Annotated in this window: 229 protein-coding genes, 1 tRNA gene, 6 pseudogenes and 1 riboswitch (2 of these 237 cut by a window edge); of the genes and pseudogenes, 187 read left to right on the forward strand and 49 right to left on the reverse strand. The window is 35.7% G+C overall.

Annotation, left to right across the window (positions count from 1 at the left end; all coding sequences use genetic code 11):
• The 48 genes and pseudogenes from D1B17_RS05430 to D1B17_RS05640 form a co-directional block, all read left to right on the forward strand.
• On the forward strand, positions 1-67 hold the 3' end of the coding sequence (locus D1B17_RS05430) for a hypothetical protein (protein ID WP_057891946.1). Its footprint begins 167 nt before the window's first position; only the last 67 of its 234 coding nucleotides appear in the window; its start codon lies beyond the left edge, outside the window; it ends in the stop codon at positions 65-67.
• A gap of 13 nt (positions 68-80) precedes the next feature.
• Positions 81-332 carry a hypothetical protein gene (locus D1B17_RS05435; RefSeq protein WP_120142678.1) on the forward strand — a complete coding sequence of 84 codons (252 nt, stop codon included), beginning with the start codon at positions 81-83 and terminating at the stop codon, positions 330-332.
• Between the two features lie 69 nt (positions 333-401).
• Entirely contained in the window at positions 402-776 is a 375-nt protein-coding gene (locus D1B17_RS05440) for a hypothetical protein (RefSeq protein ID WP_120142677.1), read from the forward strand.
• Between the two features lie 26 nt (positions 777-802).
• Positions 803-1,651: a phage recombination protein Bet gene (bet, locus tag D1B17_RS05445; RefSeq protein WP_120142676.1), complete on the forward strand. Its 849-nt coding sequence runs from the start codon at positions 803-805 to the stop codon at positions 1,649-1,651.
• Complete coding sequence (locus D1B17_RS05450) at positions 1,572-2,432, forward strand: PD-(D/E)XK nuclease-like domain-containing protein (RefSeq protein ID WP_235805335.1); 861 nt, start codon at positions 1,572-1,574, stop codon at positions 2,430-2,432. Before bet ends, D1B17_RS05450 begins: the two co-directional genes overlap by 80 nt.
• A gap of 102 nt (positions 2,433-2,534) precedes the next feature.
• On the forward strand, positions 2,535-3,200 hold the full coding sequence (locus D1B17_RS05455; RefSeq protein ID WP_166806622.1) for a DnaD domain protein: 666 nt from the start codon (positions 2,535-2,537) through the stop codon (positions 3,198-3,200).
• Between the two features lie 11 nt (positions 3,201-3,211).
• Positions 3,212-3,991, forward strand: a complete 780-nt coding sequence (locus D1B17_RS05460; RefSeq protein WP_120142674.1) for an ATP-binding protein — start codon at positions 3,212-3,214, stop codon at positions 3,989-3,991.
• A 13-nt stretch (positions 3,992-4,004) separates the two neighbouring features.
• Positions 4,005-4,325 carry a hypothetical protein gene (locus D1B17_RS05465; protein WP_120142673.1) on the forward strand — a complete coding sequence of 107 codons (321 nt, stop codon included), beginning with the start codon at positions 4,005-4,007 and terminating at the stop codon, positions 4,323-4,325.
• Positions 4,322-4,756 (forward strand): RusA family crossover junction endodeoxyribonuclease, encoded by a 435-nt coding sequence (locus D1B17_RS05470; RefSeq protein WP_120142672.1) that lies wholly within the window; start codon positions 4,322-4,324, stop codon positions 4,754-4,756. The genes D1B17_RS05465 and D1B17_RS05470 overlap by 4 nt, the downstream gene beginning before the upstream one ends.
• Before the next feature lie 106 nt (positions 4,757-4,862).
• Positions 4,863-5,591 carry a phage antirepressor KilAC domain-containing protein gene (locus D1B17_RS05475; protein WP_120142671.1) on the forward strand — a complete coding sequence of 243 codons (729 nt, stop codon included), beginning with the start codon at positions 4,863-4,865 and terminating at the stop codon, positions 5,589-5,591.
• 3 nt (positions 5,592-5,594) lie between these two features.
• Complete coding sequence (gene ssb, locus D1B17_RS05480) at positions 5,595-6,059, forward strand: single-stranded DNA-binding protein (protein ID WP_120142670.1); 465 nt, start codon at positions 5,595-5,597, stop codon at positions 6,057-6,059.
• Positions 6,060-6,294: 235 nt separating this feature from the next.
• Positions 6,295-6,525: a hypothetical protein gene (locus D1B17_RS05485; RefSeq protein ID WP_120142669.1), complete on the forward strand. Its 231-nt coding sequence runs from the start codon at positions 6,295-6,297 to the stop codon at positions 6,523-6,525.
• The gene (locus tag D1B17_RS05490) at positions 6,512-7,024 is read left to right on the forward strand and encodes a DUF1642 domain-containing protein (RefSeq protein WP_120142668.1); all 513 of its coding nucleotides are present in this window, start codon (positions 6,512-6,514) and stop codon (positions 7,022-7,024) included. The genes D1B17_RS05485 and D1B17_RS05490 overlap by 14 nt, the downstream gene beginning before the upstream one ends.
• Positions 7,017-7,394, forward strand: a complete 378-nt coding sequence (locus tag D1B17_RS05495; RefSeq protein ID WP_120142667.1) for a hypothetical protein — start codon at positions 7,017-7,019, stop codon at positions 7,392-7,394. Before D1B17_RS05490 ends, D1B17_RS05495 begins: the two co-directional genes overlap by 8 nt.
• On the forward strand, positions 7,387-7,608 hold the full coding sequence (locus D1B17_RS05500; RefSeq protein ID WP_120142666.1) for a hypothetical protein: 222 nt from the start codon (positions 7,387-7,389) through the stop codon (positions 7,606-7,608). Before D1B17_RS05495 ends, D1B17_RS05500 begins: the two co-directional genes overlap by 8 nt.
• Before the next feature lie 11 nt (positions 7,609-7,619).
• Positions 7,620-7,814, forward strand: coding sequence for a hypothetical protein (locus D1B17_RS05505; RefSeq protein WP_120142665.1), 195 nt, complete (start codon positions 7,620-7,622; stop codon positions 7,812-7,814).
• 83 nt (positions 7,815-7,897) lie between these two features.
• A complete protein-coding gene (locus D1B17_RS05510; protein WP_120142664.1) occupies positions 7,898-8,350 on the forward strand; it encodes an ArpU family phage packaging/lysis transcriptional regulator in 453 nt (150 codons plus the stop codon).
• A gap of 698 nt (positions 8,351-9,048) precedes the next feature.
• Positions 9,049-9,125, forward strand: a tRNA-Ala gene (locus D1B17_RS12570).
• A 141-nt stretch (positions 9,126-9,266) separates the two neighbouring features.
• The gene (locus D1B17_RS12860; protein WP_276606956.1) at positions 9,267-9,389 is read left to right on the forward strand and encodes a hypothetical protein; all 123 of its coding nucleotides are present in this window, start codon (positions 9,267-9,269) and stop codon (positions 9,387-9,389) included.
• Positions 9,390-9,398: 9 nt separating this feature from the next.
• Positions 9,399-9,983, forward strand: a complete 585-nt coding sequence (locus D1B17_RS05515; RefSeq protein ID WP_120144261.1) for a helix-turn-helix domain-containing protein — start codon at positions 9,399-9,401, stop codon at positions 9,981-9,983.
• Positions 9,970-11,403, forward strand: a complete 1,434-nt coding sequence (terL, locus tag D1B17_RS05520) for a phage terminase large subunit (protein WP_120142663.1) — start codon at positions 9,970-9,972, stop codon at positions 11,401-11,403. Before D1B17_RS05515 ends, terL begins: the two co-directional genes overlap by 14 nt.
• A 19-nt stretch (positions 11,404-11,422) precedes the next feature.
• On the forward strand, positions 11,423-13,114 hold the full coding sequence (locus D1B17_RS05525; RefSeq protein ID WP_120142662.1) for a phage portal protein: 1,692 nt from the start codon (positions 11,423-11,425) through the stop codon (positions 13,112-13,114).
• Positions 13,086-14,057, forward strand: coding sequence for a minor capsid protein (locus D1B17_RS05530; protein ID WP_120142661.1), 972 nt, complete (start codon positions 13,086-13,088; stop codon positions 14,055-14,057). The genes D1B17_RS05525 and D1B17_RS05530 overlap by 29 nt, the downstream gene beginning before the upstream one ends.
• 127 nt (positions 14,058-14,184) lie before the next feature.
• Positions 14,185-14,811, forward strand: a complete 627-nt coding sequence (locus D1B17_RS05535; protein WP_120142660.1) for a DUF4355 domain-containing protein — start codon at positions 14,185-14,187, stop codon at positions 14,809-14,811.
• Between the two features lie 16 nt (positions 14,812-14,827).
• Positions 14,828-15,883, forward strand: coding sequence for a capsid protein (locus D1B17_RS05540; protein ID WP_120142659.1), 1,056 nt, complete (start codon positions 14,828-14,830; stop codon positions 15,881-15,883).
• A gap of 12 nt (positions 15,884-15,895) precedes the next feature.
• Positions 15,896-16,258: a phage head-tail connector protein gene (locus tag D1B17_RS05545; RefSeq protein ID WP_120142658.1), complete on the forward strand. Its 363-nt coding sequence runs from the start codon at positions 15,896-15,898 to the stop codon at positions 16,256-16,258.
• Positions 16,251-16,577, forward strand: coding sequence for a hypothetical protein (locus D1B17_RS05550; RefSeq protein ID WP_120142657.1), 327 nt, complete (start codon positions 16,251-16,253; stop codon positions 16,575-16,577). The genes D1B17_RS05545 and D1B17_RS05550 overlap by 8 nt, the downstream gene beginning before the upstream one ends.
• Positions 16,574-17,077, forward strand: a complete 504-nt coding sequence (locus D1B17_RS05555) for a hypothetical protein (RefSeq protein ID WP_120142656.1) — start codon at positions 16,574-16,576, stop codon at positions 17,075-17,077. The genes D1B17_RS05550 and D1B17_RS05555 overlap by 4 nt, the downstream gene beginning before the upstream one ends.
• A complete protein-coding gene (locus D1B17_RS05560) occupies positions 17,078-17,482 on the forward strand; it encodes a DUF6838 family protein (protein ID WP_120142655.1) in 405 nt (134 codons plus the stop codon).
• 60 nt (positions 17,483-17,542) lie between these two features.
• Complete coding sequence (locus D1B17_RS05565; protein ID WP_120142654.1) at positions 17,543-18,337, forward strand: hypothetical protein; 795 nt, start codon at positions 17,543-17,545, stop codon at positions 18,335-18,337.
• Between the two features lie 73 nt (positions 18,338-18,410).
• A complete protein-coding gene (locus D1B17_RS05570; RefSeq protein ID WP_120142653.1) occupies positions 18,411-18,869 on the forward strand; it encodes a hypothetical protein in 459 nt (152 codons plus the stop codon).
• Positions 18,870-18,889: 20 nt separating this feature from the next.
• The gene (locus D1B17_RS05575) at positions 18,890-19,216 is read left to right on the forward strand and encodes a hypothetical protein (protein ID WP_166806623.1); all 327 of its coding nucleotides are present in this window, start codon (positions 18,890-18,892) and stop codon (positions 19,214-19,216) included.
• On the forward strand, positions 19,217-23,764 hold the full coding sequence (locus D1B17_RS05580; RefSeq protein ID WP_120142651.1) for a tape measure protein: 4,548 nt from the start codon (positions 19,217-19,219) through the stop codon (positions 23,762-23,764).
• Between the two features lie 20 nt (positions 23,765-23,784).
• The gene (locus D1B17_RS05585; protein ID WP_120142650.1) at positions 23,785-24,714 is read left to right on the forward strand and encodes a phage tail domain-containing protein; all 930 of its coding nucleotides are present in this window, start codon (positions 23,785-23,787) and stop codon (positions 24,712-24,714) included.
• Between the two features lie 29 nt (positions 24,715-24,743).
• Positions 24,744-24,974, forward strand: a pseudogene (locus D1B17_RS12865) (hypothetical protein); the annotation flags it as partial.
• 24 nt (positions 24,975-24,998) lie between these two features.
• Positions 24,999-26,963, forward strand: a complete 1,965-nt coding sequence (locus D1B17_RS05590; RefSeq protein WP_276606962.1) for a phage tail protein — start codon at positions 24,999-25,001, stop codon at positions 26,961-26,963.
• Positions 26,963-27,676 (forward strand): hypothetical protein, encoded by a 714-nt coding sequence (locus tag D1B17_RS05595; RefSeq protein WP_120142648.1) that lies wholly within the window; start codon positions 26,963-26,965, stop codon positions 27,674-27,676. The genes D1B17_RS05590 and D1B17_RS05595 overlap by 1 nt, the downstream gene beginning before the upstream one ends.
• Positions 27,666-28,709: a BppU family phage baseplate upper protein gene (locus D1B17_RS05600; protein ID WP_166806624.1), complete on the forward strand. Its 1,044-nt coding sequence runs from the start codon at positions 27,666-27,668 to the stop codon at positions 28,707-28,709. Before D1B17_RS05595 ends, D1B17_RS05600 begins: the two co-directional genes overlap by 11 nt.
• Positions 28,706-28,828 carry a hypothetical protein gene (locus tag D1B17_RS12870; RefSeq protein WP_276606957.1) on the forward strand — a complete coding sequence of 41 codons (123 nt, stop codon included), beginning with the start codon at positions 28,706-28,708 and terminating at the stop codon, positions 28,826-28,828. Before D1B17_RS05600 ends, D1B17_RS12870 begins: the two co-directional genes overlap by 4 nt.
• Before the next feature lie 12 nt (positions 28,829-28,840).
• Positions 28,841-28,975, forward strand: a complete 135-nt coding sequence (locus D1B17_RS12875; protein WP_276606958.1) for a hypothetical protein — start codon at positions 28,841-28,843, stop codon at positions 28,973-28,975.
• 15 nt (positions 28,976-28,990) lie between these two features.
• Positions 28,991-30,232 (forward strand): hypothetical protein, encoded by a 1,242-nt coding sequence (locus D1B17_RS05605; RefSeq protein ID WP_120142646.1) that lies wholly within the window; start codon positions 28,991-28,993, stop codon positions 30,230-30,232.
• Between the two features lie 11 nt (positions 30,233-30,243).
• Positions 30,244-30,654, forward strand: a complete 411-nt coding sequence (locus D1B17_RS05610; protein WP_120142645.1) for a hypothetical protein — start codon at positions 30,244-30,246, stop codon at positions 30,652-30,654.
• On the forward strand, positions 30,654-30,788 hold the full coding sequence (locus tag D1B17_RS05615) for an XkdX family protein (RefSeq protein ID WP_120142644.1): 135 nt from the start codon (positions 30,654-30,656) through the stop codon (positions 30,786-30,788). The genes D1B17_RS05610 and D1B17_RS05615 overlap by 1 nt, the downstream gene beginning before the upstream one ends.
• 49 nt (positions 30,789-30,837) lie before the next feature.
• The gene (locus tag D1B17_RS05620; protein WP_120142643.1) at positions 30,838-31,140 is read left to right on the forward strand and encodes a hypothetical protein; all 303 of its coding nucleotides are present in this window, start codon (positions 30,838-30,840) and stop codon (positions 31,138-31,140) included.
• Positions 31,137-31,382, forward strand: a complete 246-nt coding sequence (locus D1B17_RS05625; protein WP_120142642.1) for a phage holin — start codon at positions 31,137-31,139, stop codon at positions 31,380-31,382. The genes D1B17_RS05620 and D1B17_RS05625 overlap by 4 nt, the downstream gene beginning before the upstream one ends.
• Positions 31,360-32,943 (forward strand): hypothetical protein, encoded by a 1,584-nt coding sequence (locus D1B17_RS12880; RefSeq protein ID WP_276606959.1) that lies wholly within the window; start codon positions 31,360-31,362, stop codon positions 32,941-32,943. Before D1B17_RS05625 ends, D1B17_RS12880 begins: the two co-directional genes overlap by 23 nt.
• Positions 32,944-32,956: 13 nt before the next feature.
• Positions 32,957-33,322 carry a hypothetical protein gene (locus D1B17_RS05635; protein WP_120142641.1) on the forward strand — a complete coding sequence of 122 codons (366 nt, stop codon included), beginning with the start codon at positions 32,957-32,959 and terminating at the stop codon, positions 33,320-33,322.
• A 1-nt stretch (position 33,323) separates the two neighbouring features.
• Positions 33,324-34,349, forward strand: a complete 1,026-nt coding sequence (locus D1B17_RS05640) for a GH25 family lysozyme (RefSeq protein WP_120142640.1) — start codon at positions 33,324-33,326, stop codon at positions 34,347-34,349.
• Between the two features lie 143 nt (positions 34,350-34,492).
• Here D1B17_RS05640 and D1B17_RS05645 read toward each other — a convergent pair whose 3' ends face one another.
• The 5 genes from D1B17_RS05645 to D1B17_RS12990 form a co-directional block, all read right to left on the reverse strand.
• Positions 34,493-34,744 carry a hypothetical protein gene (locus D1B17_RS05645; protein ID WP_120142639.1) on the reverse strand — a complete coding sequence of 84 codons (252 nt, stop codon included), beginning with the start codon at positions 34,742-34,744 and terminating at the stop codon, positions 34,493-34,495.
• A 60-nt stretch (positions 34,745-34,804) separates the two neighbouring features.
• Complete coding sequence (locus D1B17_RS05650; RefSeq protein WP_120142638.1) at positions 34,805-35,020, reverse strand: hypothetical protein; 216 nt, start codon at positions 35,018-35,020, stop codon at positions 34,805-34,807.
• A gap of 20 nt (positions 35,021-35,040) precedes the next feature.
• On the reverse strand, positions 35,041-35,394 hold the full coding sequence (locus tag D1B17_RS05655) for a hypothetical protein (RefSeq protein ID WP_166806625.1): 354 nt from the start codon (positions 35,392-35,394) through the stop codon (positions 35,041-35,043).
• A 616-nt stretch (positions 35,395-36,010) separates the two neighbouring features.
• A complete protein-coding gene (locus D1B17_RS05660; protein ID WP_137432110.1) occupies positions 36,011-36,217 on the reverse strand; it encodes a site-specific integrase in 207 nt (68 codons plus the stop codon).
• Positions 36,218-36,259: 42 nt separating this feature from the next.
• Entirely contained in the window at positions 36,260-36,469 is a 210-nt protein-coding gene (locus tag D1B17_RS12990; protein WP_120142635.1) for a tyrosine-type recombinase/integrase, read from the reverse strand.
• A 270-nt stretch (positions 36,470-36,739) separates the two neighbouring features.
• Here D1B17_RS12990 and D1B17_RS05670 point away from each other — a divergent pair, with 270 nt between their 5' ends.
• From D1B17_RS05670 to D1B17_RS05705, 9 genes and pseudogenes are all read left to right on the forward strand, one after another.
• The gene (locus D1B17_RS05670; protein ID WP_120142634.1) at positions 36,740-37,150 is read left to right on the forward strand and encodes an ArpU family phage packaging/lysis transcriptional regulator; all 411 of its coding nucleotides are present in this window, start codon (positions 36,740-36,742) and stop codon (positions 37,148-37,150) included.
• A 445-nt stretch (positions 37,151-37,595) separates the two neighbouring features.
• Positions 37,596-38,255 (forward strand): hypothetical protein, encoded by a 660-nt coding sequence (locus D1B17_RS05675; RefSeq protein ID WP_120142633.1) that lies wholly within the window; start codon positions 37,596-37,598, stop codon positions 38,253-38,255.
• A gap of 215 nt (positions 38,256-38,470) precedes the next feature.
• Positions 38,471-38,605 carry a Thoeris anti-defense Tad2 family protein gene (locus tag D1B17_RS12995; protein ID WP_120142632.1) on the forward strand — a complete coding sequence of 45 codons (135 nt, stop codon included), beginning with the start codon at positions 38,471-38,473 and terminating at the stop codon, positions 38,603-38,605.
• Positions 38,606-38,980: 375 nt separating this feature from the next.
• Positions 38,981-39,700, forward strand: coding sequence for a DUF5677 domain-containing protein (locus tag D1B17_RS05685; protein WP_120142631.1), 720 nt, complete (start codon positions 38,981-38,983; stop codon positions 39,698-39,700).
• A gap of 49 nt (positions 39,701-39,749) precedes the next feature.
• Complete coding sequence (locus D1B17_RS05690; RefSeq protein ID WP_120142630.1) at positions 39,750-40,028, forward strand: helix-turn-helix domain-containing protein; 279 nt, start codon at positions 39,750-39,752, stop codon at positions 40,026-40,028.
• Between the two features lie 15 nt (positions 40,029-40,043).
• Positions 40,044-40,454 (forward strand): annotated as a pseudogene (locus D1B17_RS05695) (terminase small subunit); the annotation flags it as partial.
• 127 nt (positions 40,455-40,581) lie between these two features.
• On the forward strand, positions 40,582-41,232 hold the full coding sequence (locus tag D1B17_RS05700; protein ID WP_166806626.1) for a hypothetical protein: 651 nt from the start codon (positions 40,582-40,584) through the stop codon (positions 41,230-41,232).
• A gap of 84 nt (positions 41,233-41,316) precedes the next feature.
• Complete coding sequence (locus D1B17_RS12580) at positions 41,317-41,490, forward strand: hypothetical protein (RefSeq protein ID WP_166806627.1); 174 nt, start codon at positions 41,317-41,319, stop codon at positions 41,488-41,490.
• A 438-nt stretch (positions 41,491-41,928) separates the two neighbouring features.
• Positions 41,929-42,378 carry a minor capsid protein gene (locus D1B17_RS05705; protein WP_120142627.1) on the forward strand — a complete coding sequence of 150 codons (450 nt, stop codon included), beginning with the start codon at positions 41,929-41,931 and terminating at the stop codon, positions 42,376-42,378.
• A gap of 43 nt (positions 42,379-42,421) precedes the next feature.
• Here D1B17_RS05705 and D1B17_RS05710 read toward each other — a convergent pair whose 3' ends face one another.
• Together D1B17_RS05710 and D1B17_RS05715 are read right to left on the reverse strand one after the other, a co-directional pair.
• The gene (locus D1B17_RS05710; protein WP_120142626.1) at positions 42,422-42,940 is read right to left on the reverse strand and encodes a hypothetical protein; all 519 of its coding nucleotides are present in this window, start codon (positions 42,938-42,940) and stop codon (positions 42,422-42,424) included.
• Between the two features lie 44 nt (positions 42,941-42,984).
• Positions 42,985-43,608, reverse strand: a complete 624-nt coding sequence (locus tag D1B17_RS05715; RefSeq protein WP_137432111.1) for a hypothetical protein — start codon at positions 43,606-43,608, stop codon at positions 42,985-42,987.
• A 100-nt stretch (positions 43,609-43,708) separates the two neighbouring features.
• Here D1B17_RS05715 and D1B17_RS05720 point away from each other — a divergent pair, with 100 nt between their 5' ends.
• Together D1B17_RS05720 and D1B17_RS05730 are read left to right on the forward strand one after the other, a co-directional pair.
• A complete protein-coding gene (locus D1B17_RS05720) occupies positions 43,709-44,206 on the forward strand; it encodes a capsid assembly scaffolding protein Gp46 family protein (RefSeq protein ID WP_120142624.1) in 498 nt (165 codons plus the stop codon).
• Positions 44,207-45,085: 879 nt separating this feature from the next.
• Entirely contained in the window at positions 45,086-45,799 is a 714-nt protein-coding gene (locus D1B17_RS05730; protein WP_120142623.1) for a DUF3800 domain-containing protein, read from the forward strand.
• A gap of 242 nt (positions 45,800-46,041) precedes the next feature.
• Here the strand turns inward: D1B17_RS05730 and D1B17_RS05735 are convergent, their stop codons facing one another.
• From D1B17_RS05735 to D1B17_RS05745, 3 genes are all read right to left on the reverse strand, one after another.
• Entirely contained in the window at positions 46,042-46,707 is a 666-nt protein-coding gene (locus D1B17_RS05735) for a transposase (RefSeq protein WP_120142622.1), read from the reverse strand.
• Complete coding sequence (locus D1B17_RS05740; RefSeq protein ID WP_120142621.1) at positions 46,646-47,281, reverse strand: transposase family protein; 636 nt, start codon at positions 47,279-47,281, stop codon at positions 46,646-46,648. Before D1B17_RS05740 ends, D1B17_RS05735 begins: the two co-directional genes overlap by 62 nt.
• 309 nt (positions 47,282-47,590) lie before the next feature.
• Positions 47,591-48,172, reverse strand: coding sequence for a hypothetical protein (locus D1B17_RS05745; RefSeq protein WP_120142620.1), 582 nt, complete (start codon positions 48,170-48,172; stop codon positions 47,591-47,593).
• A 228-nt stretch (positions 48,173-48,400) separates the two neighbouring features.
• Between D1B17_RS05745 and D1B17_RS05750 the strand changes: the two genes are divergently transcribed.
• Entirely contained in the window at positions 48,401-48,949 is a 549-nt protein-coding gene (locus tag D1B17_RS05750) for a histidine phosphatase family protein (RefSeq protein ID WP_240704461.1), read from the forward strand.
• A gap of 120 nt (positions 48,950-49,069) precedes the next feature.
• On the opposite strand, the gene D1B17_RS05755 is transcribed toward D1B17_RS05750, so the two are convergent.
• Positions 49,070-49,546: a hypothetical protein gene (locus tag D1B17_RS05755; RefSeq protein ID WP_120142618.1), complete on the reverse strand. Its 477-nt coding sequence runs from the start codon at positions 49,544-49,546 to the stop codon at positions 49,070-49,072.
• 343 nt (positions 49,547-49,889) lie between these two features.
• The gene (locus tag D1B17_RS05760; protein ID WP_120142617.1) at positions 49,890-50,669 is read right to left on the reverse strand and encodes a potassium channel family protein; all 780 of its coding nucleotides are present in this window, start codon (positions 50,667-50,669) and stop codon (positions 49,890-49,892) included.
• A gap of 145 nt (positions 50,670-50,814) precedes the next feature.
• Between D1B17_RS05760 and D1B17_RS05765 the strand changes: the two genes are divergently transcribed.
• Positions 50,815-51,594, forward strand: a complete 780-nt coding sequence (locus D1B17_RS05765; protein ID WP_120142616.1) for a TraX family protein — start codon at positions 50,815-50,817, stop codon at positions 51,592-51,594.
• A 172-nt stretch (positions 51,595-51,766) separates the two neighbouring features.
• Here D1B17_RS05765 and D1B17_RS13040 read toward each other — a convergent pair.
• A pseudogene (locus D1B17_RS13040) lies at positions 51,767-51,907 on the reverse strand (sunset domain-containing protein); the annotation flags it as partial.
• A gap of 508 nt (positions 51,908-52,415) precedes the next feature.
• Between D1B17_RS13040 and D1B17_RS05775 the strand changes: the two are divergent.
• Positions 52,416-54,371, forward strand: coding sequence for an elongation factor G (locus D1B17_RS05775; RefSeq protein WP_120142614.1), 1,956 nt, complete (start codon positions 52,416-52,418; stop codon positions 54,369-54,371).
• Positions 54,372-54,373: 2 nt separating this feature from the next.
• Positions 54,374-54,562, forward strand: coding sequence for a hypothetical protein (locus tag D1B17_RS05780; RefSeq protein WP_120142613.1), 189 nt, complete (start codon positions 54,374-54,376; stop codon positions 54,560-54,562).
• Between the two features lie 142 nt (positions 54,563-54,704).
• Here the strand turns inward: D1B17_RS05780 and D1B17_RS05785 are convergent, their stop codons facing one another.
• Positions 54,705-54,995, reverse strand: a complete 291-nt coding sequence (locus D1B17_RS05785) for a hypothetical protein (RefSeq protein WP_120142612.1) — start codon at positions 54,993-54,995, stop codon at positions 54,705-54,707.
• Between the two features lie 141 nt (positions 54,996-55,136).
• Between D1B17_RS05785 and D1B17_RS05790 the strand changes: the two genes are divergently transcribed.
• Entirely contained in the window at positions 55,137-55,562 is a 426-nt protein-coding gene (locus D1B17_RS05790; protein ID WP_120142611.1) for a universal stress protein, read from the forward strand.
• A gap of 344 nt (positions 55,563-55,906) precedes the next feature.
• Here D1B17_RS05790 and D1B17_RS05795 read toward each other — a convergent pair whose 3' ends face one another.
• Both D1B17_RS05795 and D1B17_RS05800 read right to left on the reverse strand, forming a co-directional pair.
• The gene (locus D1B17_RS05795) at positions 55,907-56,443 is read right to left on the reverse strand and encodes a phosphatidylglycerophosphatase A family protein (RefSeq protein ID WP_120142610.1); all 537 of its coding nucleotides are present in this window, start codon (positions 56,441-56,443) and stop codon (positions 55,907-55,909) included.
• 19 nt (positions 56,444-56,462) lie between these two features.
• Positions 56,463-57,119, reverse strand: a complete 657-nt coding sequence (locus tag D1B17_RS05800) for an HD domain-containing protein (protein WP_120142609.1) — start codon at positions 57,117-57,119, stop codon at positions 56,463-56,465.
• Positions 57,120-57,873: 754 nt separating this feature from the next.
• Between D1B17_RS05800 and D1B17_RS05805 the strand changes: the two genes are divergently transcribed.
• The 3 genes from D1B17_RS05805 to D1B17_RS05815 all read left to right on the forward strand — a co-directional run bounded on the left by D1B17_RS05805 (position 57,874) and on the right by D1B17_RS05815 (position 60,622).
• Entirely contained in the window at positions 57,874-58,437 is a 564-nt protein-coding gene (locus tag D1B17_RS05805) for a peroxiredoxin (protein ID WP_120142607.1), read from the forward strand.
• Between the two features lie 441 nt (positions 58,438-58,878).
• Positions 58,879-59,628 (forward strand): nicotinamide riboside transporter PnuC, encoded by a 750-nt coding sequence (gene pnuC, locus D1B17_RS05810; RefSeq protein WP_120142606.1) that lies wholly within the window; start codon positions 58,879-58,881, stop codon positions 59,626-59,628.
• Positions 59,629-59,707: 79 nt separating this feature from the next.
• Positions 59,708-60,622: an alpha/beta hydrolase gene (locus D1B17_RS05815; RefSeq protein WP_120142605.1), complete on the forward strand. Its 915-nt coding sequence runs from the start codon at positions 59,708-59,710 to the stop codon at positions 60,620-60,622.
• A gap of 349 nt (positions 60,623-60,971) precedes the next feature.
• Here D1B17_RS05815 and D1B17_RS05820 read toward each other — a convergent pair whose 3' ends face one another.
• Together D1B17_RS05820 and D1B17_RS05825 are read right to left on the reverse strand one after the other, a co-directional pair.
• Entirely contained in the window at positions 60,972-61,343 is a 372-nt protein-coding gene (locus D1B17_RS05820; RefSeq protein ID WP_166806628.1) for a YxeA family protein, read from the reverse strand.
• 135 nt (positions 61,344-61,478) lie between these two features.
• Positions 61,479-61,859 (reverse strand): hypothetical protein, encoded by a 381-nt coding sequence (locus D1B17_RS05825; RefSeq protein WP_120142603.1) that lies wholly within the window; start codon positions 61,857-61,859, stop codon positions 61,479-61,481.
• 255 nt (positions 61,860-62,114) lie between these two features.
• Here D1B17_RS05825 and D1B17_RS05830 point away from each other — a divergent pair, with 255 nt between their 5' ends.
• Positions 62,115-64,064, forward strand: coding sequence for a hypothetical protein (locus tag D1B17_RS05830; protein ID WP_120142602.1), 1,950 nt, complete (start codon positions 62,115-62,117; stop codon positions 64,062-64,064).
• Positions 64,065-64,297: 233 nt separating this feature from the next.
• Positions 64,298-64,471, forward strand: a complete 174-nt coding sequence (locus tag D1B17_RS12585) for a hypothetical protein (RefSeq protein ID WP_166806629.1) — start codon at positions 64,298-64,300, stop codon at positions 64,469-64,471.
• Positions 64,472-65,202: 731 nt separating this feature from the next.
• Here the strand turns inward: D1B17_RS12585 and D1B17_RS05835 are convergent.
• Complete coding sequence (locus D1B17_RS05835; protein WP_120142601.1) at positions 65,203-65,901, reverse strand: EAL domain-containing protein; 699 nt, start codon at positions 65,899-65,901, stop codon at positions 65,203-65,205.
• A gap of 89 nt (positions 65,902-65,990) precedes the next feature.
• On the opposite strand from D1B17_RS05835, the gene D1B17_RS05840 reads away from it, so the two are divergent.
• A complete protein-coding gene (locus D1B17_RS05840; protein WP_120142600.1) occupies positions 65,991-67,349 on the forward strand; it encodes an FAD-dependent oxidoreductase in 1,359 nt (452 codons plus the stop codon).
• Between the two features lie 97 nt (positions 67,350-67,446).
• On the forward strand, positions 67,447-75,954 hold the full coding sequence (locus tag D1B17_RS05845; RefSeq protein ID WP_120142599.1) for a lectin-like domain-containing protein: 8,508 nt from the start codon (positions 67,447-67,449) through the stop codon (positions 75,952-75,954).
• A gap of 130 nt (positions 75,955-76,084) precedes the next feature.
• Here D1B17_RS05845 and D1B17_RS05850 read toward each other — a convergent pair whose 3' ends face one another.
• A complete protein-coding gene (locus D1B17_RS05850; protein WP_166806630.1) occupies positions 76,085-77,374 on the reverse strand; it encodes a glycosyltransferase family 2 protein in 1,290 nt (429 codons plus the stop codon).
• 611 nt (positions 77,375-77,985) lie between these two features.
• Between D1B17_RS05850 and D1B17_RS05855 the strand changes: the two genes are divergently transcribed.
• From D1B17_RS05855 to D1B17_RS05915, 13 genes are all read left to right on the forward strand, one after another.
• Entirely contained in the window at positions 77,986-78,933 is a 948-nt protein-coding gene (locus D1B17_RS05855; protein ID WP_120142597.1) for a LacI family DNA-binding transcriptional regulator, read from the forward strand.
• Between the two features lie 94 nt (positions 78,934-79,027).
• Positions 79,028-80,689: a glycoside hydrolase family 13 protein gene (locus D1B17_RS05860; protein ID WP_120142596.1), complete on the forward strand. Its 1,662-nt coding sequence runs from the start codon at positions 79,028-79,030 to the stop codon at positions 80,687-80,689.
• Positions 80,690-80,701: 12 nt separating this feature from the next.
• Entirely contained in the window at positions 80,702-81,997 is a 1,296-nt protein-coding gene (locus D1B17_RS05865) for an alpha-amylase family glycosyl hydrolase (protein WP_120142595.1), read from the forward strand.
• Positions 81,998-82,973: 976 nt separating this feature from the next.
• Positions 82,974-84,287, forward strand: coding sequence for an ABC transporter substrate-binding protein (locus D1B17_RS05870; protein WP_120142594.1), 1,314 nt, complete (start codon positions 82,974-82,976; stop codon positions 84,285-84,287).
• 24 nt (positions 84,288-84,311) lie between these two features.
• Positions 84,312-85,172 (forward strand): carbohydrate ABC transporter permease, encoded by an 861-nt coding sequence (locus tag D1B17_RS05875; RefSeq protein ID WP_120142593.1) that lies wholly within the window; start codon positions 84,312-84,314, stop codon positions 85,170-85,172.
• A complete protein-coding gene (locus D1B17_RS05880; RefSeq protein WP_120142592.1) occupies positions 85,172-85,984 on the forward strand; it encodes a carbohydrate ABC transporter permease in 813 nt (270 codons plus the stop codon). The genes D1B17_RS05875 and D1B17_RS05880 overlap by 1 nt, the downstream gene beginning before the upstream one ends.
• Positions 85,985-86,327: 343 nt before the next feature.
• Entirely contained in the window at positions 86,328-86,927 is a 600-nt protein-coding gene (locus tag D1B17_RS05885) for a hypothetical protein (protein WP_120142591.1), read from the forward strand.
• A gap of 83 nt (positions 86,928-87,010) precedes the next feature.
• Positions 87,011-88,114 (forward strand): ABC transporter ATP-binding protein, encoded by a 1,104-nt coding sequence (locus tag D1B17_RS05890; protein WP_120142590.1) that lies wholly within the window; start codon positions 87,011-87,013, stop codon positions 88,112-88,114.
• Positions 88,115-88,175: 61 nt separating this feature from the next.
• Positions 88,176-90,419, forward strand: a complete 2,244-nt coding sequence (locus D1B17_RS05895; protein WP_120142589.1) for a glycoside hydrolase family 65 protein — start codon at positions 88,176-88,178, stop codon at positions 90,417-90,419.
• 70 nt (positions 90,420-90,489) lie between these two features.
• A complete protein-coding gene (pgmB, locus tag D1B17_RS05900) occupies positions 90,490-91,173 on the forward strand; it encodes a beta-phosphoglucomutase (protein ID WP_120142588.1) in 684 nt (227 codons plus the stop codon).
• 23 nt (positions 91,174-91,196) lie between these two features.
• The gene (locus tag D1B17_RS05905) at positions 91,197-92,183 is read left to right on the forward strand and encodes an aldose epimerase family protein (RefSeq protein ID WP_120142587.1); all 987 of its coding nucleotides are present in this window, start codon (positions 91,197-91,199) and stop codon (positions 92,181-92,183) included.
• Between the two features lie 13 nt (positions 92,184-92,196).
• Entirely contained in the window at positions 92,197-92,580 is a 384-nt protein-coding gene (locus tag D1B17_RS05910; protein ID WP_120142586.1) for a VOC family protein, read from the forward strand.
• A 568-nt stretch (positions 92,581-93,148) separates the two neighbouring features.
• Positions 93,149-93,958 carry an HAD family hydrolase gene (locus D1B17_RS05915; RefSeq protein ID WP_120142584.1) on the forward strand — a complete coding sequence of 270 codons (810 nt, stop codon included), beginning with the start codon at positions 93,149-93,151 and terminating at the stop codon, positions 93,956-93,958.
• A gap of 152 nt (positions 93,959-94,110) precedes the next feature.
• Here the strand turns inward: D1B17_RS05915 and D1B17_RS05920 are convergent, their stop codons facing one another.
• The 3 genes from D1B17_RS05920 to uhpT form a co-directional block, all read right to left on the reverse strand.
• On the reverse strand, positions 94,111-94,692 hold the full coding sequence (locus D1B17_RS05920; RefSeq protein ID WP_120144259.1) for a GNAT family N-acetyltransferase: 582 nt from the start codon (positions 94,690-94,692) through the stop codon (positions 94,111-94,113).
• 218 nt (positions 94,693-94,910) lie between these two features.
• A complete protein-coding gene (locus tag D1B17_RS05925; RefSeq protein ID WP_120142583.1) occupies positions 94,911-95,774 on the reverse strand; it encodes an alpha/beta hydrolase in 864 nt (287 codons plus the stop codon).
• Positions 95,775-96,339: 565 nt separating this feature from the next.
• Entirely contained in the window at positions 96,340-97,728 is a 1,389-nt protein-coding gene (uhpT, locus tag D1B17_RS05930) for a hexose-6-phosphate:phosphate antiporter (RefSeq protein WP_120142582.1), read from the reverse strand.
• A gap of 601 nt (positions 97,729-98,329) precedes the next feature.
• Between uhpT and D1B17_RS05935 the strand changes: the two genes are divergently transcribed.
• Positions 98,330-99,556, forward strand: a complete 1,227-nt coding sequence (locus D1B17_RS05935; protein ID WP_120142581.1) for a GH25 family lysozyme — start codon at positions 98,330-98,332, stop codon at positions 99,554-99,556.
• Between the two features lie 69 nt (positions 99,557-99,625).
• On the opposite strand, the gene D1B17_RS05940 is transcribed toward D1B17_RS05935, so the two are convergent.
• A complete protein-coding gene (locus D1B17_RS05940) occupies positions 99,626-100,036 on the reverse strand; it encodes an iron-sulfur cluster biosynthesis family protein (RefSeq protein ID WP_120142580.1) in 411 nt (136 codons plus the stop codon).
• Positions 100,037-100,226: 190 nt separating this feature from the next.
• On the opposite strand from D1B17_RS05940, the gene arsC reads away from it, so the two are divergent.
• The 3 genes from arsC to D1B17_RS05950 all read left to right on the forward strand — a co-directional run bounded on the left by arsC (position 100,227) and on the right by D1B17_RS05950 (position 101,833).
• Positions 100,227-100,640, forward strand: coding sequence for an arsenate reductase (thioredoxin) (gene arsC, locus D1B17_RS05945; protein ID WP_120142579.1), 414 nt, complete (start codon positions 100,227-100,229; stop codon positions 100,638-100,640).
• Positions 100,641-100,718: 78 nt separating this feature from the next.
• Positions 100,719-100,871: a hypothetical protein gene (locus tag D1B17_RS12590; RefSeq protein WP_166806632.1), complete on the forward strand. Its 153-nt coding sequence runs from the start codon at positions 100,719-100,721 to the stop codon at positions 100,869-100,871.
• Complete coding sequence (locus tag D1B17_RS05950; RefSeq protein WP_120142578.1) at positions 100,871-101,833, forward strand: alcohol dehydrogenase catalytic domain-containing protein; 963 nt, start codon at positions 100,871-100,873, stop codon at positions 101,831-101,833. The genes D1B17_RS12590 and D1B17_RS05950 overlap by 1 nt, the downstream gene beginning before the upstream one ends.
• 57 nt (positions 101,834-101,890) lie before the next feature.
• Here the strand turns inward: D1B17_RS05950 and D1B17_RS05955 are convergent, their stop codons facing one another.
• Entirely contained in the window at positions 101,891-102,322 is a 432-nt protein-coding gene (locus tag D1B17_RS05955) for an iron-sulfur cluster biosynthesis family protein (protein WP_276606960.1), read from the reverse strand.
• 244 nt (positions 102,323-102,566) lie between these two features.
• Between D1B17_RS05955 and D1B17_RS05960 the strand changes: the two genes are divergently transcribed.
• The 14 genes from D1B17_RS05960 to D1B17_RS06020 all read left to right on the forward strand — a co-directional run bounded on the left by D1B17_RS05960 (position 102,567) and on the right by D1B17_RS06020 (position 113,788).
• Entirely contained in the window at positions 102,567-103,508 is a 942-nt protein-coding gene (locus tag D1B17_RS05960; RefSeq protein WP_120142576.1) for a LytTR family transcriptional regulator DNA-binding domain-containing protein, read from the forward strand.
• Between the two features lie 80 nt (positions 103,509-103,588).
• Positions 103,589-104,311 (forward strand): hypothetical protein, encoded by a 723-nt coding sequence (locus D1B17_RS05965; RefSeq protein WP_120142575.1) that lies wholly within the window; start codon positions 103,589-103,591, stop codon positions 104,309-104,311.
• Between the two features lie 18 nt (positions 104,312-104,329).
• Positions 104,330-104,611, forward strand: coding sequence for a LasU family protein (locus D1B17_RS05970; protein ID WP_120142574.1), 282 nt, complete (start codon positions 104,330-104,332; stop codon positions 104,609-104,611).
• A gap of 15 nt (positions 104,612-104,626) precedes the next feature.
• Positions 104,627-105,193, forward strand: a complete 567-nt coding sequence (locus D1B17_RS05975; protein WP_120142573.1) for an aromatic acid exporter family protein — start codon at positions 104,627-104,629, stop codon at positions 105,191-105,193.
• 973 nt (positions 105,194-106,166) lie between these two features.
• The gene (locus tag D1B17_RS05980) at positions 106,167-106,898 is read left to right on the forward strand and encodes a sulfite exporter TauE/SafE family protein (RefSeq protein WP_205880157.1); all 732 of its coding nucleotides are present in this window, start codon (positions 106,167-106,169) and stop codon (positions 106,896-106,898) included.
• A 118-nt stretch (positions 106,899-107,016) separates the two neighbouring features.
• On the forward strand, positions 107,017-107,349 hold the full coding sequence (locus D1B17_RS05985) for a bacteriocin immunity family protein (protein ID WP_120142571.1): 333 nt from the start codon (positions 107,017-107,019) through the stop codon (positions 107,347-107,349).
• Positions 107,350-107,425: 76 nt separating this feature from the next.
• Entirely contained in the window at positions 107,426-109,054 is a 1,629-nt protein-coding gene (locus D1B17_RS05990; protein WP_120142570.1) for an ABC-F family ATP-binding cassette domain-containing protein, read from the forward strand.
• A gap of 184 nt (positions 109,055-109,238) precedes the next feature.
• Positions 109,239-109,382 (forward strand): hypothetical protein, encoded by a 144-nt coding sequence (locus tag D1B17_RS12595; RefSeq protein WP_166806633.1) that lies wholly within the window; start codon positions 109,239-109,241, stop codon positions 109,380-109,382.
• Positions 109,383-109,538: 156 nt separating this feature from the next.
• A complete protein-coding gene (locus D1B17_RS05995) occupies positions 109,539-110,708 on the forward strand; it encodes an RNA-guided endonuclease TnpB family protein (protein WP_120142569.1) in 1,170 nt (389 codons plus the stop codon).
• Positions 110,709-110,801: 93 nt separating this feature from the next.
• Positions 110,802-111,158 carry a VanZ family protein gene (locus tag D1B17_RS06000; protein WP_120142568.1) on the forward strand — a complete coding sequence of 119 codons (357 nt, stop codon included), beginning with the start codon at positions 110,802-110,804 and terminating at the stop codon, positions 111,156-111,158.
• 268 nt (positions 111,159-111,426) lie between these two features.
• Entirely contained in the window at positions 111,427-111,792 is a 366-nt protein-coding gene (locus D1B17_RS06005; protein ID WP_120142567.1) for a helix-turn-helix domain-containing protein, read from the forward strand.
• A 105-nt stretch (positions 111,793-111,897) separates the two neighbouring features.
• Entirely contained in the window at positions 111,898-112,395 is a 498-nt protein-coding gene (locus tag D1B17_RS06010) for a VanZ family protein (protein ID WP_120142566.1), read from the forward strand.
• A 114-nt stretch (positions 112,396-112,509) separates the two neighbouring features.
• Positions 112,510-113,202 (forward strand): YjjG family noncanonical pyrimidine nucleotidase, encoded by a 693-nt coding sequence (locus D1B17_RS06015; RefSeq protein ID WP_120142565.1) that lies wholly within the window; start codon positions 112,510-112,512, stop codon positions 113,200-113,202.
• Positions 113,203-113,281: 79 nt separating this feature from the next.
• Positions 113,282-113,788: a prolyl-tRNA synthetase associated domain-containing protein gene (locus D1B17_RS06020; RefSeq protein ID WP_120142563.1), complete on the forward strand. Its 507-nt coding sequence runs from the start codon at positions 113,282-113,284 to the stop codon at positions 113,786-113,788.
• Positions 113,789-113,880: 92 nt separating this feature from the next.
• On the opposite strand, the gene D1B17_RS06025 is transcribed toward D1B17_RS06020, so the two are convergent.
• Positions 113,881-114,693, reverse strand: coding sequence for a Cof-type HAD-IIB family hydrolase (locus tag D1B17_RS06025; protein ID WP_120142562.1), 813 nt, complete (start codon positions 114,691-114,693; stop codon positions 113,881-113,883).
• Positions 114,694-114,873: 180 nt separating this feature from the next.
• Between D1B17_RS06025 and D1B17_RS06030 the strand changes: the two genes are divergently transcribed.
• The 3 genes from D1B17_RS06030 to D1B17_RS06040 all read left to right on the forward strand — a co-directional run bounded on the left by D1B17_RS06030 (position 114,874) and on the right by D1B17_RS06040 (position 118,000).
• Positions 114,874-115,536 (forward strand): MmcQ/YjbR family DNA-binding protein, encoded by a 663-nt coding sequence (locus tag D1B17_RS06030; protein ID WP_120142561.1) that lies wholly within the window; start codon positions 114,874-114,876, stop codon positions 115,534-115,536.
• Positions 115,537-115,656: 120 nt separating this feature from the next.
• A complete protein-coding gene (locus tag D1B17_RS06035; RefSeq protein WP_120142560.1) occupies positions 115,657-116,421 on the forward strand; it encodes an ABC transporter ATP-binding protein in 765 nt (254 codons plus the stop codon).
• Positions 116,414-118,000, forward strand: coding sequence for an ABC transporter permease (locus D1B17_RS06040; protein ID WP_120142559.1), 1,587 nt, complete (start codon positions 116,414-116,416; stop codon positions 117,998-118,000). The genes D1B17_RS06035 and D1B17_RS06040 overlap by 8 nt, the downstream gene beginning before the upstream one ends.
• Positions 118,001-118,082: 82 nt before the next feature.
• On the opposite strand, the gene D1B17_RS06045 is transcribed toward D1B17_RS06040, so the two are convergent.
• Positions 118,083-120,854 (reverse strand): cation-translocating P-type ATPase, encoded by a 2,772-nt coding sequence (locus D1B17_RS06045; RefSeq protein WP_420868410.1) that lies wholly within the window; start codon positions 120,852-120,854, stop codon positions 118,083-118,085.
• An 847-nt stretch (positions 120,855-121,701) separates the two neighbouring features.
• Between D1B17_RS06045 and D1B17_RS06050 the strand changes: the two genes are divergently transcribed.
• Positions 121,702-122,523: a Cof-type HAD-IIB family hydrolase gene (locus D1B17_RS06050; protein WP_120142554.1), complete on the forward strand. Its 822-nt coding sequence runs from the start codon at positions 121,702-121,704 to the stop codon at positions 122,521-122,523.
• 53 nt (positions 122,524-122,576) lie between these two features.
• On the opposite strand, the gene D1B17_RS06055 is transcribed toward D1B17_RS06050, so the two are convergent.
• Both D1B17_RS06055 and D1B17_RS06060 read right to left on the reverse strand, forming a co-directional pair.
• Entirely contained in the window at positions 122,577-123,785 is a 1,209-nt protein-coding gene (locus D1B17_RS06055) for an NADH:flavin oxidoreductase/NADH oxidase family protein (RefSeq protein ID WP_120142553.1), read from the reverse strand.
• Positions 123,786-123,851: 66 nt separating this feature from the next.
• On the reverse strand, positions 123,852-124,160 hold the full coding sequence (locus tag D1B17_RS06060; RefSeq protein ID WP_120142552.1) for an ArsR/SmtB family transcription factor: 309 nt from the start codon (positions 124,158-124,160) through the stop codon (positions 123,852-123,854).
• Positions 124,161-124,325: 165 nt separating this feature from the next.
• Between D1B17_RS06060 and D1B17_RS06065 the strand changes: the two genes are divergently transcribed.
• Both D1B17_RS06065 and D1B17_RS06070 read left to right on the forward strand, forming a co-directional pair.
• Entirely contained in the window at positions 124,326-124,640 is a 315-nt protein-coding gene (locus D1B17_RS06065; protein ID WP_120142551.1) for a bacteriocin immunity family protein, read from the forward strand.
• A gap of 63 nt (positions 124,641-124,703) precedes the next feature.
• Positions 124,704-125,018, forward strand: a complete 315-nt coding sequence (locus D1B17_RS06070) for a bacteriocin immunity family protein (RefSeq protein WP_120142550.1) — start codon at positions 124,704-124,706, stop codon at positions 125,016-125,018.
• Between the two features lie 65 nt (positions 125,019-125,083).
• Here the strand turns inward: D1B17_RS06070 and D1B17_RS06075 are convergent, their stop codons facing one another.
• Both D1B17_RS06075 and D1B17_RS06080 read right to left on the reverse strand, forming a co-directional pair.
• Positions 125,084-126,097 (reverse strand): alpha/beta hydrolase, encoded by a 1,014-nt coding sequence (locus D1B17_RS06075; protein ID WP_120142549.1) that lies wholly within the window; start codon positions 126,095-126,097, stop codon positions 125,084-125,086.
• A gap of 125 nt (positions 126,098-126,222) precedes the next feature.
• Positions 126,223-127,094: pseudogene (locus D1B17_RS06080) on the reverse strand (LysR family transcriptional regulator).
• A 118-nt stretch (positions 127,095-127,212) separates the two neighbouring features.
• On the opposite strand from D1B17_RS06080, the gene D1B17_RS06085 reads away from it, so the two are divergent.
• The 6 genes from D1B17_RS06085 to D1B17_RS06110 all read left to right on the forward strand — a co-directional run bounded on the left by D1B17_RS06085 (position 127,213) and on the right by D1B17_RS06110 (position 131,453).
• Complete coding sequence (locus tag D1B17_RS06085) at positions 127,213-127,605, forward strand: DUF2255 family protein (protein WP_120142547.1); 393 nt, start codon at positions 127,213-127,215, stop codon at positions 127,603-127,605.
• An 18-nt stretch (positions 127,606-127,623) separates the two neighbouring features.
• Complete coding sequence (locus D1B17_RS06090; RefSeq protein WP_120142545.1) at positions 127,624-128,265, forward strand: NAD(P)H-binding protein; 642 nt, start codon at positions 127,624-127,626, stop codon at positions 128,263-128,265.
• A 15-nt stretch (positions 128,266-128,280) separates the two neighbouring features.
• Positions 128,281-129,132 (forward strand): aldo/keto reductase, encoded by an 852-nt coding sequence (locus tag D1B17_RS06095; RefSeq protein WP_120142543.1) that lies wholly within the window; start codon positions 128,281-128,283, stop codon positions 129,130-129,132.
• A gap of 11 nt (positions 129,133-129,143) precedes the next feature.
• Positions 129,144-130,187 carry an NAD(P)-dependent alcohol dehydrogenase gene (locus D1B17_RS06100; RefSeq protein WP_120142538.1) on the forward strand — a complete coding sequence of 348 codons (1,044 nt, stop codon included), beginning with the start codon at positions 129,144-129,146 and terminating at the stop codon, positions 130,185-130,187.
• A 148-nt stretch (positions 130,188-130,335) separates the two neighbouring features.
• On the forward strand, positions 130,336-130,542 hold the full coding sequence (locus D1B17_RS06105; RefSeq protein ID WP_120142537.1) for a helix-turn-helix domain-containing protein: 207 nt from the start codon (positions 130,336-130,338) through the stop codon (positions 130,540-130,542).
• An 86-nt stretch (positions 130,543-130,628) separates the two neighbouring features.
• Complete coding sequence (locus tag D1B17_RS06110) at positions 130,629-131,453, forward strand: Cof-type HAD-IIB family hydrolase (protein WP_120142536.1); 825 nt, start codon at positions 130,629-130,631, stop codon at positions 131,451-131,453.
• Positions 131,454-131,507: 54 nt separating this feature from the next.
• Here D1B17_RS06110 and D1B17_RS06115 read toward each other — a convergent pair whose 3' ends face one another.
• A complete protein-coding gene (locus D1B17_RS06115; protein ID WP_120142535.1) occupies positions 131,508-132,503 on the reverse strand; it encodes an aldo/keto reductase in 996 nt (331 codons plus the stop codon).
• 179 nt (positions 132,504-132,682) lie between these two features.
• Here D1B17_RS06115 and D1B17_RS06120 point away from each other — a divergent pair, with 179 nt between their 5' ends.
• Both D1B17_RS06120 and D1B17_RS06125 read left to right on the forward strand, forming a co-directional pair.
• Complete coding sequence (locus tag D1B17_RS06120; RefSeq protein ID WP_120142534.1) at positions 132,683-133,087, forward strand: UPF0158 family protein; 405 nt, start codon at positions 132,683-132,685, stop codon at positions 133,085-133,087.
• A gap of 751 nt (positions 133,088-133,838) precedes the next feature.
• Positions 133,839-134,675: a glycerophosphodiester phosphodiesterase family protein gene (locus D1B17_RS06125; RefSeq protein ID WP_120142532.1), complete on the forward strand. Its 837-nt coding sequence runs from the start codon at positions 133,839-133,841 to the stop codon at positions 134,673-134,675.
• 86 nt (positions 134,676-134,761) lie between these two features.
• Here the strand turns inward: D1B17_RS06125 and D1B17_RS06130 are convergent, their stop codons facing one another.
• Together D1B17_RS06130 and D1B17_RS06135 are read right to left on the reverse strand one after the other, a co-directional pair.
• Positions 134,762-135,613, reverse strand: coding sequence for a hypothetical protein (locus D1B17_RS06130; protein WP_120142531.1), 852 nt, complete (start codon positions 135,611-135,613; stop codon positions 134,762-134,764).
• Positions 135,603-136,583 (reverse strand): SIR2 family NAD-dependent protein deacylase, encoded by a 981-nt coding sequence (locus D1B17_RS06135; protein ID WP_120142530.1) that lies wholly within the window; start codon positions 136,581-136,583, stop codon positions 135,603-135,605. Before D1B17_RS06135 ends, D1B17_RS06130 begins: the two co-directional genes overlap by 11 nt.
• A 159-nt stretch (positions 136,584-136,742) precedes the next feature.
• Here D1B17_RS06135 and D1B17_RS06140 point away from each other — a divergent pair, with 159 nt between their 5' ends.
• The 5 genes from D1B17_RS06140 (at position 136,743) to ribH (ending at position 141,221) form a co-directional block, all read left to right on the forward strand.
• Positions 136,743-137,303, forward strand: a complete 561-nt coding sequence (locus D1B17_RS06140; RefSeq protein WP_120142529.1) for a TetR/AcrR family transcriptional regulator — start codon at positions 136,743-136,745, stop codon at positions 137,301-137,303.
• A gap of 329 nt (positions 137,304-137,632) precedes the next feature.
• A riboswitch (FMN riboswitch) is annotated at positions 137,633-137,765 on the forward strand.
• 122 nt (positions 137,766-137,887) lie between these two features.
• Positions 137,888-138,934 carry a bifunctional diaminohydroxyphosphoribosylaminopyrimidine deaminase/5-amino-6-(5-phosphoribosylamino)uracil reductase RibD gene (gene ribD, locus D1B17_RS06145; protein ID WP_120142528.1) on the forward strand — a complete coding sequence of 349 codons (1,047 nt, stop codon included), beginning with the start codon at positions 137,888-137,890 and terminating at the stop codon, positions 138,932-138,934.
• Entirely contained in the window at positions 138,934-139,539 is a 606-nt protein-coding gene (locus D1B17_RS06150; protein WP_120142527.1) for a riboflavin synthase, read from the forward strand. Before ribD ends, D1B17_RS06150 begins: the two co-directional genes overlap by 1 nt.
• Positions 139,532-140,746 carry a GTP cyclohydrolase II gene (gene ribA / locus D1B17_RS06155; protein WP_120142526.1) on the forward strand — a complete coding sequence of 405 codons (1,215 nt, stop codon included), beginning with the start codon at positions 139,532-139,534 and terminating at the stop codon, positions 140,744-140,746. The genes D1B17_RS06150 and ribA overlap by 8 nt, the downstream gene beginning before the upstream one ends.
• Before the next feature lies 1 nt (position 140,747).
• Entirely contained in the window at positions 140,748-141,221 is a 474-nt protein-coding gene (ribH, locus tag D1B17_RS06160; RefSeq protein WP_120142525.1) for a 6,7-dimethyl-8-ribityllumazine synthase, read from the forward strand.
• Between the two features lie 92 nt (positions 141,222-141,313).
• Here the strand turns inward: ribH and D1B17_RS06165 are convergent, their stop codons facing one another.
• Together D1B17_RS06165 and D1B17_RS06170 are read right to left on the reverse strand one after the other, a co-directional pair.
• Entirely contained in the window at positions 141,314-141,700 is a 387-nt protein-coding gene (locus D1B17_RS06165) for a YxeA family protein (RefSeq protein ID WP_120142524.1), read from the reverse strand.
• A gap of 639 nt (positions 141,701-142,339) precedes the next feature.
• A complete protein-coding gene (locus tag D1B17_RS06170; RefSeq protein WP_120142523.1) occupies positions 142,340-143,560 on the reverse strand; it encodes a M20/M25/M40 family metallo-hydrolase in 1,221 nt (406 codons plus the stop codon).
• 98 nt (positions 143,561-143,658) lie between these two features.
• Here D1B17_RS06170 and D1B17_RS12600 point away from each other — a divergent pair, with 98 nt between their 5' ends.
• Positions 143,659-143,832: a hypothetical protein gene (locus D1B17_RS12600; protein ID WP_157049134.1), complete on the forward strand. Its 174-nt coding sequence runs from the start codon at positions 143,659-143,661 to the stop codon at positions 143,830-143,832.
• Between the two features lie 382 nt (positions 143,833-144,214).
• Here D1B17_RS12600 and D1B17_RS06175 read toward each other — a convergent pair whose 3' ends face one another.
• Positions 144,215-144,394: a DUF2207 domain-containing protein gene (locus tag D1B17_RS06175; protein ID WP_137432112.1), complete on the reverse strand. Its 180-nt coding sequence runs from the start codon at positions 144,392-144,394 to the stop codon at positions 144,215-144,217.
• A gap of 154 nt (positions 144,395-144,548) precedes the next feature.
• On the opposite strand from D1B17_RS06175, the gene D1B17_RS12605 reads away from it, so the two are divergent.
• Positions 144,549-144,686, forward strand: a complete 138-nt coding sequence (locus tag D1B17_RS12605) for a hypothetical protein (RefSeq protein ID WP_166806634.1) — start codon at positions 144,549-144,551, stop codon at positions 144,684-144,686.
• Between the two features lie 48 nt (positions 144,687-144,734).
• On the opposite strand, the gene D1B17_RS06180 is transcribed toward D1B17_RS12605, so the two are convergent.
• Positions 144,735-145,241 carry an aminoacyl-tRNA deacylase gene (locus tag D1B17_RS06180; RefSeq protein WP_120142522.1) on the reverse strand — a complete coding sequence of 169 codons (507 nt, stop codon included), beginning with the start codon at positions 145,239-145,241 and terminating at the stop codon, positions 144,735-144,737.
• 175 nt (positions 145,242-145,416) lie between these two features.
• Here D1B17_RS06180 and D1B17_RS06185 point away from each other — a divergent pair, with 175 nt between their 5' ends.
• From D1B17_RS06185 to D1B17_RS06255, 15 genes and pseudogenes are all read left to right on the forward strand, one after another.
• A complete protein-coding gene (locus D1B17_RS06185; protein WP_120142521.1) occupies positions 145,417-145,602 on the forward strand; it encodes a hypothetical protein in 186 nt (61 codons plus the stop codon).
• Between the two features lie 261 nt (positions 145,603-145,863).
• A complete protein-coding gene (locus D1B17_RS06190) occupies positions 145,864-146,745 on the forward strand; it encodes an ROK family protein (RefSeq protein ID WP_120142520.1) in 882 nt (293 codons plus the stop codon).
• 167 nt (positions 146,746-146,912) lie between these two features.
• Complete coding sequence (locus D1B17_RS06195; protein WP_120142519.1) at positions 146,913-148,406, forward strand: PTS fructose transporter subunit IIC; 1,494 nt, start codon at positions 146,913-146,915, stop codon at positions 148,404-148,406.
• Positions 148,407-148,426: 20 nt separating this feature from the next.
• Positions 148,427-148,872, forward strand: a pseudogene (locus D1B17_RS06200) (PTS sugar transporter subunit IIA).
• 402 nt (positions 148,873-149,274) lie between these two features.
• A complete protein-coding gene (locus D1B17_RS06205) occupies positions 149,275-151,902 on the forward strand; it encodes a glycoside hydrolase family 38 N-terminal domain-containing protein (protein ID WP_120142518.1) in 2,628 nt (875 codons plus the stop codon).
• 11 nt (positions 151,903-151,913) lie between these two features.
• A complete protein-coding gene (locus D1B17_RS06210) occupies positions 151,914-152,717 on the forward strand; it encodes a MurR/RpiR family transcriptional regulator (protein WP_120142517.1) in 804 nt (267 codons plus the stop codon).
• 10 nt (positions 152,718-152,727) lie between these two features.
• Positions 152,728-154,101, forward strand: a pseudogene (locus D1B17_RS06215) (glycoside hydrolase family 1 protein).
• 296 nt (positions 154,102-154,397) lie between these two features.
• Entirely contained in the window at positions 154,398-154,748 is a 351-nt protein-coding gene (locus D1B17_RS06220; protein ID WP_120142516.1) for a hypothetical protein, read from the forward strand.
• A gap of 540 nt (positions 154,749-155,288) precedes the next feature.
• Positions 155,289-156,206 (forward strand): 50S ribosomal protein L11 methyltransferase, encoded by a 918-nt coding sequence (prmA, locus tag D1B17_RS06225; protein WP_120142515.1) that lies wholly within the window; start codon positions 155,289-155,291, stop codon positions 156,204-156,206.
• Entirely contained in the window at positions 156,187-156,936 is a 750-nt protein-coding gene (locus tag D1B17_RS06230; protein ID WP_120142514.1) for an RsmE family RNA methyltransferase, read from the forward strand. The genes prmA and D1B17_RS06230 overlap by 20 nt, the downstream gene beginning before the upstream one ends.
• 21 nt (positions 156,937-156,957) lie before the next feature.
• A complete protein-coding gene (locus D1B17_RS06235; protein ID WP_120142513.1) occupies positions 156,958-157,284 on the forward strand; it encodes a hypothetical protein in 327 nt (108 codons plus the stop codon).
• An 89-nt stretch (positions 157,285-157,373) separates the two neighbouring features.
• Positions 157,374-159,605, forward strand: a complete 2,232-nt coding sequence (locus D1B17_RS06240; RefSeq protein WP_120142512.1) for a RelA/SpoT family protein — start codon at positions 157,374-157,376, stop codon at positions 159,603-159,605.
• The gene (gene dtd, locus D1B17_RS06245) at positions 159,605-160,042 is read left to right on the forward strand and encodes a D-aminoacyl-tRNA deacylase (protein ID WP_120142511.1); all 438 of its coding nucleotides are present in this window, start codon (positions 159,605-159,607) and stop codon (positions 160,040-160,042) included. The genes D1B17_RS06240 and dtd overlap by 1 nt, the downstream gene beginning before the upstream one ends.
• Before the next feature lie 2 nt (positions 160,043-160,044).
• Entirely contained in the window at positions 160,045-160,668 is a 624-nt protein-coding gene (locus D1B17_RS06250) for an HAD-IA family hydrolase (protein WP_120142510.1), read from the forward strand.
• 11 nt (positions 160,669-160,679) lie between these two features.
• A complete protein-coding gene (locus tag D1B17_RS06255; protein WP_120142509.1) occupies positions 160,680-161,075 on the forward strand; it encodes a hypothetical protein in 396 nt (131 codons plus the stop codon).
• Positions 161,076-161,456: 381 nt separating this feature from the next.
• Here D1B17_RS06255 and D1B17_RS12890 read toward each other — a convergent pair whose 3' ends face one another.
• From D1B17_RS12890 to D1B17_RS06265, 3 genes are all read right to left on the reverse strand, one after another.
• Positions 161,457-161,585, reverse strand: a complete 129-nt coding sequence (locus D1B17_RS12890) for a hypothetical protein (protein WP_276606932.1) — start codon at positions 161,583-161,585, stop codon at positions 161,457-161,459.
• A gap of 192 nt (positions 161,586-161,777) precedes the next feature.
• Entirely contained in the window at positions 161,778-162,308 is a 531-nt protein-coding gene (locus D1B17_RS06260; protein ID WP_120142508.1) for a histidine phosphatase family protein, read from the reverse strand.
• A 203-nt stretch (positions 162,309-162,511) separates the two neighbouring features.
• The gene (locus D1B17_RS06265; protein WP_120142507.1) at positions 162,512-163,816 is read right to left on the reverse strand and encodes an N-acetylmuramoyl-L-alanine amidase family protein; all 1,305 of its coding nucleotides are present in this window, start codon (positions 163,814-163,816) and stop codon (positions 162,512-162,514) included.
• A gap of 1,012 nt (positions 163,817-164,828) precedes the next feature.
• On the opposite strand from D1B17_RS06265, the gene hisS reads away from it, so the two are divergent.
• The 10 genes from hisS (at position 164,829) to D1B17_RS06315 (ending at position 174,956) form a co-directional block, all read left to right on the forward strand.
• Entirely contained in the window at positions 164,829-166,100 is a 1,272-nt protein-coding gene (hisS, locus tag D1B17_RS06270) for a histidine--tRNA ligase (protein WP_120142506.1), read from the forward strand.
• A 2-nt stretch (positions 166,101-166,102) separates the two neighbouring features.
• Positions 166,103-167,872: an aspartate--tRNA ligase gene (aspS, locus tag D1B17_RS06275; protein WP_120142505.1), complete on the forward strand. Its 1,770-nt coding sequence runs from the start codon at positions 166,103-166,105 to the stop codon at positions 167,870-167,872.
• Positions 167,873-168,416: 544 nt separating this feature from the next.
• Complete coding sequence (locus D1B17_RS06280; RefSeq protein ID WP_120142504.1) at positions 168,417-168,977, forward strand: helix-turn-helix domain-containing protein; 561 nt, start codon at positions 168,417-168,419, stop codon at positions 168,975-168,977.
• 36 nt (positions 168,978-169,013) lie between these two features.
• Positions 169,014-169,736 carry an ABC transporter ATP-binding protein gene (locus D1B17_RS06285; protein WP_120142503.1) on the forward strand — a complete coding sequence of 241 codons (723 nt, stop codon included), beginning with the start codon at positions 169,014-169,016 and terminating at the stop codon, positions 169,734-169,736.
• Between the two features lie 62 nt (positions 169,737-169,798).
• Positions 169,799-170,428, forward strand: a complete 630-nt coding sequence (locus D1B17_RS06290; protein WP_166806635.1) for an FtsX-like permease family protein — start codon at positions 169,799-169,801, stop codon at positions 170,426-170,428.
• A gap of 230 nt (positions 170,429-170,658) precedes the next feature.
• The gene (locus D1B17_RS06295) at positions 170,659-171,111 is read left to right on the forward strand and encodes a hypothetical protein (RefSeq protein WP_137432114.1); all 453 of its coding nucleotides are present in this window, start codon (positions 170,659-170,661) and stop codon (positions 171,109-171,111) included.
• A 492-nt stretch (positions 171,112-171,603) separates the two neighbouring features.
• Positions 171,604-172,047: a peptide-methionine (R)-S-oxide reductase MsrB gene (gene msrB, locus D1B17_RS06300; RefSeq protein WP_120142500.1), complete on the forward strand. Its 444-nt coding sequence runs from the start codon at positions 171,604-171,606 to the stop codon at positions 172,045-172,047.
• Positions 172,048-172,566, forward strand: a complete 519-nt coding sequence (gene msrA / locus D1B17_RS06305; RefSeq protein ID WP_120142499.1) for a peptide-methionine (S)-S-oxide reductase MsrA — start codon at positions 172,048-172,050, stop codon at positions 172,564-172,566.
• 67 nt (positions 172,567-172,633) lie between these two features.
• Positions 172,634-173,512 (forward strand): YitT family protein, encoded by an 879-nt coding sequence (locus D1B17_RS06310; protein WP_120142498.1) that lies wholly within the window; start codon positions 172,634-172,636, stop codon positions 173,510-173,512.
• A gap of 541 nt (positions 173,513-174,053) precedes the next feature.
• Positions 174,054-174,956 (forward strand): deoxyribonuclease IV, encoded by a 903-nt coding sequence (locus D1B17_RS06315; RefSeq protein ID WP_120142497.1) that lies wholly within the window; start codon positions 174,054-174,056, stop codon positions 174,954-174,956.
• Between the two features lie 190 nt (positions 174,957-175,146).
• On the opposite strand, the gene D1B17_RS06320 is transcribed toward D1B17_RS06315, so the two are convergent.
• The gene (locus D1B17_RS06320) at positions 175,147-175,968 is read right to left on the reverse strand and encodes a pyruvate, water dikinase regulatory protein (protein WP_120142496.1); all 822 of its coding nucleotides are present in this window, start codon (positions 175,966-175,968) and stop codon (positions 175,147-175,149) included.
• A gap of 123 nt (positions 175,969-176,091) precedes the next feature.
• Between D1B17_RS06320 and rpsU the strand changes: the two genes are divergently transcribed.
• The 30 genes from rpsU (at position 176,092) to D1B17_RS06470 (ending at position 208,637) form a co-directional block, all read left to right on the forward strand.
• Positions 176,092-176,274, forward strand: coding sequence for a 30S ribosomal protein S21 (gene rpsU / locus D1B17_RS06325; protein ID WP_010019742.1), 183 nt, complete (start codon positions 176,092-176,094; stop codon positions 176,272-176,274).
• 702 nt (positions 176,275-176,976) lie between these two features.
• Positions 176,977-177,954, forward strand: a complete 978-nt coding sequence (locus D1B17_RS06330) for a PhoH family protein (RefSeq protein WP_120142495.1) — start codon at positions 176,977-176,979, stop codon at positions 177,952-177,954.
• A 15-nt stretch (positions 177,955-177,969) separates the two neighbouring features.
• Positions 177,970-178,440 (forward strand): rRNA maturation RNase YbeY, encoded by a 471-nt coding sequence (ybeY, locus tag D1B17_RS06335; protein WP_120142494.1) that lies wholly within the window; start codon positions 177,970-177,972, stop codon positions 178,438-178,440.
• 252 nt (positions 178,441-178,692) lie between these two features.
• Positions 178,693-179,016 (forward strand): hypothetical protein, encoded by a 324-nt coding sequence (locus tag D1B17_RS06340; protein WP_120142493.1) that lies wholly within the window; start codon positions 178,693-178,695, stop codon positions 179,014-179,016.
• Positions 178,974-179,681 (forward strand): nucleoid-associated protein, encoded by a 708-nt coding sequence (locus D1B17_RS06345; protein ID WP_166806636.1) that lies wholly within the window; start codon positions 178,974-178,976, stop codon positions 179,679-179,681. The genes D1B17_RS06340 and D1B17_RS06345 overlap by 43 nt, the downstream gene beginning before the upstream one ends.
• A 526-nt stretch (positions 179,682-180,207) precedes the next feature.
• Positions 180,208-180,564, forward strand: coding sequence for a cytidine deaminase (locus D1B17_RS06350; protein WP_237389337.1), 357 nt, complete (start codon positions 180,208-180,210; stop codon positions 180,562-180,564).
• Positions 180,565-180,566: 2 nt separating this feature from the next.
• Positions 180,567-181,481: a GTPase Era gene (era, locus tag D1B17_RS06355; RefSeq protein ID WP_120142491.1), complete on the forward strand. Its 915-nt coding sequence runs from the start codon at positions 180,567-180,569 to the stop codon at positions 181,479-181,481.
• Positions 181,481-182,239 carry a DNA repair protein RecO gene (gene recO, locus D1B17_RS06360; RefSeq protein WP_120142490.1) on the forward strand — a complete coding sequence of 253 codons (759 nt, stop codon included), beginning with the start codon at positions 181,481-181,483 and terminating at the stop codon, positions 182,237-182,239. Before era ends, recO begins: the two co-directional genes overlap by 1 nt.
• Before the next feature lie 239 nt (positions 182,240-182,478).
• On the forward strand, positions 182,479-183,387 hold the full coding sequence (glyQ, locus tag D1B17_RS06365; protein ID WP_120142489.1) for a glycine--tRNA ligase subunit alpha: 909 nt from the start codon (positions 182,479-182,481) through the stop codon (positions 183,385-183,387).
• A complete protein-coding gene (gene glyS / locus D1B17_RS06370; RefSeq protein ID WP_120142488.1) occupies positions 183,380-185,440 on the forward strand; it encodes a glycine--tRNA ligase subunit beta in 2,061 nt (686 codons plus the stop codon). Before glyQ ends, glyS begins: the two co-directional genes overlap by 8 nt.
• Before the next feature lie 613 nt (positions 185,441-186,053).
• Entirely contained in the window at positions 186,054-187,880 is a 1,827-nt protein-coding gene (gene dnaG, locus D1B17_RS06375) for a DNA primase (protein WP_120142487.1), read from the forward strand.
• Positions 187,881-187,903: 23 nt separating this feature from the next.
• On the forward strand, positions 187,904-189,022 hold the full coding sequence (rpoD, locus tag D1B17_RS06380) for an RNA polymerase sigma factor RpoD (RefSeq protein ID WP_120142486.1): 1,119 nt from the start codon (positions 187,904-187,906) through the stop codon (positions 189,020-189,022).
• 725 nt (positions 189,023-189,747) lie between these two features.
• The gene (locus tag D1B17_RS06385; protein WP_120142485.1) at positions 189,748-190,944 is read left to right on the forward strand and encodes an SAM-dependent methyltransferase; all 1,197 of its coding nucleotides are present in this window, start codon (positions 189,748-189,750) and stop codon (positions 190,942-190,944) included.
• 8 nt (positions 190,945-190,952) lie between these two features.
• Positions 190,953-191,642, forward strand: coding sequence for a tRNA (adenine(22)-N(1))-methyltransferase (locus D1B17_RS06390; RefSeq protein ID WP_120142484.1), 690 nt, complete (start codon positions 190,953-190,955; stop codon positions 191,640-191,642).
• The gene (locus D1B17_RS06395; RefSeq protein WP_120142483.1) at positions 191,642-192,433 is read left to right on the forward strand and encodes a Nif3-like dinuclear metal center hexameric protein; all 792 of its coding nucleotides are present in this window, start codon (positions 191,642-191,644) and stop codon (positions 192,431-192,433) included. Before D1B17_RS06390 ends, D1B17_RS06395 begins: the two co-directional genes overlap by 1 nt.
• 13 nt (positions 192,434-192,446) lie before the next feature.
• Entirely contained in the window at positions 192,447-193,691 is a 1,245-nt protein-coding gene (pepT, locus tag D1B17_RS06400) for a peptidase T (protein ID WP_120142482.1), read from the forward strand.
• 465 nt (positions 193,692-194,156) lie between these two features.
• Positions 194,157-195,380, forward strand: coding sequence for a C39 family peptidase (locus D1B17_RS06405; protein WP_120142481.1), 1,224 nt, complete (start codon positions 194,157-194,159; stop codon positions 195,378-195,380).
• 154 nt (positions 195,381-195,534) lie between these two features.
• A complete protein-coding gene (locus D1B17_RS06410; RefSeq protein ID WP_166806638.1) occupies positions 195,535-196,182 on the forward strand; it encodes a recombinase family protein in 648 nt (215 codons plus the stop codon).
• Between the two features lie 244 nt (positions 196,183-196,426).
• Positions 196,427-197,638, forward strand: a complete 1,212-nt coding sequence (locus D1B17_RS06415; RefSeq protein WP_120142479.1) for a C39 family peptidase — start codon at positions 196,427-196,429, stop codon at positions 197,636-197,638.
• A gap of 14 nt (positions 197,639-197,652) precedes the next feature.
• On the forward strand, positions 197,653-199,101 hold the full coding sequence (locus tag D1B17_RS06420; protein ID WP_120142478.1) for a peptidoglycan-binding protein: 1,449 nt from the start codon (positions 197,653-197,655) through the stop codon (positions 199,099-199,101).
• A gap of 33 nt (positions 199,102-199,134) precedes the next feature.
• Positions 199,135-199,509 (forward strand): hypothetical protein, encoded by a 375-nt coding sequence (locus D1B17_RS06425; RefSeq protein ID WP_120142477.1) that lies wholly within the window; start codon positions 199,135-199,137, stop codon positions 199,507-199,509.
• Positions 199,510-199,544: 35 nt separating this feature from the next.
• The gene (locus tag D1B17_RS06430) at positions 199,545-200,594 is read left to right on the forward strand and encodes an SLAP domain-containing protein (RefSeq protein ID WP_120142476.1); all 1,050 of its coding nucleotides are present in this window, start codon (positions 199,545-199,547) and stop codon (positions 200,592-200,594) included.
• A gap of 66 nt (positions 200,595-200,660) precedes the next feature.
• A complete protein-coding gene (locus D1B17_RS06435; RefSeq protein WP_120142475.1) occupies positions 200,661-200,870 on the forward strand; it encodes a preprotein translocase, SecE subunit domain protein in 210 nt (69 codons plus the stop codon).
• A gap of 19 nt (positions 200,871-200,889) precedes the next feature.
• Positions 200,890-201,699, forward strand: a complete 810-nt coding sequence (locus D1B17_RS06440) for an SLAP domain-containing protein (protein WP_120142474.1) — start codon at positions 200,890-200,892, stop codon at positions 201,697-201,699.
• Positions 201,700-201,734: 35 nt separating this feature from the next.
• Entirely contained in the window at positions 201,735-204,275 is a 2,541-nt protein-coding gene (locus tag D1B17_RS06445; protein ID WP_120142473.1) for a MucBP domain-containing protein, read from the forward strand.
• A gap of 78 nt (positions 204,276-204,353) precedes the next feature.
• Complete coding sequence (locus tag D1B17_RS06450; RefSeq protein WP_137432115.1) at positions 204,354-205,766, forward strand: hypothetical protein; 1,413 nt, start codon at positions 204,354-204,356, stop codon at positions 205,764-205,766.
• A 12-nt stretch (positions 205,767-205,778) separates the two neighbouring features.
• A complete protein-coding gene (locus tag D1B17_RS06455; RefSeq protein ID WP_120142471.1) occupies positions 205,779-206,354 on the forward strand; it encodes a hypothetical protein in 576 nt (191 codons plus the stop codon).
• Positions 206,351-207,136 carry a hypothetical protein gene (locus tag D1B17_RS06460; RefSeq protein ID WP_120142470.1) on the forward strand — a complete coding sequence of 262 codons (786 nt, stop codon included), beginning with the start codon at positions 206,351-206,353 and terminating at the stop codon, positions 207,134-207,136. The genes D1B17_RS06455 and D1B17_RS06460 overlap by 4 nt, the downstream gene beginning before the upstream one ends.
• A 63-nt stretch (positions 207,137-207,199) precedes the next feature.
• Positions 207,200-207,385, forward strand: a complete 186-nt coding sequence (locus D1B17_RS06465) for a 2-hydroxymuconate tautomerase (protein WP_057890761.1) — start codon at positions 207,200-207,202, stop codon at positions 207,383-207,385.
• 49 nt (positions 207,386-207,434) lie between these two features.
• Positions 207,435-208,637 (forward strand): DUF2075 domain-containing protein, encoded by a 1,203-nt coding sequence (locus tag D1B17_RS06470; protein ID WP_120142469.1) that lies wholly within the window; start codon positions 207,435-207,437, stop codon positions 208,635-208,637.
• A gap of 396 nt (positions 208,638-209,033) precedes the next feature.
• Here the strand turns inward: D1B17_RS06470 and D1B17_RS06475 are convergent, their stop codons facing one another.
• Positions 209,034-209,219, reverse strand: a complete 186-nt coding sequence (locus D1B17_RS06475) for an LBP_cg2779 family protein (protein ID WP_120142468.1) — start codon at positions 209,217-209,219, stop codon at positions 209,034-209,036.
• A gap of 34 nt (positions 209,220-209,253) precedes the next feature.
• Positions 209,254-209,919 (reverse strand): signal peptidase I, encoded by a 666-nt coding sequence (lepB, locus tag D1B17_RS06480; protein WP_120142467.1) that lies wholly within the window; start codon positions 209,917-209,919, stop codon positions 209,254-209,256.
• A 214-nt stretch (positions 209,920-210,133) separates the two neighbouring features.
• Between lepB and D1B17_RS06485 the strand changes: the two genes are divergently transcribed.
• Positions 210,134-210,895: a hypothetical protein gene (locus tag D1B17_RS06485; protein WP_120142466.1), complete on the forward strand. Its 762-nt coding sequence runs from the start codon at positions 210,134-210,136 to the stop codon at positions 210,893-210,895.
• A 5-nt stretch (positions 210,896-210,900) separates the two neighbouring features.
• Here D1B17_RS06485 and D1B17_RS12755 read toward each other — a convergent pair whose 3' ends face one another.
• Positions 210,901-211,395, reverse strand: coding sequence for a helicase (locus tag D1B17_RS12755; protein ID WP_120142465.1), 495 nt, complete (start codon positions 211,393-211,395; stop codon positions 210,901-210,903).
• Between the two features lie 518 nt (positions 211,396-211,913).
• On the opposite strand from D1B17_RS12755, the gene D1B17_RS06495 reads away from it, so the two are divergent.
• Together D1B17_RS06495 and D1B17_RS06500 are read left to right on the forward strand one after the other, a co-directional pair.
• Complete coding sequence (locus D1B17_RS06495) at positions 211,914-212,888, forward strand: hypothetical protein (RefSeq protein WP_120142464.1); 975 nt, start codon at positions 211,914-211,916, stop codon at positions 212,886-212,888.
• Between the two features lie 4 nt (positions 212,889-212,892).
• Positions 212,893-214,245, forward strand: a complete 1,353-nt coding sequence (locus D1B17_RS06500) for an RsmB/NOP family class I SAM-dependent RNA methyltransferase (protein WP_120142463.1) — start codon at positions 212,893-212,895, stop codon at positions 214,243-214,245.
• Here D1B17_RS06500 and fni read toward each other — a convergent pair.
• Genes fni through mvk form a run of 4 tightly spaced genes read right to left on the reverse strand, consistent with a single transcriptional unit; the run spans position 214,242 to position 218,293 of the window.
• Complete coding sequence (gene fni / locus D1B17_RS06505) at positions 214,242-215,288, reverse strand: type 2 isopentenyl-diphosphate Delta-isomerase (RefSeq protein ID WP_120142462.1); 1,047 nt, start codon at positions 215,286-215,288, stop codon at positions 214,242-214,244. The genes D1B17_RS06500 and fni overlap by 4 nt on opposite strands.
• The gene (locus tag D1B17_RS06510) at positions 215,281-216,360 is read right to left on the reverse strand and encodes a phosphomevalonate kinase (RefSeq protein WP_166806639.1); all 1,080 of its coding nucleotides are present in this window, start codon (positions 216,358-216,360) and stop codon (positions 215,281-215,283) included. The genes fni and D1B17_RS06510 overlap by 8 nt, the downstream gene beginning before the upstream one ends.
• Positions 216,361-216,384: 24 nt before the next feature.
• On the reverse strand, positions 216,385-217,350 hold the full coding sequence (gene mvaD / locus D1B17_RS06515; protein WP_120142460.1) for a diphosphomevalonate decarboxylase: 966 nt from the start codon (positions 217,348-217,350) through the stop codon (positions 216,385-216,387).
• On the reverse strand, positions 217,343-218,293 hold the full coding sequence (mvk, locus tag D1B17_RS06520) for a mevalonate kinase (RefSeq protein WP_120142459.1): 951 nt from the start codon (positions 218,291-218,293) through the stop codon (positions 217,343-217,345). Before mvk ends, mvaD begins: the two co-directional genes overlap by 8 nt.
• Positions 218,294-218,395: 102 nt before the next feature.
• Between mvk and D1B17_RS06525 the strand changes: the two genes are divergently transcribed.
• The 6 genes from D1B17_RS06525 to D1B17_RS06550 all read left to right on the forward strand — a co-directional run.
• Entirely contained in the window at positions 218,396-221,893 is a 3,498-nt protein-coding gene (locus D1B17_RS06525; RefSeq protein ID WP_120142458.1) for a PD-(D/E)XK nuclease family protein, read from the forward strand.
• A complete protein-coding gene (gene addA, locus D1B17_RS06530; protein ID WP_120142457.1) occupies positions 221,886-225,578 on the forward strand; it encodes a helicase-exonuclease AddAB subunit AddA in 3,693 nt (1,230 codons plus the stop codon). Before D1B17_RS06525 ends, addA begins: the two co-directional genes overlap by 8 nt.
• Complete coding sequence (locus D1B17_RS06535; RefSeq protein WP_240704376.1) at positions 225,575-228,394, forward strand: helicase C-terminal domain-containing protein; 2,820 nt, start codon at positions 225,575-225,577, stop codon at positions 228,392-228,394. Before addA ends, D1B17_RS06535 begins: the two co-directional genes overlap by 4 nt.
• Before the next feature lie 397 nt (positions 228,395-228,791).
• Complete coding sequence (locus D1B17_RS06540) at positions 228,792-229,271, forward strand: cell wall elongation regulator TseB-like domain-containing protein (protein WP_120142455.1); 480 nt, start codon at positions 228,792-228,794, stop codon at positions 229,269-229,271.
• Between the two features lie 148 nt (positions 229,272-229,419).
• Positions 229,420-230,043: a DnaD domain protein gene (locus D1B17_RS06545; protein WP_120142454.1), complete on the forward strand. Its 624-nt coding sequence runs from the start codon at positions 229,420-229,422 to the stop codon at positions 230,041-230,043.
• On the forward strand, positions 230,043-230,686 hold the 5' portion of the coding sequence (locus D1B17_RS06550; RefSeq protein ID WP_120142453.1) for an endonuclease III domain-containing protein. It continues 7 nt past the right edge of the window; 644 of the gene's 651 nt are visible here — the first part of the coding sequence; its start codon is at positions 230,043-230,045; its stop codon lies off the right edge, out of view. Before D1B17_RS06545 ends, D1B17_RS06550 begins: the two co-directional genes overlap by 1 nt.

The raw sequence follows: 230,686 nt of genomic DNA on the forward strand, positions 1-230,686 counted from the left end.
AGCTGGCTTGAACGCAAAGTTTATTAAATCGGAAAAAGGAAAATATACTTATAGATTTACATTTTAAGGGGATGAACAGCATGGATGCAGTATTTTTAGCCACTTTAATCGGTGCAGCAAGTTTTGGCATTGGAGATGTTCTAGGTCAGCACGGTGGACTTTTAAAGAACATGGACGTATCCGAACGAGATAGAGCCAACGTTAATCACTGGATTGATAGCAAATTAGATAAGTTATTTGGCAATGAACCTGATGATCCAAATAAGATTATGAATTTAACAGACTATGCTCCAGAAATTTTGGCACAAAAAAAGCGCTCTAGCTCCAACTAGAACGCTTAAAAATAAAATATTTAGCAAAATATTTATACGTTAATTATATCACGAATAGGAGAAATGAAAATGGAATCAATTAAAGGTTACGACAGCAGCTATTTAATGGACGAACAAAGATATAGAGCATTGAATGGGTTTAATGATAATGACGTTGATCCAAACGAAGGATATTTCACAGTTGATGGTGAAAAAATTACTGATTACAAAGGCGAATCAATTGATGCATATTCAAGCGTTTATGAATTCGATGATTTCTATTTCACACTTGATGATGTTGATTCATTTATCCAATTCTTATTAGAAAAAAATATCTATGGTGTTAATCAATTATTTGATTGTATGACGCCTCAAGGAAAACGCGACTTTTTACAAAAAGGATTCAATCAAGAAACTAATGACTTCATAGAGCAGTTTGATTTTGAAGAAGTCGAACGTAGCTAATCAATTAATTACTGGAGGATTTAATAATGGCTAACGAAGTTAAAGAGAAAGACAAAGATTTGATGTCAACGGAATTTGAGGTTAATGGTCAAAGTGTAAAACTAACGTCAAATACAGTTAAAACCTTTTTGGCAAATGGTAATGGGAAAATCACCGATCAAGAAGCGCTTATGTTTATTAGCTTATGTAAGTATCAACATTTGAACCCATTCTTAAATGAAGCTTACTTAGTTAAGTTTGGCAATAGTCCAGCTCAACAAATTGTATCTAAAGATGCATTTATGAAACGGGCAGAATCAAATAGCGAGTATGACGGATTAAAAGCCGGTTGTATCGTTCAAAGAAATGATGACATCAAGTATACGAAGGGAGCTTTTACCTTAGATACTGACAAGATTTTAGGTGGCTGGGCAGAGGTTTACCGCAAGGATAGAAAAGAGCCAATTCATATTGAAATCAGTTCTAGAGAGTTTTCTAAGGGACAAGCAACTTGGAAACAAATGCCTGCCAATATGATTCGTAAGACAGCAATCGTTAATGCTTTACGTGAGGCTTTCCCAACTGATTTAGGTGCTATGTATACAGAAGACGATGCTAACACGCAACAGAACACTTCAAGAGCTGATGAGGCACCACACAATGAGCCTAAAAAGAACCTTGATGATTTAGTTGGCAACGTTTCAAACAAGCCAGAACAAGCAGATAAGCCTGTTAAAGATGTAACGCCTGATCCTGTTAAAGAATCTAACTCAATGAGCGATGAAGAAGCTAAACGAGCTTATGACGAGATTAAGAATGGGGGTATTGATGACGATGCTGAAACAGGAAAAGAATCAGAAGCAGAATCAGACGGACAAACCGATCTATTTAAATAGTGAGAACTACTACGATTCAGAAACAGATCAGCAATATCAATCACCAACTTTTTTTAAGAAGTTCCTAGCATGTGAAGCTGAGGCAATGGCAGAAATCAATGGAGAGTACAAGCCAGACTTCAAGAAAGCTTTACTAGTTGGTAATTACCTGCATTCATTTTTTGAAAGTCCTGAAGCTCATCAGAAATTTATCGATGAGAACAAAGAAGACCTACTTTCTAAGAGAAAGCCTCATGGACTTCTCAAAGAGTATAAAGATGCTGATAAGATGATTGATACCTTGAAAGACGATGACGGCTTTAAACAGCTCTATCAAGGTGATAAAGAAGTAATCGTTACCGGTCAAATCGATGATGTTGATTGGAAAGGCAAGGTTGATTGTTTGAATCTTGATCGTGGTTATTTCATTGATTTAAAGACTACTCAAGATATTTTGAAAGAATATTGGAATTCAGAAGAACGTATCAAAGAATCATTTGTTGCTAAGTGGAACTATCAACTTCAAATGTATGTATATCAGGAATTAATTCATCAAACATTTGGTGTTTGGTGTGAACCATATATAGTTGCTGTATCAAAGCAAGATGTGCCTGACAAGGCAATTATATCGATTCCGAACGAGCGTCTGACGGAGGCTGAACTGTTGATTGAACGAGAACAGCCACACATTGAAGATGTCAGACATGGAATTGTTGAACCAGAACGTTGTGAACGATGTGAGTATTGCAGAATGACTAAGAAACTAGGAACTATCGTTTCTATGGATGATCTAATTCAGTAAGGGGGTGAAGATTTGAACTATCTAAAACAGCTTTTATCATTCTATGATGCGCTCGAACTAAATCCATTGAACTCATCAGAAATTGCTTTATGGCATGCCTTAATGTCCATAAACAATAAGTCTGCATGGTCAACTACATTTACGGTAGCGTCATCGGTGTTATGTACAAAAGCAGGTTTAGGAACTTCAAATTTCTTTAAAACTAGAAACACCCTCACTCAAAAGGGATACATCAAATGGTCTTCATCAGGATCTAATAAAGCAGCGAGGTATCAAATCAAGGTACTTTATAGTTCCTTGTCTACACATAGTGTAGACACTAGTGAAGACAGTAGTATAGACACTCGTATAGGCACTAGTGTAGACACTAGTAGAGCATTAAATAAACATAAACAAAAAGAAACTAAACCTAAACAAAATCATCAGGGCGATGATGAGCTGTATCGGAATCTAATTACGACGATTCAACAAAACTTTGGAATTAATTCAACTAAGCCATTAATGCAAGACGATTTGAAATATACACTCCAAGACTTTACTAACCAAGGTACGACATATGCAGAAGCAATTGAGATTGTTACTTATGCAGTCAAAATCGCTGTTACATACAGTGCAAACACGTGGAGCTATGTACAAGGAATTATTAAACGCTGGATTAATAGCAGTTTATTTACGATGGCTGAAATCAAAGAGTATCAAGAAAAGCCTAAACAAAATAAAAATGGTTCAGGACAGGATGAACACTATAATTACGATCCGATCTTTTAGGAGGTGCTAGTTTGGAATCTTTAAATTTAGATGGTCCAATGAGACGGATTGCTGCTAAACACGGGATTGATTTATCCAAGCTAGATTTTAATGACCTTCTAGCAAGTAGGGATGAACGTGAGGAGCAAGAGGCAATTAAATTTACAAGAATTAATAATAATTTTAAACGAACTAGAACATTTCAAAGCTCATTAGTAAGTGATTTTGAAGACCTTAAACAGACGTTTGATGATTTTAATGTAACTGATGAGAAGCAGCAAAAAGAGCTTAATAGGGCTAAGAATATAGCTACTAGAATCATTCAAGGTGAGACAGGTAACTTTACATTTTCTGGTCCAGCAGGTTCAGGGAAAACGATGTTAGCGATTAGTATTTTGAATGCAATTAATAAATCAAAGTGCGATAAAACATGCTATTTCTTGAGTTTTGAAATGTTTATGAGCAAACAAAAAGCATCTTTCAATGATCCATCTTTAAAAAAAGACGTTCAGAAGATTGAAAAATGTATTCAGAACTGTGATGTATTTGTTCTTGATGATTTAGGCAGTGAAACGTTCATGCAGCACGTTGATAAATTCAAGAAAAAGCCTACACAGGCTAGTGAGTTTACACAAGAAACGCTGTTTAGGTTTGCTGATTATCGCAAGAGCAAAACTAATATTGTTACAACGAATAACTCAAGTACGGAGTTACAAGATATTTATAATCCAAAAATTTACAGCCGATTAATTGCCAAAAATATGGGCAATGCAATCAAATTTGATAGCAAAGATATGCGAAATATTTTTTAGGAGGATTTCAAAAATGTTAGAAACAAGACAACTTAGATTACGACCAGAGCAGAAAACATTGCTATTGCCACAAGGCGAGTACAAACGTGACAGCATCGATAATCTTAATAAGACACTAGTGGTTGCTAGTGATGTTACAGAGAACGTCTATACACAGCTTTATGGAGTAATCGAGCATTTAACGGCGTTAGATCAAGAATGCTCACAATATCATGGTGATCAAGATTTGAACAACGAAATTATTATGGCTGGCTCATTATTAAATCATATTCAAAAACGTATCGACCAAAAACTAATGGATGCTAATCCACACATCGAGGATGTTCAAATTTGAGTAAAGAACTAATTATGACCGTTGATGATGAACCAGTAGCCGCAGCACGTCCTAGAGTGACACGTTGGGGAACTTATACGCCGCCAAAATACAAAGCGTTCAAATCAAAAGTAGAACTTCAGTATCGAATGCAACACCATAACAAGCAAATATTTGAAAGAGGTTTGCCACTTGTTGCTCACTACCACTTTTACAGGTCAATTCAAAAAGGCTTGTCGAAGAAAGAGCATGACAGGCGGGCTAGGCATGAGGTTAGACCGACAGTTAAGCCTGATTTGGACAATTACATTAAAGCAATTCAAGACGGCTTACAAGCATGCTGGTTTGATGATGGACAGGTTACTGATTACCACGTTAGTAAAGATTATGACGAACACCCACGTGTTGAAGTCAAAATTTGTGAGGCAAATAAAGATGAAAAACATATTTAAAGCAGCTATTGATATTAATCATGTTAATAAATCAAAGCTTGCCATTTGTTTCAATAGCAATTTTAGTATTTGTAGTTTCACTATTTTTTAACCGGAGGACAAATAAATGAATCAATTAATAAAAGTAGACGTTAAAAACAACCAGCAAGTTTTGAGTGCTAGAGATTTATATAACGGTTTAGAAATTGCTCAACGTTTTAGCCGCTGGGTAGATAAGAATTTTGAAATGTTTGAAGAAAATATTGATTATGTGCCCTGTACATCAAGTACACAGCAAAATCAATATGGTGGAACTAAAGAAATAGATGATTATACGATCACAATAAGCATGGCTAAGGAATTGGCAATGATGGTCAGAAATGACAATGGTAAAAGATACCGCAAGTATTTCTTGAAACTTGAAGAAAAATGGAATGATCCTCAAGAAGTAGTTAAACGAGGTTATGAAATTCTTCAAGATGAAAATATTCAATTAAAACTTGAAAATAAAAAGCTCAAGCCTAAGGCTACATACTTTGATAAAATCATGGCTAGTAAATCATTAATGATCACTACAACAATCGCTAAGGATTATGGAATGAGTGCGCAAGCATTTAATAACTTGCTTAAAAAACTCAAGATTCAATACAAATTGGGTGGCATCTGGTATCTATATTCTAAATATCAAGAAAACGGCTGGGTAAGCTCGTCAACTAGAATTATTGATAACAAGCCACGTATTATAACTAAATGGACGCAAAAGGGGCGTGCAGGACTATATAAGTTGTTAAAGGCACACGATATTGTTCCTATGATTGAAAAATTAGACGTTAAGACAGTAACTATTGGAGGATAAGTAATGATTAATAGAATAGTCCTAGTAGGACGCCTAACACGTGATCCAGAATTGAAGCGTACAGCTAATGATGTGGCAGTTGTGAGCTTTACATTGGCTGTAAACAGACGATTTACTAATTCTCAAGGGGAACGTGAAGCAGATTTTATCAGTTGCATTATCTGGAGAAAAGCCGCCGAGAATTTCGCTAATTTAGTTCATAAAGGTTCTCTTGTTGGAATTGATGGACGTATTCAAACACGTAACTATGAGAATAAGCAAGGTAATAGGGTTTATGTAACAGAAGTTGTCGTTGAGAATTTCTCATTACTTGAAAGCAGAAATGCTAATTCAAGCGATAGCACTAACGATAATTCAAATAAAGCACCTAACTATAATCAATCTAAAAATTCAAACACTAATGTGAGTGATCCGTTCGCTGATAACAGTAAACCGATTGATATTAGTGATTCAGATTTACCTTTTTAAGAAATGAGGTTGGATTTATGAATTATGCAGATGTTTATCAGGATTTTGTAGAGGATATATTTGAGCAACATCATCATGATATTTAAGCGACTATTGCTTATATTGCCAAAAATATACCTGAAATTTACGAATGGAAGCCAGACATTCGCGAAGCGAGAAAACGCCTAACTCCAGAGGAAAGAAATACTATTATCTGGCACATAATCACGCCGTTTTAGAAAATGAGGTGATCCAATTGATAAAAGTTAATGATGACAATTTAGCGGTTTATCAAATGCGTGAGAACAATTATAAATTGACTGAGATAGCAAAAGCTATGCATAAAGAGCTTTTCTACATCAGTGATATACAACGTCGAAATAATCGAATTGGAAAAAGATTATATAAGGCTGATGAGGAATGGCAAGAACTAAATTTTAGAAGGAATAAACATAGGAACGAGGCGTTAAGTAATGGCAAGTCTTAAAGACATCAAAGTGAATATTAACGTTGATACGGCAGATTTTATAAAAAGTTTAAGACAACTACAGGAGAGCATAAAAATGGATAACGTAAGAATTTTAAAAGGCTGGACTAAAGAAGAACGTGAAGAACTTGAGGATGCTAAAGAAACAGGAAATCTTGGCAACTTTCTACATAATATAACTGGATATCCTGAGGATACGAATTGTGGTTATGTCTGGGATAACTATCATAAAGCAAGCAGCAGAGAACAGATTTCTATCATCCAAGACATTGTAGATTTCTATACCGGCAAAGCTAAGTTTTCTGAACAAAAATATTATATTAAAATGCCTAAAGTAAATTATCCCTATCTTATACGAGATATGGGCGGCAAATTTGATCACGCTCAATCACCTGATATATTAGGCAGTGGTGAAAATAGCTTTACTGAACAAGAAATCAAAGCTATCGATTCAAGATATATGGCATTCGCTGTGCCAGTGGAGGCAGACGATGAATAAAGAAAAAGTAATAGGCATTTCAAATAGACTAAACAGCATCGTAGATGAAGCTAACAGACATCCTAATGGTAATCCGGGGCATATTACATGGAGTAAGGCGGTTTATGCAATTGAATGTCTATCTAAAGAAGTTAATTCAAAGCCTGTTATGCCTGAAGTTTTTGATGACTTTGCAAAGAAGTTTGATTTAACGATTCAACAAGGCGAACAAAGTTTAGATGAAGCATTAAACGAAATTTATATGATGTATATGCATGGCGGTAGTAAGTTCAATGATTTAGAAGACTATATGAGAAGTCATGGAGATGAAGAATTTTACACCAAGTGTGTCGATGCACTAGTAAATGGTTATGAGGTGGAGCATGGCTAAATGGGTAACGGTACGTATTAATCACGAGACAGGAACTACATTGGAAACCTTAAAGATAAATCGAATTAAAGGGATGTATACATCTTCAATAATAATGAATATCAATTACTTCATAGCGTATGATGGTATGTTTGGATATCAAGCTTTGGAAACTACTAAGGCTGATTATAAATTGTTAACAAGAATTTTAGAGCTACCAGAATTAAACGTTTGAGAGGAAATTAAATGATAATTGATGAATTTGCAAGAAAGACCGCCGAAATACAAGAACTTTTAATGAATAATGATAAGTGCTTGTTAGAAGAGAATAAGCAATTGAAGGAACGAATTAGTAAGCAAGAACTTAATTGGAAGTTAGTTGAAGGTATTGGTTATGGGATTATTGTAAGTACAATTTTTATTAACAATTTGGATAATTAGACAACAAAAAAGCCACCCACAAATGTGAGCAGCTAATTAATTGGTTCCAGCAAATCAATTATATCACTACGGGGGCTGTATTAATGGGATTATTTCCAGAACTAGACGAAGATCAAACAATTAAAAACGTTAAATACTATTTTGAACACGAGTTTCCAAGGTTAAAGGTTCGCTCACATATGAATATTGCTTCTATACAGTCGCCCAGTTTTGATACAGTTGGAACTTCAGGAACGACTAGAAATACGCAAGAAGACAAAATTATGGGGCAATTGTGGGCAACAGATTTGGTTAAGGCTACTTATAAAATGGTAGAGCGTATGCCAGATGGACCAGATAACCATTATTTTAAAACAATTATAAAATATTGCTTTTTGTATGGAAAAGGTAATACCGTGGCTTTAGAACAGACCGGGTATGAATCATCGAGATATTTCGAATGTAAAAGAATGGCTATGTTGTATTTCGCCGATTCATTCAGCGATTATTATGACATGGAAGTAAATGTTATGAAAAATGAAAATAGTGGAGTTTGAGTGGACAAAGTCCGTAGGACATTCGGAGTGATTCTGAGTAATATTGGTATCGTAGAAAAGATTAGATATGCGGTTACTCTACCGTTTAAAAGGAGCTCATTTGTTAGAAGAGTTATGATAACGCTCTTCATTTCGTGAGAACGCGTGGGCGAGTTAATAAAGACCAATTTTAGATAGACGTTCCTTCCCAGGACTTAATATTATTTTACATGCTACTTCGATTAACTTCAGGTTCAACTCCTGGTTCTCACATTGGCCGGCGGAAAACGGCCATAAAATATAAAGGAAAGCCTCGTTTTTCCTTTTTGTAAATAACATATAGTATATGAATACGGTAGCGACACTAATTCATATACAACAGTAGCTAGTGGCGCAAAGGGTAACGTAGTCCAGCTCTCTTAAAAGCAGAGTTCTAGATAATATCTTTGAAGGGTATTATCACGGATAGGTTTTGATTAGTTTATAAATCCCGGGAAACTATTCAAGGAAATCCTGGTGCAAGGTTCGATTCCTTGCCTAGCTATATATGATTATGAAAACAGCCTTTTGGTAATGATCATAGTCATTAATGGTATTAACATAGGCCTAGCCTGGTGAATACTTAATTATATTAGCCGTGAAACTTACGCCGACTATTCGTACGTTGGCTGACATCGTGATGATGAGGGGGCAGACGTGTTACCGTTAAGGCTAATCGTAGTGTGATAGTTCACTAAACTGAACGGTTCTCTAAGCAGGACGGGTAAGGACGTGGGTTCGAATCCCACTCACACTATATTAAAACTGAACGCGTACTTAGTACGCCACTAGCTGATAGGTTAATTCCTATCGGCTTTTTATTTTGGAGGAAACAATATGACATTAAGAGCTGTAAAGAGATCTGACGAGAAGTTTAGAAAGCTGTGGTTCCATGAAAATGATTAAGACATCCTTTGGATATATGACATCTCAAGAGGCCAAAATGATTGGTGATATTGCCAGAGATGAAAAGAAACAAAAAAAGAAGTACCTTAACAGACCAAAAACAGTTAGAAAGTAGGTGATGATGTTGGCTAAGTCAAATATTGGTGAATGGATAACTCCCGAAGGACTACTTCAATTAGAAGGCTGGGCACGTGATGGCTTAACTGACGAACAAATAGCCCATAATATTGGGATTGTTCCATCAACACTTTATGAGTGGAAAAAAAAGCAATCGGAGATATCGGAGACCCTAAAAAAGGGGAAATCCGTTGTTGATCGTGAAATTGAGAACGCCTTATTCAAGCGTGCCAAGGGATTCACGACTACCGAGACACAATACAAAGTTGTCCCGCTTGACGATGAATTAATTGATGTTAGAAGACGTGACTATGAAAACAAGTGGAAGTTGAAGCACCCTGAAGCATCTAAACAAGAGATTCAAGATGCTGCTATCAAAGGTGTGAAGACTACCAGACGAATTAAATTGGGATTAGTTGAAAAAGAGGTTCCACCTGATACGACTGCTGCTATATTCTGGTTAAAGAATCGTAAGCCTGAAGAATGGCGTGATAAGCATGAGACTGAGTTATCCGGTGGTTTAAATGTTCATAACCCGTATGCCAATCTTACTGATGCCGAATTGAAGAAGATTGCTCATGAACAGAAATGACTGGATCAGACGTGGTGCAGAGATTGAACTTGCACGACGACATTTTTTTGATTTCTGCAAACTGAGAATGCCAGACTTTTACAAGCCTAATCGTAAATACTTGGTAGATTTGTGTAATGATTTGGAAGACTTTCTGACAAGTAATAATCAAGTGTTAGTTGTTAATGAGCCACCACGTCATGGCAAATCATTAACCGCCACTAACTTTGTTGAATGGATATTAGGACGTGACAACACGTTTAGAATTATGACAGGCTCTTACAATGAAACACTATCAACCGTGTTCAGTAAGTCAGTACGTAATACTATTCAAGAAGTTAAAGCTGATGACAATATACTTGTTTATAATGATATTTTTCCTGACACCCATATCAAGTATGGTGATGCGGCAATGAATATGTGGAGCTTAGAAGGTAACCCGGTCAACAATTATCTTGCTACATCTCCAAGCGGTACATCTACTGGTTTTGGTGCTGATCTTATTATTATTGATGATGTTATTAAGTCAGCTCAAGAAGCTAACAACGCTAATAGATTAGATGATATCTATCGTTGGTATGTGGATACTATGATTTCACGTCTTGAAAAAGGTGGCAAAGTGCTGATTATCATGACTCGTTGGGCATCAGGCGATTTAGCTGGACGTGTATTAACAGAAATGCCTAAAGCTGGTTTCAAAGTTAAGCACATCAATATGAAGGCTTTGCAAGATGATGGAACAATGTTATGTGATGATGTTCTTTCATATACTGAATATAAACGCAAGATATCCGTGATGTCGCCTGAAATAGCAGCTGCTAACTATCAGCAAGAGCCAATTGACTTGAAGGGTGCTTTGTATCAGAAGTTCAATACTTACACTAAGCAACCAGAATTTACTGGCATATATGCTTACTGTGATACTGCTGACGAAGGCTCTGATTATCTGGTATCAATCGTATATGGGATGTACAAACAAGAACCGTATATCTTAGATGTGGTCATGACACAGGAACCCATGGAAGTAACGGAAAAACTGGTGACTGAAAGCTATTATCGTAATCACGTTAATATGGCACGTATCGAATCCAATAATGGTGGTAAAGGATTTGCACGCCAAGTTGATAGCAAATTAAAGAATGAATATGGAACTAATCGAACAGTTATTAATTGGTTTCACAATGGACAAAATAAAGATGCACGTATTCTATCTAACTCAAGTTGGGTAGAAGAACATGTACATTATCCGGAGGACTGGAAGTTAAGATTTCCAGTCTTTTTTGATGCTATTAAAAAATATCAAAGAGCAGGTAAGAATCTGCATGATGATGCATCTGATTCATTAACAGGTGTTGCTGAATCAGTCATGGCAATGCAATCAGAAACACAAGCGCCATCAATCAATGAGCAAGCTGACTATTTAGATAGCCTGGGACTCTAAATGAAAGGAGAGTGATTTAATGGCAATTGAAGATAATCCAATGGCGTACTATTCAAGTCTACCTTATCCAGATCAACGAACAATTCATATGTTGAGTGGTAGACGTTTCTCACTTGAATCAAATAAACAATACAAAATGCCACAAGAAATATTTGATGCTTTGAAGAAGAATTCGGTTAAGCTTGGAGAAGTTGCGACCCAATTTATTGAGAAACACCAAGCGCTTCAAGTACCACGCTTATTAACGTTGTATCGTTATTACATTGGTGACAATGATATTCACTACTGGGATAGTGAAAAGTCTGACAGTAGGGCCGATAATCGTATTGCAAGTGGGTTTGCTCATTTCATTACATCAATTAAAACTGGCTATCGTTTCGGCAACAATATTAAATTTCAATACAACGAAGATTCTGATACATCTAAAGATGATGAAGATAAGCTCAATGATTTGATTGCTGATTTTAATTCTAAGAATGATGAATCATATCATGAAAAAATTATGGGCAAGAACCTGTCAATTATGGGACGTGCGTACGAATTAATGTATGTACGTGAGAATACCAACGAAGTGGCATTACGACCTGTGAACCCTGCTAATGCGTTTGTGGTTTACGATTCTAGCATGGAACAACATTCACTATTTGCCGTTTATTATTACAACATCAACTTTAATCAGCAAGATTATTGGTACACAGTTATCTATACTGATGATCATATTTACTATTACAAGCCAACGTCTGATTATGATGGACAACTAACATTATTAAGAAGTGAAGAGCATAGCTTTGGTAGTGTTCCAATCACTGAATATATTAATAATGATGAACGTATGGGTGACTGGGAATATAAGCTTGATACCATTGATGCAATCGATAAAAGTAAGTCTGAAATGGCAAACTCACAAGAAGACTTTAGCAATGCAATGCTTATGATTACTGGTGATATTGATGTTCCTAAAACACCATGGGTCGGCGCTGATGGCCAACCATTGAAAGATGAAGATGGACATATTCTTTATAAGAAGAAGCCTCAAATTGATACTCATCAAAGCAAGATATGGTTAAAGCCAGCACTAGTTAAGAGTGGTATCAATGATAACAGCCAGGTTGTTCAACCTACTGCATCGTATCTAACTAAAGAATTGAATTCTGATGGCTGGAAACTCTACATTGATGCTTTGAATATGGAAATTCATAAGGACACAAATACACCCGATACAAGTGATGCTAACTTTGCATCAAATGCGTCGGGTGTTGCCATGTCATATAAGCTTTGGGGCAGTGATCAAGAGCGTTCTAATCAGGAATCATTGTATACAAGAGGAATCATGCGCCGTATGCGCTTATTGGGTAATTATTGGCAAAAGTTAAATGACATTAAAGATGCAAGTATGGTTGAGAACATTAATCCAATCTATACGCCTAATTTGCCTAAGAATGATGCAGAAATTATGCAGACCGTCACCGCTTTGGTTAATACCGGTAAAGTTTCTGATCAGACTATTCTTGAACAAATAGAACCAATCACAGGTGTGAGTTATGAGTCCGAAAAGGAACGTAATGAAGATGATACTGAAGAAGCTCAAAAGAGTAATCCTTTTAACAAGGTATTTAATAGAAAGTCTGACGATAATCAAGAGCCAGAAAGTGATGATTCTGATTCAAAAGAGGTAGATTCTGATGAAACTAACGAAGAATCAAGCGATTAGAATTGCTCAAAAAGTCTATGGTAAGCAGGACGAACGTGTTAAAGAAATAGAACACATGTATCGAGATACTCAATCTAAGGTTATTAATGATGTTGATGCGTTCATGGGAGCTAACAAATCATGGACAGCGAAGGCTAGTCCTGATGAGATTGCTAACTTCTTAGCCAATTTAAAAGATACTTTTTATAACGCTAGTGCTGATGATCAGAATCTTATTAAGATTGCATATGGTAGTAATGAGCTAAGAACTAATGGTGATATGTTAATGGCTAATATCACTAGGGATGTTGTCAGACAGTCGATGGCTCAAAAGATTCATTTAGGCGTATCAACTAAAAATATTCCTGATGTTGTCAATGCTTCAACATATCATCAAGCTACTAAAGTTCTTAGAAATAATAGACATATTTCAGAGCAAAGTAAGAATGTCGATGCAATTATTTATAAGTCAGTTCAAAATGCCACATTGGACAGTCACGTTGATTCTGACATGTTTTCATCAATCAATAAGCAAACTATGCAGACACTTAGAAAAGTTCGTGACGTTGCCGAAATGGCTGCTAAAAGTCCTAAGGATTCTTTGAATTGGAAAACTACTATTTCCAATATTTTGACTGGTGGTGACAAAGCTACCGATGGTCAAATGGGACGTGCAGCAGGATTAATCAGGACTGCGACAGCTCAAGCCATGAACCGTACTAGGTTGCAAGACTTCCATTCAAGAGGCGTTAAGAAGTATAAATATATATCACTAGAAGCTCAAAATACTTGTGCTGATTGTGATGCACTTGATGGCCAGATATTTAATGTTGAAGATGCTGAAGAAGGTGTTAACTTTCCGTTAATGCATCCTAATTGTCAGTGTACTGTCATTGAAATTAATGACGATGATGATTGGGATAATAGTGATTACGATGTCACAGATGAATTAGATGAATTGTAGGCAACTTTAAATGTTGTCTTTTTTTATGCCTTCAAACGTGTGTCAGGCGTTAAAGAGCCATGGGTATAAAGCCGACGGGCTATAAATGGAAATCAATGCCGACGGGCTTAAAACGGGAGGATAACTTATGGACCCTAATCAAAATAATGACCAATCACAAGAACCAAATGTAAATAATGAGCCTACTCAAACTGAAGTGACTTTTGATGATAAGCAACAAGAAAAAGTTAATCAATTAGTAAGTGCAGGCAAAGCCAAAGAAAAAGCTCGTGCCGATCAAACTATTAAAGAGTTGCAAAGCAAGGTTGGAAACATTCCAAATTTGATTAAAGAAGCAATTGCAAAGCATGACACCGAAGCAAATATGACAGATAAAGAGAAGTCGGATGCTCATACTCAAGAGCTTGAAAATCAAATTGCAAAACTGCAAGAAGAAAACAAACACCGTGCATTAGTTGATAGTGCTAATAAGATTGTAGCCGAAAAAGGATTGCCACAATCATTTGCAAAATTGTTCGTTGGTTCTACTGATGACGAGACTCAACAAAACCTTGAAAGTGTCAAAACTGAATTTGATAAAGCTGTGCAAGAAAGTGTTGAAGAACGCCTAAAGGGTAAGAGTTCACCTCAAACCGCTACTGGCAGTCAAGCTACAACAGTCAATGAGGATTTAAGTGACATGAGCCTTGAAGATTTAACTAAGGCATATCTGCAAAATCCAGATTTGATTAAGAAGAATTATTTAAATAAATAGAAAGAAGGAAATTTAAATGCCACAATTTACCGGCTCTACATTTTTAGGTCAATTAGTTATTCCTGAGATTTGGGCACAATATATTAATAACGACAATACTAAAACTAATCGGTTACTAACGTCTGGAGCTATTACCGCCGATGATGTAATGGGGGCACATTTGCAAGACCCAGGCAGATTAATGAATATTCCAGTATTAAATGATTTATATGGTGATCCACAAGATTGGAATGACACCGATGATATTAAGGTAAATTCATTAACAACTGATCAACATAATGCTATCAAGTTTTATCAAGCAATGGCATATGGTGCTTCCGACTTTGGTCAACAAGTTTCAGGAGCTAATGTTCAAGCACGTATTACATCACGCTTTTCAAATTATTGGCAAGGTCAAGACCAACGTTTGCTATTAGCATTGCTTAATAATATGTATCTTATTGATGATTTGAAACAAGAAAAGTCGTTTGGATTTGATACAGCAAAGGATTTATCAACTGGGGATTATTTAGCAGCATTATCAAGAATGGGTGATGTTGCAACACCAAGTTTGACTAGACTAGTTGTTAATTCAGCCACTGTATTTGCTATGCGTGAGCAAAACTTAATTGCTGATGTTCAACCATCTCAAGGTGCTACAAACCTTACAACTTATAACGGTATTTCAATCGTTGAAGATGATGATATTGAATTAGCAGCTGACGGTACAACAACAATGTACGCTTTGAGCGACGGAGCTATGCGTTATTCAACAGCCCCATCAAGTCAAAACGCCGTTGAAGTAACTCGTGATGCATTAGGAAAAGGAGGCCAATCAGCAATTATTAACCGCCGTATCGTTTCAATGCATCCAAATGGCTTGGGATATGATGTTACACAATCATATGAAGGCTTAACTGTTAATAAGCTTGAAAGTGCAACAGTACCTTATTACAAGATTGTTACCGATCCACGTAACATTGGTGTTGTGGCTTATAAGTTCAAGGTTGATCCTAAGTATGTCGTTACAAATATCAATACTAAGGCTAAGAAGACAGCAGCATCAACATCTGGTACTACAACAGGCAAGTAATGAGGTGATTGCATGAGTGAAGAAACGCCCACAGTTACTGATACAGTTTTAAAAAATATAGAAGTTCTTAACGATCTCAAAACCGATGATCCTCGAATTCCTAGAATCAAAATTTACATTGATAATGCTATTGATGAAATCAAACTGTATTTAGATATTGATACTATCGATTCTAAGCTGACTGTTATTGTTCAAAAAGTTACTCAAGACGCTTTGACTAAAGAAAACTATGAAGGGACTAAATCTATTTCTGAAGAGGGGATGTCATTGACGTTCCAAGACACGGATTTATCACCTTATTTTGATTTGCTTAACCAGTACAAAGATGGTCTGGAAGAGAATGACCATAGAGGGAGCGTGATGACCTTTGATTAGACCTGTTATTTATTTGGTTCACGAAGTAAGTAAGCCTAATAGTTCACCTTTAGACCACACAAAAAAGCTAGTAGCTACCAAATACTATGGTGCTAGAGTAACAGAACTGAATGGCGCTCAAGAACAACTAAACGTATTTGGACGACAGTTTGCTAAGTCGTGGGTAATTAGATTCAATTCACCTGAAAAAGCTGATTTCGTTGGATTTGAAGGTGAATTTAACGAGAAAACTCAATCGCCTAAATATTCAGTTAGTCAAATCAGAAATCATCGTAATCGAACTACTATGTACGTCACTGGGACGGTGGTTAAACCATGAATGAAGATGAAAATGAGAATCAACCGACTGTTAGAATTCAGATCAAAGATGATTATAAAGACCCAATGATTACTATGGCAAGGTCTTTAAAACAATCTGGTAATTCAGATTTGGCCGAGATTATTTTGCAGGACAAAGCAAGAATGGAAAAAAATGTTCCTAAATTAATTGAAAAGCTTGGAAACCAAGAAGTTTCCGATGCTGTGGATTTGATTAGAGAACGTGAATACCATTCAAAAAGCGGATATCGTGGTAATGGTAATCTCGAAAAGAGTATCAAAAAGAAAATTTCTGACGATAAATTAAGCGTTGATGTATTCCCAACAGCACTGTCTAGTGATGGCAAAGGTAAATCTAGTGGTGGATATCCTTACGGTAGTGCGTTTGAACATGGCCTAAAAAGTAAGGATTATCCAGCACAGCATCCAATGAGAGATAGTGGACGTGATCTCGATGTAGATACTTACACTGATGAGATGCTTAAAAATTCAATAAAGTAGGTGGTCAATATTTCACCAACACGAGATTTGATGACAAGTGCTTTAAAAGTATTAAGCCAATTTGGGATTCCTGTATTTGATACTGAAGATAGTGATAGTGCGGAATATCCACAAATCAGTTTTTATGTTGAAAATTCTAGTAACAATAATATTTCTAAAAATGAAGTTAGATCGGCTTATACATTATGTGTTGATTACTACGACATTAAAAATAACAACAATGATCAAATGATGGACAACTGTTATGAAATTAAGCAATTACTCCAACATTTGAATTTATCAAATTATAATTGTCGGTATTCTGGTTATGATGACAGAACGCTGACAGATACATCTACATCACAAATCTTAAGAAGATACAACTTGATGATTGATTATTACATATCAGAAAGAATAGTTATTTAGACATTCATTTAAACGTGGATGTCTATTTTTTTACCCAATTTTAAGAAAAGAGGAAATGAAATGGACGGAGATACTACTACCGACAACAAATTTAAGAAAGCATTTAAGGGTCGGGATGCTGATAAAATCATTTATTTATATAAACGATTTATGCATGAACCATTGGCTAACAAGGCTCATATTTTAGGCCAACAAGGTGCCACATCAGGGACTAACGCTCGCGCTGTTCAATCTACAGCTACTAAGAGAGGTACGGCGAAAGGTGTTGGAGCTATTAACCAGCAAAGAACCGTTGATGTTATTTTTGATGATCCAGCCAAAAACGGAAAAGATTTGTACTGGGATTTGTATGCTGCATGGCAAAAAGGTGAATTAATTGGCTTGTGGAGAGTTGATTTAAACACCTTACATGGAACTAAACCAAATCGAAAAGTTCAAGCACAATATTCGCAATCATATGTACCCAATTTGCCTAACACTGAAGCACTAGGTGGGATTGTTACATCTAATCTTCAATTCGAAGTTAATGGTGTTGAACGTGCGCTTAATTCTGATGAAAATGCTTTTGAATTGAATGAAGCTGACTTCGAAGATGGGGTACTTGATGATTTAGATAAGTATTACAATTACGCCCACCCAAGTGATATTGGTACAGAAAATGGTGAAACTATTGATAAGACCGTCGACGATGACACTATTGAAGTTCAAGATACTTCAACTGGGGAAGATGTAATGGGACCTGCTTATAAAGTTGTTGATAATACGAATGGTTCAAATCCAACATCTAACCCATCAACTAGTGATACATCATCTGGTAAATCAGGTGACACATCAAATACATCTCCAACGGTTTAGGGACTAATAAAAGAGCATACTCACTCAAATATGAGCGGTGGCGGTCGGAATTATTCAATTAGGAGAACTCAAAATGATTAAATTGAACATCAAAGGTACGGAAGTAGAACCATCATTTACTTATGGTTTATATAAAAATATTGCCGGTAAAGAACGTGAAGAACGATCATCTAAATTCAATACATTTTTGAATGGGATTTTTAATGATGACATGAATCAAGTGATTTACTTCTTCTATTGTGTTGCCGGTGGCAAAATTCCGGAAGATGAAATTGTGGCACAAATTTCAGAACAAAAAGGATTTGAGAATATTCACGCAGTTTCTAGTGATATTCTTCAAGGATTTATGTCAGATGGTTTTTTCGCGACAGCAGTACAACAGTTGCTAAACTCCGTAGCAGATTCAATCAAGAGTATGCAAGAAGCTTACAAGATGCCTACGTTGACAGACGAAGACAGAGAAGTAGGGAAACTTCAAATCGAGGAGCGCAAAAAAGCACTCAAGGAAATGGAAAAGAGAATCAAGAAGTAAAGAGTTTCTTGGATTTGGATGTGCTTATTGTTCAAGCACGAAGAATTGTTGGAATAACTGACATAGATGATTTTTACAAACTTACTCCAAATGAATTTAGAGACTTATGTAAAGGTGCTTTGCTAGCACAATATGACAGGTTGCAAGATGAACGATTGAGTTCTGCAATGATAAAGCCCGTTGGATTCGTTCAAAATATTCAAGAGCAAAACGAGACAATTCAGCAAAGTTTAGATGAATTAAAAAGTAACGCCGATAGTTTTGGTAGTAATCAGAGTGAGGAACAAAGAGTCAAGAACGATAGCAGGGCATTTTATAACTTGGTAATGAAGAGGGGGCGTGAGTAGATGTCAGATATTGTCGTTAATAAGATTTTTAGACTTTCTGCTGAAGATAATGTCACCCCAACGCTTAGCAGAGTATCGCAATCGTTTGATAAGTTAACTAAGCCTAAAACCACTAAGTTTGATATTAGTGCCGATGAATCTAAGGTTCAGCAATATGCTTCACAGTTAGATGGATTATCTAAAACACATCAAACAAAGTTGGAAGCAATTGCCGATAAAATGGGATTTGATAACTTTGATAGCTATATGCGAACCCTTCCTAAAGATATTCAAACTGAGTTAAAAGCTAAGTTTGATAAGCAGGCTTTCGAATCGGCAAAACATGATTATGATTCTTTACCTAAAGAAAAGAAAACTAAGCTTGAAGCTATTGCGGAGCAAAGAGGATTTACAACATACAAAGCTATGTATAATGCAGTTCCTAAAGAAGCACGGACTCGTTTAGATTTCATAGCTAATAAAGGTGAATTTAGCGAGATCAATAGGGAAATTGCTGAAATAACTAAGCCGATTACTAAGAAAGTAAATGTCGATAGTTCTTCGGTTGATACTGCCACCAAGAAGTTTGGTCATCTTAAAGAAATCATAGCTGGTACTTTTGCGGGACAGATGATTTCCAATGGTGTTAATCAATTGACCAGTGGTTTAAAGTCAGCAACGCAAGCCGGAATGGAGTACAACAAGGAACAAGATACTATGAAGACCGTTTGGACGGCTCTTACAACAGAAGCACCGAGAGACGGCAAAGAATTAGTTAATTATATTAATAGTTTATCACAACACTCAATTTATGCTGCTGATACTATTAATGAAATGGCTCAATCCTTTTATCATGTTCATTCTAACGTTGACGAAACAAAAAGGTGGACAAATTCATTTGTGGCACTGGGTTCTACCTTACATATGAGTAATTCCGCTTTAGCAGAATCAGGTGAGATGTTCGCTAAAATTGTTGCTGGTGGTAAAGCCGGTTCAGAAGACATGGCGGTTATGATCAATCGTTTCCCTATGTTCGGTGAAGCTTTACAAAAAGCTACCGGTAAATCAATGAAGGAATTATATGCGATGTCAGCGGCTGGTAAATTAAGTGCAACACAATTTACTGAAACACTGGATTATTTGGGTAAGAAATACTCTGGTGGTACTCAAGAAGCCATGACTTCTTATATGGGCATGGGAATGTATATTCACTCACGTTTCAGCAAATTAATGGGTGATATCATGTCTCAAACATTTGACACTACTAAATCTGCTAGTGGTGCGATTAGAGATTTGCTATCTGATGATGCAATGCAGAAGTATTCTAAAGCAATTGGATCAGCGACAGGCAAAGTTTTAAATGGTATCGGGGACATCATCAAATATATTGATAGTCATAAAGAAACCATTATGAAGATTGGTAAAGACGTTGGTGAGATTGCTTCTATTTTCGGTAAAGCCATTTGGAATGATATAAAGTCAATCATGACTACCATAGCTGAGAAATTTGGACTTGTTGATAAGAACGCTAAAAGCTCTGCTGATCCACTTAAAACTTTCGAAAGCATTTTAAGTGCAATTGCTAAGCATAAAACTGCAATCTCTAATATTGCCGGAGCACTTTTAGCAATTAAAGGATTTAAGATGGCCAAAGGTGTATTTGATCCCTTGGCTAAAATTGCAGGTATCGGTGATAAAAATAAGGGCGGTTTGTTTACCAAAATAGTTGGTACTGGAGATAATAGCCAGAAGGTTGCGAGAAAGCCAGTTGAGTTCATTGGACATTGGACATGGAAAGGACTTAAGGGGTTTGGAAGATTAATTAAAACAGGCGGTTCAAAGACTCTGAAATTTGTTGGTAAATGGACTTGGAAGGGTTTAAAAGGCGCTGGAGGTCTAATTGGAAAAGGTGCAAGCAAAGCGACCACTTATACTGTTAAGGCAGTTGTCTCTGGCGCTGGTAAAGTTAAGGATTTAGCTTTGGCAGGAAAAGATTTAGCTGTGGCTTTTGGTGCTAAAACAATTGGAGCATTAAAGACCTTTGGTACTACCATGATGACTTTAGGTAAGACGGCCTTAATGAACCCTTATGTTGATATAGCACTTGCTGTGATTGGATTAGGTGTTGCTTTCTATGAAGCTTATAAGCATATCAAGCCCTTTAGAGATGCTATGAATAAACTTGGTGGCAGTATCGTGAAAGGTGTCAAAACTGGAATTGATGGAGCTAAAAAGTTATTTACTGGCAAGCTAGGATGGGAACAAGCAATTGGCAAAGAAACTGGAAAGATTGGAAAAAATATTCAATCTGGTTTTAAGACAGGCACAGATTGGGTCAAGAAGCACAAGACTGAAATTACTGCCTCGCTAGTCAATCCGTTTGCTGGTGTCACGGCTTGGTTCTTGAAGGATACTAAGACCGGAAAAAACGTTACTAAGTGGGTGTCAGGACTAGAAAAATCAGTCAAAACATCTACTAAAGGTAAAAAGGGTCTTGGAAACAATCTGACTGGCATTTTTAAAGGCGTTGGAGACTGGTTAATAAAGGATAAGTCTACTAAAAAAGGCTTTGACAAATGGATGTCTGGTCTTGAATCATCTGTTAAAAATTCAACTAAAGGTAAGAAAGGATTGTTGTCCAATCTTACCGGAACATTTGATGGAGTTGCTAAATGGTTCAACAAGGATAAGAAAACTAAGAAGGCTATGCAAACGTGGTCTGATGGCTTAGGTAAGATTTTTAGTGGAAAAAAAGGGTTTGCTAAGTTATTTAGCGACTCGCTTGATTCTATGACTAAATCTTTAAGGAAATCTAAGTTTGGCAAAGCTTGGGATGGATTCTGGAAAGATACACAAAAGACTACTACCAGTTGGGATAAGAACATTAGTAAATGGTGGTCTGGATTTACAAAAGATTTCGGTAAGAAATGGGACAAGACTTGGAAAGATAGAAAAGCCGGTATGCATGATACGTGGAAGGGTATGCACTCTGCCTACGATGATTTCACTACTGGTATTGGTACATGGTGGTCTGGATTTTCTAAAGATTTCGGCAAAGACTGGAATCAAGGATGGAAAGACAGAAAGACCGATATACATGATAGATGGAAAGGTATGCATACAGCCTATGATGATTTCACCACTGGTATAAATACTTGGTGGAGCGGCTTTAAATCTAGCTTTAAATCGGGCTGGGACAGCTTTTGGAAGGGTGTTCAGAAATTATTTAAAGATATTTTTGGAACCTTTAAAGATTTAGCTCACGATGCCATGAAAGGCGTTGTTGGAGCCATCAATGGTGGTATCGGCGGAATTAATACCGTTATCAAGTTCTTTGGTGGAAAAGCTCAATCTATTGCACCAATCAAGTACGCTGGCGGTGTTGGATATCACCCTGGCGGACCTGCTCTTATCAATGATCAAAAGGGACCCCTGTTTGAAGAAGCATTCAAGAATCCGGGTGAACCTTGGAGAGTCATTCCTAAGATGAGAAATGTCATGGTTGACTTGAAACCCGGTGCCACAGTTGTACCTGCCACTGAAACGGCTCAACGTTTTGCACCTAGTTCAGTGCCACATTATGCAAATGGTGTTGGTGGTTGGATTAAAGGTGAATTGAGTGACATGGGTAGCTGGGTTAAAGACAAACTAGAAGGTATTACGGACTTCTTAAAAGACCCGCTAGGCAATTTAACATCTGTCTGGGATAAAGCTACTTCAAAGATTAGTCAAGCTACTAAATTTGGTAGTACGTTTGCACCTCCAGCAGGCCATTACGTTGTTAAGCAATCAATTAATTGGGTCAAAGACCAATTAAGCAAGCTGAAAGATAAAGAGCTAGAAGCTCAATCCGTTGCTGGTGATCCTAAAGCCGCACAAGCATGGTTACCAATCGTTAAGAAAGTTCTTAAAGATATGGGAGCCAACCCACCAAATGGGATTGACTGGGAAGCGGCTGCATATGTTCGTGAAATTGCTCGTGAATCTGGTGGTAATGCTGCCATTCGCCAACAAATTTCTGATAAGAATTCACTTGCTGGTAATCCTGCCATGGGATTATTGCAATTTATTCCGCAAACATTCATGGCTTATGCTGTTCCCGGTCACACCAATATCTTATCTGGTGTTGATCAGATTATGGCAACAACAAACGCCTATATGCACAACGGTGGATGGAACCGAATCGGAACAGGCAGACAGATTAACTTTTTGGCCAATGGTGGTTGGATGACTAGTCCAACTTATCTTGGTAATGGAAACGTTGCCGGTGAGGTTGCTGGTGAACCTGAAGTTGTAATTAATCCAGCACGACCATCAGCATTACCATTAATGAATCAATTGATGTACAAAATGGCTGACTTTCACCCAGAATTTAAGTCATCTAATTTAATGGGAAATATCAGTAGTGATATCGGTCAAAAATTAGATGCAGTTATTAATTTGCTAGGCTCCATTAATGGAAAGAACTTTGCTCCAGAAATTAACGTAGTAAGAACATCTAATAACCTTAATCAACAAAACCAACGTGATACAGCTGTTTATGGTTACATGCAAGGCAATAGACAATAGTAGAAAGGAGATAGTAATTAGTGACTGAAAAAGTATTTAAAGATGAATCATTAGAAAATCCCAAGCCACATGCGTACGGATTTTCAAATGGTCATGATAATCCATCAAGATTGCCATATGATCCAGTAGAAGTTGCTATTTCGACTGATGGGATTAATTGGAAATCTTATTATGATGTCGAAGATTTATTTGGAGTGCATTGTTATGACTATGATTCTCCAATGACGAATCCTGTAGACAATTGGCAAAAAATTAATACACGTGATGGTCAAACACGCACATCAGGTTCATTTGATAGTAGGGATATTCAATCAACATGGATGATTGACGCTACTAATGAATCAGAATTCTTAATGCTGATTGAAGAATTACAGAATTTCTTCATGATTCGTGGTGGCTTTTGGATTGTATTCAGTCGTGAACCCACCTATAAGTACCGTGTGGTTACTAAGCCGATTGTTCCAACTTACTTCAATGAGAAAGCTGGAACATTCCAAATTACGTTTAATAACTACACTGGCGTTCGTGAGAGTGTCGGTACATCATTAGAAATATTTGATAAAAATAAAAACTTCTTTTCTTATGGCATGGGAATGCCTAACAAAGATATTTCCTTTGAATCCAAAGAAAAGAAGTTTTCTATTTATAATCCTAGTTCATTCGCTATTGACCCATTGGCACAGCACCATTACTTAAAAATTCACATTAGAGGGTCTGGTTCGCCAACCCTAACTAATAACACTACCGGTGAATCATTCACTTATAATCGTGTTTTAACATCATCTGATGAACTAATTTTAGATGGTGTTAATCCTATGATTAATGGGACTAACGATGGTATTAATTCTGATCACGGGACTATTTCACTTGCTAAAGGTAACAATGAATTTGAGATTTCTGGTCTATCAAATTCTGATGTATCTTTTGAGTTCTACTTTATCTACAACTAACGTCTAATCATAAATTATTAGTAAGGTCAGCTGACGGCCAGAGCGAAGAATGGCTGACTTGCTTAGATGAGAGCACATTTAATATTGATCAACAGATTAGTGAGACATTCTCAATAACTTTCACAGCATTCCTTTCAAAAGATACTTCGTTATCCTTTGAGATGTTGCAAGACGGTGCCTCAATCATCTTTGATGGTCAAAAGTATAATGTCATGCAATTGGTTGAAAAGGTCGTAGATGGCTTAACAACTAAAGATGTCACATGCACACATGAAATTTTTGGAATGCAAGATTTCAAGCAATTTAAAGTTAATAGTGGCAGTCAAACGTATTCATTGGATGAAGCAATGAAGTTTGTATTTGATTCTGAATATAATGTTGACGGTTATACGTACAAATTGATTGGGGATTTTCCTAAAGTTGATATCACTGATTGGGGTAACTGTTCCGGACTCGATGCTGTTCAAAAGGCAGTCGATAGCTATGGTGCAAAATGGTTGCCTAGCGAAAAAACAGTCATCATTTACGATGATGCTTCATATAAACATCAAACTAATAAGACGTTTAGAAACCTGTATAGCACTAATGATATTGAAGTTTCAATTGATCGTACATCGATTAAGAATGGAGCCATGCTCTATGGTGCAACTCAAGACAATGAGCATAATCAAACTGATGGAGCGGTTGCAGTAGTTGATTCCGCAGGAATATCTATGTCAGCTACTCCAGTTGGTCCTGAAGCTAAAGGAGTTATTTCAGCAGTTAATGGTGTGCCGGTTTACAGTTCGCCAACTAAGAAAATCAAAACTGGTCAAATTCTTGCCAATGGATCCATCTATAAGATTGCTCAACAGGTTTCAATTGATAGTACGACTTGGTATGAAGTTGGTGTTAATGCATGGATTAGTTCTGAACACGTCAGATTTGATTTACCAGGAGCTGTTAAGCCCGAAAATCATGTAATAGATTTAGTTTGGGGTGAAGGAACTATCAAAGTTGATGGCGATTCTAGCTCTGACGATGATACCGATAAGGATAATAATGTCAGTTCATCAATCGGTAATGCTCATCTGACAATATCAACAATGAATGCGCAAGGTGCACCCGTTGTTGGACCTGATATGGCCACTGTTAAACGTTATTTAACTAATGGTGATAGCTTTCTTTCAACGTCTAAAAAGGTTGTTGATGATGTTACATATTACTTTGTCGCTACTGATGAATGGGTAGCTGAAAACTATGTCACATTTGATAAAGAAGGCGACATTAAGCCCGAGAATCAAACTATCCAAGTGGTTACCGGTCAGGGTACTGTTAAATCAGATGATGAAGTGGACGTATACGATTCTCCTTTCACACCACAAACTAAAATAGGAAAGGCTGTTTCAAATGGTACTCAATACAAAATCACTGCCGAAGCTTCCGATGGTGCTCAATCTAAATCATGGTACAAAATTGATTCTGGATGGATTGACCAATCGGCGCTAGATTTCAGTGGCGCTACTGACGTTGCTGTCACGGAGGTTAAGAATACTGTTTTTGGAGCTACTGTGTACGATTCTCCATGGTCCCCGCAGACTAAGTTAAATCATGGTGTTATGAATGGTTCCCGTTGGATGATTAACGGTTCTGTGAGTGATGGTGCTAATGGCAAGTCTTACTATCGAATTGCAACTAATCAATGGGTTGATCAAAGTGATTTTGATTTCAGTGGTCAATATGATGTTGAGCCTAGTGATAATCAAGGTCAAACTGATGGAACAACGGCGGATGACACAAATTATGTGTTTGAGCCTTTTTTTTATTACAACGCTCCATCAAGAGACCAATATGGTTTGAAGATTGGCGATGATATTACTAATGATCAAATCAAAACGGTAGAACAGATGAAGCAGTACGCTGATTCGGTACTACAAACAGAGCCAGTCATTGAATTAACAGTTAACTTGAGTTATCAAGATGACACCATGAAAATTGGTGATACAAGTTACTTAGATGCTGGCCCACTTGGTATTAAAACAATTGTCACTTTGAATGGTATTAGTGGTAACCCACTGATGAAAGATACTCCAATGACGATATCGTTAGATAACTCGAAGATGTCAAAGAAGAATATCAATTTTGAAGTTGCTAGCACATTAAAGCTTCATGAAAGAAACAATAAGTTGCTAAATAAATCAGTTAAAAAATTAGCTGCAAAGGTTAACAGCCTTGAAGCTAGTCAAAATAATTCAAAGGAGGGGAGCTAATGCAAGGATATGATGGGACACAGCAATTCTATTCACCTTATCTAAATCAAGATTTACAGCTAATTGAATACGGTCGATTGCCAAATAATCAAATCTCAAAAACGTCTGCAACTGGTACAACTTACATAGATAAAGACAATAACCAAATTGTTGAAATTCTTGGTAATGATAATGCTGGTAAGACAGTGTTTAGACGTTTTAGGCTAGTTGATTTGAAGACTTTACTAAAATTACCAGAACTTCAAAATATTGAAGGCTTTGATGGTAATGACGTCCACTTAGACCACTTAACCCAAGAGTTGATTGGACCAAGCATGTTTCATTCAAATGATTACAATGTTGAAACGATTGAGAAAGTTATTAACTTACTACTTAAAAATCAAGCGTTACAGCAATCAAATGAGAACGAAATTATTGATTTCTTCAAGCAGTTAACTGATGATCAATTATCTGAAATTTCTACATCAATTTCTAAACTGATTGATGAACGATACTATTCAAAAGCTGATGTTGATAAGAAGATTGATTTTCTTCAAAAACAAATCACCAATATCAATCATTATATTGGTGATAAGCCACAACCAAATTCTAACTTTGCTAAAGGCTTTACTGGCAATCCTGATTACAATGATAAAATTATGGATTCTAATGTCGAAGGCAAAGTTGAGAATTTGAATACTGAAGATGAGGAAGGAGATAGCGATGGAAAGTAATGTAAATACGGATATGTCATCTACTGACGTTCAACCGGATATTGGTGTTAAATATCGTGTACCTTCAGTTGGTGCAGAATACCGAACATTAGATACAGATTTGCCAATGGAGCAGCCTTTGATTTTCTATCTTGATGGATCAAAGGCTTTTTACTTGCCTCACGAAGACACATCAGACGAGAGTACACACAATATGCCACAAAGTGTGTTGGATACTCTTACCAATAAACGTATTTTCCAAATGATAACTATTCGTCAAGGCCAATCAGGAATGCTACATGTACCTATTACATTTAAGAATATTGATGGCAACGTTCCAATGGATAATTATTTAATCCGATTCGAGGGACGAGATGCTGACGGCAATATCATTTTGGATGACGAGGGATTTAATCCAACACAAGCAAACTTGGGATTCATTGACTGGACACCATCAGCAGTAATTGCACAGTCAGCCGGCTATTATAAGAATGCTCATTTTGTGATTGAAAACACGGATAGAACTAAGATTCTAACTACCTTAGATTTTTCAATTAAAGTAATTGCCAACGATGTGGCTATGCCGGTTGTCCAAGAATTTTACGCATCTGAATATGTACGTTTACTAGCACATATCAAAGAAATGGAGACATCAGCAGACCATCAAATTAACTATCTACTGAATGCATATGCAGCAATCATAGCTTCAGAGCTCAAACAAGTTGATGAGACTATGCAGCAAGCCTTAACTAAGTTAGATCAAGAATTAAAAGAAGGCATTGGCAATGTTGATACTTTTGTTAGTCAAAGCAAGCAGAAACTTGATTCTTTGAATGGCGATATTGATACTGCACAAACTCGTATGGACGGGCTTGAGAAACAAATTAGCGATGACGGATTAGTTACTAAAGATGGGCTTAACACTGCTGTTCAATTGGGTATTAATACCGGCAAAATCATTGTAAATGTTGATGATGTCATTTTGGACAAGGATATTTCATCAAAGGTTGACCTTTTGACTGGAATTATCGAAGGGAGTAGTGATCAAGCATGACAGATTTAGATAGGGTAGCCAAGCTGGTCACTAGTTTGCCAATTGTTATTAAGACCGATGATGGCACCGGCAGAATCATTAAGTTGCCAATTGATAAAACTGACAATTTTATTAATTAATCAGCATATTTGATGACTGTAACAGGTGCACAATCATTTGTTAAAACTGAAATTGCAAAGATTGATACGACAGATAAGATATCTGATTCAACAGTTTCGGCAAAAATTGATTCATTACAAGCGGCATTGTCAACAACAACAGAATAACAGGAGGATAAATAAATGGTAGAAAATGCAATTACAAAAGTTGCTCGAATTGCAGCTAATGCACTGCAAGGACTTTTTTATAAAGATTCAAGCGGTAAAATTCATAAAATTCCAACCGATGACAAGAATTTCGGTGATATCACTGGTTTAATTGGCAATGGTTCTGGTGGTGATACTGGCGGTGGAGATAATTCTGATCACCCGTCTGCTGGAGCTGATTATTATGCTGGTTCGCTTGCCGATGGTGAAATTACTGAAAGATACTTGCTTTATCAACGTGATGAAAGCGTAGCTGAGGAACCAACAACGTCTAAAACAGTAACTTTGCTTAGGGATGTTGGTACTAAATTTAATATGGCTGGTGACGGTGCTACATTCTTGTTACATCTTCAAAAGACAGTTATGACAGCTGGAGCTAAAGGTGACGTTTCAGATATTGAATTGAATTATGATACAAGCAATGCTGTTAAAGAAGGATATTTTACGACTACGTCTGTTTATCCTGTTTATATTAAATCAGCTGATTTAGCCACCACTAATGAACTAGATATTCCAATTAATGGCATTGGTGAAAATTTGCAAGAAGGCAAGAACTTCTTGGCGCCACATCTTAAAGTAAAATTTAATGGTGATGGCACCATGACCTATTACAGTGTCACTGGCTATGATAATGACGGAAATTCTGCTGGTGTAACAGGGGCTAATTACGATGTAGTTGTTGATGTAATTGCTACATTTTCAACGCAGAAACCAGTAGCACAGTTACCATCTTCCATCAACTTTTTTACAGGTCAGGCAGTTGGTCAAATTGCCTTAGCAGGAACATCAGATTATTATGAAAATTCAATGGATGGATTAGAATTAGCATTCGATGAATATTCATATCATTACAGAGATTTAAGTGCTAATACTCTTACTGGAAAAGTATTGAGTTCTGATTTGGGAATGAAAAGAATTATAAAGATTCCTAAAGAAAAATTAATTATTGGTTATAAATTTAGTATTCCGTTTAATTCATGGCCAAGCACTACTGCCTCGATTAATTGGTGGGACAAAACAAATGATGGATGGAGTAATTCAGGTCATAGTACTCCACAAACAGCTAATGTAGCTGGTCCTAGTCAATCCACGATAATTGTCAATAAAGATTCAATTGTTGTAGACTACACCAGATCTTTGAAGATGATTTTTGGCAGCAAAATAGTTAATTATGAATATTATGATCAGGTTGATAAAATTACATCATATAAAAACTAAGGAGGCATAATATGAAAATAGCAGTTCAATTAGATAACGATAGAAATATCGTTGGTACGGTCACCACAAGTGAGTTTGGTGCAGAACTACAAGTTAAATTATTTAAAGATAAAGGTTGGACATTAGTTGATAATGATCCAGCCTTTTCTAGTTCGGATAGTTACTTATGGACCGTTCGTCAAGCAGATAATAAGTTAGTTCACTTATCTACTGGTATGACACCTGATGAAGAAACAACAAATGCTAATGCATTGCTGGGCAAGAATGTTGGCAAAGCAATAGTAACAGCTATTGCAGCTGATAAAAAAGCCGATAATGCCATTAATAGTTCAGGAAAGCTTGCTAAGGCAATAGCTCCAGTTTTAGCAGAATATGAAGCACGCCAAAATACATCTAACACAACAACAGGGGGTACAAAATAATGTTTGATTTCATTAAATTTATGTTTATTATCGGTGGTTATAAAGACGACGATGTAGCTTACTTTGTAAAGATTGGCAATATTGATGCTGATCAGTACAAGCAAATCACAAATGAAGATTATAAAGAGGGCTAGCCGTTTGGCTAGTCTTTTTTGCTATATAACAATTAGAAAGGAGGCAACTATGCCACCACATTTTATGATAATCAATACGATTGAAGATGCTGCAAGTGCTATATCAATAGTAGTGGCAATCGGCACTGCACTAGTGTGGGTGTTTAATCGGTTGGTTATTAAACCTTTATCTGATTCTATGGATCGATTGTCTAGTGAAATTAAGGATTTTAAAAATGATTCAAAATTTGAACATGATGAGTTTAGGAGACATTTTGAAGAACTAGACGATAAAGTTCATACGCATGATGAAGATATTGTTTCGTTGCAAGAAAAGGTTCATACACTATTTAATCGAGGAAGTTCAAAATGAAAAATAAATTAACATTAGACACACATTCACGAGTTTGGTGGATTTCAATTGTTTCATTAGTTTTGGTATTAGCTCAGCAAATCGGTCACTTATTTGGCTGGGAAATTACTAATGATGAGGTCAATCAAATTATGGCTATTGTTAACACCCTATTAGCCATTGCAGGCTCATTAGGATTGATCTATGACACTTCAGGAAAGGATGGTGTGAGTGATAAAAATGACAAAAATAGCAAGTATTAACCTTGACATTCGTAAAAATAACACAGTTGATAATGAGCCAATCATCTTAAGACAAGGCGATAATGATGTGATTATTGAAGCCTCTATTTCTAATAATGGCTACCCGAATATTGAAATAGACTTTGCAACGTTTGTAGCAAAGAAATCTGATGGAACAATCATTTCTAATGATCCAACAAACGTGAGTGGAAATGTAATTAGCTATCCAATTAGTAAGCATTTAACTGAGTCTGTTGGTAAGATTCAGGACGCTTACTTCATGATTAATAATCAAATCACTACATGTGGGTTTGATATCTCAATCATCCCTAGCGCACAGCTTGATGATACTTCAGTCAACTATATTCCGGGTATTGAGAGCATCAACAAGTTTTTGGAATCTGCCGAAGCAGACTGGCTCGGAAGAATCCAACAAATGAAGAATGAAGTTGATGGTCTAGATGTTCCAACAGAGTTCAAGTTGCTTATGGATAAGGCTTTGAGCGATGCTAAGGCTCAATATCAACCAATCATAGATGCCGCTCAAGAAAATGTCGAAAGCATTGTTGCTGAGTTGGCATCCAAAAAACTGGATTTGGAAAATAATAGTGATGAATTGAATAAAACAATCGCTACTATCAAGGCCCAAGTAGCTTCTATAACATCATTCTTGGATAGCATTCAGAAGCAAATTATTGCAGCCAACTCCAGTTTTACAGCTGGCCAACAAGCTGAAGTTTCTCAATCAATTGCTGATGGCCAAAAAAAATTAGCAGATTCAATTGCTTCTATGCAAAGTAAAGTATCTCAATCAATTTCAGACTTAAAGGCCCAAATAGATGCTTTAACAGTTGCTAAAACTGGTCCTAAAGGTGACAAAGGCGATAAAGGTGAAACCGGTCCAACTGGTCCCCAAGGTCCTAAAGGCGATACAGGTGAAACCGGTCCAACTGGTCCTCAAGGTCCAACTGGTCCTCAAGGTCCTAAAGGTGACAAAGGTGACAAGGGTGATACAGGGACTGTTGATAACGCTGGGTTAATTAGTGCACCTGCATTCCAAAGTTTGCAAACGCAAGTTAATAACAGTGCTGTTGGAACTAATCTGCTAACGGGAACATATAACTCATTCAGTATGACAGGTAATAATACAACTCCCCAATTTCAACAAATGTATTTATTAAGTAGAAGACTAGAAAAAGGAACTACAGTAACTATAAGTTTTGATGCTGTTTCTACAGCTCTTGAGAACTTTATGATTCAAAGTATCGGTAGCCTGACTGGTGGAACTTGGATGCCGTACATTACTGCTATTGCTGATACTACAAAGAAACACTATGTGGCAACAACCACGCTGGATGGATTTACAGATGCGGGTATTCGTATGCTCATTAATAATGTTCCTTCAACAACAACTATTAAAGTTTCAAATATGAAACTCGAGTTAGGTTCACATGCAACTGATTACTCGCTCAACCCGTTAGACATTACAAACGCCTTAGGCAAAGTTGACGTTGGTAAAACTATTACAGCAACAGACGATACAGGTAAGACAGTGAACCTAAAGATTACAGGAATTAGCTAGGAGGTAGAAGACAATGGAGATAATCAAAAGTTTAAATTTAATGGATAATGCGGGACTAACAGTTTTGATTCTTATCTGTTCTATGGGATTTACTGCCTTAACTAAGGTAGCAACGCCTTTAGAAGATAAATATCTACCATTTGCATCGATGATCTTTGGAATAATTGCCGGTATATTAGTTGCACTTATTTTCCATGAAGATATAGGGAGAGCTACAATTGCCGGATTATTGGTAGGTGGATTTACTTCCGGTTTATATGCTGGAGTAAAGGGATCACTTGGGGGATACGATTCCTCAGCAAAAAGTACCATTAGTGATGATTTAACTGAAGTGAAAACACCTAAGTATAATCAAGAAAATAATACAAGGAGGAACTAGTATGACTAAATATTTTGCTGATGTTTCGAGTTTTCAACCAGATAATTTAGGCTTCTTTCAAGGCTTAGTTAATGCTGGCGTATCTGGTATTATGATTAAAACTACCCAAGGTAGTCCTGATGGAGATAACTACATCAATCCTAAATCAACCGCCCAAGCAAAAAATGCTTTAGCAGCTGGAATGAATGTTGGTTTCTATCATTATTTCTTAGCAACAAGCGTTACAGACGCTATTAATGAAGCAAAATTCTTTGAGCAATCCGTTGTTAATTTAGGCTTTGGAAAAGATACACCTCTTTGTGTTGATGTCGAAGATCCATCTTTGGACACAGCTCATGTAGCAAGTTACGTCGATACCTTTATCAGCTACCTAGAGACTCAAGGCTATACAAATGTATTTCAATACTCAATGGCAAGCTGGTTCAATGAAGGTATCTTAAATGCTAATAAGTACCCGACTTGGGTAGCTAATTATGGATCAAGCGATTGTGGAGCAAGAGGTAATATTGTCGCTTGGCAGTACACATCAAGCTGGGGCGGTGGTTCTCAAGATATGAGTTACGACTGGGGAATCTTTGATAAGCAACCAGCTAAAACTGAAGCAGCCACACAACCTACAGTTGAACCTGAAAAACCAAAAGTAGAAAATGTTATCAAGCTGACTGAGCAAACTCATCCAGTAGATAGACTGGGTATTGAACGACCTGAAACATATGAGGTAGGCTCAACTTGGAAGAGTTCAGATATTGTTATGATTAATGATGAACCACATTATCAAATTGCTACCGATATTTTTGTACCACTATCAAAAACAGAGTTTAAAGATTTTATCATCGTTAAATATACGGACGATTCACCGGCACCTGTCTTTGATTCAAAAGGAAATTGGGTACAGAATGCGTCTGTCAGCACTGGTAAATCCTTTAAAACCGCTGGATTCAAAGTTATCAATGATATTATGATGGCCAAGATTGCAACCAATGAATTTATTCCATTCGAGTATACTTCTGGCTCAAAATTTGAATAGTAAAGACTAGACAAATTAAATAATATGCGTTATTTTAAGGGTGTTCATTGACGTGGACAATATTATAAATTACCTTGGTTTTGAATTAACTTCGATAGTTTTAAAAGAGCCCATCATCTATTAATTTAGGTGGTGGGCTTTTTTTATTTTAATCGATTGTCTGATAGTTCAACACTGATTTTATTTGCTAGAGGGTAGTATGATCCAGCAAAATCATCGGGGTTAATTTCTTTAATTAATGATTCGATATTTGAGTTGTCATCGATTTTTGAAATTACAGGATCGTTTAATTTATCAACACGTGCATATAAGTGACTGTCGTCATTGCTTTGATAAACATCTGCTGATTCTAAACTAATTTTTAAAGTCCAATCTGATTTATTAAATTTTGTCATTTTGTTTTCCTCTTTCCTTATTACAAATGCATTATATACTGTTAACAGTATATAATCAAGCTATTTTTGTATTTTTTTAATTCTTTCATTTAATAATTCTTGAAGTGAGAGTAGGTCGTTTAAATATTCGCCTTGCTTAGTGACGTTAGGCTTAGGATCCTTTGTAATAAAGCTTTTGGCACGTGCTTTGTGTCGCAAATATCCAACTCTGTCTTTATTTTTGCTATCCCATTTTTTCTTTGCACGTTTTTGTGCTTCTGTTATTTTTTCTTCCATATATTAGTACTCCTTTAAAATTAGCAAGCTTCGTCCCATAACTTTTCAGAGATGAATACTTTAGCAATTTTTTCTCTGCCATGTAATAATTTAGCATAAACATTGAATCCATAATAAGCTCCAGCTTTATGAGCTATTTCTCTAACACCGTCTTCAGCATTCATGAAGATGTCAGATATTGAATATTTACCGCTACGGATTAGTTTACTTTGAATCAAACGGATTTGATTGTAGTTAGGATCAATGAACGAATCAGCATATTCTTTATAAACTTGTTTTAAAGCAAAACTCATAGCAATCATGTAATCACCAACTGATTCAATAATTTCCTTTGCAATTTTATGTGCTTTTACAAAAATTTCTGATTTAGTCATGATCTTAACTTCCTTTCCCTTGATTACAAGTACATTATATACTGTTAACAGTACATAGTCAAACATATTTTTAAATTAATTTAATATTTAGCAAGGCGAAGATAAAATGTTAAATATGCGTAAGGACAATAATAAAATATGAGTCACCTTTAAGTCGATTTTTATATTAAAATTCGTAGTATAATGAAATTATTGAATCAGCTAACAATTATAATAGAAAAAAATCAAAAAGATATGGATTTTTGGGAAAATAAAGTTATTCAGCTGCTAAATATAAATGAATTTAATCATGTATAAATGTAATAAAATGAAAGACTTTGCGCAAATTTTGCGCAGAAGTCAAGATAAGGCTGATGTATAAGTATTATCAAATCCTGTACTCTCCTTAAATAAAACAAAAGAGAACAGAAGCTCTCGTATAAATCAAGAGGAACGCCGTTAAATCAGTGTTTCTCTTTTTTTGTTTTCTGAAGAATGTAATAGAATTTAAAAGTGCTTTGCGCATTTCTTTGCGCATGCGCAAAGTATTGTCTTTTTACTATGTATACCAATTCGCTTAAAAAGGCATTGCACAGACAATATTTTGATTAAATTCATTTTGAGCAAAACAACTGCTCTAATCACTGTCATCACTAGGTTTGTGTTTATTTGTTATGTTATCAAATATATCTTTCAATTCTATATTTTGTTGTAGAGATATCTCGTCAAAAAAATGGGTATAGTATTTCAAAGTTATTTTTAGATCCTTGTGTCCAACATGTTTTGAGACAAACTTAGGATTCATATCTGTATCCATAAAATATGAAATATAGTTGTTGCTCATATTTATAGTTTCTAAGAACTTCTAAGTATTCATCAGATACAGTTATCTTACACTAGAAGGAGTCTTTGCACTTTGCAATTCGGTTTCATCGCACCTGTAAGCTTTATTAACCAATATCGTAGAGTTATCAAAATTGATTTTATCCCAAGTTAGAGCTGTGACCTCTTCATATCTCATGCCTGTTTGGGTAGCAAGGTAGATCATTGTTGCAGAAAAGTTTGAGAACCCTGATTTTGCTTTTGATATTTTGATTAGATTTACGTAATCAGTTGGTTCTAGAAATTTGTCATCTTGTAAATGTTATTAGCAATTTTATTTTGGGATATCAAAACTCATTATTAAAAAAGCAGAATGAAACATTGAAACAAATAGCCAATAAGGATAGGGAAGATTATAACCTTTTAATTAGGCGAGATAGCTTATTGAAATGACTGTACAAAAAAGCCACCCACAAATGTGAGTAACTAATTAATTTAATTGATTCCGAAACATCAGTTATATCACTTTGTGGGGGCTAGATTTATGGGATTATTTCCAGAGTTAGATGAAAAAGAAACGATCGATAACGTTAAATACTATTTCAATGAAGAATTTTCTAGACGTGATGCACGGGCACAAATGAATATTGATTCGATACAGTCACCTTTGTTCGACACAGTAGGAAGTGCTGGTAATGCAATAAATACACAAGAGAACAAGGTTATTAACCAATTGAGGGCTCAAGAGTTGGTTAAAACAATTTACAGGACTATTGAAAATTGTCCTAAAGAGCCTAATAGATTAAAAACTATTTTGAAGAATCATTATTTACTAAGTGTAAGCAATAATGACACCATGGATCAAGCAAAGTATGAAAAGACTAGATATAACGAGCTCGAGAATACTGCACTTCTGTACTTTGCTGAAGCATTTGCGGATTGCAGGTATTTGTAGAATCAAAAAGCGGTCAATTAGCAAATTTTTAGCGGTAAAAGAGCGGGCTACAACCGACCTAACTACGTTGTATATTGGTATCGTTGAAAACATAAAAGATAGCGATTGCGGTTAATCTGCCGCTTTAAAAGAAGCAATTTAGAAGGAAAACTATCAACCAAAAACAACATTTAAATAATTTTTAGCCTTTTGTAATCAGTGATGATAAAGCCGATTACATTATACGGATAGTAACTGGGTTACATGCTAAATACACCAAAAATTCCCCTAAATACAAGAAAACTTTCGATAATAATACAAATTAACGTAGCCACTTTAAACTCCTTTAATTTATTTTGAAATATCAATTAGTATTTCGATTCGATTCCGAATATCCGAATCGTAAATGTAAGACAAGTTTATTTTTGATATAATTATTCATCAAATCTATTTTGGGAGATAGTTAATGGTTAATATTGAAAGTTTTATTTGCTGGATTTTGGGTTGGGAATGGACGAAAATTGCTGCCATATGTGCTGCTGCCACATATATAGGAAATGTAATTGAGAAAAGAAAACGAGAAAGATTAAAACTTATTATACAATCTCAAAATTTAGTTCAGATTACGAGTGACGGTATTACAAAAGTTGGATCTGGGCAAGAATTAACGATTATAAATTCTAGTAATGATCTAATATTCATAGAATTCTTAGGTATTGCCAAGAAGTATAATATTTTTAGTAAGTTCAAGGATTTGATACTTAAATACTTAATTCATTACTCATATTCATTTCAAAAATTTTATACAAAATATAAAAGGAAAATAGTTCCAATTAAATTTCTGGATGAAGAGCCGAAAGACCCTTTTGATATTCATGCTAATAATAATTTGGTTAAGATTAAATCAGGAAATGATTATATCTATAAAATATCAAGCAAAAATTTTATAGATGCTATTATCAAATTATGCGAGTGCGAACCCTCAATCAAAAAGAAGTTTCAGAAAAATAAATTAGTCATTATTTCAGGTGTAATACGAATATATGATAAGAAACTACTAGAAACTAAAAATATTTTTTTGCCTGATAATAATCCCAAAAGTATATATAGTGAAATAAAAAAATAAATTAGAAATATGAAAAAAGGATCTGCTCAAATGAGTGGTCTTTTTTTGTTGAAGGAATAAGCATGAAATTTGGTAAAGCAATTAAACTAATGAAACGAGGCTACAAGTTAAGGAGAGCTAATTGGAAGTGACAATCAATTTGTTTTCTTTGTTAGAGATACGACACTAGAGCGCCTTATCCCTTTTTTTATTCATTTGATAGAGTAGACGGAAATTTGCATAGCCAAGTCAATTATTCAGATACGGTAGTTTCAGATATATTAGAAATCAAGACTAAATCTGGTCAAATTCAATTTGGATGGTTAGCAAGTCAAACAGATATGCTGTCAGACGATTGGGAAGTAAATTAACATGGCGAGTAATGTGTTTTCACTATTAATTACAGAAGATTTAGTTTAGGAAGCTGTCAATCTAATTAGCTCATCGTATATTGTTGGTAATAGCTATTTCAAGGTTATTTTAGGTATCGCAGACGAATTAAATGACCAACTATTTCATGTATTAGAGCATAGAAAGACTGTGTTAGTCCAATTGCTGAAGGCGAAAATAGAAAAGTATTGGTGAAATTATGAAGATGGTTAAAACATCGTTTGGTTATATGGCTCCCATGGAAGCTAAGATGATTAGTGTCATTGATAAAGAAAAACACGATGAAATTCATGTATCTTACAATGACAAGTAATTTATTTAAGTATATAGTTTTTTATAAATAGGAGTGATTATCTATGTTAGAAAATGAGAAAATAAGTGAATATAAAAATAGTGTTATCGATCTTATTTCAAAAAAAGGCGAAAATAGTACTACTACGATGTTAGACTTATCTGTTTTTACTTTGTATACTGAAATGTGTGATAAGGCAATGGATATAATGCTTTTAGCTAAAGAAAAAAGATATAGCAGTATACCTATTCTCGCACGTTCATTTTTAGAACAGGCTGCCAGCTTAAAGTTTCTATTAAAAGAGGATCAGGAAAGACGCGGTTCTGCTTATATGTACGGTGCAAGGTATAAGGATATTAGAAATATTCAAAATCTGCATGATGATTTTTCTGATCGTAAAAAGGCAGATTTATTTTTAAAAAAGATAAGAGATGATTTTTCAAAAGAAGGGTATGATTCTTATGATGATTGGACTACAGATATGCAGAACAAATACTTTGAATTATTTGTTGAAAAAGCTAGGCCAAGGAAATGGTTCAACATTAATGGTGACTGTAGTAGTATATTAGACTTATTTGATAAAGTGGGTATGCTCGATGAATATAGAACTTATTATAATTTATATTCTGCGGTTACCCATGGTTCTGATATAATGCAAAACCTGTCAATTAAAGTCGGTCAAGTAGAAATTAATTATCGATATGATGATGAGAAGACGACCCAACTTTTGAATAAGTATTTGTTAGAATTACAGCAAATATGTTTTAAGTATTATCAAAAATAAACCACAATGTTGTGGTTTATTTTTTACGAAAGGAGGCAGGGTCTATGTAATGAAAATTTGGGAATTAGCTAAAAAAGATTGTTTAGCAGGTATGAAGTATAAAGATATTGCCACTAAGTATGGAGTATCTGTTAATACAGTCAAATCTTGGAAGAGTAGACATAGTTGGATAAGGGATGCATCGACTAAAAAAAGTATGCACCCTAAATCAAAAAAGGTTGCACCTAAAATTGTTGATGAATTAGATGAAAATATCGAACTGACTAAAAAGCAAAAATGGTTCTGTTTGTACTATTTACAACAGTTTAACTCTACGTGGGCATATTAAAAAGCATACGAATGTAATTACTCTACAGCGATGGTTGAAGGCAATCGCACCCTAAGAAACCCTAATATAAAAAAGCAATTATCTACTTTTAAAAGGCAGTTAATATCTGATCTCTATTTTGATGTAAACAATGTTATCAATGATTACATTCAACAAGCAAACTCTGATATTAAAGATGTGATTGACTTCAAAACAGTCAAAAAATGGCTTGGAATAAGATTTATGGTGGTGCGGGTAAAATATGAAGATTATGGGAGAAATTATCGAAGTACACCAAGGATTGACCCTGACACAGGAGAACAAGCCTATTACTATGAGAACATTTTTAAAATGCATAATATCGATGAGATTGATACTTCAAATGTTAAGTCCGTTCGTATTGACAAGGGTGATGCTGTGGTGGAGATGTACGATAAACGGTACTGATTAACAAATGAAGTCGCTTGATAAACTTTTATCTACTATTACGGAGGACAATGGCGAATCTAACTAAGTCATTTACTCCAAAGCAATTGATGGTTCTTGATGAGGTTATCAATAATGCCGATTGGGCTTGATGGTCAATTATGGTGCTGTCAGAGCCGGTAAAACGTTTGTTGATAACTTTGTCTTCTTGCCTGATGTTCGACATGCTGAAGTTGCTCAAGGTCAAGGAGTATTGCACCCACAGTATATTCTTGCTGGTGTATCTAGTAAGACAATTCAGAATAATGCTTTAAATGAAATTGAGAATACGTTTGGATTGAAATTTCATTTTGATAAGCACAATTCATTTGAGATTAAATTTCCGGTACTTCCAGCAATGAGAATTGTTCAAGCGTTTACTGGTACGATTGCTGGTTTGGTAGCTATTCGTGGTATGACAGCTTATGGTGCTTACATCAATGAAGCATCATTAGTAGCTGAATTTGTCTTTGATGGAATCAGAAAACGTTGTTCGCTTGAGGGTTCTCGCGTTGTCTGTGACACTAACTCAGATATCCCAACGCATTGGCTCAAGAATAAGTATATTGGTAATCCTAATCATTCTAAGGAAATTAGAAGTAATCACTTTAGAATTGATAGCAATACTTTTCTTTCTAAAACTTATATTCAAAATCTGAAAGAAACGGACTTTCTGGAATGTTTTACGATCGTGCTATCAAAGGAGAATGAGCAGCTGCTGAAAGTATCGTTTATCAGGATTTTGATCGAAAGACAATGATTATTTCTTGCTCCAAGTTTCCTGCCAGTTTAACATATTGTATGTGGTGCCGACTAGGGATATGAGCATAAGGGATGTATTGTTGTGGGTGGTGTTGATGATAAGAATAGATTTTATATTCTTGAAGAACATACAGCACAATTCAAAGAAATTGATTATTGGACTGATGTTCCTAAAGATATTCAAAGCAAGTATGGCATACGAGTACTATTCTATGCCGATTCAGTTAGTGTAGAAAGTATATACAGCATTTTATAAAGGGCTGGTATTAAATTGCATTTATGCATATAAGAATTGTTTAACGGGCGTTGAGTTCGTAGCTAAGTCTACGAAAACTAACGCTTTTTTGTTGCCAAAGAAGACATCGATAATACAGGTATTAATCAAGATACAGATAAATATCATTGATTCATTTTTGTCCGATCTTAAAGATACCCTTCAAAATGTTAGTAGTGAAAATCAGAAGTTTATTAAGATTGCTTAAAAAGGCAACACATTAAGGCCTAACGGTGCTGTTTTTAATGCAAGAATTACTCAACAATTTGTTAAGAAGTCGATTGCTTTAAAAGTTCAATTAGTTGACAGCACTATGGATATTCCTGACATAGTTAATGCTAAGAGCTATAAAAGTGCAAATAAAAAATCAATACCTTTAATCGTAAATTTAAATAATCAAGAGATATTGATTTTATTTTATTGAGAACTACGCATAACGCCTTATTAGACCGTCATATTGATTCAAGTATGTTTGGCTCAATTAATAAACAGACGATACAGACACTTAGAAAAGTTCGTGTGATTGCTGAAAGAGCTGCTAAAAGTCCAAAAGATTCGTTGAATTGGCAGAAAGAAGTTGTCAATATTCTGACTGGAGGTAATAAAGCTACTAACGGTAAAATGGGACGATCTTCTAATATGGTTCGAACTGCAACTGCTCAAGTTATGAATCGAACACAGCTAGATAACTATGCTAAGAAGCATGTTAAAAGGTATCAGTTTGTATCACTCGAAGCACTAAATACATGTACTGACTGCAATGATTTAGATGGAAAAATATTTGGTATTGCTGATGCAGAAGAAGGAGTTAATTTCCCTTTAATGCATTACAACTATCAACGCTGGACTATCAGCAAACGAAGGTGGTGACTAGGACACATCAGATCATGATATTAGTTAAGAACTTAAAAAGTTATAAGCGGTCAATTTTATTCATAGAATCATAAAACTTAAATCTCAGTTGTGCATCAAAGTTGAAATCTCTATCATAAAATCCTGGCTTAGGAACTGTCCATCCATTTTGAAAAGTAAAGCTGGTTTTATCATGGTCAACTGGGTTTAAATCGTAGGAATGTCGAATACTTGAAGAAACTGTTAAATAATCTTTGGCAATAGAAATCAACAATCTTTCCCTTTTTGATGGTAGAGTCAGAAGTCTATTATTGAGCCAAGCATCAAATTCTGAATCACTCTCAAAAAAATTATTGTTAGATTTGCCACGCTTTGGTGGTAGGCTCACAGTTACTGCCCTCTCATTCAGAGATTGATTCACTGAGTAATTTAAATAGCCTTTGATAGTATCCTTCACAGCATCTATGTATTCTTGCTGCTCTTTTATGTCTTTTAAGGTACGTAGGTGAGATGTAATAAATGGAATGCATAACTCTACAATTGAAACAAGAACCTGCGTCCAGCTTGAATTTAATTTCATGTAAAAAATTCCCTTCATTAAAAGTATATTTCTTAGTTATAATGTTATTGGTATTCTTCAATTTCTTTAGATAATTTTTTTATCGTTTTCCAATTTTCGTTTAGAAGTTTTTCAACCTCTGTGGGTTTATCAAGCTTATCTGAATCAGTATTTTTATTATATTTTTTGACTTTATCAGAAACATGCGTATAAAGGGTATTAATAAGTAAAATGTTTTTAGGAGATAAATCCTTAAATTGATTATCAACGGGTAAGTCCTCAGCTTCTCTGAGTAAGGATATAATGGTAATTCCCTTATCTAACAAAAGATATGTTTTTTTATCCATGGTATTTACTTGTGAATCAATTAGCCAGTTATTAAATTGTTCAATATTGTGACTAAATCTGGATGATTTACCAAGATGATCAATACCATATATTTGATTAAAATTTAGAAATGAAATCATTGATTCCTTTATAAATTCTCTTTTTTTTCGGGTGTTTTGTCTTTCTTTTAAGTAGTCTATGAAACGATAAATAAATGGAATCATTATTGCCACGATTGATGGAAACAAAGTAATCAAGATATTTGAAGGAGCACTGTTAACAATTTTTGATATGTAATAGTTAGTGTAAATAATATTCAAACCGCCTTTCCTTTTATAAACCAATACTATCATTTTAAGCATTCACATTGAGTGCTTTTTTTATTGCTTTCGGTTGCTGGCTTAAAAGAATAGCTGATTAAAGGTTATACTACTTCAAAAAGTATGTAAGAGGAATCTAAGTATGAAATCACCATTAAAAGCATCAAGTAAATTAAATCTTCAATTCTTTGCGGATGATGGAGCTGGCAGAGAAATATCAAATGATAATGCCGGTAATGATCAATCTGATGATAAAGACAATTCTCAAGTTGATAGTAATCAAAAGCCTGACGGGGATGATAAAAAATCTAGTCTTTCCGAATTGAGAAAGATGTTTTCTAGTCAAATGCATGATTTTAGAAAGAATGAGTTTCTAGGGTTATTAGAAGATGTTTGTAAAGATGGTGAGAATCGTGCCAAAATGACTGAAAAGAAATTTATTGCAACTGACACTAAGAAACGTGAAGACAAACCTAATAAGAGAGAAGCAGTCTTAAATCAGAGTGGTGCACTTTCGGATACCAAGTCAAAATTGACACAGATCGAACTGCCTACAATTTTTTCAGAAATGCTAAACAATCTTGACGAGACTAAACAAACTCAGAATATCAATGAGTTTAAAAAGGCTTATTCTGAATGAATTCATAACGGAGATCTAGAAGCCACAAAAGAATACTCCTAAAACTTATGGCAGTGAACACATAGATGATTAGATGATTCTGGCTCTAAGTTTGCTGAAATGGCAAACAATATCAAGTGTCACCTAAAGACCTTTGGGCATAAAATTCCTATAAGGAAATGTTTATGTATTACGGAGATAATATTCACGTTGATGAAATTATTTTTTTCGACATTGAAAAATTTGTTTCATTACCAATTTTGGTGGATTGAAGTATAGTCGGAGTTGTAAATGGTATTTTGCCAGCTGGTTCAATTGTTCCGGCAAATGATTCGACAGCAAAAGTAGTAACAACAAATGAAGTGGATTGTCACAAGGTCCAGAAATAATCGGTGGTGTTGTTGATGGTTTCTTGAATGGTGCCACACCCACTGCTGATGCTAAAAAAATAAGCTAGTTATCAATTATGTAACTGGCTATGGCGTTAATTCTTATGACCAGAATGTCAATTCAATCAAAGATTATAATTTGAAATTTAAAGCAGGGACAGAGTGGAAAATTACGCAAAAGTTAACCGATATTTCTAAAATTGATTGGTGTTATGAAGTTTCTCTAAATACCGTTATACCAACGAAATACCAACAGAGTTCGGGATTTACTAAATATTAATTTATAAGTGAATTTTAATTTAATCATGAGGTGTAATAGAAATATAAAATAAGTGATGGATTGTTACAGATTACTAATATTTATTAGATTGATAAATTTATCGCAAATTAATTTTAACAATTTATATACGGTCAAGTTTGGACTCGTATTTAGGGATTGTGTCAAACATCATTAATGAGTATGATATATTATAAAGCAAGTTAGGCGATTATTAAGAAAAAGAGAACAGCTATGATATTTGTAGACGAGTCGGGAAGTATAACAAGAAGCATAAAACCTAAATATAGATATTTTGTTATTTCTATGATTGAGACTGAAGAACCATATACAGTAAGGAGAGTATTTAGAAAATCAAAAAAGAACTTTATTGAAAAACATCCATCTTTGAAGATGGATTATTCGAGGGAAATAAAGGGCTCCTGTATGTCGGTACAAATGAAAAAATTCATAATTCGACAATTGTTGGAAAAAACAGATATTAAATTTCATTATATAATTATTGATAACTTTCATTTAAACGATAGATTTCATGATAATGTTGAACTGTGTTTTAATTTTATTATCGGTAATTTTTTGAAAAGATTTTTACCAAAAGAGTATAATGACAAATACAATTTAAAAATGACACTGGATGAAAGAAATTGTACGGTTCCAAGCTTAAATAGTTTAAAGGATTATTTAAAAATAGAGGTTTGTCTAAAAAATAATATAATAGGTGATGTTTCACAATGTTCCTATGCGGATTCTAAAGAAAAAGATGTATTACAAGTAGCAGATATATTTGCTAATCTTGTACATAGATCTTGTCTCGCGGAATCAAAAGGATTAGGAAGTAGTGATGGTAATTGTCGATTATTAAAAGATATTAATAATAATGATAATATGTATTTTCCGTATAGACATAATGGATTGTCCTTTTTTAAAAACGACGTTTATACTTATTGACAACTTGTACCATTTTTTGTATGATATTCGTACAAGGTTATCGTAATTCACGAGTAGATGCGAAATGATTTTAGCAATAAAATCTGATACGTAAGCCGCCTGTTTGGTCGGTCATCCTCATGTCGAAACCGGCCGTTATCTATAATAATTGGATAACGGTCTTTTTATTTTATGGCTCTTTGTCAAATCGTATTGATGAATGATTTTGAGCTTAAAAGCATCTCTTAAGTGAGGTGCTTTTTTTATGCACAGATAAGCGTTGCTCTTTTGAGAAGATGGTCAAGATTTCTGAAGCCATAACAGTTACGTTTTAATTTCTTTATCTTACCAATGGTTCCCTCTAGGGGACCATTGGAATAAGGCATTGTACAACTGTTACCTACATATTTTATGTTCTTTCGTAGAGTGTTTATTGATTTATCCATAGCAGTATTATTTCTCTTGTATCCAAGAAGAGAATCTCTTAGTGATTTACTATTGTAATTTTTAATAGCTGATTCTATTTGTTGGTATGTCTCATATGTTTGTTTAAATACTTGTGATTGATCTGTACCAAGATCTATCACGTTTTGTATAGTAGAGTATTCATTTAATCCAACTATGTACTTAACATGAGTGGCGTCCACATCTGCCTCTGGCAGGTAGAACAAGCGCCAATCCTTTTTTAATGCCTTATATGAACGAGATTTTTTATCATCGATCTCTTTCAGAGTCTGAATACGTACTTGATCTAAGGCTCTACTACATAGTTGAACGATATGAAATCTATCAACGATTATCTGGGCATTAGGAAATATTTTATGAATAATCAATTGATAATTGGCGTTTAGGTCGATTGAAACAGTTTTAACGCTTAAGGCTGTATTTATTGATGAAATGTTCAATAAGTGTCTTAGATAATCTGTCATGAACTAAATCAATGAGGTGGTGAGTTTTTGCGTCAATCGAAATGAATGTAAATACTTTTTTTACAGAACGGAACTCGTCAAAACAAAGATTTTCAGGGAGATATGGTGATCTCTCCGGCAACTTTGTATTGCCGTAAAGAATTCTACTTACTGTGCTAGCTGAGATACCTAGTAATTTGGCCATAGATGAAAGGGTGAACGATTCACGTGACATATCAAATATTCTATTCTTTATTTGTTTTGTCATGGTGTGATTCTTAACAAGTAAATCACTGTGGGCACCGCAAGTGCTCCCACAGTTTTTACAAAGGAATCTCTGTTTTTTAAGTATTAAGTGATACTCCATACCGTTGAAACTAGCTAAACGTTGGTTAGTGATCCTCTTTCCGTTCTTAACTAGTGTATTTTTACCACATTGAGGGCAGCGAGTTAGACTGTATGACAGTTCAGCTTTAACCACTTTAATGTGCTTAATTACACCTTTATTGTTAATTTTAGAATCACAAACTGAAACGTTTTTAATATTATTATCTTTAATGTTTAAAGCACAAAGTATAGAATTGTCTTGGAACATTATTGTTTCTCCTTTGGAATTGGTTTGGTCGCTTAAATCCTAACACGAGAACAGTGATGTTCTTTTGTTTTGCCCAAAAAAGATACAAAAAAACTGGTATTGATTTTATTCATCAATACCAGAAAGTGTAGAGCCTATTAAACCACTAGAGTGGGATAACGCATGTTCAATTTCTAGTATCAAAATAATGGCTCCAGTAATCCGATTTTGGATTGCTGGAGCCATTTAATTTAAACGGAAAAATATGCTTTGTTCCGTGGTTAAGCTGCATTTTTAAAAGCAGTAGTAGTGTTGTTCCAAACTATTTTTTTAATATCCGTATTGGTTTTTCGCACTACCATCCGGGTTTAAATAACCTTTTTCCATACCTGTTTGTGTTTGCATTTCACCAAAAGTTTTCATTGAATCAGGTGTACTTTGCAAAGCCTGTAATGTGCTCATTCCATCATGTTCAACTTTATAAGCAGCAGGTGATTCACCATATTTATTTACAAATCCGGTCAAGGTATTCTCGTCATAGGAAATTCCACTGGATTGTTGTTGGCTGGAGTTATTGGTCTGACCTTGTTGTTCTTGCGATTGTTGATTATTTGTGGTGGATTCGGTGGCCTGTTGAGATTGATTTGAGGAGCCTTGGTTTTGTTGATTCGAAGTGGTTTGTTGATTGGAATCTTGATTCTTATTATTTACATTATCACGTGACTTATTAGTGTTTTTCTGTGGTGTTTTCTTTTTTGAAACTTTCTTTTTCTTTGATGCTGATTTATTTTTAGAAACTAAAGTCGTTTTATTTTCCTTTTCAGATTTAGAACTGCCATTCTTATTATTTGAGCATGCTACTAGTGATAAAGCAGTGGCAATTAATAAGGTTGAAGTAATTATTTTTTTCATTTTATTTCCCCCTAAATATAATGAAACATTTTATAGCCCATTTCAGTATAACAAAAACAGATATATTTGATTATTAAGAGAGTAATGATAAACGTCCATATGTGGCCTAGACCATATTAATAGTGTGATACTATTAATATAGTGATAAATATAGAGATTGGATTAATAATTCTAATGACAAATTTATATTTCATAAGGCACGCACATACAGCTTTAAATGGACAGCAATTGTTTCAAGGTGGACAAACGGATTCAGAGTTAGATGAAGTTGGATATCAGCAATTAGCAAATGCTAGGGCAGGTATTCAAGCTAGCTTACCTGCAAATTATCTATTAGTATGTAGTCCTTTAATCAGAACTAAAGAAACGTTTAAAGGATTGCAGCTTAATAGTCAGCATATGATTTTAGATAATAGAATCCGTGAAATTGATTTTGGTACATGGGAAGGTCGTTCGCTGGAAGATGTAAAAAATGATTTTCCGGAAGCAGTAGCACGTTATTACCAAAACGACCCACAAATGGTCCCACAGAAGGGTGAATCAATTCAGTCGGTTGCAAATAGGATGGTTGAAGCTATAAAATACTACACTAAATCTGATTATCAGGATATTGTTTTCGTCTCGCATGGAAACTCGATTTCGATTGGATTGAGTGCGCTATTATTGGAGAATGCACCCTTTAGAAGAGTCTTGGCTATTCCCGATAATGTTTCTTTATCAAAAGTAGTTGTTAATGATCAAATCAGATTGAAATACTACAGTCGAATATTTAAATGATTGGGTATTAGTAAATAAAAATGTTTAGTGAATCTAAAAAAGCACTGTTCTTTGCAATGGTTATCATTGTTTAGAACGGTGCTTTTTTGCTGTAAAAGGCATTTAATATTTTGAATTTTATTATTTATACCAAACATAATCTTTATTATCCAAGTATTTTGATCGTCCTAAATATTCACCATCACAAAAAATAACAGCAGACAATCCGTCAAGATAAGCAGATTGATCAAAGTCTTTAAATTGGTCAGTAGTGCGAATGACAAATAATTGGGCTCGGTTAAGTAAGTCCTGTTTTTGAGATTCTTTTAGTTTTGAAAAATTATTATTAACATAGATTTCAATCTGGTTATTTTTAAGCAAACGTAAATTTTTAACAAATTTGGACCAATCCCGTGAATTGTGGGAAGACTGTTGTTTTGTATAAAACTTTTGGCTTAAGAGTTGATTGGCTTTCCGTAATTTGTTTTCCGCTTTGGAAATGCGGACTTCGCCTTTGTTAGAGGATTCAGCAGCAATTATAGTTGGATTAATAATTGTTTGATAAGTAGTTAATATCAATCCTAAAAGTACAAAAATTCGAATGGCATTTTTCTTCATTGGCAAACTCCTAAATATTTGAGTTCAGTATAGCGGACAAGTGGGTTAATAATCCATTCTAGTTTGATATGACATGATATTTATATAATCGAATAAACTATCGACAAAATTTATCATATGATTGTCATTTAAATAATAAATATAAATAAAAAAACCACTACTATAAAAGTAGTGGCAATTGTTAGAAGGGTAATTCTATAGAAGAATTGTACTAAATGAGAATTTTAGTTGTATTATTGCATATTTTGGGTTTCTTCTAACAAATTTATTATATTACAAATGAAATAAAAATGTAGTAAAATAATTAAAAATTAACAATGAAAACGTTATTCAATGTAAAAATTTATTTATCATTTGGTTTTTCCCTAGATAATTCTTTTGCTTTCAATTCAATGATATCTTTACGCAACTTACGATTCTCTTTTTCGATTTTGTCTAATTTCAACAAAATTCGGTCAAGCTTATCGTCACTTTTGACTGTTTTTTCAGTTGTGACATAGTTAGTGATCGTGCTAGTTAATGTACCGATAAAGCCAATTCCCACAATCATCAAGGAAATTGCTGATAGTCGACCAACGAGTGTTTTCGGTGCAACGTCGCCATAACCGACTGTGGAGGCAGTGACAATAGCCCACCAGAAGGAATTGCTTAAAGAAACGCCTTCGGCTAAGGAGTACGTGATAGCAGCCGTGACGAGAACAATACCGCAAATTATTAGCAGATAAATGAAACCATTGATTTTTAGGAATTTTTTAGCATTTTTCTGCATCTTCCCAGCAGTACCAATAAAGCGAACCAGGGTAAAAATTTTGGCAAATCGAATGACATTTATAACACGGAAGATTCTAAAAACATTAAAAATGGTATTAAAAGGTAAGATAGCCAATAAATCTACAATGTTGTGGCGAAAAAAAGCACCTTTATTTTTTGCTAAATACAACCGTCCAAAATAGTCGAAGGAAAAAATCAGTAATGTTGCAATATCAATTTCAATATAAGGCGATTTTGAGACATCAAAACCAGGGATGTAATTTAAGACTAGGATTACAAGTGACGCTAATCCGGCCAAAGCTATAACAATGTAATAACTATTTGAGTGGAGAAATTTATAAAATTTTTTCATTTTGTTAAATCCTATTTGAATAATTGTTTGTGTTAATTTAAGTCTTACTAACTTGTAATATAGCACTAACAGTTATGTTAGGTATATTTACTTTGCTAATTAATTTCATAATAATGGAAATAACAAGTAAAGGAGAATTATATATATGCGACAATTCACACCTAACATTTCATCAAAGGCGATGAATCGGGATATTTTTAAAATTGTTTTAATGTTGCTAATGGTTTTAGATCATATAACATTTTTTATCTCACCATATTTAGCTGATTTCTTTCATATTATAACTAGAGTGGTAGCGGTCGGTTTTGCTTATTTAGTCGTTGAGGGATTACATTATACACATAGTCGAAAAGATTATTTAATTCGTCTCTGTGGCTGGGGGTTATTCATGGCGGTTGGTAACTTCCTAATGAATCTATTTGTTTTACGAAAACAATTTGCCATGTCCATTATCGGCGATAACATTTTTCTAACTTTAGCCCTTGGTGCAGCAATGATTTGGTTATGGGATAATCAACAATCAAATGGAAAAAAGAATCGAAACTTAAAAATTCTTTCTATAATAATATTAGTTTTAGGCTCTCTGCCAATTCTAGAAGGTAGCTTTATTATTCTACCAGTGATGCTTATCACTCAATTGACCCATAATGATGTAAAAAAACGAAATTTATGGTACTTGGGATTGGCTATTTTAATGGCTGCGATTGAATTGCCAATGGCATTATCTATTCCAAATCCAACGCCACTCATGATTTTTGACAGCATTGCTATGAACGCCAGTGATATGTTTTTTATTCTGATCATTCCGTTGTTACATTTTTATAATGGTAAAGTTGGTCAGTATAGTTCACAATTGAAATATTTATTTTATGCTTTTTATCCGCTACATTTGTGGGTGATTCATTTAATCGCTAATTTTCAATAAAACAGGGGTTGTGAAATAACTATTTTTCCTCAAAAATGTAGCATAAACGTGGAACAAAACATAGCCTTTTCCGCTTAAAACAAATGACCCCAGCAATCCAAAATTCGGATTACTGGGGTCATTTGCCTTAATGTTCGAAAGCTGAGCATGTTTTGTTCCACGTTTTTTTTATTTATCTTAATGATTTACGATAACCAGCGTTAAGGGCGTCTTGTTCAGTATTGAAGAAAACGGCATTTTTAGAGTTAATATTATAGTTTCGTTGGCCTGGAACGTGATAAATTTTTGAATCAGTGTTACCGATGATTTTGCCATAAGTTGAATTTGTATCAATATTAGGTGTTTTTGCAGGTGGAGTTGTTACTGTTGGCGTCTTTTCATTAATTTTGCCAAGGTAATTTGAGGCTACCCATTCATTAGTAGCAACACGATAGTATTTGAAACCATCAGCCCCAATAACAGTTTGGTTATAATACCAAGCTGTATTAGGTGCTAAGCCACGGTTTGTAACACGAGTAAAGAGGTTGCCGTGGAGTCCAGCTAGAAAAGCCATCTGATTAGTTGTGACAGTACCTGTTTCAGTCATATTTATGGCCGAAGTCGTCGTTGTATCAGCCTGAGTAATTGTTGGGAAAATTGAACCAACTAGTAACAGGCTTGTTGCGATAATACTTGATAGTAATCCTTTTTTCATTATTAATTCCCCCGATACAAATGTTTTATAAGATTAATTATATCAGAGCTAATTGTCTTTTAATATGAAATTGTGAAGGATGTGGTAAACTAATTAGCGTGAATTTATTTCCAGAGGGGAGAAAGTTATGAAACAAATTGTCACGGGAATTGTAGCTCATGTTGATGCAGGAAAGACGACTTTATCTGAAGCTATGTTATATCGTGCTGGAGCCTTACGTAAATTAGGTCGAGTTGATAAAGGCGACGCTTTTTTAGATCCCGATGAATTGGAAAAGAAACGTGGTATTACAATTTTCTCCCATCAAGCTAACCTCAAATATAATGATTTAGAATTGACATTGTTGGATACTCCGGGACACGTTGATTTTGCTTCACAGACAGAACAAGTAATGAGTGTTTTAGATTATGCCATCTTGGTTATCTCGGCGACAGATGGCATTCAAGGATATACGAGAACACTCTGGCATTTACTTGAATATTATCAAGTGCCGACGTTTATTTTTGTTAATAAAATAGATGCAATTGGTGTAGATCAGAAACGAGTTTTAAGGCAATTACAAACACAATTGTCAGAAGGCTGTATTGCTTTTAATGGTCAAGATGATGAAGGTATTCCTGAAGCTTCTTTTGAAGAGATTGCCATGCAAGATGATGGTTTACTCGAGCAATTCCTTGACAGTGGTACGGTTGAACCTGATGAAATTAAGAAATTAATCAAGCAGCGTCAGGTTTTCCCATGTTATTTTGGATCAGCATTAAAAGTTACCGGTGTCGATGACTTTTTGAATGGGTTAGAGCAATGGACGACTGAGACAAATTATCCATCAGATTTTGCGGCCAAAGTTTTCAAAATTTCTCACGACGAAAAGGGAGAACGATTAACTTGGATTCGCGTAACTGGCGGAATTTTACCAAACAAGACTGTTTTAGTAAAAGATCAAAAGGCTAATCAATTACGTATTTACGATGGGGCTAAGTATACTACGGTGCCAGAAGTTGGTGCTGGTGGTGTTTGCGCTGTGACGGGATTAGTTGATACTTATCCAGGTCAAGGTTTAGGTATAGCCAAAGAAGGTTTGAAGCCGACTATTCAGCCTGTTTTGAACTATGCTTTAGATCCTAAAGATAATGATATACACAATTGTTTAACAGCTTTACGTGAATTAGAAGATGAAGACCCGCAATTGCATGTTTCGTGGTCTAATCATTTACAAGAAATTCGTATTCAGATTATGGGTGAAGTGCAACTGGAAATTTTACAACAGTTATTGTTAAAACGCTTTAATTTAGATGTTAGTTTTGGCGAGGGGAGCATTTTATATAAGGAAACAATTACTAAACCAGTTGAAGGTGTCGGTCATTTTGAACCTTTACGTCACTATTCAGAAGTTCATTTAATAATGGAGCCATTGCCAGTTGGCAGTGGTTTAGTCTTTGATTCCGACTGTAGCTTGGATGTTTTACCAAGCAATTGGCAACATCAAGTATTGACTAATTTGCAATCCAAAGAACATCTTGGCGTTTTGACTGGTTCACCAATAACTGATATGAAATTGACTTTGATTAACGGACGAGCCAGCAATGTTCATTCTGTGGGCGGAGATTTTCGTGAAGCTACATGGCGAGCTGTAAGACAAGGTTTGATGATGTCAAAACAAGCTAATGATTGTCAGCTGTTGGAACCATGGTATCGTTTTCGATTGGAAGTTACGCAAGATCAAGTTGGACGAGCTATGAATGACATTCAGAAGATGAATGGTAGTTTTGATGCCCCCAATATTATGCCCAATCAAACTGAATTGGCATTAACGACGATAACAGGAGTTGCGCCAGTCTCTGAAATGCAAGGCTATGCGCAAATGGTAAATTCTTATACCCATGGACAGGGACAATTAGAATGTGTGGTTGATGGCTATCGGCCTTGTCATAACGCCGATGAGGTGATTGCTGCAAGTGATTATGACCCAGTATCAGACTTGGAAAATACACCTGATTCCGTTTTTTGTGCTCACGGAGCAGGCTATCCAGTACCTTGGGACCAAGTGCCACAGATGGCACACGTTGGATATCTCAAGATGTAATTTTGGATGTTAAAGTAAATAAAACAGGTAATCCGATTTTGGATTACCTGTTTTATTTACAGTTACATTCTTTACTTGTGGATTTAATTGATTTAAAAACAAACAATGGATTAGCCGGAAAGAGCAAGAAATTAGGTCGCTGTGCAGGTGGCGTTAGCACTAAAGTGCTAACGCCACGGGACGAATTTTGAAACTCGCGATTTGTGCGAGATTCAAAATCGAGACAAAAGACCTTGGCTTTTGTCGGTCCCCATAGCAACCTAATTTTCTTGCTCTTGAGGTGGCATATTTAACTAGCACCACGTGTATTATTTATATAATTTCAGAAATATATTAATAAAAATTATTAAGGGCATACTCTTGTCCAGCCGAATCGAGCATTTCTTGCCATGATGAAAAAGTAGTCGATCGTTGGACGTGATTTTCCCACGATTCAATTGGCAGTCGTTCCAAAGCATTTTGACTCGTTACACCCACAGATTCAAAGAATTCTTCAATACAAAAAAATTGCGTATTTTTCTCCATGAATTCGTTAGTGAAATAATGGGTAAATTGAATTTTATTTAAGTCATTTCTAATTTGACATTCTTGTTTGATGAGCTCCAGTCTTTGTTTTGTTTGCATAATAACTAATCCCCTAAAAAAATTATTTACTATTCACCATCCAGTATATCAAAAGTTTATTATTTATATGTGCAATTATTAACATATTTTTCCGCAACTTGGTAAAATTTAAGTAAAGGATACAAATAGGAGGAAACTGTTATGTATAAAAAAATATTAGTAGCTATTGATGGTAGTAAAAGTGCTTATAATGCGTTGAATGCTGCAATTGATTTGGCGAAACAATTTGACTCAGAACTCTATTTGGTATCAGTCGTTAATACGGCTAACTTACCAATGAATGTTGGTGTTTCATACGCTCCAGGATTAATTGATGATATGGAAAATGCTTCCAGTAATGATTTGAAAAAAGCCCAAGGTATTGTCCAAGAGGCTGGGTTAACAGCTACTACTAAGTTATTAAATGGTGAACCTCGTGAACAATTGGTCAATTTCCCTAAGGAGCAAGATATTGATTTAATTGTAATGGGTAAGACTGGTACAAGTGCCTTTACAAGAGTTTTCGTTGGTTCGGTTACACGTTATGTCTCAGAACATACTAATATTAATATTTTGATTGTTGTCTAAAGGTGTAATATGGTTGGCTGCCGCCTCTAGGTGCAAGAAATGTTGGCGCTGTGGGGACCGCCGAAAGCCAAGGCCTTTCGTCTCGATTTTGAACTTCGCAAAATACGCGAATTTCAAAAGTCGTCCCGTGGTGTATGCGTTAAAGCGCCAACGCCACTTGCACTGCTGCCAAGATTTCTTGTACCCAGAGGCTAGTTTATTAGATAATTTAATTTTTTTATCGTTTAATATCAAAAAAGGATTAGATATATTTATCTGGGTATAAATACTCGATAAATATCTAGTCCTTTTTGATATTTGCCTATATAACCAAACTTGAAAAGAAATAATTATGTCAAATCCGTTTATTCCAGACTCTTTTGTTGATTATTTAACATCTTGTCAACTTCAATTTCGTTGTGAGCTAACCAACCACAAGCAGCGGCGGCAATTGCACCAACCAAATCATCCAAGAAGACATTGATTTTACCAGTAGACTTGTCATTTAACTTGCCAAGAATGCCATGTTTTAATTTATCGACATAACCATAGTTGGTAACGGAAACTGAGCCATAAAGACTAGCTAAAGTGATAGCCATGTTTTCATCAATACCGTAAGTTGATTCATCAGTTTGCATAATACGTTGCATAGGTGCTGATAGGAGACCCTTTTCAGCCAGCACGTCCAATTCGATTCCGGTCATGATAGCGTTCTGTGCTTCTCGTTTATGCAAAACTTTGTTGATAGCATAAATTGAGACGTCTTCATTTAAACCTTCAACGTAATCTTTTTCCAAGAAAATGACGATTTCAGCGATATCAGATAGCTCAACGCCACGATCCTTTAAATTTCTGATGATATGTTCATAATATTGTTTATCTTGTTCCTCATATGATACCAAAATGATCTCTCCTCAATAATTATTTTTTTGCATCCCATTCGGCTTTGAACTCGTCAAGAAAGTCCAACATATATTGATGACGTTGTTCGGCAATCTTTTTAGCGGTTGGGGTATTCATCATAGCAGTTAATTTTAATAATTTCTCGTAAAAGTGATTGATAATTGTTTCATTATCTAAATTACGATATTCGGCCTTATTCATACTCTTACGTGGTTGAATGTTTGGATCGTAAATCGTCTCAGAATTAGCACCACCATAATAAATCGCCCGAGTAATGCCAATGGCACCAATCGCGTCCAGACGGTCAGCATCCTGGACGATTTGACCAGCCAATGATAATTTTGGAGGATTGGCCGAAAGTGATTTACTAAAAGATAAATTATGTGTAATATAAAGAATTTCATTTATTTGTTCTTCAGTAAAATCAATATTTTGCAAAAAATCCCGTATTTCTTGTTCCAGAGTAGCGGGGTCAGAGACTAATTTATCATCAGCCACGTCGTGCAAATAGGCAGCAGCCAGAGTAATAGTTGCATCAGCCGGTTCGTCCTTTAAAATACGCTGAGCAGTTTTGATAACGCGCTGAATATGGTCAAAATTATGGCCAGTCGCATCATTACTCATCTTCTTAAAGGAAAAGGCCTTGATAGCAGCTAATTGTTCTTTATGAGTCATATAATCAATCCTTTTTTGAATGAATACATATATTGTACGCGTGGTGTTAGTAAATATGCCATCTACAAGAGCAAGAAATTTTGGGTCACTGTGGGGACCGATTGGAGCCACAGTGCGGTCTCCAATCTCGATTTTGAACTTCGCAAAGAACGCGAATTTCAAAACTCGTCCCGTGGTGTAGGCGCTAAAGCGCCAACGCCACCTTCACAGCGACCAAAATTTCTTGCTCTTTCCGGCTAGTTCATTGTTTGTTCTTAAAATAACTTTAAGTATTATTTTCCCATCAATGACTAAAATTATAGGATATAGAGCATATCCTTAATCTTTTGACTTTAAAAATTATTTCAATTACGTAATCCAAAAATCAACTAGCACCACGAGTATATTGTGACACAAATTATTTTATATCTAAAGTTTGGAAGTGAAATAATCTGTCTCCTTCGGTTGTTTTGAAGAAGTTCTTCCATTTTTACGATGGATTAATTTCTCGACAATGACCAGAGTGAAAAGGGCAAATAAGCTGTTATAATAATATATATAGATAAGTTATGGGGTTTAATTTTAGTTAAATTATTACGTTTCCAATTATATTAGGGTTCGAAAGCTAGACTTTAGTAAATGTACAAGTCCAAATTAATTGAATGGTTTTGGAAACAGTCTGATTTAACTCTAATTTCAGAAATAATTTTCTATGTATTAGCATTTCATCAAAATTTGCTTTATAATTAAGACATATTTTAGGGAGGCCTAATAAATGAATTATATTAATAAAGAAATTCCAGATTTTCAAGTTGACGCGTATCAAAAAGGTGAATTGAAGCAATTTACCAAGTCTGATTTGCTAGGCAAGTGGTCGATAATCTTCTTTTACCCAGCTGATTTTTCATTCGTTTGTCCAACTGAATTAAGTGATTTGCAAGATGCATATGCTGATTTCCAAAAAGCTGGTGCGGAAATTTACTCTGTTTCAGTTGATAGCCAATTTGCTCATATGTCTTGGGCAGAAACAACTAAGACGATTGGTAAGATTGAATATCCAATGCTTTCTGACCAGAAGCATCAATTAACTGATTTCTTCAACGTATTAGATGAAGAAAGTGGGCAAGCCTACCGTGGCGTTTTCATTATTGATCCAAAAGGTTTAATTAAGTCATACACGGTCAATGCGATGGGAATTGGTCGTAATGCTCAAGAAATTTTGAGAACATTACAGGCGGCCCAATTTGTTGAAGCACATGGTGATAAAGTTTGTCCAGCTAACTGGCATCCAGGGGATAAGACTTTGAAACCAGGTGCAGATTTAGTTGGTAAGATTTAGTCAATAAATATATCTCGTGTAAAGAAGGCTAGATATTTTCTTGGTATACATCCAGAAAAAATATCTAGCCTTTTTGATTATATTCATTTTCAAATAATACAACATTTTTCTGTCTAGACCATATTTAACATAGCGATATAGGTTGGAAAGTATGTCGTCGTTATAACAATATATAGTGTTACGATTTTGAATAAAACTATATATTGTATCAAATGATAAATTGTTAATGTGCTGGGTACAGTAAGCGCTTTACAACGATATGGTGTCATTACATCTGAAATCATAACTAACAATTCGATGGCAATTGGTGGTATGATTTTAGCTGTCGGTTAAATTGATATTTTTATAAATACAGTTTGAGGGATAAATAAAATTTGATTGATGCAGAATATAAATGCCAAAATCATACATTCTGTTTTCAATCCAGAGGAGAAGAAACATATGAGTATTTTCGATCCAAGATGGTATGTTGAACAAATGAAACATTGGAGTTTCAGAAGTTACATGCTATTAATGTTTGGCCTAGGAGCCATCACTGCGTCAACTGTTTCACACGCTATTACACCAATCGCAATTTGGACATGGTTAGCTGCTGTGTTAGGTTTCACATGTACTATTGCTATCACTAACGCTAAGCCATTGAATGGTGTCTTAGGATTAGTTTCCGCACTTATCTATATCTTTGTTGCTATCAACGCTAAAAACTTCTCAGATGTTGTTTTACAACTTAGTTATATCGTTCTTTTGGATATTCCTGTTTTGATCAGTCCACAATGGGCTAAAGATGCCGAAAAGCATATCCATGGTCTAACTGCTATGAAGTGGTTTAATACAGCCGTCTTCTTCTTTGTTTCATGGGGATTACTATATTTGATGGATACACGTATTTTCATCAGTCCTCGTCCTATTACTGATTCCGTTGCTGCTGCTATTGGTTTCACAGGTGCATTACTATGTACATTGCGTTTTCGTGAACAATATTATTTCTGGACAGCTCAAGGTATCATGTCAATCGTTCTTTGGGGTATCACAGCTACACAAGGCGATGCTAGTCCGGTTATGTTCTTAACATACATTATGTATTTCATGAACGATATGATTGCATTCTTTGATTCACATATTCACTGGTTCCACAAAGATGCTAGTGAAAATCGTGCCCGTGATGAAAAGTTGTCACAAGAACAAGCTTAAATTAATAGTTGGCAATAATTTACCATTTAGCTTAAAATTATTAAGCAATTAAATAATCTAAGTAAGGTAAGTTATAGTTATGCGATTAAAGAAGTATCTTAAAGTAATTCTTATAGTAACAATCGGGGTAGCACTGGTGGCAGATATTGCCGCTGCTGGTTATATGTTCAATTATGCCTTTAGTAAGAGTGGCTATGCTAGTAAAACAAGTGGTCCTTTAAAAAAGAATGATCGATGGTTACTCAAGCAAAAACAGGATATTTGGGAGCAGACTTCAAAAGATAATTTGAAATTGAAAGCTCGTTATTTACCTGCAACTGAAAAGACTGACAAGACAATGGTTGTCGTCCATGGTTATGGCAGTGCAAGTAAGTATATGGGATCATCCGTAAAGATGTTCCATGAAGCTGGATATAATGTTTTAGTACCAGATAATCGTTCCTTTGGTATGAGCCAAGGGAAGTATGCTGGTTATGGATGGAAAGACCGGAAAGATTTAAATAATTGGATAAAAATAATCAATAAAAAGATCGGTGCTAAGTCACAGATTGGTTTATATGGTGTCAGCATGGGCGCTGCCACTGTAATGTATACCTTAGGTGAGAAACCTAAGAACGTTAAGTTTGCAGTCGAGGACTGTGGTTATTCCACTATTTCAGGTGAATTGGATTACCAGTTAAAAGAAATGTTTGGATTACCTAGTTTTCCTATCGTGCCAACAGCAAGCCTTTTCGCAGATGTACTAGCGGGATATAACTTTTATCAGGCTAGCACCCAAAACACTTTGAAGAAAAGCAAGGTGCCACTTTATGTAATTCATGGTTCCAAAGATACCTTTGTTCCGACAAAGAATGCTTATTTGAATTATGATTACGCTAAAGGTCCTAAGAAATTATGGATTGTTAAAGGTGCAGGTCATGGAGAAGCAATGAAGGTCGCTGGCGATAAATACAAAGTTAATGTACTTGATTTTGCCAAAGAATATTTTAAATAATAAAATAACCTAGATTTCCAATTTTTTGGATGTCTAGGTTATTTTTTTACTATTCTTAGTGATTATATTTTAAGCTTTGCACTCTGTTCGTCACTGACACAAGAGCAGTCAAAACGATACTAATACTCTGACTTATTGACAATGTATTCAAAACAACGAATAAACTAGCCGGAAGGAGACAGAAAATTAGATGGCAGTGAAGGTGGCGTTAGCGCTTCAGCGCTTACGCCACGGGACGAATTTTGAAATTCGCGTACTTTGCGAAGTTCAAAATCGAGCTTGGAGACCGCTCTTTGGCTCCAAGCGGTCCCCACAGCAATCTAATTTTCTGTCTCCTGGAGGCGGCCCCCTATTTTAAAATCTGATCAAGTGATTTTCGAGGGACGGAAGACTTTTCAACTTTCTCCCAAGAAATTACTTGTTGTCTTTTATCATTATAAGTAACTTTTAAGTAGTTATCTGACTTAATAGGACGTCCGAGAGCACTGTTGAACTCAAGTAACTTTTTATTGCCATTTTGATCATAACCAGCTTGGTTATAATAATATTCGCGATGGTCATTGCCAGCGTCGTCTTTTTCAATTATTTCTTTATATGATTTCCCAACGTAGGTGTAGTAATCATCCCCACCGTAATTTGGAACATACCAGAATTGATAGCCGGCCAGTGGTATTAACAAAATAATAATGGTTAATAATCCAACCCCAATTTTTTTACTCATTATCATTCCTCCATAACTTAATTGGAATGATAGCACAGGTGAATAGCCTTTTGTCCTAACGGTTTTGTAAGGTCTGTAAGATTGGTTTTATGAATCCATTAATATCGCGGTATTTAACGATTAAAATTGTTAGCCTCAAACAGTGAATTTTGCTTGGTAATCGTTGATATCATCGTGGTAGTCAATAGTTAGAGATAGTTTATCAGTTTCAGTCAAATTGAAAAAGAAACTTTGATTTGGATAAATTATTTGTTGCTCCAAGTTTGATAGATCAAAACTGGATGCAATTTTGTCGATAGTGACTGGAACACCACCTAAATTTTTGATAGTCAGTTGTTGACGATTACGTTGACAGAGAAGATATGGCTTAGTAGCTTGCTGTAACATTTGATTGCGTAGTTTCAAGGCATGAGCAATTCGAAAGAGAGTGATGGCACCTAAAATCACTCCGACAATGAGCGTAATTGCAATGGTAATGCTTGTTATGTTGAAAATCATTTGTGATGTTGTATTCATAGTCCACTTCCTTTGATTAAATTGAAAAGCTCCTTAGTTCATAGTAACAGCCAAATATTACGATTCAAAAATTAACTCTTTAATAACCATTATAAACTATTGATTTAATAGGTTTTCATAAAAAAGAAATTTGTCTCATTCTCTTTCTAGGAAAAGTTTTTTTAGGTAAAATTAAGCAATTGGGGGATATTTAGATATTTTTTTGAAAGGGGTACGTTCATTAAACATCATTGGGGAAATAATAAAAAATTGTATATGTTGCTTTCAATAATTGTCATGATGCTGTTTCTATTATTTGATTTTAATTCAGACGTTAGTCATGCGGGAGGAGTTAAAGCACAGGTAAATACAACCAAAGAAACAGTAATTCAAGCCCCATTTATACCATCAGAGGATGGCGTTTATGAGTCAATGGTTTGGAGTCGTAGTGGATTCAATGTTCAACCTAAGCCGGATTATTTTGTCAAAAGTGGCAATGATATTTTTATTCATACGCATTCAGGACGGACGGTAATGAACTGGGGAAATCATGAGTCAGTAAAATATCGTTGGTATGAAAATATTGATGATCAGGGTTGGCATGAAATTAAAAATGATTCTGAGGATTTGTCAATTAATGTCGATAAGAACATGCCTGATCATGAGAGACTTTATCAGGCGAGTGTAACCTATGATTCTAAGTATACTTATTATTCTAAGATAGCAAACGTTCATATAAAACATGATGACGTGAAAGCGACTGAACTAAAGATTAAAGCAGCTAATAAATATTTATATAGTTTAGGTGATATTAAAGCCTTTGCCCGTTCAACTAATATCAGTGCAACAATCAATCCTGAGAACAGTACGAGTAAAGTTTTGTGGACTCTGGGGAAATTTGCTGGCAAAAAAACGGTACCGGTGTATGAAAATAATTTAGCTATGATCAATTCAAAAGGATTGTTGACTGCTAAAGATAACGTTCAAGGAACTGTTCGAGTTACGGGGTATATTATTAATGATGATGGAACAATTCTTTCTGATTCTGTAGATATTGAAATTGGAAGGGCTGTGGAAGATAAAGCCGGTGTTTTAGGCAAGGCCCAGACCTTTGAATTTAAGGCAGATAATCTCAAGCTTGATAATAATAATGAGATTGAAACTAAATGGCTTTTTAAAAAGAGTGGATCTGACAAGGCAATTGAGCTTTCAGGTAATAAAGACAATCCTTTTGCTTTGACAATCAAACCGTTGACCGCTGAAAATAATGGGGATCAGTATGCTTTCATTATGAAGAAGAAAAATGCCAATGGTTATATAGTTGTTTTTCAAACCAGATATGCGACGTTAAAAGTTAATCCGCCCGCCAACCGAAACGTCACCATGACAACGAATATTAAAAATTTAAATACTAATGAATCTGCTGCATCAGTTTTGAATAATATTACTGATGGAAATGAGCTCAAATTTGATTTTACCGTTCAAAATAATGGGTCAGTTGATATTAGAAATTTACAGCTAATTACCAACTTTAGAAGTGATGCTGAAATTACTTCTATAATGGTAGATGACAAGGAAATAGATAAAAGCCAATTTGAAAAATCAAAAGTTGGTCCAAATCTTCAGTTGGCGATGTATCTTGGATCCATGAGTGCTGGTTCAAAGCAGACCGTAACAGTTATTGTAAAAGAAACTAATTTGAAACCTGAGGAAACGCATGTTTTTAGTTCAGAGTTAATGGGTAAGTATGCTGATACTGGTGAGCAATTTGTGAATTCGGACTTGCCAAAATTGAATTTGAATTATGTCTCAAATAGAGGTCAAATTTTGTCGGAAGTGAAAGCAATTAATTTTGAACCGATATTTGGGGATGAGCGAAATACTTTTAAAAATCGAACTGATGATACTAATGCACCCAATTTTGTCGTTTCTATTCAAGATGCTCGAAGCAACAAGCATCAAATTAAGGTATCAGTTAAACAATTGAATAAATTTACTAATGAAAACGGCGATATATTAGATGCACACTTAGCTTTCTTTAACCCTGACCCGCAAATGATACCATTCGGGCAAGAAGTAGTAATTTCTCAAACAAAAGATGGTGAGGAGTTGCATTCGATTCAATGGGACAAAGGGCACGGCTTGAAACTGCACTTGGGCAATTCATTTGCTAAACCGGGAAAATATCAGGCTCGTTTGGAATGGGATTTTGTAGACGCTGCTTAAAACAACGAATCTTACAATTATGTCACATGAAACTAACAGTTTAGTTATAAAACTGATTAATTATTTACATTTTATTGAGTAAACCTGATAATGATTACATGATAAATATTTAATATGTTTATCAAATAATAAAAAAGTACATGCAAATGTTATGTTGACTCCGTAACATAGGAAAAACCGTCCATTTTGTCTGGACGGTTTTTTTGATGTTTAGATTTTTCTCGGGCATAATAATGGCAATTAGAGGTGATAATATGCATGCATGGATGATTTTTATTAGACAGTTACCAATTGATTTATATTTTCCCAGATATTTGATGGTAGTAGTTACCATAGCTCTAATTCTAAGTTTGTTTATTTTCAGTTTTGTTAAATTGAAGGCAGTTAAAAGCCACCGAGCTAAATAATAAGGTTCTTTCTTAAACTTGGTTATTTGCCGTCTCAGAGTGCAAGAAATGTTGGCGCTGTGGGGACCGACCTGAGCCAAGGTCTCAGGTCTCGATTTTGAACTTCGCAAAGTGCGCGAATTTCAAAACTCGTCCCGTGGTGTAAGGGATAAATCCCTAACGCCACCTTCACTGCTGCCAACATTTCTTGCACCCTGAGACTAATATATTTGTTATTTTTAATATGATGTAACTAACTCACTCAACAAACAGGTGCTATCTTATTTAAGATTGAACATAGTCAAAAGGCTAGATATTTTCTGGATTTATACCAAGAAAAATATCTAGTCTTTTTTTTATTCGATTCTATAACCAAACTTGAGAAAGAATCCTAAATAATAAGCCGGTGACTTTTTTATGCTAACTAAAGGACATGGTAGTAGTCCGCCTGCAGGAACCAAAAAATTATGTCGCTATGGGGACCGCTTGGAGCCATAGAGCGGTCTCCAAGCTCGATTTTGAACTTCGCAAAGTACGCGAAGTTCAAAATTCGTCCCGTGGTGTAAGGGATAAATCCCTAACGCCACCTTCACAGCAACCTAATTTTTTGGTTCCTTCCGGCTAGTTTATTCGTTGTTTTGAATAAATTGGAGTATCACATTGTAGGCTTGATTATTTTTTCGTCAATAAAAACTAGAGTGCCAAGACTTAAAGTACATTTTGAAACTTTCAACCTTAAGGTACTAATTTATTTAAGCTGTTTGATTGTAGTGATCATCAGGTAGTTGCATTAGTCGAGGTTTTCCAAAATAGTAACCTTGTTTAAAATTGATGCCCATTTTATCACTGAGTTGATTATCAGATTGATTTTCGATTCCTTCCAAAACCATTCTTATATGATATTCAGTACTCATTGCACGCCAGAAATGTACTTTATTCTGCATTTCTGGTTCGATTAGTCTTTTATGAAAGTTTTGTAAAGCAAATTTTAATTCAGATGCGAAAGGTAATAATTGTTGAATATCGCTAAATTGATTAATTCCTGAACCGACATCATCCAATGAAATTGGAATATTGTTGTCCCAGAAAATTTTTAAATGTGACATGATTTCTTCGTGAGAATAGTTTTCGGAATCAACATCTTCTGTGAGTTCCACCACAAGTTTAGTGGGGTAGAGTTGTTTTTGACTTTGGACAATTGCATCAGAAATTGAGGTGGTCATTAATTGATCACGGTTAATGTTGATTGATAATCGTAGTGCTTTTGTTGATAAGGCCTTTGTTGTTCGGACTAGTAAGTCAGCAATCACATTGGAGTCAATGGCAGCAAATGATTCTGGAATACGCCAACCATTTTCTGTGAGCTGTTTAAGCAAGAGTTCGTATCCGATAATAGACTTCGTCTGGGCACCAATTTGTGGCTGTACAAAAAAACGATAAATTTTTTTCAATTAAATAACCTCCTAAATGGGCTATACAAATCTCCAAAGAATACTATACTAAAGATAAAATACATAATAAAGGAAAAAAGAAGGGAATCATGAAAGTTGTCGTAATCGGATGTACTCAAGCTGGAATTGCGGCGATTAGACAGATTTTAAAGGATTATCCTCAATCCCAAGTGACCGTCTATGAACGGCAAAACAGTATTTCATATTTATCCTGTGCAACCTATTTACACATCGAAGGGACTGTCAAGACACTTTCAGATGCAATGTACGCTGAACCAGAAGACTTTGTTCGACAAGGGGTCAATCTGAAATTAAAACATGACGTAATTCAAATTGACCACCAAAAACATTCTTTAGTTATCCAAGATTTGATAACCAGAGAAATGGAAACAGCAACGTACGATAAATTGATTGTAACAACTGGTTCTTTAACAGCGATTCCAACTATTAGTGGAGTTGAGAGCCCAAAAGTTTTGTTATGTAAAACATACGACCAAGCACGTGATTTGTGCGCAAATACTATCGATGAACATAGGATTGCGGTAATTGGTGGCGGATATGTCGGAGTCGAACTGGCTGAGAGTTATATCAAGTCAGGTCATGAGGTCTGGTTGATTCATAATCAGCCCAATTTATTAGAAAAATATGTCGAACCAATTATAGCAAAAACTGTTGAGGCTACATTAATTAAAAAAGGTGTTCATTTAATTACAGGTGCACATGCTAATGAATTTGTGGACACGAAAGACGATGGATTATTAATAAAGACTAGTCAGGGAGATAGTTATCAAGTTGATATGGCCGTCGTCAGTGCTGGTATTATTCCGCAAACAGATTTATTACGCGGACAAGTAAAGATGCAAGCAAATGGAGCAATTATTGTTGATCCGTATATGCACACGTCTGATCCAGATATTTTAGCCGCTGGAGATGATGCGGTAGTTCACTTTAATCCAACCGATTCTTGTCGCTATTCGCCATTAGCTTCACATGCTGTCAGACAAGGGATGCTGGCAGGAATCAATGTTTTTGAACGGAAAGTTCGCTCAATTGGAACTCAAGCAACTACTGGTATACAAATATTTGATCAAACAGTTGCCACCACTGGCTTAACGTTAAAAGATGCTAAAACAACAACTTATAATGCTAGAAGTGTGGTTTATGAAGGACCATATCGTCCTGAATTTATGCCAGATGCATTTAAAGTGACAGTTGTTTTGATTTATGACCACAATAGTCGCAAGATTTTGGGAGCTCAGTTGATCAGTCAGCATGATGTTGCTCAATCCGCCAATATCGTCTCCAGTTTAATTCAAAATGGTGGCACAATCGATCAATTAGCTTTATTAGATATGTTATTTTCACCAAACTTTAATAATCCGTTTGATTATTTAAATTTGGCTGCACAAAAAGCAGTTGCTCAAGAAAAAGGTTTTTTAAATTCTTAATTTGATATTTAATGGATTCTTTTGTAAGAGGGACACAAAAATCACTAAATAGCAAGAAAGGGCTTTTATAAAAATAATAGTGGGGAAGGTTCTAAAAATGAGGCAAAAAGTATCTAGTTATGAAGAAAAGAAACGATTCATTTTATATAAGGGACATACAGGCTGGAAAATTAAGACAAGAATTTTTGGCAGCTTGTTAATTACTTTCTCAGCGTTTGCTTTTGCGGAAAATACTGGGATTATTAGCGTTCACGCGGCTGATGCAACACCACAACAGGAAGAAAATGTTGCTGCATCTACAAAGGACAACTCGTCAGCTAAGTCATCTCAATTAGAGTCAAATACTGGAAATGATAATGAGAATGTTATTGGTGAAAAGAATCAAGACTCAACAACAGACACTAGTACAAATATTGCTGCAAAGGATAATATCGATTCAGAGCAAGAGGCTAAACCACAAATAGAATCAACAACAAAATCTGAGGACGAAATGGAGTCACAACAAGCAGAAGCACTATCATCTCAGCCTGAATCTATGGAATCTGATGTTGTTCAAAAAGATAAAAAAGTTATGACACCTGAAACAACGCAGATTACACCTCAATCAGCAGATGTTAATGATACGTCAACTAATAAATATCCAGTGCTATCACCAGGTAAAGATGTTGATGTCGGTGCTGATACCACACAAGTCCACTTATCAGCGGATCAAATAGCCGGTCATTTTACGGCTACAGTCGAAAATAGAGATGGTAGTGATAAAGATAATGACCCAGCAGATAATATTAAAACAGTACCTATTGGAGCGGATGGAACGGTTGCATTAACAAGTAATGATCCACATCAGTATTATACTTCTGCTGGTAATTCAACTTCAGTTACTGGGCATCAAGTTGCTCATGTATCATTTGAACATGAAATTGACTTTAGTCATGACTTTTCAATGTCAGGTGCTTTAGGTATTGGAAGTAAAACATCTGGCGGTGCCGATAGTGTCGGCTTTATTTTTGCACCGGGTGATCCATCTAAGGCTACCCAAGGTGGATCTGGTGGTATGTTAGGACTTCAGGGCTTGGATAATGCTTTTGGATTCGTCTTTGATGAATATGACAACATGAATTCCTATAATGATCCAGGAACATCAACAGGTGGCTGGTTTGGTAGTACGACCTTTTCACCATATGTTGGTTGGCGTACAACTGATGCGGATGGAAAATTACAAAAGGTAAGTAGTGATGCTGAATGGAAGAAAACAAGTGACCTTACTTTAAACCGTAGTCAAGGTAATACCTTAAACGATTTCACGATGGACTATAGTTCTAATACAAAGACATTAACTGTCCAACTTGGCGGGCAGACATTCACCAGATCAATTACAGATGTAAGTTCTGGATATTCGATTTCTGTTGCCGCTTCAACCGGAGGTTCTTGGAATGATTATTCAGCTAAGATCGATAAGTTTAGTTATACGCCAAAGACGATTCCTTTAGGGGTTAAGTTAGTGGACGCTTCAGATACAGATGCATTATTGAATAATGTAAAAGTTAAGGCAATTGCTAATATTGGTGATACGGTTTCCATTTTTTCAACTCAAGAAGCAGCTGATCGTGCTGTTAAAGAAGATAAACTTGATCCTAACCTTGTCGCTGTTATACCACCTGATTCAGCTGGAAATATTTATGTTATTGATGGTGATAAAAATGTACCAGGTGAAACAGGAACAGTACATCATATTGGTGGTGATACGACTGTCGGAGATGGAACATATTATAGCTATACGGTTAAAGATGGTGATGGTCAAAATATGACCGTGCCAGTAAGATTAGCCTATAAGGCGGTAGTCACTCCAGTTGATTCAAAAACAAAACAACCAATTGCCGGATTGGATCCAGTAACAGTAGTCGCCGTTGCTGGTAAACCATCATTAGTTCAGATTCCAGGATACACAACGACTAAAGTTACTTTAGCCGCTCCAGTTGAGGGCGAAAAAGTTGCTCATGATAATTTGATAATTAATCAAGGAGCTACTGGTACAGAAACAGCAACAACGACAGATCAGTCAAACCCAATTGGACACTACTATACAGGTGAGAGTAAAACTGTTGATGGACATGAGGTAGTGACAAAAGCTACTGTTGGTACTGGACAATCTGTTTCAGATGATTTGAATAATGGGAAATTGAATGATAAAGATGGTAATCCTGTTGTTAGTGGTCAAAAAGCTGATGACGGTACAGGTCTAAAGACTATTACCAATAATGATTATTATTGGTCAAGTGTAGGCAATGCTACTGCAACCGACTCAACCGATGAAACTAAACCTAAAGATAGTGGCAGTATTCTGGTCCCAACGACTTCAACCTTGGATTATTGGAAAGGCGTTGCGGCAGCTAATCAGACTAAAGCTGATACATATAAACAACAGTCACAAGCTATGCATGACAAGTTTGTTGGTATAACAGGATTAACTCAAAAACAAAAAGACGATGCGGATGCATTGTTGCAGTCTGTTGTTGATATTTATGCCAACGTATCACAAAAAAACGGTGATGCTAAAGCGGCATTTGAAGGTGCGGAGACAGCCACCGATGCCGCTGACATATATAATGGTGGACAAAATGGTTATGCATCGTTGCGAGAAGTTCAGAACCTACTAGTTAGTTTTAAAGCAGATTTAGGAGCACTAACTACTAAAAATGATGATGTAAAGAGTAGTTTAGCAACCTTTAAATCGTCTACTCAAACATATGGAGATGCTGTCAAATTCCCTGATGTAAATTTTGGTAGCGGTTACGGAGCAATCACCGATGATCAACTAAAAGAATTTAGTGATCCAAAAAATTATTATTATTATGATGTTGATAATGATCCTGATGGGAAAGTTCAAATTTTGAAACCGAAAAATCAGGGCCACTACATGTTAAAGTTAACCGATGCAGGTAGAGAGTATCTAAAGAGCCTAGCTCCAGATAATCCTCAAGCAGGATTGTATGTTTCATCAATGTTAACGATTAATCCAAAGGAAATTAAGAATGTAACTGTTGGAGATTCAAGTGTGACCTATGGTGGGGATGCCAACGGAAATATGCCCGCCTTTAGTGGAAACTTAGGTAGTGCAGCTGAAGATTACAGCAGTGATCAAACTAATAAAGATGATTTTGAGGTGACTGATTCAAGTGGTGCCGTTGTTGGTGTCAGTCAATTATTGGCTGGAAAAACATATACTATAAGTTATACAAAGGCATTACAAGATAAACTAAATTCTGATAAGAATTATAAATTTGATAATTTTGGTACGGGAACTTTAACTGTCAACAAGAGACAAATAACAGTTAAAGCACAGAATCACAGTAAGACATATGGTGATTCATCTGACCCTGCTTTTGATTTAACTAGTGATTCAGCAAGGGTGCTTGTTAATGGAGATAAGATTTCAAGCTTAAATATGAAATTTAGCAGAACACCAGGAGAAAATGCGGGAACCTATACAATTAGTGGAAGTAGCGATAGTAGTAACTATAGTGTGATTGTCAATGATGGTACATTTACGATTGCACAAAAGCCAGTAAGTATTAGTATAAGTAGTCCAACAGTTCACTATGGTGATAGTATTCCAGCTCCAACATTTACCCTCGATAAGGGGAGCTCGTTAGTTGGTACTGATAATGATTCTGATTTGAAAGTGACGCTTACTAATCCCGATGATGCCAAAAATGTTGGTACTTACGATATAACTGGAACAGCCGCCAAGGATGGAAATTACGATGTAAATATCAATAGGGGAACATTATCTATCATTCCTAAAGAAGCTAATCCAACAGTTGAAGGAAACAGTATAACTTATGGTGATACAACACTACCAGAAATAAAAGGTAGTTTAGATACTGCATCAGGTGACCATCAATTAGATCAGTCGGATTTTGAGGTAGTAGATGATTCGGGTAATTTAATGGATCTAAGTAAAGATAAATTACAAGTTGGTAAGAAATATTGGATTCAATATACAGATAAAGCTCAAGCTGATTTGGAAGCGGACAAGAATTATGATTTCAAATCGTTTGGCAGAGCTGCATTAATAGTGAATGCCAAAGAAGCTAATCCAACAGTTGAAGAAAACAGTATAACTTATGGCGATGAAACACTACCAGAAATAAAAGGTAGTTTGGATACCGATTCAGATGACCATAAATTAGATCAGTCAGATTTTGAGGTAGTAGATGATTCGGGAAATTTAATGGACCTAAATAAGGACAATCTACAAGTCGGTAAGAAATATTGGATTCAATATACGGATAAAGCAAAAGCTTCCTTGAAAGAAGATAAGAATTATGATTTCAAATCGTTTGGCAAAGCTGCATTAACAGTAAATGCCAAAGAGGCTAATCCAACAGTTGAGGGAAATAGTATAACTTATGGTGATAAAGTACTACCAGAAATAAAGGGTAGTTTGGATACCGTATCAGGTGACCATAATCTGGATCAGTCAGATTTCGAAATAGTAGACGATTCAGGAAAGCTAATGGATCTAAATAACGATAAGTTACAGGTTGGTAAGAAATATTGGATTCAATATACAGATAAAGCTCAAGCTTCTTTGAAAGCAGATGATAATTATAATTTTGCTTCGTTTGGCAGAGCCGCATTAACAGTAAAAGCTGAAGGTGCTAATCCAACGGTAGAGACAAACAGTATAACTTATGGTGATACAACATTACCCGAAATAAAAGGAAACTTAGATGCCGCATCAGTTGATCATCAGTTAAGTCAAGCAGACTTTGAAGTGGTAGATGATTCGGGTAATTTAATGGATCTAAGTAAAGATAAATTGCAAGTTGGTAAGAAATATTGGATTCAATATACGGATAAAGCGAAAGCTACTTTGAAAGCAGATAAGAATTATGATTTCCAGTCGTTTGGCAAAGCTCAGTTAATAGTAAATGCAGAAGATGTCAATCCAACAGTTGATTCAAATTATATTACCTATGGTGACAAGTCACTTCCAGAAATTACTGGGAGTTTAGATGCCGCGGCGGTTGATCATCAGTTAAGTCAATCGGACTTTGAAGTGGTAGATGATTCAGGTAATTTAATAGATTTAAGTAAAGATAAATTACAAGTTGGTAAGAAATATTGGATTCAATATACAGATAAAGCTCAATCTGCTTTGAAAGCTGATAAAAATTATGATTTCAAATCGTTTGGTAAAGCTCAATTAACAGTAAAAGCAAAAAATGTTAATCCGTCAGTTCAGAGAAGTAGTATAACTTATGGAGATAAAACACTTCCAAAAATTATTGGTGATTTAGATACTGAGTTCAGTGATCACAACCTAGAACAGTCAGACTTCGAAGTAGTGGATGATTCAGGTAATTTAATAGATTTAAGTAAAGATAAATTACAAGTTGGTAAGAAATATTGGATTCAATATACAGATAAAGCTCAATCTGCTTTGAAAGCAGATAAGAATTATAACGTTCAATCGTTTGGTAAGGCTCAGTTAACAGTAATAGCAAAAGATGCCAATCCAACAGTAGATTCAAATTATATTACCTATGGTGACAAGTCACTTCCAGAAATAAAAGGTAGTTTAGATACCGCAAAGGTTGATCATCAGTTAAGTCAGGCAGACTTTGAAATAGTAGACGATTCAGGAAAGTTAATGGATTTAAGTAAAGATAAGTTACAGGTTGGTAAGAAATATTGGATTCAATATACAGGGAAAGCAAAAGATTCTTTGGAAGCAGATAAAAATTATGCTTTCCAGTCATTTGGTAGAGCTCAATTAACAGTAAATGCCAAAGAAGCTAATCCAACAGTTGAAAAAAATATAATAACTTACGGTGATACGACATTGCCAGAAATAAAGGGTAGTTTAGATACCGCAAAGGTTGATCATCAGTTAAGTCAATCTGATTTTGAAATAGTAGATGGTTCAGGAAAGTTAATGGACCTAAGTAAAGATAAATTACAAGTTGGTAAGAAATATTGGATTCAATATACAGATACAGCCCAAGCAAACTTGAAAGCAGATAAGAATTACGACTTTCAATCGTTTGGCAGAGCTCAGTTAACAGTAAATGCTAAATATGCCAATCCAACAGTAGATTCAAATTATATTACCTATGGTGACAAGTCACTTCCAGAAATAAAAGGTAGTTTAGATACCGCAAAGGTTGATCATCAGTTAAGTCAATCGGACTTTGAAGTGGTAGATGATTCAGGCAACTTGATGGATTTAAGTAAAGACAAGTTACAGGTTGGTAAGAAATATTGGATTCAATATACAGATAAAGCTCAATCTGCTTTGAAAGCAGACAATAATTATAATTTTGTTTCATTTGGCAGAGCCGCATTGATTGTTAAAGCTAAAGACGTCAATTCAACAATTGAAAGCAGTCATATTACGTATGGTGATAAAAATCTTCCTAATATAGTAGGAAACTTGGGGTCAGCTACAATTGATCATAAATTGAACCAATCAGACTTTGAAGTAGTGGATAGTTCAGGTAATGTCTTGAACCCAGAACAATTGCAAGCTGGAGGTAAATATTGGATTCAATATACTGATAAGGCGAAAGCTATTTTGAAAGCGGATAAGAATTATACCTTTAATTTTGAAACCGCTCCGCTAGTAGTTACTCCTAAAGATGTAAGCCCTCAAATTCCAAAAGTTGACGTTACTTATGGGGCAGATTCATTACCAGTAATTAATGGTGATTTGGGAACAGAACCAAAAGATCATAAGTTAAGTCAGTCGGATTTTGAAATAGTAGATAAATCAGATAATGTTGTGAAACCAGATCAGTTACAGGCTGGCGGTGATTATACAATTCGATATACTGATGAAGCCAAAAAAGCCTTAACCGAGGACACAAATTATAAATTTGTCTCATTCGGAGAAGCCAAACTACATGTCAAGAAAGCTGATGCGACTACAACAAAAGCTGATCCAACAAAGCCAACAGAAGCGACATATGGAGATACTCCCGAAATAACCAGAATTGCCAAAATAGGTCCTAAATCTATAAAACTTGATCGAGACGATTTCAATCTTATTAACCCTAAAAAAGGGACCGTTGAATCTGGCAAATTGCCAGTTGGTACATATTCAATTGAGTTAACAAAAGATGCTTTTAATAGATTAGAATCTAAAAATCCAAATTATGATTTTTCTAAATTATCATTTGGTAATCTCAAAATTAGTCCACTAAAAATTACAGTACAGATTAATAATCAAAATATGTATGCTGGTGATAATGAACCTCAAGATACAGCTAAGTTGAAAGAAGGCAGTCAATTAAAAGATGGTGACAGTCTTGATAAGTTGGGCATTAAGTATGAGAATCCCGATGTCACTAAAGTAGGAACTTATAAAATTAATGCCAAAACGACTAATCCAAACTATGATGTCACAATTGAACCTGGAACACTGAAAGTTTTAGGAAAAGACGTAGATTCCGATGGCAACGTAACAATAACCGAAAAAGATACTAAGGGTAATGTCGTTAAGGTCACTAAACAATGGAACGATGGTAGTAATACCGTTTATACCAGTGATCCAGTTCATGATACTAAGGGCGTTGATGAAATAGATAAAGATGGAGAGAAATCTCCATATCAAACTATTGATCCACACTCTGCCAAAATAGTTTTACCAAATTCTGATGGTTCAGCAACAGTGGTAACACTTGATGATTCTGGTCAACCAGTATTCACACATTATGGAGTAGATCCAGATCATGATGGTGTTACAAGTGCCGATGAATTAAAGAATGGTACTGATCCATTAGTCTATAATTCACGTGGCGGTCATAGTCAATTAATTAATGATGCGACAGTCGTTCAAAAGAACCAAAACGTATCGATAACCACATTCACAGTTGCTCTTTATAATAAGGAAGGCAAACAAATAAATGACCGTGTCCTTGGTATCGACAGTTGCTGGTTTAGCGATGAAGAATACACTATCGGTGGTGTAATGTACTACCGTGTAGCAACGGATGAGTTTGCAAAAGCTAGTGATGTTTACGTTTATGTCGACCCAGAACCTAGATTTGTTCGGGTTTACAATGATATCCATGGTGATTTAGTTGATTATCAAGGCAACGAATTGAATCGTGAATTATCACCAAGTTCACAATGGAGAACTGATCGGATTGCAATCATCAATGGCCAACAATATTACCGTGTTGCGACGAATGAATTTATTCCTGTCGAACAAGTTTATCCTTACGTCAATGTTGATGCCGAAGTAACAACTAATTTTGAAACACCAATTTATAATGAACGTGATGAAAAATTAGATATTGCTTTGCCAGCTAATGGAACATATAAGGCCGATAAAGTTGTTACGATGAATGGCGTTAACTATTATCGAGTTGCAACTAACCAGTTTATTCCGATTGCGGCAGTTCGTAATTATGCAAGCGTTAGTTTAAATGTAACAACGAATATCAATACCCCAATTTATAATGAACAAGGTCAATTTATGAATGTTGAATTGCCAGCAAAAGCAACCTATAAAGTTGATCGAATAGTATACATTAACGGTGTACATTATTATCGAGTGGCAACGAATATGTTCATTCGAGTAAAGGGTTTTTAATATTTGCTTGATATGAAAAAGGGGCTGTGAGATAACTATTTTTGCCTTAAACGTGCAGCAAAACATAGCTTTCTCAGCTTAAAACAAACAAGACCAGCAATCCAAAATCGGATTGCTGGTCTTGTTTGCTTTAAATTCGCTGGGTTTTATTCCAAGTTGTTTGATGACTGATTAAATGATAAATAGCGATGATTAAGCTGAAAAATAAAACGATATAAATATAGGAAATTAAACCAATTGAAAACAGAATATTATGAACGTGGAATTTGATATTAAAAATATCTCCTCGATTAATAATTAACTTGGCCCGATCGCTTAATTTTAATTCTTGCATATAAATAATTGTAAAGATAATTCCAAAGAACAATCCAATAATTGCCAACGCAATCAGGACGACGAATAGAAATTCAGGATTATTAATGTGCTTGAAAACAAAGCGGATTGTTAAATAAATAATACTGAAGTCAGCTAATAAATTAAGCACTGGTTGGAAAAAGAAGAAGTAACTATCAAATTTTTGTGAGAGGGACATTTTTTTTGACTGAATAATTTGTTTCATATATTTCCAACAATTAAAACCACCTTGAGACCAACGGGCTCGCTGGATAACTAACTTTTTAACGTTTCTTAGAGCCTCTTGATCGACATAAGCATCGGCAATATAAGCGATATGGAGCCCCTTTAATTCCATTCGTAAAGTTAGTTCATAATCTTCCAATAGCGCGTTACCCCAGGGTGTCGTACCCAATTTTTTAGTAATGCTAGAGTATCTAAAAAACTGGCCATTTCCACATAATGCAACAGCGTTTAGATTAGCACGAAATAGTTGGGTTAGGTGATTGATTGTAAAAAATTCAATATCTTGAAATGTCTGTAGAACTTTTAGTGGTGACTTCATTTTGACACGTAATTGGACAGCATCATTTCTCTCATTACTGAAAGCGTCGTTTAGTTTAAGAATACTGTTATTGCTTAGGACACCATCGGCATCAATAACACCGACAATACAATTTTTAGGATCGAGATTATGTTGACGAATAAAGGTTTGAATTGTTGGCATTGCATAGTTTAGGGAATCGCCTTTACCTGTTCGGGCATTAGGTAGTTTACGTTCAACAATGGAAATTGGTCCATCTACTTGATGAACTTTAATTAAAGTATCGTCAATTGAATCATCGTCAATAACAATAATTTGTTTTTGACCGGGAAGCTTGAGTACATTATTAAGCGTATTTTGAATAACTTTTTCTTCATTTAAACAGGGGATCAAGATGAAATAGAAGAATTCGTCGACTGGAGTATGTGACTGATATGCATTCATCAAAGCACGTTTGTAAGGCTTACGTTGATTAAAATAAACAAACAGCATGATAAAGCATTGCGTCAGAAAAACGGCGAGGGCAATTAAATATATAATCATTTTTATCATCCCTTAGATATATTTATAATTATATATTCTAATTGTTTAAACAAATAATCCAATTAATAGAGATAGTCGTTTTGTACATGGAAAATGGGCGTAGTGATAGTTAATATGCCACCTCCAAGAGCAAGAAATTTTGGTCGCTATGGGGACCGATTCGAGCCAAAAGGCGGTCTCGAATCTCGATTTTGAACCTCGCAAAATGCGCGAGTTTCAAAAGTCGTCCCGTGGTGTAGGCGTTGAAGCGCCAACTCCACCCGCACAGCGACCAAAATCTCTTGCTCTTTCCGGCTAGGGTGTGCATTCAAATTAGTCTGGTAAGAATTTATTCTGATACGGATAAATATTTTAAGAAGGTGATTGTTCCAGAATCTTATCCAGACGGTAATAAGGACCTGAAAAACATTTGAGACATCAAGCCATTCTTGAGTTAATAAAGAACTAGTCCGAATCTGGAGACGGAATATCCATAATATAAAAAATAATGAAATTTATCATGTTTCTGAAAGTGCCACGACAAGTTCCACAAAGAAAATTTTATAAAAAATAGTTTGAAAACACTTTAAATTGGTATAATTAGTTTGTGATATATGGGGGAGAGAAAAAGCATGACGACTTTAGTTGACGTTGCAAAAAAGGCCAATGTTTCCAAAATGACCGTCTCACGGGTTATCAACCATCCAGATAAGGTCACAGACGAGTTAAAACAATTAGTATATCAAGCCATGCGTGAATTAGACTATCATCCCAATATGATTGCCAAAGCGTTGGTTAATAAAAGCACACGAATCATTAAGCTCTGTATTTTGGAAGATATCGATACGACTGAGCCTTATTACATGAATTTGATGATTGGTATAGCCAAAACTTTGGATTTGCATCAGTATTCTCTGCAATTAGTTACGAGAAAAAACTTTGATATTGGTAATTGTGATGGGTATATTATTACCGGGATGCGTGAACAAGATGTTGATTGGATCAAGAATTTGAAAAAACCAGTGGTTATCTTTGGTGAGAACCGCTATGGTTTTGATTATGTTGATACTAATAATAAATCTGGAACGTATTTATTGTCACAATTAGCTTTGGAAAAAGGTTATGAACGTTTGATTTACATTGGCATTGATTCAAAGGAATCATTTGAGTATTCTCGTGAGGCTGGCTATTTACAGCAAGTCCAAGAACGAAGAATGATGCCAGAATTACATCGATTCGGTAATCACAGTCATCTGGCGGAAGAATTTGTGCGAGAAAACTGGGATAACATTACTGAAAATACTGCTTTCATTTGTGCTTCAGACCGTCTGGCAATTGGCATTGAGCGTGGAATCACACGTTGCGGTGGTAAAGTACCAGATGATTTCGGAGTAACAGGTTTTGATGGGGTCTTTTTAAATCAGGTTGCTTCACCTAAAATCACAACGATTAAACAATCAATCATTGAAATGGGTAGCGCGTGCGGTGAAAATCTGTTAGATAAGATTGATACTGACGCTAAACAGGGAGCTTTAGTTTTTGAGCCAAAGATTAGTATCGGTGGAACACTCCGCGAATAACTTGTTACCGATAACATTAAGGATAGCCTTGCTTACGTGAGGCTTACTTTTTTATACTGGTGTGTAAGGGTTTACACGAAGGGGGCAGCTTATTGTGAATTGGTATGATAAAGCAATTATTTACCAAATTTACCCTAAGAGTTTTCAAGATACTAATGATGATGGTATTGGAGATTTAAATGGGGTTACAAAGCGCTTAGATTATATTAAGGATATGGGATTCAATACTATTTGGTTGAATCCGATCTTCGTATCGCCGCAAGTTGACAACGGTTATGATGTTTCAAATTATTTTGCAATTGATCCTATCTTAGGGGACACCGATGATTTTTCTAATATGATTTCAAATGCACATCGGTTAGGATTACATATTATTTTGGATTTGCCGATCAATCATACATCCGACCAACATCCTTGGTTTAAAGATGCCGTGAATAATGCCAATAGTATTTTTAAGGATTACTATATTTGGCATGATGCTGTTGACGGTCATGAACCAAATAACTGGGGTTCTTTTTTTGGAGGTAGTGTTTGGGAGAAAAATCCTACTAATAGTAATGAATATTACTTCCATCTCTTTGATAAGCGAATGCCTGATTTAAATTGGAAGAATCCAGAAGTACAAAAGTCAGTTGCCGATATCGCTAAGTTTTGGCTAGAAAAAGGGGTCGATGGATTTCGTTTGGATGCTTTTATTCATATTGCCAAAGCTAATTTAGAACAAAATTCGTTGTTAACTAACGATAAGTTTCCGATTGATGATGTCTTTTATGCTAAGTTGCCCGCAGTGAAGAACTATATGGCTAGTTTTGTTAAAGAAATCAAAGACTATGATCTGGATGCCTTTTTGTTTGGTGAAGCTTCATCAGCTAAAGCACGTGATGCGGCTGAATATACGCGTCCTGATGGTCATGTATGTGATGTGGTAGTCAATTCCGATAATTACGGCGAGGTCTATGATGAAAGTAATCATGATATACCAAAGTTTTTCCAAGATCGGAAATTATCATTGCCAGCATTGAAACAGACGTATGTTACTTGGGAGAGTGTATTAGATAACGTTAGTTTGCCAACGTTGACATGGGGTAACCATGATATTAGTCGAGTCTTAGACCGATTAAATTTACCAGTCAATGATGATAAAGTGACTAAGCTATTAGCAATGCTTTTATTTTTACAACGTGGAATTCCCGTGATTTACTATGGTGAAGAAATTGGGATGCACGGTTTAAAATATCAGAAGGTTACAGATTTTGATGATCAACGTGCGCTAGATTTGATCAAGAATTTGCGCCAAAAATCATATGATGATGCAACTATTTTACGGTTACTAAATAATCAAGATGAAATGACGGCTCGTGGTCCAATGCAATGGGATACCTCAGAATATCACGGATTTTCGGCACACCAACCATGGAATTGGGCCCAAACAGATGAGAATAATGTTGATTGTGAGATCAAAGATTCAAAGAGTGTGCTGACATTTTATCAAACGCTTTTACGTATCAAAAAACACGACTGTTTCACTAGTGGTAATTATCAATTGTTAATTACAGATCCAGAAATTTATGCATATGTCAGAAAAACCGAAAAAACTGAGGGACTTGTCATTGCCAACTTTTCTGATCAAACAAAGACATTTGTTTTACCTAAGGCTATGTGGAAAAATGTTTTAACCAATGCAACAATCAAGAAGACCAGTGGTAGTATTGAGTTAGGTCCTTGGGGATGTTGTGCTTTGGAATCAAAAAAATAGAGGGGTGTAATAATGGCAAGTCAGACAGATATTAAATTGAGAAAAGTTCAAATTTATTCCATTTTTGTAAGAAACCATACCAAAAAGGGTACCTTAATGGCGCTAGAACCTGATTTACAACGTATTAAAAACCTCGGTACTGACTTTATTTGGTTGATGCCTATTTATCCAATCGGTAAGAAAGATCGTAAGGGTAAATTAGGGTCACCATATTCAATTAAAGATTATCGGGCAATTGATCCTAAACTTGGTACTTGGCAAGACTTTCTAAAAATTGTTAAATCGATCCATGATCACGGCATGAAAGTAATGCTTGATATTGTTTATAATCACACGTCAAGAGATTCTGTTTTACTACAAGTACATCCTGAATGGTTCTTGCATGATAAAAATGGTAATTTGCACAATAAGAATGAAGAGTGGACCGATGTTGCTGAATTGGACTACTCACATAAGGCTTTGTGGAATTATCAGATTGAAACATTGAAACGTTATGCCAAAATCGTCGATGGCTTCAGATGCGATGTTGCACCACAAGTACCGATTGAATTTTGGAAAGAAGCACGTAAGGAAGTAGCTAAAGTTAACCCTAAGACTGTTTGGTTAGCTGAATCAACAAGTAAGGATTATATTCAAAAACTTGGAGCTCAAGGTTTCCACGTCTCATCAGATGCTGAGTTATACAGTGCTTTTGATATGACTTATGATTATGATATTGACCAAACATGGCGTGCTTATGTTAAAGGCGACGTTCCTTTGAAGAAGTATGTCGAAGCTTTGAATACCCAAACGGCAATTTATCCTAAAAATTATATTAAGATGCGTGGCCTTGAAAATCATGATCAACCACGCGCACACAGTATGTTTATCAATGAAAGCGATATGTATAATTGGACAGCCTTTTCAGAATTCCAAAAGGGCTCAACACTGGTTTATGCCGGCCAAGAATTTGGCTTCAAGCATACGCCAAGTTTATTCGATTCAGATAAGTTAGATTGGAAAGATACTAAGATGAATTTGAGTTCTTTGATTGCTAAGATGCATGATTTGAGCCAAAGCGACATCCAAGTTTCCGGAACTTATAAGATAACGGCCCTGGAAAACGATACAGTTGAAGTTACTTATCGTTTGGGTGACATTATTAGAATCGGTCTATTTACTTTGAAAGGAATGTCCAGTGAGGTACCAGTTGCCTTACCAAGTGACAGTTATACCAATATGCTTGATAATTCCTTGATCCATGTGAAAGATGGTCTAGTTGAACTTGATTATGATCCAATCGTTATTCAAGGAAAGACTAATGAATAAAGTATTTTAAATTAGTGTGAGAAAACATGATTGATTTTCGAGCATTAAGCAAATGACTCCAGTAATCCGGGTTTGGATTGCTGGAGTCATTTGCTTTCTATGTACCCGCCTCCAAGAGCAAGAGGTTTTGGTCGCTATGAGGACCGATTCGAGCCAAAGAGCGGTCTCGAATCTCGATTTTGAACCTCGCAAAAAACGCGAGTTTCAAAAGTCGTCCCGTGGTGTATGCACTGAAGCGCCAACACCACCTGCACAGCGACCAAAATCTCTTGCTCTTTCCGGCTAGTTTATTCTTTGGTTCTAAATCAATAGTGAGTAATTTTCAATATTATAATGTCACCTATAACTAAAGTTATAGGATAAGGGGCCTATTTGGATTTTAAAAGTGGTTTTAAACCTATAGTAAAAAATAAACTAGCACCACGCGTATCTATGCTTTTTATTATATTCAATTGCAAATAATGATGTACTTGTTTATCGAATTAGGTAGGGGATTTCTTCCAATTAATCTGATATGGATAAACATTTTAAGAGCAAGATTGTTCTAGAATCTTATCATGACTGTAATAAAGGCTATGAAAAATATTTGAGCTATCAAGCCATTCTTGGGTTAATGAGGAACTAGTCGGAAGATTCAGACAGTGGTTACTGGCAGTGAAAGTGGTGTTAGGACGACCGCTTTTGTCGTTCTTACAGCACCGGGCGCGTTTAAGACTTGCCGAACTTGCAAGGCTTAAACCGAGGTCCGAGACCTTGGCTCGGGCCGTTCCGCACTGCCAGTGACCACTGTCTGAATCTGGAGACGGCAACTTTTCAAGCGTGAGAATTTATGTCAAATACCCTTTTTAGTAGTTGAAATTTTTGAAGTTACAAACCTGTTATCGGTAACATCCCGAAAACGGTTGCAATGATAGCGTTTTCGCAACATAATGGAAATCGTAATAAAGAAATATTATTTTTATAGGGGGCTTTGGTAATGAAGAAGAACTTCTGGAAGCGTTTAGGTAAACGCGTCGGAGTTATTGCTTTGGCAGCCGGTGCAGCATTTATGTTGGCAGCCTGCAGTAACAGCTCATCCTCAGGTAAGGATGTAAAGATTACAATTCTTCAAGGAAAGGTTGAAAATAATAAGCAATTTAAACAAATTGCTAAAGAGTACGAAAAGAGCCATCCAAATGTAAAGATTGAAGTTACATCAATCGGTGGTGGTACTCAATACGATCCCGTTTTGAAGACTAGAATTTCATCTGGTAATGCACCAACAATCTTCAGTTTGGCTGGTCCAGCTGATGTTAAACAATTTAAGGCTCACGAAGCCGACTTATCAGATACAAAGGCCGCAAAGGCAGCTCAACCAGGAACATTGGATGCTGTTAAGAATGACCAAGGTAAGGCAGTTGGATTACCATTCAACGTTGAAGGTTATGGATTTGTTTATAACAAGAAGGTCTTTGAAAAGGCTGGAATCGATCCAGAAAGCTTAACAACAGTTGATAAGTTACAAGCCGCTGTTAAACAATTGGATGCTCAAAAGGATCAATTAGGCATCAAAGGTGTCTTTGCACTTCCTGGTAAAGAAGCATGGATCATGTCAGATCACTTGCTAAACCTTTACGTAGCACAAGATTACAACGGTAATGCTCAAAAGCTTTACAAGTCAAAGAAAATGGCATTTTCAAAGAATGCTGATATGAAGACAATGCTTGATCTTCAAAAAGATTACTCAATCAAGCCTGTAATGCAAATGGATTACTCAGCACAAGTTAACCAATACTTCTCACAAGGTAAAGCAGCTATGATTCAACAAGGTGACTGGATTTACCCAACAGTTGAAGGTATTGATAAAGACTTCGCTAAGAACGATATTGGTATGATTCCTATTCCCGTACCTGGTGAAGAAGGCAAACTACCAGTTGGTACATCACTATACTGGGCTGTTAATAGTAAGAAGACACAAGCAGAACAAAAAGCTGCTAAGAACTTCTTAGATTGGCTATACACATCTAAAGCTGGTAAGAAGGATGTTGTAGATACATTGCACTTCGTTCCTGCATACAAGGGTTACGACAACTACAAGATGAAAGATCCATTGACATCAGTAGTATTCAAGTACTCACAAGAACACAAGACAACCGGCTGGGCATTCCCAGGATACACAGGTACTTCATGGGATCCAGACGTTGCACAACCAAATCTACAAAAGTACTTATCAGGCAAACAAAGCTGGGATAAGACAGTTCAAAATATGACTGATGGCTGGGCAAAACAACAAAAATCAGCCAATAACTAAAAGTAACAAAAGAGGGCAATGAATATGAAAAACAAAAGTCTTTCATTCTGGTTATTTTTAACACCAACCCTCGTTGCGTTAGCTTTGGTAGTCTTCATTCCCGTTCTTGAAGGTTTGTTCTATTCATTCACTGATTGGGACGGATTGAGATTTACTAAAGTGGTAGGATTTCAAAATTACATAACATTATTCCAAGATAAGGCGTTTATTAACGCCTTTTGGTTTACAGTGGGGTTTGTAATTGTCACTGTTATCATGCTGAACGTAATAGGCTTGGGACTAGCATTATTAGTTACACAAAAATTCAAGGGAAATAATTTCTTACGTACGATTTTCTTCATGCCAAATATGATCGGTGGTTTAATTCTAGGTTTCATTTGGCAATTTATCTTTACACAAGGCTTTCAAGCTTTAGGTAACGCCTTGCATATGGATTGGCTTCAAAACTGGTTGACGAATGAAGTCACTGGTTTCTGGGGATTAGTTATTGTTACTGTATGGCAAATGAGTGGTTATATTATGATTATCTACATTGCATACTTACAAAACATTCCTAACGAAATTATTGAAGCCGCAAAGATTGACGGAGCTTCAGCTTGGCAACGTTTCACTAAGATTACGTTCCCAATGATTGCTCCAGCATTCACAGTCTGCATGTTCTTGACTCTTTCAAATGGGTTTAAGATTTATGATCAAAACTTGTCATTGACAAATGGTGGACCATATAACTCAACACAAATGTTGGCTATGGATATTGTTAATACCGCTTATAACTCTGGTAACTTTGCTTTATCAGAAGCTAAAGCTATTATCTTCTTTATCATCGTTGCTGCTATTTCACTATTGCAAGTAGCTTACAACCGTAAGAGAGAGGAGGATCTCTAATGGATAAAAAAGGCCGTGTTGGATTAGGAATTATTGGATTATTACTCGGAATACTTTGGTTATTCCCATTTTACCTAATCGTAACTAACTCATTTAAAACACCAAAAGGGATCTTCGCATCTGTACTCTCGTTCCCACATCCAAGTACCGGTGATAACTATGTGAATTCCTTCAAGGCTTTGAACTTTATCGGTTCATTGACTAATTCATTAATTATCACAGTCTGCAGTGTTTTGTTGATCATTCTTTGTTCATCAATGGCTGCATATGCTTTACAAAGAAATCACAGTAAATTGAGTGGCGGAATCTTGATGCTCTTTATTTCAGCTATGTTGATTCCATTCCAATCAGTTATGATTCCTTTGACAGCTAACTTCGGTGCCGTTCATTTTCTAAACATGTGGGGCTTGGTAATTATGTATCTAGGATTTGACGCTAGTTTGTCAGTCTTCTTGTATCAAGGTACATTAGCAAGTATTCCTATTGCGATGGATGAATCAGCTGAAATTGAAGGAGCTAGTCGTTGGCAGATCTTTACAAAAGTTATCTTCCCAATGCTTTCTCCAATTACAGTTACAGTTGCTATTTTGAACATCATTGCTATCTGGAACGATTATCTATTGCCATCACTTGTCTTACCACAAGCGCAATACACAATTCCTCTACAAATGTTCAACTTCTTCGGTGAATATACTAAGCAATGGCATTTAGCCTTAGCTGGTATTACACTTTCCATCATTCCAGTTATCATCTTCTATCTATTTGCTCAAAAATGGATTATCAAAGGTGTTACTGATGGTGCTGTTAAGTAATTAATTTTAATGCCGTCTCCGGTCACAAGCAGTGAAATCGCTGTGAGGACCGGCACAAGCCAAGGTCTTGAGCCTCGATTTTGAACTTCGCAAAGACCGCGAATTTCAAAATACGTCCTGTGCTGTAAGGCCGGGGAAAACACCCGACCTAACACCACTGCCACTGCTGATTTCACTGCTTGTGACCTCCGACTAGTGTATTAATCAATTAAATAAAATTTTGGTTTGGGACGATATATAAATAATTATTTTCAATCTTTGAATTAAAAAGAAAGGACGAACTGTTGTGATCAATTTAAAATCAAAAAATGGGCAGCGACTTATCGCGAGTGGGAACTGGTTGATGTCATTGTTTACCATCAATTTCTCATTCTTCTTAATCAATTTTTCGGTTATCTTGACCGCAATTGTTTTGTTCAATTTAAAATTTTCAACTACGTATAGTGTTTTTTTGATAATTCTTTGGTTAATGATTTCTGTCTTCACGATTCCTGGATTGGTAGCAAGTTTTGCTGCTGTTCAAGAATGGCAGACTAATGGTAGTGTAAGTTTCTTCAAATACTTTTTTAAAGAATGGTTTGATTCTCAGAAAAACTATCGTATCAATTTTGGCTTAGGTTTAGTAGCTAGTTTGTTCATCTTACTAAACAAGGTTACGTTGGGAAGTCCAGTCTGGCACATGGCTGTGTTGATTTTCACATTTGTGTATTTCATGGTTTTAGTGGCAACTGGATTTCAATTGGCAACGCATAAATTTGATAGTATTTTGACATTATTTGTTGAAAAACCTTTTCCAATAATTATCTCAGTAATAGTATTTTTAATCTTGATCTTAATGAATTTCGTTTTGCAATTGGCTTTTCTAAGTGTTATCTGTAGCGTATCGCTTCCAACGTACGTTTCTTACAGACTGCTTGGTGGTCAAATAGCCAAAAAGGATTGACTATGGGTGTGGTGGACACATCTAGATTAGTAAGATTAAACTTATTTGTTAGCTGAAAGTCGAAAATATAAGGAGCGTTAAAAATGGTAAAAATTAACTTGGAACACATTTACAAACGCTATCAAGGTAATACTGACTATTCGGTTAGTGATTTTAACCTAGACATTAAAGATGGTGAGTTTATTGTCTTCGTTGGACCTTCCGGATGTGGTAAATCCACCACATTACGTATGATAGCGGGCTTGGAAGACATCACAAAGGGTGACTTTAAGATGGATAATAAAGTCATGAATGAAGTTTCACCTAAAGATCGTGACATCGCTATGGTTTTCCAGAACTATGCTTTGTATCCACATATGTCAGTCTTTGATAATATGGCTTTCGGATTGAATATTCGGAAGAATGATAAAGCAGATACAAAGAAGCGGGTTGATAACGCTGCAGAGATTTTGGGATTGACACCATATCTACAACGTAAACCAGCTGCTCTATCTGGTGGTCAAAGACAACGTGTTGCTTTAGGACGTGCGATTGTTCGTGATGCCAATTTGTTCTTACTTGATGAACCATTGTCAAACTTGGATGCTAAATTGAGAGTTCAAATGCGTACCGAAATTGCTCAATTGCACCAACGTTTGGGACGTAATTTCATTTATGTTACCCATGATCAAGTTGAAGCGATGACTATGGCTGATCGTATCGTCATTATGAATGATGGTATGATTCAACAAGTTGGTACACCGGCTGAGCTATATAGCAAGCCTGCTAACAAGTTTGTTGCCGGATTCATCGGTTCACCTGCTACGAACTTCTTTGATGTTAAACTTGTCGACGGCAAGATTGTCAATGATCAAGGTCTAAATATTGCTGTACCTGAGGGTCAATATAAAGTTCTTGAAAAACAAGGCTATGTTGGTAAGGAGCTTACCTTTGGTATTCGTCCAGAAGACGTTCATGCTGAAGAAGTTGCTATTCAAGCTTTCCCTGATGCCGTAATTAATGCTAAGATCCAAGTTTCTGAATTACTAGGTGCTGAATCAATTCTTTATTCTAACCTCGGTGGAACCGACTTTATTGCAAAGGTTGACTCACGTGATCATCACAAACCTGGTGATGATGTTCAAATGGCTTTTGAAATGACAAAAGCACATTACTTTGACAAAGATACAGACGAAACGATTCTTTAAGGATTATGAAGGTAATTAGGTATTTTTACCTAATTACCTTTTTTAATAGGAGGTGTACTTAATGCAAAGAATTTTTGAAGTAGATCCTTGGAACGTTGTAACTCACAAATTAGATAAAGAGAATAAACGTCTTCAAGAAAGTTTGACCAGCTTAGGAAATGGTTATATGGGGATGAGAGGAAATTTTGAGGAAGATTACACTGGAGACAGTCTTCCTGGAATTTACTTGGCAGGTATTTGGTATCCTGATAAGACTCGTGTCGGCTGGTGGAAAAATGGTTACCCTAAGTATTTCGGTAAGGTCATTAATGCCGTCAATTTTATTAAAATGAACTTTTTGATCAATGGTTCACAATTGGATTTGAATAAGGATTCAATTAGTGACTTTACATTGGACTTAAATATGAAAGATGCTACTTTAACTCGTTCATTTATCGTGGATAAAGATGGTAGCAAAGTTAAATTTAATTTTGTGAGATTTTTAAGCGTTGCTCGGAAAGAACTTTCGGTTCAAAAAGTTAGCTTTGAAAATTTATCAGATGAAAAGGTTGATATTAAGGTTATTTCAGCTTTAGATGCCAATGTTAAAAATGAAGATGCTAATTATGATGAACATTTTTGGAATGTTTTGGAAATCACTGATAATAGCTTGATTGCTGAAACAAAGCCTAATGATTTTGGTACACCACGTTTTACATCTGGCATGCAAGTAGCATATGTTACCGATTTGCCTGAAACTGACTCTAATATTACTGATTTAGAAACAAGTAAAACATTTGAAAAAGTTTTAGCTCCAAAAGAGGCTGGTACAATTGAGAAACGTGTCATCGTCGTAACTTCTCGTGATTATCAAGATATTGATGATATTCGTGATGCACTTGAGGGGATTAGTTCTCGAGTAGCTACTGTCTCTTATGAAGATCTTTATCGTGAGCATGAAAATGTTTGGGCTGACCGTTGGAATCAATCTGATATTAAGATTGACGGTGATACTGACGCTCAACAAGGGATGCGCTTTAATCTATTTGGTTTATTTACAACGTATTCTGGAGAAGATTCACGACTCAATATTGGTCCAAAAGGTTTCACCGGTGAAAAGTATGGTGGAGCAACTTATTGGGATACCGAAGCTTTCTGTATACCAGTTTACTTGGGTATTTCAAAACCTGAAGTTGCCAGAAACCTTTTGATGTATCGTTATAACCAGTTAAATGGTGCTTATATCAATGCGCAACAACAAGGTCTAAAAGGTGCTTTGTTCCCAATGGTGACATTCAATGGAATCGAATGTCATAACGAATGGGAAATCACCTTTGAGGAAATTCATCGTAATGGTGATATTGCCTTTGCCATTTATAATTACACTCGTTATACCGGTGATAAATCCTTTGTTCTCAATGAAGGTAGTAAGCTTTTGACAGAAATGTCACGCTTTTGGGCTGATCGAGTTCACTTTAGTAAGCGTAACGGTGAATATATGATCCATGGCGTTACGGGACCGGATGAATATGAGAATAATGTTGATAATAACTGGTATACCAATTTCTTAGCCAAATGGACTTTGAAGTATACTTTACAAATTCTTGGTGAAGTAACTAAAGAACAGTTTGCTAAGTTGAAAGTTTCAGATGCTGAAATGAAACAATGGCAAGATATTGTAGACAAAATGTATTTGCCATATGACGAAGATCTAGGTATTTTTGTGCAACATGACGGCTTCTTGGATAAAGACATCAAGCCGGTAAGTGCTATTCCAAAGGATCAGTTGCCAATTAATCAACACTGGTCTTGGGATAAAATTTTACGTTCTCCATATATCAAACAAGGTGATGTCTTACAAGGTATCTGGGACTTTATCGATGACTTTTCAGAACGTGAAAAGAAACGTAATTTCGATTTCTATGAACCATTGACAGTGCATGAATCAAGTCTTTCTCCCGCAATTCACTCTGTTTTAGCTGCTGATTTGCACTACGAGGAGAAAGCGGTTGCATTATATGAGAGAACCGCTAGACTAGACTTAGACAATTATAATAATGACACCGCAGATGGTTTACATATTACTTCAATGACCGGTGGCTGGTTGGCAATGGTTCAAGGATTTGCTGGTATGCGAGTACATGACGATGGATCTTTGAGTTATAAACCTTTCTTACCTAAGAAATGGAACAGCTACTCATTTAGACAAGTCTTTAGAGGTCGAGTAATTGAAGTTGCTGTCGATAATGATGGACCACACTTCAAACTTATTTCTGGAGAGCCACTTCAGATCCAAGTTTATAATGAACCATTAATGTTGAAATAATTGTAGAATACGGGTGTCTGGATGATTATTAGTTCAGGCATCTTTTTATCAAAAGAAGGAGCGCGCTAATATGGTTAAATTCGCACAGGTTAAAGGATTTTTATTCGATCTAGATGGAGTTATTGCTAATACATCAGTTTATCATGCTAAAGCATGGCATCAATTAGCTGATGAATTGGGTGTAACATGGACCGAAGATTTAGGTAATCAACTTAAGGGCGTCGGTCGTATGGATTCGCTCAATCTTATTTTGAAGTATGGTGGTAAAGAGAATGACTATACCGAAGATGAGAAGATTAAGTATGCTGAAGAAAAGAACGATAATTATTTGAAATTGCTTGATACTTTAGACAAGTCAGAAATTTTACCTGGTATGGAAGATTTCATTAAGGATCTAGCAGCACATCATTACTTGATTTCATTAGCATCATCATCAAAGAATTCACCACTAGTTTTGGAAAAATTAGGTTTAGCGCAATATTTTGATGAAAAAGTTGATCCTGCAACTTTGAAACATGGAAAACCTGATCCTGAAATTTATACTCGTGCAGCTGAAGTCTTAAACTTGAAACCAGAAGAATGCATTGGTTTGGAAGATGCCTCGGCAGGTGTCACATCCATCAATGGTTCTGGCGCTATTTCTGTTGGTATTGGTGATCCGAAGGTCTTGCATGAAGCTGACATTAACTTCAATGATACATCTGAGGTTACTTTGGATAATATCAAGAAAGAAATGGATAAAAAAAAGTTTTAGATGATTGAGGGTTCGGACGATAAATGGTAGTAGTAAAGAAATATTTTGGGGAAACAGACGGAAAAGAAGTTTCTCTCTATAAAATAACTAATAAAAATCAAACAAGTATTAGCGTTTTAAGTTATGCCGCAACTTGGCAAAACTTTGAGGTTGTTGAGGATGGTGTCAAACATTCATTAATTGAACATTTTGATAATTTGAATGATTATGTAAAAACACCATATGAAGTTGGAAAAACTATTGGTCGTGTTGCCGGTCGTATTACTAAGTCTCATTTTCAAATTAATAATGTCGACTACCAATTGACACCTAATGACGGCAAAAATATCATTCATAGCGGGAAAAATGGTTTACAAACTCAGAATTTCGACGGCACAGTCGACTCCGATAATTCGGTTGTTTTTACGCACACAGTTGCTGGCGAGGATGGTTTTCCCGGTGAATTAAAAGTTAAGATACGTTATGCATTGAGTGATGATGATGAAGTGTCAATTACTTACAGTGGTCAAACGAATCACGATACATTGTTTAATCCAAGTTGCCACGTTTATTTCGATTTGGACGATGGAAATATTAGACAGCAACAACTACGTATCAATGCTAAGCATTTCTTAGATATGGACAGTGAAAAACTACCAACTGGGAAGATGTTGGCCGTTACTAATGCGTATGATTTTAAGAATTTCAAAAAAATTGGTCAAGGATTAAAGCAGTTAAAACCACTGGATAAATTTGAATTTGATGATGCTTATGTAGTGCATGATAAGGCTGCAACGTTGAAAGATAGTCAGCGGGCTGTTGATTTCTATACTGATCGTAACGGACTAGTTATTTTCACGGCCAGTCCAATTGATCAACAAAGAGCCGGCGCCAATGATTACAGTTCCATTGCTATGGAGTTGATGACGTTACCAGACGCAATCAATCATGAGGACTTTGGTAATACCATTTTACAGGCAGGACAAAAAGTTAGTTATACAAACAAATTCAAGTATCGAAAATTAGATTAGAGGGGTCTATTTTATGAGAATTGAACATGTTGGGTTATTTGTTAAAGATCTGGAGCGCACGGTTGAGTTTTATCAAACATTTTTTGATGCGACTGCTTCGGAAAAATATCATAATCCAGTAACCACATTTTCATCACGTTTCTTAACATTTCCAGATGGAGCACGCTTGGAAGTTGGAACGCGGGAAGATTTAAATCGTCATCACGAGCAAGGGTATCCTTTGGGGTATATGCATTTGGCTATGTCACTTGGTTCTAAAGAGAATGTTGACAATTTAACTAAAGAAATTGCAGCCGCCGGATATAAGCATCTCAGTGGTCCTCGGACAACTGGAGATGGTTATTATGAAAGTGTTGTTTGTGACCCTGAAGGAAACCAAATTGAATTAACAGTTTAAATAATGGAAATTGAATATAAAATGCGGGAGAGTGTGACAAACAAAGTCAACTTTTGGTCATTGAAACAAATAAAATTCGTAATCCGATTTTGTTGGTTGCCGTCTCTGGGTGCAAGAAATGTTGACGCTGTGGGGACCGGTTCGAGCCGAAAAGCGGTCTCGAACCTCGATTTTGAACTTCGCAAAGTGCGCGAATTTCAAAACTCGTCCCGTGGTGTAATGGCTAAATCCATAACACCACCGTCACTGCTGCCAACATTTCTTGCACCCAGAGACTAATACATTCTTTGTTTTTTATATGGTATAACTAATTGATTCGATAAAAGGATTACACATTATTTGAAATTGAATATAAGTAAAAGGTTAGATGTTTTTTCTGGATTTATTATACAAGGAAAATATATCTAGCTTTTTTTTATATTCGATTCTATAACCAAAATTGCGAGAGAGACCGATTAGAGTCTGCCTCGTCAAATATTTTTCGGTTCTTCCCAGAAAAATAGTAACCGATTTCAATAATTTGCTACAATAGAGTAGATAATTAATTTATTTATGCGAGGATGATACAATGCCAAAATATTTAGTATTTATGGATCTTGATGGAACTTTACTTTGTGATCATAAGCATATCTCTGTTCGTACCAAGTCAACGATTGAACGTTTACAAAGACATGACATAATGTTTTATATTTCTACAGGTAGAATGTATGAATTGGCAAAGATTACTCAAGGTTTATTGAACCCCAATGTACATATGATTACGTCAAATGGGGCTGTTTTTGATGGACCTGCTGGTCAGGAGATCACTCATTTAGGGGGTAAAGCGGTCGAATTGGCGTATGAGGTTACGCAGGTCAACAAGTTACCAATGATGTTATTTACACCAGAAGAGGCCTACTTTACGGAAAAAATACCTCGTTTCATTGCTCAAAATACTGGTAATTTTGATGAAGCATTTGGATATAGAGAGATTAAAAGTTTTGCTGAATTAAAAGAAGTTGAGTCAGAAATAACTAATGGGGTCGTTTTGAGTCGAGGTAACATGTCGGAACTCAATCAGGCCCGTGAAAAAATGGCGGAAACTAAATTGTTACGTTTGTCTTCATCTGGTGTTGATAATATCGAAATGATTCCTCTAAAGACAGACAAGGGGACAGCAGTCAGAAGGATTCAATTGGAACGTGGAGTGGACGCTGATCACACCTTTGTTTTCGGTGACGGAATGAATGATGTTGGTATGATGAAAGAAGCCAAGTATTCAGTTGCTATGGGCAACGCCTTGGCTGAAGTTAAAAAAATTGCCAATTATGAAACAGATACCAATGATAATGATGGTTTAGCTAAGTTTTTGGAGAACTTTTTTAAAGATGAAATGTAAGTTATCTGAGAAAAATTTCTTTAGCAATAACATGGATTTTTCCGCTTAAAACAAAATGGCACCAGCAATCCGATTTTGGATTACTGGTGCCATTGTTTTGTTAGTTACTGTCATTGTTTTGTTAGTTACTGTCATTGTTTTGTTAGTTACTGTTATTGTATTGTTGAATGACTAATAATATAAAACTCTTCTTGACTAGGTTGCCATTTTTTTATCTTAGGTTCAAAACCTTTGTCGAATTGATCAATTTTTTCTTGATTGATTTCTAAGGCGGCACTCTCTTGATATGACCAATGATGGCCCTTCAATGAATCGGGAACTAACTCCTTCACTAGCATAGCGGTAGGATATGTCTGATTCATTGTTACATTGTATTTATAGCAACTTTCAAAGCCACGACCAACATAATTACTTGGCATACCAAAAATGACAATTGCTTCGTAATTTAACTTGCGTGCAATTTTGAATGATGCATCCAATAACTTCTTGCTATATCCTTGGCGTTGAAATTCCTTCTTGATACAGACAGGTCCGAAGGTAAGGATAGGTTTTACGTTGCCATTTTCATCAGTCAAGGTAGCTTTGGTGTACATAACGTTACCGATAATTTGTCCATTCATCTCGACAATTAAGTCTAATTCGGGAATAAAATCCGGATGTGAACGTAAAATGTGTGTCAAATAATGTTCACCACAACCGGGGACATATAAATTCCAAAATGCTTCGCGTGTCATTTCTTCAACTGCTCGATAGTCAGCTGGTGTTTCGTTTCTAATAATAATGTTTTTATTTAAACTCAAAATATTTTCCTCCTAAAAGTTAACAGATCACTTTCGGAAGGTTTGATTAGAAATTGTCGCAAACCTTCCGGTTAGGCAACAATATCCAGGCTATTATTTGTATTTGTCATAAACGAACTCCTTAATCTTAATTATTGGTATTATATCATAATTTATTTTTTAGTGCTCTTAGCCATTTTTTCACTGCTCTTAATGATAAATTGATGGAATAGTGTAATGAACTGTGGGTTCGTTAACATATCTGAATGTTGAGCATTTGAGCCCGTCAAAGTTATGAACATATAGTGTTTAATTTGGTCCTGATAAATAAACTTACCAGCATCAACACTGCTAAGAGGGACAATGCCGTCGTCAGTGTACTGTTCTGTGCCAGCAATAGAATAATAGCTCAATGATTTTGGCAGGTTGGCTTTATTTTTTATAAGTTGATCTAACATTTCTGTTCGTTCTGAATGACTTTTTTCTTCAAAATTATAGGGAGCTCCAACAGTCATTAAGTGTTTGATCTGGACTCGCTGATATTTCTGGAAGTAGTCCTCTAGAAAGTAAGTCCAAATAAGACTGCCATTAGAATGACCAAAGGCATTAAATGTTTTGAAGTGATATTTTTGTTGTAAATCATTGAAAGCAATATTGAACCAAGCGGTTTGTTTTTTTACATTCTCCAAACCATCTTGATTATTTTCAAATCCAACAACGATGTAAGGATTCTTCTCCTTGCTGGAAATGTGACCACTGTAGCTTAAATGATTATCGGTACTAACAGTCACTTTTAAAACATCGTGATGTTCCTTGTAGCGGTTATTTACATTATTAATCAATCCATCTAACACATTATTGTCGGCATCACTTCCAGGAATCATAATAATCGGTGCCATAGTTGGGTCTGGTTTGGCCGTTGAGATAGAATTCTTGTGTTGAGTCCACGAATATAAGAGGATTATTAATAGTAAGATAACGATTGAAGTTATAGTGAGATAACGACGTTTGGAATTGCTTTTGTTATGTTTACGCATTGGAGCTACCTTCTTAAATAGGGATTAACAAATGTCAAATTGATTATAACGTTAAATTAAAAAAGATTTTATCAAAAAGGCTTAAATTTGGTTGGTTTCCGTCTCTGGGTACAAGAAATATTGGCACTGTGGGGACCGCCCGGAGCCAAGGTCTCCGAGCTCGATTTTGAACTTCGCAAAGTACGCGAATTTTAAAACTCGTTCCGTGGTGTAATGGCTAAAGCTATAACACCACCTTCACTGCTGCCAATATTTCTTGTACCCAGAGACTAATGCATTTGTTATTTTTAATATAATGTAATTAACCGATTCAATAATAGTGCTGTATATATTTTAAATATGCAGCATGAACTTCTAACAAAATATAATTTTTCCACTTAAACCAAACGAAGGGGCCGTGACATAACTATTTTTGTTTCAAATATGCAGCATAAACGTGCAACAAAACATAGCTTTTTCCGCTTAAACCAAACAATACCCGCAATCCAAAATCGGATTACGGGTATTGTTTGCCTTAATGCTCGAAAGCTGACCATGTTTTGTCACACTCTCTCATTTTAATACATTATTTATTAATTGATAATTGTTGACGAATACGTTTTTCCTCTCCAATAGCAATGATTGCTAAGACAATAATACTTAAAATTACCGCCAAATAGAAGACGATAAATGTATCGTTCCAACCGTGTAAGTTCATTCCCAACATTGATAGACCATTAGCTTTAGGATCAGCAATTGCCGCAAATCCAACTTGTGCCATTAGATCACCAAAGATGTAAGCAAAAGTACCAGTTAGACCGTCAGATACATTTAAAGCATTTTTAGGAACAAAGCTGATAACAGAGACACCAATCAATAGTTGTGGTCCATAGATCAACATTCCTAAGAAGAATAGTGAAGTATTGATCATCATCGGAGTTGTACCATAACGATAGCCTAAAACGACGAAAGCTGTTAAAGCTAAACAAATAATAGATACAACGGCTCGGCGTCCTTTGAGAAGATCGGAGAACCAGCCCCAGACAACACTACCGATAATTCCACCTAATTGGAAAAGCAACAAGGTATTAGCACCTTGTGCAACGGTAAAGTGAAGTTGTTGAACAGTATACAATGGTGCCCAATTGACAATCCCAATTCTGACAACATAAACAAAGACGTTGGCGATGCAAAGTAGCCAAACCCAAGGACTCTTCATAACAAAAGTCTTAAAGATATCCCATTTACTCATTTTTGCAGCTGACTCATCAGCTTTTGAAACGTTTTCTCCAAAGATAACTTCACTGGAGTCCCAGCCTAATTCTTGAGGATCATCGGCTCCGAAAAATAGTCCCCAGAAACCAACGATTAATCCGATAACGGCTGGAAAGATGAACATTCCACCAACGTTACCACTGAATAAATGATTAGCACCCCAAAGTGCAATAACACCAGCAACGGCACCACCAAATTCGTGTGAAATATTCCAGATACCAATATAACGTCCACGAGTTGTTGTTGTCGTCCAACGTGAGATAGTGGAGAGTGAAGCTGAACCACCAGGTGATTGGAAGATACCATTTAATGACCAAAGAACTAAAATCAAACCGACCGGAGCTTGGTTCATTAATAAAGCAACACCAATAACCAAAGTCATAATGGCAGCTAAGATAAGTAAGAATGACATGAAACGTTTAGTATTCTTACCATCGACTACATACCCTAAAACGGTTTTTCCAATTCCGTAAGCAAGCGAGAATCCGTAACCGATCCAACCTAAAGCAGTGGTTGAAATGCCTTGCTTAACCAAAAGTGGTTGTGCAGCTGACAAGTTGTTCCGTATCAAATACATACAGAAGTAAACAAAGAAAACGACCAAGAAGGACTTGAGAAATTCCTTGAACCAGCGACTTTTTTGTTCATCGATGGAAAGTCCTAATTTTGCAGGTCGTTTTAAATCGAAATAATGTAACATTAAAAACATCCCCTCAAAAATATTGTTGAATTAAGTAGAGTGGGAATCAATTTGAAATATATTTCGTGATAATAATGAAGGGTGAAAATTAAAGTGTTGTAAATTGGTCTGCAACTGGTACTTAATTCACTCTAATTTTAGTTTATCGAACCGGTTCGATACCAAGAAAAATTAAAAACGTTATTAAAAAATAATAAATATTTGTTTGGTATCCACCTCCAAGAGCAAGAAGTTTAGGTCGCTATGGGGACCGATAAAAGCCAAGGCCTTTTGTCTCGATTTTGAACCTCTCACAAATCACGAGTTTCAAAATTCGTCCCGTGGTGTACGCACTAAAGTGCTAACGCCACCTGCACAGCGACCAAAATTTCTTGCTCTTTCCGGTTAGTTCATTTTTTGTTTTTGAATCAATATTAAATAAATTTAATTATAAATTTACTCTTATTCATTTGATTAGATATTAGACTAATATTTTACTATTTAATTACATTTTAGTAACTTTTATTACCGTTCCTACACAGATGTGTAACTTTTAATCAAAATCAAAAAACTTGAATTATACTCCTCTATGTTGCGATGGCAACAAAAGGGAGAAGAGGTTATGGTTTTGAAGAAAAGGTTTATTGCAGCATTAACGGCTGTGATGTCTTTGGTAGTCTTATTTTTTGGTGTGACAACTGTTGATGCAGCCAGAACTGATATGGTTGATGTCTCAAATAACAACGGTGCTATGACGGTTGCTAATTTTCAAGACATGTATAATAACTACGGTGTAAAAGCTGCTGTTACTAAGATTAGTGAAGGTAACTCTTTTAAAGATGCTACCGCTGCTAATAATATCAAGACGGCTCAAGCTGCGGGGTTATATATCAATGGTTATCATTATGCTCATTATAGTTCTGTGGCTGGAGCAATTGCTGAGGCAGATTATGCTGCCCAAACTGCTAAGGCTGACGGTCTACCAAGTGGAGCTGTATTAGCTGCTGATGTTGAAAGTTCTGAACAGAGTGCTAGTTCAGTATCACAAAACAATGCAGATAATGCTGCCTTTATGAATGAGGTTGCTAAGTATGGTTATCGTTCCACAATCTACACCATGGGTTCATGGGTCGGTTCAGTAATGAATGTTGATCAAGGCTGGATTGCTGCCTATCCATATGATCCAACTGGCCAAGATTGGTATACCGGAAATCACGGTTGGCAATGGTCAAGTTCATACCAATTTAGTGGTAGTTATGGTAATTTTGATGTTTCTGAGTTATACGATAACTTCTTTACAAGTTATCAATCAACGACTGGTTCAGCAAATACCGGTTCGACTACAACTGACAGTGGTTCTACTTCGACAGGTAGTTCGTCGACTGGCACGACTGTAAGTAGTAAATCAGTTATTAATGTAAATAATGCTTCTGGTAGTTTTGTACCACTTGTATCAATTAGTGCTGATGGTAGTGTTGTAAAAACAATCAGTAATCGTGCCTTGAGTAATCATTCAGCTTGGCAAACAGACCAAACTAAATCGGTCGATGGTGTGACATATTATCGTGTCGCAACTAACGAGTGGGTTGCTGCTCAGTACTTGACTGATAATACTAGTTCCAGTCAAAGCAGTGCCAATAGTAATATGAACGTTATTAAAGTTAAAAATAGCAATGCCAGTTTTGTTCAATTGATGGCTTTGCAAGATGACGGCTCAATGAAAGTTGTTACCAATCGTGCATTAGGTAATAATACTTCATGGCAAACAGACCAAAGTAAGTCTGTTGATGGAGTAACATATTATCGCGTTGCAACTAATGAATGGGTCGCTGCATCGTATGTTATTTAAGTTTTAATAAATACACACAAAAATAACCTTTCAAACTTGTAGTAGTTTGGAAGGTTATTTATTTAGTAATTAACAAATTTTATCGCCTAAACTAAGCATTTTTTCACGACGTTCAGCTTCAGTCTCAGGTTTAACATTTCTCCAGTCGACTACTGATAAAGCACCGTCTAAGATACCGCTATTATCTTTCAAGGCTAATGCATTGTGCCAAAGTGAGATGTTCAAGCCATTTGTCATCAAATCAGCATCAGATGGGGATGTGCTTAGGTTAAATCCAGCCTCGTTTTCTAATTCAACGGTATATTTTGGATCGGCGTCTTTCAAAATAACTAGTTGGAACTTGTCACCGATAGCACAGCTACCACCAAGACTAGAGTACTTGTTGGAACCATCATCAGTTGTAAGAATAATAGTTGCATCGGTTGGAACATTTTTATTTTCTAAGTATGTGATTGCTTCTGGTTTAATATTAATTTTCATGGTTAAAGGTCCTTTCTAATACGGTATTTTATTAGCTTGTACAAAACTAATTTGTACAAAACCTTTATTACAATTTTTAATATACATCATTTGTGCCAAGCGTACAAATATTTAGCTTATAGTCTGAATTTAATTGAAAAAGAGTCCAGCTTAGTTAATAATCTAGCTATAAAGTAAACGGGGTATTAATATGAAGAAAATTTATTTCATTTGTACAGGAAATTCTTGTCGAAGTCAGATGGCAGAAGGTTTTGCTAAAAAAGCTTTTAGTAATGAATGGCAAGTTGAAAGCGCCGGAATTGAAGCACATGGAGTTAATCCTTTAGCAATCACAGCAATGGCTGAGGTTGGGATTGATCTTTCAAAGAATAAATCTAAGATAATTGATAATGATTTTCTCAATGATTGTGACGTGGTGGTCACTCTTTGTGGGGATGCTAAAGATCGTTGTCCAATGACACCGCCAAGTGTTAAAAAAATACATTGGCCATTGGAAGATCCAGCTCAAGCTACTGGCTCTGAAACTGAAAGAATGGTTGTCTTCCGTCAAGTTCGCAATCAAATCAGCGATTTGGTTAATGATTTAGCAGCAAGTTTACAATAGTAGTTTAAAGAATTACTTTGTGGCGATATAATATAAGTATATTTATAATTACTATATTATTTAGAAAGAGGCTAGATTATGACTGATAAAACTGAAACAAATCCATATTGTCATGCAGGTATGACTTGCCATGAAGGCTGTCGTTGTGCAAGTTCTGATGGTGTTTGCCACTGCCCAATGTTGGATGATGAGAAATGTGCTTGTGATGGTTATTGTGGAGCTAAAAAATAGTGCGTGCTGCATATATTGAACAAACTGGTAGTATCGATCAAATTATAATCGGGGATTTACCAATGCCAGAGTTGACTGATTCTGAAGTTTTGGTGAAGACAATTGCAGTGTCAGTTAATTTCGTTGATACTTTTGTGCGTGCTGGTGGCTTTAAAACAAAGCTGGCTTTTCCATTCGTAATTGGCAGAGATGCTGTCGGAACTGTGGTTAAAGTGGGAACTAAAGTCGATAATTTTAAAATAGGTGATTTAGTTTGGACTAATAGTATGGGGTATGACGGTCGCCAGGGAACAACAAGCGAATTTGTCGCTGTACCAAAAGAACGACTCTTTGCAGTTCCTGATGGAGTTGATCCTGTTAAATTAGTCGCATCAGTTCATTCCTCAGCAACTGCGGCGATTTTACTAGGTGATATTTTACAAGTTGAGCCTGACCATAGTTTGTTAGTGGAAGGTGCTGCTGGACATGTTGGCTCCAAGCTAGTTTCGTTGGCTAAGCCATTGGGACTGGATGTTGCTACCACAAGTAATAAACGAGATTTTGCCAAGTTAACAAAGCAGGGTGTCGATTCAACCTACGATTATCATCAGCCGATTTCAAATATAGTGGAAACTTTTGATTATATCGTTGATACTTCTGGTAAAGTCGATTTGCAAGCTAATCTTGATAAATTGAAGCTTCGTGGACAAGTGGGTCTAATCACGGCACCATCAACTAATAAGTTCACTTTTGATGTACGTCAAATGTACACAAGTACTAAGTCCATCAAGGGTTTTGTCATTAGCCATGCCACTCTAACGCAATTACAAAATGCTGGTCATTTATTGAACAAAAGTTTTGCGGCCGGAAAGTTATTAGATGATAAAATATTGCAACTGCCGATGGAACAAGCAGCTAAGGCTCAGAAAATGTTAGTTGAAGGTCAAACCAAGAATCAGAAAATAATTCTCAAAATGTCATAAAAAAAGCTATAAGAATTTCATCAATTAATAAAGATGATTTTCTTATAGCTTTTTTGGTTAGCAGATTTGATCGCCCAAAGTTACCATCTTGTTGAGTCGATCTTTTTCACTTTCGGGACTAACATTGCGCCAATCGATAACGGATAAAGCGTTATCTAGAATACCGCTTTTGTCTTTTAAGGTTAAAGTACCGTGGTCAAAATCAACCGTTAACTGGTCACTAACTAAATATTTTTCGTAATCGGCCATTGTTAGATGATAATTGGCATTGTTTTGAATCGGAATAGTAAAATTATCATCCGGTTGATTTAAGATAATCAGTTGAAATTTGTCAGCTAAGGCACAAGTTGCACCAATACTGGAGTATTTATTTGAACCATCATCAGTTGTTAAAATGACAACGCTGTTGTTGGGGATTTTGTTCTCTAAGTAATCTAGTGCTGCGGGTTTGAAATTTGCTTCCATAATTAAAATCCTTTCGTATGACATATTTGATTTTCTAAAATTTGTTTGTGCAAAACTGATTTCTCGACTTAAATTTAGTGCTTATATCGGAGTGATGCAAATAATCTGCTCACATTAATTATATTCTACATATTAAATCATTAAGTGAGGAGTATCTGATGTAATATAAAAAAATTGGTGTTGAATATACTTTTAAATCGATTCTTTAGTGATTATTTTTGCTAAACTTTAAATAAGTAAAACAAATCAAAATAGGAGGAATCTAACAATGAATTTGGTGGAATTAAATGATGTGACCATTGCCAATAATTTGGTTCATTATTCTTTGAGTATTCAGCAATATGAGCGACTTGGTCTAGTGATGGATAATCAAGAAAGCCAGTTATTGTTAGATTTACTCTCGGGGAGAATTTTTCCCAGTTCAGGTAACTTTCAGCTTAATGCGGAGTTGATGTTCAAGAGAGATACTGATGGGATGTATGATGATTTGACTGTTAAAACATATCTGAAGTTATTCTTTGAATTAGCTAAAACTAGAATTGATTTGAAGCAGGTAATGGAAATATTTCATTTGGATTCAGAAATGAAAACTAAAATCAGCAATTTATCAGTGGATCAAAAAGAACGGTTACACTTGTTGCGAATCTATTTATTTCAGCCAAAGATTTTGTTACTGGAGAGTCCATTGCGTAAATTAACAAGTTCAGGTGCGAGGTTGTATTTGGAATTGGTGGAATATCTGCGGACTAAAGGAATCACAATCGTTGTTATGGCTTCTTCTTTGAATGAATTACAACAATTGAGCACTGTTTGTTATCGAATTAATAATAACCGCTTAGAAAAGATTGACTCATCAGCAACTAAAAATAATCTAAAAATTGTCAGTCGTCGTAATGAGCAAATCATTTATTTTGATGTTTCTGAGATAGATTTTATTGAAAGCATTAACGGTGTTACTAATTTATCAGTTGCTGGGAAATACTATCCGGTTAATTTTACTTTGAATGAAATGACGGCCAAATTAGTGTCAGAAGATTTCTTTAGATGTCATCGATCGTACATAGTTAATTTAAAAATGGTGCTGTCAATTGAGAATTATTCGAAAAATAGTTACACGATTATTCTTAAAAATCAGTCACGGACCGAGTTGCCTTTGTCGAGAACTAAGGTTACTGAAATTAAGCAACTATTAGGTACAATTCAGCGGTAAATAGCCACGATTCATGAAAAAAACATCTTTTTACAGATTTTTCGTTATATGATTTGACTGTACGAAAGGAGAGAACAGGGATGAACTTGTCGTTAAAAAATGTGTGGTTGATGTTCAAATTGCGAGCTATCTTAATCGTAAAGAATCCAACAATTGCGATGTTCCCATTATTAGCAATCGGTTACGTAGTCATTTTTAAAGGCATTGTCAGTGCTAATCGGGGTCCAGCAATGATTTGGATATTGAGCATGGCAATTTTGTTTAACACGGTTATGAGTGGCTTGATGTTTTCGACAATCCCCTTAGCAACTGAGAAAGAGAATAAAACCTTGTTTGTTTTACTAAACTCCCAAGTTACTAGCCGTGAGTATATGCTGGGAACGACGCTATTCAGTGTTTTGACCATCGTTATAACGGACATATTGGCAGTGTTGGTCAGTGAAATTTCTTGGCAGCAGTTACCATTTGGGGGATTTTTATTGTTAAGTATTGTTACGACGATTATCAGTTCATTGATAGGTGATTTTGTCGCAATAGTAGTATCAAGTCAAACCGTGGCAAGTTTCATAACTTTGCCATTAATGTTCATTTTTGCCATCATTCCGATGTTTAAATCGTTCAGCACTTTGGCTGCAAGAATATCTGATGCAACTTATTCTGGAATTATGATGAATTTCATGATTAAAAGCGTTGCAACGGGCAAAAATGGCTGGAGTCTCAGTGATATGATGCTGATGATAGTTTGGTTAATAGTAACATTGCTGTTCTTGTTAATTGCGTACCGGAAAAAGGGCCTGACCTAAGTAAATGAGGTATTGCTTATGAGAAAAATTGTGGAAACTGGACCGAGTATCATCTTCATATTGTTCTTTTTGACAGGGATGTATTTGAAGATGAATGGTCAATCATGGGTCAATAGTTTTGTTATCGGTATAACTGGTTTGAGCGTCTATTCGTTTGTAATAATCATGGTTGAAGGATTAGCCAGTGGTATGAGAATGGGAAAACATTTGGATTTTTCGAGCAAAGTATTCTATACGTTGCATGTCAGCTTATGGATTTTTTCGACTACTTTAGCGATATATTTAATGGCACATAATTAATGATGGAGGAATGTGATGATGAAATTTGATCAGAAAACAACTCTTCGCGTCGGCAATAAAGTTACTTGGAAACGAATAATTGGGACCATTATTGTCGTAATTTTAGTTAGTGCATTATTTACGGGATTTGGCTATCAACCCTTCTGGGTATTTTTGATTGTATTAGTTTTTGGTTTAACAGTTACTTTACCAGCTTGTTTTAATTCATATTGGGTGATTTACGATAATAGTCTAAAAATATTTAACTTTTCAAAAAATGATTTGATTAAGTTGGGGCAGTTATTAAGAATAAAAAAGATGGATATTAAACAGATTAATTATTCTGACATCAGAGAGGCTGAGTTTAAATATCAGAAAAAACAACGGGTTAGTCCTTTTGATATAAGTCATGATTTTTTCAAAATAAATTTTAAATTGAAGAATGGTCAGGTTATATCATTACCAATTGAGCCATCTTTGACAGCTAATTTAACAGACTTTCAGCGTTTGTTAGAGCGCAACGGAGTAAAAGTGACTGATTCGCAGCATATTATAAGTATTTTGAATAACGGTAATAGTCTCTTTGAACATTTTAATCAGTGAAATGAGAAACTTAAAAAATAGCCCCGGTAATCCATAAATAAGGTTGTCTCTCAATTTTGGTTATAGAATTGAAAATAAAAAAGGCTAGGTATCTCTTCTGGAAATCCAGAAAAATATCTAGCCTTTTGCTTACGTTCAATTTCAAATAATATAGCACTTTTTTATCGAATTAGTTAGTCACATCGTATTAAAAATAATAAATGTATTAGTCTCTGGGTGCAAGAAATGTTGGCAGCAGTGAAGGTGGCGCTGGCGCTTTAGCGCCTACACCACGGGACGAGTTTTGAAATTTGCGCACTTTGCGAAGTTCAAAATCGAGATTGGAGACCGCTCTCCGGATCCAATCGGTCCCCACAGCGCCAACATTTCTTGCACCCAGAGACGGCCAACTAGCCAAATTTAAGAAAGAACTCAAAATAGATTACTGGAGCTATTTGTCATAATTTCCGAAAATTGAATATATTTGCATTGGTAAAATAATCTAAATAAACAGGTGTCATTAGAATACAAACGATTGTTGCAAGTATAAGCGATTGCCACCAAAAGGGACGTAGGGGTAAAAATGCAACTATCAAGACCGAAAAATATTGAAGTGATAGGCGCCAAGGGTGTGTTTTGACTATGGTCCAATACTTTATTTGCCTATATTTTTTATAATCAATACGATTTTCAGTCCAAAACCAAGTTTGGGGAATGACAATTATCATTCCGTTGATGGCCATGATAATTCCTAGGAACCACTGTAAATAAATATTAAGATCATAAAATAAAAATTTGTTGGAAAAAATAGCCAAAATAAAAACAACAATTAGATAAAAAGAATGCTTTCGTAGATATGCCATTATTTACATCCTCCAAGTAAGTTTTCTAGTCTTCAATATAAGTATAAAACTAATGTAACCGCTTTAATAGGATGCTATGTGTAATTAACACTTGTTTTAAGGGTAATATAGTAGTCAGGAGGAATGATATTTTGGGTTGGATATTTTTAATGTTGTTTGCGGCTTTGATGGCAGGTTTTGTTCAAGGTGTGACCGGTTTTGGTTCCGGAATTATTATGATGATTTTTTTACCATATTTATTGCCGATTAATCAAAGTGCTGGGGTTTCCACTTTAACGATGATTGTGGCTAACATAATGGTAGTTTGGCATTATCGAAAATATTTGAAGTGGCAAAGACTGGTTTTGCCATTTATTATTTATATAACGACAGCTTTTTTTTCGGTGTATCTAAGTAAATCAATGGCGACAGGTCATTTGAAATTTTTGTTAGGATTATTGTTGGTGGTTTTAGCAACTTATTATTTGATTATGAGTATCCATTCAATTAAATTAAAGAGCATTCCAATATATGTGATGTTTGTTTTTGCCATTATTTCAGGATTCTTTAACGGTTTGTTTGGAATTGGTGGTCCGTTGATGGCCCTGTATTTTTTGACTATTGCTGATTCCAAAGAAAATTATTTGGCAAGTATTCAAACTTTTTTCCTAATTGATACTTTTTGTATCACGAGTATACGGTTTGCCAGTGGAATTTTAACATTAGTTAATTTGAAGTTTGTTTTTGTAGGTATTATAGGTGCAGTTGCTGGTACTATATTGGCAAATCACTTAGTTAAACATTTGAATTTAAAAATTATTAAATTGTGTATATATGGATTCATTGCTTTCAGTGGAATCTATTATTTAATAACTGCCATATAAGTCTCTCAAATCGAGGCTTATTTTTTTTAGAAAACTTGTCTTTTTTTGTGGTTAAAATTTTGGATATCGAATATATTATGGGTGGATTTTGACAATAAGAATATTAGAGGACAAGCTTATGAACAAGCAAGTTAAAAATAGAGTGCTTGAGGCGTTTATAGATGAGTTTCTAATTCGTTTGAGGGAAGTTGCTGCTGATCCAGCAATGAAGAAACGTCCTGATTTGGAAGCAATCGTTTATCAAGATATAAAGATATTGGAACAAACCGATAATTTAGACAAATTGGCTCCTAAAATGTTCCAACAAATTAGTAGCAGATATATCGAAGAGCCGGCTAATTTCCCTAAGTCGTTGATTGAATTGTATTATTGGGCTCGTGTAGAAACCAATAAATATGACGCCGTTGCTTGGAGTGATGTTCAGGCAGGTACCAATTGGTTGGAAAAGTGAAGAATATCATTGCGTATCATGACATTTCCCCGTATAATGCAAGCTAGACTACTTCGAAGAAATGAGGATTATATATTTGATTACTGTTACTGATGTTAGTTTGCACTTTGCTGATCGAAAATTATTCGAGGATGTAAATATTAAATTTGCACCAGGAAATTGTTATGGTTTGATTGGCGCTAATGGTGCCGGTAAATCAACTTTTCTAAAAGTTTTATCAGGTGAAATCAAACCTTCAACGGGTTCGGTTAAATTAGGACCTAATGAACGTTTGGCAACTTTAAAGCAAAACCACTTTGACTACGATGATTATACAGTTATGGAAACTGTCTTGATGGGTCACACTGACCTTTATAAAATCATGCAAGAAAAAGATGCTATTTATGCAAAACCAGACTTTAATGAAGAAGATGGCTTACGAGCTGCTGATTTGGAAACTAAGTTTGGTGAAATGGGTGGATGGGAAGCTGAAGGTGAAGCTTCTCAAATGCTTCAAGGCTTAAATATCCCTGAAAAATTACACCAAGTAAAGATGAACACTTTGACGGCTGGGCAAAAGATCAAGGTCTTGTTAGCTCAAGCACTCTTTGGTCAACCAGATGTATTATTATTAGATGAGCCAACTAATGGTTTGGATGTTGAATCAATTGATTGGTTGGAAGAATTTTTAATTAATTTTGAAAATACCGTTATCGTTGTTTCCCATGATAGATACTTCTTAAATAAAGTATGTACTTACATGGCTGACCTTGATTACAGCAAGATTCAACTTTATGCTGGTAATTATGATTTCTGGCAACAATCTTCTGAATTAGCTCAACAAATGAAACAAGATCAGAATTCTAAAAAAGAAGAAAAAATCAAGGAACTCCAAGACTTTATTGCCCGATTCTCGGCTAATGCTTCGAAATCAAAACAGGCAACTTCTCGTAAGAAGATGCTTGATAAGATTACGCTAGACGATATTCAACCAAGTTCAAGACGTTATCCATTTATCAAATTTGTGCCTAATCGTGATATTGGTAATGACTTATTGAAAGTTGATAATCTATCTGTAACTATCGATGGCAAACAAATTTTAAAGAATGTTAGTTTTATTCTTAACAAAGATGATAAGGTAGCATTTTTAGCTAAAGATGATATGAAGACAACGGCATTGTTCCGTGTCTTAGCAGGTGATTTGACTCCTGATTCAGGAACTATTACTTGGGGTGTAACAACCAGCCAAGCCTACTTACCTAAAGATTTTAATGCCATGTTTAATGAAGAGACACCAATTATTGATTGGTTACGTCAGTTTGCTGAAAAGGGTGAAGATGACGATACCTTCCTACGTGGTTTCTTAGGAAGAATGCTTTTCTCTGGTGATGATGTTACTAAGCATGTGGATGTCTTATCTGGTGGGGAAAAAGTGCGTGTTATGCTTTCAAAGATGATGTTATTGAAAGCTAATGTCTTAATGCTTGATGACCCAACTAACCATTTGGACTTGGAATCAATTACATCACTGAATGATGGTTTGATTGACTATAAAGGTTCAATTTTGTTTGCTTCACATGACCACCAGTTTATTCAAACCATTGCTAATCGTTTGGTTTACTTGACTGACAATGGTGTGGTTGATCGTGCTGATACAACTTATGATGAATTCAGACTGAACCCACAAGTTGAAAAGCAAATCGCTGAATTGGATAGTGAAGACTAATTATATAAAATTTGAAAAGTTCTAGGTAAAATTTTTTTACTTAGAGCTTTTTTTGTATTTTCTTCATATTTGACACAGAAAAATCGCATAATTTTAAGCTTCCTTAAATTTACTGATTGTAAGATCAAAGTATCAATTAAATAGTAAACAATTAAAAGTAAATTTTTCTAAAGGAGTGTTGCCTATGCGTTGGATGCCTTTATTTATTATTTGGACGTTGTCATTATTAAGTGGAATCTATTTGTTCAATAACATCAGAGAATTTAATCGACGTCGTGTGTCCTTAATTAGTTTGATTTATTTAACGTTTTTAGGAACCATTTTATAAAAGTTGCTAATTGAAAAAACTCGGTAATTCATTGCCGAGATGAATCAATGTCTCGAGCAACTTATTTTTTGAAATATATTTAAACAATAGTGCTTTTTAACCAACATAAATCCCCCATGATGATATGATTTAACCACATCGAGGGGAGGCGAACATATGACTCTTAAAGGAATTAAACTTCGGATATACCCTAATGAATTCCAAATTCAACATATCGAAATGAACTTTGGTTGTGTTCGCAAAGTTTGGAATTTGATGTTATCCATGCAAAAAGATAGATATGAGAATAATCCTGACTGTAAATTCGTATCAAACTTTGATATGAATATCCTTTTACCTCTTTTGAAGAAGGAATATCCTTACCTGAAACAGGTAGAGAGCACTAGTCTACAGTGTGTTAATAAAGATTTGTCAGAAGCATTCAAAAAATTCTTTGAAGAACATACTGGATATCCAAGATTTAAAAGTAGAAAATATTCTCGTCAAAGTTACCAATCAAAATATGTGAATCATAATATAAAACAAATTAACGATTCCTATATCAAACTTCCAAAACTTGGTGAAATGAAATTCAAGTGTGGTAGAGATATACCTGAGGTTATCAAGTCAGTTACCATTCGTAGGAGTCCAGCTGGTAAATATTACGCTATGTTGACAGTCGAAGACGAAAACCAAGCATTCGATAAAACACAAGCACAAGTTGGACTAGATATGGGTGTAGCTGATTTAATTATCACGTCAGACGCTATTAAGTTTCCAACTATTCGTTTTGATAAGCTCCTAGCTAAGAAGAAACTTAACTGGGAGCGTAAACTTGCTAGAAGACGATCACTTGCCGTCAAGGACAGAGCAAAAACTAAAAAGATTGGCTTAATTGAACCAAGGCCACTTGAAGACTATAAAAATGTTCAAAAGGCTAAACGGATGGTTGCTAAATATTCAGAAAAAGTTGCTAGTCAACGTAGAGACTATATCCATAAGATAACTACAAAACTTGTACAAGATTATGATGTTATAACGATTGAAGATTTGAAATCCAGCAATATGTTAAAGAATCATAATCTAGCTAGAGTGATTGCCAATCAATCGTGGAGAATGATTAGGACAATGCTTGAATACAAGTGTGAGTGGTATGGCAAAAAGTTAGTCGTTGTGAATCCCTTCAAAACGAGTCAATACTGTGCCGAATGTGGGTATGACGATGGTAAACATGAATTGAATATTCGCCAATGGATATGTCCAAATTGCAATTCGAACAATGACCGTGATATCAATGCAAGCAAAAACATACTCAAGAAAGGCTTGGAACAAGCCTTAGTAAAATAGCTATGACCAATGCCAAAAGGTTGAAATACCTGGCGGTAAGTCAAGTGTTCCTAGAAGCTCGGTACTTTAGTGCCGAGTAGTTCACTTACACCTATGTCGTTTACTGGTACGAAAGTTTACATCATGCCAGCCGGAATTGGTAGCGTAAATTTATCTCGTATTACTTATGATTTAGGATTTATTGAAAATATTGCGTTGACCGTACCACTCGGTTTTCTAATAAAACGAGCATTTTCAAATATCTCATTAATTTCGATGGTGCCGATTGGTTTGATGACTGGGGCTGCGATTGAAACAATGCAATATTATTTGTCACATGTATTCTTGATCAATCGAACGAGTGACATAAGCGATGTAGTTGCCAATGGTATCGGTATCGTGGTTGGTTCAGTGTTGGTATTAGTTTATCGGTATGTTTATGAGCAAAAATTATTGGAAAAATGGATGTAAAGAAGCGTTATGGATAAAATTCTGTAATGCTTTTTTGTTGGTCATGCTTATAACGGCGTTTCAATGAATTGAACAATGTTTGTTTAAAGAAACATCACGCAACTTCAAATAAGTTGATGTATCAGTATTTAATTAGCAGGTTGTATGCTTTTAGTTGCGCAAATTTTACTTTCTTCGTTACATAACCGATTAAAGTTTTGCTTGTTCAAATACAGAATGTATAACAGAATAGAGTTAAAGATTAATTACTAATGAAGAGGGGATAATAATGACAGAGTTCGCAAAGCAATTAAAAATGTATCGAACTGATCGTGGAGTTACCCAGGATGAATTAGCAGGAAAACTTTTTGTTACTAGACAAGCTATTTCAAAATGGGAGGCTGGTGAATCAACGCCAGATTTAAATAACTTGGTAAAATTAACAGAAATTTTTAATGTAGGATTGGATGAGCTGGTTTTTGGAATTAAGAATCAAACTCAAATTGATAATGATGAATTTGTTCTTGACCCGAAAACCCATACATATGTCCGACGTTATGGAAAGATGAACTTTTGGGATTATATCAATGAGAATTGGTGGGTAATCATTGCTATTGGTACTATTATTATTACTGCGGCGAGTCTTTTTAGCTGAATACGGATTAATTTCGGTATTCTTCACAAAAAAGTCTAACTTTCTTCGTTTTGTTCAAACCAAAAGGATGTATGATTGGTGTAACAATTAAAAAGGAGCGATTAGATGCGCTGGGTACCTTTATTGATTATATTGAGTCTATCGTTCTTAAGCGGACTTTATATTCTTGGTAATGTCGATGATACAAATCATCGCAAAGTGTTATTAGTTAGATTAGCTTACTTAACTTTTCTGGGAGCAATCTTATTTTCACCGTTATCCTTCACTGGAACCGCCGTTTACATTATGCCGGCCGGAATAGGAAGAGTTAACTTAAGATATATTTATATCGGTTTAGGTTTCATTGAAAATATTATTTTGACAATTCCATTAGGATTTCTGATTAAACGTATTTTCCAAAATATGTCTTTTATTTCAATCGTACCACTGGGATTTATGACTGGGGCAGTGTTTGAAATAGTCCAGTATTATTTGTCACACGTATTCTTTATTAATCGGATCAGTGATATTAATGATGTTCTGGCTAATGGTATTGGTATCATTGTTGGAGCGATTGTGGCGGTAATGTATAGTCATTTTTTTGAAAGAAAACAGTATGCTTAGTAAAAAAGATTGGGTTTGATAAAACATCAAAACTCAATCTTTTTTTGGTAGCTACAATAGTGATAGTTGTAGTAAAGTTTAAAATAGTTAATTTAACATGATGGGGAATTTGTGATGATAAAATACATGATTTTTGACTTAGATGATACTGTTTTAGATTTTCATCGAGGTGAAATGGAATATATTGATGAAATTTTTAATCAGCAAGGTGTTTCTGACATTTCTGCGGCAAAAAGTGAGTATTTAAAACTTAACAAGAAAATTTGGGAGAATATTGAGGCAGGTGCTAAACCACAGCCACTATTGAACACGCGTTTTTCCAAAACTTTATCGTTGTTTGGTATTGAGGCTGACGGTGTACAATTAGAGGCTCAGTATCGAAATATGTTAAATCATAATTTTTATACAATTCCTGGAGCAAATGATTTATTAACCCGTTTACAAAAATTGGGTATTACATTATTTGTTGGGACCAATGGAGTTAAAAAGACACAAATAGAGCGACTACACGGATCCGGTTTAGATAAATACTTTGCTGAATATTTCATTTCTGAAGATATTGGTTATTCTAAGCCCAATGCTAAATTTTTCTCCCCTATGTTTAAAAGGATTTCTGATTTAACATCTGAAAACACAGTAATGGTAGGTGATCGTTTGCAGTCAGATATTTTGGGAGCTAGTAGAGCTGGGTTACAGAGTATCTGGTTTAATCCTAATAAGCACAATAATAAATCTGAAATTCAACCCACCTATACAGTTGACAGTTACCAGCAGTTATATAAACTTATTGCTCAAAAATTAAACTAATACAATTACGTGTGTGTTCCTTTTAAATATGGTGCCGTATACTATATATAAAATAATTAATATAGGCGGAGGGATAAGAATGTATCCAGCTAAGCAAGTCGAAGAAGCTTTAGAGAAGATGGATATTAAGTATCAAATAGTTCATCATCCGGTAGCGCATACAACTGAAGAAGCTGATAATTTCATTGAAGGAATCGAAGGTGTTCGTACTAAAACAATGTTTTTGACTAACAAGAAAAAGACAGAATGTTATTTGTTAGTAATGGACGATGCTAAACGATTAAACTTTCATCAGTTCGAGGAATTGACCGGAGCTAAGCGTCCCAAAATGGGGCATGATGACCTGCTATTTGAAAAGCTTGGTTTGGAGCCGGGAATCGTATCTATTTTCGGATTGTTGAATAATAAAGATCACGACGTGAAAGTTTATTTTGACAAAGCAATTTTGAGTGAGAAACGAATGAGTTTTCATCCTAATATCAATACAAGGACCATTTTTGTTGACAGTGACGATGTCTTACAATTTGTTAAGAATTTGGGATATGATTATCAGATTCTTGAGTTAGAAGAAGATAAGGAATTTTAAATGAATATAATTTTAAAAAGGTTTCCACCTAAAGCAAAAGAGAGCAGCAATCTAAAATTGGATTGTTGCTCTCTTTTGCTTTAATTTATTACTTAAATTTCTAAAAACTTTTCAATGGCATTACCGACACCGTCGTGATTGTTATCAGTTGTTATATAATCACAGACTGCTTTTGAGCCAGCAGTGGCATTGCCCATAGCAACACCAGTTCCGGCAACTTTTAACATTGGGATGTCATTATCACGGTCACCAATAGTCATTACTTCTTGTAGGTCGATGCCAAGTTTGTTAGCTAGAAAGGCCACTGCATTGCCCTTATTAACTCGATTGGGGAAAATTTCTAAATAGCCGACACCTGTTCGAACGACGAAATAGTCCGCAAATGAGTCTTTAATGAAGTTAGTGATTTCATCTAGCTTTGTTTCATCACCATTGATGACGGCTTTAGTAATTTCAAAGTTGGTTGATAAGTCTTCGGGCTTTCTGATGTGGAGACCGTCATTATTTTCAAAGGCCATTGCAACGGTATATTGATTGATATTGTAATTATTACTTGTATAGATGTTGCCGTGAACGTCAAAGACACAGTACGATAAATCGTTAGTCTCAGTAAAAGCTACGAAATTCCGATAAAATTCGTTAGAAAGGGTCTTTTGCATAATAAATTCACCATGCATATTTTCAATAATTGCGCCGCCATTAGTGATCATATACTGGTCCGAACCTTTGATATTCAGCTTATCAGCGTATTTGATCATAGCTTTGTGGGGACGGCCTGAACAAAGGACAATCTTAACGTCTTCAGCCAGTGCCTGGGAAATCATTAGTCTATTTTTGGTGGAAATATTTTTTTGATCATCTAACAAAGTATCGTCGATATCAATTGCGATTAATTTATAGTTCATAGTGCCTCCAAGAATGTGATTTTAACAAAATCAATATAATCAAAAATCTTATTTGAAACAAGAAAATAATTAAACTAATTGAATTTTTATTTGTGGTTATCGCTTGACTAGCTTTTTTGAAGTAGTCTAAGTGTATTGCTAGTGTTTGCTATAATGGCTATATAATTGGGGGACAAGCTCATGGCGATGGTAACTTTTAAGAACAGTAAGGTAAATTTTGGTAAATTAACAAAGTTTGGATTTATTAAGCATGATAATGAATATATTTATCAGGTACCAATTGTGAATCAACAATTTCAAATGACAGTTGTCGTGAATCAAAAGGGACAACTTGATACTAAGGTTGTCGATGTGGAAACTAAAACAGAATATGTTTTACACTTGCAGCCTAATCTAACTGGAAAATTTGTAAAACGGGTTGCTAATGAATATCAAGCGGTTCTTGATGAAATTAAGGCAAATTGTTTTGATTCAGATATTTTTAAAACACCGCAGTCAAAAAAAGTAATTGCTCATGTCACTTCAACATTTGGAGATAATTTAGAGTTTCTTTGGAAAAATTTTCCTCAATATGCAATTTGGCGAAGAAATGATACTAAAAAATGGTATGCATTGTTACTAAATGTTCCTAAGTCAAAGCTAGGTCTTGATTCTGATGAGATAGTTACCGTCATGGATTTCCATGGTCAACCGGATGAAATTGTAAAATTGGTAGATAATCAAAAATATTTTACCGGTTATCACATGAATAAACATAGTTGGTACACGATAATTCTAGATGGTAGTGTAAATAATCAAGAAATTTTTGAACGTCTACAAGTAAGTTATGGTTTAGCAAAATAAATTAATTTGCTTGTCAACTTCAAACTAAAAATTATTTTATAAATATTTTCCTAGTATACAAAGTTATTGATACTATATCTGTTACGATTATTTATACAGATTATTAAACGGGGTGCTTATATGATTGAAATTAGCGATTTATCGAAGAATTATGGAACAAAACAAGCATTACAGCATTTAACTTTGCAAATTAAGCCGGGAGAAATTTTTGGCTTTCTCGGTCATAATGGTGCCGGAAAATCAACGACCATTAAAAATTTGGTTAGTATTATTGAACCGACGAGTGGCTCGATTACGGTGGATGGTTTAGATTTAGCAGAACATCGTCAAGAAATTAAACAAAAAATCGCTTATGTGCCAGATACGCCAGATATATTTTTACAATTAACGGCGATGGAATACTGGAACCTATTGTCCTCGGCCTATGAATTAGCGGAAAAAGATGTTCAAGCACGTCGTAATAAATTAGTTGCACTATTTAATATGGCAGAACATGTTGATGAGACGATGGCAAGTTTTTCACATGGTATGCGTCAAAAAGCTGTTTTAATTGGAGCGTTGTTATCTGATCCTGATATTTGGATTTTGGATGAACCAATGCAAGGTTTGGATCCACAAGCTGCTTATGATTTGAAACAATTGATGAAGGCTCATGCTCAAAAAGGGAAAACGGTCATTTTTTCAACTCATAATTTGGATACGGCTCAGCAATTATGTGATGAATTAGCCATCTTGAAAACAGGTAAATTAATTTATAATGGTTCGGTTCAAGATTTATTAGCTCAGCATGCCGGAAAATCGCTTGAAGAAATTTATTTAGAGATGGCCGGTCGTCAGGGTGATAGCCATTTAGTTGATGATATTGAAGGTGATACCCATGAATAAAAAACAATTGGGTACCTTGATGGCTGTAAATTTGCGATTGTTGAATCCTCAAGTAACAGACCGTTATCGAAAAAAGGGAAAGACTGGTGCTAGTTTAACCAGGAAACTCTGGTTTCAATTCCTAATTAACGGCGCAATCTTTCTATTGATTTATGGAATGACGATGATATCAGTTGATTTCAGCAAGTTACCAGGGATGTTCACTTTTTACGTGGCTATTTTTATCTTGCTGGCTATTTCGCAGAGTATTTCGGGAATCTATAATATTTTCTTTGCGGGCAAAGATTTGAATAGTTATTTACCGTTGCCGTTTCGCCAAAAAGAGATATTTCTCAGTAAAATTTTAGTGGTGTCGTTCAACGTTATTCCGTTTTCTTTACCACTTTTCGTAGTTTTTATCTTATTAGGATGGCGTTCTGGGATGATGATTCCATTGGCAATTCTAATGTCACTAGTTGTTTATTTATTGTTAATGGCCGTTATTTTTATGCTCTGTTCTTTGATAGTTTTTGCATTAACCAAAACCAAACTATTTCGTGAGCACCAAAATTTAGTCATGAATATTTTGACGGGTGTCACTCTAGCAGTTGTTCTTGGCGGAATTTATTTGATTAATGGTGGCAATTCCAGTTCCACAGATGGAATGATTGATCGTCCAGTAATATTATTTTTAATGCCGATATTCGATTTATTTAAGCAACCAATTTCTTTAGCAAGTGGCTTTTCATGGTTAGGATTGTTGGGATTAACAGTAATTCTGGTTATTTTATTAAAACAGTTGGTTTTACCAAAAATAAGTGAGCAGTTAACATCAGTCAATACAGCTATGTTAAGCAATTCACATCAACGGTCAAGTAGCAAACGCCATGGTTTAAACGCTGACTTAGATGCATATAATCGACAGTTGTTAAAAGAACCAAACCTAATGTTACAAGTAATTATGAATTCAATTATGGTGCCAGTTATTTTTATTTTTTCGTTTGCTTTTGCAAAAGTTCCAAACGGGTTGGGACTTGAGTGGTTGGGCGTCTTTTTTGTGGGTGGATTAGCTTTTAGTACGATTACAGTCAATCCTGCAGCTCTAGTGGCAAACCTAATTTCTTTAGATCGAGCTAACTTGGAGTTTGTTCGGTCTTTGCCCATTTCAATGCGGCGTTACTTGCAAAGAAAATTTTTATTGGGTTATGAAATTCAATTGCTAGTCAATTTGTTGATGGTAGTTATTATTTCTATAATTATTAAAGCAGGTTTATTGATGAGTTTATCATTGATTTTCGGTACTATACTGGGAACCTATTTTGTTAGTTTGCATTATTTTAGACGTGATTACCGTTTGCGAATTACGAATTGGACTAATGTAACGGAGCTGTTTAATCGCGGTGGTGGAAACTTAGGGATGATGGCAACCATGTTTGCGACCTTGATAATAGGCGTTATTTTAATTGTCGGATACAGTATGATAATTATCATGACACCGTTTGCCCTTATAATTAATACGATTGTAGCCATTTTAGTAATTACAGTTTCGGTTTTGATTTTTAGACATTATCAAACAACTTTTTGGGAACGATTTGATTGAGAAATATATCTTCACTAGTAGATAAAATAGCATCTATAGAAAATTAATTTTCTGTAGATGCTATTTTTAATCTGTCTTTAAATCAGATGGTTTGTTGATGATTCTTTCTGACGAACAGTTTTCTTAATTCTTCAATCAAGAAATTTGGGATAGGTATGATAATTAAGAAAATCCAATCTTTAACTTGTAAAGGTGCGGTATTGAAGACTGATTGAATGCCTGGTGTGTAAACCAGAATTGCTAAAAGTGCAATTTCAAAGATGATACCGGCCCAGATACGATGGTTACTAAATAAACCTAGCTTGAAGACTGAAGTGTATTTACTCCGACAATTTAAGGCTGCAGCAATTTGACAGAAGATGATTGCTGCTAAGGTCATGGTTGTTGCTCTGTTATAGCCAATGCCTGAAGCAAGTAGGTTTTGAGCGGGCCAACCATTTTCTATATTGACGAAGAAGTAGGAAAGTGTTGACACGAGTGAGGCAATGGCACCATACCAAGCAAACGCCGTTAAAATTAGATGCTTATCTAGTAAGTGTGAATTACGTGAGCGTGGGGCTTGATTCATAATACCTGGCTCAGGTTGTTCTGAACCTAATCCTAAAGCTGGTAACATGTCAGTCCCCAAATCAACAACTAGTATTTGGAGAACCGTCAATGGCAATGGTATTAAGCCACGACTGAGTAAGAATAAAACTGATGGTATAGCTTCAGGAACATTTGAATTGAAAATATAAAGCAAGAACTTTTGGATATTGCTATAGACAGTTCGACCTTCTTCGATAGCGGCAACGATTGAAGCAAAATTATCATCAGTCAAAATCATGTCAGCGGCGTCCTTAGCAACATCAGTACCAGTAACGCCCATAGCTACACCAATATTAGCTTTTTTCAAAGCAGGGGCATCATTGACACCGTCACCGGTTGAAGCAACGATTTGACCCATTTTTTGTAAGGTCGAAACAATTTTATATTTTTGTTCAGGAGCAACACGGGCAAAAATAATTTCTCCCTTAAGAGCCTCAGTTAAAGCTTGAGAATTCATTTCATCGAGTTCTGTACCGGTAACAACACGAGCTTTATCACTAGTGATACCAATCTTTACGGCAATTGACTTAGCTGTGATTTCACTATCCCCAGTGACCATAATAATTTTGATTTTAGCATCATGACATTTTTTAACCGCATCGTAAATTTCCGGACGTGGAGGATCAGCCATGACAGTTAAACCGACGAATGCTAAGTCTTGTTCAGTGTTGGTAATCGTCATTTTATCAAGCTGACTTTTATCAGTGTATGGAATTTCTTTGTAAGCAAAGGCAAGTGAACGAAGTCCCTTGGTAGCGTACATTTTATTAGCCTGACTGATAGCAGTTAAGTCTTCTGGATTAATTTTACGAATATTGCCATGATCTTGAATGGTAGTGCATTGTTTTAATAAATCGCTCAATGATCCCTTAACCGCTACGAATAATTTTTGATTTTGCTGATGAATTGTCGTCATCCGTTTACGGTCAGAATCGAATGGTAATTCCTTTAATCGAGGACTATTTTTTAAAGCTTTTTCGACAGGGAAACCAGCCTTTTGTGCCAAAATAACTAGAGCGGCTTCAGTTGGTGTACCGAGAATTTTAGGTTTGTGTGTATCCTTGGTATATTCAACTGAGGTGTCATTGTTAAAACTCGCAATGGTTAAGAGCTGTTTTAAGTCAGGGTCATTGTTGAAATCAATGTTTTGTTGCTGTTTTTGGATTTTACCGTTATTGATATAACCTTGACCAGAAACAGTGTAAACTCCAGATGGTAACCAAACATGGTTAACCGTCATCTGATTTTGGGTCAAAGTACCAGTTTTATCAGAACAGATAACGGTCGTTTCTCCCAAAGTTTCAACACTATTTAGATCTTTGACTAAGGCATGTTTTTTAGCCATTCGTTGAACACCTTGAGCTAAGGACAAAGTAACCGTGGGTAGGAGTCCCTCGGGAATAAAGGCCACAATCATACCTAAGGCAAAGATGAATGATTGAGCGACGGGATGATGGACGATTAAAATAGCCGCGATGAAAAAGGCTAAGCCAATACCCATCGCAATCAGTGAGATTTGTTTGGTTAAACGATTTAATTCAGTTTGAAGGGGACTGACTTCTTTATTTTGTTTTTGTGTCAAAGAAGCAATCTTGCCAAATTCAGTGTGCATACCAGTTGCAATAGCCACAGCCTTAGCATCACCAGCTCCGACCGTGGTACCGGCATAAACTAAATCCGACTCGGAAAATTTGCCCTCACCGGATAAAAATTTAACATCCTTTGATTCGGGAACCGTTTCGCCAGTTAAAGCTGACTGGTCAACTTGGACAGAAGTTGCTTCAAGTAAACGAGCATCAACAGGGACTGAATTTCCAGCTTGGAGGGTGAAGATATCACCAGGAACTAGTTCATTGGCGTTTATTTGTTCAATCTTTTGGTCCCGATAAACTCGAGTATATGTAGGTAACATCGCCATTAATGAATCGGTAGCTTTGGCGGCTTTATGTTCTTGCCAGAAGCTGAAAATACCATTGATGATATTAACAAGCCAAATTGCGATACCTAGCTCTAAAGAACCAGTAACCATAGCGATAAAGCCACTGACCCAAAGAAGAATTGCCATTAAGCTCATAAAGTTTTTCAGAAAAACCATGATTTGAGATTTTTGTCGACTATGATTAATGGTATTAGGACCATAAGTTTTCTGCCGTTTAGAGGCTTCCGCTTGTGATAGTCCAGTAGGCGTGGTTTTTAAATTGTTAAGCAGTTGTTTAATTGGTTCTGTTGCGTAATTTTCTGTCTGAATGTTTTTCATATTTTTCACCATCTTTTTTGAAACATAACAATAGAATAATGAAAATAGACTTGGGTTGAGGAATTTTCATCACATTCATCAAAATATATTATAAAGCTGATTATTAATTATGAATAAGACAATTACGTTTATTTATATAAATATGCCGCCTACAAGAGCAAGAAATTTAGGTCGCTATGGGGACCGACTTGAGCCAAGGTCTCAAGTCTCGATTTTGAGCCTTACTGAGAACCGTAAGTCTCAAAAGTCGTCCCGTGGTGTAAGCGCTGAAGCGCCAACGCCACCTGCACAGCGACCTAAATTTCTTGCTCTTTCCGGCTGGTTTGTTCTTTGTTTTTAGTTAGGGATATAAAAATGATTAAAGTTCATCCTCAAGGTTCTTTCTCAATTCTGATTATAGAATACAATAAAAAAAGCTAGATATGCTTTCCTGGTATGATAAATCCAGAAAAAGCATCTTGCCTTTTATTCATATTCGATTTCAAATAATGTGTCATCTTTTTATCGAATCAATTAGTTATACTGTATAAAAAACGACGAATATATTAGTCTCTGAGTGCAAGAAATATTGGCAGCAGTGAAGGTGGCGTTATGGCTTCAGCCATTACACCACGGGACGAGTTTTGAAATTCGCGTACCTTGCGAAGTTCAAAATCGAGACGAAAGACCTTGGCTTTCGTCGGTCCCCACAGCGCCAACATTTCTTGCACCCAGAGACGGCAACCAATCAAATTGAAGAAAGAACCTCGTCAAAAAGCAACTGGCACCATATTTATTGAAATTTATACCTTCAATTTTCTTAAAAAAATGATTTTGTGATATCATAAAATAATGATTTTTAAGAGGATGTGGGTATATGACCATTAAATTAGTAGCTTTTGACATGGATGGAACTTTCCTAAATGACAAAAATACGTACAATCATCAACGATTTGGTGAGATTTTAAAGAAATTAAGAGCAGAAAATATTCGTGTAGTTGCGGCCAGTGGTTCGCAATATCAGCGCTTACTTGATCAATTTGCTGAATTTAATTCTGAGATGGACTTTGTTTCTCAAAATGGGGCTGCTGTTTATAGCAACGGAGAGCCGTTATTGATTCAAGCCATGCCTGAAGAAGCAGTGACAGCTACACTGGATATTATTAATAATCAATTTCCAGCAACTGATATTGCTGAACATTTGGTTGTGGGGGTTAAGTCAGCTTATGTTGATCAAACAATTTCACAAGCTGCTTTTGATTTAACATATCATTACTATAACCATTTGCAACGGGTGACTGATTTACCAACCGTCACTCCTAAAATCTTGCAAGATCAAGTTACTAGTATTGGTGTAACTTTTGCGGACCATGTTGATTTCAAAAAGGTTATTGGCAGTTTGCGTCAAGCCTTACCAGCCGGTTTATCTAGTCAGACATCTGGTTATAACACGGAATTGATTAGTGAAAACTCAGTTAATAAAGCTGCTGGTTTACGGGAATTACAAAACCGCTTCAATATTGCGGATGATGAGATCATGACCTTTGGTGACAATGAAAATGATTTGAGTATGTTGAAGTTGACTCCTTATGGTTATGCAGTTGAAAATGCGACTGAAAAGATTAAAAATTCAGTTAATCATTATACTGAATCTAACAATGACGAAGGTGTGCTCAATGTTTTGAGTCGTTTAATTTAACATATTAAAAACGGATATCTACAAGAAAAGTTTACTTGTAGGTATCCGTTTTTTTAACCTCTTTGGGGCATAAATGCTGAAAGGCCTTGTCGTTTAACAGCGAAACCAAGCGAACTCCAAGCATTCTCAGTAATTTGAACAGGCAGAGTTTTGGCAACACGGAACATTTGTTGTTGATAATAACTTAAGCCGACCAGTGAGCCAACTTTTTTATCAAGTCCTTTAAGACCAGTTGATAAGTGATGTAATTGAATGGCGGTAAAGTTACCAGCTTTGAATCTATTAGGTAAATCGGGAATCAAAACGATTGGTCGTGCCAAACCGATAAAATCAGCTTCGTTGTTTTCAATAGCGTGAGACATACCATTGGCAGTGCTGAAACCACCAGTCACGGCAATTGGAGCTTTAACTGATTGTTTAACTTTTGCAGCATAGTCAATGAAGAAAGCTCCTTTACCAATGCCTTGAACAGTTGGCTTTTCATAATTGCCACCGGAAATTTCGATTAGGTCAATTCCTAATTGATCCATTTTTTGAATAACCTTGAGTGAATCTTCTTCGGAGAAACCACCGGGACGTAAATCAGACGAGTTGATTTTTAAGGCAATTGGAAAGTCAGCACCTAGGCGTTCACGCATACCAGTATAGATTTCGACTAAGAGACGCATACGATTTTCCAAGCTGCCACCATATTCGTCGACTCGTTTGTTATCGTGGGGCGAGAGGAATTGACTTAACAAGTAGCCATGGGCAGCATGAATCTCAACTCCAGAAAAACCGGCTTTTTTAGCAACAGAAGCAGCGTTGATAAATTTTTGAATAATCGTTTTGATTTCGTTATTAGTTAATGCTCTAGGAGTATTAAAGGCAAAACTGTTTGAACCTTCCATGGGGATGGCACTAGCTGAGACTGGTTGTTTACTAATAGTTTTTGGTGATTGTTTTCCTGGGTGGTTTAACTGCATGAAAATCTTAGTACCATTTTGAGTTCCGGCTTGGGCGCATTGTTTTAATAAATCTAAGTTTTGAGTATCTTCAATAACAATATTACCGAATTCGCCCCGAGCCGTTTGGTCGACCATTACATTACCCGTGATAATCAGTCCGGTGCCACCATCAGCCCAAGTTTTGTAAAGATTGATTAATTCAGTGGTTGGACGATAATTTTTGTCACCCATAGTTTCGCTAGTTGCAGCCTTCATAAAACGATTTTTGATAGTTGTTCCATTTGGTAGTTTTAGTGAGTTAAAGATAGTTGTCATAATTGATAATTCCTCCAGTTGATAGGTTTAAACGTTTGAACGTATAGGCTAAAAAATAATTTCATCCTAGTCAGATGAAATACTTTTTTCTAGTGCTGAGGTTAATTTCTTGAGTAATTCGACAGTATCGTCTAAGGATACCTGATAAAATCGTTCCTTGCCGACTTTTTTAACCGTGATGACTTGGGCATCAAGCATCAGTTTTAGATGATGTGAGACGGCAGGCCGAGATAGTTCTAATTGATCGGTAATTTGGTTAACGGTCATTTCTTTGTTCTTACACAACAATAAGATGATTCTTTGACGATTTTCATCCTGAAAAATTGAGAAAATAGGCATACCATGTTTAAAGATTGCCATTACTTCTTCAGCCATAAATTTCCTCCGATACGTTTAAAGGTTTAAACGTATTATATTTTGTAGCTGCTAAAAAGTCAATCAAAGATTTCATTTAGGAATTCAAAATGGCGATTGAAGATATTTCATATCTATAAAGTCGTGAGTTAGGTATACTTATTTTGGAAATGAGGGAGGATTATCATGAAGAAAAATTTAGAAGATGAAACATTTCAAATAATTGATTCGATGTATAATCTTTTGAGTAGTGAGAAACGTGACCGACAGGTTTTACAGATATTATTAAAAGCTGGAACTGCTTTAAGTAAAAATGTACCTCCACAAATAGTAGCAACTAAGACTGTTAATGGTTTTAGTTTATATGTTATGACACATAAGGGAGAAAGTTTTGGACCCGAAGTGAACCAAGGAATTAATGAATTAACAAGAATTGCACGATTAGCAGGATATAAGTGGAATAGTATCGGTTTGGGCGATTTACAAGTTCAGTTTGAATAAATATATGAACTTGGATAATGAATTAGTGACACTTTCTTACTACGATAATGAAGGGAAATTATCATGGCAGAAGATTTAGAAGATGAAACATTTCAAATAATTGATTCAATGTATAACTGTCTGTATAAGGATAAAAAAGATCAGCAGTTATTGAATGTATTGTTAAAGGCAGCCGCCGCTTTGAACAAGGGAGTTCCTCCACAGATTGTTGCTACCAAAACGGTTAATGGTTTTAGCTTATATGTTTTAACACACGTGGAAGAAAGTTTTGGACCAGAAGTTAATCAAGGGATTAAAGAGTTAACAAGAATTGCACGGTTAGCTGGATATAAGTGGAATAGTATGGGCTTAGGTGATTTGCGTGTTCAATTTGAATAACATGAACTTAGAAATAAAAAATAACAGCAATCCAGCTTCGGATTGCCGTTATTTTTTTGAGTTAATTATAAATTGTCATCGAAAAATTCATTTAATTTTTCAAAAGGAATCAAGTCAGTTTTATCATATAAATCAACGTGTCCAGCATTAGGAACTTTGTAAAGTTCTTTAGGTTCGTTGGCAGCTTGATATGCATCTTCACTAAATCCTAAGGAAATAGCCTTTTCACCTGCGATAAATAGTAATGGACGTGGTGAAACAGTTTCTAAGTCACTTAATGAGTAGAAGTTTAACAACTTAGCAAAACTGGTTAATGTTGGGTGGGTCGTTGTGGCTGCAGCCCCACGTTGTGTACGGTAGAAGTCGTAAAATTCTTTAGAGAAGGCATCAGAATTTTCATCGATTTCTTCGGGAGTGCCACTTGTATAAGCAATTGCTTGTCCCGCAATTTCTTTAGTTCTTTGATTTGAAGCTTGGTCAACCATGGCAGTTTTACCCATAGCATCCCTTTGACCACGGGCAACGGCACCCATATCAGTTAAACTAACTGTGGCAATTGCTTTGAGTCGTGTATCAACTTTAGCTTCATTTAAAGCAAAACTACCAGAGGCACAAATACCAAGCACACCAATTTTGTCATTATCAACGTATTCTAAGCTTGTAAAGTAATCAACAGCAGCTGAAAAACTTTCCGAGTATAGGTCAGGGGCCATGGCATTTCGAGGAGAGCCATCACTTTCTCCCCAAAAGACCTGATCAAATGATAAAGTTACAAATCCATATTCAGCCATCTTAGTAGCGTACAGATTAGCTGATTGTTCTTTGACTGCACCATTTGGCGCACCGACCACGATAGCAGGGTGAGTTGTGTTTTTATTTAAATCTTTTGGTGTAAATAAATTTCCAGCAATTGACATGCCATAAAGATTCTTAAAAGTTACTGGAGTTTTGTCGACCTTGTCACTTGTATACCAATTATTAGCTCCATTACTTTGATCACCAGTAGGTAGGTCAGTATTTCTTGATTGAACATTTTTAATACCAGCAGGATATGTTGGTAAATTCTTTTCTTGATCCATAATATTCCTCTTTTGCTATTTGATAAATTCATTATAGAAAGAGAATCCTAAAATTGCTAATACTTATAATCAATGGATTAGTATAACTATAAAGCATACTTAGCAAATCAGTATAACGTAAAGTATCAATTAAGATCAGTAGTTATTTGTTTAAGAAATGCATCGGCAGCGATTGATAAACGGATATCCTTTTGCCAAACTAAACTGGCTCCAGCAGTGTGTCGCGGTTCTAAAGGGATAAAAGTTAAATCAGATTGATTGGTATTTACGATACCGTCTAGACAGAGTGCGTAGCCGACACCAGCCGAAACTAGCAGAGAAGCGTTATACAGTAAGGTATAAGTTGCAACAATATTGAACTTGCGTTTACTTTCACCGTACCAACTATTTAATAAATTTAACATTCCTTTTTGGCCGGAAATAATAATGTCATTACCTTCAAGATCACTTAACGCTAAGTGGTCTTTTTTTGCGAGTGGTGAACTGTTAGGAACTAATAACCCCAACGACTTTCACCCGGCAAATTTATAAAATCATAATCACTTTTGTCAGCTGGTTCCATGACGACACCAAAATCGTAAACACCTGATTTTAATTGTGAGCGGATTTCATCGGCATTGGTACTAACAATATTGGTTTGTATATGTGGATAAGATTTTCGTAAAGCATGAATCGATTGGGCAACATTGATAAAACTACGAGCTTCAGCAGCACCGATAACGACTGATCCAGTAATATCTTGATCCTCATGGATATTCTTCAAGGTTTTATCAGTTAGTGACAAAATTTGATTCACTTGTGCTGAGAAGTATTCGCCACTGCTAGTTAATTCAATATTACGGCTACCACGTTCAAACAAAGTAACCCCTAATTCTTCTTCTAAACTTTTAAGCTGACGAGATACGGCGGGTTGAGAAACATGTAGTTGTTCCGCGGCACGACTGATATTCCGTTCACGGACGACAGCTTGAAAATATCTGAGTACACGTAATTCCATAATTACCTCCTATAACAAAAATGCATATATTTCAATTAAATCTAAGCATTAGACATGACTACTGTCAAGCCTTAAGGTATTACTTGTGAACGACAGGGACTTAACGGAGGAATCAAATATGAATGATAGTAAAACTTCAACTTGGAGTAGCGAACAGTTGGAACAATTTTCTCAAGCTGATGATTTAAGAATTTCACCATTTTATAGTGATGGAAAAACTTATGGTACACCAACTTGGATTTGGTCAGTCGTCGTTGATAAAAGACTATATGTTCGAGCTTGGAACGGACAACGTTCGCGTTGGTATCGATCAGCGGTACAACAAAGAGCTGGTCGAATGCATTTAGCGGGTGGTAATTTTGAAATTAGTTTTAAACCAATTATGGATAACCAATTAATTAAGCAAATCGATCAAGCTTATCGAATTAAGTATGCGGGCAGTTCCTATCTAGAGCCTATGCTTCAAACTGGTCCACAGAGTTCAACTTTAAATATCGTACCTAGACAATAGACAAGAAGGTTTAATTAAATGAAAAAAGTAACGATTATTGGTGCCCATGGCGCCACAGCACAAATTTTAACTAAGCGTCTTTTGAATGAGACAGATGACAAATTGATTTTGTTTTTGAGAAATGCCCAACGTCTAAATGCATACTCTGATAATGAACGTGTCACTTTAATTGATGGGAATGTTTTGAAGACTGATGAATTAGCTAATGCTATGAAACCGGCTGATATTATATATTCAAATGTCGGTGGCACTGACTTAGCTGACCAAACAGAAAGTATTTTAGCGGCAATGAAGCAAACAAATAAACAGCGATTAATTTTCATCAGTGCCTTAGGTGCTCATCGTGAAGTGCCAGGTAAATTTGGTGAATGGAATGAGCAAGCTATCGCCGCATTTTTGCCAGGCTTTCGTAAATCGGCTCAACTGTTGATTAATTCAGGAGTGATTTATACGGAAATTCGACCTTCATGGTTAACTAATAATGACGAAATTGATTATGAAGAAAAAACTTTAAATCAATCATTAACTGGAACAGAAGTATCGCGTGCCAGTGTGGCTGATTTTGCTTTAAAGGTTATTAATGCCCCTGAACAATATCAGAAGGAAAGTATTGGTTTGAATAAGCCCAATACTGATGGTGATAAACCAAGTTGGATGTAGAGAGGAAGTTATCTAATGGAAACAATTAAGTTAAACAATGGTGTTGAAATGCCAGCTAAAGGTTATGGCGTGTTTCAAATAACTGATTTAAAACAATGTGAGACAAGTGTTATTGATGCATTTACAACTGGTTATCGCTTGTTAGATACCGCTGCAACATATGGAAATGAAACTGCTGTTGGTAGTGCTATTAAGAAAAGCGGTGTGCCACGTGATGAAATCTTTATCTCATCAAAAGTATGGATTCAGGATGCTAGTTACGAGAAAACGAAGGCTTCCTTTGCCAAAACACTAGAAAATTTACAAACAGATTATTTGGACCTGTATCTAATTCATATGCCTTATGGCGATTATCATGGGGCTTGGCGCGCGATGGAAGAACTTTATCGAGCTGGAAAAATCAAGGCAATTGGCGTTTGCAATTTTGAAGCCAATCGTTTGGCAGATTTGATTTTGACACATGAAATAGTTCCAGCTATCAATCAAGTGGAAATGCATCCATTTTGGCAAGAAAAAGAATTACGTTCAGTTATGGATCGTTATGGAATTAGAACAATGGCTTGGGCACCTTTTGCGGAAGGTCGGCAAGGTATTTTCCATAATGAAATTTTGGCAACAATTGGAGCACAATATGGTAAAACACCAGCCCAAGTAGTTTTGCGTTGGTTGTATCAAAGTCATATCATTGCGATTCCGAAGTCGGTTCATTTAGAACGTATTCAACAGAATTTTGATATTGATGATTTTGAATTGTCACAACAAGATATCATTCAAATTGAACATCTTGATCAAAGAAAACCTTTGATTTTGAATATTCATGATTTGAATGAGGTTTATCGTTTACATGGAATTACATTTGAACAATAGGAGTGAATAAATTGGAAAAAGTAAAAGCTTTAGTAGCAGATCATTCAGCATTTGATTCATTTCATCATACAGTTATAACAAGACGTTCATTAAGAGCTGATGATGTAGCAATTGATATAAAATATTGTGGTATTTGTCATTCAGATATTGCTCAGGTTGAGATGATAGATAGTTTTCAACATCCAGTTGTACCAGGACATGAGATTACAGGAATAGTTAGTGCAGTTGGCGCAAACGTTAAAGATCACAAAGTTGGTGACCGTGTTGGGGTAGGTTGTTTCGTGGATTCTTGCGGTAAGTGCAAATATTGTAAAGCGGGACAAGAGCAGTTTTGTGAAAAGGGTGTTGTCGCAGTATTCAATGCCCCAGATTATGAAGGTAATATCACCGCTGGTGGATATTCACAATCATTAGTTGTTAAAGATCATTTTGTATTGGATATTCCAGATAATCTTGATTTAGCGGATGCTAGTCCCTTGTTGTGTGCAGGAATCACGACTTATAATCCATTAAAACGTTATGGTGTTGGTAAGGGTTCCAAAGTCGCAGTCGTCGGATTAGGTGGCTTAGGTCATATTGCAGTTCAGTTTGCTAGCAAAATGGGTGCAGAAGTTACTGTTTTGGGTCATTCCGAAAGCAAACGTAATGAAGCTAATCAATTTGGGGCCACTAGTTATGAAATTTTGAAATCTGATCAAGATTTTGATAAATTAGCAGGAAAATTTGATTTTATTTTAAATACAGTTGCAGTTAAATTGAATTTAGATAATTACTTAAAGTTATTGAATGTTAATGGTATCTTTTGTTTCGTTGGTTTAACGGCAGAAGAACAAGAGTTTAATATTTTAAATATGTTTAACAAACAGGCTACGATGACGGTTTCCAATGTAGGTGGCATTGCCATGACACAAGAAATGTTAAATTTTGCGGCTGAAAATGATGTTAGACCTATGATTGAAATGATAGGGATTGACGATGTTCCAGAAGCTTATCAACGTGTGATAGATAGTGATGTACATTATCGATTTGTGATTGATATGAGTACTTTAGATTAAAGAAAATGAAAAAATATACCTTGGTTTCGAGTATGAAGTCAAAAATCTCAGTAATCAAAAATCGGATTACTGAGATTTTTTTGTAACTAAATAGACAAATTGTTTTTCAATAATGTCTGGAAGAACTTTCTTATTATTATCGTAATAGATGTCGTCTTTTAATAAGACTCCCAATGAGTTTCTGAATGATTATCGAATGTCGCTGGCGACAATGCTTTTGACGGATTCAAAGCAGACTTTGGCAGATATTTCTGATACGTGTGGATTCCAAACTGCGAGTTATTTTGGTAGACGATTTAAGCAGTCATTCGGTACGACACCAAAACAGTACCGAATGAAAATCATGAATAAATAGTGGAATGGGGAAATTCTCATGGTTGCGTTTACAATAATACTTCGATAAGGTTAATAGGTAATCTTTAAAGGTGAGAGGATTTTACTATGTATAAAATGATTGTGTGTGATCTTGATGAAACGTTAATGAATGATGATGGAAGTTTGTCTGATAAAAATGCTAAAGCAATTCAAGCGGCTACAGCTAAAGGGGTTCATTTTGTTGTAAACTCCGGTCGTAGCTATACGTCATTTCAAAATGATTTAGAAACAATGCACTTACGTGACCAACCGAATGAGTATTCAATTTCATATAATGGTGGGTTAGTTTTAGAAAATAAAAATAATAAACCATTAATTATCAATGCGATGCCATTTGACGTTGCCAAAGCAGTCTTTGAAGTTGGAGCAGCTGATCACAACGCGGCTACTCATGTCTATACGCAAAATAAATTGTATATTTATAATCCAACAAGTGATGATTCAAATTATTTGAAGACACGTGGCGTATCTTATGAAGTAATGGACGAGCCTGAATTTAATCAATTCAAGGACCAAAATATTATGAAAGTTATTATGGCTTTACCAACGGTCGACGAACGTAAGGCAATGCGTGATGCTGTTTTAAACAAAGTCGATGCAAGTAAATTGGCGGTTACTTTTTCTTCCGGTCGCTATGTTGAATTTAATCCGGCTGGAATTGATAAAGGTAGTGCCTCAGTTCAATTGGGTAAATTACTTGATATCAAGCCAGAAGAGATTATTGCGGCAGGTGATAATAGTAATGATTTACCAATGTTAAAAGTAGTGGGTCTACCAGTCAGTGTTGCTAACGGAATTGATACTGTGAAAGCTGCTGCTAAGTATGTGACAAAGGCCAATAATAACCAAGATGCTTTGGCTGAAGTTATCGATAAATTTGTTTTGAAATAAATAAAAAAATGAACTCTTATACTGAATTATTATTTCAGTTAAGAGTTCATTTTTTTACTTGATTAATTTATCGATTTGTTCAACTTCATCAGTTGAGAATTGGAGATTATCTAGTGCTTTGAGATTTTCGTCCAGATGGTCGTTACTTGTTGTTCCAATAATGACACTGGCAACAACGGGATCACGTAATAACCAAGCTAATGACATTTGACTAAGTGTTTGGTTACGTTCCTTGGCAATATCGTTTAATTTATTCAATTTTGCGACTAATGCTTCCGGTCCGTTATCGAGTAAACTGGCATTTGTATGATGAATATTGAAATCCTTTGAAATTCCACCAAGGTAACGGTCAGATAATAGTCCTTCACAAAGTGGACCATAGGCGATTGCACCAGCGCCATTGTCTCGAAGCACTTGAGCAATTCCGCTTTTTTCTACGTGGTCATTTAAAAGATTCATACTCATTTGATCTAAAACAAATGGGGTGCCAAGTTGTTTGAATAAGGCAATGGCCTTCTTCAATTCAGGAACTTCATAGTTTGAAACGCCAACATATAAAGCTTTACCAGAACGAACGATATCATCTAATGCTCTAACGGTCTCTTCAATTGGAGTCTTATCATCGTAACGATGAGCATAATAAATATCAACATAATCCAAATTAAGTCTAGCTAAGGAATCGTTGATACCTTGTAATAGTGACTTGCGTGAAGTTCCAATTCCGTAAGGACCATCATGAATTTCATAGCCCACCTTAGTGGAAATAACTAGTTCATCACGATAAGGTTTCAAATCATTCTTCAAAATTTGTCCCAGTAATTCCTCGGAACTACCGAAACCGACATTGCCGTCACCATAGTGATTAGCAACGTCAAAATGAAATACCCCTTTGTCAAAAGCATGTAAAATCACATCACGGCGATCACTAAATGGATCAGCACTACCGAAGTGACGCCATAATCCTAGCGAAATTGGTGGTAACATTAAACCAGTCTTACCAGCGTGGCGAACTGAATTATTTTCATAACGATTTTTTGATGCAGTGTACATATCCTCAACCTCCCGATTATTCTTACCATTCAATAGTAATACAGTGGAAACGGTTACTCAATAATAACTGATTTTGATTAGTATAAAGAAGAGTTAGGAGCATATCTAATAGGAGTATTATATATAACGTCAGATTAGTCTAATAATATTGAATTAAATAATTAAGAAGGTATCAAACGATGAATGTAAAATTTAGCGAAGTTCTTGAAGCAATTAAAGGTGCAGGGGATGATGTAAATTACTATTATGATAAAAAGACCCAAACTATTTCTTTTACTTCGGAGTATGACGATGAGGAAGCCGATGATATTGAAGATGATTTTGATAGTCATATCATGTTGCCTTCTAAATATGATATAAATGATTATCACATTATGGAAGAATTCATTTGGAATCTTAAAGATGAAGGGCAACAAAGCCAACTTGAGAATGCCATTAATGGTCGCGGAGCATTTCACTATTTTCGTAATTTAGTTGACCAATTTGGCATCACACAAGAATGGTACGATTTTCAAGATGCAACTTATAAAAATATTGCTTGTGCGTGGTGTGAGGAAAATAAGCTTAATATTATAGATAAATGATACTAAAGGAACTTACAAATCAATTACTAAAAATTGTCTTCAGGTGAAATTGTATTGATTTTTCTTGCTGTAATATTAAATAGCTAAAAAGGGCAACCAAATCATTTATCTGGTTGCCCTTTTAGCTATTTTGTTGGTTCAATTAGATGGTAATAAATCATATGTATGGCTGATAACAATAAAGTTATCATGAAAGTCCATCCGAAAACACCTTGTGGTCGATTGTAAGCAAAAATAGGTGTGACACTAGATAAGCCTGCTTTTTTTGCTATTAATATAAACAGTATTATTTGTATAACCCAGACTATTATTAGTAGCCGTCTTAATCTTTTTCGCATCTTATGATATCTCCAAGATTATTATATTTATCATAAATATCGTAGCACTAAAAGCTATTAGAAATTTCTTTTCGGTGGATTTATCGGGGAAAAGAGAGTAGTACGAACATGTTTAATTTTCGAATATTAAATTAAACGATTCTAGTAATCCGATATTTGATTACTAGAATCATTTGTTTTAAGTGGAAAAAGTTATGTTTTGTTACCCGCTGATGCCGCATGTTTAAAGACAATACCAGCTTTGTTTAGAACTTGAATGCACTTTTTAAATTTAGTTATTTATTCGTATATTTTAGCCAACATGTTTTTTTTCGTGATGTTATGATGTAATCACATCATGGTGGGAGAAAGAATCGCAACAAGATATTCTTCTGTTAATGTTGAACAAATGATTTTATACGTAAGGAAGAAACATGAAAGTTAATCCGAGTAAATTTTTAAAGAAACTACATCAGAATAAATTCTTAATTATTGTTCATCGTGGTTCACATGGTGGAAACATTATTGAGAATACGAGCGACGCGGTTAAAGTTTCACAACTGCAACATGCTGATATTGTTGAGATGGATATTTCTATGTCGACTGATAACGACTTCTTCGTTTTCCACGATGGGGGAGAAAAACGTCTTTTGGATGAAAATCGTAATATTCAAGAGCTTTCGACAGCTGAGATTAACTCTAAACATTTTAGAAATGCTTTAGGCGATACGATTTCTAAGTCTGTCGAAACGTTCGATTATTTCTATAACCATATAAATCATGATGTCTTCTTAAATATTGATCGATCATGGGATTATTGGGATACGTTCTTGCCAGAGCTAGATAATTATGAAGTGATGCGAGAATACTTTATCTTGAAATCACCAGTTAAACGTGAGTATTTAGAAAAACTGAATAATCATTCGGTGCAATATTTATATTTTCCGATTGTCACCAATGTAGAGGAATTAGAAGTTCTAGCTGATTATCCTAATTTGAATATTGTTGGATTTGAAATTATTGAAAAAGGTTTACGTTTTGAACTAGTTAATGCACCGTCTTTTGATAAATATCGCAATGGTGATTACATGTTTCTTAGCAACAGTATCAGATTGAATGATAAGAATGTTTTGTTTGGCGGATTGGACGACAATTTAGCACTATTGTCAGGGATGGATCAAAGCTGGACGAAAACACTAGATTTTGGAATCAATGCGATTCAAACTGATTGGCCAGATGTATTGAACGAGTACAGAAGTCATTTAATTTAAGACTTAGGTAATTGTAAATAAAACCCAAATAACCATCTATTTTCGACCTACATTAAAATTGGTTGAAAATAGATGGTTATTTATTTTTAAATTGTGCTTTGTGGCGCTGTAAGATCTCGTAAAACATCTTCAATATTTCCTGAAAATTCAATAGTTTGCTTTTTAATTGAATCTGGAATAACGATGTGGTCACGATTGATGATAATATAATTGGCTTGTGGAGCTAATGCCAGCATGTCGAATATTGGTTTGCGCAAATTAGGATGATTTTGTCCAACGCCCAATTCTAAAACAGTTAAAGGGTTATGCATAGAAATTGTTGAATTTAGAAAGGCCGAAAACTTCTCTTGACTTTGAACGGGTTTAAGATATTTTGCATTGAATGGTAGATGAGGCAATAGTATATTTCCGCAAGTTTCACACTTAGGTAATGAGTCAAAGGTAAGCTGATTTTCTTTGTCAGCAGCGAGGATTTTTTCAGCAATTGGTAGTGACTTAATTTCTTGTCTATTATCATGTGAACCAAAGCACTGAACCGTTCCCCAATCACCTTCGGTAGCTAAAACGGATTCGTCATTGAAACCAGCGAGATTAAAGTGATATTCACCATTAGATGTGGCAATTAAATAATCCTTGTTTTTTAGTAATTGTTTCAAAGATTGCATTTGTGGACTGATGTGATAATTTCCAACAAAATAATTTATTAAACGAGCCCAGACTTGCCAAGCATCCAAAAGATTATCATACGGATATGATAATGCTGAAAGGATAGAATTAAAATGATACTTGGGAATGAGATCGCCTAGGATTTTTTGGAAATCGTCGTTATTTTGGAAAATATTGATACCTTCACCGATTGAAAAACCATTACTGGCAGTGACTAGAACGTGGGGAGCAGAATTTAAAATTTGTTTGGCTTGATTTAATTTACTTGTCATTTTTAGCCTCAACTAACTGGTTTCGGACGTCGTGTAATACTTTAGCAATATCGTTTTGCATGGCTAAACCTTTGTTTTCTAGTTGTTCAGGTAAAAAGGCATTGTCACGATTTACGGAAATATAACTAGCGTTTGGTAAATTGTAGCTTAAAGTCCAGAAGGGTTCTTGAATGAACATAGGTGTCATACGTCCAACTCCAAGTTCAATGAATAATGTTTTAGCACCTTGATGACTTAAAAGTGCATTGGAAATCTTAGTATATTCTTCTTGGTATTTTTTTCCTTCCAAAAAATTACCATAGCCACGAACCCATGGGAACGCTTCAGCACCACAGTGTGGACAATGGGGAATTAAGTCAGTCGGTATCTGAGTGTCATCACCCATAGCTTGGATCATTTGGTCGATTGATTTAGTTGCATCCCAAACATCATCGGTACAAGCGTTAGAACATTGAAAGAAACGGTGGTCTCCCTGAATTTCAGAAACTTTAGTCTCGTCAAATTCTTTTATAAATTGTGTATCCTGATTAGTAGTTACAATATCAAAATCTTTATCTTGTAAAATTGTTGCTAGATCCTGATACGGTTGTCTGACTGGGGCATTCAAAGTTGTATGTAAAAATGTTGCTAAGTATCCCCAGTAAGTTTCACGATTAGGGAAGGGATATTGCATACCAGCGAAAGCACCTTTAAAACCATATTTCTCTGAAAACTTTCCGAAATTTTCATAAAATGATGGCGTATCAGTGTAATAGAAATCACCGCCACCAGCAGCTGATAATCCTGATGCACCACCGATTACAACATATTCTGCATCGTTAAGCATTTTGCTAAATTGATCAATTTGTGTTTCATATTTTTCAGGTTGTTTAGTGCTTAATTTTATGGGCGTCTTTCCTTGCGCATAGGTGGAATAGTTACTCTGAAAACTTTGTTGTGCTTGTAAAACTAGTTGTTCATAAAAAATCATGAAGATTTCCTCCAAAAAGTTGTTTATTAATTAAATTCTTGACACGGTGTAACGAAATTAATAAAGTTTATTTTAACTAATGGGGAATCAAAGTTAAGAACAGTTATTACGAATTTGTATTTTTTTAAACATAACTGGGAAAGTGTAATGGAGTTTAAAATGACAAATATAAACAGAAAAATTGATCGTAGAACCTTGTACACCGTACAAATAGTGAAGGATTCATTTTTGAAATTAGTTGAAGAGAATGGATATTCAAAAATAACTGTAGCAAAGTTATGTCGAAGGTCCGATATTACACGAACGACCTTTTACTTGCATTTTGATAATATAACCGCAGTGTTAAATGCGGTATTAGATGATGCACTTGATTTTCAGTTAGTTTCTGAAAATGGACCATTTAACGATGAGTCATTTATTCCAGCATGTCAAAGAGTGGCTAAGTCTGGTAAATATCAGGCTTTGTTCATGGACTCTAATTTGACCGAATATATTATCGGCCGAATTTATTCACATGAAAAGGACAGAATGATTCCAGATATTATGAAGAAGACTAATCTCAATCAAAAAGATGCTGATTTGATGTTTCAATACACTTTGCGTGGTTCATTTTACGTAAATTATCAACATCATTGGCAAAGAACAGCCGACTGGAAACACGATGTAAAATTAATGAATTATTTTGTGGAAAGTGGTTATAAAGCCTTTCATGAACGTTAAATCTATGGACTTTGGCCCACTAGGAATCACTAGTCATTGATAGCAAAATAATATTTTAAATATTGATTCAAAAACAAACAATGGACTAGCCGGAAAGAGCAAGAAATTTAGGTCGCTGTGCAGGTGGCGTTAGCACTTTAGTGCTTACACCACGGAACGAATTTTGAAATTCGCGTACTTTGCGAAGTTCAAAATCGAGTCTTGAGACCTTGGCTCAAGACGGTCCCCATAGCGACCTGAATTTCTTGCTCTTGGAGGTGGCATATTTAAATAACTCGCATTGCAATTATATTTTTACTGTGATAATATCGCTTTTGAAAACTGAATAATGATTTCTTCGGGGCAGGGTGTAATTCCCGACCGACGGTAACAACTAAATGTTGAAGTCCGTGACCCGCGTTTTGCGGTGGATCCAGTGTGAGTCTGGAACCGACAGTATAGTCTGGATGGGAGAAGAAAAATAAGATTTTTTCGTACTCAGTACGTTTATTTAAGATTGTCTTCGAAAGAAGTCTTATTTGGCTTAATAAAAATAATGGGGCCCCGCATTTTTGCGGGACCTTTTTTTTGTGGGGTGAATAAGATTGACAGATCAGCAGTATTTAGAAATAGCAATAAACCAAGCAAAAAAAGGATTGGGTCAGACTTGGCAAAATCCTTTAGTTGGTGCAGTTATTGTTAAAAATGGTCAGATTTTAGCGAAAGGTTATCACCATCGTTTTGGTGAGAATCATGCTGAAATTGATGCCATTAGTCATTTAAAAAATGAGAAAGAGGCCGCTGGAGCGACAATTTATGTGACCTTAGAACCTTGTAGCCATCAAGGAAAGACACCACCATGCGTCAATAAAATAATTGAACTGGGATTTAAGCGCGTAGTTATTGGTCAAATTGATCCTAATCCACTGGTTGCGGGAAAAAGTGTTGAACGTCTGAAACAGCATAATATTCAAGTAACCAATTTGGATAATAGTGAATCACTGAACCCAGCTTATAATTTTTATTTTCAAAATCAGCGGCCACTCATTACTTTGAAGTATGCCATGTCATTGGATGGAAAAATCAATCAAAAAGATGGTTACCGCACTATGTTAACTGGCAAGGATACCTTTCAAGATACTCAAAAATTACGACAGATGAACCAAGCTATCTTGATTGGCGAAAACACTTTGAAAGTTGATGATCCTAAATTAACAATACGGTCGAATCCAGCATTTCCACCTTTTAGGATTGTATTGATTCATAATGCTCAAAAATTAGATTTACAACAAGCCATTTTTCAGACAAAGGGTCCCATCTATATTTTGACTAATCACAAAAATGAACAAGTTTTACCAGAAAACATTCACGTTTTAGTTGATGAAGTTTGGACGCCACGAAAAATTATTGATTTTTTGACCCAACAAGGAATTCAATCTTTGCTGATTGAAGGCGGCAGTCATATTCATGCCGACTTTGTTAAAAGTAATTTAGTCGATAATTTAATTGTCTATATTGCGCCGAAGTTGATTGGGGGAACTGGGTTACCAAGTGTTTGGGGACCAGGAATTTCCGAGATGATGAATTTCAAGTTCAAACAAATTACTCAATTAGGATCAGATATCAAAATTTCTGCAAAGAGGGTGTATTGATGTTTACAGGAATCGTCAAAGGACAAGGAAAAATCGTGCAACTGCAAGATAATCATGGAACTGAACAAATTAGGATTGCATCATCATTGATTGACCCTGAGAATTTTGCAATTGGTGAAAGTATTTCGATCAACGGAGTATGTTTAACGATTACTAAATTTCAAAATAACGACTTCTGGGTTGATGCCATGCCAGAAACTTTAAAGAGAACTACTTTCGATGAGCTGCAATTGAACAGTCTAGTTAACTTGGAACCGGCTCTACAAGTGACGGAACGCTTGAACGGCCATTTTCTCTTAGGACACGTTGATACGACAGCTGTAGTAACTAAAATTGAAGAACAGTCGAGTTCTAAGGTATTTACTTTAAAAATAGATTCTAGCCAAATGCCATTTATTGTCGAAAAAGGTTCTATTGGAATAGACGGTGTCAGCTTAACGGTTGTTGCTGTTGGATCAGACTGGTTTCAAGTAGCCTTGATTCCTTACACGTTAAAAGAAACAATCTTAGGACAATTGAAATCCGGAGAAAAAGTAAACATTGAGACTGATATCTTAGGTAAATATGTCGTGAAAATGAATAATGAGGTAGTTGACTATGAGTAAAGATGAGTATATTCAAAGAGTTGGATCAGCAATCAAAGCTTTAAAACAAGGACAATTAGTAGTTGTCGCTGATGCCGTTGATCGCGAAGGTGAAGGAGATATGGTTGGGTTGGCTGACTTTGCGACGCCTTATACAGTTAACCAAATGATCAGTCAGGCCAAAGGATTGTTGTGTGTTCCGATGAGTCAACAAGTGGCACAAAGATTGTCTCTGGAACCAATGATTTCCCACGGGACAGATGCTTTTGGAACAGCTTTCACAGTTAGTTTGGATGCTAAAACAACTACGACAGGCATCTCAGCTTATGACCGTGCCGATACGATCAAGACTCTAGCTGATCCGACAAGTAATTGGGACAGATTTTATCATCCAGGGCATATTTTTCCACTCATTGCGAAAGATGGTGGGGTCAAAACTCGTGGCGGACACACTGAAGCAGCGGTTGATTTGGCCAAACTTGCTGAAGTTACACCAGTGGCCTATATTTGTGAGATTGTTAAAGAAGATGGTCACATGGCTAGAACAAAAGATTTACAATTATTTGCCAAACAAAATAAGCTCAATTTTTTGACTATTAACGATATTTTAAAGTATCGAGAGTTTCAGGAAAATGCACAGATTAAACCTTACGCGACCGTTGACTTGCCAACAGCTTATGGGCATTTTCAGTTACAAGCATTTGGAGATGGAGAAAAAGAACCAAACTTATTGATCTCTAAAGGTGATATTACCGGTAAGGAGCCGTTATTAGTGCGCGTTCACAGTGAATGTCTGACGGGTGATGTTCTTGGTTCACTTCGTTGTGATTGTGGTCCGCAATTGCGGGAATCGTTACGGAGAATTGAACAAGCTGGCCGCGGTGCGGTGATTTATTTACGACAAGAAGGTCGTGGAATTGGTTTAACTAATAAATTGCGCGCCTATCATTTACAAGATACAGGGCTGGATACAGTTGAAGCAAATCAGGCACTTGGCTTGCCGGCAGATGCTCGCCACTATGATCTTGCTGCTGAAATCCTTAAATCTAAAGGTATTAAACAAATAGAATTAATGACGAATAATCCTGATAAGGTCAAGCAACTGCAAGAATCAGGAATCGAAGTTGTTCAAAGGATTCCCTTAGAAGTGGGCTTAACAAAGGAAAATCAAGATTATTTAAAAACAAAAAAAGAGAAATTTCATCATATATTGAGTGAGGTAAAGTAAAATGAAGGAAATTACTACTAAGCAAATTAATGGTTCTAAGAAAATCGGTATTGTGGTCGCAGATTTTAACAGTATCGTTACTAGCGCATTATTGCATGGTGCAGTTCAAAAGCTTCAAGAAAGTGCGGTTACTTCTGAGCAAATTATAGTTGTCCATGTACCTGGTGCCTTGGAATTAGCTCGGGTCGTCAATAAATTATCAAAGAGTGGCTTAGTCGACGGGATAATTGCATTAGGTGCGGTTATCAAAGGTGAGACGAATCATTATGACTATGTCTGCAAAGAAACTGCAGCCGGATTGAGTCAAGTGTCCTTGCATGGTGCGGTTCCCGTTATGTTTGGCGTTTTGACCACTGAATCCTTAGCTCAGGCAATTGATCGTGCTGGAGGTAAATCAGGTAATAAAGGAACCGAGTGCGCTGCAGGAATTGTGCAGATGCTTAGTGTTGAAGCTCAAATAGATGAGCTGGCCTAAGGTAATATTCGATAGAGTGAAGTAATTTGATGATGCCAAAAGACACCTTTGAGAAATCAAATGATTTTTCGAAGGTGTCTTTTAGTTTGGGGTTATTCGGTTTGTAGTTTGTTGTACACATTAGTTGGCATGTCATTTTTGAAAACTTCTTTATAAGTGATGACGTAAGCACCCTTAGCAGTAACTTCTAGGAAGTGTCCTTGTTTAAGTTTGCCCATACCAGTGAATTTAATGGGATGTTCATTACCATCTTTGTCGTAACTAGTCAGGGTATAGTTGTAATTTCCATAGCCGTCTTCATCTTTTCCCTTGGCATTGTCAATTTTAACAAAACGTGGTTCCTCTTTAACTAGGAAATTGAATTGTCCCATTAATTGGGCAAAATCATCTGTCCGATCCTTTGTATAAACACAAGCACCAACGTAAACTAATCCGATAATAGAAATTGTTAAAAATAGTGATTTCAATAATTTTCTCATAAGTGAATTTTCCTCCTATGACTAGGTTATTAGAATTTACTATTTTTTTACATTTGATTTACTTACGAATTGCTTACAAATATGTAAGGAAACTCGTGGTGCTAGTTAAATATGCCGCCTCCAAGAGCAAGAGATTCTGGTCGCTATGGGGACCGATTCGAGCCAAAGAGCGGTCTCGAATCTCGCTTTTGAACCTCGCAAAAACCGCGAGTTTCAAAAGTCGTCCCGTGGTGTAAAGGATAAATCCCTAACGCCACCTGCACAGCGACCAGAATCTCTTGCTCTTTCCGGCTAGGTTATTCGTTGTTTCTAAATCAATAGTGAGTAATTTTCAATATTATTATGTTACTGGTAATTAAAGTCATAGGATAAGGGGGGATATTTGGATTTTAAAATTAATTTTAAATATAGTTAAAAATCAACTAGTACTACACGTATGTAAGGATATATTATTGCAAAAAAGTTTGGGACAAAACATAGCTTTTTCCACCCAAAGCAAATTGCGTTAGCAATCCTAAATCGTGTTCTTTCCCAAGTTTGGTTATAGAATCGAAAATAAAAAAGGCTAGGTATTTTTCTTGGTATAAATCAGAAAAATGTCTAGTCTTTGATTATGTTCAATTTAAAATAATATATCACTTATCCAAAATACTTAGTAGCAATGGTTTTATAAATATCAATGTACTTCAAGTAGTCATCTTCAAAGACAAATTCATTGATTTGGTGGGCTGATTCATTACCGGGACCGGCAACAACCACATCTAAGTTTTGATTAGCTTGAATAAATTGTGAGGCATCTGTACCACCAGGGGCACCAACGGTTAAAATATTTACTCCAAGGACATCTTTATAACTATCACGAACAAGTTTCATGAACTTGGAATCAATATCAGTCTTAACAGGCCAGTTGCTGCTTGAAAGTTTGAATTCTAAGTTCATTCTTGGATCGGCTTGGTTCATCTTATCAATGATATCTTTTAACTCAGTGATGATTTTATCGTTGTTATATTCTGGAATGGTTCTGATTTTAACAGTCATTTCAGCATAATCAGGGATGGTATTTTCTTGTTTACCACCGTTCATAATTGTTACGGATGGCTTAGTAGTACCAAGGACATCATCGTCAGTTTTAATTAGCTCTTGGAAATAAGCGGCTTGTTTGTTGTAGTATGCAACTAAGTTGTCCAAAGCATTGATACCAACTTCAGGCATTGAACTATGAGCAGCACGACCGTGAGAAATGACTTTGTAAGTTACAGAACCTTTGTGTGCGCAAAAGGCGGCAATACGTGATTCTGGTTTTTGACCGTTGGTTTCGATCAGACCAGCACCAATTAATTTTTCCATTGCTAGACGAGATGATGAATTACTTGGTTCACCAACAACTAAAGCATCAACATCGTCTACGTAACCTTCTTTAGCAAGCTTGGCCGATCCGAGTTCTCCAATTTCTTCACCGACGGTAGCGATGAACTTGATATTACCTTTGAAGTTATCATCTTCGTTTAATTCAATTAAGGCAATAGCAAGTCCAGCTAAACCGCCTTTCATATCAGATGTACCACGTCCAAAGATTTTGCCATCAATATGCTTAGGGTTGAAAGGACCATAATTCCACTTATCATTGTCAACAGTAGGGACAACATCCTCATGTCCGGTAAATCCCAGAAAGTTTCCGTTACCCTTTTTAATAGAAGCAATTAAATTGTAGCGGTTATCGTCATATTTATTTAATTCAGTGGCGATGCCATTTTGTTCAAATAACTTTTTTAGATAATTAGCGACAATTTCCTCATTTCCATTAACTGTCTCTAACTTGATCAAATCATCCAAAACACTTAGTCTTTGTGCTTTATCCATTTTAAGCCCTCCAAGATAATGTATAATATTAGTAATAAACGTATCAACTTATATTTTAGTATTTTTTGCTTAAAATTAATAATAAAAGGACGTGCAAAATGAATTTATTAATGAAACTTGACCGTTGGTTGGGGATTTTACTATTAGTTGTGGCTTTATTGGGCTTTATTTTTAAATGGTTTAGCAATTCACAATTGTTATCAGCGGCAGTTGCTGGGGGAGTATTGTTGTTGATTTCAGCAACAGCAGATATTGATCGACCTAGCAAATAGCCGTAAATGTGCCGCCTCCAGGAGCAAGAGATTTTGGTCACTATGGGGGACCGACAAAAGTCAAGGTCTTTTGTCTCGCTTTTGAATCTCGAACAAACCGCGAGTTTCAAAATTCGTCCCGTGGTGTAAACACTAAAGTGTTAACGCCACCTGCACAGTGACCAAAATCTCTTGCTCCTTCCGACTAGGGTATTCGTTGTACTTGTTGTACTTAATGAATGAGGATTTTTAATGGCTCGGATATGTAAGTGTTGATTATATATTTCTGAATTTACCGGAGTATCAATTTTGAAAGATAATTTGTAACCATATATATGAAAAAAGTCTGAGCAAATAATCGTATGATTATCGGCTCAGACTTTTTAGGTCACAGTTATCTGTGTTAGTTTACTTTTTTACGCCCATCAGGTGTGTACTTATTATTTTGATGTCTTCGATAGAGATAATAAATACCACCGATGATTGCTAGGATAACAATCAGTGGCAATATTATGTGAATGAAGAATGAGAATAGTAGCAGGGCAATAAAGAAGCCCAAAACGTATTTCCAAATGTTATTCATTTAATTCTCCTTTTCTAATTGTGTCTTAAATTTTATTCATAATCCTATTAAAGGTCAAGTAAAAGAGTTTTTGATTGACTTTGTTCATAAAAGCACGTAGTATAACAGACAGTCGCTACCCTTTGATACGGAACATAAAGGAGGAGTGAATAATATGAAGTATAGAATTTTATTAGATCTTAAGGATCAATTATTCACCGCAGTTGATGTTAAAGATAGCAATAACTTTGGTAACGGTACAACCATTGAAAAAGCTATCAATGATTTAAAGAACAACAATAAAGCTGCATAAATGTATAAATTTAATTCGTCAATGATTTAGGTCATTGGCGTTTTTTTATTATTCTGGATTGTCGACCGCAAAGTCTCCAAAAGTGGCATTAACAGCTTTAGCTAAGGCATGTGGCTCAATTAAAATGGATTGGCCAACTTTACCAGCGGAGACAATGATTTTTTCGGAACGTTCTGCTTCATTATCAAAGAAAATAGGATAGTTATGTAATGAATGAATTCCCACAGGACTATTGGCTCCGTGTTCAAAGCCACTTGTCTTAATGAGGTCCTTCAATGGAACCATACCGACTTTCTTGTTACCAGATAACTTAGCCAGCATCTTGTAGCTTAGGTGCTTATCTAATGGCAACATACCAACAAGCGGACCAGTCTTATTACCAGTAAGGACTAGTGTTTTGTAAATTTTATAGCCGTCACGGGTACTTTTATCAGTAACTAACTCTTGTGTATCACCATCGGCTTCTGTTTCAAATGTCATTGGAACATAATCAACTTTTTCTTTATCAAGAATCTTTTCAACTAATGTTTTTTGTATTTTTTTCTTTTTACTCATTTTTTCTTTTCAACCCCTAAAACTTAAAGCTTACTTAGTATATAATAACAAAGCTATTAATTTTTAAAAGCGAAGTGGCCTTGTGGGAGGAAAAATTTATTTTAATTTTCCAGGTCTATTTTCACGTGATTGTTATATAATTATTAGCGTTACAACAGGATAAGGAGCGATTAGCATGAGTTTTTTCAAAAAACATCAAGAAGATCCTGCCAAGAATGATTTTAGTAAAATTTCTCAAGAAATTAAGAATAGTCCTAAAAAATTATCTGAGGCTCAAAAGTTATTTAAGAATGATGAATCTTTAAGAAAAAAGGTCGTCGATGGTCCTAATAAAGTATCTCGAGATGACAATAAGAATTAAAAATAAGAAGTCTGACGAAATAAGATCAAATTTCAAATATTAAGGTAAATGGCTCCAGTAATCCGATTTCGGGTTGCTGGGGTCATTTATTTTAAACGGAAAAAATGTTTGTCAGTGTCAAAAATAATCTTACCCAATTGAAATAAGATTCAGTTCTGTTGAAACTATTTTCAATATTAATGAAAACGATTGTTTATCGAATCATTCTTGGATAAGATTTGGGTAAGTATAGACGAGAAGAGGGAAGTAGGTGGGAACTAAATGAATAGTGATAAATTAATTGCAATTGATGTCGGTGGAACTTCTATAAAGTATGGGTTGTGGAATCAAAGAAGTTTAATGCTTTCTAATAAAGATAGTGTTAAAACTCCAGAGACACTGGAAGAGTTTTATGGGGTTATTAAATATATTGCTGATAAATTTCATAATGAGCAGATTCAAGGAATTGGCTTGAGTATTCCTGGTGCTGTTGATCAATCTACTGGAATTATCAATGGTGTGAGTGCGTTACCTTATATTCATGGTTTCAAAATACTTGACGAACTAGAAAGCTTAACTGGTCATCAAATGGCGATGGAAAACGATGCAAATTGTTCTGCTTTAGCCGAAATATCAATTGGAGCAGCTAAAGATTTTAATAATATTGTCTTTCTCGTGATTGGTACGGGTGTCGGTGGTTCAGTTGTCATTGATGGTAAGATTGTTTACGGCAGTCATCTTTATGGAGGGGAACTGGGCATGATGCTAGGATCCAATGGTCAAACGTTGAGTATGGCCGGAACGGCAGTCCATTTAGCTGAACGGTATAATAAAAAATATCAGACAGATTTTTCGGGACAACATGTTTTGGAATTAGCTGATACTGGTGATAGAGGGGCCATCAAAGAGGCTCAAGTAATGTATGATAGTTTGGCTCAAGCTATTTATAATTTGCAGTTTGTAACTGACCCTGAAGCAATAATCATTGGTGGGGGAATCTCAGCCAATAATAACTTCATTGCTAATTTGAAGGCAGCTGTGACAAAGTTGATGGCTCAGTGGGGTGATAATGTTTTGGCCCCACAAATAAAACCAGCTAAGTATCGGAATGATGCCAATCTGATTGGTGCAGTTTATAATTTTTATAATCAATTTAATCAATAAATATTATTTATAAAATGGTGGGACACTTTCGCGAGAAAGTGTCTTTTTTTGTAAAAATTTTCAGCTAAGAATCCGCTTACGTAAATAAATTCTAAAGTATTAGAAAGCGTTTACTATTTTTATTCGATAAATTATTATCAGAGTATAAAAACAAAGGGGATGAAATAATGGCTAAAAAATTAGTTGCAGTTACAGCCTGTGCTGCTGGTATTGCGCATACGTATATGGCTGCTGAAGCGATTGAAAAAGCTGCTAAAGAACTTGGCTATGAGGTCAAAGTTGAAACAGATGGCGCAATTGGTGCTGAAAATAAACTTACAGAAGAGGATATTGAAAGTGCTGATTTAGTTGTTGTTGCTGCAGATATAAAAATCGATCCAATTAGATTTACAGGTAAAAGACTTTTTGTAACAGATTCAAACGATGCTATCAATGATGGTAAAGCCGTAATTGAAAAAGCTGAACAAGAAGCGGTTGTTTTCGGTAAAAAAGGTGGCAAGGTTGGTAAGATTCAAATTGGTAGCAACAAAGAAAAAACAACTTTCTTTACACATGTTATGAGTGGTATTTCATACATGTTGCCAATGGTTATTGCAGCTGGTTTGATTTTAACTATTGCTAATCTTTATGCTTTCCAAAAAGACGACATGGGTCGAATTGTTAAGTGGGGATTCGATACGCATACTCAAATGGGGATGTTGATGTCAAATTTGTTCCAAGTTGGTCAAGTTGGTTTTAAATTAATGATTCCACTTTTTGCGGGATTTGTAGCTAATTCGATTGCTGACAAACCAGCAATTGCTCCAGCGATGATTGGTGCTTATATTTCAAATGATCCAGAACTTTTACATGCTAAAGCTGGTGGTGGTTTCATTGCTGCTATGTTAGTTGCATTTATTGTTGGTTACTTCGTTTTACTTTTGAAGAAGATCAAATGGCCTAAGATTTTGCAGCCGATTGTTCTGATTATGATTATTCCGTTCATTGCGACGTTGTTTATCTCGCTAATGGTCTTTTATGTAATTGGGAAACCGATTGCTGGAGGTATGGATGGACTATATTCTTGGCTAAATTGGATTAATACTAATTCAGCAAGTGCTCCGATTGTATTAGGAGCTGTCATTGGTGCCATGATTGGTTTTGATTTAGGTGGTCCTGTTAATAAAACAGCTCTGATTTTCGGTACAGCAATTTTTACTGATACGATGACAAAATATGGTATTCAAGGTGCCAACTTTGTTCCCGGTACAGCTGCTCAAGCAGCAATTTCCGTTGCTCCACTTGGTGTTTGGTTAGCTTCAATGATTTGGAAAAACAAGTTTTCCAAAGATGAAAAGACAGCTGCTAGTGCAGCCCTTGGTATGGGGTTAGTTGGTGTTACTGAAGGAGCTATTCCGTTTGTTGCTTCTGATCCATTAAGAATGATTATTGCTAATGTGTCTGGTTCAGCGATGGCTGGTGGTTTAGTAGCAGCAACCGGATGTAAATTCTACGGAGGAATTGGTTCACCATTAGGAACGTTTATTGGTTATATCGAACAGCCAATTCCATTCGTGACATGGATTTTATGTGTTAGTGCCGGTATTTGCGTAACAGCCTTAATCATTGGTCTAACAAGAAGTAATGCTGTTATTGAAGCAGCTAAAAGTGTTGATGAATAAATAAAAATGTAGGTGAAAACATGGATAAAGCAATTTTTACTCAAGAAAATATTTTTTTGACAACGATAGTAAGACCCAAGATGAAGCATTTCAAAATATAGCTAAATTTGTTAGTGAGAAAGGTTATAGTTCATCAGAAACGGATTTCTATGAAGGTTTAAAAAATCGTGAAAAGGAATCGACAACTGGGTTTAAAGACGGTATTGCAATACCTCATAGTAATGACAACAGTATTACCAAGCCGGGATTATTCTTAGCTAAGTTTGCTCATCCTATTGAATGGGATGCCTTAGATAAAAAGCCAATCAATGTCGCATTTGTGCTAAGTATTCCGAAAGACGGTTCAACAGAACATTTAAAACTTTTAAGTAAAATTGCCCGTAAGTTAATGGATGAAAACTTTCGACAAACGATTTTGGAAAATGAAGATAAGGGTATTTTGGCTGATACAGTTGATGAAATTTAGAATTGGCAATAGTCTACTTCTAACTTATCAAACGGTGGTGCTAATTGATTTTTAACTATGGATTTAGAATCCAAATATAACCCCGTATCCTATAAATTTAGTCATCAGTGACGTAATAATACTGAAAATTGTTCACTATTGATTTAGAAACAAAGAATAAACTAGCCGGAAAGAGCAAGAGATTTTGGTCGCTGTGCAGGTGGCGTTAACACTTTAGTGTTTACACCACGGGACGACTTTTGAAACTCGCGATTTGTGCGAGGTTCAAAAGCGAACCGAAAGACCTTGGCTTTCGGTGGTCCCCATAGCGACCAAAATTTCTTGCTCTTGGAGGCGGAACATTTAACTAGCACCGCGCGTTATCTACTAATTTGTACAATGCGTTATTTGAAAGGAATTGATATGAAAAAAGTACATGTGATTCAACATACCCACTGGGATTTCGAATGGTACTTTACTAGAAATGAAGCTATTGTTCAGTTTGTTTATCATATGGATGAGGTTTTCGCAGCTTTAGAGAAACAACAAGTCGATTACTATCTGTTAGACGGTCAGATGAGTATCTTAGACGATTACTTGGATGCTTATCCAGAAAAACGAGCAGAATTACGTAAGTGGATCAAGGCCGGCCGTTTATTTATTGGACCATGGTATACCCAAACTGATGAGTTGATTATTACAGGTGAATCAATTATTCGTAATTTATGTTTAGGTATGCAAATGGCTCAAGATTTAGGTGGTGGTCAAAAGATAGGTTACTTACCAGATTCTTTTGGTCAAGGTGCCGATATGCCTAAAATTTATAATGGCATGGATATTCATGATGCGGTTTTCTGGAGAGGTCTATCAGCTGATAAGACTAAAGCACGCGAATTTAACTGGAAGTCTGAAGACGGTTCTGATGTTTCAGTTGTTAATATTAAAGATGGGTATTTTGTAGGTGTTGGTTTAATTTATGATGACAACGTCAAGGAAGTTATGAAGACCATTGTCGATGGAACTACTTTGGATGACATTGCCTTTCCAGTTGGTGGTGATCAACGATATGTTGATTATAATTTAAAAGATCGAATTGATTTTTATAATCAACAGCTGATAGATCAGGATACACAACTGGTCGAAAGCAATTATCCACAATTATTTACTGAAATTCATAAGAGCAAGCAACAGTTGGATGACGTTTCAGGTGAGTTTATAAGCAGTTCAGTTTCAAAAATTCACCGTTCGATTTATTCTTCAAGATATGATCAAAAGTATTTGAATGACAAACTTGAACGTCGGATGATTTATCAATTGGAACCGCTGATGGCTATGGCTGATCGTGTGGGCATTCCTTACAAAAAGTCGTTGCTAGATAAGATATGGAAATTAATTGTCCGCAATCAGGCACATGATAGCGCTGGCGGATGTAACAGTGATAAAACTAATCAAATTATTTTGGAAAGATTACGAGAAGCTGACCAGTTATCCTATTCAACAGTCGATTATTTGACTCGAAAAATTGCGGAGTCAGAGGTTCATAAACAAGCCAACCAATTGACGTTTTTCAATACGTTACCGTTCGCGGTTCAAAAGAATGTTAAATTCCAAATTTCATTAAAGAGTAAGAATTTTGAAATTTTTAACGGCGATGAGAAACTTTCATTTGATGTATGGAAAACGACTAAAAAATACCACGGTCAAATTAAGCGGGATGAATCACAATACGCTGAAGAAGATTATTATTACGTTTATGATTGTTCCGCTAAGGTCACTATTCCAGCACTTCAATGGATTAATTTACAAGTTAAACCATTGTCTGCAAGTGAAATTGCTGTAGTTAAAGCAGATGATTCCAAATTAATTAAGAATCATCATTATCAGGTTTCTTATCATGATGGTCAGTTAGATTTATTGAATTTGCAAACTAGTGAAAAAATAGCTGATTTCATTAAATTTATTGACGATGGTGATGAAGGTGATACGTATGATTATTCGCCAGCATATCAAGATCGAATTATAGATTTAGATTTTTCTAACGCCGAGATTATGTGTAAATCTGGTCAAAATCAACAAAACATGGTAATTCAAGGCGATTGGTTATTACCACAGAATCTAAAGAGTCGTGCGGAAGATGGACAAGATAAAGTAATAAAGTATGAATTAAATATTTCTTTAGATGATAGTAATTTAATTAACGTTCATTTGTTAATTGATAATCAGGTTGAAGATCACCGGATGCGTGCGATTATTAAAACAAATACAAGTACAAATAAATATTCATATGCTGATACTGGATTTGGGTATATTGCACGTCCAACAACAGATCCACATTTACATGATTGGAAAAAGATTGGCTGGCATGAGGAACCAACTTCTATTTATCCAATGCTGCATTATGTTAATTTGCATGACAATCACAGCAATGTAACGGTTTATGCTAAAGGAATTAAGGAATATCAAATTGTTGGGAATGATTTTAATCAAGTTGCATTGACATTATTCAGGTCAGTTGGCTTTTTAGGACGCCCAGATTTACAGCGGCGACCTGGGGTTGCATCTGGAAATCAATTTACATATATTCCAACACCTGATAGTCAATTGAAAGAGCAATTGCATTTTAAGTTTGCAATCGAACTTAACCAAGAATTTGATCCAGCTCAGATTATGAAACAATTTCAGAAGTATGCTATCAGCAATCCGTACTATCAAATACAAGATTTGAATCAATTTACAAATACTTTGAAATACTTTGTCATGCACGATTTGGATAAAAAGGTTCAATCCGTTCCATTTTTGGAGATTAATAGTGATAATTTAGTGTTTAGTAGTTTGACTGAGAGTAAAGATGAGTCAGGTTGGTTGCTACGGATTTATAATCCCAATAAATTTATTTGTGACGGTGATAACGATTTAGTGCTAAAAGAGGCTCGTGTTATGAGTTTCACTGACTTTACTGGTAAAATCGTTAAGTGTCTAGGTAAAAAGCAAATGGTTTCGTTAGGCTTGTTTAAACCTGGAGAAATTAAGACGATAAAAGTCAACAAATAAAGAGGGAAATTATGGCCAATGAAGTTAATGACCTATTTTTATTAATAGAATCAAAAAGAAATGATTTTACTTCAGTGGAACAAGTGATTGCAGATTATTTTATAGCTAAACGAAAGATTTTAAGTATTAGTGACCTGGCAAAAGAAATTATTGTATCGGCACCTTCGATAACAAGGTTTTGTAAAAAGCTTGGTTTGAACAATTATAAGGAGTTAATTTTTCTTTATAGCTTGTCCTTGAGGGATCAAACTGTAGATGCAAGCATGATTTCTACTCCTGTGACAGCTAGTTATCATGCTTTGGCAACTAGAAGTGACGCTTCATATCGCAGTCAGGCAGTTACTAACTTCTGTGATTTAATTTATACAACCAAAATAATTTTATTTTGGGGTTTAGGTTTCAATTCCTTCGCAGGCCAGGATTTTACGTTCAAGTTTTCACGCTTCGGAAAATTTATTCAAGTCTATGGTGATCAGCATTCAATTCTTTTATCAGCGGCTTCGGCAAGTGCGGATAATTTGATTTTAATTTCATCACTTAGTGCTAAAGACCCAAATATTTTGAAAGCTATTAAGCTAGGCAAGGAAAACGGAGCACACTTTTTATTAATAACTGCAAATGAAGATTCACCATTTATTGATTACTGTGAGGAAACAATTTATGCGGCTAGTTTTTCACCGGATGAAGCGTTAGGAAGTGTATCGCCTCAAGTACCAATTTTGATTCAATTGGATATTATTTATTCGAAATATGTCAGTTTACACAAAGATAATGTTGATAAATGGCTACTCTCAGAAAATATTTTGAAAAATTGAGGATAGATAAATGATAAAATTCCCAAAGGACTTTCTCTGGGGGGCTGCTACTTCGGCTCCACAAACAGAAGGTCACAGCTTATTGGATGGTAAGTCAGCAACAACGTGGGATAAATGGTTTGAAATGAATCCTGAAAAATTTAATGATAATCAAGGTCCTGAGAATACTTCAAACACATACGAGCTGTTTGCAGAAGATGTTCAAAATATGAAAAAGATTGGTATGAATTCATTTCGAACCTCTATTTCATGGGCAAGATTATTACCAGATGGTAAGACGGTTAATGAAGAGGCAGTAAAGTTTTATCGCACCTACTTTCAAATGATGCTTGATAATGGAATTGAACCAATCATGAATCTCTTCCATTTTGATATGCCTTGGTGGTTAATGGAACGTGGTGGTTGGGAGAATCGAGAGTCAGTAGATGATTTTGCTAATTATGCCCAAGTAGCGTTTTAACAATTTGGTGATTTAGTAAAAAATTGGTCGACGTTTAACGAACCGACTGTCCATATTGAATGTGGTTATTTATATGGTTATCATTATCCAGCAGTAGTTGATTTAAAACGAGCTATCCAGGTAGGTTACAATACTTTGATGGCACACGTTAAAGCGGTTCAGAAATACCGCGAGATGAAGCAGACAGGTAAAATTGGTATTATTTTGAATGTTCTGCCTGCATATAGCCGTAGTGATGATCCTGAAGATTTAGAGGCTAAGCGAATTTCTGATTTGATTAGTAGCAGAAGTTTTTTGGATCCAGTCGTTTTAGGACATATTCCGAACGAATTAGTTAAATTACTGGCAGATAATGAGTTACTACCTGAGATTGATGAAAATGATAAGCAATTGATTATTGATAATACGGTAGATTTCGTTGGTATTAATTATTATCAACCACGGAGGGTACAGGCACCTAGTAATCCCCATAAACCTGCAAAAATGCCGGAAGATTGGTTTGAAGCATATGATTGGCCTGATAAAAGAATCAATCCTTATCGCGGTTGGGAAATTTATCCACCGGCACTATATGATATCTCGATAATGATGCGTGACGAGTATGGTAATATTCCTTGGTATGTTAGTGAAAACGGTATGGGTGTTGCTGACGAGGAACGTTTTAAAGACGATACGGGGATGATTGATGATCAGTATCGAATTGATTTTATGAAGGAACATTTAGAACAATTAGCAAAGGGTATAGCCGCCGGTAGTAATTGTTTTGGCTATCATATGTGGACTTTTGTTGACTGTTGGTCTTGGTTAAATGGTTACCGAAATCGCTATGGCTTTTTCCGAGTTGATTTGAATGATAATTATCGAAGAACGGTTAAAAAAAGTGGATTATGGTTTAAACAGTTAACGGAAAATAATGGTTTTTGAGAATAATGTTATAAAAAATGCTTGTTGGATGATTTCTTCTGACAAGCATTTTTATCTTTTAACACAAATCTTTAAATATAGACTAGAGCCTAGGAATGCACTAGTAAAACACGATATTTTATGTTTTTGGTTAATATAGTTTTATGATTTAAATTATCTTTTTTTGTTAAGAATAAAAGTAGCTGAGCTAAAACCCACCTATAATCGACTTTTAATAGTATTATAAAAATAAACTAATACTTTGCATAATTAAATTCATATGCTATTATATTAAAAAGAAATGAGGTGGAGGATTTATGACAGCACAATCAAATAAATATCGTATATTAGAAACTAACGTTCTCTTAGAAAGATTTGTAACTTATAACGAGGTTTTTACAGAATATTTTAAGACGATGAAAATTATCGAACGAGGGGAAGCGTTGAGATATGAAACATATTCACGCTTAGCCGATAATTATATTTCAAATATCCATCGTTTTATGAAGTTGTGTATTTCTTACCTTGATAAATATCATCTTCAAAACAGTGTGATGGCTGAAAAATTAAACAATTACTTTGTTGATTTAATTGACGCCCTTAACTGTATGGATACTGATAATAATCTAATCAATCACTTGAGTTTAGAAGAAGCTCGTTCAAAATAAAAGCAAGTCAAGGCGAATTCCTCAATTCGATTAATTTTTTCATTAAATAAAAAGGGCTAGGTATTTCTTCTGGGATAAATCCAGAAAAATATCTAGCCTTTTGCTTATGTTCAATTTCGAATAAGATAGCACTTTTTTATCAAATTAGTTAGTTACATCGTATAAAGAATAACGAATATATTAGTCTCTGGGTGCAAGAAATGTTGGCAGCAGTGAAGGTGGCGTTATGGCTTTAGCCATTACACCACGGGACGAGTTTTGAAATTCGCGTACTTTGCGAAGTTCAAAATCGAGATTGGAGACCGCACTCTGGCTCCAATCGGTCCCCACAGCACCAACATTTCTTGCACCCAGAGACGGTAGATAACCAAAGTTAAGAAAGAACCTCTTTTTTTTATTGGCTTTTTCTAGTAATCTAATTAATAACTATAAGTTGTTGTCTTCAGTCGCAAACAGGGAAACTTGTGACTTGAGACTAATATAATGGTGGAAAGACAAAAGCCACGTTTTAAATCAGATACAACTGGAGGAACTACATAAATGCTTTGGAAAAAAATAACGGTCGCCATTCCTAATGATTTTGATCCTGAAATTATTTCGGATGTCTTTATGCGTGTTGGCGCTAATGGGACAGAAATGGTTGACGATGAAAATAATGAGGTTAAAACAAAAATTAACTCTTATTTTGATGAGAACAGTTATGATGATAAAATTGTAAATAACTTACAAGCTGAAATCGATAAATTACCTGAATTTGGCTTTGATACTACTGGAGTTAAGATTTCTATCAGTGAACTAGATGATAGTAGCTGGGAAAATGAATGGAAACAGTATTATCATCCGGTAAAAATCAGTCGCTATTTGACGGTTGTACCTAATTGGGTCGATTACCAACCAAAGTACGCTGATGAACATACTATTGTTATGGATCCTGGTAAGTCATTTGGTACCGGAACCCATCCAACTACTTATTCATGTATGCAAGCATTAGAGCTAATTCTAGGCGATGCTGACTCACTTTATGATGTCGGAACTGGTTCAGGCATTTTATCGATTCAAGCTCGTTTGTTGGGTGTGAAGGATATCAAGGCTTACGATCTTGACCCTGAAGCTGTCCGCGCTGCCAAGGAAAATATTCAACTGAATCCTGGCTGTGAAGATATTGAAGTATTTGAAAATTCTTTACTTGATGGTGTTGATGGCAAAGTTGATGTGATTGTCGCTAATATGTTAGCCGATGTCATTCAACAATTTATTCCTGACATCGATAATCATTTGAATGCTAATGGTTTTGTAGTATTATCGGGTATTATTAATGAAAAAGAGCAATTGATAACTGACCAAATGGCTGAACAAGGCTTTATCGTCTTGGAAGCTTTCCATTTAAAGGGATGGTCAACATTAATTTGTAGAAGAAAAGAAGAGTTCGAGGCGGAAGATGGAGCAATACTTCGTTAAAGAAATTATTAATAGTGATAAATTTACAATCGATGAAGCAGAGACTTTTAAGCATATTGCTAAAGTAATGCGTCATAAGACTGGTGATATTGTTTATTTGGTGGATCCAAGTGAGAAACTATATGCAGCTACAATTGATGAAATTGATAGTGAGAATAACAATATTTTGACTTCGATTGAGTTGGTAAATCGCCCTAGTACAGAAATGCCGGTTGATGTGACGGTGGCCTGTTCCTTATCTAAAAAGGATAAGATTGAGTGGATTACCCAGAAGTCGACTGAATTAGGAGCTAAGACGATTATTTTCTTCGATTCTAAGTATTCGATAATGAAGTGGAAGACTAATGTCGTTGAAAAGAAACTAGCTCGTTTACAAGAAATCGCCAAAAATGCGGCTCAGCAGTCTAAACGCCGGATTATTCCTGAAGTTATTTATGTTAACAAGTTGGCTGATTTATTGAAATATCAAGCAGAGGCCAATTTAGTTGCTTATGAAGAATCGGCCAAGCAGGGTGAAATCAGTCGTCTCGGTCAAACTTTAAATCAGTCACCAAAATCGGTATTATGTGCTTTTGGACCGGAAGGTGGATTTGCTCCAGACGAGATCGACTTTTTGAATCAAAATGATTTTGTATCAGTGGGCTTAGGTCCTCGAATCATGCGAGCTGAAACTGCTCCCATGTATTTCTTATCAGTGCTATCATATAAGTACGAACTAACAGTAAAATGAGGAACAAATCGTGAAAAATATTTGGAAAAAGTTGAAAAATCAAAAACAACTTATATTGCATTAATCTCAATCGTATTGGTATTTATTATGCCAATCTTGTTTAATCTCTTTCATTTAGGTAGAACGAACCGCATCATTTGGTTATTCTTTATTATCAATATTTTGTTTGCCAGTTTTATTGGTTGGTTTTCGAAGAAATATAACTTATCGTTTTATAATTTAGTTATTTTTCCAGTTATCTTCGTAATCAGTGTGTTCGTTAAATATGGTCGCTACGGCTATTTTTTAGCCGGAATTTACTTGGTTTTAAGTATTTTAATTTATTTCTTATTTGATAAAGAAAATTAATTGATATTTAGCATTAAAGCAATCATAATAATATGTAAACTTAAAAGCACTCGCTGAGTGCTTTTTATTGTAACGGGGTGAATATTTCCATGAAAAAAATTAAAGATTATACACCAGAAGAAGTTTTAGATATTTGTCGTAGCTATATGAACGAGGAGCACGTCGAATTTGTCAATAAGTCGTATCAGTTTGCGGCTTACGTTCACAAGGAGCAAAAGCGTGCTACTGGCGAGCCATATATTATTCACCCAACTCAAGTAGCAGAAATTTTAGCTTCATTACATATGGACCCTTATACTGTGGCAGCAGGTTATTTACATGATGTCGTTGAAGATACCAACGTGACCCTTGGTGATGTTAAAGAACTTTTTGGTGAACAAGTTGGCACGATTGTCGATGGCGTTACCAAAATCAGTAAATATAAATATCACTCTCATCAAGAACTTTTGGCCGAAAATCACCGGAAGATGTTATTGGCAACCGCCAAGGACTTACGTGTCATCATGGTGAAATTGGCAGACCGATTGCATAATATGAGAACTTTAAAGGCTTTGCGTCCGGATAAACAACGTCGTATCGCCAATGAAACTTTGGAAATTTATGCACCTTTAGCTGATCGTTTAGGTATTAGTAAGATCAAATGGGAATTGGAAGACTTATCTTTGCATTATATCAATCCCCAACAGTATTACCGGATTGTCCACTTGATGAATAGTAAACGTGATCAACGTGAAGCTTATATTGCTGAAGCCATTGATTATATTAAGAAAAATGTTGACGCCCTGGGTATTAAATATGATATTTATGGTCGTCCTAAGCATATTTATTCAATCTATAAGAAAATGCGTGATAAGCATAAGCAATTTTCTGAATTATATGATTTGCTAGCTATTCGTATCGTGGTTGATTCAGTTAAGGATTGTTACGCGGTTTTGGGTTCGATTCACTCTAAGTGGAAGCCAATTCCAGGTCGCTTCAAAGACTATATTGCTGTACCTAAGGCAAATGGGTATCAATCGCTACATACAACAATCATTGGCCCTGGTGGTCAACCACTCGAAGTTCAAATTAGAACATTTGAAATGCATCAAGTTGCTGAATATGGTGTTGCTGCTCACTGGGCTTATAAGGAAGGTAATTTTGAAGGTGCTAACATCGACGATAATGAACAAAAAATCGATGTTTTCCGTGAAATCTTGGAACTTCAAGAAAATTCTGATAATGCCGCTGATTTTATGAAGTCAGTGAAGGGTGAAATTTTCAATGACCGTGTTTATGTATTTACGCCTGAAGGTGAAGTTATCGAGCTACCTAAGGGCGCTGTAACGCTTGATTTCGCTTATCAAGTACATACGGAAGTTGGTAATCATTCGATTGGTGCTAAAATCAATGGCAGAATGGTTCCATTAAACTATCAATTGAAGAATGGCGACATTGTGGAAATGTTGACTAACTCTAACTCAGAGCCAAGTCGTGACTGGGTCAATGTTGTTTATACTTCACGAGCACGTAATAAAATCAAACGTTACTTTAGAACTAAAGATCGTGAAGAAAATATTGTCCTCGGTCGTGAGTCAATTGAAAATGAATTGAAGAATCGTTCTTTGTCAGGTAAAAAATATCTTGATAAGAAACATTTGGAAATTGCTATGAAAATTTTCAACTATACTGAGCCAGATGAATTGTTCAATGCAGTTGGTTATGGTGAACTTTCGCCAATTAACGTCGTTCATAAGTTAGTAAGTGAAGATCCAGACCGCAAAAAAGAAGCTGAGAAAAAAGAGCTTGAAGAACAAGTTATTACTAATACTGAAGAAAAGGTTACACAGCCACAATCTGAGAGTCCTAAACTTAAAAAGGAACGTAATAACGCTAATACTAGTATTTCCGTGCAAGGAATCGATAATTTGCTAATTCGTTTAGCTAAATGTTGTAATCCGATTCCTGGGGATGAAATTGTTGGTTATATTACTAAGGGCCGCGGGTTGACGATTCATCGTGCCGATTGTCCTAATGTCCAAAGTGAAGAAGCAAAGCGTCGATTCATTGACGTTAGTTGGGATAATGTCACAAAAGAGAAGCGTTATACCGCCGAACTTGATGTCTATGCCTTTAATCGTAATGGCCTGATCAACGAAGTACTACAAGTAATCAATTCGAATACTAATACGCTAAATAATGTAATTGGTCGCCTTGATAAAGAAAAGATGGCCATCATTCATGTAAGTATTGGTGTTAATAATAAGGAACATTTGGATAACATTATTTCGAAGTTGAAGAATATACCAAATGTCTATGAAATCAAGAGGACGGTAGCTTAATGAAAGTTGTAGTACAACGAGTATCTCAAGCTAAAGTGACTGTTGACGACAAAATCCTTGGTCAAATTGATCAAGGATTTTGTTTGTTAGTTGCTTTTGCAAATGAAGATACAGATGAAACACTCGAATATATGGCACGAAAAATTGCAAATATGCGTGTCTTTTCGGATACGGATGATAAAATGAATTTAGCAATAAATGATGTTGATGGAAAGATCTTGTCGATTTCCCAGTTTACACTCTATGCGGATACTAAGCATGGTAACCGACCAAGTTTTACTGGTGCAGGTGATTTTGCGACATCAAGCAAGAAATATGATCAATTCAATGACTTATTGAGAGGGTATGGATTGACCGTTGAAACTGGTGAATTTGGGGCTGATATGCAAGTATCATTGACCAATGATGGACCAGTAACTATTTTAATGGAGAGATAAATATGAAAAGTATTGTTTGGGACTTTGATGATACTATTGCTAATAGTTATCCAGGGATTGTCTCAGCGACTCAGAAATCTTTACGCGAAAACTTTGGGATTAGTTTGTCAAAAGATACAATTTTTAAGGAAGCTAAGAAGACTTCTGTGCGGAAGTTTGTGACTGAATTATTAAAAGATCAAGATGATGTAGCACAAGCGGTGAAAGTATTTTATGCCAGTTATTTCAGATATGAAAAAGAGTATCATGACAAGATTACTTTGATTCCACATATTAAAAATGTTTTGCAATATTGTGATGAGCAACATTGCATGCAATTTATCGTTACACATCGTGACCAATCAATTTTTCCTTTGGCAAAGTCTTTAGGGATTGAACACTACTTTAAAGAAGTTATCAGTGTTGCTGACGGTTTCAAGCGAAAGCCTGACCCCGATATGCTGAAGTACTTGATTAATAAATATGACCTGAAGAAAGAGGATCTTTGGGTTGTTGGTGATCGTAAGATTGATATCGATTTCGGTCAGAGTGTTGGTGCTAATACAATATTATTGAATTCTGAATCAGTTGATTTTGGTGAAGATTATCGTGTAAGTGACTTATTGGAAATTGAAAAAATAATTTAATGGATGTAAATATGGAAAACAAACTTGAAAAATTAACTTATGATCAAATTGTCGCAATTCATTTAGCGATTGAAGATAACGAAGAAATCACGTTTAGTGAAAAGCGATTACAAAGTAATATTGAATTTTTAAATCAATTCGATAACTTGAATGTTTATTTGACACATTTATTCTGTACAATCATTTGTGATGATATCTTTGAGAAATATAATACTCAAACAGCAATTGCAGCGATGGACTTCTTTTTACGTCGTAATGGTTATTGCTTGAATTTGACTGACGAATCAGAGAAAGAAACAATTCTGGGATTAGTTAAAACAATTAAGGAAACACGTGAGTTGAAGAAGACTGAATTAAATTACATTCAGTCTCGTTTGGCAGATTGTGTACATCCATATAGTGAATAAGGTTCTTTAATTTGGTTAGTTGTCGTCTCTGTGTGCAAGAAATGTTGGCGCTGTGGGGACCGATTGGAGCCAAAGAGCGGTCTCAAGTCTCGATTTTGAACTTCGCAAAGTACGCGAATTTCAAAACTTGTCCCGTGGTGTAATAGTAAAGTCCTAACGCCACCGTCACTGCTGCCAACATTTCTTGCACCCAGAGACTAATATATTCGTTGTTTTTTATACGGTATAACCAATTGATTCGATAAAGGGATTACGCATTATTTGAAATTTAATATAAGCAAAAAGGTTAGATATTTTTTCTGGATTTATACCAAGAGAAAAATATCTAACCTTTTTTATGTTCGGTTCCGTAACCAGACTTGAGAAAGAACCAACGAATAGTTATGCCATAGCTTTTTGTTTTTTGTAAAGGGTGCGATAGTGTGACCACTCATCACGTTCCATCATAAATGTTTCGCCGGTGTGCAAATTTCGTACTTTATAAACTGCTGAGAAAAAGTACAAGTCCATTAATGATGCGATTAAAAAGATAATACCAATCCCACGAAAGAAGAGGGTAACGAGGCCAATCAATAATTCGATGAATTGACGTCGATTGTATGTCCGAAATAGTCTGGGTAACCGGCCGGCTTTATCGTAAAGTTGACGTGTTTTCTTTGTAGGTAACGATTTTTCAAAATTTTTGATAATTGCTTCCCCCAGTCATTTGTAATCTAGTTCATAAATACCACAATAAGGAATTTGTGTGTGCATATCAAGTCCCATCATTCTACGGATAACTTGTCCGTGAGTAACACAACCAATGCAGTCATAGTCATCCTTGTATTTATCGAGCACCGATTTTACTCGTGTAATTAATTGTTCAGCAGTTTCGTAATCCATATCTGAATGGTGAGTATTATGAAGGTAGTCGTTGAAAGCGGCTTTGACTTGCGGATAACCAGTTAACTTACGGCCAGTTAGATCGGGACGCCATTCGTGAAGTAACAATTCCACTTGGGTAGGTAAATTAGGGTTCTTTTTAGCAAATTCCATGGCCGTTTGCATGGTCCGAGTATAAGGAGAGACTAGAAGTAGTTGCATTTCGTCAAAAATAGGATTTAAAGCAACTTTTTGGGCGACCCTAATACCGTATGGAGTTAAGCGGGTTAAGTCACGTCCATAGCCAACATAACCCGCTTGGTCAACTTGTTTGAAGTCTGGTTGAGAGTGGCGTATTAAATATACTTTCATAGGCTTTCCTCCATTAGTTGGTCTAACTATAACAAAAAAGACAACTCATTTGTTAAAAATGTGGCGCAGGCGTGGAATAAAGCAATATTTTTCTGTTTAAAATAATAGCTCCAGCAATCAAAAATATCAGATTGCTGGAGCTATTATTTAAATCCTAGAAAGCTGACCGTGTTTGGACATACTTTTTTGTCATTTATATAATTTTATTTAAAATATTCTTTCAAACCATTAGCTACATCTTTAGCAACTTCAGCTTTGTAAGTATCGGAATTGATGTACTTATAATCTGTGTTCGAGTTGATATAACCTAGCTCGATTAAGACTGATGGTTGACTGTTGTAATGGAGAACGTAGAGATCTTTTTGAGCTGTCCCACGATTACCTATGGAAAGATTCTTGAGTTGACTATTTAGGTCATCAGCAAGGGAACCATCTTTGTCTTTATTATAATAGTAAGTTGTGACACCAGAACCAGCATTTTCTTGAGCACTGGAATCAAAATGCAAACTGATAAATGCATCTGCTTGAATCTTGCTTGATAGACGAGCTCTTTCACCGAGTGATTTACTGTCATCACCTGAACGGGTTAGAACGACACGTGCACCAGTTTTTTCGAGTTCTTTCTTGATAGCTTTAGCATAAGCGAGAGTGAAGTTCTTTTCGTAAGTATTCTTTTTAGATTCAGCACCGGAATCATTGCCACCGTGTCCAGGATCAATGACGATCGTAGCCTCGGAAATATTTGTGGCTGCTGACTTAACAGCGCTCTTAGTACCAGAAATGGTAACGACCCAACTGGCAACATAACCGACAGAGCCGTCTGAGTCACGAACTTTATACCACTTGCCGTCTTTACCTAAGTAATCAAATTGTTTACCGACCTTAGCTGTTTTAACGACACGGCCGTTTTGGTCAGGCTCGATACGTAATTTGGTATTTGGTTGAGTAACGGTAACTTTCTTGATGTCATTATCAGAGGAAGTATTTGAAGAGACAGTTGAACCAGAAGTTTCCTGAGTACCTTGGATGAAACTGGATTTGACCCAGCCAGCAGTACCATTGTACAAAATTTGTGTCCAATCTTGTTCTTGATACATGATCGTAACTTTTTGTGATTGTTCGATAGTACCTAAAACATTGCTTCCAGCATCAGCACTCTTGAAGACAGTTGTATTAGGGACCTTAACGATTCCAACTTTATTGGTTGCAGAACTAACATCAGTGTTGTCAATCAACCAGCTGGCAACCCAGCCAATTTTATCTCCGGATAGTCTGACTTGATACCATTTATTTTTCTCATCCAAGATGGCAAGTTTGTCACCTTTTTTTACTTGGCCCATATTTGCGTAAGACAATCCCGGACCAATACGAACATTTACGGAGTCAGAGCGAACCACAACTGCATTAGCACTCGCTAACGCCACTGTGGACCAACTCGATAGGGCGAGTAATAATAAAATAGCAACAAGAATCCGGTTTTTAATAAAAAGTTGTATTATCTTTTTCATTTAACTGATTCCTTTATTGTCAAAATACTGACAAAGTTTAATTATTTTTTTTATTACAAACACAATTTTTAAAATCTTTTCTGTTGTGATTAAAGTGTAATTTTATAGATTGATAAATCTTAATGCGAAATCGTTGTTTTGGTTTAAAAATACGAAAGTTAATCTTACTTTAGCAACAATTAGGACGGTTTTGCAATTTTCAGAATTTAAATACACATTCTATATGTATATCTTACTTAATATAGTAACAAGTTAAAAGAATAGATTGTAAATTTCCTAATAAAATTTGACTTTTTAGAACTTTTGTTCGTGTAAAAATGGTGAATTTAGAATATTTTGTTGTTTTAATGATAGAAAAGGGATACAAATGGTTGAAATCAGGTGTTATAGCTTTTGGGAATAATTAAATATTCCGCCTCCGGGAACAAGAATTTTAGGTCGCTGTGGGGACCGATTGGAGCCATAGAGCGGTCTCCAATTTCGATTTTGAACTTCGCAAAGAACGCGAATTTCAAAAGTCGTCCCGTGGTGTAAGGGATAAATCCCTAACGCCACCTCCACGGCGACCTAAATTTCTTGTTCCCTCCGGCTAGTTTATGTTTTGCTGGATTGTTGAAGTTTGATTTTTGTATGTAATTTATGAGTATAAATTCTAAATCCTTAATGGTTAAGAAACCGAAAATGATTCAAACTGATAATTAAAAAAATGGAATTATATGTGTTCAAGTATTTCTTTACTGTGTTACATTAAAGCACAAGAAAATCAATTGGAACCGGTAACATTACGTAACCGTCTTGACAACGTATTCTATTTTAGATAGTTTATAAGTATATTCGTAATCAAATAAATCGTTTTACAGAGAATCTGGTGGCTGAGAGCAGATAACGATTGATTGTGTGACGTTTTAATCGTTTGGCAGGCGTTAACTGCAGCAAAAAAACTAGGTGGTACCGTGCAGAATGCACCCTTGTCTTATTTGGACAAGGGTGTTTTTTATTTAAGGAGGATTTTATGCGCTATCAAAAACCAAAGGGGACCATGGACATTTTGCCTGGGGAATCCCAAAAGTGGCAATATATTGAATCAATTGCCCAAGATACGTTTAATAAATATCGTTTTTCAGAAATAAGAACGCCAATCTTTGAATCATATGAAGTCTTTGAAAGATCATCAGGTGATACATCTGATATTGTTTCAAAGGAAATGTATGATTTTAAAGATAAGGGTGATAGACATTTAGCTCTTAGACCAGAAGGAACAGCTGGTGTTGTTCGTGCCTATGTTGAAAATAAACTTTATGGACCTGAACACATCAAGCCTTACAAAGTTTGGTACAAGGGACCAATGTTTAGATATGAACGTCCTCAATCAGGTCGTCAACGTCAATTCCATCAAATCGGGGTTGAAGCCTTTGGCTCTGATTCTCCTGAATTAGATGCTGAAATCATTTCAGTTGGTTTGGAATTTTTGAATCGTTTAGGTATCAAGAATTTGAAGGTAGCCTTGAATACATTGGGTGACCCTGAATCACGTGCCGCTTATCATAAAGCTTTGGTTGATTACTTTACACCATTTAAGGACCAATTGAGTGATGATTCGAAGATTCGTCTAGAAAAGAATCCATTACGTATTCTTGATAGTAAAGATGCTAATGACAAGAAAATCGTTGCTAATGCTCCATCAATTTTGGATTACTTGAATGAAGCTTCAGCACAACGTTTTGAATATCTTAAAGGTTTGTTGGATGACTTAGATATTAATTATGAAGTTGATTCAACAATGGTTCGTGGTCTTGACTACTATAACCATACAATCTTTGAATTTATGGTAACTGACCCAGCTTTTGACAATAAAGAAATTACTGTCTTAGCCGGTGGTCGTTACAATGGCTTAGTTGAAGAACTTGGTGGACCAGAAACACCTGGTATTGGCTTTGGACTTGGTGTTGAACGTTTGATGTTGTTACTAAAAGATGAAGATTTGCCAAGTGCTAATGATCTTGATGTTTACTTGGTAACAATTGGTGAAAAAGCTGAACGTGCTTCAGTGAAAATTCTTTCTAGCTTGCGTAGAGCTGGATTCTGTGCGGATAAAGATTATCTACAAAGAAAAATTAAAGCTCAATTCAAGACCGCTAATAACTTACAAGCAAAGTACACTGTAACTATTGGTGACACTGAATTGGAAAATGATACAGCCAATGTCAAGAACATGGCTACTGGTGAACAAGTCAGTGTATCATTGGAGAATTTAGCAACAGAATTGAAAAAAATCGAGGGATAAACATGGAAGAAAGAACAGATTATTGTGGCAACATTACTGAAGAGTATGTTGGTAAAAAAGTTTCTTTAGATGGTTGGGTTCAACGACGTCGTGACTTAGGTGGTTTGATTTTCGTTGATCTTAGAGATTATAAAGGTATCGTACAATTAGTATTTAATACTGATAATCAAGCCGCACTTGATATTGCGGAAGACCTTAGATCAGAATATGTAATTAACGTTATCGGTACTGTTAGACTTCGTGGTGAGGGTGCTACTAACGATGACATGAAGACTGGTAAAGTTGAAGTTGTCGTTGAAAAAGTTGAGATTCTTAACAAATCTTTGACACCACCATTTGAAATTAAAGATGGTATTGATTCATCAGAAGAAACTAAATTAAAGTATCGTTACCTTGATTTACGTAGACCTGAAATGCAAAAAGCTATCAGAACTCGTGCTCAAATCAAGCATTCAGTTAACGAATATCTTTATGATAACGGCTTTATTGATATTGAAACCCCTAATTTGACACCATCAACACCAGAAGGTGCTCGTGATTACCTTGTTCCTTCACGTGTCTATCCAGGACGTTTCTTTGCTCTTCCACAATCACCACAATTGTTCAAGCAATTGTTGATGGTTGGTGGATTCGACCGTTATTTCCAACTAGCACACTGTTTCCGTGATGAAGACCTTCGTGGAGACCGTCAACCTGAATTTACACAAATTGATATTGAAACAAGTTTCATGAGCAAAGAAGAAATTCAAACCGTTACTGAAGGTCTTATTGCTCGTGTTATGAAGGACGAAAAGGGTATTGAAGTTAAAACACCATTCCCAAGAATCGACTGGGATGACGCTATGGATCGTTATGGTTCAGATAAGCCTGATGTTCGTTTCGGTATGGAATTACAAAACTTAAACGACGTCTTCCAAGATAGTGAATTCAAAGTTTTCAAGGGAACAATTGATAACGGCGGTCAAGTTAAAGCTATCGTTGTTAAAGGTGGCGCTGACAAGTATTCACGTAAGAACATTGAAGCTTACCAAGAATATATCAAACGTTTTGGCGCTAAAGGCTTGGCATGGACTAAGTTCAATGACAATGAATTAGCTGGTGGTGTTGCTAAATTTATCAAGCCCCAAGAAGCTGCTTTGGTTGAACGTCTTGGCCTTGAAAATGATGACCTATTATTATTTGTCGCTGATAACAAGAAAGTTGTTGCTGACTCATTAGGGTACTTGAGAAAAGCTATTGCTAAAGAACAACATCTTTATGATCCTAATGAATTTGCCTTCATCTGGGTTGTTAACTGGCCATTGTTTGAGTACGATGAGGGTATCCAACGTTGGACTGCTGCTCACCATCCATTCACAATGCCAAATGAAGAAGATGTTTACTATCTAAATGAAGGTGAAGATCCTCATAAAGCTTATGCTCAAAGTTATGATATCGTTCTTAACGGTTATGAACTTGGTGGTGGCTCGATTCGTATCCATGATTACAAGATTCAAGAAAAAATGTTGCGTGCGCTAGACTTTACTAAAGAAAAAGCCTACGAACAATTTGGTTTCCTATTGGATGCCTTACAATATGGTTGTCCTCCACATGGTGGCTTGGCTATTGGTTTGGATCGTTTTGCAATGCTTCTTTCTGGAAAAGATAACATTCGTGACGTTATTGCTTTCCCTAAGAACTCAAACGCTACAGAACCAATGACACATGCTCCACTTGAGGTTGCTAAACAACAACTTGATGATTTGGGAATTGAGATTAGTAAGAAAGATTAATTTAATTAAAGTTTGAACAGAATGTGCTCAATAGTTAGGTTCTTTCTTGAGCTTAGTTATTTGTTATTTTTAACACGATACAACTAACTAATTCGATAAAAAAAGCGCTGAATTATTTGAAATTTAACATAATCAAAGGCTAGATATTTTTCTGGATTTATATCAAGAAAAATATCTAGCTTTTTTTTATATTCACTTATACGACCAAAGTTGAAAAAAATATACGACCAAAGTTGAAAAAAAGATTTTTAGATTACTGGAGTCATATTTTTAGGGATGGGAAAATCGGTGCTTTATTCTACGTTTATACTGCATATTTTGTCATAATTTTTTTGTTATTTCTGCAGAATCAATTTATTGTTAGTTTTTTATTAGTGTTCAAACAATAAAATGTCCTTTGTGGTTTTAAAATTTCATTTATAGCTGGATACTGGCCTAATTAAAGCGTTCATGTTTCGTTATAACGGTGAAAATCAAAAAAATTGTTAGATTTTTTCTAGTTTAAGTGTCTTACTAGAGTTATCAAGAGAAGGGGACCGGGAATATGTCGGAAACAATAGGTCAACGTATTCAAATGAAACGGATTGAGAAGAATATGACTCAAGCTCAGGTTGCGGAAAAATTATATGTTACACAGCAAACCGTTGCACGCTGGGAAAGTGATAAGCATAATCCTCCCATTAAGGCGATTCAAGATTTGAGCAATTTGTTTGATGTCAATACTTCGTATTTTTTTGCGGAAGATGAAGTTATCGTACGTAAGTTTAATTTCTTTGCCTTTTTAGGTAGTTTGATAGTGAACTTTTTGTTTTTTGAGTTTGTAGCTATTGCTTTAATTACGATACAAATTGCTTTTTGGGGAACAGTAGGTGCTTGCTTAATATCTCCAGGAGTTGTTGTTTGGCAAACAATCACCAAAGTAAGGGCACTCACAATATTACGGATGGCTAGCAGTCTCATTCTTTGCTTAATTTCGGTGGTAGTAATCCCTATTTTTTGGAAATTAACTAAATATATCTGGAAAATATTACAAGCATATTATCGATATAATATTAATTCGATTGTATATGAAGTAATACCTAAAAAAGAAAATAGCGAAAAATGACCTAGAATAAAATCTTTAAGACGGAGGATTAGTTTGATGGACGATGCGATTATAGAAGCTGATAGTGTTTCAAAAAGTTTTAGTTTAGGTAAAAATAAATCCATTGATATTTTAAAAGATATATCTTTTACCGCCTATTCAAACGAATTTTTGAGTATTATTGGTCCTTCAGGTAGTGGTAAGTCAACTCTCTTGAAATGTGTATCGGGCCTTTTGGAACCAACAACCGGTTTGGTAAAAGTAAATGCATTAAATCCTTATCTTTTGTCACCAGCTAAGATTGCTAAAATGAGACGGACGGAAATTGGCTTTATTTTCCAGTCTTATAATTTAGTGCCAGCATTACCTGTTTTAGAGAATATTGTCTTGCCACTTCGCTTATCAGGTAAGAAGATCAGTAATTCTAAAGTTGAAGTGCTATTAAATAGTATGAATTTTTCGGCAGATTTGGGTAGCTTCGTCAATACATTGTCTGGAGGTGAGCAACAGAAAGTGGCTATCGCTAGGGTATTGGTGACAAATGCCAAAATTATTTTTGCGGATGAACCTACAGGAGCGGTTGATGAAAGTTCAAAAGAATTGATTTTTAACATTTTGAGGAAACTTGCTGACAATGGGGCCTGCGTCGTTATGGTTACTCATGATATTGATTTGGCATCAAAAACTGATAGAGCTCTTATTTTAAAAGACGGAAAATTGGTCAAAGTTTTAAATAAACCAGATACAACAGGACTTTTGGAAATGATAGAGAAAGGGTGAGATTCATGTTGAGGTTAGCAATATGGCAATTTCGATATTCGTGGAAGTCTTGGATTGGTTCGTTGATATTATTTGGGGCTGCAGGATTTGTGATTGGTTTTACCATGATTGGAGTGGGTTCTTCAATTAGTGCCAAAGTTAATTATGGAAATTACAATCCGGTAGTTCTTTTTACCACACCGGTAATTTTTGGATTAATAACGCTAATCTTAATAATTAGTGGAATTACTAGGCTGTTGATAAATAAGTTCAAAAGCAACTATAAGTTGTGGTCGATACTAGGAGCTGACTCAACGCAACTTGCTATGTTGATTGGTGTTCAAATGGGATTAATGGGAATGATTGGAGGGCCCTTTGGTTATTTTTTAGCATACCCGGTTGTTAAGAAATTTTATTATTGGGTGCGAACAAATCCCGGAATGACTAAATTCCCAATGATTGATATGAAAATGCAGTTGAGTTCTTTGATAATAACGATGGTTGTTTTGGGTCTCACGGTTGGTATTTTAGGATTAATCAGTGCAAGAAAGATCTTCTCTAATATTAGACACGGACATGTATTAATAAAAAGAGTCTTGTTAGTTTTAACTTGGATTTGGATAACCGCTGTTTATAGCGGAACGATTTATGTATACAGTCTTTTTTTAAGGAACCTAGAAGTCTCATGGAATTATTTAGAAGTCCTACATTAGAAAATACCTATTTACAGTTATTGTTGGTTCTAATTATTTTAATGATTATGACAATAAATAATTCTGAACGAATAATTTTACCAATTTTAGTAAAAAGTCTTTCATCTTGGTATCCAGTGAAGATGATAAAAACGTTTCAAACTGCGTATTGGAATGTTCTTGAGAAAAGAGAATTTCTACGCAACGTGACCTTTCCAATTTTTATTTTTTTACTTATTTCCTCATTTTTTATGTATCTTGCATTTGATTTGGCCAACATTTCCACCAAAAGAAGTTTATCAGAGATTTTTGGTACATTAACGCTATTTTTAGGAGCACCATTTTTGATAATTTTAGCTAATGTGATTTCATTAACAATGATTTCTAGTGCTGAAAGATCTTCCAATACAAACTTGTTAAATATTCTTGGTTTTACGGTAAAAGATCTTTTATTTGAAAAGGGTATTGAGGCAAGTATTTACAGCGTTATTGTTTTTATTCAAGGAACTATTGGCAATGCAATATTGTATATTCCAATTTTACAAGCGTCATATTATACACATACTCAAATGAAAGATGGTTGGTTCTCGATTACTTGGATTCCGATGAGTGCAGGTATTATAGTTTTTGTGTTTATTTGGTTCGTAGATGGCTTTTATATTTTTAAGAAAATTGGTATGAATAATAGAAAGTTTACGACATAACATTATGTTCTAATTGAGTTGGTACTTTCAAAAGGTCTTATTCTTTTAACGTTCTTCTGTTTTTGATTAATGGTTGAACGTTTTTTAGTGGTATTACATTATTTACGATGATATTAATCACCATATATTTAAAGCTCATAATCATTCTGTAAATGGAATTAGCTGGAGGGAGCAACGAAATTAGGTCGCTGTGAAGGTGGCGTTAGCACTTTAGTGCTTACACCACGGGACGAGCTTTGAAACTCGCGGTTTTTGCGAGGTTCAAAGTCGAGATTCGAGACCGTTCTTTGGCTCGAATTGGTCCCCACAGCGACCTAATTTCGTTGCTCCTGGAGGCGGCACATCACAATATTTTATTTACAAATTGTAAATACTTTTTCAACTGTTATTCCGATTTGCTTTCTAGTAGAAAAAACCGCCATACAATAAGCAAATAGTTAGAATTAATTGCGTGAAAGCATATACTATTTTGTATATAGAGAGGGTGGTTTGATGTCAGAAGAGTATAAAAAGGATTTGAGTAAATTAACTGATGAAGAATATCAGGTAACTCAAAATGCTGCCACGGAACGTCCTTTTAGTGGAAAATATGATGACTTTTACAAAAAGGGTATCTACGTTGACATTGCCAGTGGTGAACCGTTGTTTTCATCGGCCAAGAAATACGATGCTGGCTGTGGTTGGCCTTCTTTTACAGAACCAATTGCCAAGCTAAAAGAACATCGTGACAGTTCGTTTGGTATGGAACGGACTGAAGTTACTAGCAAAGCTGCTGGCTCTCATTTGGGTCATGTTTTTACTGATGGTCCGCTAGATCAAGGCGGCTTGCGTTATTGCATTAATTCGGCATCTTTGAAATTTATCCCATATGAAGAAATGGATAAAAAGGGGTATGCTGACTATAAGAAATATGTTGAAGATGGAGATGCTGAATAAATGAAAAAAGAGACTGCGATTTTTGCTGGAGGTTGTTTCTGGTGTATGGTTCAACCTTTTGACGAACAACCAGGGATCATTTCGGTTGTATCTGGTTACTGTGGAGGACATGTTGCTAATCCCACGTATGAACAAGTTTGTACGGAAACTACGGGACATGCTGAATCAGTTGAGATAACTTATGATGCTGACATTGTTTCGTACAAAGATTTAGTTGAATTGTATTGGCAAATAGCTGATCCGACCGATGCCATGGGTCAATTTCAAGATCGTGGTGACAGCTATCGTCCAGTGATTTTTTATCAGAATGAATCTCAAAAAGAAATTGCTGAGACTTCTAAAAAAGCTTTAGTTGAGTCGGGAGAATTTTCTGATCCAATCGTCACACAAATTCAACCTGCAACAACTTTTTATCCAGCTGAGGATTATCATCAAGACTTTTATAAAAAGAATCCGGAACGTTTTGAACTCGAAGAGAGTGGCGGACGGGCAGAATTCATGAAAAAACATCGGAAATAGGCTGAAAATACTGCTATTTGTGCTAATATGTTTAGGTAACTTATGACGACTAGGAGAATTTTTTAGTATGGGTGAATTAGATAAGCTGATTGAAAGACATCAGAACTTATCCAAAATTTCAATAGCATTTTTATATTCAATTGCTGTTTCGATTGCGGTTAATATGTTCTGGACACCGGGTGGTATTTATGGTTCTGGTGTAACAGGTGCGGCGCAATTGATTTCAACGATTTCGCATCGCTGGATGCCATTTAATTTATCGACTGCGGTGATGTACTTTGCATTAAACGCGCCATTGTTCGTCTTGGCTTGGCGTAAGATCGATCACAAATTCACGATTTTTACGATAATTGCGGTTGCTTTAGCCAGTACAATGATGCATTTATTGCCACCAGTTAAAATTACGGCCGATCCATTAGTCTGTGCTATCTTTGGTGCGGTTGCCAATGGATTTGGTACGGGGATGGCTTTGAGAAACGGAATATCTACTGGTGGTATTGATATTTTAGGAATCATTTTGCGTAAGAAGACTGGTAAAAGTGTCGGAACAATTAATATTATGTTCAACATTTTTATCGTTGCATGTGCTGGTTTCCTATTTGGTTGGGTCCACGCGCTTTATAGTGCGGTCAGTATCTTCATCAATGGTCAAGTTATTGATATGATTTATAACAAGGATCAAAAACTTCAAGTTATGATTGTTACATCTAAACCTAAAAATGTTATTACACAAATTCAAAATGAAATGCGCCGTGGTATTACGATTGTTCATGATGCTGAAGGTGCTTATAAACATGAAGAAAAGACAATTTTGTTCACTGTTATTTCCCGTTCAGAATTACATGATTTGGAAAATGCGATGGCCCTGTCTGATCAACATGCTTTCGTAAGTGTTACTGATACTGTACGAGTCATGGGACGATTTTATCAGGCACATATTTATTAATTCAGAGAGTGGGACAAAGTTGGTTAGTTGCCGTCTCTGGGCGCAAGAAATGTTGGCGCTGTGGGGACCGGTTCGAGCCGAAAGGCGGTCTCGAACCTCGATTTTGAACTTCGCAAAGTACGCGAATTTCAAAACTCGTCCCGTGGTGTAATGGCTAAAGCCATAACACCACCCTCACTGCTGTCAACATTTCTTGCACCCAGAGACTAATATATTCGTTGTTTTTTTATATGGTATAACTAATTGATTCGATAAAGGGATTATGTGTTATTTGAAATTGAATATGAGTAAAAGGCTAGATGCTTTTCCAGATATAAATTCAGAAAAAGCATCTAGCCTTTTTATATTCAATTCTATAACCAAAATTGAGAAAGAACCCGATTTTGGATTGCGGTCTTGTTTGGTTTAAGCGGAAAAAGCTATGTTTTGTCTCACGTTTATGCTGCATGTTTAAGGCAAAAATAGTTATGTCACAGTCCATTTTCGTTGGCCGATATTCCTATGCTATAATTTTGTTAGTTAAAGTCAGGGAGGTTTTTTGATGATAATAGGTTCGCACGTTGCAATGAAGGCACCTAAAATGTTGGTCGGCTCAGCTGAAGAGGCACACAGCTATGGAGCAAACGCAATGATGATTTTTACGGGTGCACCACAGAATACTCGCCGTAAAGATGTTTCCGATATGAAGATTCCCGAAGGTCAAAAACTTTTGAAGGAATATGGGATTGATCATATTATCGGTCATGCTCCCTACATCGTTAATTTAGGAAATACTATTAAACCAGATAAATTACCGTTTGGGATTTCATTTATGCATGATGAATTTCTTCGAGCTGATGCTTTAGGAATTGAAGCAATTAGTTTTCATCCTGGAGCTCATTTAAAGGCTGGTGCAGATGTGGCCTTGAAACAGATTGGTCAAGCTTTGAATGAAGCAATTATGCCAGATCAAAAAGTTAGTGTTGCGATTGAAACGATGGCCGGTAAGGGAACTGAAGTAGGGATTACTTTTGAACAAATTGCTGAAATCTTTGATAATTGCGCACAGAATGATAAATTATCAGTCACAATGGATACGTGTCATATGAACGATGCTGGTTATGATGTAAAAAATGATTTTGATGGTGTATTGAATCAATTTGATCATATTATCGGTTTAGACAAGTTGTCGGTCATCCATTTGAATGATTCTAAGAATGAAATGGGTTCACATAAAGATCGCCACACAGATATCGGTTTTGGAACGATTGGTTTTGATGCTTTGAGTTATGTGGCTCATCATCCACAATTGGAGAATGTACCCAAGATTATGGAAACACCTTATGTTAAGAAAGATGAAAATGATAAAAAGGGTGTCGCACCATATAAAGCTGAAATTGAAATGTTACGTAGTAATGTCTTTGATCCGCAGATGAAGGAAAACTTGTTAGCTGGAAAGTATTAGGCAATTTAGTCAGCTTTATATATTCAGCACGTGAAACAGGACATAGATTTTTTTGCTTAAAACAGTAAATGGCTCCAATAATCCAAATCGGATTACTGGAGCCATTTGTCTTAGTGCTCGAAAGCTGAACTCGCTTTGTTTCATTATTAACCAAAGATGGTAATGTCGAATCTAAGCTGTACTCATACTGTTAACTATTTTGGTAACCGTTGAAGTGAAGTTTTTCCATAATGATAGCGGCTGTCTCTTCAATTGAACGGTCGGCAACGTTGATTACGGGACAACCAAGTTCTTTGTAAATTTCGTTTGAGTAGTCTAATTCTTTCTTGATTTCGTCGCTGTCTGAGTATGTTGTGTCAGGATCAAGACCGTATGCAATCATTCTTTGACGACGAATTTTGAGTAAAACGTTCATATCATTAGTTAAGCCAATGATTTTCTTCTTGTCAACGCTCCATAATTGCTCTGGGAGGTTAGTTGTTGGTCCTAGCGGTAAGTTAGCAACCTTGATATTCTTGTTGGCTAGATAGAGCGATAGAGGGGTTTTCGAAGTTCTGGAGATTCCTAGCAAAACTAAATCAGCTTCGAGCAATCCTTTAGGGTTTTGACCATCGTCGTTTGTTATCGTAAATTCCATCGCCGAAATCATATCGAAGTAGTTCTTATCTAGTTCATGAAGCAATCCTTTTTTGCGTAGAGGTTCTTGATGAGTCATTTGTGAGAAGGTACCAATAATAGGGTTAAGGATATCGTAATAAACAATTCCGTTATCTTGGCAAAATTGGTTGATTCTATTGCAAATTTCTTTTGAAACAATCGTGTGTAAAACGACTGCTTTCTTGTCTTTTGCCATAGATAAGATATTTTCTAGCTGCATGTCCATTTTTATGAATGGATATTTTGTAAATGTGGTATCCATCTCTGGAAATTGGATAAATGCTGCTCTAGCAACTCTTAAAGCGGTTTCTCCGACACCATCGGAGAGAACAAAAACGTCTAATTTCTGATTCATAATAAATTCCTCCAAAAAAATGTAAAAAAATATTTGAACATTAGCTTCTTTTTGTTATAATAACATATGAACTGCTAGAGCAATAGTACAGTTACGTTAAAAATCGGAAGGAGGGATTATCATATGGCAAAAACCGTCGTTCGTGAAAACGAGTCGCTTGATGATGCTCTTCGTCGATTCAAACGTTCCGTTTCAAAGAGTGGTACTCTTCAAGAATATAGAAAACGTGAGTTTTACGAAAAGCCAAGTGTTAAGAGAAAGCTTAAGTCAGAGGCTGCTCGTAAGCGCAATAAGAAACGTCGTTAATCGATAGTTTATTAAGAAAGTCCATACAGGCATTTGCTTGTGCGGGCTTTTTTTTGACGTCTAATGAAGTTCAAAATAGCAGATTATGGTAGTTTTTAATTGTAGGATAAAATGTTTAAAAAAATGATGTTTAGTAACCTATAAAACAGACTGCTAAAAACATTGCAATTGTCAAAGTAAGAAGGGCTAAATTAGCATCAGCCGGGTTGGTGCATTTAACTGTTACAATGCGTATTATTAGTATAATCAGAGTGGTAAAATAAAATTAAGTAATGCGTAGCGCTAGTTGATTTTTTGACCATGAATTTAAAATGGTTTTTAAAATCGAAATGTACTTCATATCTTATCGTTTCAGTCGTTAATGGTAGATAGTGCTTAAAGTTATTTACTATTAATTCAAAGGTAAGTAATGAACTAGCCGGAAAGAACAAGAATTTAGATCGCTGTGCGGCTGGCGTTGGCACTTGAGTGCCTACATCACGGAACGAATTTTGAAACTCGCGATTTGTGCGAGGTTCAAAATCGAGCCGAAAGACACAAGGCTGTCGGCGGTCCCCATAGCGACCTAAATTTCTTGTTCTTGGAGGCGGCATATTTAATTAGCCAAGCGTTATATTTAACTGATATTATAGCGTTATATAAGTGATTAGTATTACTTGGTGTGCTATCATTCAAAGTAATACACGGGAGGATCGAACTTTATTGACAGAAAACGTTGAACAAATTAAAAAGAGCATTCAAATCAAGAATCCTCAAAATGCGGTTAACCTTTTTGGCGTTAATGATAGTAACTTGCATTTGATTGAAGAAGGTTTGGATGTTCAAATTCATGCATTTGGTGATCAATTAGATGTGTCAGGTGTTGAAAATAATGTGAATAATGCAACATCGTTGTTGCGTAAATTGATGGAATTAGTCCAGTCGGGTGTTAGTCTTGGTGCGGCTGATGTTGTCAGTGGCCTTAAGATGGTTGAGCGTGGAACTTTAGATTATTTCGGTGACTTGTACAAAGATGAATTAATTAAAGATTTCAGTGGCAAACCTGTTCGTGTACGAAACTTTGGTCAGAGACAATATGTTAATGCCATTAATCACAATGACATTACTTTCGGAATTGGACCTGCTGGTACTGGTAAAACATATTTAGCTGTTGTTATGGCGGTTGCTGCTTTGAAACAAGGTACTGTGCAAAGAATTATTTTGACACGTCCGGCAGTTGAAGCTGGTGAAAGTCTAGGTTTCTTGCCAGGTGATTTGAAAGAAAAAGTTGACCCATATATGCGGCCTATCTATGATGCCTTGTATGCTATTATGGGTTCAGATCATACTGGTCGTTTGTTGGAACGTGGAGTGATCGAAGTTGCGCCATTAGCTTATATGCGTGGTCGAACTTTGGATGAGGCTTTTGTAATCTTAGATGAGGCTCAAAATACGACACGTGAACAAATGAAGATGTTTTTGACACGTTTAGGTTTTGGTTCAAAGATGATTGTAAATGGAGATATTTCGCAAATCGATTTACCAGGACATACACGGAGTGGATTAGTTCAAGCACAACATATTTTAACTAATTTGCCACACGTTGAATTCGTTAACTTTAGTTCAGCCGATGTTGTCAGACATCCAGTTGTAGCTGAAATCATTGATGCTTATGAAGATTCAGATAAAATAGAAAAATAATTACTGGGGATTATTATGGACTTAGAAATTTATAATGATGATAATTTAATTGATCAAAAACGTGAAAATTGGGTTAAAGATATTGTCCAATTCACCTTCAACAAATTGGATTTAAAAGATAGTACACAACTATCGATCCACTTTGTTACTAAAGATAAAATTCATGAAATCAACAAAGAATATCGTGATACCGACCGAGCAACTGACGTAATCAGCTTTGCTATCAACGATGGTGAAGATTCACTTGATTATCTAGAAGCTCAAATTCCGGATTTACCAGTTGATTTAGGTGACTTATTTATCAGTGTCGAAATTGTTGATGAACATGCTAAGGATTATGAACACTCCTTTGATCGTGAACTAGGTTACACAATCGTTCATGGAATCTTGCACTTGAATGGATATGACCATATCAAGCCTGAAGAAGAAAAAGTTATGATTGGTTTGCAAGAAAAAATTCTAAGCGCTTATGGTTTAGAGAAATAAATCGAATAGAGTGGAACAAAAAAAGAAATCCATAAAATTGGGTTTCTTTTTTTGGCCTCAATTAAGTAGAGTTTATAAATATCGGTATAATCATTCACCATCGAACAAAACATCACCATTTTCAAACACGTATTCTGTGTGTGGTGATAGATTTCTTTTGCGACACTAGGTATGATAGGAGAAGTTGTTTTTTACTAAAATAGAATTTCAATACTAGCAGTTGTAACTGGTAGTTAATAGAGAGGAAAACGAATGCGAATTCTAAACATAATTGACCATATCTTGGATAAGGATTCTGGCAACGCAGTGTTGTCGCAAAAGGAGATTCCCAGGGACAATCTTGAAGTTTCTAAGTATGTTGAAAAAGTGATTGATAAATTTGAAAATAGTGAGTATGTGGAGCTAGATTTATCACGAATTCCGATGCTTGAGCAATTTTGGAATGGTCGTGGAGAGTTCCAACAGCTAACGGAAAAATTTGCCTTAGATTATTTTGAAGCTATCAAGGCGAATGAAAAATTCCTGGTGGCGACTTGTTATTCTTTAATGTTGAACTTGACGATTTGGGCCCAGTGATTGGGATTGCCAAGCTGGACTATACTAAGCGTTATATTCATAACGTTGAATATGACGAGGATGCGTTAGTGAACAACATCATTCAAAACAACAGCATTTTGCCCTCGCCGGGACAAGGTGTCAAAAATATGATTTTGATTGACGCAAAAAAAGTGAAAATTCGTGAACAACAATATACTGGCGAAAGCGGTAAATGGCTGATGTCCAGGGATTTTCTTGATGTTAAGGCGGTACCAAATAAAGTGTCAACCAATGTTAAGCAGATCAAGAAGTCGATTCAAAAAATTTCGGAAAAATATGATGATGCGGATGACTTTACGATTACCTCTAAAACACAACAGGCAATCCATGATAGCCTTGAAACCGATGGCGTGATTGACAATGATTACGTTGCTGATGTGGTCTTTGAGCAGAAAGAAGATGCTAAAGCAGAGTTCAAGGAGCAACTGTCCAAGAAAGCCATTGAGCCAGTTGTGACAGTGCCAAATATCAATTATTTTGAAAAGAAATATGAGCGACAAAAGATTAAGTTAGACAATGGCATCGAAATCAATGTACCGATAAGTTTATTGAAGGATAGGGATGCAATTGAGTTTGAAACGAATCCAGACGGCAGTACTTCAGTCGTAATTAAGAATGTGGGAAGTTTGAAGAGTAACTTTTAGGGCTTGTACTGGGAAAGGTGCTAGGTAGTAAAGCCAAAGCATATTTTAGGAATATGTGGTGATAGTTGACATTTTTGACTCTGAATTTGAAAGTAATTTAAATCAAAAGATTCGAATATGTTCTATACCCTATTATCTTAGTTATCAACGACATGGTGAGACACTGTTTCTTCAAAAATAAAGAGCACACTAGCCGGAAAAAGCAAGAAATTTAGGTCGCTGTGAAGGTGATGTTAGGGATTTATCCCTTACATCACGGGACGACTTTTGAAACTCGCGGTTCTTGCGAGGTTCAAAAGCGAGATTCGAGACCGCCCTTTGGCTCGAATCGGTCCCATAGCTATCTAAATTTCTTGCTCTTGGAGGCGGAATATTTAACCACCCCACACGTATTTCGTGACTTTTATTTCAAATCCTTTTTTTAAACATTCATCTGTATTATAATTATTAACTGAGATACACAAAAAAGGAGACTGAACTAGTGGAAATTACTGAAAAGCAATTATTTGATGTTGCAAGTAAGGCGATGGAAAACGCCTATGCACCTTACTCACATTACACGGTTGGAGCAGCAATTTTATGTGATGATGGAAAAATCTATTCTGGGGTCAACGTAGAAAATGCCTCATACGGACTTACGAATTGTGCTGAAAGGACGGCGATTTTTAAAGCTGTTTCTGAAGGTGCTAAGCACGTTTCAAAGATTGTCATAATTAATGGAACACAAGAGTTATCAAAGCCTTGTGGTGCCTGTCGTCAAGTTATGAGCGAGTTTATGGACTCAGAAGACATTGTTTATTTAGCTAATAAAACGAATGATTTTAAAGAATATACTTTCAAAGAAATTTTGCCACTAGCATTCAGTGATAAGGACATGGATTAATTATGGATAATAAGAATTATAAATCAGGTTTCGTTGCCATTATTGGACGCCCCAATGTTGGTAAATCAACATTTATGAACCGGATTATTAAAGAACAAATTGCTATCACTTCACCAAAAGCACAAACGACTAGAAATAAAATCCAAGGTATTTATACTGACAATGAACGTCAAATCATTTTCTTGGATACACCTGGTATTCACAAGCCTCACAATGACTTGGATCAATATATGGATAAAGCAGCTATCTCAGCTTTAAAAGAAGTTGATGCTGTTCTGTTTATGACTGAAGCTGGCGAACAAGCTGGACCTGGTGACAAGTTTATTATTGAAGAATTAAAGAAAGTTAAAGCTCCGGTTTTCTTAGTGCTTAATAAGATTGATTTAATCAATCCCGATGAAATGGCTCCTCAAATTGATGAATACAAAGATTTGATGGATTTTGCCGAAATCATTCCAATTTCAGCTACGAACGGTAATAATATCGATGATTTAATTGATACTTTGACGAAACATCTACCAGTTGGACCACAATATTATGCAGATGACCAAATTACTGATCACCCAGAGTACTTTATTGTCGGTGAATTGATTCGTGAAAAGATTTTGGAAGACACACGAGATGAAATTCCTCATTCGATTGCGGTCGTGGTTGAATCAATGAATCAACGTAGTGAAGCTGGTAAACTTCAAATTGAAGCTAATATTTACGTTGAACGTGAAAGCCAAAAACCAATTGTTATTGGTCGCGGTGGTGCTATGTTGAAGAACATTGGTATTGGTTCAAGAATTAAGATTGAACATTTGCTTGGTGAAAAAGTTAATTTGAAACTTTGGGTTCGTGTAAAGAAGAACTGGCGTGACGATAAAGCCTTTCTAGCAAGTGCTGGTTACTCATTGAAGGACTTTAAAGATTAATGGCAAACACGCCAACTAACTTTTTTGGTATTGTTGTTCGTCGTCAGCGTTATAAGGAAAGAGATGCTCTGGTTACCATTTTAACTAGAGAGTATGGTTTTAAAACTTTTCTAGTACGTGGAACACAAACGGCTAAGTCGAAAATATCTGGTTCAGTGATAACCTTTTCTTATGGTGAATATGCTGGTATTGTCAAAAATGATGGCTTGTCATATTTGAACTCAGCCGGCAATATTAAGCAATTTAATGAAATTATGCAGGATATCGAATTAAATGCTTATGCGACGTTTTTGTTTGACTTGTATCATGAAGCGTTTGTTGATGATCCAGTGCCCGACAGTTGGTATCGGCTATTATTTAAAGCCTTACTTTATATTGAAAATGGTTATGATGCGCAAATTATCGTTAATATCATGCAAATGAAATTACTAGAGGCTTTTGGTGTTGCGCCTAATATGGATTCCTGCGTTGTTGGGGGCGAGACCGAAGGAAATTTCGATGTTTCGGTCCTTTTAGGTGGACTGTTATGTTCGAAACATTTTGACAGCGATATTCATCGTTTGCATATTCCAAAGCGAATCGTTTATTTTTTGCGACTATTTAGTAAAATTGATTTAGGCCAAGTAGGTAAGATTGAAATTAAAGAAAATAATAAAGATTTAATTCAACATGCGATTGATGCAATTTATTTGGGGACGGTCGGCTATTATCCTAAGAGCAAAACCTTTATTGATAAAATGAAGCGTTGGCGCTTTTAGTTACTGACTAAGCCTGTGATTGACAATAAAGTCAAAAATGGTTATATTGATGTATGTTGAAACAGCGACGAAGGATAGTGAAAGCTTCGATTAGATTTATGGCGTACAATTAAATCGAATATAAAAGTGCAGGACTTCGGTCCTGAATTAGGGTGGAACCGCGAATACTCGTCCCTTGCAGAAAGTGCCTAAGTGTACACTGCAAGGGATTTTTTGTGTTCTGCCTGAAGGGAGAAAAAATGGTAAAGAAGTTAAATGTTCAAAATATGATTCTCACACTTCAAAAATTTTGGGGTGATAAAGGTTGTATGTTGATGCAAGCATACGATACAGAAAAAGGTGCCGGAACAATGAGTCCATACACATTCCTACGTGCAATTGGACCAGAACCATGGAATGCTGCTTACGTTGAGCCATCAAGACGTCCAGCCGATGGTCGTTATGGTGAAAATCCTAACCGTTTATATCAACACCACCAATTCCAAGTTGTTATGAAACCAGCTCCAGAAAATATCCAAGAATACTACCTAGATTCATTACGTGCTTTAGGGATTGAACCTTTGGAACATGATATTCGTTTCGTTGAAGATAACTGGGAGAACCCCTCAATGGGCTGTGCCGGTGTTGGTTGGGAAGTTTGGTTAGACGGTATGGAAGTTTCTCAATTTACATACTTCCAACAGGTTGGTGGACTACAATGTCACCCAACAACTAGTGAAATTACTTATGGTGTTGAACGTTTGGCTTCATACATCCAAGACGTTAACTCAGTTTACGATTTGGAATGGGGCGACGGTGTTCTTTATGGTGATATCTTTAAAGAACCTGAATATGAACATTCAAAGTATTCATTTGAAGAAAGTAACCAAGATATGTTGTTCAAATTCTTTGATGAATATGAAAAAGAAGCCAACCGCTTGATGGATTTAGGTTTAGTTCACCCAGCTTATGATTATATTTTGAAATGTTCACATACATTTAACTTGTTAGATGCTCGTGGTGCTGTTTCAGTTACTGAACGTGCTGCATTCTTATCACGTATTAGAAAGATGGCCCACAAGGTAGCTAAAGCCTTCGTTGAAGAAAGAAAGAAACGTGGTTTCCCATTGTTGGCAAACAGTGAAGTAAAGGAGAACGAAAATGACTAAAAATTACTTACTAGAAATCGGTTTGGAAGAAATGCCAGCCCATGTTGTAACTAAGAGTGTTAATCAATTTGCTCAAAGAGCTGAAAAATTCCTTAAAGAAAATCGTATTTCTTTTGATTCAATTGAAAAGTTTTCTACTCCTAGACGCCTAACAATTTTTGTTAAAGGCATTGCTGAAAAACAAACTGATATTGACGTTAAAGCTAAAGGTCCTTCAAAGAAAATTGCTCAAGACGCTGATGGCAACTGGACAAAAGCCGCTCAAGGTTTTGCTCGTGGACAAGGGATGACACCAGATGATATCTTCTTTGAAGAGTTAAAAGGTGTTGAATATGCTTATATTCAAAAACACGAAGATGGTCAAAAAGTTGAAACAGTTTTGAGCCATATGGATGAAGTTATTAAGGCCATCACTTTCCCAACAAGAATGCGCTGGGGTTCATATGATTTTGAATATATCCGTCCAATCCACTGGTTAGTGTCACTACTTGATACTGAAGAAGTTCCCGTGAAGATTCTTGATATCACATCTGGTCGTATGACACGTGGTCACAGATTCCTTGGTGAAGACGTTGAAATTGACGATGCTAACAATTACGTTGAAAAACTTAAGTCACAATTTGTTATTGTTGACGCTAAAGAACGTAAACAAATTATTTCTGATCAAATTAGTAAAATTGCTACAGATAACAACTGGGATATCGATGTAGATCCTGACTTATTGGAAGAAGTTAACAACTTAGTTGAATTCCCAACAACTTTCTACGGCTCATTTGACAAGAAATATTTGGAAATTCCTGAAGAAGTTTTGATTACTTCAATGAAAGATAACCAAAGATATTTCTATGTTCGTGATCAAGCTGGAAAACTTGCTCCATACTTTATTGGTGTAAGAAATGGTAATTCAGAACATATCGAAAATGTCATTCGTGGTAATGAAAAAGTGCTAGTTGCTCGTCTAGAAGATGCTGATTTCTTCTTCAAAGAAGATCAAAAGAAGAGCATTGCTGACTACGTTGAAAAACTTAAGACAGTTAATTTCCACGTTAAGATTGGTACTATGTATGAAAAAATGGCTCGTGTCCACCAAATTGCAGAACATCTAGCCAAATTATTTAAACTAGATGCTACTGAAACAAAAGATTTGCTCCGTGCCAGCGACATTTATAAATTTGATCTTGTAACAAGTATGGTCGACGAATTCCCAGAACTACAAGGTGTCATGGGTGAGAAGTATGCTGAAATCATGGGTGAAACTAAAGCTGTTGCTCAAGCCATTCGTGAACATTACATGCCAATTTCAGCTGAAGGTGCTTTGCCAGCAAGTAAAGTTGGTGCAGCTCTAGCCATTGCTGATAAAATCGACTCATTAGTAACATTCTATGCAGTTGACTTAATCCCTAGTGGTTCAAATGACCCATATGCCTTGCGTCGTCAAGCTTATGGTATCGTTAGAATTCTTGATCACTATCAATGGTCAATGAACTTAGAAGACCTACAAGATTACTTAAAGGCCAACTTGACAGTACCTGCTAAATTAGACTTAGGTAAGAATGAAAAAGCTATCAATGAATTCATGATTGACCGTGTCCGCCAATTGTTGAATCAAAAAGGTATTAGAAATGATATCGTAGATGCCGTTGCCTCAGGTTCAAACGTTGACCCAATTGCAATGATCGATGTTGCAGAAGTTCTTCAAAAACATGTTGCTGATGACGACTTCAAGGTTGTTATGGAAGCACTTGGAAGAATTGTTAACTTATCTAAGAAAGCTAAATTTGGTTACTCAGATGACTTATCAGTTGATGATAACTTGTTCGAAAATCCTTCAGAATCACAATTGAAGGAACAAGTAGCCAAAGTTAACGATGACAACGCTGAAGATTTATTCAAACAATTAGCAGCATTACGTCCAGTCATTGATTCATACTTCGATGAAAATATGATTATGGCTAAAGACGAAAAGGTTAAGAATAACCGTTTAACTCAATTGGTTATTGCTAACCATCTGATTGCTAACCTTGGTGATTTGTCTAAGATTGTTACTAAATAATGATTGATAAAATTTAATGGTTTTTAATAGCTATGTCTCTTTTATATGAGATATGGCTATTTTTTTGTTGTGGAATTTAGAGATTGGTAAGTATTTTGATTAAATCCATAAAATATGAAATTTGTGCTGAACTAGCATTCTACAGCTTTTTTTAATTTTTAATCTTAATATATATGATTGGAAATGCCTTCGATAATATTCTCTGTCTAAAGTTAACCTAGTCGGAAGAACTGAGGGATGCTGATTGGCAGTGAAAGTGGCGTTAGCGATTTATCGCTTACACCACCGGGCGTGTTTGGAGACTCGCTGATTTTGCGAGGCTTCAAACCGAGACTTGAGACCTTGGCTCAAGTCGTTCCGCACTGCCAATCAGTATCCCTCAGTTCTGGAGACGGAATTGTAAATATAAAGTAAACTTAAAGCTAGACTTTTACATACAACCGTGTATAATTAATATTTGACAAGCGGCTAGTGGTCCCAGTTTGCACTTTTTGTGGGAGCACTTTTTTATTTTTACGTCGCTGGTGTAATGATTCAACATGTTTGTTTTCCTAAAATGAATGTGTTAGATTATGTTTCTCTGTATTGATAAACATATGAGGAGGTGACGGCCATGGCAACGAGAATTCCCCAGGAATTCATTGATGAAGTTACCTCGAAGACAAATATTGTTGATGTTATTAGTAAGTATGTACAGCTAAAGAAGTCAGGTAAGAATTTGTTTGGACTTTGCCCGTTTCATGAAGAACGAACTCCATCGTTTTCAGTTGCAGAGGACAAACAAATTTTTCATTGTTTTAGTTGTGGCCGTGGTGGCAATGTTTATAAGTTCATCATGGAGATGGAAAACAAAACTTTCCCTGAGGCGGTAATAGAAGTCGCTCAAATGGGAAATATTTCAGTTCCTGATCAATACGAAGCTAGAAACACACAATATCAGAATTCTGACAGTCAGACATTGTTAAAGATGTACGCCGATGCGGCTAAGCTTTACAGTCACATTTTGACGAAGACTGAAAATGGTACTCCAGCAATGAAGTATCTGCAGAATCGTGAGCTTTCGGATGATTTGATTCAAACCTTTGGTATTGGCTATGCACCGAATAACAACAATTTACTTCTACAGTTTTTTAAGGACCGGGATATTAGTGAAGATATTTTGAGAAAATCAGGACTCTTTGCTGAAAATCAGGAAGGTGAATTATTTGACCGTTTTCGTGATCGAGTAATGATACCGATAACTGATGAATCCGGCAATATCATTGCTTTCTCCGGACGTATTTTGGATAAAGGAGCTTCTACAGCTAAATATTTGAACAGTCCAGAGACTGAGATCTTTAATAAGGGAAAAACGTTGTTTAATTTAAACAATGCCAAAAAAGAGATTCGTGAAAAAGGCAATGTAATTTTGTTTGAAGGATTTATGGATGTTATTAGTGCCTACAAGGCCGGAGTAACCAATGGTGTTGCGTCAATGGGTACTAGTTTGACGGATCAGCAGCTTTACGTGTTGAGCCGTTTAACGGATAAGATCAATGTTTGTTACGATGGTGATGATCCCGGTGTTGAAGCTACTTATCGGGCTTTGACCCAGTTGACGGATGAGCGTTTCACTTATGGTGTCATTAGTATTCCAGATAAAAAGGATCCTGATGAATACATCCGCAGTGAGGGCTTTGAGAAATTTCAGAATTTAGCTAATAATGGTGTGCAGACACCGATTGCCTTTATCCTGAATTATTTCAAACGTAACTATAACCTGAACAATGAACATGATCAGTTAGAGTTTCTGAATCAATCGTTACAAGAAATTGTGAAATTGCAATCACCAGTTGAAGTCGATATGTATGTTGGCAAAGTTGCTGATGAGATGCATGTATCTAAGGAAGCTATCAACAAGGAATTAGATGCATTGCGCCGTCAGCAGGCAATTCAAAAACCGGCTAACAATTATAAAGATGTTCAACAAAAAGCCTTAGAGACGGTTACTTCAAGTGTTAAGCCTAAATATAATCGCTTGGAGAAATCGGAACGTTACTTATTATATTGGGCAATCAACTTTCCAGAAGTCAGAATTAACTTAAAAGGTGAAGGTTTCAAGTTTGTTCATCAAAATTACCAACGAATTTTTGACACGTTATTGTCGTATGTGGAACAAGATGAGGTCGATGATGACGAAATCAACATTTCCGACTTTATGAATGTTTTGGACAATGATGATAAAAATCTTTTGGCAGAATTAGAAATGATGAATATGCCTGATGAATATAATGATCAAGAAATTGATGATTATATCAACAACATCAAGAATTCTGATTTGGAAACACAGTTGAATGACATTAATGAGCAATTAAAAAAGGCGGCGATGGTTGGTGACAACAAATTGCAGATAGAGTTAGTTAAGCGATTAGTTGAAGTAAGAAGAATCCTAAGTAATTAAGCATACTGGAGGAATGAATATATATGGCTACTACTAAAAAACCAGCAGTATCAAAAGAATTAAAAGCAGCAACAAAGAAACTTATCAAAGACCTTAAGAAAACTGGTAAGATCACGGAAGATGACCTTCAAGAAAAGATTATCAAGCCTTACAAGCTTAAGGGTGATGCTTTAACAAACTTTGTTAGTGAACTTGAAGATGTCGGTATCGGTGTTGTCGATGAAAAAGGTAACCCAAGTAAACTTGCACTTCTAAAGGAAAAGAAAGAAGAAAGCAAGAGTAAGAAAAACGATACAACTGCTCCAACAGATATCAAAGTTAATGATCCTGTTCGTATGTATTTGAAGGAAATTGGTCGTGTACCATTGCTTAATGCTCAACAAGAAGTTGATTTAGCTTTGAAGATTGAACAAGGTGATGAAGAAGCTAAACAAAAATTAGCCGAAGCTAACCTTCGTTTGGTTGTTTCAATTGCTAAGCGTTATGTTGGACGTGGTATGCAGTTCTTGGATTTGATTCAAGAAGGTAACATGGGTCTAATGAAGGCCGTTGAAAAATTTGATTACCGTCTAGGTTTCAAGTTCTCAACCTATGCAACCTGGTGGATCAGACAGGCGATTACTCGTGCCATTGCTGACCAAGCTAGAACAATCCGTATTCCTGTTCACATGGTTGAAACAATCAACAAATTGATCAGAATTCAACGTCAATTACTTCAAGATCTAGGCCGTGAACCACTTCCTGAAGAAATCGGTGCTGAAATGGATATGCCTACTGGTAAAGTTCGTGATATCTTGAAGATTGCTCAAGAACCAGTTTCATTGGAAACACCTATTGGTGAAGAGGACGATTCACACTTAGGTGACTTCATCGAAGATTCTGATGCCACAAGTCCTGAAGACCATGCTTCATACGAATTGTTGAAAGAACAACTAGAAAACGTTCTTGATACATTGACAGACCGTGAAGAAAACGTTCTACGTCTTCGTTTCGGTTTGGATGATGGACGTACAAGAACACTTGAAGAAGTAGGTAAAGTCTTCGGTGTTACTCGTGAAAGAATTCGTCAAATTGAAGCAAAAGCTTTAAGAAAATTACGTCACCCTTCAAGATCAAAACAATTGAAGGATTTCCTAGAATAGTAATAATATAAAAGACTGCCGAAAGGCGGTCTTTTTTTATGCCACCTCTAGGAACAAGAAATTTAGGTCGCTATGGGGACCGACTTGAGCCAGAGTGAGGTCTCAAGTCTCGATTTTGAACTTCGCCAAGTACGCGAATTTCAAAAGTCGTCCCGTGGTGTAAGAGCTAAAGCTCTAACGCCACCTTCACAGCGACCTAAATTTCTTGTTCCTTCCGGTTAGTTTATTTGTTATTTTTGATGATTATTCTAGATGTTGCAGTTACCAATCTTCCTACTTGTACGTCATTGATTGATTAGAGTGGTAGGATTTGAACTTGTAGTCAGAATAAAGTTAGCATTCTGTAATATTCAAATAAACTTGGAACAATACTGTTTAATTCATAATAATTTCTTTATAAAGATAAACTAGTCGGAAGTATCGAGAAATAGCTAATGGCAGTGAAAGTGGCGTTAGAGCTTTAGCTCTTACACCACCGGGCGTGTTTGGAGACTCGCTGATTTTGCGAGGCTTCAAACCGAGATTCGAGACCTTGGCTCGAATCGGTCCGCACTGTCATTAGCTATTTCTCGATGCTGGAGACGGCATATATATAAATAACATGATAGACAAAAACACCATAAAAAGGACATTTTAAGAAATATGTTTCTGAAAAATAGACTTTTTGTTTATATTTTTTCATAATTTGATTTACAATTAATGTATCTATTTTTTTGGAGGATGTTATGTTAGATAAAAAGATTTATGATGAAATATTTTCACGTTCATTTACTATTCCTATTAAAGTTGTATTTTGGGATGGTAAAGAGAAACTTTATGGACCAGAGGGAAAATCTGATATAACTATCAAGTTTAATGAAAAAGTTCCAATTTCGGAAGTTGTTAAACACGCTACTTTGACATTAGGTGAAGCCTACATGGATAAGAAGATTGAGATTGACGGTTCAATTCAAAAATTGATTACCTCCGCCTATACGCAATCAGATAGTTTCATGTCCAGTTTGAAATTAAAGAAATATATTCCTAAGTTCAGTCATACTGAAGAGGGTAATAAGAAAGAAATTCAAGAACACTACGATATCGGTAATGATTTTTACAAGTTGTGGCTTGATAAGACAATGACTTATTCATGTGCCTATTTCAGAACACCAGAGGATACTTTGGAACAAGCTCAAATGAATAAAGTACGTCATATTTTAAACAAATTAAATACTAAGCCAGGCGAAACAATTCTTGATATTGGTTGTGGTTGGGGAACAATGATGTTCACTGCAGCAAAAGAATATGGTTTGAAGGCCAAGGGTGTTACGCTTAGTCAAGAACAATACGATTTTGTTAACCAAAAGATTCAAGATGAAAACCTTGGTGACCAAATGGAAGTTATGTTGGAAGATTATCGTGAAGTAAACGAAAAATTCGATCACGTTGTTTCTGTTGGTATGTTCGAACATGTTGGTAAGGAAAACTTGCCTGGTTATTTTGACATGGTTAAGAAGCTTTTGAAACAAGGCGGAAATGCTTTGATCCATGGTATTACTGGTCAACATTATGGTGTTGGTGTCGATGCTTGGTTAGTTAAATATATCTTCCCAGGTGGATATATTCCTGATGTTAAGGAAAACGTTGGTCATATTTTGGATGCTGGTCTTCAAATTGATGATTTGGAACCATTACGTCGTCATTATCAAAAGACTGTTGAAATCTGGGACCGTAATTTTGACAAGGTAAAAGATCAAGTTAATGAAATGTACGGTGAGAGATTCGTAAGAATGTGGGACTTGTATCTTCAAGCCTGTGCTGCTTCATTTGAAAGTGGTAATATTGATGTTATCCAATTCTTATTAACGAATGGACCTAGTGGAACTGCTATGCCAATGACACGTGAATACATGACAGACTTAGATAAGAAGACTGCAGAATAGAGGTTAAAGTGACTTTACTTTCGAAGAGATTACAAGCCGTTTATCAAATGGTTGATGCAAATACAAAAGTGGCTGATATTGGATCAGATCACGCCTATTTACCAGTAGAATTAATTGAGGAAAAAGTGGCTAATTATGCCATTGCTGGTGAAGTTGCCAAGGGACCAATGTCACGTTCTAAAGAGGACGTGGAGAAGTTTGGTCTTAGTGACAAAATCGACGTACGTTTGGGTGACGGATTAGCCGTTATCAAAGCGGATGATTTAATTGATACAGTAGTAATTGCGGGTATGGGTGGCATTTTGATTCAAAGTATTTTGACAAATGCGACCGAAGAACAATTATCACATGTGAAAACTTTAGTATTACAGCCTAATATTGGTGAACCCCTTGTTCGTCGTTGGTTAGTTGAGAATAATTTCAAAATTATTGATGAAGATATTGTTGAAGAAGATCATCATGTATATGAAATTATTAAGGCTGAAAAAGTTACTGAACCTGTAACACTGACAGATGCTGAGTTTTTAATGGGACCTGTTTTGATACAGAAAAAAACACCAACTTTCGTTGCTAAATGGGAACACAAATTGAACGGTTATCATAAAGCTGTTGCCAATATGGGTCATGCTAAGAAGATTGACCAAGCAAAAATTGATGTAATGAACCAAAATATTAAATATATTGAGGGGATACTCTAATGGTTAAAGTTCAAGATATTATTAATCGAATCGAAGAATTTGCTCCATTGTCAATTAAAATGGACGGTGATCCAACTGGCTTTCAATTAGGTGATCGTCAGCAAGTTGTAAAACGTGTAATGACGACACTTGATGTCCGTCCAAATGTTGTTGCTGAAGCAATTGATAAGAAAGTTGATTTAATCGTGGCACACCACCCAGTGATGTTTCACGCTGCTCATAATTTAGATCTAGCATCGCCACAAAATAAAATGTATCGTGATTTGTTATCACATAATATTTCGGTATACGCTAGTCATACTAATTTAGACAAGGCGCATAACGGAATGAATGATTGGTTGATGGAACAACTTGGTTTGGAAAATGTTCGTTTCTTAGATGAAAATGACGACTATTCAATTGGACGAATGGGTGAAACTAAAGAGCCAATGGATTTAGTTGATTTTGCCAAAATGGTTCGTGATGCCTATCACTTGTCAAATTTGCGTTATGTAAAGTCCGATTTAGGTCAAAAAGTTCATAAGGTAGCAATTATCGGTGGTGACGCTGGTAAGTTTTATCCTGAAGTATTAAAGGCTGGTGCAGATACGTTTATTACTGGTGATGTATATTACCACACAGCTCACGATATGATGGCTAGTGGGTTAAATGTTGTTGACCCTGGGCACCATGTTGAAGCTGTCTTTATAAAAGAAATGGCAAATATCTTAAATGATTGGAAAAGGTCTAATAAATTAGAATTAGATATAGTACAATCAGAGGTAGATACAGAACCATATAATTTTTTATAGGGAGCGTATAAAAATGGCAATAAAATATGAAAAATTGATTCCACGTTTTTTGGAATATGCAAAGCAGAATACTCGTTCAGATGAGAGTTCTACAACAATTCCTTCAACTGAGAGACAAACAGAGTTTCTTAAGAAGTTAGCTGAAGAATTGATGGAAATTGGTTTGAGCGATATTAAGATTCGCAAAGTAGATTCATATTTGACCGCTGAATTGCCTTCAAATCTTGACTATGATGTTCCAGTCTTGGGATTACTTTCTCACGTTGATACTGCTGATTTTAACTCAGAGGATATTAAGCCAAAAATCGTTGAAAATTACGATGGTAAGAGTGTTATCAAGCTTGATGAGGCAGGTAAGTATACACTCGACCCAGCAGTCTTTAGTTCATTGAAGAACTATGCTGGTCAAACACTTATCACAACTAGTGGTGATACATTATTGGGCTCAGATGATAAATCAGGTGTATCTGAAATAATTACAGCAATGGAATATTTGATTAATCATCCAGAAATCAAACACGGTAAGATTAAGATTGGTTTTGGACCAGATGAGGAAATTGGTACTGGCGCTGATCATTTTGATGTCAAAGATTTTGGAGCTGACTTTGCCTATACTGTTGATGGAGGACCAGTTGGCCAACTTGAATTTGAAACATTTAGTGCTGCTAGTTTGAAAGTTCACATTACTGGTAAAGATGTTCACCCATCAGGTGCAAAGGGAATTATGGTCAATTCAATGTTGATTGCTAATGAATTCCAAAGCATGTTGCCAGCTGATGAAGTTCCTGAAAAGACGGAAGGCCGTGAGGGATTCTTCTTGTTGACGGATGAAACTGGTACAATCGATCATACTGATATGGCTTATATTATTCGTGACTTTGAACGTGATGGCCTTGAAGCTCGTAAGAACAAGATTACGGAAATTGTTAAGGCTTTGAATGATAAGTATGGTGCTGATACAGTTAAAATCGATATGAAAGATCAATACTACAACATGTACGAAATCATGAAGGACCATATGGACGTTGTGAAGATTGCTGAAGAGGCAATAAAGAACTTAAATATTGAACCAGATGAAGCACCAGTTCGTGGTGGTACTGACGGTTCAACAATTTCCTTCATGGGCTTGCCAACACCTAACTTGTTTGCTGGTGGCGAGAACATGCATGGACGTTTTGAATATGTTTCTGAAGAGGCAATGGAAAAAGCCGTTGATGTTGTACTTGAAATTATTAGATTAAATAGTCAAAAGAAATAATAAATTGTGAAATAAGGGTTGATAATCGTTTGATTATCGGCTCTTATTTTTTTATGAAGTTTCACTGCATTAAAAAAAACTTATGTAACCTTGCAGGATGAATGTAAAGTTTAAATTAAAATATATGTTTTACGAAAACATATATCCAAAACAAAAAAACAAAATACATTATCCGACATTTATTCAGAAGGAATCAACAAATTTAAAAGTAAATCTGAATAAAATGATTCAATTTAGCAGGGGGTATATCAAAGATAGGAATTTATCCCGTTTTTTTTGCTAATGGCTATTCTTTTTTGAAATATTCTGATGATATACTTACTGTATTAGAATATTGATAGAAATATATCAAATAAACTAATATTTATCTTGTTATTATTATTATTCAATCAATGCAATGCGAGATATGCCTAGATATGTATATATGTTTCAACACACAGTCAAATATAAAGGGGAAAAGGCTTTATGGATTTAAAAAGAAAACTACTTTATGCAACATTGTTTGCGTCTAGCTGTCTGCTTTCAACAAATATTGTCAAAGCCGATACTGTTAACAACAATCTTGATACCACTGTAAACCAAAGTGTCGCTATACCTGACACTGCAGTTACTACTGAACGGGCAAAAACTAGTGATGTTTCTGTTTCTACTGCAACAAATGAGACAGATAATACCACTAGTGATAAACAAGTTCAGACACAGGCACAAGATACGCAACAAACAAATGCTACAAGCTCAGCACCGACACAAGTTCAAACGCAGGTTCAATCTAAACCGGTTGATGGGGTTTACACGGTTGGTAATCAAATAACATATTTACATCATGCAAACGGAACCCAAATCACTAACCGTGCCTTAGGTCCTAACTCCGTATGGTATACGGATACGTTGAACACAATGAGTGACGGTACTAACTATTACCGTGTGGCCACTGATGAATTTGCCGATGGTAACAATGGTACATTTACTTCATACGTTCAACCATATCAAGGAAATGCAACAATTGTTTACCAAAAAGGTTCAAGTGCACATACTTTCCAACATTATGGTAATAAGGCTACTTATGTGGGGAATAATTTACCTACCGGTAGTACTTGGAAAGTCAGCAATCATGCTAAGATCAATGGCAAAGAATGGTATGAAATTGGCAATGACACTTGGGTACCACAAGATTATGTTGTTATCAATGGTGGTCAATATAGGCAAGCCGACTGGATTTCCGGTGTTCCATTGATTGCCCAACGTCCAGAGTTGCCAAATGGTTGTGAGATCACAGCTGTGACAATGATGTTGCAATATGCGGGTGCTAAAGTTGATAAAATGCAAATGGCTCGTGAAATGCCACGTAGTAGTAATCCAAATTATGGATATATCGGTCAACCTTGGGATCAAACAGGAATCACTATTTTTCCATCTGCATTGATGAATTTAGTTGGAAAATATGCTGGAACAGCTAAGGATTTGACAGGACAAAATTTTGATGCAATTAAATATCAAATCAATATCGGTCACCCAGTCGTTACATGGCACACATTGTATGGCTTCCCATATCATGCACTTGTTGTCACAGGTTACGATTCAAGCAATGTTTACTATAATGATTGTTGGACTGACCAAACACTTCAAATGGGAATTAACCAATTTATTAATAATTGGAACACGCAAAATAGACGTGCAATAAGTTATTAGGTTACATTCAAATGAGCTTCAATGGGCGGGTATTCTGTTAATTTTATTAAATAATTAGGAAAAAACTTAATTTTTAGCAATCAAATAGCATTCTTATTGATAATTATTTATTGGAACCATGTTAAATAATTATCAAAAGGAGTGTTATTTTTGTATGATAAATTCTGATACAAAGAATGAGGTAATGATTGGATATGTTAGGGTATCTACGATTGAAGATAGACAAAAACTGGGTTTTGAAGCTCAAAAAAGAATTCTCATAGAAAATCATGTTTCAAAAATTTATAGTGAAAAAATTAGTGGTCGCAAAGATGACCGTCCTCAATTTAAAAGAGCCATAAACAAGTGTAAAAAATTAAGAAAAGAAGGTTATAAAGTAACTTTTGTCGTAGTCAAGTTAGACAGAGTTTCTCGAAAGATGTCATCATTGCTCAATATTTTGGAAGATTTAAAATCTAATAATATTTCATTTAAGTCAATTAATGAAAATGTAGATACAAATTCACCAACAGGAATACTCATGATGCAATTATTGGCAATGTTTAGTGAATTTGAAGTGAACACTTTAAGAACTCGAACAAAAGAAGCCTTACATCAGGCTAAGTTGGATGGAAAAGTTTTAGGGAGGCCTTCCTTCGATATAAATAAAAGAAGAGAGATTGCTTTACTGTATCGGAATCCAGATTTGTCGGTTAAAGAGGTTGCGGATCGATGTAATGTCTCACAAAGAACAGTATTTAGAATAGCTAAAGAAAATAATTTATCACGAACTTTTTCTAAAGGGTCTTCATTTATTGATTAGCTTGATTTATACTGTATACGTGAAATACATAAAATAATTAGTATAAGCTGCCGTTTACGAACGTTTATGGCAGTTAAATAAATAACTCGCGAAAAGCGTTGATATTACTGAATTTTGTTCAGTGACATCAACGCTTTTTTGTTGTGTCAATGACGTTCGTATATGGCATTTGTACTTTTTTTCATTCAGGGAGGAATTTATTAATATACATCTTTTGTTTTATTTAAATATTTAAGGGGGAATCATGAAGTTCAATAGGAAACTACTTTACGCTACCTTATTTGCTTCAAGTTGTTTATTATCCACAAATATCGTTAAGGCTGACACTACTGACTTTAACAGAGTAAATGATGCCATTAGTCAAAATGAATCAAATCAACCTTCGCAAAATGTTCAATCATCAAATGATAATACAACATCTAGCATAGATTCTGATTCAAGCATAACAGATACACGACAGCCAACTAATGATGAAACTATAGACCAAACTCAAATTCAGGGTACGCAGAACAATACCACACAACAAGTTCAACGCCAGGAAAACCTGGATGGAGTTTACAACACAGGTAACCAGATTGTGTACCTTTATACAGCTGATGGAACGCCTATTACTAATCGTGCTTTAGGCGGAAATACTGCTTGGTATACAAACCTTCGTCAAACAATGAATAATGGCACGGTTTATTATCAATTGGCAACAAATGAATTTGCTAACGCTAAAGATGGAACTTTTACATCTTATGTTCAACCATATTCTGGAAATGCAACTATAGTCTATAAATCGGGTTCAAGTATTCATGATTTTGAAGGATATGGTAACAAAGCAACATACTTGGGTAATAATTTACCGACCGGAAGCAGTTGGAAAATAAATAATCATGCCAAGATAAATGGTAAAGAATGGTATCAGATTGGCGGAAATACTTGGGTACCTCAAGATTACGTTGTAGTTAATGGTGGACAGTACAAAGAAGCAGACTGGTTGTCAGGTGTACCTTTAATTGCTCAACGACCAGAATTACCAAACGGCTGTGAAATTACTGCTGTAACAATGATGTTGCAATACGCAGGAGCAAATGTTAATAAAATGCAACTAGCCCGTGAAATGCCAAGAAGTGGAGATCCAAACTATGGTTACATAGGACAACCATGGGATGGAACGGGAATCACAATTTTTCCAAATGCTTTGATGAGCTTAGTTGAAAAATATGCAGGTACTGCTAAGGACTTAACTGGTCAAGGATTCGACGCCATCAAGTATCAAATCAATCTTGGACATCCAGTTGTGACATGGAATACATTACATGGTTTTCCATATCATGCTCTAACTGTTACTGGTTATGATGCCAATTACGTTTATTACAACGATTGTTGGACTAATCAAACAACGCAAATGGGAATTAACCAATTTATCAATAATTGGAATACTCAAAAAAGACGTGCATTAAGTTATTAGAGGGGAATTTACAAATGAATAATAAAACTAAATTAGTCATGGTTTGTGGTTTTGCATTAACAACGTTTTTGGCAACACAACAGACTGTCAAAGCAGATACAGCAACTGATTCACAACAAGTAGAAAATGTTGCCACTGTTTCTTCAAGTAATCAACAAGCTGTATCTCAAGCCACATCAACAGAAACACCACAAGTCACCGATGCTAGTGGTTCAGAATCAACTTCATCATTGATGGATTATGCAAAAGATAATCAACAAACAGCTACTGATAATCAGGCAGCAACTACACAAGCCGATGCAAGTGCAGCAAATATTACACAAATAAAGGGTGTCGTACAAACTAAGCACAATACATTTTTATATACACAAGATGGTAAACAAGTAAGTAACCGCATGTTAGCTGCTAATACACCTTGGGTCACTGATCAAAAGATGGATTTGAATGGTGCAAGTTACTATCGTGTCGCTACTAATGAGTACACGAATACTAATGATGTAACTATGCAATATGGTAATGCAGCAAGCGGTGTTGTACGTGTTAAGCAAGACGGTGCTGTTAACTATCAACGAAATGACCAAGGATTTGTAAGAAATGGTCAAGCAAATCAAGCGGCAAATTCTGTTTGGAAATACAACAAGACTGACAGCTTGGGTGGCTTAACTTATTATCAGATTGCTAATAATGTTTGGCTAAATAGCGATGACGCAACGATTGCACCAGCTTATCAAAATCCTAATGGTTGGCTACAAATTCATAATACTCAAATTCAACCTTCTGGTGGTGCCATTGGTTATGACCTATATAACGGCGTTGAAGGTATCAAGACATATCTTGTGCGTAAATATTTTGGATATTCAAATGCCCATACAATTTATGACGGTGCCGTCGCATCTTCAGTAAGAAGTTTCCAATCGCGTAATGGATTACCTGTTACCGGAATAGTTAACTTAGCAACTTGGAAGACTATGGGTTACTCAGAAGCAGATTGGTATGGTATTGACTCATACGTTGCACCATTACAAACCAATATTACAAGTACACGTTCAGACCATATCGAAGCAATGATTAATCAAGCTTACAAATATATCGGTAAACCATGGATTTCTGGTGCCGCTTCAATGCCTGCATATGGTGTTGATTGTTCAGGATTGGTAACTCAAGCCCTTTATGCGTCAGGTATTGATTCAGCTCCAATTTCAAATATTCAACATGCACAACCTGGTCATGAATGGAATAGCCGTGATTATTGGGCTGATGATAGATTGCCACGCGTGAACTTTAATAATCGTCAACGTGGTGATTTGATTTTCTTTGCTGACCCATCAACTGGTGTTGTATGGCATGTAGGTATTTTATTGAACCCAGATACAATGATTGAATCATGGCCATTTGCTGTTCAAGTGCACTCAATTTATTCATCACGTGGAACAATTGTAGGGGTTAAACGTGTCTTTAATTAGGCAGAGTAATTTTATTTCAAGAGACATTGTTTTATGAAGAGTAACAATCGAATTATGAAGACTTTTGTCAGTTTGATGCGTGGTGAAAGGCTTAAATTGAGTATGTTGACACGTGAAAGCAATGTTTCAGAACGGACTATAAAAAGAGATATGTCGGCGATTAATCAGGCTTTAGAAAATACCCCTTATGTTTTGCATCATGATACTGCGGCAGAAGAATATTTTTTAAGCAGAGTGAACACGATTCCATTTAATAAGGTCGTTATTGTTAGGAATTTATTATTAGAATCAAATTATTTTAATGATAATGAAACGAAAGAGATTATCGGTGAATTAACCAACTCAATCGATATTTCTGAAAGAAAAAAATTGATTGAGTTATTAAAAGATAATAAATCAATGCATTAGTTTTGTATAAATAAGAAAATTTTGAGGGATTAAATATGAATCAAATTAAAAAAGGATTTTTAACAGCTGGTATCGCATCGGCCGCATTAATAAGTACAAGTATTTTATTACATCAAACACCCGTAGATGCTGCATCTGCTATGGCCAACTCTGGTTATGGACATGTTGAATTATGGCATAACGTTACTGGTAATAAGACTCGGGATGATAATACTTTATCTAGTGGGTCTTCATGGGGAATTGGCAACAGAATTAACGGGTCAGATGGTCAACAGTATTATCAAGTTGGAAATAATGAATATGCCAATGTTAATCAAATGGACACAACAACCGAGAATTCAAAGCAACAATTGATTGGTGTTGTTAAAACAGGTTCAGGTAATGGTAATTACATTGCTTTGTACACAAATCCATCCAATGGTGCTCGTGTTGTCAATAACCGTGGACTAGCTAAATATACAGAATGGTATACCGACCAACGTGTAATAATTAATGGTCAAGTTTACTATCGAGTTGCCACAAATGAGTGGGTTAAAGGTTCAGATAGCCATTTGATTTCCGAAAAAACACGTGGTAATAAGACATTTTTGAGCAGTAGTAATTCTAATAATATTGATACTTCCGATGTCGAGAAGCCTTATCTTGATATTCCTTATTCAAAAACAGTTTTAGGAGATACAACTACATTATTACTGAAGAGTAATAATGAATACATTTACAATGAATCAGACACATATAGTGCCTTGCCTCATGTTAATTTCCAAAAGGGTACATATACGGTTTCACCAAATGGATTACTCCAATTTAATATGACTTCATCGTTCTTTGGCGATTGGGGAAGTCCTGAAGCCATGTTGAATATTGCTCCTGGACATGCTTATTTCTCAGGTCAAGGATCTGATTACAGAATTAGTGGAACAAACTTAGCACAAAGATTTACTTATAAAATTGTAAAGAATGGTGCTGAAATTAAAGAGTTAAACGGTGAAATTACGAGCTTGACCCCAAACAAGGGATTGGATGTCAAGGATCCAGAGCAAATAGGTCCAGTATTGTACGCCCAATACGAAGCAAGAACTCGTTAGAATCGAAAAATAAAATTAAATAGAAACTTTGAAATCAGTACTGAGTTAAAAGAGGAGTTTTGTTTCGTGGGACATTGGGAACCAGGTAGAGTTTTTCAAGAAATGAATTGGGTAGAAGATGACGGTGATGGTTGCGGATGTGGTTGTATAACTGCTATTGCAGTAATTGTTATTTTGTTTTTAGGACTGAATTTTATATTAAGTCATATAAATATCGTTTTGATACTCTTATTTGTTGCTCTACTTATGTATATCGTTATAAAAGCTATGAATTGAAAAATAGGGGAGGATTTTAATGAATTTCAAGAAAAGGCGTTTAAACAAAGCACTTGAGGAGAAAACATATCGTGTAAAACTTGTGCATAGTAACAAAGGTTGGCTGACTATTGGAGCAACTTTTATCACATTATTGGGTGCTATGACGATGAGTCAATTAACAACGGATGCTTCAGCAGTTAACAACGTAGCCACAGCCAATGCAACTAAAAAGGGATTTGTGCAGCTTTACAATAGTGTTACTGAAAAGAGTATTCACAAGGCTAATCGTGGCCTTCAAAATGGTAGTGCTTGGAAAACTGCCAAAGCGGTTAAGGGTGTCGATGGAGAAACATATCTATTAGTTGGCGGTAATGAGTACGCTAATGCTAAAGAAATGGATTTAGCAGATGAAACATCATCACAAGATTTGAGTGGTATCGTCCATATTGGGGATGTTCAATATGCAAGACTATATAGCAATCCACTAAATGGTGCCAAATTGATTTCCAATAGAGCACTTTCTGGCAATTCTGACTGGAAAACAAATGCTAAAGTCACTGTTGACGGGGTGATTTATTATCGTGTTGCTACCGACGAATGGGTCAAAGCTAATAATGCAAACTTAACATCAGAAAATAGCCGTTCAGAAAAAACGTACATTAAAAATGCACCGGATGCTGAAACTAATACAACTACACCAAATACCAATAATAATGGTGGAGGTTCATCATCAAGTAGTCACAATGGTGGAGGTTCAACTACTACACCAACAGACCCAACTAAGGATGAAGCAACAATTATTATTCATTTTGTAGATAAAGATGTAAGACATTATCTCCAGATGTAACTGCTCACGCTAAAGTTGGTTCAACGTACACTGCTATGTCAGAAGATGGTATCGTTAATTATCAGGTAAATAATGGTGATAACGGTGGATCAAATAAGAATATTACTGTTAAGGCTGGTACAAATGAAGTAACTTTCACGTATGATCATATTGTCAACGTTACTGTTCAATATCTTGATAAGTCAACTGGAGAACCGGTTCATGAATCATATACACATCCACAAGTTGTGGGTTCAGATTATACTGCAACTGCTGAAAATATTGACGGATATACAGCAGATGAACCTACCAAGTCAATGAATGTTAAAGATGATAATAGTAACATCATTTTCTATTACTCAAAAAATACTGAAACAACTCCAACTGATCCAGACGATGGTGGTTCCACAACAGACCCTGATTCTAATAAAGCAGATTTAACCGTTAAATATGTTGATGAAAATAACAAGGAAATTGCGGGTGCCACTACTTTATCAGCACAAGAAGTAGGTAAAGATGTTACTGTAACTGCTAAAGATATTACTGGTTACGATTTAACTTCTGATGCAACTAAATCAGTAACCGTTGATAAAGACAGTAATAATAATGTAGTTGTATTTACTTATAAAGCAAAAGAAACACCCGTTGACCCTGCAACAAATAATGCCGATGTCATTGTTCATTACATTGATGAATCTGGGAAAACTTTGTCAGAGGATACCAAGACTAATCTAAAAATTGGCTCAAACACAACAGTCAATGCGAAAGATATCAATGGCTATACAGTTAATGGTGATAAAACTCAAAATGTGACTGTATCAAAGAATGGTAACGAAATAACATTTACCTATACGAAAGATTCTGTCCCTGTCCAACAATCAACTATCACTACTAAGTTTTTAGACGAAAATGGCAATGAAATTGCTGATTCAATAACCGATAAAGTTGACAATGGTAAGTCATACACAGCAAATGCAAAGACCATTGATGGTTATACACTTAGTGGAGATACAAGCCAATCAATTGATAGCGTGACTGGAGATAAAACTCTAACGTTTGTCTATACAAAGAATGTTGTACCAGCACAAAAGTCAACAATTACGACTAAGTTTGTAGATGAAGCAGGTAAAGAATTATCAGCTTCTAAGACAGAAAGTGTTGATAATGGCACATCGTTTAAAGTCAATGCTCCAGAAATTGTGGGCTACACAGTAAAGGGAGAAACGACTCAATCAATCGATTCTGTAAATGGTGACAAAACATTAACTTTTACATATTCAAAAGATGCAATTCCAGCAGGTGAACTGCAATATAAGATTTCTTACATTGGTCTGAATGGTAACTTAGCTGGTGGTGAAAGTGAAGATGATTATTATCAAATACACGCACCGGTTGAAGGAACTGCTAGTAAAACAAATCGTTTTGTTAATTTAACAGGTGATATTTTAGATATACCTGGTTACGAATTAGATAGTAATTTTGACTCGAAGGACGACTTAATAACAAACTTATCGAATTATATTGTTAGTGATGATCCAAGCAGTAATATTATTGACATTCACTATGTTTCTACTAAACAGCCTATAACGGTTCACTATGTTGATGAGGACGGTAATAAAATAGCTCCTGACGTTACAGATCACTGGTATACAGACGATAAACGTCAGGTTCCATATAGTAAAATAACCGGTTATTACGTCAAAGATGTAGCAAAAGAAACATATTTGACTGTCAAACCGGGACAAAATGAAATTTCTGTTCACTATACTAAGAACCCTGTTGTTACAGCTGAAGAATTAGAAAATAAAATGCTTCTCTTAGTTAATGATTATCGTAAAGAGAATAATGTCAGTTCACCAATGGCATTTAATGATTTGTTAGTAGCTGGTTCAAAGACACGTTCAGATGAAGAAGCTGAACAAATTGCTAAATCTGGCGATATATATGATTTTGATCACGAAAGACCAGATGGCAGCATGTGGAATACTGAGCCAAATCTTAATCAATACCGTATCGGTGATTATAGTATGGCTGAAAATATCGCAGTTGGCCAAGGATTAACAGCTGACGAAATAGCTCAAGATGCATTTGATGCGTTAATCAGTGACAAGGAACATCGTGATAATATTATTAACGATCACAGTTTTGATATTGGTATGGGAGCAAAACAAGTCGGCGAATATGAATGGGTTATTGTCCAAGACTTTGGTGGTAAATTCCCTGATTCAGTCTGGGATGCTAACGACTATAATACTGCCTCAGCAACTGACTTAGGATACACTCAATTAGATGTAAGTAATTCAGCAAAATACTTTAATGATGATTTATTTAATACAAATACTACTAAAAATTCTTATGTTTCCGATCATATCTTTAAATCAAGAGATGACGCTGAGAAATGGGAAAGTGTAGTAGATGCTGGAGGAACAAAGGTTTCAAATTCTATCTGGAGTAAAGGTGGAACAGATGCAAAATTAACTGTTCTCGAGGTACTAAATTATCATACTGGAGCTTTGATTGGCTATGTTCCAGTAATTACCAATATGGATAAACCATCCCAAGACTATCTTGATGATGGAGCTACAACCTGGTTTTAGAAACCGTTAAATATAAGAGAGCTCTAATTTTTAGGGCTCTTTTGTTTTTGAAAAATTATTTTTTTGAGGGGAAAAAGCGTGAAAAAAATAAGCAGGTTTTTGGTAGTAATTTTTGCATCATTATTTATTTTGAGTGGATGCAATCAGAGGACAAAATCTACAACACAAGGTCCAAATATTGTAGGAAAGACCTTTTCAGCAAATACTCCAGTCGAGAATGCTACCAATGGGAAGATGACGATTCATTTCGTCAATGCAAAAAAAGCAATTATTATCGAATCAGGGAAATATGCGACAGACAATAATCAATGGGGGCAATTAGTTTTCGATGCTAACTATAAGGTTTTAAAAAATAAAACTGTAAGGTTCAGAAGCACTAGAGGTATTACCGAAACTTACAAAAATAAAAAAGCTTTGGACAGTCATGAAACCCCTATCTTTTTACTATCTGAAAAAATAGAGAAAGACCGAGATATTGGAGGTACTCTTCATATTGGTAAAGATTATCTTGGTGATTCCAAAGATAAAAAGTCTCGTTTGACGTTAGTTAAAGGAGAAAATATTTCCAGCTATGATTCTTATTTGAGAGCTGTCAATAAGAAATATTATGAGAAAGATACCAAATTATCCAATCGTGGTTTTATGAGTCCCGCCACTGAATTACTCGCTAACGGAATTGCCTTTAAGGGGAGTCGCTTTATTTGGAAGTATGGTGGTCCCGATAAAACATTTGCGACTGACAAAGAAGAGGGCGCACGTTTCGCAGTATTTATGGGGAAGTATAAATTGAATGGAAATAAATTAACACTTTTCCTTCAATATCATACAAGTATTTATCAAGGTACGGTCAGTCAACTATCAAATAAACAATATCAGGATAAATTGCTTGGAAATGATATTCCAAAGAAACTAGTTTTTAAGTTTACTAAGAACAATAAACTACACTTGATTACTAAATTTAATGATTTTAAATCAGATGACATGTTCGATTACGGAACTGTTTCTGGAACACCAAATTATGGAAAGTGGTCGGTCAGTGAACAACCTGACGTTTATAACGTTGCCATGGAAAAAGCTGAGAAAGTAACTCAATTTAACGAATCCACGGAACCAATTGAAGATGAATCAGCTGATACAGATAGTACTGAAGAATCAGTTGAAAAAACCTTTCCAACTAAAGAGGATTTTGCTAATTGGGTAACAGATTATTACTATAACCAAGGTGATTATGCGACAGAGGATGAGCCTGGATTTCATGTGACTGCTTCATCAGCTGGTGGAACCGAAAATCTTCGTGATACGATTGATGGTCAACAAAGTGAGACACCACTCGTATATTCAGTAGCCTACTCAATAACCACATTAGCTGATAGTGACATGGATATAGCTCGCACAATTTCCATAACATCCGATGGGAAAATCTATTCAGGTCACTTTAATACTTTAGACAATAATTTGACGCAAGCTTACGCCGATTATGTTCAAAATTAACTAGGGGGAAATATGAAAAAAATCATAAGTATATTCGGCATCATTTCTTCAATTATTATATTTTTAACAGGATGTACTAGTAGTCAGCCAAAAGCAGGTAACACTAGTCAACCTAAAACCAAAAGCAATAATAGCATTGTTATTAAGGGAAACACATTCTCTGGAAAAGTTATGACGGATAATAATGGTAAACAAGAGATGACTGTTCACTTTGATAAAAACAACCATGCAATTGTTACCTATAACGGAATTTCAAAAAGTGACAGTACTTGGACCCGAAAGATTATTAGTGGTAGGTATGCTATCAGTGGAAAAACATTGGGTGTTATAGATGAGGATGGCATGATACTTGGTTATAATAGTGAGAAATCACTTGCTAATCAAAAATTACCAACAAAAATGGTCAAAAAACACGATAGAGGGTCCACAACTGAATTAAAAATACATAAGAGGTATTTGGCATTTAATGAGAAGTACAAACTCTATCCTACCAAAACAACTATAATTTCAAATTACAATGATTATATTGATAAAATGCAAAAACAATATAATAAAAATACGCAAAGCTATCGAATCGAAGTTTCATGAGTCCTGCCACTGACATGATGGCTAACGGTATTGCCTTTAAAGGCGATAACTTTATTTGGAAGTATGGTGGACAGTCAGAATATCGAAATGGTCTTGACATCGGAGGTAGTATTGCCATTATTACTGGTCAATACAAACTTAATGGACAAAAACTAATTCTTTTTGTTAGTGAAAGCACACCGCTGTATAGGGGAACGATTAGTAATTTAGGTAAAAATTATTATCAAGATATGGTTGGTTTTAATTCGTTACCAAAAGAATATGTATTTAGTTTCACTAAAAATAATAGGCTTAAATTGATAACTACAAATCAATATATGGTCTCTGAAGATATGTTGGATTACGGTACACTGGAAGGTGCACCTAACTATGATGCTTGGTCAAAGACTTATGCGGTTGATCAATTTTCAGCAAAAATGCAACAAAGAGATCTTCAAGATGACAGTGAAGAGCAGGCAGACACTTCATCAGACGATAGTTCCACAACTAATGGGGATTCAAAGATTACATCTGCAGACGATTTTCAACAATTCTTGATAGACAATGGTTTTCTTGATGATGATCCAGACAACGACTACAAGGCTAATGAAGGCAATGGATATGAATTTCCAATTTCACAATCCGATAAAAAGGTCGCTGCTAAGTATATGGTTTACTGGGATCTGCCAGATGGATCACTAACTCATATTGTTATGCTGGGTGTTGATGGAAATGTTTATGGTGGAAACAGTGGCAGTAATATGTTTCCAATGGATGATGCTACAGCAGCTTTGTCAAGATAATTAGTACCTTCAAAATATGTTTTGGTATAATAGAAATATCTTAAATTACTGAGGAGAAAAATTATGCCATTAGTACATATTGATTTAATTGCTGGCCGTTCTGAAGAACAACTAAGAGGTATGGTCAAAGACGTTACTGCAGCCATTGTTAAAAACACTGGTGCACCTGCAGAACACGTTCATGTTGTTTTAAATGAAATGGAAAAAGAACATTACGCTGTTGGCGGTGTTTTAAAGAGTGACGAATAGTTAATTTTGGCACACCTTAGGGTGTGCTGTTTTTGTTAGGAGAGATTTTATGTTAGATTCAGTTTTACCCGACAAACATCTGACTGAGGAGCAGCAAAATATTTTTAATGAAATATTAGATTTTTGCCACAAAAATTTAGAAACAAATACGAAAGGTTTATTTCAGTTAAATGGTGATGCTGGTACTGGAAAAAGTGTTATTTTAACGCAATTATTTTTACAGCTAGAAAAATCAGCAAAGGGTAATGGTACAGATAATTATTTTCTCGTTAATCATCCCGAACTATTAAAAGTTTATCAAGAAAATGCCGGTGGTTATAAGGATTTACGCAAGAATCGTTTTTTAAGACCTACCACTTTTATTAATCGAATGAATAAAGAACATAAGAGTTCCGATGTTGTTGTCATTGATGAAGCGCATTTACTACTCAGTGAGGCTGATCGTTACAATAATTTCGAGCAAAATAATCAATTGGAAGAAATTATTAAATTAAGTAAAGTCGTGATAATTGTTTATGATGAACGACAGGTACTCAAACTCAAGAGTTTTTGGTCACAAAAAGTAATTGATAACCTAGTTAAGAGATTTCAATTGAACTATAAGCTGGCAACTTTACACGTACAGATGCGTATGCAAGCTCCCAGAAGTGTATTAAAGTGGATTGATACATTGACTAATAATTTGCAATTAACACCACTGACACATGAAAATACCCGTTTCTTAGGTGGTGCTTATCAAGGTTATGATTTCAGGGTTTATCCAGACGCTGAAAAAATGTATCAACAATTAAGACTAGACAATGAAACTTATCAAAAATCACGTATCGTGGCCACGGCGGATTATCCATCAACTTTGGATGGTAAGAAACATTTTGTGAACGAAGGGGAGTTTCATTTGCCTTGGGATCAATACAATTATTCCAATGTCACCTGGGCACAGAAAGAATCAACGATTGATGAAATTGGGTCGATTTATACTGTTCAAGGTTTTGATTTGAATTATGTAGCAGTTATTATTGGACCATCTGTTGAATATGCCGGAGATGGGAAGATAAAAATTGATATTAATAAATATGAGGATCAGGAGGCATTCAAGAAGCGCCATCAAAGTGATTTACGAGATGTGAATGATGCAAAAAAAGAAATCATTCTTAATTCGATGAATGTGTTATTAAAACGTGGCGTTAAGGGTGTTTATGTTTATTTCCATGACAGCCAAATTTACGATTATTTAATGGGAGATTCTAAATAAATAAAATACCACCTACTAATAAACAGACGACTTGTTAGTAGGTGGTATTTTATTAATCAACTAATTGCAGTTATAGATTTTTTATCTGAAATATATATTTAAAATTAGTAGTATTAATTACACTGTATCCACCAAAAAATCAACTAATAAATCAGTCGAAAGGAGTAAGAAAATTAGGTCGCAGTGAAGGTGGCGTTGGCGATTCAGCGCCTACACCACGGGACGAGCTTTGAACCTCGCGTACTTTGCAAGGTTCAAAGTCGAGGTTCGAGACCGTTTTTTGGCTCGAACCGGTCCCCAGCGGCCTAATTTTTTACTCCTGGAGACGGCAAGTTTAAACCACAAAAAAACGATAACCTATTGGCTATCGTTATCAGGGTAAACTACAAATACCGCTTATTGATGTAGCTTGATATATTCTAAGATTGTCTTTTCTTCATCTGCTGTTGGTTCGTAATCGCCCGATTTCAAATTGTGAACACGTTCAACTGAGATGTGACTTTCGAAAGCAAATTGTGTATCTGTCATATCTTTATCTTTTTCGTACTGAATGATCATTTCAGCAATACTTGGTTTATCCATGAAAATACCTCCAATAAGTTATCTATAACTTGATTTAAAAGATTGTCCATTTATTCAATGGCCAGTAACGCCACTTGACTTCACCGATGACACTCTTCTTATCAATGAAACCAATGATTCGACTATCTTTGGAAACAGTTCTGTGATCTCCCATTACAAAATAGGTACCAGCAGGGACCTTATTAGTCTGTTCAACTTTCTTTAGATAAGAACTGCTGTAACGTTGTTGCCATTCAGGGGAATTCTTAGCTAAAGTACTCAAAGTGAAATTATACGTATAGCTGTAAGGCTTGCCCGCATAGAGACTAGTGTCAGGTTCCTTTACTTTATTACCTGCTTTGAGGAAGTCTTCCTTATATAGTTTACCATTAACATAGATTTTGTTGTTCTTAGAAACAACTGTATCACCAGGTAAACCGATAACTCTCTTAATATAAAATGATCCTGGTTCATCGGGAGCCTTTAAAACGATAACATCACCACGACTAATACTTGAATGTCTTGTCGCAATTACTTTGTCACCGTTTTCAAAAGTTGGCTGCATAGAAGGTCCAGAAACTTTATCGTTTGAGAGAATAAACTTAAACCCAAGGAAGAAAACTGCATAAATTGCAATGGTCAACGCAATGGTTTGTAACCAAAATTGCCAACCACTTTCTTCTTCCTTTTGAGGCCGTCGTCTTCTATTATTTTCTGCCATATTTCACCTCGTACATGTACTAACTAAGATATTACACTTTTTCGCTATTATTGGAAATAATTGTGACATTTTCATCATTAAAATTTAATTGAATGTTAATAAAGTTCGATTCCTAGAGCTTGTAGGGATTAATAACTTTAAGTCTATTCCAAATTCTAGTAATATAATTCTCGAATATATTAAGAATTATCGGTAGTTATTCTGGGAGGCAAGTATGAATTATATTGATGGATTAAGAGCAGATACCGCAGTATTACCAAATGGGATGGTTTTCAATGCCCGAATCAAGTTTATGGAGCGAATTTGTCAAGCGTTGGCGAACAACCAGTTGCCTAAATATCATTTTCCACAATTTCAATTAACGGAAAAAGAGATTACTTCATATATGGAAAGCAATGTGAACTTAGATGAGGTTGAATTTCAAGCTATGTCAGCTCATTTAGAGAAATTCGATCATGATTTAGGAGAATTCAGAACATATCTTCAAACACGCTTTGGTTACTGGGCCACAATTACGCAAGATTTTACAGCAGCCATTAAAGCTAACTTTCCCAACCAAAGTTTCTTGGAGTTGATGGCAGGTAATGGCTATCTATCTAAAGGACTTCGAGATATCGGCGTTGAGACATACTGCACTGATGATTTGAGTTGGGCTAAATACAATCAAACAGGCAATTTAGCATTGACTGAAATTGAATCCCTAGATGCTCTTTCAGCACTGGAGAAGTATGGTAACCAAGTTGATAACGTTATCGTCGCTTGGAGTCCGGATCGCGAAGATATTGATTATAAAGTTCTGCAGAAAATCCGCCAGTTAAATGTGAATTTCTTACTGATTGGTGAAAAGAATGGTGCCACAGATAGCAAAGAATTTTGGGAAGACGCTAAATTAGTTGAAGACCCCAGAATAGACAAAATCAATCAATCATATTCACATTATGATTTAGTTCAAGATCAGCTTTATCTAGTCAAATAATTAGGTCATTTTTGAAAGGTAAATAAATTCGTACGGTCCCAAACAAATTCATTATCACAAATATAACCACGGAGCCAAAGTTTATGGTTAACATTGCGCAAGTAAAAGCCTTTAGGACAGTCAACATCTTCAGAAATAATTGGTGAAGCAATTGTAACTGAAGAATCTGGGGCTTTTTGCCGATGCATGGCGCTGTCGTTACTGACTGGCTGGTCTTTCCAAAAAAGACGACAATAAATGGCTGCTTCTAGTGAACAAAGCCTGAAACCTTGTTCCTGGGCAGCCGTAAATATGTGGGGCAAAGTAGCTGGAATTGTTAAATGCAAGGCCGCAACTGGTAAAACTTGCAGAGTTATTAATTGTTTTTGAGGAGAAAGAGTTAGTCTCGAATCAGTCAGTAGCTTTTTTGCACTAGGATTAAGTACGATATGGTTTTGTTTGAGTTGCATTTTTAATTGGTTTAAAGAGAACCCTCCAAGATTGAAAGTTAAAGAGAACATTATTTTTACTCCTTTTTGTCTTAGACTAAGTAAACATTTGAGTTAAATGATGGTAAGTCTATTTAATGAGTGGGCTAGTTGATTTTTTTACAGTTTTTGTATGTTTAATTAAAAACTAAAGGTCGAAAGTATCAAAATAGATTTTAAGTTATGAAACTTTAATTTTCTAGAGTATAAGGATAATGATTGTTAATGCATTTCAAGTTCAATATCATTTTGTATAAGAATAATGAGTGAATTAGCCGGAAAGAGTAAGAAATTTTGGTCGCTGTGCAGGTGGTGTTGGCGCTTTAGCGCCTACACCACGGGACGAGTTTTGAAACTCGCGATTTGTGCGAGGTTCAAAATCGAGCCGAAAGACCTTGGCTTTCGGCGGTCCCCATAGCGACCAAAATTTCTTACTCTTGCAGGCGGCATATTTAACCAGCACCGCACGTTTTTAACTAGTTTTATCCCAGATACTTGTTGTTTAGTGTAAAATGAAATATCAGTAAGACAAATTGATAGGTGAATTTTTTATGAAAAAAATAATTTCTAGTATTGCTATCTTTTTGGTAATCCTCTTAACTGGCGTTGCCATCTCGAAGAGTGATTCTATCAAGTACAACAATACAATGAATCGTTTGGGTATGAGTGAAGAAGCAGTCGTGTTGCACAGTACGTCCAAGAAAAATTTGGTTACAGCTGTGCAAGAATTAAATCAGAAAAAACGACTAGCAAGTTATCAGCTGATATTCTTTGAAAAAAGTAATAGTAATATCGGTTACATTTACGGCCACAGTAAGGTTAACAAGTTACCGATTACATCAGGACGTTACTTTTCAATAGATGACTTTACTTCACAAATTCCTTTTGCAGTTCAAGGAAAGACTTCTGAAATTGAGGCCTATAAGCCCCAAAGTCAGTCCTATATTAAAATTGATAATCGTTATATTTCAGTGATTGGTAATATTGGGTTTGATGGAGCGGATATTTTGAATTCACAAACCTTGATTTCATTATCTCCTAATCAACCAAAGTCAAAGTATCATCTGAATGAAGTGACAACTGTTTTGGACGGACAAGCCCTTTCCAATAAAGAAAGTCTTAATAAAATAAAAAAAGTTTTACATGTTAAATCAATGCACAAGTACGTTCCACAAACAGATGACTTCACTAATGCGGAAACGACCAACAATGGTGAACTCTATCTTGTAGGAATCGTATTGTTACTATTTTTAATTGTTGCAATTGATTTTTACATTTTAGTACCACTGAAATTTGATTTATCTAGATCTAATTTGACCGGTGATTTAAAGAACAACTATCGTAACGGATTGCTGATTCGCTATTTAATTTATACGTTAGTTCCATTTATAGTCGGATTTGCGGTCGTTAATTGGAAGATTGTTATCATCAGTCATGGGACTTTCAATTTATTTATGATTGTCTCGAGTATTATCACGATCCTAGTTGGATTGTCACAAATTATTTTTGTTAAACGGAGTGAGTAAGTTAATGAAGGTCGATTTAAGTAATGACTTTAAAGAAAAATATCGTCAATTAATGGGAGAGCGGGCCGAAAAGTTGTTTTCAGCTATCGAAGAGGATAGTCAGGAAGCTTTTCGTTTGAATCCTTTGAAAGCAAATTATCAAAATGTAGAATACTCACTCGCCAAACCAATTGAATACAGCAACATCGGTTATTATGGTGATATCGATGGCAACTCAATCGATCATTTATCAGGTTACGTATATAGCCAAGAACCAAGTGCCATGTATGTGACGGAGATCGTTGATCCACAAGCTGATGAGAAAATTTTAGACTTATGTGCTGCTCCAGGTAGTAAAACGACGTATATTGCTTCAAAAATGGCTTCACAGGGACTTTTAGTTAGTAATGAGATAAATGCTAAGCGGGCTAAAGTTTTGTCCTCTAACATTGAAAGAATGGGAATTACTAATACCGTCGTCACAAATAATTCGCCCAAGGACTTTGAAAAGAAGTTTGACAACTTTTTCGATAAAATTTTAGTTGATGCGCCTTGTTCAGGTGAGGGCATGTTCCGTAAAGATCCTGAGTCAGTTAAATATTGGTCATTAGACTATGTTGAACAATGTGCTAACCGCCAACAACATATTTTAGACTCAGCTTATAAATTATTGAATCAAGGTGGAACGCTTGTTTACTCAACATGTACGTTTTCACCAGAAGAAAATGAGCAAAATATTAGTTGGTTCTTAGATAAATATCCCGATATGCATTTAGCTGATGTTAAAAAATACCCTGGTATGGAAGATGGTCGACCTGAATGGGGCAATAACAATCCTGAACTAACCAAGGCTTTACGAATGTTTCCAGATCAATTTAATGGTGAAGGACACTTTATGTGTAAGTTGGTCAAAGATGGTGAAAGAATCGAACCTAAAGAGCGTAAGATCAATGATGGTCTAAAAAAGGATGATTTCAAACTAGTCCAAAAATTTGCCAAAGTAAATCTAACAGCTTTAACTGAAAATAATTGGTTGAAAATCAGTGATTTCTTATATCAAGCAGCTAGTCTCGACAATCGTTTTAAGGGCTTGCATATCTTGAGAAATGGTCTCAAACTTGGTGAATTCAAAAAAAATAGGTTTGAGCCTGATATCGCGTGGATATTAGCACTCAAACCTGATCAATTAACAACTATTTATAAATTATCACAAGAACAATATGAAAAATATTTACATGGTGAATCAGTAATCTTAGCAACTAAGCCTGATTTTGACAACAAATGGATTGGTCTATCTTATCAAGATAAGTTATTCAGTTGGGGTCGTTACAGTAATCAACAAATAAAAAACGTCTATCCCAAAGGGTTAAGACGTTAGAAGTTAATATTTCGTTGCTTCATGTAATTGATTAAGCGCTCATCGAAAACGATGGGGGCTTTTTTGATATCTTTGATTGATCTAGCTCCAATAGCAGCCATAATCAGTTTCAATTGTTTAACAAATTCGTCAAAGAAAATTTCTGCCTCACTGAGCGAATACTTTTGTAAGTGATGGAGCACTAGACCTGACATCCCGACAGCACTAGCACCTAAACGAATGGCTTTTATGACATCCATCGGTGTTCTAATACCTCCAGAGGCCAAAATCGTCATCTTATTTTGATAGGGGGCCGATTCCAGTAGCGATTCCACTGTCGAGAGTGAGAAACGGTCTAAGTAAGTTAAATCAAGTTCATGATTACGTGCGCTCTCAATCTGGGCAAAATCAGTTCCACCAAATCCGGAAATATCAATATTACGTACGCCAATTCGATATAGTTGAGCAATATTTTGTTGTGAGATACCAAAGCCCACTTCCTTGACGATAACAGGAACGGAGACGTTAGCCACAATATCTTTAATATTGTCGAGCCAAAAGAATTCTTGATCTCCTTCAGGCATAGCAAGTTCTTGAAGAGCATTAATATGAATTTGCAAAGCATCAGCTTTTAACAGATCAATAGCTACTTGGGCTTGCTTAGCATTAGCTTTGGCGGAAACGTTAGCAATTACGAAACCATCAGGATTATTTTCTCTTAAAGTAGTAAATGATTCTCTAGTTTCTTCTGGGAGACGCAAATAGACTCCCATTGAGCCACTAGAAACAGGAATTCCTAGATGGTGCGCAAGTTGAGCTAATTCTGAGTTAAATTTAGCTGATGGTTTGGAGCCACCAGTAATGGCATTGAAATAAAAGGGTAAAGCCACTTTGTTACCAAGAAAGTCAGTAGATAGATCAATGTCTTTCATTCTAAGTTCTGGTAATGCATCATGTAGCAAACGAACGCTATCAAAATCAGCAAATGATTCGTCAGTGAAAAATTTTTCGGCTAAGAAAAGATGTTCAACTTTACGTTGCATTTGTGCATCTTGTTTAGGCATGAGCAATTATGTCTCCGATTTTTAAAGTAAGTGGGGTAATTCCGACTTGGCGCCATTCTTTTTTTAGCTCGGCAATGTCAAGTTGTTTGTCACTTAAGACGATCCCACAATCGCCACCACCGGCACCAGAAGTCTTAGCGGAACCACCGAGTTTTTCAGCAATATCGCACAATTTAGTTAAGAGTTCTGTTTCAATGTGCACATCACTAAATTCAGCTAGGTCGTCTAAGAGATCACGATACTTACTAAACATTTCTTTAATAAGTTCTGAATTATTGGTTTTAAAACCGTCAATCAATCTCTCAACATTTTGGCGACTAGCATGTAAAAAGTTTTGATATTTTTCGACTTTTTGAGCTTTGGTTAAAGCAATTCGATCAACCAAAATGGAAGTTGAAGCAGGTGAGCCCGTCCAACCAACGGTTAACTCTAAATTATCTGGTAACTCCAGACTCTCTATTTGAAGCTTAGGCCAGTCAAGTGACAAGATCTCAGTAATACTGTGATTGCGAATCATATTGAAAATCCAGTTACGGTCGGGTGAATAATAGGCCACGATACCGCCAAAAGCACTGGCAGCAATATCACCTAAACTACCGTTACCTTGAACCGACAAATGTGAGATAGCCGAGATTTTATAAATATCCATGGCTGACAAACCTAAATGATAAAAATCTCCTAAGGTCTTAACGACAGCAACTGTGACAGCCGCCGAAGAGCCTAAACCATATTTTTTCCCATCTTCTGAGTCAAGTTCACTTGTCACCAGTAAATCGTAATAGCATAGTTTGACATTTCTTTCGAGTGCATATTTCTCAACGAAACTAATTGCTGCCAAAATGTATTGCAACTGACTTTCTGAATCATCAAAGACTAATTCTGTTCCTTGACGATTCCAGTGGATCAACTCTTTATTTAAATTTTTTGATTGGATCGTACCGCCATTTTGTGACTTATTGATCGTCACGGTGACGTACTTATTTACTGAAGTTAGGACAGCAGGGAAGCCCGTTTCAACAACAGCATACTCTCCAGCCAAATATAATTTTCCAGGTGCTTTTCCTGTAGACAAAAATATCATACCTTTCAATTTGTATCAGATGTATTGTATACCCGGGCCAATATTGGCGACGACACAAGTTACGTCTGATAATTGTTGTTCGATGTATTCCTGAACCTTTGTGATGGATTCTTTCGTACATATAATTTTAACATTTGGACCGGCATCAATTGTAGCATACGCGAAGATGCCTTTTTGCCGTAATTCCTGAATTAATTGCATAATCTTAATTGTTTGTGGCGCAAAATATGTAAACGAAGGATTGGCTGAAAGCGTTAAAGCATGCATACTCATCGCATTGTGCTCGGAAATCTCACCGATTTTTTGAAGATCTTTTTTAGCAATTGCTTGCTTAATTTCTTTTATCTCTGAAGACACCAGTGTAACCCAATTTGGATAAAAAGGGGAGGTTTTTACGCTATTTTCCATTCCGACTGTTGAAGAAACCTTTTTACTGTGCTTGTTTATCACCACCGACAGTAATGATAAATCAATTTGGGGGTTTTCATCTATCGGAACGGCAAAAGAAGACGCATTGTCAAAACCAGCTTGCCATTCCACGAAACCACCATAAATCGAACGACTAGCAGATCCAGAACCATTGCGGGCTAAAATGGATAACTCCTGACGAGTTAAACCTAGTTGTTTAGTCTCGTTAATAGCTGCAGCTAAGGCAGCAAAACCAGAAGCCGATGAAGCAAAGCCAGCCGAAGTTGGAACGTGATTGATTGAATCAATCTGGAAATGATCACTGAAACCATAGAAATCACGAATCGTTTGTAAATAATTAATGATGCGTTTGTTTTTAGTTTCATCAAGTAATTGTTTATTTAAATAAACGATATCTTTGTCTGCATCAATAATAGTTGCCTTAGTATCGGTATAAAATCGATCTAAGGTTAATGAAAGACTATTTGTGTAAGGAAGTTTTAATTGTTTATCCTTTTTTCCCCAATATTTGATCAAAGCAATATTTGTATAGGCACGTGCCGTTCTAGTCAATGTCTGAGTCCTCCGCATAAATTGATAATGGCTGAATCCAAGTTTGCTCGGCACCAGCTTTGATCAGAGCTTTTTGAATCATTTGGGCATTATTTAAATTTCTAGCTAAACAGATGATACAACCGCCACGGCCACCACCAGTAATTTTGCTACCGAGGGCACCAGAATTATTAGCGGCCTCGATTAGTTGATCTGTTTTGGGAATTGACAAATTAAGTTTAGTCAAAATTTCATTGGCCAAAGTAAAGACTAGTCCTAATTGCTTAAGATTACCTTTAGTCAAATATTCACTCGCTTTTGTAGCGTAATCACCCAACTGCTCTAAATAAGCTCCAATTTTGGCTTGGTCCTGATCATACATTTGACGAACATCAGCAACTGTTTCCTTAGTCTTGCCTTTAACACCTGAGTCAGCAATGACAATAAAGCCATCGGAGTTGAAATGGAAACGTTCTGGAGCAACGCCTTTACCAAATTTAATCGGATCTTCAGAACTAACTGTCAGCGCATCTAAGCCACTAGCTTTACCGTGAGTAACAGTTTCCGATTTATTGACGTAATCTAATAATGTCTGATGATCAAGCTCTTTATCAAAACAATCAAAGAAAGCTCTTGTAATAGCACAGGCAATCGCAGCTGAAGAACCCATACCACGTTCGATAGGCAGACCACTGTCGATACTAATACTGTATTTGACGTGGTCATGATTCAATTCTTGATCTAACAGATTAATTAAAAATTTAACGCCTGACAGCGAATCAGGAATCTGATCGATTTTTCCAGCATAATACTTTGAAATTAAATTATTGTCGTGACTCTGTTTAATTTTAACAATCACGGGCGTACTTAAAAGGGGAATCGCAAATGCAGGGTAGCCGTATACTACCGCATGTTCTCCCATAATAATTGTTTTCCCATGACTTTTACCTATTCCTTTAAGCACATGCTCACCTCATATTCTCTAAGTCTTTATTTTATACATCTATTGCACTGATTTCCACTTTCTTACAACTAACTATGATAGAATTTTTGCGGGTGATTAAAAATGACATTAAATTTTGTACTTGGTAAAAACCAATATGACCATCATCAAAAAATGATGGAATTGTTCCAAAATGACTTTCAAAATGATTCAAAGGGACAATTTTTCTTTCTTGTACCAAATCATATTAAGTTTGAATCCGAAATAAATATCCTCAAATCGTTTGACAAGGGTGACGGAAAAATTGTGGCCACCAATAATGTTCAAACGTTTTCTTTTTCACGTCTTGCTTGGTATTTCTTGCGTGACAGCAGTGATTATAATTTAGAAACCTTAACGCAAACTAAATCAGCAATGTTGTTGAAAGAAATTGTTCAATCGCATAAAAAAGATTTGAAAATTTTTAAACACATGATTGATAAACCCGGTTTTATTGACCAAATGATTGCTCAATTTAATGAATTTTTAAATGGACAAGTGCAGCCAGACGATATTGGTGAAGTTTTGGCACAAAATCAAACCGATGTCTTTGCTGACAAAATTTCTGAGTTGAATTTGATCTATAGCGATTATCTGCAAAAAATCGAGGGCTATCAAACCAATGATTTTCAGTTAAATGCATTGGCAGACTTTTTAAATCAACGTTTAGATACATCCCACTATCATTTTTATATCGAAGGATTTTCAACCTTTACAGCGGCGGAAATGAATTTGGTTAAAACAATGATTATTAATAGTCATAACTTGAACTTGTCATTGGTTTTAACAGAGCCTGATCGGGAAGTGACGGATAATGCTGATTTCTTTTATCGTCCCCGTAATACGTATCAACAATTAAAAGATTTTGCAAAAATTCAACAAATTACTACTAAGAATGTTTTTGCAAAGAAATTGCGAATTAATGACGATTTGGCTAAGCTAGAAAATTATTGGATTGAATCTAGCAGTGCAATGCCAATCAAGGCTAGCTCCTTGGATAACAAAAATAGTGTCCAAATTTGGAAAGCCACTGATAAGCAGACTGAAGTTTCAGCCATTAGTTCGTATATTCGTCGGTTAGTAGCACGCCAAGATTATCGATACAAGGACTTCTTGATTGTCGCACGTAACCTTTCAGAATATGGTTCATTCATTGAATCATTTATGGAAAATAATGAAATCCCATACTTTATTGATCTGCAAAAGAAGATGGCCAACCATCCCTTCAAACGATTGTTGGACCTTTTGTTTGCCATTCATGATAAAGGGATGCAAGAATACGATGTTATTGGCGTATTGCGGACGGAATTATTGATTCCAGAAGTTTATCAAAATGATATTGATGGTTTTCGCCAAGCGGTTGATTTAACCGAAAATTATGCCTTGGCTAATGGAATCACTAAACGAGGTTGGCTAGGTGATAAATTTAGTCCGACCGTCAAGCTGGATCCTAAGGCCGATGCGATTCGTTTGAAAGAATTTGATCAAATCAATGTGATTAAAGATTTTGTCAAAACAATTTTTAAACAGTTAAGTCGTTTTCTAGATGATCCTAAAGATTCAACTAATTGTGCAACTTCGTTGTACAACTTCTTAACTAAAAATAATGTCTTTGATGTGTTATTAAAGTGGCAACAGCAAGCAACTGAACAGAAGAACTTGGCACTTGCTAATCAACCAGAACAAATTGTTGGACTATTCAACCAAATTTTGGATGAATATGTCACTGTTTTTGGTGAGCAAACGTTTGATTCTAAAGACTTTATCAGTATCTTAGACGCCGCCTTTGAGAGTGCTACTTACTCACAAATTCCATCTACATTGGATGCAGTAAGCATTTCCGAATTAGGGATGATCCAACCAGACAACCGGAAAGTAACATTTATTTTAGGTAGTACCACTGGTAATATGCCTGGAGCAACAGTTTCCAATAATTTGGTCACCGATGATGAGCGAGGCTTTTTGAACAATAATTTGACCGACGGCAAGTTTCTCAAGGATTCCGATGAAGTCGTTAACAATGCGGAACCATTTTTACACGACATTACTTTCACAACTAGTTCGATTCGGTTGATTTTTACATATCCTAATCTTTCAGAGGACAGCAAAAAACAAGAATTGTCGAGTTATGTAAAACGAATTCAACAACATTTCAATTTAACGATTGAAGATAAACTAGCTAATCCAGAAATCAACGAAGCTGATTATAATCACGTCCTGGAATACGTTGGATCCAAAGCTTCGACGTTAAACTATTTGATTCGGGTCTCACGTGCAGCTTTAGATAAACGCGTCGATATTCCTAAGGCATGGACATTTGTAAAAAATCAATTGCTTAATCGGGAACCAAAACAAGCTGACTTTGCCTTGAGTTCGCTAGAATATCAAAACAAGCCAGTTGCTTTAACTCCTGAAACAGTTAACGCCTTGTATGGTGATAAAATTCAAGTCTCCATTTCACAATTAGAGACGTTCTACATGAACGAGTATGAATATTTCTTAAAATATGGTTTGCGACTCTATCCAAGGCAATTGTTTGAAATTACACCTGCACAAACTGGATCAATTTTTCACGCTGTCTTAGATGGTTTAGTTAAATACTTGAACAAGACGGGCAAAAAGCTCGTTGATTTCGATGATAGTGAGATCAGTGCCTTAGTGGGTGACTTATTTACTGAGCAAGCTGAACTACCAGAAAATAAGATTTTCAAATCGTCTGATCGGATGCTCTACATTTCTGACAAGCTTCAAAGTACATTAGTGCAATTAGTCAAAAATATGAAATTACAGTACAAGCGTAATAAGTTTGTTCCCAAACGTTCTGAAGTAACTTTTGGTCGTTTGAACAATGAAGAAGATTTGCCATATATGACTTACCAATTGGCTGATGGCCACAAGATCTACGTTCGGGGAAAGATCGATCGCATTGATGAGATGGATTTAGACGACAAATCATATTTGACAATTATTGATTATAAATCGAGTGATCGAAAATTTGATTATGCTCAATTTCTCGATGGCTTAACAATGCAAATGCCTACTTACATTCAAAGTGTTAGCGAAAATTTGGATCGTTTCCAGACGGGTAACAAAGATATCAAAATTGGTGGAGCTTTATACGAACATATCGTGAACCCATTCATCAAGCTGACCAAATCAGGAACGCCATTGCAGCAACAAATTTTAAACAAATTTAAATTACAAGGTATTTTATTAAATGATGAGGATCTGTTGAATAACTTTGATTTGGAAGCTCGAACCAAACAAGATAAGCGTTCTTCCAAATCCCCAGTCGTTAGCTTTAGTAAGAAGGATGTCATTACGGACGATGATCTCTTTAGAATTCTTAACTACAACCGTCATTTAATCAAAAATGCTGGCGAAAAGATTTATTCAGGTAAATTGAACTTGAATCCTTATCGTTATGCTAATAAGACAGCCCTACAATACAGTGATTACCGACCAATTTTTGAATTTGATGCCATGTTACCGGAAAATGAATATCACGATATTATTAATTACAATAAGGAAGATGTTTTAGACAAGATCGCTGAAATTTTGGAGGTGGAAGACGATGCCTAAATGGACTGACGACCAAATAAAAGCAATTGAAAACCGCGGGCACGATATTTTGGTTTCTGCCGCAGCCGGTTCTGGGAAAACGACTATTTTAATTGAGCGAATCCTTCGAGAACTAAAGGGGGATGAGACTCACCAACCAGAAGACATCGAAAACTTATTAGTGGTAACTTTTACCGATGCCGCAGCACAAGAAATGAAAGAACGATTGTTGACATCCTTAAAAAAAGCCGTTAATCAAACGACCGATGCGGAAATGAAACGTCATTTACAAAAACAAATTTTTCACGTGCCGATGGCTAATATCAGTACGATTCATGCTTTTTGTTTGAGCGTAATCAAAAAGTTTTATTATGTGATTGATTTAGATCCTAACTTTCGTTTGTTGAGCGATGATACGGAAAGGTTGATTATTCAGGAACAAGCTTATGATTTGATTCGAGATGATTATTACAGTAAAGCTGATAATGACTTTATCGAATTAACGAATAACTTTACGAATGATCGATCCGATGATGGTCTGAAAGATATTGTCTTTCAAACGTACAATTTTGCGATTACTAATCGTGATACTGAGCAATGGCTCGACAATTTGGTTAAACCATATCAATTTGAAAATAGCTTTGTTGAAACGGATTTTTATAAGCAAGAAATTATCCCGCAAATTAAGCAAAGTATCGATGATTTACGTCAATACAATTTGGAAGCAATTGATTATATCAGCACTGACGAATTAGCTAGTACCTATGCTCCAGTTTTTGATGAGCGCGAAGAAAAATTGGCTCAGCTAGAGGAAGACTTACCAGGATTATCATTTGAGGAATTACGTCAAAGAATCGTCAACTTTAAAACTGACGCAAAGAAAATCACCGTTCGTGCTGCCGATAAAGAGGGCAAAGATACTAGCTTTATGGAAGCTGCTGCAGGAATGGGCAAGGAGTTTAAGACTCGCCAAGATAAATTAGTTGAAGCATATTTCTTGCGTTCTGAAGCTGAGATCAATCAATCATTGCGTCTTGCTGCCAAGCTAGTTACTAAATTAGTTGAAGTTGAACGTCGTTTTATGAAAAAATTTGCTGATCTGAAGGCAAATAATCACGTCCTTGACTTTAGTGATTTGGAACACAAGGCAGTTGCGATTTTGACCGGTGCAGTTGATAATCGCAAGATTGCTCAAGAATATTATCAAAATCGTTTCCATGAGTTAATGATTGATGAATATCAAGATGTTAACGAAATGCAGGATCGGATTGTAGATCTATTATCGAGTGATAATAATCATCGTTTCATGGTTGGTGATATCAAACAATCAATTTATGGTTTTCGCCAGGCTGCTCCACGGTTGTTTACTGAGAAATATGACCGTTTTCAAAAATCTGACAATGATGCTGAATTAGTTCAATTATCGAAAAATTTCCGTTCATCCAAAGCAGTTGACGACTTTGTTAATCAAATCTTTACACGAATTTTTGATAAACAAATTGGTGATATCGATTATGACGATAAGGCTAAATTAGTCACGGGAACAAATTTCCCAGATACGGTTGATACGGTGAATGAATTTGATATTTACTTAGCTCCTAAAAAAGCCGGGGATACAGTCAATACTGTGGACGGTGAAAATGAACTGAGTGATCAAGCAGAAATTAACAAGCGTAAAACATTGATTGGAGCTGCAGCCAAACGGATTCAAGATTTGATCGACAGTGGCTTTGAAATTTATGACAGCAAAATGGATAAAGAAACTGACGCCGAAAAAATTCGACCTTTGAAATATTCTGATATTGCTATTTTGGCGCGAACACGTGATAACAATACGGATATTGTTTCTTATTTTTCCAAAGTTAATATTCCGGTTATGGTAACCGATGCACAAAACTATTTCCAAACCACAGAATTACAAATTATGATGGCCATGCTAAATATCGTTGACAATCCTTATCAAGATATCCCGCTAGTTGCTGTTTTACGTTCACCAATTGTCGGCTTAAATGAAGAAGAATTAGCGGAAATTCGTCTAGTTGATAAACGAAATATGTATTACACAGCAGTTCAAAAGTATCTCAATCAAGAAGCTGATGAGCATATTCAGAACAAGCTCAAATCTTTCTTACTTCAATTAGAAAATTATCGTGATTTTGCCAACAAGAATAGTATTGCCCGATTAATCTGGAAAATTTATCAAGAAACTGGTTTATTGGAATATGTTTCTGGAATGCCTGGTGGTAAACAACGAGCCGCCAATTTGCATGCACTATATCAACGCGCCAACGCCTATGAAGAAAATAATTTTAAAGGGCTACATCAATTCATCGGCTTTATCCAACGGATGCAAGACCTCAATAAAGACTTGGCTCAACCAAATAGTATTGAAGCCAACGACGATACAGTTAAAGTAATGACAGTCCACGGTTCTAAAGGGCTAGAATTTCCAATCGTAATTTATTTGGATATGGGAAAGAATTTCAATTTACGGGATGTAAATTCTAATACGGTTTTTGACGCCCAAAAGGGAATTGGGATTACGATTGCCGATAACGATACTCGATTACAATATCGGACAATGCAGCGTGGTATCATTAGCAACCAAAAGAAAATCTCCACTGTTTCCGAGGAAATGCGTTTATTGTACGTTGCTTTAACTCGGGCCAAACAAAAACTGATCATGTTTGGATTTACTAAAGATGAAACAAAGCTATATCAAGACTTCGATAAGACATCCACAAATCAATTAATAAATGCCTCAGCACGTTTAGGTGCGGGTAATTTCCAAAACTTAGTTGGTATGAGCACTTTGAATGGGGTTGATGCACGTGAGTTCTATAATCCTGATATCAAACTACGCTTTCGTTTAATTCCAGTTTCAGAAGTAGCAAAAGAAGCTCCCAAAATTATTATTCCGGAAACAAATGCTGAAGACATTAATCAGACATTTAAGGATTCGGTCGCTGGAATTTTGGATTTTCAGTATCCACACCAAGAAGCTGTTGAGACCACAGCCTACCAGTCAGTTTCTGAAATCAAAGGTTTATTTGCAGATCCTGATGATGACAACATGGCTGAAGACTTATTTGAAGATAAATCACGTTATAATCTAGGTTCATTTGCTAAGCCACAGTTTTTGACGAAAAAAAAGAAGGTAACAAGTGCTGAAGTGGGTAGTGCCACTCACTTAGTCCTTCAAAAAATTAATATTGAAACAACTCCAACATTGGCTGACTTTGAAGAGTTAGTACAAGATTTGGTTAATCAAAAACTATTAACTTCTGAATTAGCTCAAGAAATCAACTGTCAAAGTTTAGCCGATTTTTATCAAAGTAAGTTGGGACAATTGATTGTTAAAAATCACGAGCATGTTAGTCGCGAATTTCCATGTTCAATTTTGATGCCTGCTGAAAAATTGTTTAAAACCGACGTCAAAGACTATTCCACTAACGATAAAATATTAGTTCATGGTATTATTGATGGTGTGATTGAATTGGATAGCGGAATAGTAATTTTTGATTATAAGACTGATCGAGTGACAGCCCAAAATCATAACGATTTAATTTCGAAGTATTCCGGACAAGTCAATTTATATGCAGAAGCAATTTCTGCTATTAAAAATCAACCCGTGGAGGGTAAATATCTTTACTTCTTGAAGACTAACGAAGCTGTTAATCTCAAGGATTCTGAAGATGAGAGGTGAATGATTTGAAAAATTCTTACGCTGTTGTTGATTTAGAGACAACCAATTCCAATTGGCATGACAACGGGCGTATAATTCAATTCGGCTGTGCCCTTATCGAAGATGGTGAAATTACACATATTTATGATCAAAAAATCAATCCTAAAGTTCCGATTCCTGGTAGAATCACTGCTTTAACTGGTTTGAGTGATGATGATGTTAAGGATTCACCAACATTTGAAGAAGTTGCACCTGATATTTTTAAACTTTTAAAAAATCGAGTTTTTATTGCACATAACGTGAATTTTGATTTGACCTTTTTAAATCGTGAACTTAAACGTATCGGAATGAATCAACTGAATGTCAAAGCTATCGATACTGTTGAATTATCGCAAATTCTCTTCCCAACGATCAGCAGTTATAAATTGCAAGATTTAACGCATTATTTAAGCATTGTTCATAAGAATCCGCACAGTGCTAATAGTGATGCCCATGTAACCGCCGAATTATTTTTAATTATTTTAAAACGGATTCAGCAGTTACCACTAGAAACTTTGCGCATGCTGACCAAATTTGGTAAAAATACCATTCGGGAGACGAATTTAGTCTTTAAAACAACTTTAGAAGAACGTGAACAAATGGCGCGAAGTGAAGTGCTACCAGCTTATTTGTTCGAAAAAAATGGCTTAGTTTTGCGAAAAAAGGATTATCACGTCAGTGAACAAATTGATCATACGACTAAATATCCGCTAACACGTGAGGCTAAGAAAAACTTACTTGATGGGGTCTTGGATTATCGAGTCAATCAATCAAAATTGATGGATAATATTTACAAAACTAGTCAACATCGAGATAAAGTTAAAAAGTGGAATTTGATTGAAGCACCAACTGGGGCAGGTAAGACTTTGGGTTACTTATTACCACTGTCATATCTGGTCAACAGTGACCAAAAATTAGTTATTGCGACGACAACTAAAGTCTTGCAGCAACAAATTTTGGAACAGTCGATTCCCTTATTGAATCAAGTGACACATAATAATTATCACGCTGAAATTGTTAAAAGTAGTTATAATTTTATCGACTTAGACCGTTTTTATGAGGCCTTAGATAATTATCGCCTCCATAGTCATACGGCAATTTTGAAAATGAAAATTATTGTGTGGCTAACAATGACGACCACTGGTGATTTAAGTGAGCTACATTTGACTAATTATAATAGTCCATTGTTTAGTATTATCCGTCATCGCGGTGAGCCTAAGGAAAATACGATTTTTAGTAATGATGATTTTTGGCTCTATCAGCAGAATCGTTATTTGGAATCGAAAATCTTGGTTACCAACCAATCTTTCTTAGCTCGTCATTTAGATAGCCCATTTTGGGGTGGTAATTCTTATTTGGTTATTGATGAAGCTAATCACTTTGCGGGTAGCTTACGGGATGCTAGTTCTCCAACAATAGATTTCTTACAGTTGAATGAATACATCAAGAAGATCAGTGACATTCTTTATCAAAACCGAGTGACTTTGCGTTATGCGTTTACTGAAGTAACAACTCAGTTGTGGAATTATCAAGACCTTCAAAGTATGGAGACCCATTTTGAAGCTGTCGATGAACTGATGGAACGCTTGGAATATAATATTTTTGGAAATTATATCCGCAATAAAGTTCGTTTCAAAGATCGGGAGAATTTTATTTCGATTTTGGATAGTAGCAATGAATTCGGAAAAGATAATAAGGCCTTAATTGAATTGTTATCCGATCTAATTGTTGAATTGTCATTGATTTCAAATCGAGTAGAAACACTGTTTGATCAATATAATTTTCAAAAGAATTTCATCTCAGTTGAATTATCTAAAGTGATTTCTAACCTAACGATTGAAAATAGTAAATTAGAAACCGTATTGAAGAACTTAGATGAACTGTTACAGGCTTTACAAAGTTCTGACGATAAGTTTGGAATCCAACTTGATATGAGAAATTACTATGATCCTAAAACTTTGAAAATCAGTTGGCGTCAGTATGATATTCGTGGATTGATTGAAGCGACGACCGACCAATTTAGTCAAATCTTTGCTATTGGGGCCGCAATTACGATTCAAAAAGATTTTTCACATTTCATTTTGGATACGCAACTCAATCAGAATCAAATCAACCAAATGGTTATCTTGCCTGACACCAACAGTATTTCCAAGAATAGTAAGATTTATTTACCAGCTAATCTGCCTGATATTCAGACACTTTCGAGTGAAGAATACTTTGACATGGTTACAAATTATATCGTTGATATTTTGGATAATTTGGACCACCAAACGATGATCTTATTTAATTCTTTAAATACTTTAAGTAAAGTTTACGAACGATTAATGGGAACAGATGTCAAAGAAAAATGGGAAATCTTGGCACAAGGCGTTACGGGTTCGAACGAAAAAATCAAGAAACGATTTGCTATCGGTCGTCGCTCAGTTTTATTAGGAGCTAATTCATTCTGGGAAGGGGTCGATTTCCCTAAGAAGGTTTTGGAAATTTTAATTGTGACGAGAATCCCATTTGAATCCCCTGAACAGCCTGATGTCAAAATTAAACAAGACATTTTGAAACAACAAGACATGAATGTTTTCAAAGTTGATTCCTTACCAAATGCCATCTTGCAATTACGCCAAGGTCTAGGTCGTTTGATTAGAACACCAACCGATCGTGGAGTTATTTTACTGCTGGATAACAGAATTTTAACTAAGAGTTACGGTAAAACGATTCTTGATTCACTACCAAAGGGATTACCAGTAATCAATGAAGATATGGATTTAATTAAAAAAGATATAAATGAGTTTTTGAATTAGATTAAAAGATTGCTATACTAACGTGTAGTACCAACTAAAGGTTGAAAAATTACCAGTATGATTTAATGGCGTTATAGTCGTTATTGACACTAAAATAGTCAAAGCTACAATATTTACTTACGACTTATTCAAAGTACAGAATAAATTAGCCGGAAGGAACCAGAAAATTGGGTTGCCATGAAGGTGGCGTTAGGGATTTATCCCTTACACCACGGGACGATTTTTGAAATTCGCGTTCCTGGTGAAGTTCAAAATCGAGACGAAAGACCTTGGCTTTCGTCGGTCCCCACAGCAACCAAATTTTCTGGTTCCTGGAGGCGGACGACACAACATATTTAATTTTCAATCTTTAGTTGAATTGCATTATATTATTTTTGTTAACTAAAAAGGACGTATTATGAGCAGAAGTACAAAAGTCTTATTGACCATATCTTTGATTGCATTAGCAGTGGTTTCAGCGTTAACTTATTTGAATTTATCGTTTGCTCCATATTCAAGTGCCAAGTCACAAGCTAATGATATTGCCAAAGAAAAAGCGGGTATCGTTCAACCAGATTATTTTGGTAACTATACTCGTGATAAACAATATTATTCAGTTGGTGGTTTGACAAAAGGGGAGAAATACCGCTATATCATTATTAATGCTAAAAGCGGTAAAACTGATATTTTTAACAAAAATGACGCTCCAGTTCGTCAAACAGTCATTGATACCGTTGCCGCTAAATATAATGCCAAAAAGATTTTGCACATCAATCTTGGCTTGTATAAAAACAAACCAACTTGGGAAGTTGCATTTCAGAAGAAGAATGGCAGTATTGGCTATAACTTGATTGATTTTCGAACAGGTAAGAGCCTTCAGATTATTAACAATATTTAACTAATAAAGTCAGCCGTTGTGAGAGCTTCCACATGTCGTGAAACTCATGCCATGTGGAAGCTCTCACAACGTAGGATGACAATCAAAATTTAAAAAAGTCGAGATTATTTGTTTTCTCGGGCTTTTTTTATTCACTGGAGTAATTAATATGAATGATGAATTATTTAATAGTTTTGTGGAAAGTGGTAGCACTAACATCAATAACTTGATTTTGAAAAATTATCATAATTTGGGTATGACGGAAAAGGATCTAGTTGTCTATTTGGCGCTCACAATGTACGCACAGCAAGGAAATACTTTTCCAATGGCCAAAGACTTAGCTGCTGATACGGGCCTTGATGAAACTAGTATTTACGCGATTATCCAAGGAATGATCAAATTGGGGATTATCGAATTAAAGACGGTCATTGATCACCACCAGCAGCGAGATATTTATTCATTAACCCCAATATTTCACCGCATTAAAAATCTCTTGGAACAAAAACAAAATTCTAATCATCAAGACAAATTAATGTCAGATACGGAAGAATTATTTAAAAAAATCGAAGTTGAATTTGGCCGACCCATTTCGCCAATTGAGCAGGAACAAATCCATCAATGGATCGATGACGACCATTACAGCATTGATTTGATTGATTTATCACTTCGAGAGGCTGTTTTGAATCAAGCATATTCATTAAAGTATATGGATCGCATTCTCATTAGTTGGGAAAAGAGTAATATTAAGTCAGCAGAACAATTACAAGAACGTCGAAAGAAGTTGGGATATTAATGTTAAAAGATGATCAAATAGTCTGGGCCATTCGCCAGATGGAAGAAGATATTGGACCAGTAGGTCCTTCATTAGATTCAAGAACACCATTTCAATATTTAGTGTCAGTAATTTTGAGCGCTCAAGCAACTGATGTTTCAGTCAATAAAGTTACACCGATCCTGTTTGAAAAGTATCCACGTCCCGAAGATCTCATGGATGCTGATATTTCCGACGTGGAGCAAATTATTAAGAGCGTTGGCCTATTCCATAACAAAGCTAAAAACATCATTAAAACGGCTCGTGTGGTTCATGAGGAGTTAAATGATATTGTGCCCGAAACTAGACAGGGGATTATGGCCTTGCCCGGTGCTGGTAGAAAAACTGCCAATGTAGTTTTAAGTGATGTATTCAATCAACCAACTTTTGCAGTCGATACACATGTCTCAGCTATTTCTAAACGACTCCACTTTGTTGATCAAAAAGCGAATCCATTGCAAGTTGAAAAGAAGATTGTCAGCGTAATGCCTCCAGAGGAATTACACCAAGCGCATCATACGATGATTGAGTATGGAAGAAAATATTCGATGAAACTGGACCCTGCTAAGGAAACAAATCAGCTAATAATCGAATGCGATAAATTAAATAAGATTAACGAATCTAA

The sequence above is a fragment of the Companilactobacillus zhachilii genome, assembly GCF_003606365.2.
Taxonomy (GTDB): Bacteria; Bacillota; Bacilli; order Lactobacillales; family Lactobacillaceae; genus Companilactobacillus; species Companilactobacillus zhachilii.

Coding starts and splice junctions, on each gene's coding strand:
- D1B17_RS05580 (WP_120142651.1), top strand. CDS start 19,217: ATGTCAGATATTGTCGTTAATAAGATTTTTAGACTTTCTGCTGAAGAT.
- D1B17_RS06415 (WP_120142479.1), top strand. CDS start 196,427: ATGAAGTTCAATAGGAAACTACTTTACGCTACCTTATTTGCTTCAAGT.
- D1B17_RS05970 (WP_120142574.1), top strand. CDS start 104,330: ATGAGAAAAATTGTGGAAACTGGACCGAGTATCATCTTCATATTGTTC.
- D1B17_RS06180 (WP_120142522.1), bottom strand. CDS start 145,241: ATGAGTAAAAAGAAAAAAATACAAAAAACATTAGTTGAAAAGATTCTT.
- D1B17_RS06035 (WP_120142560.1), top strand. CDS start 115,657: ATGATTGAAATTAGCGATTTATCGAAGAATTATGGAACAAAACAAGCA.
- ybeY (WP_120142494.1), top strand. CDS start 177,970: ATGGACTTAGAAATTTATAATGATGATAATTTAATTGATCAAAAACGT.
- D1B17_RS06170 (WP_120142523.1), bottom strand. CDS start 143,560: ATGGATAAAGCACAAAGACTAAGTGTTTTGGATGATTTGATCAAGTTA.
- ribA (WP_120142526.1), top strand. CDS start 139,532: ATGAGTAAAGATGAGTATATTCAAAGAGTTGGATCAGCAATCAAAGCT.
- D1B17_RS06405 (WP_120142481.1), top strand. CDS start 194,157: ATGGATTTAAAAAGAAAACTACTTTATGCAACATTGTTTGCGTCTAGC.
- D1B17_RS05530 (WP_120142661.1), top strand. CDS start 13,086: ATGAAACTAACGAAGAATCAAGCGATTAGAATTGCTCAAAAAGTCTAT.
- D1B17_RS06440 (WP_120142474.1), top strand. CDS start 200,890: ATGAATTTCAAGAAAAGGCGTTTAAACAAAGCACTTGAGGAGAAAACA.
- D1B17_RS06085 (WP_120142547.1), top strand. CDS start 127,213: ATGAATGATAGTAAAACTTCAACTTGGAGTAGCGAACAGTTGGAACAA.
- D1B17_RS06250 (WP_120142510.1), top strand. CDS start 160,045: ATGAAAAGTATTGTTTGGGACTTTGATGATACTATTGCTAATAGTTAT.
- D1B17_RS12875 (WP_276606958.1), top strand. CDS start 28,841: ATGACTGTAACAGGTGCACAATCATTTGTTAAAACTGAAATTGCAAAG.
- D1B17_RS05615 (WP_120142644.1), top strand. CDS start 30,654: ATGTTTGATTTCATTAAATTTATGTTTATTATCGGTGGTTATAAAGAC.
- D1B17_RS05870 (WP_120142594.1), top strand. CDS start 82,974: ATGAAGAAGAACTTCTGGAAGCGTTTAGGTAAACGCGTCGGAGTTATT.
- D1B17_RS12755 (WP_120142465.1), bottom strand. CDS start 211,395: ATGTTCTCTTTAACTTTCAATCTTGGAGGGTTCTCTTTAAACCAATTA.
- D1B17_RS06410 (WP_166806638.1), top strand. CDS start 195,535: ATGATAAATTCTGATACAAAGAATGAGGTAATGATTGGATATGTTAGG.
- D1B17_RS06020 (WP_120142563.1), top strand. CDS start 113,282: ATGTATCCAGCTAAGCAAGTCGAAGAAGCTTTAGAGAAGATGGATATT.
- D1B17_RS12870 (WP_276606957.1), top strand. CDS start 28,706: ATGACAGATTTAGATAGGGTAGCCAAGCTGGTCACTAGTTTGCCAATT.
- D1B17_RS12590 (WP_166806632.1), top strand. CDS start 100,719: ATGACTGATAAAACTGAAACAAATCCATATTGTCATGCAGGTATGACT.
- lepB (WP_120142467.1), bottom strand. CDS start 209,919: ATGGCAGAAAATAATAGAAGACGACGGCCTCAAAAGGAAGAAGAAAGT.
- D1B17_RS06525 (WP_120142458.1), top strand. CDS start 218,396: ATGACATTAAATTTTGTACTTGGTAAAAACCAATATGACCATCATCAA.
- D1B17_RS05655 (WP_166806625.1), bottom strand. CDS start 35,394: ATGACTAAATCAGAAATTTTTGTAAAAGCACATAAAATTGCAAAGGAA.
- rpsU (WP_010019742.1), top strand. CDS start 176,092: ATGGCAAAAACCGTCGTTCGTGAAAACGAGTCGCTTGATGATGCTCTT.
- uhpT (WP_120142582.1), bottom strand. CDS start 97,728: ATGTTACATTATTTCGATTTAAAACGACCTGCAAAATTAGGACTTTCC.
- D1B17_RS06295 (WP_137432114.1), top strand. CDS start 170,659: ATGTATCTTGCATTTGATTTGGCCAACATTTCCACCAAAAGAAGTTTA.
- D1B17_RS05805 (WP_120142607.1), top strand. CDS start 57,874: ATGAATTATATTAATAAAGAAATTCCAGATTTTCAAGTTGACGCGTAT.
- D1B17_RS05850 (WP_166806630.1), bottom strand. CDS start 77,374: ATGATTATATATTTAATTGCCCTCGCCGTTTTTCTGACGCAATGCTTT.
- D1B17_RS05565 (WP_120142654.1), top strand. CDS start 17,543: ATGGACGGAGATACTACTACCGACAACAAATTTAAGAAAGCATTTAAG.
- D1B17_RS12595 (WP_166806633.1), top strand. CDS start 109,239: ATGCGTTGGATGCCTTTATTTATTATTTGGACGTTGTCATTATTAAGT.
- ssb (WP_120142670.1), top strand. CDS start 5,595: ATGATTAATAGAATAGTCCTAGTAGGACGCCTAACACGTGATCCAGAA.
- D1B17_RS12600 (WP_157049134.1), top strand. CDS start 143,659: ATGAATTTATTAATGAAACTTGACCGTTGGTTGGGGATTTTACTATTA.
- D1B17_RS05505 (WP_120142665.1), top strand. CDS start 7,620: ATGATAATTGATGAATTTGCAAGAAAGACCGCCGAAATACAAGAACTT.
- glyS (WP_120142488.1), top strand. CDS start 183,380: ATGACTAAAAATTACTTACTAGAAATCGGTTTGGAAGAAATGCCAGCC.
- D1B17_RS05935 (WP_120142581.1), top strand. CDS start 98,330: ATGGTTTTGAAGAAAAGGTTTATTGCAGCATTAACGGCTGTGATGTCT.
- prmA (WP_120142515.1), top strand. CDS start 155,289: ATGCTTTGGAAAAAAATAACGGTCGCCATTCCTAATGATTTTGATCCT.
- D1B17_RS05710 (WP_120142626.1), bottom strand. CDS start 42,940: ATGAAATTAAATTCAAGCTGGACGCAGGTTCTTGTTTCAATTGTAGAG.
- D1B17_RS05510 (WP_120142664.1), top strand. CDS start 7,898: ATGGGATTATTTCCAGAACTAGACGAAGATCAAACAATTAAAAACGTT.
- D1B17_RS05785 (WP_120142612.1), bottom strand. CDS start 54,995: ATGCAAACAAAACAAAGACTGGAGCTCATCAAACAAGAATGTCAAATT.
- D1B17_RS12605 (WP_166806634.1), top strand. CDS start 144,549: ATGAAGTATAGAATTTTATTAGATCTTAAGGATCAATTATTCACCGCA.
- D1B17_RS05865 (WP_120142595.1), top strand. CDS start 80,702: ATGGCAAGTCAGACAGATATTAAATTGAGAAAAGTTCAAATTTATTCC.
- D1B17_RS06255 (WP_120142509.1), top strand. CDS start 160,680: ATGGAAAACAAACTTGAAAAATTAACTTATGATCAAATTGTCGCAATT.
- aspS (WP_120142505.1), top strand. CDS start 166,103: ATGGAAGAAAGAACAGATTATTGTGGCAACATTACTGAAGAGTATGTT.
- D1B17_RS05815 (WP_120142605.1), top strand. CDS start 59,708: ATGCGATTAAAGAAGTATCTTAAAGTAATTCTTATAGTAACAATCGGG.
- D1B17_RS06110 (WP_120142536.1), top strand. CDS start 130,629: ATGTATAAAATGATTGTGTGTGATCTTGATGAAACGTTAATGAATGAT.
- D1B17_RS06230 (WP_120142514.1), top strand. CDS start 156,187: ATGGAGCAATACTTCGTTAAAGAAATTATTAATAGTGATAAATTTACA.
- D1B17_RS05645 (WP_120142639.1), bottom strand. CDS start 34,744: ATGACAAAATTTAATAAATCAGATTGGACTTTAAAAATTAGTTTAGAA.
- pgmB (WP_120142588.1), top strand. CDS start 90,490: ATGGTTAAATTCGCACAGGTTAAAGGATTTTTATTCGATCTAGATGGA.
- D1B17_RS05760 (WP_120142617.1), bottom strand. CDS start 50,669: ATGAAAAAATTTTATAAATTTCTCCACTCAAATAGTTATTACATTGTT.
- D1B17_RS05635 (WP_120142641.1), top strand. CDS start 32,957: ATGGAGATAATCAAAAGTTTAAATTTAATGGATAATGCGGGACTAACA.
- msrA (WP_120142499.1), top strand. CDS start 172,048: ATGAAAAAAGAGACTGCGATTTTTGCTGGAGGTTGTTTCTGGTGTATG.
- msrB (WP_120142500.1), top strand. CDS start 171,604: ATGTCAGAAGAGTATAAAAAGGATTTGAGTAAATTAACTGATGAAGAA.
- D1B17_RS05975 (WP_120142573.1), top strand. CDS start 104,627: ATGATGAAATTTGATCAGAAAACAACTCTTCGCGTCGGCAATAAAGTT.
- D1B17_RS05650 (WP_120142638.1), bottom strand. CDS start 35,020: ATGGAAGAAAAAATAACAGAAGCACAAAAACGTGCAAAGAAAAAATGG.
- D1B17_RS06185 (WP_120142521.1), top strand. CDS start 145,417: ATGAGTTTTTTCAAAAAACATCAAGAAGATCCTGCCAAGAATGATTTT.
- D1B17_RS05440 (WP_120142677.1), top strand. CDS start 402: ATGGAATCAATTAAAGGTTACGACAGCAGCTATTTAATGGACGAACAA.
- D1B17_RS05940 (WP_120142580.1), bottom strand. CDS start 100,036: ATGAAAATTAATATTAAACCAGAAGCAATCACATACTTAGAAAATAAA.
- D1B17_RS06015 (WP_120142565.1), top strand. CDS start 112,510: ATGATAAAATACATGATTTTTGACTTAGATGATACTGTTTTAGATTTT.
- pnuC (WP_120142606.1), top strand. CDS start 58,879: ATGAGTATTTTCGATCCAAGATGGTATGTTGAACAAATGAAACATTGG.
- D1B17_RS06030 (WP_120142561.1), top strand. CDS start 114,874: ATGGCGATGGTAACTTTTAAGAACAGTAAGGTAAATTTTGGTAAATTA.
- D1B17_RS06105 (WP_120142537.1), top strand. CDS start 130,336: ATGTCGTCTTTTAATAAGACTCCCAATGAGTTTCTGAATGATTATCGA.
- D1B17_RS05965 (WP_120142575.1), top strand. CDS start 103,589: ATGAACTTGTCGTTAAAAAATGTGTGGTTGATGTTCAAATTGCGAGCT.
- D1B17_RS05880 (WP_120142592.1), top strand. CDS start 85,172: ATGGATAAAAAAGGCCGTGTTGGATTAGGAATTATTGGATTATTACTC.
- D1B17_RS06425 (WP_120142477.1), top strand. CDS start 199,135: ATGAAGAGTAACAATCGAATTATGAAGACTTTTGTCAGTTTGATGCGT.
- D1B17_RS05775 (WP_120142614.1), top strand. CDS start 52,416: ATGAAACAAATTGTCACGGGAATTGTAGCTCATGTTGATGCAGGAAAG.
- D1B17_RS12860 (WP_276606956.1), top strand. CDS start 9,267: ATGATTAAGACATCCTTTGGATATATGACATCTCAAGAGGCCAAAATG.
- D1B17_RS05625 (WP_120142642.1), top strand. CDS start 31,137: ATGAAAAATAAATTAACATTAGACACACATTCACGAGTTTGGTGGATT.
- D1B17_RS05885 (WP_120142591.1), top strand. CDS start 86,328: ATGTCATTGTTTACCATCAATTTCTCATTCTTCTTAATCAATTTTTCG.
- D1B17_RS06420 (WP_120142478.1), top strand. CDS start 197,653: ATGAATAATAAAACTAAATTAGTCATGGTTTGTGGTTTTGCATTAACA.
- D1B17_RS05840 (WP_120142600.1), top strand. CDS start 65,991: ATGAAAGTTGTCGTAATCGGATGTACTCAAGCTGGAATTGCGGCGATT.
- D1B17_RS06545 (WP_120142454.1), top strand. CDS start 229,420: ATGAATGATGAATTATTTAATAGTTTTGTGGAAAGTGGTAGCACTAAC.
- D1B17_RS05720 (WP_120142624.1), top strand. CDS start 43,709: ATGAAATCACCATTAAAAGCATCAAGTAAATTAAATCTTCAATTCTTT.
- D1B17_RS06430 (WP_120142476.1), top strand. CDS start 199,545: ATGAATCAAATTAAAAAAGGATTTTTAACAGCTGGTATCGCATCGGCC.
- D1B17_RS12880 (WP_276606959.1), top strand. CDS start 31,360: ATGACAAAAATAGCAAGTATTAACCTTGACATTCGTAAAAATAACACA.
- D1B17_RS05960 (WP_120142576.1), top strand. CDS start 102,567: ATGAATTTGGTGGAATTAAATGATGTGACCATTGCCAATAATTTGGTT.
- pepT (WP_120142482.1), top strand. CDS start 192,447: ATGGCAATAAAATATGAAAAATTGATTCCACGTTTTTTGGAATATGCA.
- D1B17_RS06050 (WP_120142554.1), top strand. CDS start 121,702: ATGACCATTAAATTAGTAGCTTTTGACATGGATGGAACTTTCCTAAAT.
- D1B17_RS05735 (WP_120142622.1), bottom strand. CDS start 46,707: ATGACAGATTATCTAAGACACTTATTGAACATTTCATCAATAAATACA.
- D1B17_RS06475 (WP_120142468.1), bottom strand. CDS start 209,219: ATGGATAAACCAAGTATTGCTGAAATGATCATTCAGTACGAAAAAGAT.
- D1B17_RS06350 (WP_237389337.1), top strand. CDS start 180,208: ATGGAAAACGCCTATGCACCTTACTCACATTACACGGTTGGAGCAGCA.
- D1B17_RS05910 (WP_120142586.1), top strand. CDS start 92,197: ATGAGAATTGAACATGTTGGGTTATTTGTTAAAGATCTGGAGCGCACG.
- D1B17_RS05455 (WP_166806622.1), top strand. CDS start 2,535: ATGTCCATAAACAATAAGTCTGCATGGTCAACTACATTTACGGTAGCG.
- D1B17_RS05895 (WP_120142589.1), top strand. CDS start 88,176: ATGCAAAGAATTTTTGAAGTAGATCCTTGGAACGTTGTAACTCACAAA.
- D1B17_RS05675 (WP_120142633.1), top strand. CDS start 37,596: ATGGTTAATATTGAAAGTTTTATTTGCTGGATTTTGGGTTGGGAATGG.
- D1B17_RS06220 (WP_120142516.1), top strand. CDS start 154,398: ATGACAGCACAATCAAATAAATATCGTATATTAGAAACTAACGTTCTC.
- D1B17_RS06470 (WP_120142469.1), top strand. CDS start 207,435: ATGTTAGATTCAGTTTTACCCGACAAACATCTGACTGAGGAGCAGCAA.
- D1B17_RS06395 (WP_120142483.1), top strand. CDS start 191,642: ATGGTTAAAGTTCAAGATATTATTAATCGAATCGAAGAATTTGCTCCA.
- D1B17_RS06210 (WP_120142517.1), top strand. CDS start 151,914: ATGGCCAATGAAGTTAATGACCTATTTTTATTAATAGAATCAAAAAGA.
- D1B17_RS06005 (WP_120142567.1), top strand. CDS start 111,427: ATGACAGAGTTCGCAAAGCAATTAAAAATGTATCGAACTGATCGTGGA.
- D1B17_RS06310 (WP_120142498.1), top strand. CDS start 172,634: ATGGGTGAATTAGATAAGCTGATTGAAAGACATCAGAACTTATCCAAA.
- D1B17_RS05905 (WP_120142587.1), top strand. CDS start 91,197: ATGGTAGTAGTAAAGAAATATTTTGGGGAAACAGACGGAAAAGAAGTT.
- D1B17_RS06460 (WP_120142470.1), top strand. CDS start 206,351: ATGAGTCCTGCCACTGACATGATGGCTAACGGTATTGCCTTTAAAGGC.
- D1B17_RS06445 (WP_120142473.1), top strand. CDS start 201,735: ATGTCAGAAGATGGTATCGTTAATTATCAGGTAAATAATGGTGATAAC.
- D1B17_RS05730 (WP_120142623.1), top strand. CDS start 45,086: ATGATATTTGTAGACGAGTCGGGAAGTATAACAAGAAGCATAAAACCT.
- bet (WP_120142676.1), top strand. CDS start 803: ATGGCTAACGAAGTTAAAGAGAAAGACAAAGATTTGATGTCAACGGAA.
- D1B17_RS06055 (WP_120142553.1), bottom strand. CDS start 123,785: ATGACAACTATCTTTAACTCACTAAAACTACCAAATGGAACAACTATC.
- D1B17_RS06540 (WP_120142455.1), top strand. CDS start 228,792: ATGAGCAGAAGTACAAAAGTCTTATTGACCATATCTTTGATTGCATTA.
- D1B17_RS05800 (WP_120142609.1), bottom strand. CDS start 57,119: ATGACTCATAAAGAACAATTAGCTGCTATCAAGGCCTTTTCCTTTAAG.
- D1B17_RS06135 (WP_120142530.1), bottom strand. CDS start 136,583: ATGATTTTTTATGAACAACTAGTTTTACAAGCACAACAAAGTTTTCAG.
- D1B17_RS05995 (WP_120142569.1), top strand. CDS start 109,539: ATGACTCTTAAAGGAATTAAACTTCGGATATACCCTAATGAATTCCAA.
- D1B17_RS06065 (WP_120142551.1), top strand. CDS start 124,326: ATGAAGAAAAATTTAGAAGATGAAACATTTCAAATAATTGATTCGATG.
- D1B17_RS06455 (WP_120142471.1), top strand. CDS start 205,779: ATGAAAAAAATCATAAGTATATTCGGCATCATTTCTTCAATTATTATA.
- D1B17_RS05640 (WP_120142640.1), top strand. CDS start 33,324: ATGACTAAATATTTTGCTGATGTTTCGAGTTTTCAACCAGATAATTTA.
- D1B17_RS06195 (WP_120142519.1), top strand. CDS start 146,913: ATGGCTAAAAAATTAGTTGCAGTTACAGCCTGTGCTGCTGGTATTGCG.
- D1B17_RS05525 (WP_120142662.1), top strand. CDS start 11,423: ATGGCAATTGAAGATAATCCAATGGCGTACTATTCAAGTCTACCTTAT.
- D1B17_RS06095 (WP_120142543.1), top strand. CDS start 128,281: ATGGAAACAATTAAGTTAAACAATGGTGTTGAAATGCCAGCTAAAGGT.
- D1B17_RS05685 (WP_120142631.1), top strand. CDS start 38,981: ATGTTAGAAAATGAGAAAATAAGTGAATATAAAAATAGTGTTATCGAT.
- D1B17_RS05845 (WP_120142599.1), top strand. CDS start 67,447: ATGAGGCAAAAAGTATCTAGTTATGAAGAAAAGAAACGATTCATTTTA.
- D1B17_RS05600 (WP_166806624.1), top strand. CDS start 27,666: ATGGAAAGTAATGTAAATACGGATATGTCATCTACTGACGTTCAACCG.
- D1B17_RS05450 (WP_235805335.1), top strand. CDS start 1,572: ATGGGGGTATTGATGACGATGCTGAAACAGGAAAAGAATCAGAAGCAG.
- D1B17_RS06265 (WP_120142507.1), bottom strand. CDS start 163,816: ATGAAAAAGATAATACAACTTTTTATTAAAAACCGGATTCTTGTTGCT.
- addA (WP_120142457.1), top strand. CDS start 221,886: ATGCCTAAATGGACTGACGACCAAATAAAAGCAATTGAAAACCGCGGG.
- D1B17_RS06010 (WP_120142566.1), top strand. CDS start 111,898: ATGCGCTGGGTACCTTTATTGATTATATTGAGTCTATCGTTCTTAAGC.
- D1B17_RS05555 (WP_120142656.1), top strand. CDS start 16,574: ATGAATGAAGATGAAAATGAGAATCAACCGACTGTTAGAATTCAGATC.
- dnaG (WP_120142487.1), top strand. CDS start 186,054: ATGGCAACGAGAATTCCCCAGGAATTCATTGATGAAGTTACCTCGAAG.
- D1B17_RS05790 (WP_120142611.1), top strand. CDS start 55,137: ATGTATAAAAAAATATTAGTAGCTATTGATGGTAGTAAAAGTGCTTAT.
- D1B17_RS05605 (WP_120142646.1), top strand. CDS start 28,991: ATGGTAGAAAATGCAATTACAAAAGTTGCTCGAATTGCAGCTAATGCA.
- D1B17_RS05825 (WP_120142603.1), bottom strand. CDS start 61,859: ATGAATACAACATCACAAATGATTTTCAACATAACAAGCATTACCATT.
- D1B17_RS05915 (WP_120142584.1), top strand. CDS start 93,149: ATGCCAAAATATTTAGTATTTATGGATCTTGATGGAACTTTACTTTGT.
- D1B17_RS05495 (WP_120142667.1), top strand. CDS start 7,017: ATGAATAAAGAAAAAGTAATAGGCATTTCAAATAGACTAAACAGCATC.
- D1B17_RS05855 (WP_120142597.1), top strand. CDS start 77,986: ATGACGACTTTAGTTGACGTTGCAAAAAAGGCCAATGTTTCCAAAATG.
- D1B17_RS06240 (WP_120142512.1), top strand. CDS start 157,374: ATGAAAAAAATTAAAGATTATACACCAGAAGAAGTTTTAGATATTTGT.
- D1B17_RS05745 (WP_120142620.1), bottom strand. CDS start 48,172: ATGAAAAAAATAATTACTTCAACCTTATTAATTGCCACTGCTTTATCA.
- D1B17_RS05925 (WP_120142583.1), bottom strand. CDS start 95,774: ATGCGTAAACATAACAAAAGCAATTCCAAACGTCGTTATCTCACTATA.
- D1B17_RS06150 (WP_120142527.1), top strand. CDS start 138,934: ATGTTTACAGGAATCGTCAAAGGACAAGGAAAAATCGTGCAACTGCAA.
- D1B17_RS05540 (WP_120142659.1), top strand. CDS start 14,828: ATGCCACAATTTACCGGCTCTACATTTTTAGGTCAATTAGTTATTCCT.
- D1B17_RS05820 (WP_166806628.1), bottom strand. CDS start 61,343: ATGAGTAAAAAAATTGGGGTTGGATTATTAACCATTATTATTTTGTTA.
- D1B17_RS06125 (WP_120142532.1), top strand. CDS start 133,839: ATGAAAGTTAATCCGAGTAAATTTTTAAAGAAACTACATCAGAATAAA.
- D1B17_RS06320 (WP_120142496.1), bottom strand. CDS start 175,968: ATGAATCAGAAATTAGACGTTTTTGTTCTCTCCGATGGTGTCGGAGAA.
- D1B17_RS05595 (WP_120142648.1), top strand. CDS start 26,963: ATGCAAGGATATGATGGGACACAGCAATTCTATTCACCTTATCTAAAT.
- D1B17_RS05490 (WP_120142668.1), top strand. CDS start 6,512: ATGGCAAGTCTTAAAGACATCAAAGTGAATATTAACGTTGATACGGCA.
- D1B17_RS05610 (WP_120142645.1), top strand. CDS start 30,244: ATGAAAATAGCAGTTCAATTAGATAACGATAGAAATATCGTTGGTACG.
- D1B17_RS06060 (WP_120142552.1), bottom strand. CDS start 124,160: ATGGCTGAAGAAGTAATGGCAATCTTTAAACATGGTATGCCTATTTTC.
- D1B17_RS05875 (WP_120142593.1), top strand. CDS start 84,312: ATGAAAAACAAAAGTCTTTCATTCTGGTTATTTTTAACACCAACCCTC.
- arsC (WP_120142579.1), top strand. CDS start 100,227: ATGAAGAAAATTTATTTCATTTGTACAGGAAATTCTTGTCGAAGTCAG.
- D1B17_RS05570 (WP_120142653.1), top strand. CDS start 18,411: ATGATTAAATTGAACATCAAAGGTACGGAAGTAGAACCATCATTTACT.
- D1B17_RS05435 (WP_120142678.1), top strand. CDS start 81: ATGGATGCAGTATTTTTAGCCACTTTAATCGGTGCAGCAAGTTTTGGC.
- D1B17_RS05590 (WP_276606962.1), top strand. CDS start 24,999: ATGCAAGATTTCAAGCAATTTAAAGTTAATAGTGGCAGTCAAACGTAT.
- D1B17_RS06485 (WP_120142466.1), top strand. CDS start 210,134: ATGAATTATATTGATGGATTAAGAGCAGATACCGCAGTATTACCAAAT.
- recO (WP_120142490.1), top strand. CDS start 181,481: ATGGCAAACACGCCAACTAACTTTTTTGGTATTGTTGTTCGTCGTCAG.
- D1B17_RS05985 (WP_120142571.1), top strand. CDS start 107,017: ATGAACAAGCAAGTTAAAAATAGAGTGCTTGAGGCGTTTATAGATGAG.
- D1B17_RS06130 (WP_120142531.1), bottom strand. CDS start 135,613: ATGACAAGTAAATTAAATCAAGCCAAACAAATTTTAAATTCTGCTCCC.
- D1B17_RS06260 (WP_120142508.1), bottom strand. CDS start 162,308: ATGAAAGTATATTTAATACGCCACTCTCAACCAGACTTCAAACAAGTT.
- D1B17_RS06205 (WP_120142518.1), top strand. CDS start 149,275: ATGAAAAAAGTACATGTGATTCAACATACCCACTGGGATTTCGAATGG.
- D1B17_RS06165 (WP_120142524.1), bottom strand. CDS start 141,700: ATGAGAAAATTATTGAAATCACTATTTTTAACAATTTCTATTATCGGA.
- D1B17_RS05765 (WP_120142616.1), top strand. CDS start 50,815: ATGCGACAATTCACACCTAACATTTCATCAAAGGCGATGAATCGGGAT.
- rpoD (WP_120142486.1), top strand. CDS start 187,904: ATGGCTACTACTAAAAAACCAGCAGTATCAAAAGAATTAAAAGCAGCA.
- D1B17_RS06340 (WP_120142493.1), top strand. CDS start 178,693: ATGCGAATTCTAAACATAATTGACCATATCTTGGATAAGGATTCTGGC.
- D1B17_RS05830 (WP_120142602.1), top strand. CDS start 62,115: ATGTTGCTTTCAATAATTGTCATGATGCTGTTTCTATTATTTGATTTT.
- D1B17_RS06315 (WP_120142497.1), top strand. CDS start 174,054: ATGATAATAGGTTCGCACGTTGCAATGAAGGCACCTAAAATGTTGGTC.
- D1B17_RS06115 (WP_120142535.1), bottom strand. CDS start 132,503: ATGTACACTGCATCAAAAAATCGTTATGAAAATAATTCAGTTCGCCAC.
- D1B17_RS05920 (WP_120144259.1), bottom strand. CDS start 94,692: ATGACACGCGAAGCATTTTGGAATTTATATGTCCCCGGTTGTGGTGAA.
- D1B17_RS05670 (WP_120142634.1), top strand. CDS start 36,740: ATGGGATTATTTCCAGAGTTAGATGAAAAAGAAACGATCGATAACGTT.
- D1B17_RS05535 (WP_120142660.1), top strand. CDS start 14,185: ATGGACCCTAATCAAAATAATGACCAATCACAAGAACCAAATGTAAAT.
- hisS (WP_120142506.1), top strand. CDS start 164,829: ATGCGCTATCAAAAACCAAAGGGGACCATGGACATTTTGCCTGGGGAA.
- terL (WP_120142663.1), top strand. CDS start 9,970: ATGAACAGAAATGACTGGATCAGACGTGGTGCAGAGATTGAACTTGCA.
- D1B17_RS05890 (WP_120142590.1), top strand. CDS start 87,011: ATGGTAAAAATTAACTTGGAACACATTTACAAACGCTATCAAGGTAAT.
- D1B17_RS06075 (WP_120142549.1), bottom strand. CDS start 126,097: ATGGATCAAGAAAAGAATTTACCAACATATCCTGCTGGTATTAAAAAT.
- D1B17_RS06385 (WP_120142485.1), top strand. CDS start 189,748: ATGTTAGATAAAAAGATTTATGATGAAATATTTTCACGTTCATTTACT.
- fni (WP_120142462.1), bottom strand. CDS start 215,288: ATGCCTAAACAAGATGCACAAATGCAACGTAAAGTTGAACATCTTTTC.
- dtd (WP_120142511.1), top strand. CDS start 159,605: ATGAAAGTTGTAGTACAACGAGTATCTCAAGCTAAAGTGACTGTTGAC.
- era (WP_120142491.1), top strand. CDS start 180,567: ATGGATAATAAGAATTATAAATCAGGTTTCGTTGCCATTATTGGACGC.
- D1B17_RS05545 (WP_120142658.1), top strand. CDS start 15,896: ATGAGTGAAGAAACGCCCACAGTTACTGATACAGTTTTAAAAAATATA.
- D1B17_RS05690 (WP_120142630.1), top strand. CDS start 39,750: ATGAAAATTTGGGAATTAGCTAAAAAAGATTGTTTAGCAGGTATGAAG.
- D1B17_RS05465 (WP_120142673.1), top strand. CDS start 4,005: ATGTTAGAAACAAGACAACTTAGATTACGACCAGAGCAGAAAACATTG.
- D1B17_RS06500 (WP_120142463.1), top strand. CDS start 212,893: ATGAAGGTCGATTTAAGTAATGACTTTAAAGAAAAATATCGTCAATTA.
- D1B17_RS05620 (WP_120142643.1), top strand. CDS start 30,838: ATGCCACCACATTTTATGATAATCAATACGATTGAAGATGCTGCAAGT.
- D1B17_RS06280 (WP_120142504.1), top strand. CDS start 168,417: ATGTCGGAAACAATAGGTCAACGTATTCAAATGAAACGGATTGAGAAG.
- D1B17_RS06090 (WP_120142545.1), top strand. CDS start 127,624: ATGAAAAAAGTAACGATTATTGGTGCCCATGGCGCCACAGCACAAATT.
- D1B17_RS06190 (WP_120142520.1), top strand. CDS start 145,864: ATGAATAGTGATAAATTAATTGCAATTGATGTCGGTGGAACTTCTATA.
- D1B17_RS05660 (WP_137432110.1), bottom strand. CDS start 36,217: ATGAGCAACAACTATATTTCATATTTTATGGATACAGATATGAATCCT.
- D1B17_RS06140 (WP_120142529.1), top strand. CDS start 136,743: ATGACAAATATAAACAGAAAAATTGATCGTAGAACCTTGTACACCGTA.
- D1B17_RS06025 (WP_120142562.1), bottom strand. CDS start 114,693: ATGAACTATAAATTAATCGCAATTGATATCGACGATACTTTGTTAGAT.
- D1B17_RS06495 (WP_120142464.1), top strand. CDS start 211,914: ATGAAAAAAATAATTTCTAGTATTGCTATCTTTTTGGTAATCCTCTTA.
- D1B17_RS06070 (WP_120142550.1), top strand. CDS start 124,704: ATGGCAGAAGATTTAGAAGATGAAACATTTCAAATAATTGATTCAATG.
- D1B17_RS05715 (WP_137432111.1), bottom strand. CDS start 43,608: ATGCTTAAAATGATAGTATTGGTTTATAAAAGGAAAGGCGGTTTGAAT.
- D1B17_RS05500 (WP_120142666.1), top strand. CDS start 7,387: ATGGCTAAATGGGTAACGGTACGTATTAATCACGAGACAGGAACTACA.
- D1B17_RS12890 (WP_276606932.1), bottom strand. CDS start 161,585: ATGGACTTGTACTTTTTCTCAGCAGTTTATAAAGTACGAAATTTGCAC.
- ribH (WP_120142525.1), top strand. CDS start 140,748: ATGAAGGAAATTACTACTAAGCAAATTAATGGTTCTAAGAAAATCGGT.
- D1B17_RS06040 (WP_120142559.1), top strand. CDS start 116,414: ATGAATAAAAAACAATTGGGTACCTTGATGGCTGTAAATTTGCGATTG.
- D1B17_RS05955 (WP_276606960.1), bottom strand. CDS start 102,322: ATGTCATACGAAAGGATTTTAATTATGGAAGCAAATTTCAAACCCGCA.
- D1B17_RS06285 (WP_120142503.1), top strand. CDS start 169,014: ATGGACGATGCGATTATAGAAGCTGATAGTGTTTCAAAAAGTTTTAGT.
- D1B17_RS05755 (WP_120142618.1), bottom strand. CDS start 49,546: ATGAAGAAAAATGCCATTCGAATTTTTGTACTTTTAGGATTGATATTA.
- D1B17_RS05475 (WP_120142671.1), top strand. CDS start 4,863: ATGAATCAATTAATAAAAGTAGACGTTAAAAACAACCAGCAAGTTTTG.
- D1B17_RS06465 (WP_057890761.1), top strand. CDS start 207,200: ATGCCATTAGTACATATTGATTTAATTGCTGGCCGTTCTGAAGAACAA.
- D1B17_RS06120 (WP_120142534.1), top strand. CDS start 132,683: ATGAATGTAAAATTTAGCGAAGTTCTTGAAGCAATTAAAGGTGCAGGG.
- D1B17_RS06175 (WP_137432112.1), bottom strand. CDS start 144,394: ATGAATAACATTTGGAAATACGTTTTGGGCTTCTTTATTGCCCTGCTA.
- D1B17_RS05740 (WP_120142621.1), bottom strand. CDS start 47,281: ATGTTCCAAGACAATTCTATACTTTGTGCTTTAAACATTAAAGATAAT.
- D1B17_RS12585 (WP_166806629.1), top strand. CDS start 64,298: ATGGCAATTAGAGGTGATAATATGCATGCATGGATGATTTTTATTAGA.
- glyQ (WP_120142489.1), top strand. CDS start 182,479: ATGGTAAAGAAGTTAAATGTTCAAAATATGATTCTCACACTTCAAAAA.
- D1B17_RS06000 (WP_120142568.1), top strand. CDS start 110,802: ATGTCGTTTACTGGTACGAAAGTTTACATCATGCCAGCCGGAATTGGT.